This is a genomic window from Paenibacillus sp. FSL M8-0212, from assembly GCF_038004645.1.
In the GTDB taxonomy this organism is placed as follows: Bacteria; Bacillota; Bacilli; order Paenibacillales; family Paenibacillaceae; genus Paenibacillus.
Genome location: NZ_JBBORP010000001.1, coordinates 2421818 through 2652503, shown reverse-complemented (window position 1 = coordinate 2652503; position 230686 = coordinate 2421818). Strand labels below are relative to the sequence as shown.

Sequence of the window (230686 nt, the reverse complement as noted above, 5' to 3'; positions counted from 1 at the left end):
CGTTGCTATTAACCAGATGTGAACCGTTTACCCATGTTTGGTTCTGGTTGTAACCCCACAGTGTTACACCTTTAACGGCAGAATGCTTCCAAAGCACAGGGAACTTTTGTTGGTAACGCTGCAATTGTGTATTATCGTCACCTGTCATATCCAGCTCGGATACATAGATTGGCAACCCTGTCGCTGCAAGCTTGTTCAATACCGTGTTCATCGTACTCACAGAAACGTTGTCCATATTGAAGTAATGCGCTTGGATTCCAATACCATCAACCAGACCTCTGTTTTTCAAAAGGTTGATAATCTGGATATATTGGTCCGCTTTAGCAGGATCACCGATAATACCATATTCATTGATTAACAATTTGGAGTTAGGGAAGGCTTGTCTCGCCTGCTCGAATGACCAGATGACCCAGTCCCAACCCGTTGCCCCATCTCCACCAATGGCATTGCGATAGGATGGTTTGGCATGCAGAGGTTCATTCACCACATCAACGAAGGCAGACTTCGAATACCGTTGTCCTGCGGCTTTAATCCATTGTGTCACTTCAGCTTTCTGATCTGCGGCTGAGAGACTGTTAATCCAATTTGGCTGTTGATTTCCCCATACGAGCGTATGGAATTTGAACGGAAATCCGTTGTTGTTAGCATAATTGTATGCCATATCCGCCTGGCCCCAATTCATTACGTTGCGCGTGCCTTCAACAGCATCCCACTTGGTTGAGTTCTCCGGGGTCACCTGATTCCAATACGGGCTAAAATTCGAAGGAACCTGACTAGCTATAATATTCCCCAAAAATTTGCTGCCTTTTGCCAAACCAGCACTAACACTGCCCACCGCAACTGAAGCAGCGAGAATACCTACCAACGCCAGTGAGCCGACTGTTTTAAACCACTTAGACTTAATCAATGATTTTCCTCCTTAGTATTCATTTTTTGTTAAGCGCTTACAAACATCATTTTACTGGATAATTTTGGTTTTTAACACCTGTCAAATTATAGTATTTTATTGTAAAAAAGTAGAATTAAGTTATTTTTCTGAAGCTATTCATAGATTCACTCTCTTAAATCGAACATAACTCTTACATTGGAGTTTACATTCACCACATGTTTATCTAGTATGAAATGATACATATCTTTACATACACTAGATAACAAGGGAGATTACAACATGCGCAAAATTTCAACGAAACGTTTCGCCGGATGGCCTTTATCCTTCCTCTTATGTGCCTCCATTTTGTTCGCCCCTTTTGCTTCCACTCCGGTTCAGGCTGCTGAGGCAGACAAGGAGACCAAAATCACGTTGCTGGGTACATCGGATATACATGGTCGGTTTATGCCGTGGGACTATGCTCTGGACGGTCCAAACCCAACCGGTAGCATGACACAGCTATACACCATTGTGAAAAAAGTCCGTGCGGAGAATCCCAACACGATCCTGCTGGATGCAGGAGACATGATTCAGGATAACTCAGCTGAATTGTTCAATGATCAACCCCAATCTCCCATGATGGTTGCAATGAATGAGATGAAATATGACGCATGGGTCATGGGTAACCATGAGTTTAACTTTGGACTGGATGTACTGGAGAAGATCTCTTCCCAATTCAATGGACAGCCTCTCGTGGGTAACATTTTCAAAGAAAACGGCGACCGCTACATGCCTGCCTATACGATTATAGAGAAAGACGGAATCAAAGTGGGTGTTATCGGAATGAACACACCTATGATTACCGAGTTTGAGAAAGGTACAGATCACCTGGACGGCATCATCGTCAAAGATCCTGTGGAAGAGACCAAGAAGGCCATTGCGGAGCTGAAAGGCAAAGTTGATGTCATGGTTGGACTCATGCATATGGGATTGGATAACGAGAACGGAAATCCGGGAACCGGAGTGACGGATATCGCCAACGCCAACCCGGAGCTGGCTGCCATTTTTGCCGGACACATGCATACCTTGATTGAATCCCAAACGGTTAACGGGGTATTGATCTCCGAACCGAATAAATATGGCTCACATATCTCTCGAATTGACCTTACATTTGAAAAAGATGGCGACAAAGTTTTGCTGAAAAGCAAGGAAGCTCAAGCTCTCGCTGTAAAAGCAGCAGACGGAACATATGAAGTCTCTGATCCTGCGCTGGAAGAGACCTTGCATCCATTCCACGAGTTCGCTCGTGCCGATGCCAACATCGAAGTGGCTGAACTGAAAGGAACGAACCTGGTCCCTGCTGATGAGATTAAGGGTATCCCTGCGGTGCAGATTCAGGAAACACCTTTGTCTGACTTTTTCACCGAAGTGATGTTGCACTACAGTGATGCCGATGTGGTCGCGCACCAGATTGATAACGACAAGGCCAAGCTGGATGTAGGCCCGATCAAGAAAAAGGATATTGCATTCAACTACCAATACACCTTTGGTGAAGTGACCGTATATGAAGTAACCGGACGCGATCTAATGGATTATATGGAGTGGTCTGCGGGGTACTTCAACTCCACACGCCCGGGTGATGTGACCGTCAGCTTTGATCCGAAACGACGTGCCTCTAAATACAGCACCGATGATTTCTTCGGCGGCGTAACGTATGAGATTGACCTGACCAAACCATACGGCAGTCGGATTACGAATCTTAAGTACAGCAATGGATCCGTTGTCAAAGAAGATGATACGCTGAAACTCGGTATGAACGCCTACCGGATGGAAGCGCTGATTGCCAAAGGTGGCGCCATGGAAGGACGTAAGTTCAAGCAGCTCTGGTCCTCCAAGGATGCCTCGGCATTTGGTGAGATTCAAGGTACGATTCGCAACCTGTCCATCGCCTATCTGAAAGATGTCATGAAAGGTGTCTACGAACCGAAGATTCAACACAACTGGAAAATCACCGGCGTAGACCTGACTGCACCAGAGCGTGCAGATGTGGTGGAGTTAATTAACGATGGCATCATGTCTGTGCCAACAACAGAAGATGGCAAGTACACCAACATTGCCTCCATTAACATTTTGGATACGGTGACTCAAGAAGAGATTGATGCGCTATCTGCCAAAGCAGGTGTGAGTGCAGCCCAATTCGTAGGCGTGAAAACCAAGGGAGCGTTCTATCAACAGCTGAACAAAGCTCGCAAAACGAATGACAATGGCGAGGGAGCAACTACTCCTACACCTGAGAAGCCTACGACACCAACAGTACCAAAACCAACTCCAGGCACGTCGAAACCTGGCAAACCATCAACACCAAACACCGGTAAACCGGGTAACGTCAACAAAGGCAAGCAAGCCAAGGTTACTGCGGCTTACCTGAACGTACGCGCTGGCGCTTCATCCAAAGCCAAAGTTGTTGCTGCGGTACCAAAAGGCACCGTACTTGAAGTGATCAGCACAGACAAGTATGGCTGGGTAAAAGTGAAGCTGGATGGACGTGTAGCATTTGTATACGGGAAGTATGTGAGTATTTTGAAATAAGTACAATCTTGACGCACCACGCTTAACGAAAAAGAAAAAGGGTGATTCTCCCATGAGTATCATGGTGGAGATCGCCCTTTTCTAGGTTAACGAAGCGTTATGAGTATTGCTGCAACTGCTCTGTGGGAGTACGTACCATACCGGGTGAACGAATTATATACCTTCGATACTCAACCTCTCTTCACATCCCAGTTCGCAAGCATGCCTCTCGCCATCTCCATGTCCGACTCTTTTCCTGTAATCATTGCAAACTTGGCAACAATTGCAGGATAGGCTGCCCACTGCTCCCGAATATGCTCCAGCATCTGGGGCCATGTTCTTCCCCCTGCCTTCTCATAACGACTCAAAAGCTCACGCAGCCCATCCTCCTGAAAGAGTGCATAGTAGATGACGAAGTCCTTACCCGGATCTGCAATCTCCGCTTCCGTCCAATCAATAAGTCCAGTTACTCGCTGGGCATCATCGACAATAATATGCGGCGGATGCAGATCACCATGGATGAACGCCGAGTGCTGTGGCCAATAGCTATTTATAGAAAGCCATACCGTCCACCGTTCAACTAGCCTGGTTGGTACCGTAAAGTTCTGCTTAATCTCCTCTATATTGGCTGCAAATTCTTTGCGAGCTTCCATAGGTGTCTTGATCCGTACTCCACCTTTCTTCGCCTTGTCGGGATCGATGTTATGCAACGTGGCGAGAGTCGTAGCCAGTGAATCCAGGAATGTATCCGATAAGCTCTCCTGAGGGAATCGCCATACATACCCTCCCCCTGCGGGATCCACAACTGCGATCGGATCACCATCAAGTAAAGGATAAGCTATCAACTCTGGCGTGCAGATCCGCCAATCTGGTACTTGTGCGGGTATACTGCCTCGGACCACATCCAGAACCTTACGCTCATTCTCGGCTCGCTCCCATACGTCTTCACGCCGCGGCTGACGCAGAACCCACTTTTGTCCACTTGTATCAGTGGCGAAGGCTACCCGGAAGTCCATCCCAGACTCATTGATTTCCATTGATTCCTTGCGGATTTGAAGCCCATTTTGTTCAGCCAGCAACCATATATCCTGTGTGAAATCCACTCGTTCATTTGACTTTGTCATATCCAAACCTCCCCTTTTCCTTGGAAAAATAAAAAACACAGACATTCATGCCTGTGCTTTCAATCTCGGAATAGGGCTTTACCTATTTTTGCGCATCCCCATAGTGGTACATTAAAGAACCACTCTTATGCAAGAGTGTCCACTACAAATAACGGCATACGTGTAAACAGGCAAACTTCTCCCGATGATCTGCACACAGGCAGTGAAACAGCAAGCGCAAGCAAACGTTCCGCTACTATCTCAATCGAAAAAAATTTACCACACGTATCCCTCCGTTCAATAAGTTACCCAAATGCTAACATATTCCAAACTCCAGTTCCAGACTGAATCGAATGATTTAGGTTCTTTTTATTGATATACAGGAACTTCGTCGCCTCAGGTAACGTCCATATTTATAGATGTATTAAAAAGGATGAGAGGTGAGCAACCCGATGTCCATTGTACGAAAATTATCCTTATTACCAGTCATCATGCTCCTGTTAACCCTTGGATGTGCAGAGAAGTCCGTAGAACAAGGGAAAGAGAAGCCACATGTGCGAGGAATTATTACGGATTTTGAGGAAGAAAGAGGTCAGGTACTCATCGAGAATAAAGAAGATGGCGGTGTTGATTCTGGACCGATTTGGGTCTCGCTCAGCACGGACGCCGAACTCATCATCGAAGAAGAGATTGTCACCGTCTCTTTGGATGAGACACTCGTTGGTCGAAGTGCAGAAGTATGGATCAATGGAGTTATTGCTCAATCTTCCCCTCCCCAAACCAAGGCTGTAAAAATGGTCATTCATTAACACCAAGCAAAATACGCCGATACATTTCGTTTCACGTGGAACGTTATGATACACATACGAATAGCAACAAACGCTGCTCCCTCAAATCAGGAATCATGAAAACAATTTACACACTTGAAGCATTTACTCCGTTAGCCTGCTTGCATATAGAGTATAATGAAGAGGTATACGATAAATGTACGGTGCAATAATTGTACAAAAACTAACGCAAAAGAGGTAAACGATGAGCGAGCAACAATTTAAAGATTATGGACTTGGTGAAGAGATCGTAAAAGCACTGGACAGTCTGGGCTATGAGACACCAACCGAGGTACAGACTAAAGTTATTCCGGTAGCACTGGAGAATCAGGATCTTGTGGTTAAATCACAGACAGGTAGTGGTAAAACAGCCGCCTACGGCATTCCGCTCTGCGAGCTGGTGGATTGGAACGAGAATAAGCCACAGGCTTTGATTCTTACACCAACCCGGGAACTGGCTTTGCAGGTTAACGAAGATATTACGAATATCGGGCGCTTTAAGCGCATTAAAGCAACCGCACTATACGGACAGTCCCCTTTTCATATTCAAAAAGCCGAGTTAAAACAAAGAACACATGTCGCTGTAGGTACACCAGGTCGGGTGCTGGATCATATCGAACGTGGCACGCTGCCACTTGAACGGATCGCCTATCTCGTTATTGACGAGGCCGATGAGATGTTGAATATGGGCTTTATCGAGACGGTACAGTCCATCATTCAGAAACTGCCTCAGGAGCGAGTAACGATGTTGTTCTCCGCTACGTTCCCTGAAGATGTAGCCAAGCTGTCACGCAAATATATGAACAAACCGGTGGAGATCGAGATCAAGGCAAGCGGACTGACAACAGCCACGATTGAACATGCTGTGATTCACGTGCCAGAGGTGAACAAAACCGCGCTGCTTCAGGACTTGTTCATTGTGGAAAATCCAGATAGCTGCATCGTGTTCTGCCGTACGCAGGAGAATGTGGACAAACTGTTCCGGGTCATGGCTGACCTGGACTACCCAGCAGATCGTATCCATGGTGGTATGGAGCAGGATGAGCGGATCGAAGTGATGAACGCATTTCGACGGGGACAATTCCGTTATCTGATCGCGACGGATGTAGCTGCACGTGGTATTGATATCACGAATATTACCCATGTCATCAACTACGATATTCCTTTGGAAAAAGAGGGATATGTTCACCGTACAGGCCGTACGGGTCGCGCAGGCAAAACAGGTAAAGCCATTACGTTGATTACACCGAAAGATGGCAGACGTCTGGCGGAGATTGAATCCTATATTGGATTCGAAATCCCTGTCGTGAAGGCTCCTTCCGAGGAAGCTGTAGATCGCCGCAGAGAAGATTTTGAGAAACGATTGAAGATCGTTCCTGAACGTAAAAAGGACAAGCGTGAACAGCTGAACCAACAGATCATGAAGCTGAACTTCAACGGAGGCAAGAAGAAGAAACTTCGTGCTGTTGACTTTGTAGGTACCATTGCCAAGCTCGAAGGAGTAACCGCAGACGACATCGGGATCATTACAATTCTGGACAATGTGACGGATGTAGAGATTCTGAACGGCAAAGGCCCACTCGTATTGGAGCTTATGCAAAGCACAACGATCAAAAAGATGCAGCTCAAGGTTCGCAAAGGCCATAAATAGATTGAGAACTTGCGTAGAATCATAGGGATAAATTCGATTTACTTTCCTATATCTATCGCTATGCCCTCCTATAGCTTTTAAAAAAAGACAAGCAGACCTGATAACATGATGTTATGACAGGTCTGCTTGTTTGGCATGCCAACATCGCCCCTCTCTTCATTCCACCTTCCTCTCGAACCCGTTTGTTCATCTTCTACCTCCAGAGAATATCCATTGCGTTCCACGTAGGTCTTAACACCAAATCTCCACCTGTCTGCTATGAGGGTTATCCTACACCATCACTTTCTAACAAGGAGTAAAAATTATCGCGGTCTTCATCATCGAATTTGCCAAGCGCCCGTACCCTAATAAATTCATGTCCACCAAACATGTCGATTTCCTCGCCGCAATTATTGTAGAGTGCGATCATATGTCCATCCCGATTCAGCTCCATATACCCGTAACAAGTTGCCTCTGGTGCTTCGCCGTTTAAGAGTAAAAATCTGATTTTATCCACGCTGTTCATGCAGATCTCCTTTCCTTATTTCTTATTAATGTTAAGAATATTTTACGTAACACCAGATAAATTGGAAAAAGCGATTTCACCCTGCATACCGGGATATACATTCCTATTGAGCAAGCATGAGGGGGGAACACTCGCTAAATCGTTCATTCTCACATTATCTCTTGACGTGATGCGATTTTGGGATTATTATAACGTGCCGGTTTATCAACAAGATAAATCAAATAAACATTTTCTATAAAGACTGGGGTTTTTACCTCTTCTTTTTCCGCACTGTACCGCCTTCCACCGTATACCGGAATAGCGCATCTTCCGCGCCCCCGATATCATCCGTAACCTGAAACGTCGCTGCATCTCCCGACTTATAGACACTTCCCGTCAGAAAGCTGAACACAACATGCTGATCTTTGCCCCAATATTGATTCAGCATGACAAATGTACTGCCGCTGACGCCCTTTACCGTGCGTTTGCCATTGGCATTATATAGACCATTCTGATCCATTGCCCAACTCTGGGGATCGGCATCGAAGAGATGTGTAAAGCTGGCACGATCGATATGTTTATTTGGTTTACCCCATAGATATACATGATCGGCATCCACTGCCCAGCTCCCGGAAGGTGTTATTAACTCAAATGTCGATGCATCCGCCCCCTTAATCATTTGAAGCACATCGTCTGGATGACCAAAAGGCTGACTTGTCCGAACAACCTCGGCACGATACACATAATGCTGATCCTTGGAAAGTCCGAGATGCTCCGTCCCGGCAAACACTTCAAACTGCCGAGCATCTGCTTCGTCGACACGGTATCCGTTGTAATACACATGATTGTGGTCACGTCCAAAAGTTCCACCTAGTGGCTGAAACGTATTCGGGTCTGCTCCTTTTACAGTACGCCACTGAAAATAAACCCGTTGCCGGTCCCGTGCAAACTGCTCATCCAGTGGTTCAAAGGTAGATCTGTCCGCTCCACGGACAAGGTTAAATACCGCTTTTGCTTCTCGACGATACGTACCGCCCCATTCTGTTTTATAAAAAATAGACGATGCAGTCTCAACCCAATTACCTGTGATCTGTGTAGCGCCCTCTGCACTGTGGGCATAATGCGCATGCCACCAGCCATGTACGTCGGGATGATGTTCTTGCAGCCATGCCCTCACCTCATCCTTTTCCCCATTCGCATAACGAAGAGAGCTGGACAGATGGAACAGATGGTCCTTGTCGGTGCAATAGTCGTGATGAGCAATCACAGTATTCGTATCAATATCCTCAAAAAGATGAAAGTGCGTACTACTCTTCACATATATATAACGTTGGTCCTGAGCAAAGTAGGGCGTATCCGGCAACAGCCGGAAGCTGTTCGGATCGGAGTCAGGCACGGCCTGATCTTCCAGGTAGACGTACTGAGAGTCGCAGCAGTAATCTTCATCGATCACACGAAAACCTTCCGTATCCCGACTGAACAAACTCGCCTTGTTCTTGCGGGCATTGAACCACCATATCCCCTGACAATCTCGTAGGTAGGCGAAGGTCAGCCACCCCTTTGTATACGTAGAGATGACTTCAAAATCCTTAGCAGTAATGCCTCCCTTAATCGGAGTGTTCGTTCCATCCTCATCATTATGCAATTTCACCTGAAGGTCTTCATCTACAATAAACTTGTTCATGACGGTTCACCCTCCAACCATGATGTGAATTCAGTCTATCCTTATTTTAACGTGTGTTCCTGATCCTCTCTACATCATCGCACTTGATATTTAGGAACATTACCTCCGCTCTCACCGCTCAGCCACGATGAAATGAAGGTTTGTTCAGCAATGGATGGATTGTTCACTTGAAAAAGAGTCTAGTCTAACTAAAATATAAATGAAAGCGCTATATTTAATGCGATATCTTACGGGAGGTGTATGTAATGGGTAACAGGAAAGCTGTCTGGTTTCTGGTCTTTGCACTCACGTTCACCCTGTTTGGACTTCATCCTGAACGAACAAGCGCAGCAAGTGTCATTATAACCAATGGCACCGATTGGCTCGACACCGCAGGCAACCCCATCCATGCGAACAGCGGCAACATTCTGCAGGTAGGCTCGACGTATTATCTGTACGGTGAACATGCGGTGGGCGGCAGGTTCGACAGCGTGAACGTCTACACCTCCACCGATCTGAAAAACTGGACTTTCAGCAACGCCATCCTGACGAAAGATTCTGCAACCGAGCTGGCCTCCAGCAAAATTGAACGCCCCAAAGTCATCTATAACGCCTCCACTAACCAGTATGTGCTCTGGGCACACTATGAGAACGGTACGGACTACAACCTCGGGCGTGTAGCGGTCGCAACAAGCAATACCCCGAATGGCAAATTCACGTATGAAGGCAGCTTCCGCCCGCTGAATTATGAATCCCGTGACATGACCGTCTTTGTTGATACAGATGGATCAGGTTATCTGGTTACTGCTTCACGCAAAAATGGCGGAGCCAATGATACGATGGCTATTTTTAAAATGAATGCAAGTTATACCGGAATACAATCCTTCGAGGGCTGGCTGTTCGAGAACGCCTATCGTGAAGCGCCTGCTGTTGTGAAAAAAGGAAACCGTTACTACCTCTTCACCTCTCAAGCCGCTGGCTGGTATCCAAATCAGGGTGCTTATGCTACAGCAACTTCCATGACGGGCCCATGGACTGCGCTTACGCCATATGGCAATCCATCTGCCTTCGGTTCGCAGATACATGATATTGCCACGATTACAGGCAGCAACACCACATCTTACATCTACATGGGGGATCGCTGGAATCCGATGAACCTCGGAGAGCACAAACATATCTGGTTGCCGCTAACCTTGAATGATTCGAACGGAACAGCATCACTGGAGTGGTTTACAACATGGAATATCGATGCAGTAACGGGTGCGGTAACACCGCCTGCTCTCGTCAACCATGCCCAAGGCAAAACAGCTACCGCTATCTCCACAGCCTCCGGATCGTCTGCATCCAACGTTAATGATGGCAACTACCAGACTTCATGGGTGGCTTCCTCCAATAGCTGGCCTGCTTGGTGGCAAGTGGACTTCGGCGCACCAAAGACGATCACCGAGATCGACACCTCCTGGTTTATGTATAAAGGTTCTGAAGGGTACTACAAATACAAAATTGAAATTAGCAACGACGGAGTTAATTACTCCACCTTGGATCGCACCAATAATCTGACCTATGGCTTCACCACGGATGCCGTGCATTTCACTGCCCGTTATGTACGGATCAATATGGTGAACGCCGTCTTGTGGAATAATCCGGGGAACTGGTACACCCCAACCCTGCACGAGGTCAAAATGTTGGGTCCTGCAACACCTGAAGCCACAGGTTACAGCCGGTTCAGTTCGCACAACTATCCGGATCGATACATCCGTCATGCCAATTACACCGCTCGCGTGGATGCCAACGTCTCTCCTGTTCTGGATTCACAGTTCCGCGTCGTACCGGGCCTTGCCAGCTCCACGGGAATTTCACTGGAGTCCATCAACTTCCCAGGCTACTTCTTGAAGCGCAACACCAGCAATAAAATTGTACTTGAAGCTTATGCCGACACCTCCGCCTATAAGGGAGATGCTACGTTCCTAAGCAGCCCTGGTTGGGCTGACAGCACCAAAGTATCCCTTCAATCGTATAGCCAGCCCGGATATTACATCCGTCACTATGACTACGTGCTACAGCTCGATGCCATCAATGCATCCAGCAGCTCGACGGTGAAGAGTGACGCTACGTTTGGGCGAACCAATTTCTAAGCAAAATAATTGGAGTTGAGGAGGAGCCATCTACATCTACAATTCGAGGAAAGGCCGTTTTTTCAGGAGTCACAACTGAAGAAGCGGTTCTTTCTGCTGCACGGTTTCAGATATAGATGACTTAACCCCATCTCAGACTGAAAATGCACGTTTCATTAGAGCATAATCGCCAGCCAGACTGGCTAGTGGCTGCCAGCTCTCTATCGCTATTTTATAATGACCGGCATATGCCTCTGCATTCACCCGTACGTGCTCTACTTTTCCAAGAACCACATGATCTGTACCCACCTCGATAATACGATCCAGTGTAAGTTCAAAAGCAATCGGAGATTCCAGCACGGAAGGTACATCTACACGTATGCCCGCTTTGGGCGTAACGCCTGCCAGCTCAAACTCATTTTCGTCCGATGCTACATCTGCTGACGAACGCTGCATGGACGCTGCAAGTACAGCGGGAACTACATTGATCACAAACTCTCCCGTCTCTCGTATATTGACGAGTGTATCCTTCACTGTTCCTTCTCTCTCACCTACACCAGGCCCAATGGATAGGAGCAGCGTCGCCGGATTGCGTGAAGCAACGGTAAAAAAACTAAATGGAGCGAGGTTAAGCACACCCTCCATACTTCGCGTAGAAACCCAGGCAATAGGCCGTGGTACCACGGAACCGATCATCAATTTATACATTTCATCTATGGTGATATCACCTGTTGCAAACTCAAATACATTGTTTTTTGCCAATGACACTCGCTCCTTTTCCCCCTCCCAACAGAAGCTCCTTCGGTTTACAAAGCCCCATGGGAAACATATAGTTGGTATAAGAATATACACTTGTTCACCACAAAAAAAGTACGCACTTTGAAGTGCGTACCTGCATAAAGGAGCTTATTCGTGATGGATAATCCGAGCACAATCCCAATGGAAACACTAACTCCATTCGACTACACCCTATCCATTATCGGCGGGAAGTGGAAGATGAAGATCATGTATCAACTTGCCTTCCATGGGGTCACACGCTACGGCGAACTCAAACGGCGTGTCCCCGGGATCACGTACAAGGTATTAACCTCTCAACTGAACGATTTGGAACATGAAGGTGTGATAAAACGAGTGGAGTATGATCAGACTCCGCCCAAAGTGGAGTATTCCTTAACCCCCCGAGGCAAGAGTCTAATGCCCATTCTGGAGGAAATCTGCAAATGGGGTGTGCATAACGTACCTGAGGCACAAACGTTGCATGAATTATAGTGAACTATTTATGACTTCGGATAAGAGCGATACATGGTACGTATCATCTTGAGAATGCACCATTCTCCCTATTGTGGGGGCGGGAAGGGATTGCAGCTATTGCACTCGCCTTGCTAACGCAAAGAGGAGCTGTCTCAAAAGCCAAGTCTAAGGCTTTTGGGACAGCTCCTTCTTCTACTTACTTGTTATTAAAGCTTTGCACTATTCAATTTTATGTTTCAGTATATATATTTTAGTGAAATTCGGTGAAAGCTGATTAACTTTAGCAACTCCCTCTTTATACATCACATACAGATTACCGTCTTTGCCTTTCGTGATTTGTATATCGTGAACTTCAGTTGAGGAGAAACCAGGTTTGTCTACGGCGACCCACTCGCCCTCGTATTTCATGATGGTTGCCCGTTGACCATTTGCCGAATCTTCATAAGCAACATAAGGAATATCGTACTTATCAATGAAGAGGCCCACATACGAATTTCTTCTCATCGAAGAGTTGAACTCGCCAACCTTTTCCCAGTCCGTTCCATTGTATCTCATCAGGACCCAAGGGGAAGCAGCTGTGGAAGGAGCGGAATACAGTACATAAGGCATCCCCTCTGAATTGAGTTCCATTTTGACGTATATCCCAGACCCAGGTTCTACATCCACTCGGCCAAAGTCACCGATCCGCTCCCAAGCTCCATTGATGTATTTGAGAACAGCTACATCCAGAATACTAGCGTTAGTTTGCACCGCATTCAATACATATGGGATATTGTTTTGATCGAATTGGATGACTGCACTACCCGTCTTCTCACCAAGATCTTCTCCACCGGTTACAGCCACCCATTGATTTCCTTCGTATTTCACTACCTGCATCTTATTGTCTGAATTATTATACACCAGGTAAGGAACGTTATTGTGGTCAAACGCAATGTCTGATCCTTCTCCCGGAAGAGATCCATTACGGGCTATATCTTCCCAGCTACTTCCGTTATATCTCTGCAAATATACACCTTCGCCGCTGGAAGAAGTCTGGTAAAGAATGTCTTGATTGTCCAAGGCAAACCTCGTAAGCCAATTCTTCTCCGTGCCTTGGTAGATATTTTTCCACTCGCCTCCCTCGTATTTGTCCATGTACAAATGATCAACATAACTATAACCACCAAGGCCACCCTGATAAGCATCATGTTTATTATAAGAAGCGTAAATCGTACCTTGGCTGTCGGTTAAAATTTGATACGTTCCTGACGCTCGTGGCAACGTAGCTACGTTTAACCACGGTGTTACCGTCCATTTGGCGTACAGGGTAAGGCTGCTTGTCACTGCCGTTTGGAAATCGTAGGCTATTGTTCCTTCGAGATCGCTGTACCAGCCTGCGAACACATAACCTTCCCACATCGGAGCAGTAGGTGCCGTAGCATGGCCACCAGGACTCACAACTTGATCATCCACAGCCGATCCACCGTTGCTATCAAAGCTCACCGTGAGTTTGTCGGATGTCCACTTGGCATATAACGTCAAGTTATCCGTCACTGGTGTCGTGAAACTGTAAGCTTCATTCAGGCCTGCATCACTGTACCAACCGCTGAATATATATCCGTCCTTTGTCGGAACGGCAGGAGCTATAGCTTGTCCGTCATATTCTACGGTCTGAGCATCTACGCTCGAACCTTCGTTGCTCTCAAATGTTACCGTATAGGTTACTGTCCATTTGGCGTACAACGTGTGGCTCGCCGTCACCGATGTCGTGAAGTCATAAGCTTCGTTCAGACCGATGTCACTGTACCAACCGCCGAACACATAACCTTCACGTATTGGGGCAGCAGGTTCCGTAGCCGTATCGCCGTCACTCACGGACTGGCTGCTCACCAATGATCCACCGTTGCTGCTAAAACTTACCGTATAGCTGTTTCTTGTCCACTTCGCGTAGAGCATTATATTTTCCATAACTCCTGCTGTGAAACCATAAGCAGTCGTCAAGTCTATATCGCTGTACCAACCACTGAAGGTATAGCCTTCCCGGATAGGAACGCCGGGAGCGGAAGCCACAGCGCCTTCGTTCACCGTTTTGGCATCTACGTTCGACCCACCATTACTTTCAAAAGTCACCGTATAGGTATTCGGTACATAAACCGTCCACTTTGCGTACACCGTAAGATCCGTCGTCACTACTGCTGTTGTGAAGTCGTAAGGGGTGATCAGCTCTATGTCGCTGTACCAACCACTGAATACATAACCTTCGCGCTCCGGAGCGACCGGAGCTTCAGCTTTAGACCCTTCATTCACCGTTTGGCTCGTGACTACTGAGCCTTCGTTACTCTCGAAGCTCACCGTATAGCGTAACAGCCACTTCGCGTACAACGTAAGGTCACCCGTTACCGGTGCCGTAAAGTCGTAGAGAGTTGTCAGATCGCTGCTAGTATACCAACCGCCAAATACATAGCCTTCATTCGTCGGTTCAATCGGTGTGCTAACCAAGTTGCCGTATCCCACCGTCTGGTTCTCCACTTCTTCCGCTCCGTCATTACTGTTGAATTTCACCGTGTAAGCGTTCGTGGTCCATTGCGCGGTGAACGTCATACTTTCCTCAGGCATGGTCGTCGGAGGAGTCGGTGACCATCCCGCGAAGACATGTCCCTGCCAGATCGGTGTACCTAGATATAGCTGCGTCGTAGCGCCAAACGGAACTTCAATAACTTTGGTCGCCTGACCAGAACCGTTGTAATCGACCGTCAAGGTATGGGCATCGCGCTTGTAGTACAGTTTCAACACTGTTTTTCCATTGCCCGTTATTTGGCTTGTTAACACCGTTCCCGGAACATTTTCATCGAATTTAAACCCAGCATAGGATCTAGGGGTTATATTCGTCAGATTAGCTTCTGTATCGGTAGCTCCGCGATACGTTTCCGTATCGGCCACCGTATAGGTGTCACTCGCCATATTCTGCTTCAAGTATACGACTTGGTAAGGCGTATCTTCTTTGGCAGACCATATAGCGGTGTACTCAGTATCCGAAGTCGGCATGGTGCCTGGCACTTCCGGTGACCATCCAGCAAAAGTATAACCCGTTCTAGTCGGCGTCGGGATACGACCCGCAATATTTCTGCCAGCCGGTTCGGTTATCGTGCTGCGTGGAGCGCCTGGATAACCTAGATTGAAAGCGACGGTATGACTCGCCGGGTAGTACTCGATTCTTACAACCGTCGATCCGTTTCCTTTGATGATTCGTCCGACGGATTCTCCATTCGCATAACCCTGGCTCTTGAATCGGTCAGAATTGATGCGAATCTCCGTATCGGTCGTTCCAGTCAATAGCTCTGTATACGCAGGTGAAGCCGAAGTCGCTTTCCTTGTATCCGGGTCTATCAAATAATGCTCCACTGTATACGGCGTATTATGGTTTACCTTCCAATGCGCGTACAGCTCGTAATCATCCTTAGGCATACGGCTTGGAATCGTTACCTTTGTTCCCCCTGTAGCTGCCGTATACCATCCGTCAAATGTATAGCCCGGATAGACCGGAGTAGGTACATTAACCGCTGCATTATAAACAAAAGGAAGTACCTGAGTCACGCCACCGTTCCCTGGGTGTAACTGGAAAATGTATTCACCCGCTGTGACGCGCCACGTCAACGGAATGGTGCGCTTAAGTGGATCAGACGTAAATGAGAGCGGAGCACCCTTCCAAGTAATGACCAAGCTCCCCTTACTCACTGGACGACTGGTGTCTACCACCTCGATCTTCCCGTCAGCCTCGTTAACCTTGAAATTCGGATTGTCCACCTGGATATCGAACCTCGAAAGATCATATCCCTCAGTATCCGTGTCGCCTGTCGTCAAATCAAACGTACTCATCGTGAGCCACAACTCCGGAACAGCGATGGATGACGCAGAACCCGCTAAGGTAAATTCAAGTGATTCATCCTGCGGATAGGCGAAGTCATAGACGTTATCCGGTTCCCCAATGGTATAGAGCGGCCACTCTTTATCGACCAGCTCTTTGCCAGCCGAGAGGGCTCCATCACCCAACTGGGCACCGACTGCGACCTCTAGATAAATGCCAATCTCAACGAACAGGGCACCTAGAGACTTCGTGGTCTTCACCCCGCTCACATTTTTCAACTGATAGTAGAAGTAGCCCCACAGATTCACATACACACCAGGTTCTACAGCAAGCCCGATACTATTCAATTTGACACTGCCAAGTCCTGCTTTAACCTCCATATGAATACCGGCTCGCAATCCAAGCGTGCCCATCACATAGAAAGTGAATTGGTAATCGCCGTCTCCCGGCAGACTGACCGTATTGCTTGAGCCGCTAAAACTCAACACGCGCAAGGTCACAGAGTAACGCTTCGCCATCTTGTAGTAGAAATCTGCACCTATTGTCAAGTTAACCTGAGCACTAACTACAAACTCTGCTTCAAATTTGACTTCTACAATCCCGTAAGCCACGCGCACACTTTTTTCAAAGAGCTCTTTCTTGATTAAAGGAACCCATTCCGTGTCTTTCTCCAACATCTCTTGGTACTGTTCCTTCAATTCATCCGTATCTATGGAGGTATCTTGTACACCGTCCATAGACGCTTTGATTTGCGTGGCGATGTCCTGTACCTGACCTAACCTGCCGGCTTTTTTCTCTCCGGCCCAGTTATTCAGTGCAGCCTGCAACTTATCGTGTTCAATGAGAGCCATCTCTGCTGTAATATTAAGTCCGGTATAGCTGTAGGCATCCAGATTCGCAGTGATCACATAATCGTCGATGCTATACCAGTAAGGGATTCCCCACTTTTTCAGCCAATGCCCCTGCATATCACCATTAATGCCGAGATCCAGACTCATTTCTTGAACGAATGTACTGGTCATATGGATAACCATGTCGCTGTCTTCATTAATATTCACAACAATATCGGCGCCGACTTGCAGTGTGGCGCTGACGCCGGAACTTCGGCCGTTAATATTCTTCAGAATCGTCCCGAGTGAAGCAACGACAGTCAAATTCTCCACGCTGACCCGGCTACTTTTACCCGAGGCCAGGGAAGACTGAGCCTTGATCTGCTGGATTTCTTTCAAATCCCTGATATCCTTCGTTTCCAGGGCTAGATCAGATAGATAATCTGCGGCCTGATTGACAAATCCACTAGCAATCGCTTGCTGCTCGATCTGCTCTTCAAGCTCCGCGATCTGCTCTTCCGATAACAGATCCTCGCCGTCAATTGCTTGCTTCTGATAGATGTTGAAGACATTCTCAATATCTTCAATAGAAGCATCGGTATATGCGATAACATCCATCTCTGCTGCAGGCGTAATCGAAGTGATACGTCCATAACTGACAACTCGAGAACCTTCTTCAGCGAAGTTGCCTTCATAAAAACCGATAAAGTCGCCCACATCGACTGTGGTTAACTCATCCAAGCCGAACGGCTCATACAGGCTGTCGCTGTAGTTCATCTGGGTATGCTCAACTGTGATGGAGTTGTTATTCGGGTCTCCATCTGTGTCCGCTTGTACACTCACCGGCAGAACATCCGGCTTGAGCAACACTTGCTTGGTATCTGCATGGTCATAGGTATAAGTACTTCCGTCTACCTCTGTGATCTGGACGTAGGCCACATCGCCGTCGTCAGCGCCTGTGGTTTCTAACGTGCGCAGATCGGGACGAACCCCTTGATAAATGGCGACGGTATCGCCGACTTGAATCACGGTGTTGCCGGAATACACGAACGTTCCGCTGCTCGCATTCGCTTCAGCGAGCACATTTTCGCTACCGCCCACTGTCGTGCTAACTACCGGAATCGATGGTGAACCAACAGCTTCGCCATTCAATATCATATCCGTGACATCTGTGAATGGAAGATAGATCATATCCGGATTAAGCGGAATATCAATAACCTCTTGCTTGGCAACACTAAACACGTAAATGCTTGTCGTCTCATCTTGTCCTTGGAACGACAGCTTGTCATTCGTCAACTCCAGTTGGTATGTGTTGCCTTCGACGAACTTACCGTCTTCCGCTGCAGATGCTACGGTGAAGACTCCGTTCCCGCCAGAGACGGTAACCCCTTCGAATTCGGGATTTGCCGTATCCACGAAGGTCATCCCCTCTTTGACCTGGGATTCCGTTAGACTGCCCGATGAATCCTGCACCTTAATGGTGAAGTTCGGCGCGACATCCAATACCGAATAGCTTGGTACGCTCTGTACGGCACGATCTATGCTATCGGTATACTTCGCATACAACTTTGTATCCGCGTTCAGGGTGCTGCCGCTTGCGAAGATGAGTGAAAGATCACTATCCGCAAACCACCCTTGGAATATATATCCTTCTTTTGTTGGAGCCGGCAGGTTATTTAGCGCTTGGCCTTTCCGCACTTTCTGCGCGTCAACTGGCGTACCTCCGTTGCTCTCGAAGGTAAGTGTGTATGTAGCCTCACCGGTGTTACCGCCTCCGCTGCCTCCAGACGTTCCGCCGCCACTATTACCACCTGCTGATGGCGTTGGCGTCGGTGTCACCGTTGGTGTCGGTGTTGGTGTTGGAGTAGGCGTAACCGGCGTTTGATTCTGATTTTTCCACGCCTCTACAACCGCGTTGTTACGCATGAAGAGAACCGCTGCTTCCGCGCGAGTCGCTTGTGCACGCGGATTGAAGTTCCCCTTTTCATCCCCGGTGAACACACCGGCTTGCCACAGCTTGATGACCGCGTCAGCCGCCCAAGGCGATACATCCCCGAGATCGCCCGGCTCTGTCGTGACCGGATTCTCGGTCTGATAAGGGATCTGTTCGCTTTCGAAATACCGCAACGTCATCGTCGCCATTTGCTCCCGAGATACAGTGGCATTCGGCGAGTATTTTCCTCCGCCCGTACCGTCGGTAATTCCTTCCTTAACTGCCCATTCGACATATGGGGCATACCAACTGCCCGCTTGTACATCGGCAAAGCTAGAAGTAGAATAAGCTCCTGTATCTACCCCAGCCATCCGTCCGAGTGCCGTCACGTACATGGCACGTGTCATGGTCCCCTTAGGAGAGAAGCTACTCGCGTTCGTTCCGCTGAATATGCCCTTCTCCTGCACATGGACGACTGCATCATAGAACCAGTCCGTCGGACTCACATCCTGGAACCCACTGGATGTGGTTACTTTGGTCTGCTGCATCGGCAGTTCAGCCGCTGCCGCCGATTGTGCTGGTAATATGGGCACGGCAGACACTATTAAGCTGATCACCAGCATCCACATCAGGACCTGCCGGCTCACCTTCCATCCCTGTCTTACTTTCTTCACGTTCATTCATCCCTTCTATGTATAGATCAATCTAAAAAAGACCGTCCAAAATCTGTTTCTAACCAAGCTAATCAACAAAGCCAGACTAATAGCGGAAACCACTGACCCAGATCGGGATCATTGGTCTCCTGCGAGTCAGTTCGCTTGGCAAGTGGAGATCAAACGAGGAAAAACTTTACATACAGAAATGGCATTGTCCTAGCTGCGGCGTTCAGCACGTTCAGAACATCAACGTCAGCTCAAACATCCGACTGGAGAGATCCGACTGCTTTAAGGTACGATAATGCCAACTTTACAGAATGAATTCGTTCACCGACCTTTCTTATCAGTCGCAGTCGAATTGTGACACCGACACAGGCAAATTATGTCGTTTTTTCTTCCGTATTTTATCATGCGAGATAGGGGCGCTTGTGAAACATAAAGAAAACTTTAAGTAAGCAACAACTCACAAGCGAGAACATCATAAACACAAAAAAGGCGTAGGGAGGGTAACTCCTACACCACTATTTTTTCAGGAACTCTTTAACTAGTCCTTAATCCATTCCAGATGATTTGCGTCTAAACGATCTCACACTCCAAAATCGACTACACAGAACTATTCTCCTCCCAGCGCCGTCTTTGAGGAATCGAAAAAATACTTCTATGCTTCTTAGATCTTAATGAGATAAAAGGCTCCTGCTGATTCTTCGCCACATTGTGGGCGATATGCCTGAAGCGCAGCCCGCTTTCGAACTCGGGATTAAGCGCAATCGGGATACCCTTATGTACGGAACGTATAATTTCTACATCGGCATGGATCACGCCAATCACACCAATATTGAGAATACCGATGATATCCTCCATCTTTACCGTTGCCGAACGGGCTTCCTGTTCGTCGGCCATATTAATGATGAGCTGTGGAGAAGTCGGTATCCTATTTTCTAATAATCCGATTACGCGATCCGCGTCTTGAAGCGACGTACGATGCGGCGTAGTTACGACAATAGCTTCATCTGCTGCTAAAGCTGCATTCCAGAATCCATTTTCAATGCCTGCTGGCGAATCGATCAGCACATAATCATAACCCCGGGCTACTTGCTGCACGGCCTCGCCAAAAACTCGCGGATCATCGTGATGCACCGCGTCGTTACTACAGGAGATAAAGGACAAGGTACTGATTCGCTTATCTTTCACGATCACTTGATGTAAAGCACAACGGTCGGTCAGGAAATCGGAAATATGATAGATCACCCTATTGCTCAAACCAAGCGGAATATCCAGATTTCTCAATCCAAAATCAGCGTCGATCAGGCAAACGCTGCTCCCCGATAATGCAAGGGCAGTCCCGAGATTAGCCGTGACCGTTGTCTTGCCAACTCCACCTTTCCCTGATGTGATACATATAACTCGTGCCATCGGAGCCACTTCCTTCTTCAAGTACTAATGCGGGACAGCAACCATTTCTTCACGTATTATCGTTTGATCCGGCTTGAATGTAACGTCCTCGTAGCTAATAATCAGTTACAATTTGTTGAAATATGTCGTTATATCGACCACTGTGATTTTATCATGATGGATTATCCTACTTGAGAAACCTAAAGAAAACTTTAAATCCGTGCGTATTGGATCGTTTAATTCTTCGGAGAGATGGCACATCATTTTGACGAGGATGGAAAAGCGCAGATGGGTGTTGAAAAAATCAATACCCTGAGTCGAATACGAAGCTAGTGGAACGAACAAAAAATGGGAAAATAGCGTCAGGTACTGCTCCAACGCCATTTTCCCATTTATAATAGATTACCACCCTTACTGCTATATTCATGCTTGTGAAGTACTATTTAGAAACCAGCATATATCCGCTCCCCCGAACCGTAATGATTCGCTCGGGGTCGGCAGGGTCATACTCGATTTTTTTGCGTAAATTACTGATGTGTACAGCCACCGTTCTCGTATCCTCCAGACTTTCCATTCCCCATATGATTTGAAACAACGTATCGACACTGACGACACGATTCACGTTTTGTGCCATATAGGACAGCAGACTGAACTCTTTTTTCGATAAATAGATAGGTTTACTCCCCGTGTTGACGGACTGACTATAGAAATCCAGTGTCAGACCCGGTAACTCCAGCAATTGTTCCCTTTTGCCCGTCGACACTCTGCGAAGGTGAGCCTTAATCTTGGCCATGAGCACTCCAGGACTGAATGGCTTGGTCACATAATCGTCGCCACCATAGGATAATGCGCTAATTTTCACTTCATCTTCCTCCTGGCTGCTCAGAAACATAATCGGCGCACTGGTGAAATTACGCGCATTCCTGCACCAATCAATGCCGTTTTCATTAGCCAGCAATATATCCAGTACAATCAAATCTGGCTCGAACGATGCAAGCAGCTTCATGGCTTCTGTCCCGCTATGGCTGTAAGTGGAGATAAACCCCTCCCGTTCGCAATACACCTGAACAATCTCGCATATATGAGGATCATCATCAACGATCATTATTTTGTGAGTGTCCATCCCATCATCCCCTTCCTTCATTGCCGATACAAGGAAGCGTTACATAGAAAGTTGCCCCCATCTTACCGTCGCTCTCCGCTCGAACTGTCCCTCCTTGTGCGAGTACGATTTCCCTGCAAATCGCTAGCCCTAGCCCACTGCCTTCTATTCCATTCCCCAAGCCCGGCCGATCGTATCTGTAATTACGTTCGAAGATTTGCTCAAGCTGATCCGGAGGAATACCCATGCCAGAATCCTGTATGCTAATGATCGCATGGCGAGTATGATTTACCTCTTCCACAGCTAGCGTAATACGCACCAGCCCTCCGCTGGAGGTGAACTTCATAGCGTTCGACACTAGGTTAAATAAAGCCTGCTCTACTCTTTTGGCATCCATCTCGACAACAGGCAAGTTCGATCGTTGATCCTCCGTATCTCCGATATCCAGTGTGAAATCTAATCCTGCGTCACGTACAACCAACTCATATTGTTCAAAAAAATCACGCAAGAAGGGAATGATCTTAACCGGCTCCTTTCGGTACGAGACTTGTCCGGTCTCCAAATGCGATAAGAAGGATAACTCCTCGATCATGCGGTTAATCCTTATCGTGTTCTCCCGGATATACTTCAGATATTGTTCATTGCGTTCCGGCTTGACCCTGTCCTGTATAGCTTCTACATACCCAAGCATGCTGGACAGCGGCATACGCAGATCATGCGTAATGTAGGCAAGAAGCTTCTTCCTCCCTTGCTCGGAGTGAAGCAACCGGTTATACGAAGTGCGGAGATCATCATGGGCTGTAGATAAGGCCCGTGTGCGCTCATCCACGGTCCGTTCCAAGCTAATATTCATTTCGATCAGCTTGTCGTTAGCATCCTGCAACTCACGTGAGATTCTCTCCTCATTGGATGCCGTCCTCGTAAATCTCGAAGAAAGCAGAATCATTTGTGCGATCGTAAATATCAATAAACCAAGCGGGGATGTATTTCCAATCAGCGACCATCCGTTATAATATAAAAAATCGTTGATCACCGTAATCAAAGTAACCACCGAAACCAGCAGGAAGATCAATGCTCCCTCCATACGTCGCAAAGCTACTTGAACCAGCCCGAACATCAGATAAACCATATGTAGAACAACCATCACACCGATGATCAGCAAAAAATGAGTATATATAAGTGCAGGGGTTACCATAACAAAGATACACGATGCCCCCGTTGCGACCCGGGTAGCAAATCGAAACCATCGGGACACATAATTCGGAAAAATACAATCAAAATACATGGTGATGATATATCCGCTGACGCAAAGAATCAGATACTCGATCTTGAACTGCAATTCCCAAGGGAAATGAGGTAGCCATTGTGTAAGGACAAGCTCGCCGTTGAGTGAGGATCGGATACTAAGTAGTACAGTGAACAGGCCAAAATAAAACGGGGCTCTGTCCTTGCGTCGCAGCATGAACAACAGCAGATTATACAAACCGATCACCAGTAAACTTGCCGTGATGAACATGTCGGCGGCAAGATTCAAATTGGTCTTGGTCGTCAGTACATCACTGCCACCCAGTTCGATGTATTTGGTAATACCACCCCGATTATGTTGGAAGTTAGCTACTTGTAGCACCAGCTCTAACGTATCATTTTCAGGCCGAACAAATAACAGCCTCGTTGCCAGATGTGGGGTCATGCTGTTCTTGTCCTGACCAACCGTACCAACTTGTGCTAGGAGCTCGCCATTCACCCATAATTTATACGCATGAAAAATGCTGGGCAGACGTAGAGCAAGACGCTCTTTTTGATCCTGCTCGCTTAATTGAATAACCAGTCGATAAGTCGCATAACCTGTCCCACCCAGCGTCTCTCCCTCTAACCGGTAGCCAGACCAAGAGCTCGGGATATTGATCCAGTAGTCCTGATTTCCTTCCCTTGCCGAACGAACCCTTATGTCCTCAGGCGACAGTAGCTCTTGCCAGTAGAACGCCCACTCCCCTGTTAACTGTTGCGGATTCGTACTGACCTGAACCTGCGTTAAATCCAGAATACCTTTTTCACTTTGGAACTTAGGAGAGTCCTGCTCAGAGAGGACGACATAGCCTGCAACCAAGCCAACAACAACAGCAGCAACGATATAAAGCCAGACCTTACGAGAACCGACTCGGAGAATCTCCCTCATGATGAACCCAACCCCATTCTACAAGAGCGCAATAAGTAAGTTGATCATCCAAATAATATCATCATTACAGGAAATTTACCCTGCAAATTTCTAGCAGGAGTTGATAGTTAACATCACGATGAGACCCTTTTGGCACGCACTTAGCTGGGCATGCCACCACAAAAAAAGTACGCATTTTAAAGTGCGTACTTATATGAAGGAGCTTATTCATAATGGATAATTCGAGCACAACCCCCATGTGCCGGAATCACAAACACTTCATGAACTATAAAGAACTATTAATGATCTCTGCGAATGCATCCCTGTTATACGTATCATCCTGAATGCGCCATTCTCCCTGATCTTGCAAAAAGGTGATATCGCCCGATAGCGGAATAGACTTGAACTCCTTGCCGTTCTCGTCTGTAAACTTCAGATCGAGCGTGTATTCCACAAGAATCCAGTCACTCTTGTTATCTTTGATCTTGGTTTGTATATTTTCAGGATGCAGCTTCGCTTGTTCGATGTGTGCAACCTGAAGAGGTAACACAATATATCGATTAGCCATGTAAGCCTCATAATTCCTGGAGGTCAGGAACGGCTTCATGGTCTCTCCTTTGGCCAATAACCCTTCCATCTCTAATGTATCCTCATAGTTCTTACCATCCACGGTGAGTTCTATTGTCTTATACTCCAGCGACATTTCGAGCGCTTGTTGCTGCTCCTCCGAAGTCGCCTTCTGGTCCCCCGTATGACTTGGCTGTTCCGTTGCTGGTGGAGTGACGGGTTCCGTGCTTTCCGCTGGTTCAGATGATGTACATCCCATTAACATGGCGGCGGAAAGAAATAATATCCCCATCACAGATGCCAACTTGCGCATGGTTAATCCCTCCCTTTCTCGTCAGTATTACTCTCAATTATCCCTTCAATAGGATATAATGTCCAGTTATTGGGCGCATCTGAACAGACACCCAGTGAATTACATCCATTGGGTGTCATCTTCATCATAGATTGTGTTATAGTCGTCGGGAAGTGATTTGGAGGAGATAATGATGATGATCAAAATTGCAACTGGACCAACTCTCGAAGGATAGCGCCTGCGGGTCCAATAACTGCGTGTTTCCTTCAACAATGAAGGTGTGAAAGCTATGTCAACTTATCAAGTCGTTCCCATGGTCTATAACTCCAAGGAACAGATTGAAGCAATTATTTTACTCGAACAACAATGTAAACAGCTCGATTCCATTCATCTGAAAGCAGACCTTGACCATATCAGTAAAAAAGACGGAGACCATGCACTCCTCTGTTATCGCGACGGTGAATTGGCAGGACTCCTCAGTTGGTATGCTTCTGACGTCGTAACCGGAAATATTAACGCCATCGTACATCCGCATTATCGTCGCCAAGGTGTGTTCAGCAGCCTACTGAAAAGGGCCACCCTGGACATGAAACCACAGGGAATCAACCAACTCAGTTATCGCGTTCCTCAGGGTTTATCTCCGGGTGTTCTTACTGCCCAATCCCTTGGAGCCATTTATGATCGCGCCGAGTACTCGATGCAACTTGTGAATGAGGTCCTTTCGGTTGTGGAGCCACCTGAACTAACGTTGGCCGTGGCAGAAACGGAGGATATGGAGTTTATGGTCACTTGCTCATCCCAAGCTTTTGGAGATTCGGAGGAATGGACAAGCGAGTACTTTATGCAAACAAATGAACCCAGCCGAGTCACCTATATTGCATGGCAGAATCAACTGCCTGTTGGGCTGGTACGGGTCAACTCCATTAATGCAACAACCGCATTTATTCATAACTTCTGTATCTTGCCTGCTTATCAAGGACACAAACTGGGGCGCACTGCGCTTAGCATCCTGGTTGATCTCCTAAGGAAACAAAGCTATACAGATATTCGCCTATCTGTTGTTACCGAGAACAAACGCGCCTTGAATCTGTACCGCAGTGTTGGTTTTGAAGTGAATTCCGAGTATCACTATTTCAACGGCAATCTATAAAAGGCAATGGAGAGAGAGCGTTTTCCTCAAAGGGAGACGGTCTCTCTTTTTATATATTGGAGAATTGGAAAATCAATTTATAGCCATCGAACGTTTGCCCGTACATTTCCCGATAGTTACCTTCGGTATAATTAGCTACTGTTTTCCGCCAGAAAGATTGGCCAATCTTATTGTTCTCCGATGGATTGGTGAACAACTCCCAGTTTCCTCTAAACATTGCGAAGATACTCGATGCCGCGTGTTCAGCAACGCCTACACCTCGAAAAGGCTGCATCAGAAAGAAGTCATGTACAAAGAAATCCGTGCCTTGTGAACAATATGGCGGAGTAGCCACAAACGCAAAACCTGCCGGTGTACCCTCCACAGTAATCAGGAACGGATAAAGACACTCCGGTTTTTCCCACCAGATGTTCTGTACATCATACTGATCCTGTAACGTTTTATAATCAGGACTTGGTTCGAAAATGCCATGTTCGTTCGGGGTATGCTCTCCACCCAGACCATAATGTCCGGATAGATCATGAAGGTATAGCGGGTACATATTTTTAATCACATACGCCTCGTCTTTATTCGTTAATTTCACTTCTATATTCATATTATTCATATTCACCAGCCTTACCAGATGATTTAAGGAGTTAATTCATGAACTCTCACCGCATAACCTTTTACCGTCAAATGAATTGTACGCGTAATTAACAACCTCGAATATGTAAAAAAGCTTTAATAACCATTCTTTATTCTTACAGTAAAAAAGCCACATTCGATTGCTCGAACATGGCTTCTATCGTTTCATCCCTTTTTGCAATATACAATTTTCTTGATGCTATCGATGGATAAACAGTATTGGTCCACAAGCTGATCGATGGTTGTTCCCGCAGCAAAAAGCTGGCGGATCTCGTCGTTCCGCTCCCGGACAATCCTTCTGCCACCCGAGTTCTCGCCCCACTTCTTGTGGGCATCCTTGGGCCTCGGAATATAGACCAGGCCTCCGGGGATATGACGCTGTATTTCTTTGAGTAATTCTTCCGGAAAGATTGTATCCGCATTAATATATTTCACGTTGCTCCACTCCTTAAAAGTTAAAATCTTTAAGGCAGCAGAGTCGTACGATGAACGCATTGGATATGCACTATAATGATATGGCGGAAGTGGATTTCAGGCTCTATGCAAACAACCGCCGTTGTTCATCACATGGACTCTGCATAGAGCGGGTCGTTAAATTTATTATGAATCGAATCATGGTAGCCCCCCATTCAGTAAAGTTTATTCGTGCTGAAGAACTTTTAACTGTCCATTCCATAATAAGGTTTACTTTCCCTAATGGCAAAATCTACACGTCGAATCTGTAATATACCCCTGTTAATTCTTCTGATACGCTCCATAGCTTGTTTGAAATGTTAGCATCATATAATTTTTCGATGATCTTAGCGCTCTTGGGATAGCCCTTAGTGCCGCCCATACCACTGGGAGCGATATACTCCCCTCCCATGATCGTCGTATCTGCTGCAGCATATAAGGTAGGTAATGCCCCCATATGTGCCGGTTGACTAATGATTTTCAAAAGACTGCGCATGAATATATTGGTCTGTTTCCCCGAACCGAAGGAAAATAGATTGGTATGCGAAATTCCTGGATGAGCGGCGATACTCATGGAATCAATATGGGCAGAATTAAATTTATTCTGCAGCTCTCTCGCAAACATCAGATTGGCTAGCTTGCTTTGGCTGTAGAACTTCATGGGATTATATCCTTTGGAGCCATCTAAATTATTAAAATCAATTGCACCATTATGAGCTGCCATACTACTTACAGTGACTACTCTCGATTTTGGAGTAGAGATCAATCTAGGCAATAGTAGGCCTGTAAGCGCAAAATGGCCTAGATGATTACTACCAAACTGTAATTCAAAGCCATCTTTCGTCAACTGGAATGGAGGGTTCATAATTCCTGCATTATTAACCAGAATGGACAAAGAATCGTATTGCTCAAGAAAAGCGGCTGCGAACTTACGGATACTAGCTAAATCGCTAAGGTCGAGCTGCATAACGATTACCTCTCCAGCTACATGCACAGACGACTTTATTTTATTAGCTGCCTTTTCACCTTTTTCCAGATTACGAACTGCAAGGATAACTTTCGCGCCTTTTTCAGCTAACGCTAATGCCGTTTCATAGCCTAAACCACCGTTCGAACCTGTCACAATCACTACTTTATCGGATACAGTCGGGATGATGTCTTTAGTCCAAACTTCGCTCATTTATCTACACACCTTTCTTATCTCTTCCTTGATACCCTAATATCCAGCGTTTGAAAGCTTTTATCCCCCACCATACTGACTTAAACTCCGTTCCAGCATCCCTCTAACCTGCTGCTGCAGTTCGAACGGAGATACCACCTTCACTTCCGGCCCATAGGAGAGTAACTTTCGCGCTGTAAAAGAGAACTCCTCCGGTGGAACCAATCCACGCCATTCTTGGCCTTCAACCGACTTGAACAACACATCTGACGCAGCAATCCTTGCTCCAAATTCCGTGAAATGCAGCACCACTTCTACGCTTGCTCTATCTTCTTTGGTATCTAGCCATGCCTTCAGACTGGGAACAGATTCATCCACCGATTCCATAACAGCCAACTGCTGCATGCGATCCACCCGATACAACAATACGCGATCCTTATTCCGGGCTGGCATGTACCAATGTCCCTGCTCATAGTAAATACCATATGGGAAGACCTGGACTTTTTTATGCCCATTGCGGGCATGATACATAAATTCAATTTCTCTCTTTTCTACCGCTGCACCCAATATCTCGGTTGTTAAAAGCTCGGAATGCCCACCGGGGTGCTGGACAAAGGTGATATGCTCCCTCATTCGCATAATCAGATCCTGTACATCTTCAGGCAAAGTAGAGAAATACTGTTCAGCCAGATGCTCACGCATCGACCCATACGGAAAATCCGGGACTTGCTGTAGATATTCCAGCATCATAAACAGTCCTAATGCCTCCTGCTGTGTCAGTTGAAGAGGTGGCAAAATCCGATTGGGCAATACCCGGTATCCACCGTTCACGCCAACTTCTGTGTACAAGGGAAAACCCAGCGCCTGCAATGCATCCAGATCTCGCTGAATGGTACGAACCGAAACGTCGAACCGTTCTGCCAGTTCCCGGGCAGTGAACTTCTGTCTGGAATCCATCAGGCGCATGATCGCCAGTTTCCGATGATTCATTTATTCAACATCCTAACTACGTCAACTTTTGTCATAGTTAAAGTGTATCATACATTGTAGAAGGGAGCGATGAACATGTCTGATAACAAAACAATTTTGTACATTGCTATGAGTTTGGATGGATATATCGCAAGACTGGATGGTTCGGTCGATTGGTTATTTGATGTGGAGGGTGATGGTAATCGGAGCAGATCGTTGATATACTGAAATGCTATCTTTAGATCTTTTGTCATTTGATAGAACTTACAACAATGCAATATTCGAAGTTGATTTCACATTCAAGTTATATTTACGGTATATCAGCCACATTATTAATCACTAATTACGATTATTAGCAAATTACAGATTTGATAATTAAATTAATTTAAAACTAATTTTATCTGCACATAAGAATGCAAAAGCCGTTACAAAAAGATCTGACTGGCCACTTTTCACATACCAAAGACTCGCCTAATATTAGGCGAGTCTTTGGTATGTGAAGTGGTAATCAGTTAGCCATTCCACTTATTTGCTGTTGATGAATAACTCCCATCACCTTTAATGTTGATAATTATCTCTCCACTAGTAGTTTGAGGTTTTATTTCCCAAATTCCAAAGCTCGTCTTAATAGATGATTTTGCACGAATACCATTGGAATCGCCAGGGGCAGGTCCTACTCCTGGTGTTTCGCCATCCAGATTCCAAAGACTCCATACTGGGCTGTAGAAGCTTGTAGTTGGGACAGAATCATGCCAAGTGATTTTTTTTCCATTGGTAATATAGGATTGCTTTAATGTATAAGTCCATAGAAGTAAATTATCTCCTGTTACGGCGCTATGTGCACTTAAAGAAACAGATGCATTCCAAATATCATTGGAGGCAGCAACGGCAGCTAGAGTTGAAACAGAGTTATTAGTCGATGTTAGCTGAATATAACTACCGTCATCAAAGGTATATGTAGCAACTGGATTGGATCCATCAACAGCCAAACCTGATTCTAGAGCTTCATCGATCTTGGCAGGATCATTAGCTTCAAGGGCAAATTGAGCTTGAACTACATTAGGTGAAACTGAACCTTCGATATCTGCGGCAAAGGCCGCTGTAGAAGAAGATAATACGAGTGTTGCGGCAAATAAGCTGATTAAATATTTTTTCATTTTCTTGCTCCCTTCGTAATACAATATGGTATAATTGGTTGCAACAATGTAATAGTACCATATTAAACCAGTTAATGTAACCCATTTTTATTAATATTTAGGAAGGAGATGAATATTATGTTAATTTCAAAGGAGCTAAGGAAGAAGGATTATATTATTTTCTTTTTCATCGCTTTTTTAGGTTTAATTGTAAATCTAACGGGAGATACAGGCAGTTCACTCATTTGGGCAATTGTCAAAATATTTATTGCCTCTCTGCTGGTATGTGTTGTGTTTGGTACATTGACAAATTTAATATTCAGAAAGAAGAGATCAAACTAAAAAAATCTTACTATATATTTATTCTGCAGCATTAAAATATATAGTGTGAGTACAAACAAAGACATAGATTTCAAAGAGTCCGTGAACAATAGTTTACGGACCTTTTCTATACGATGTGATTACAGAACTTTAACTTAATATAAAAAAATCATTGAAAACTATCTGACAAATCACTCTTACTACAATAATACTGAGGTGTAATAAAATTAATCACTTTGAGCGACAGCGTATGTATACATAATAATCAAAATTATTATATTTTATATATAGGAACAGAATATCCTTCATTCCTGACTCTACTGGGTCCAAATAAGTCCCCCGGAAACTCTCTAAGCTGCTGCTTCAAATTAGGTGTCAAGATCATCATCACTTCTGGGCCATAGTATATTATCTCTCGTACTGTGAAAGAAATTTCTTTGGTGCGGCAATCCTCGCTCCAAATCCTATGAGTTGCAGGCGCCACATCAACAATTTTTCTCGATTCTTTGGCATCTAGCCATACTTCTCAGACTCGGAATAGATTAATCCTCCGTTCGCGCCAACTTCTGTGTACAAGGGAAAACCCAGTGCCTGCAATGCATCCAGATCTCGCTGAATGGTACGAACCGAGACGTCGAACCGTTCTGCCAGTTCCCTAGCAGTGAACTTCTGTCTGGAATCCATCAGGCGCATGATCGCGAGCTTCCGATTATTCATGAATTCAACACCCTAATTACGTCAATTTTTGTCATAGTTAAAGTGTATCATACATTGTAGAAGGGAGCGATGAACATGAAGAATAACAAAACCATTTTGTACATTGCTATGAGTTTGGATGGATATATCGCAAGACTGGACGGTTCGGTAGATTGGTTATTTGATGTGGAGGGTGACGGAGGAGATAACGGATATGCTGCCTTTTATGAAACGATAGGTAGCGTTGTTATGGGACGTTATACGTATGAAGAGGTGCTCACACTTTCCGAAGATTTCCCCTATGCGGATCGGCCAACATATGTGCTTTCTCGCTCGGAACAGCCGTCCGCTCCGAATGTACAGTTTACAACCGAGACGGTAGATACCCTCATTCCTCGGTTAAAGCAGGATTCTGATGGAGACGTGTGGATTGTGGGTGGCGGCATATTGGTTCAAGCTGTGTTAGCCAAAAAATTACTGGATGAGATTGAAGTCGCCATCATTCCCAAAATTCTTGGTGAAGGCATCCCCTTATTCCCGATAGGTACTGTACCAAGTCAATTCAAAATGGTCCGAACTCAGACGCTCGGACAGATCATCTCGATTCGTTATGAGGTACAGAACAGCGGCACAGCGGACACACCACCAAATGTCTAGATAATGTATATAAGTTGAACTAATCATTTACATGATAACGGAGAGGACAGAAATAACCTGAAAAAGCGAAGCGTTCGCCTTTATCCCCGGATTTTCCCCTTTAAAAAAGGGAATGAAAAAAATCTGGGGATAACAGCGATTGGAAGGTTGTTCTGTCATCGTAGTGTCAGTGTAAATAATCTTTGTTCAACTTATATAGAAAAAGAGAAAGACCATTCTTGTGATAAAGGGACTCATACAGTGAGACACATCTAACCATTGGGGTACCGTTCATGAAAGAGTGGTCTTTCCATCACCATGTATCAAGTATCAAGTATCAAGTATCAAGTTATCCTATCAGTCCTCGTACATATTCCGCTAACACCTCTGCCGTCCTACGGTGAGATAACTCGCCAGGATGGGTACGCGCTCCTACCGTCTCTTCGGTTGTATCAGGAAGCTGGATGATTGAGACCTTGCGGTCTCCTGTCCCCTCCGTATACGCATCAACCGCACGATAGATGGCAGGCATCATGGGAAAACCAAGCATGCCATAAGCCCATACGAGATGTGCCGCCGGATTGTTTTTCCGAAGTTTGAACAGGAACTGTTCCACCGCTTTCTCAAAAACAGCCAGATCCTCTTCATGATACGTACCGTCTTCGTTCAGCCGCTGCTTGTACACCTTGCCCGTGTCGGGGTCTTTCCACTCAGGTGACTGAAATGCACCCCCATCATTGCTGCCCAGATTCACGACCACCACGTCCGGCTGCCACGAACCAAAATCATGCTGATCTCCTGCGCCTAGCGCATCGTTACGTTCACCAGTAAGCAAGCCACAGACCTGTTCGTAATACTCGGGGATGTTCCCTTTTGGATTGTTATCCCAGCTTGTCAGCACACCCCAGCCACTTTGCGAGATGACCCGGTATTCTGCATTCAATGCCTCTGCTGTCATAAACGTATAATTATGTATGGCGCTGAACCACATCGGAATCCAATCTTCCTCCGCTTTTGCCCCAATCGCACCTTCGCCAGATGTAATGCTGTCACCAATGAACTCGATCTTGTACGGTTTTTCCTGCACAGGCAGGAACGCTCCATCCGATTTCACCGCATGAATCTGCAAGGAACAACCCGGGTCACCACTCATCGCTTGAACATCCTTAACGATCCGAACATTCTTCACCACATCCGCGTTCATACCCCGGAATACACAGACCCAGTACCTTCCCGCCGTTAACATCTGTCTAATCACCGGAACACCGTTGATCAGAATGCTGATCCATGACTCATACATGTCATACTGCGACTCTACTTCAACCCATAGTTCGGAGCCCCGTACATTGAGTTCAACTGCACTCCCCGTCCAAAATAACGTCAACGGAGCCAACTCTCCAGTTGTTCTGCCATGCACTTTGAGATAAGGCAGTTCCGTTAACTCATAGATCTTTAACCCGGTATTCGCTTGTACACTCATCCTTTATTCCCCCTCAACGATTCATAAAAGTAGTTATTAAGCGCTTTCCTATGTATCGATAACATGTTCGTCGTGATCAAGCCATCTTATTATGTATTACGCACAGCACCAAAAATCCCCTGCAAGCAAGCCATGTTCAAGTCCATCATAACAGATGTTCTGGAACGATCGTTCGCCCATAGGGAATTTTTTCAGTTCTTTTTTGTTCAAGTATCGTTATAAAACCTTACCCAGAAACGCCTTGGTCCGCTCATGCCGGGTATTCTGAAAGAGCTCTTCAGGCGTGCCTTCTTCTACAATATATCCGCCATCCATAAAGATCACCCGATCTGCCACCTCACGGGCAAAGCCCATCTCGTGTGTAACAACAATCATCGTAATTCCCTCATGAGCGAGGTCTTTCATGACTTGCAGCACTTCTCCAACCATCTCCGGGTCCAGTGCAGATGTAGGTTCATCGAACAACATCACACTTGGGTTCATGGCAAGTGCACGCGCAATGGCCACGCGCTGTTGTTGTCCACCTGACAACTGCTCGGGATAAGCATCCCTCTTCTGAGACAGCCCCACCTTGCCGAGCAGTTCCATTGATTTCTTCTCATTCTCGGCCTTATTTAGTTTCTTGATATGCTTCGGCGCGAGCATGATATTCTCCAGCACGGTCAGATGCGGGAAAAGGTTGAACTGTTGAAACACCATGCCCACATTGGTTCGTAACTGATCGATATCCGTCTTGGGTGAAGTGACCTCAATACCACCAATCGTCACCTTTCCAGACGTCACACCCTCTAGCAGATTGAGACAACGCAAGAAGGTACTTTTACCAGACCCGGAAGGCCCGATGACGCATACAACTTCTTTCTCCTGAATCGTTGTGGAGATGTCCTTCAATACCTCATTGGCACCAAACTGCTTTTTCAGGTTCTGTACTGTGATCATCGGATCGCATACCTCCTCTCAATGAACCGGGAAGCCCGGGACAATAGAACAATAATGATCAGATAGAATATGCCCACCACACCCCAGATTTCGAATGCCCGGAAGTTGGAGGAAATAATAATCTCCCCGCTCTGCGTTAATTCTGCGATACCAATTGCAGACAGCAGCGATGTATCCTTAATTGTAATAATGAACTGGTTCACAAAGGTAGGAATCATGCGCCGGGTTGCTTGGGGTAACACAACCAGCCTCATCGTCTGGAAACGCGTTAAGCCCAGGGATCGTGCCGCCTCATGCTGCCCGTTGCTAATGGAATTAATCCCTGCCCGGAAGATCTCCGAGATGTAGGCTCCGGCATTCAGACTAATCGCAATAATCCCTGCGGTCATCGCCGGAATGCGCATATCCAGGAACACAGGCAGCCCGAAGTAGATGAAATATACCTGCACCAGAAGGGGTGTACCACGGATGATATCCACGTAAAGTGTAGCTACCAGCCGCAGCAATCGATTCAAAGAAGTACTCATCAGACCTGAGATCAAACCGATCACCATCGCAATGATGAGCGAGATCACGACTAGTTTTAACGTAACGACTGTACCCTCTAACAGAAGAGGCAGTGCGTCTATTATGACTTGTAAGGAGGAGTCCATCCGTACCACATTCCCTTCTATTTAGCCGTTGTTCCCAGATACTTGCCAACAATCTCGTCGTACTTTCCACTTTCCTGCAATTTTTTCAGTCCATCATTAATCTTCTTCTGCAACTCCGCATCGCCTTTGGCAACAGCAATACCATAGAAGTCACCATTCAATCGGTCTCCAACGATTTTGAGTTTGGCGTTTGGATCGATGGCAATCTTATAGGAGATGACCGGGAAATCCTCCAGCGTAGCATCTGCGTTTTTGTTCGCGACTTCCTGATACATCGATGGGCTGTCATCAAAATATTTCACGGTTGCCCCATAGGTTTTCGCATATTCATCTGCGAGATTGGCACCTGAGGTTCCTTTTTTAATCGCAATAATCTTTCCTTTTAAATCTTCAGGACTTTGGATGTCCGCGTTATCTTCATGTACGATTAGGGACAGACCGGCCTGATAATACGGGTCCGAGAAGTCCACGACTTTTTTACGTTCGTCCGTAATGCTAATGCCTGCAATGGCTCCGTCCAACTGATTCGCCGTAATAGCCGGAATGATGCCTTTGAAGTCCATCGGTTTGATCTCTACTTCAAAGCCCTCTTCTTCCGCAATCGCGTTCATGAGGTCAATATCGATCCCTACATATTTGCCGTCCTTCTGGAATTCAAAAGGGGGATACGTTGCATCGGTACCAAATGTGTATTTCTCAACAGCTGAACCACTTGCCGACTGGGCGCTATTCTCTTCACCCGATTTCGCTGCACCGCAGGCACTGAGTGTTAGAGCAAGAACGGACGCCATTACAATGGATGCTACCTTTTTCATAGAAAAACCCCTTTTCCGAATTAGATTGGGATCGACCGAATCGACCGTTTGTATTTATACACGTATTGTAATTCGCCCCCTACGCCAACTTACATGATCCTACACAAAATAATTACAACTAATGAAAATTAAATTAACATGTAATGTTTTATAATAGATAAACGCGCACAAATCGCTAATAAAAGATCCGATTTTAATTATTTGTGTAAGGTTATATGACAATTAAGAAAGTAACAAACAAAAAAAGCCGAGAATCCGTGAAGGTGTTACCTTCGGGAATTCGGCTTTTGGATAAGAGAAAAAATATCTCAGTTACTATTTAGTTATTTAGTTATTCAGTTGTTTAATTATTCATTTTTTCAATCGTCTCCATGTAGAACACATGCAGGAACTTTTTGATATTAACCTTGCCTTTGTCGCCTGCCTGATCTTCTTCCATCGCTCTCATCTTCATTCGAACATCCTGGAAGTCGAAGTAGAGGGGAGCATAATGTTCGAACTTGTGGTTGCTATAATCGGTGAGTCCAATCGAGGCCATGTTGGTTAGTGCGGCAATTACCGTTCTGCGAATGCGTTGTTCCATCGCTTTGCTCTCTTTTTCCACGTCTTTTGGCGTAAACTTGTACGTCTTGGCCACCGCTTCATACGACTCCTTCAGCGGCGGCCACTCCGCGACCTGCTTCTGGTCAATTGCATACTCCATAAGGGCCACAATATCCTTGCTTCCACTTTCTCCGATGATCCCGAGATCCATCAGAATGCTTCGTGCCGCATCTCGCACCGTACGACCTTGGGCAGGGGCCGGCGCTTCCACCAGATTCAATCGGGCCATCGACTGCTTGATCTCCAGTACGTAACGTTCATACTTCCACTGTTCATTCACTTTGCTGAGCACATGCTCCACTTCCACCCGATTAATCGGTTTATGAATGAAAAATTCAATGCCGTTCTGGTAGGCCGCCCCTACCATCTCCTTGTTCTCCACCTGAGAGATCATGATGAATTTCCCGGTATAACCGCCGTGCTTCAGCTTCGCTACCGTCTCAATCCCGTCCTGATCCGGCATCAGCAGATCAATCAGCACCACATCGGGACGCAGATCCATAATCATGCGCGCCCCTTCTATACCGCCCTCTGCCATGCCTGCAAGCTCGCCGATTCCACAGGATTCAATGATATCATGCAGCATACTCCGGCTCACCACATCATCATCCACGATCATGATAGAAAGTGTCATCGACATCGGCCCCCTTGATTAGATTCATTTTGGGAATAGTTATAGCGAATGTTGTCCCTGTCTCTCCTTGAGGCGCCGACTCTACCTTAATTTGTCCCGCCAACGACTGAACGATATCACGTACATGGGACAGGCCAATGCCCGTCGCGGCAATGCCGACTTCATTGAACTTTGTTGTATAGCCCGGTTCGAAGATAACATCCCGTTTGGCTTCAGGTACGCCTTTTCCAGTATCCATCACGACGAAATGCACGTCATCTTCCTGCTCATACACACGAATTCGGACCGTCCCTTCATGCTCAATCGCCTCTACCGCATTGGCAATCAGGTTGTTCATTACCGTTAGAAGAGGAATGTAGTACGGAGACTCACAATCATACTGTTGCTCGATGTCGATCTCGACCTGCTTATGCAGCATTTCACTATATTTTCGGTTTGCCTTACTGGCAAAGTTCAGCACTTCGGATAAGCTCATGTTAACCGCTTTTTCGTTATCATACAGCTTCAGCAGACCCGCGAGAATGCGTTGTGAATCCTTCTTCACTTCATGAATCTGCTGAGCGATGCCCAGCGTGCGCTGACTGTATTGATTCATGTCGTGCTCTCGGAGATCGCGATATAGATCATAGCTGTCTGCCGTAATGCCTTCGATCGTATTCATCGCTTTCTTGAGGTAAAAAACCTCGCCATACAGACCCGAGTTCACACTCAGCATCTGCTCCATCCGCTTCTCCTGCTCTGCATGTAAAAGCCGCATCTGCCTCACCGCAAAGCTGTTATAGAGCCCAATCACAAAGTAACTTCGCAGACCGCCTACCACAAGCAGATACAACCATTCCTTCATATAAAAGATATTGGTCCCGCTTAACATTCCGCGAAGAAGAAGCTCAACAAGATTAGAGGAGAAATCGATACATGTGATTAACCCGCCGAGCAGAAGAGGCTGCATCTCATGGAATCGATGCTTGAACTTGCTAAGCCCATAGGCAAAGACCACATAATATACGCCTGCCCCCAGATTGTCCCGCATGCTTTCCAGAATGGACACGGTCTGTACATGATTGATGAGATCTGCCGACTGAAACAGGAAACTTGCGATGCCTGTCAGGATTCCTGTCTTCACATAAGACAAGTGTGGCATGATCATCAGCAGAAATAAAAGGATGCTGACCCCCAGCCCAATTCGGAAGTAATCTTCCCGGAACGGATTTATCTTGAATTGCGCCCCTACCGCTGTGGCAAAGGCAATGGCCGTCATCTGCACATTCTCATTTTTGACCCAATTGCGCATCGATCTTTTCACCCACTATAACAACGTTTAGCGCGCAATGCGGAACCCGCGCTTCTAATGTTAAATATACTAACATATGAAAGATGCATTAGAAATAATTAAAATTAGGGAATGAACACGCAAGCAACACAAAAAGGCCGGAAGTCTTCACTTCTGCGGCCTTTTCCTTATATCTCGTCCGGAATATCAAATGATACCATCGTACCCTCACCCGGCTCACTTACGATTGATAATCCCTGCCCATACCGTTGCAACAATCTGCGGTTTGTATTCACAATGCCTATTCCGCCTTTTCCACCTGGCGTAGCATGTAACAGCTCTGCAACCTTCTCCGGTTCCATGCCTTTGCCATTATCCTTCACTTCAATACGGGTATAACCTTCATGGCGAGTGATGGACAAACATACTGTCCCACCCACATTTCGGCTTAATAACCCGTGTCTGACGGCATTTTCGATCAAGGGTTGAATCGATAACGGCGGGAGAAGTAACGGAAGGTCGGGCTCTACGTTTAATACCACCGACAATCGATCTTCAAATCGTGTCTTTTCAATAAAAAGATAAGCTTCCACGAGCTCCAGCTCGTATGATAATTTCACCAGTTCCCCTGTATTGAGATAGTTGAAGCTGATCCGTAAATAGGATGAAAAAGCTTCCCCAAGCTTCCGCATATGCTCTGTATCAATATCACTTAAAACCATAAGTGAATTCAGCGTATTGAACAGGAAGTGGGGCTGGATCTGAGCCTGCAAATAAGCAGCTTCCATGCGTAAGCGCTCCTGGATGGACTGATTTAACATGGTCAATGCACGTATTCGATATTTCAGCTCCAACGCATCTACAGGCTTCGTGACATAATCATTTGCCCCCGATGCAAAACCGGTATATATATCCGGTGGCTGGCTTCGCGCAGTCAACAATAACACCGGAAGCTCAGACATCGAGAATTGTTCCCTCACCTTCTGGGTTAACTCATATCCAGACATATTGGGCATCATCACATCCGTAATGAGCAGATCCCACTGGCGTGTGCCGAGCAGTTCCATCGCTTCCTGACCCGAACCTGCTGTAGTTATATCATATGGTTCCGTCGAAAGAATGCTGACCAGCACATCCAGATTCACCGGATCATCATCGACAGCCAGAATGGTGGCTTTCCCCTCTTTTAACAACGGAGCCATCTCTGCTGTCGCCAAGGCTTCCGCGTCCCCCATATCTGGGCGGGGTAACAGGAATCCGTTAGGTGCATCTTCCATCATCTCCGCGGCCTGTTCCCATATCAGGGGAAGTTGTGACTGAGCCTGATGGGTGGATTCATTCGCGAGCGGCAGATTGAAACTGAATACCGAGCCCTTTCCGAGTTCCGAGTGAACCGTAAGTGTCCCCCCGTGCAGTTCTACGAGCTCTTTGCAGATGTTCAGTCCAAGTCCGATGCCTTGTCCATCGCTGATGCCATACGACCCTTGTTCATACGGAAGGAAAATGCGCATCCGCGTGTCCTCATCCATGCCAATACCCGTATCCGTCACATGAATCAGAGCATGTCCTTCGCGAATGTCGGCACTTACGGAGATCGTTCCTTCCTCTGTATGTTTAAGCGCGTTATGCAGCAGGTTGTACAAAATCTGAACGAGCCTTTCTTCATCAGCCATGACCAGTGGGAACGATTCCGGAATCTCCATATGAAGGCGGACTGGTTTTCGTTCTGCCATGAATTGCAGCATGGCGATAATGCCAGGCACAACCGACTGTATGGAAAGAGGCCCCTGACGTAACACAATGCGGTGCTCCTTCAGACGGACTACATCCAGTAGATCACCAAGGAGATGCGACATCCGGCGACCGATCGTAATCAGCAACTCCATATCCTCCAGGCTCCGTTCATCCAGCCTGTTTTTCTCTCGGGTGACCACGTTGTGAGCGATGTTAATGATCCCGTGCAGTGGAGTCCGCAGTTCATGTGATGTATTCGCCAAGAACTGATCTTTAATTTTGTCGCCCTTCTGCAGCTCTGTATTCAGCTTCATATTCTCCTTGGCATTCCTGAAGTATTTCTTGAACCAATAGGCGGAGAAGCCGGTAATGGCAAAGATGATGTCAATGGGATAATAGACGGTTGTCACATCTTTCGATGTCTCACTTGTACTCCACAACATGTTGGATATAATGCCTCCAGCGGTCAGGAGTAGGAAAACCATATCTCGATCAGCCTGTTTCCTAAAGAGCATGACACCTACAATGTACAGGAACCAGAGAGAAGAGACGAGAAAGAACACGTCGATAAAAGAGTAATAAACCATGGCATAGACAACGTGAATTGGCGCCGCCAGAATAACAGCAATATAAGCTATTGTCGTGACAATGCCTAATTGAAGGATCTTTGTTCGTGTATGTATCAAGGTCAATCTCTGGAACAACAGCAGAATACAAGCATTTTGCAGCAGCAGACAGATCAGACGAAGCTTGATCCCCCATGTATAGTTAATAGGGAGCCATAACATCAGAATGTTATCATGACCTACCATAACCACAATGCCCACAGATAGGGTTAATATAGCTGCGACGAGCAAGGCCCGCTCCTGGGGGTTGAACACAAACAGAATACAGGCATACATGCCATGAAGTAATAAAACGAGAAAAATGGCCATTTGAAAACCGATGGAGTACCAACGTGCGTAATCAACCGCCGCCTGGGAACCGAAGCGAACGGGTTTGCCAATCCCGCCGATATACGGGCTATCATAATTGGCTACACGAATGAGTAATTCAATCTCTGTTGCGCCTTCATCTTCATAGGATGCCGTATAAGAGGTACTTCTTGGTTCATAGGTATCCGCATCCTCCGACACTTTCCCCATTCCGCCCACGACATTCCCATTGATTTCAATTTCAGATGAACTTCGGATGTTCCTGAACCAAAAGGTGACAGGGACCTGGAGCGGATCAGTCAGCACACGCAATCGATATGTGGCATATCCAAGTGAACTCTCCTGATCTGGGTTCTCAGCCTTCCAATCTCCCGGAACCTGGACCACATCCGCCGCACGTGCTCGTCCCTCATCCACAATATCCTTCCTGGTCAGTAATTCATTCGAATATAGTTCCCATTCTCCGTTCAGATACATTACTGGCACTTGTTCCAGATCAACACCTCGCAAATCAACTACACCATTCACAGCTTGATGATTGTCCAAGGCAGGGAAGAACTGCGACCAGACCCAGCGCATGCCGACCAATGCCACTAAAATGATCGACAGGATCAGAACATATTTGAAACGTCTTACGGGATTTGTATGTCGTACATTCATTGGTTACGTTGCCCTGACTTGATCAAACCGAGCTTCCAGTCCCTGTACCATTCGCGAACCTCTTCACTGATCGGTATCTCCAAATCTTGCTCCATTCTGGTGGTTAAGAGACGATACTGCTCCTCCACACCGAGATCGTTGTGCATTTCATCATATAACTTCATTAAAATAAAATAACTTTCTTCTTCATCGGGAAGCATATGCTGGATACGTTGTGTACTCTCGACCACTTTCTCCGCCAGCCCATGCTGTTGGTAATACAGACTTAGTTGTCTCATATGGTATAACCACAGATAGCGTAATCTTTCCCGCTCAGGTTCAGCCCACATGTATTCATAATTGCCAAGATAGGTACCCTTATATAGATGAAGCGCTTGCTCATAGGCATGAACGGTACTTGCGTTTACGACTTTCCATTGCCTGATTTCCCGTTCCCACTGCTCACTATCCAACTGAGCCTCACCCAGTTCGAGTCGATATCCTGCCTCCAGGTGTCCACTCTGAATCGTGATCATATCCATGTTGCAAGTTTTCAGGGTTTGGCGGACATGATACATCGCAGTGTAAAGTTGGTGTGCCGTCTTCTCCTCTTCCATTCCCGGCCACAGAAGCTCCAGCAGAACACTGCGATGGATAACCTGGTTCCGGTGGTGAAGCAAGTATGCAAACAGCTCCTGCGCCTTGCTTGTACGCCATTTGGCAACCTGAATATCCTTTCCTGGAAGCTTAAACTGAATCTGATTAAAACATAAAATTAAAGGTACATTTGTATCCTTTGACCGCTGCTCCCGTTTTACGCTCAGTTTCTCCCGGACTCGGCTCACTGTCTGCTTCAATCGATCCTTTTGGATGGGCTTCATCACATAGTCCAAAGCCTGTAGTTCGAAAGCATGCACCGCATATTGATCGTAACTGGTCACAAATATAATTTCGATACCCGGTGTTGCCGCCTGAATCTGTCTTCCCAGATCCATACCATCCATCTCCGGCATATGAATATCCAGAAATACAACATCAGGACGGTGTTCCACAATACCTGCCACAGCCTCTGTTGGATTCATATATGTAGCGATAATTTCAATGCCGCTTACTTCTTTTTCTAGTGATTTTTGAAGGCCTATCAACGCTAGACGTTCGTCGTCAACCAATATCACTTTCACAGGAGCTTCCTCCTCGACCCTGAGGTCTTGAGATTTATTTTCACTATTATATCATAGGCATTTTAAGTATTTAGGGTTCTTGGTTATCCATTTTTAATTTTTAGCAATTTAATTGTATAATACTAAATAGAAGACAGGTTATCAGATCCGGTCTTGGAAGAGAGGAAGGTACCATATGTCAGATGCTAATCAAAGCTTTGGGCAAGCCCTTGTCAAATCATTAGTCGGGGAACGCGGTCATATCCGCATCGCCCGTGCTCTACCCGATATCGATGTCACACTTGCTGCTCGTACGCACGAGGCCATGCCATATACGATCTATCAGTTAGTGAAGCATATGCATTATTGGCAGCAATTCATGCTCGAACACTTGGAAGGACGCAAACCACAGCTCCCTGCTAACGTGAGTGAGAGCTGGCCTGAGGAGAAGGGTCCACAGGACGAAGCCACGTGGAAGGCAGATATTCAGGCATTCTTGGATGGAGTTGATCAAGCCGTAGCCATTGCCGAAAATGCACAATTAGATGATCCACTGCTCTATTTCCCGGGTGAAACCAAAGCAGGACTTCTGCGCAATATCGCATCCCATAACTCGTACCATCTGGGTGAGATTGTTCTGCTGCGTCGCTTCTACGGCGCATGGCCGCCTCCAGGTGGCGGATACCCGGCGTAAACCATATTTACAACAGATCTATTGAACGAATATACAGACACATCTAAGCTGTGAAAGGACGGTTGTTCCTTTTACAGCTTCTTGTGGTTATAGGCAAGTAACATCCATTGAAGTGCAATTATAACGCTCATATCCTGTACCAGGCTCATATATTACTTCAAAGTACGTATATGACTTTGAAGTGCGTACTTCTCATCCTTCTTTTTCTGAACCACAATATGAACAGAAGAAGAGAGGAGCATGTCCATTGAAAACCGAACAATTGGTTAACCGTTACACCGCGCTTGTCATCGGTGCTGGAGGTGTCATTGGAAGAAACCTTATTGATTACCTGATGACACTTCCCGAGTGGAATGTGATTGGTGTATCTCGCCGCGGAGGGGAAGATGCCCCTGGATTACGTTATATATCAGCTGATTTACTGAACGAAGCAGACACACAAGACAAACTAAGTCATTTAACGACCGTTACGCATATTTTCTACGCCGCGTATCAGGATCGCCCAACCTGGGCCGAATTGGTACAGCCCAACTTGGCCATGCTCGTCAATCTGGTGAATACCATCGAACCGATCGCTCCAACTCTCCAACATATTAGCCTAATGCAAGGGTATAAAGTGTACGGCGCACATCTGGGGCCATTCAAAACACCTGCCAAAGAAACGGACGCATATCATATGCCCCCTGAATTCAATGTCGATCAGCAACAGTTTCTCGAGGATCGGCAAACCGGAAGCAGCTGGACCTGGTCAGCCCTTCGCCCTTCGGTTGTATGTGGATTCGCTCTGGGTAATCCAATGAACCTTGCCATGGTTATTGGCGTGTATGCGTCTATCTCCAAGGAGCTTAACTTGCCATTACGATTTCCTGGGAAACCAGGAGCGTATCATTCGCTTCTTGAAATGACTGATGCGACATTGCTGGCTCATGCAACCGTATGGGCAGCAACCGATCCGCGATGTGCCAATCAGGCATTTAATATCACCAATGGCGATCTGTTTCGCTGGAATGAGCTATGGCCCAGAATCGCTGCATTTTTCGAATTGGAAACCGCACCTCCACTCCCCCTCTCACTTGCAACAGTGATGGCAGATAAAGAAAATCTTTGGAATTCCATGATTGAAAAGTATGGTTTGGTAAACACCCCATATGAGGATGTCTCTTCCTGGGCATTTGGTGACTTTGTCTTCTCTTGGGATTACGATTTCTTCGCAAATGGTTCCAAAGCTCGCCGCTTCGGATTTCATGAATTCATTGACACGGAGGCCATGTTTATGGATATTTTCAGAAATCTACGTGATCGCAAGATCCTTCCGTAAAGCAAATAAAATGCATAATAAGCCGATTCCTGAATTCCAGAATCGGCTTATATAAGTCACTCAACGTCAGTAGTAGTTGGTGGCTTAAATAGAATTTTTCCTCGATCACCATACACATTCTCCACGTGTATATCGCCCCACCTACACATCAGATGAAGAATCTCTTTAAGACTACACCCATACTCTGTTAACTCATACTCCACTTTAGGCGGAACCTGGTGATGTGAAATACGGGCAATAACCCCGGCCTCCGTTAGTTCACCAAGTTGCTGAGTCAACACTTTCTGGGTGATCGCGGGGATCAGTTTCATCAGCTCACCATTACGTTTCTTACCAAAGGTAAGATGGAATAGAATAACAGGCTTCCACTTTCCCCCAATTACTTCAAGAAAAGCTTCAACTGCGGTGTTATATACTTTGAGCGGTTCCTCCATATCACCTTCTGTCTCCCTTCCACACAACAGTTTAAAGAGTCTCTGTCGAGTTTTTTTAGACTTCTGGTGTCATCAGTCCTTGGATAAACGTCTCAAAGTTCGGTGCCAGCGGAATGATATCTTTGGGATTCTCCCTCTTCACATAAACGACCTCAGGTTCTCCATCATTACCGAATGAACGATAATCGAGCATGACAACCCCCGACTCCGAAGGAGATACCGCGATGACCACACCAATCTCCGGATAACCTTCACGTTCAATCAAAGTCCAGCTGCCTTGTATACCCGCTAGCGTGCGAGGCTTCTCACGGCCAATACCCAGTATACCTTCAATTTCAACATAATCCGTAGCTCCCGTATCTGTGTTCGCCACAGGAAAATAACGATTGTACGGAATACCACCGTTATGTAGCTTCATCATCTCAATGTAGGAAGCCGGAAGTCGGAACACCAATTGCTCCTCCACAGAGTCAATGAGACCCTCACTTGGAGGATTGGACACATAGTGCTCCAGTGCCTGCTCACTATCGTTCCAGAATTCGCCGGATTCCGGTCTGGGAACCGCTTCAAAGGTCGCTACAACGTCAACGGGTACGCGGAATTCTTCAACAGTCTCTGAATCCGTTTCAACTTCAGGTTCAGACGGCTCCTCCATTTTGCTTCGAATCCATCCCAGAAACTCCAGCGTATCTTCATCCTCGGGGTCCAATTCATCCGCTCTTTCAAATGCCTGCAGCGCATGCGCATATTGCTCCAGATAATAATAAGCCAGTCCAATCCGATAATGCCAAAGCGGGTCGCCTGTGCCCTCTTTGGCAACCGTCAGGAATTGTTCAACCGCTTCTTCATACCGTTCCAGGTTATTTAGCGCTCGTCCCAAATGGTTAACCAGCTCATAATCCCTTTCTTCCACAGGAATTGCTTGAATTGCATCTACAATTTCCTGAAATTCATCTTCTTCATGCCACTCTTGCAATTGAACCAACAGATCGTCTCTCATTCTCTTTTCCTCCCCGTTCATTCACTCATGATTACGTATTGAAAATTATACCACTATCCGGATCACCATCTCCAGCAAAGCAAGATCCTTAGGGATATCATGAATCAATATCTTCTCATTTCGGATGAAAAAGCTAAAAGAGGTATCCTGAACCCGGTTAAGAAAACCAGGCAGGCTACCTCCTTATTCCTTCCACTATATTGAATTCTTAATTCAATTCAGCAACTCAACACAATCGTAGACCCAACCCGCACTTAACCAGTTCCCCAAATCACTGGAACCGCTGATCGGCGTAATCGTGATGGTATTGGAACCATTCACGAAGTAGGATGCTGGAACATTCCAGCTAAAGGTTGTGTTGTTCCCACGATACGTACCAATGGTGAAACTACGAGAATTGGGCTGTGAAGATGCAGCAGGATTGGTTAAAGCATGTCCATTAACCGTTACACTAGGTCTGCCATTATTGTAAGCTGCGGTAATACCGATGTTGAGCGTATGAGAAGATGCCGCTTGAGATGCATTCAAATTAAACGTTATTGTGGTTGGAGAATTCTGACCACGGAACTGGATTGCCGGGAAGCGATTGGTCGCGCTACCGGTAGCATAGGTGACAGGCCCCCAGCTTGGATTCCGACTATCGGATGGGTGACGAATCGGAATTGTCTGTCCATTCAGGAACTCCCGTGGTGTACCATCCCAGTTACCGATTCGCCAGATGTTAGAGGCTTTACTCGGGTCATTGTTGATCGTACGTGTATTCAGAGTCGTCGTTTGTCCTGCCGTGACATTAACCGTTTCCGTATATACGGCCAGTTCTCCTTTATAAGCTGTCATAGTGTACGTGCCCGGGAGCATGCTGTATTTGGCAGCCGCACCACTTGAAGACGTCCCCACCCAATACTGGGCATTGCTATTGGCGAACCCAATTGTGTAAGCATATCCTGTATCCATCCCGGAGAGGCCATTAAGTACCACGTTCCCCCGACTGGATACCCAACCCTGCAGATTCAGACCAGACATCCAACTGAAGTCGGGTACACTTGGCGTACCTCCCGTTGTGAAGATCAAAGCGTACGGCCCATGCAGACCCAGGCGCCAATTCTCCGTCTGTGCATGTCCCGAGTTCATATAATTATATACTTCTGTCTCTGTTCCACTTTGGAACTGGATGTCGCGGAAGAATGGACCACCAGAGCTTTTTTCCCGATTACCGTAGGCCATAAATACACCGACGCCATTACCCGTAACTCCACGAACCGATAAATCTTTGGCCTGATCATTACCATAATATTTGGAGGCACTCTGACCGTTTGCGAAACCAAATACATCCTGACTCTCGATTGCGCCTGTGTTACCTCGATTATTGGAATTCGCCGGAACACCTGTCAACACACTACCATTACCGCGGAAAATGTATCGCAGCTCCCCGATCGAAGGTTGAGCCGTGATATGCGTTGCCATGTATATGATATTCTCGCCACCACGCGAAGCATAATAGTGAGTCAGTGTGCTTGTGGATACCGTGATTAACACGGTTGATCCTGAAGGAGAGGTATTCCACGTCACATTGGCGGAGGAACCCAAACCTGAACCGATGTGTGATCCTCTATTGCTGTTCAGCTCCGTACCATTCATTTTGGCTGAGATAATATCCCCATTGGTTTTGTTCACCACATAGACTAACCCTGAACCAGTGTTCACTTCAATTCTGGAGCCGTTATCGGTAACATTAATGGTTGCCGCGTGTCCGGTAGATGCAGGGTATACAACAGCTGTTGCGATCATAACGACAATTAAAAACAAACCAAGCGCCTTTCTCCCTATACTTTTGGTCATGAGTAAATCCCTCCTTGGAATTCATTTAATAAAGCGCTTACATTACAATGTATAATAACTGACACTTCCGTCTCATATCGATATGTCTGCTATGTGAGCCTGTCCATAATCAATGGAATGTTATGTCTGCGTGCGTATAGAATAGAATCAACACTTCATGTAAACCTGATCTCCACCCCCTTCTTAAATCACTCTTCTACATACAAGTATTCTTACAATTCCAATAAAATAATACCATTATATTACATATGTTTGCAATGAAAACGGCTCGTATATCCGATAGCAAATTCTGAAAACAAAAAACGCAGCTTCAAAAAGCTGCGCCCGCAGATACCAAGCTAGAGACATTATCATCTCTTCCGAATAGGTATCCATATCTCACTTCTATATTGCTCTACAGTAACATCCTTGTGCTCGTTCCATAACATTTCCGGACCCTCACTCAGCTCATAGTCCGATGAAGGAAACCACTCCGCGTAGATCCGGCCCCACACCTCCTGAAGCGTGCTTGGAAACGGACCCACGACGGTAAATACTGCCCACGTTGAAGCAGGAACCTCAAGCTGTTCCAGTCCTTCAGGCGTATCTTTTGTCGTAGCTGCGCCAATGTAATGATCCAGTTCCCCCTGTTCCGCCATCCGCCCCTCACTGAAATGGGCTGAAGCACTGATTAAGCCCAGAGGTTGGACGTTCGATGCCCCCTTAATGGTATCGATCAATTCCGGTGTAAGACTCTGGTACATCGCAGCGATCTCCGGATTTATCCCGTTGAATACAATTGCCACCCTTTTACGAATACCCACAATTCGAAAAGCCTCTATGTCTTCAATACGGTAGTTCATTTCGCTTCCTCCTTGAATGGTCAGTTGAAATGTCATCCGTGGGAAGGCTTTAAGGGACGGACCATGATTTCGCGCTTCGGAGGGTGTAGTGCCATGCATGCTTTGAAACGCCCTAGCGAAAGAATCCGGCGATGTATACCCGTATTTTAGTGCAATATCAATGATTTTGCTGTCACTGTGACTTAACTCCATAGCTGCAAGTGTCAAGCGGCGACGTCGAATATATTCCGAGAGCGTTACACCACTAAGAAAAGAGAACATGCGTGTAAAATGATACTCCGAGCAGCAGGCAATCCGCGAAATCTCCTTCATGTCCACGACATCCATCAGATGCTCCTCAATATGATTCAAGGCTTCATTTAACCGCCTGAGCGTATCCATATCATCCCTCCCACGTTAATTCAAGCTTAGCAAAGTCACTCTCTTTGCATCCGACATTACCTGCACCATTCTGTAGGCTCTGTGCACCTAAACAGAAAAAAGAGTAGCATCAGCTACTCTTTTCTAACCTTGATACTCACATATCACCAGTATTCAAGTCAAACAGGTCAAACCAGATACTCCGCCATAATCTGCTCGATATCATAGGGTGTAACACCCCGATCGACCGAATAGATTGTATCCGCCTGATCTATTGTATCTACCAGTTCTCCTCTAGCTTTGGCATGGAGCATGAACAAGTCATGCAGATCGGGTTTGCGTAAATTCGTTAGCGCTTTACCCATCAGGACCATGCCTTTTTGATTACCTTCCACATTATTGTAGTAATCCGGATGACTTGTCAGCGCCAGGTCTGTCCAGATGACGGTACGTTCAACCAGGTCCATAATGACAGGGATCGCAATCTGTGTATCCGCAGTAATATCGATTTTGTTCGCTACGGTGGACGGCTCGAAAATCTCGCCAGAACCCGGCTTCTTCCGCATCATCCAGCCCACAAAACATTCCGGCAGATCACAGTACGGATGACTGGTAAACGAAAGCAGTGTCGCCACCACATATCGTCCACCATAGGCCACGATGGATGGAAGATGCAGATCAATGAACTCACTTGCTCCGTTAGGTGCAGTCACGATATCTCCGCTATGGACTGCCTTATAGTTAGAGGATCGCAGATTCGTATAGGAAATATGCTCCACATAGTTCCAGTCCTTATCGTACATCACCGCAGACAAGTCAATGTCCACACGCCCTGTAGATTTACCATCCACGTCCCCTTCTTTCCACCAGTTGAAGAAACGAATGGTATCACCCTCTGCCATCGGCACACGGCTTCCACGAACGATGGTATGCAGAGCCTTGCTCGCCGATCTCTGGGAAAAGGGTACCAGATAATCATGAAGCTGCGGATCTACATAGGTCTTCCCAAGCGGGGAAAGGGCAGCGAAGCGCTCTACCAGCGCCCGCTCGCATAATTGCACGACATCCCGACACGTGGCTTCATCGATGTCTGGCAGCTCATTCGGAACAGCAAAGGCTTTGGCTACATTACCTTTTGGGAAGAAGACACGCATATCCTGCGGTTCATTACGCTGTGCAAAATGCTGTCGCACCTGCAACATTACCGGGGTAGATACCTGTGGTATAACTTCACCAAAGGCCAGCAGTACATACGCTTCATCTTCGGTCATCCGTAGCAAGTGATCCAGTCTTCTCGCGAATTCACCTGGACGCTGTGACAACAGATCGATCAGACTCCAGATATTTCGATATTGGAAGGCAAGCTCCACACTTCCGTTGAAGGTCGAATAAGGCTTATTATTACGCAAAATATCAAAGGCTTCTTCGCATCGCGGATACCGAAGCTTATATTCCGAAGGATGCAGAATTTCGCCGAGACGAATCCAGCGATCTTTATAACGCAGCATATCCTCCGTGATGGAGCCACATTGCTCCAATAATCCGAGCAGAAGGCGTCTCTCGCGGCGTTTGAATTTCCGGAAGGGAGAGGCCGCAGCAAGGCTGACATCACCATCCGACCAGGCAACCGCCAGACGCAGAACATCACTTGCCGTTTTGAAATATGGACCGATCCGGTCGATGTTCGCTTTTTCATGCTTCAACAGCGAGGCGACCACGAAGCCCACATTTTCTTTGAAGGGAATCTCAGCGGGTAATAGCGCATCCACGTCTTCCGGGTCCGCATGCTCCAATACCGTGTCGATATCCGCCTTGTCTGTTTCCGAGATGGAACCTTTCGCTTCAATGATCTGACGGATGAGCGTCTGGAATGCTTGCTGGTTTCCCAAACCAATGACTTTCAAGTCCGTCTTCTCCAGCAAAGGCATTCTTTCCACAGATTGTTGATCCGGATAGACCACAGTCAGGTTGGTCAGATAATGAATAATCGCATTGAGATATAACTCGGCCTCATCCGCTTGCATCACCTGCATCGGGAATCCTGCATACATCGGTGTGTACTTCACATGTGCGCCAAGCATTACTCTCAGATCAGCCACAAGTTGAATATATACTGTTTCAAACTGTTCCTTAGACAGCTGCCGCATCGCCTGCATTAACTCATCCGAGAAGGTATATCCGAGTGCTTCAATATTTTTGAGGGCAGTCGCCAGATGTGTCTTCGGCAACTGTTGTTTCCCTTCGTTTGATTCGATAATGAGTTTGTTCGCTCTGCGCAAATAGATCGTATTGTTCATGATAAAAGAGTCCAGGAAAGCCACATCCCTATATAACGTGAAAGGTTAGGGTTAGAAGGAAGGAATGTGATAGCCTGGACGCCTCCTCTCTGAAATGAAGTCTTCAGGAGAGCTGCGACCCTATTTTCGCCAATGAAGTTAGAAGGAAGGATCGCAATAGCCTGAAGGCCAGCGGTTCGAAGTTTGTCACCCGAACCTCTGGTGAACCCATCATCTCAGATTCCACGATCTGCCAACAGGGCGAAAGTATTACGACATGGTAAGATGACCTAATTTGTACCGGATAACGAGTCCGCCCACTCGTCTACAGATCTAACCTCTGCTTGAAGAGGGAACACTTTTTCGGTCAGCACACGATGTACCTCAGGATCGGCATCGATGCAGGCATCCGAGAGCACGGTGAGCGCATAGTCTTTATCCGCCGCCTCCCTCAGAGTCGATAGAACAACCCCACTTGTGGCAATCCCACTAAGAATGAGTGTGTCTATCTGGTGAGACCGAAGAATAACCTCCAGATCACTTCCGGCAAATGCGCTGACCCGAACTTTGGTCACAATAGGCTCGTCCGGCTGGGGTTGTACAGATTCATCAATCTGCACCGCAGCTTCCATGGCTGCTACCGCATCTGCTCCAGCTCCAGCCCGATCAGGAATTCCACCGAACATTTTGTTGCGTGAACTAATCTCCGGATAACCTGGGCGGAATGCTACTCTTATGTAGATCACAGGAATTGCGTGACTGCGTGCAGTCTCAATCGCTTTTTGAAATGGCAGCAGGGCCTCTCGGTCCTTAACAAATTGGGACACGACACTCTTTTGCATATCCATGATCAGTAACGCACTGTTGTTTATTAAATGTGGCATGTTATCCTTCTCCTTTGGAATTGAGTTAAGAAATTCAGGATAAATAATATATTATTCTCCTGTAATAAACGGAGATATGGTTCCGTTTAAAATTATACGGAGGTCATCCTCCGTTTGTCAACTAATCAACAGTGGGTTATATTTATGAAAGAGGTGTGATCCCATAATGTCCATAAAAAATAATCCTACTCCTGACGGTGAGGTTAAGGATACTGATTCCATCGTCACTCAGGTTCCAGAGAAGACACTGCGTGCAGATGCCAAGAAAAATCGGGACAAACTGCTCCGTGTTGCGCATGAAATTTCTAAAACAGAAGGCATTTCTGTCTCCATGGATGAGATTGCAAGGCGTGCCGGTGTTGGTATAGGCACGGTCTATCGCCATTTTCCAACGAAGGAAGATCTGTTCGGGGCCGTGATTGCTAGTCACAAGATGCGTCTCATGGAAGAGGCCGATCAATTGCTTCATCACGACGATCCAGGCGAAGCATTTTTTCAATATTTCACAACAATTATCAGCGAGGGAATTGCCAACAAAGCGATTACCGATGCTCTTGTTAGCAGTCTGACTATAGACACTGGCCGCTCAGAGATAGCGAACGAGTTCTGGCGTGGCATTACCCGACTGCTAGAGCGAGCGCAGCAACATGGCTCTGTCCGAGCGGATGCCAGCATTGAGGATATTAAAATCATGCTGATCGGTGTGCTTCAGGCCATCGGAGATCGAGGGATTTTCCCGGAACGCGTTGTGTCGATCCTATGTGATGGTCTGCGTAGGTAATTGATTTGAGAACAGATCGGTGAGATTCCTTTTATACTTAAATTAAAATATGAAAAAGCCTTTGCCGACCCCCAATGTCAGCAAAGGCTTTTCATTTTAGATTGTGTTTATTGATCAATCAAGTTTGTTACTTTCAACATTCTTGCAATCAATGCAGTGACCTCAGCACGGGTCATCGTTGCCTTCGGACTCAGAACTTCTGGCCCGTTACCTTGGATGATCCCCGCTGCAATCAACTGGGCTACATCTTCCTTCGCCCAATTCGATACATTCGCTGCATCACTGTAACGTTCCAGTTCAGAGTTCATCTGATCCGGGCTGATTACCGCTTCCGGTTCGATCAGACGATACGCACGAGCAACCATTGCAAATCCCTGCTCGCGTGTAATTTCCTGATTACCGTAGAAGTTGCCATTATCGTAACCGCGAACGATACCGAATTCATTCGCAAGGGCTACCGCAGAGCGGAACCATGCCGAATCGTTAACATCAGGGAATAAATTCTGTGGTGCATCCTGACGCATTAAGCCCAGTCCAAGTACAACAATCTCGGCAAACTCAGAGCGGGTAACCTGACGGTTAGGTGAGAACGTATTATCTCCGTTACCTTTCAGATCTAATCTCGCAGCGATGTTGTTCACATCGATTTTACCCCAATGAGATCTGGCATCTTCAAAGTCCTGTGGATTCCAGATGACCGAGTAACTTCCGCTGCTACGCAAGTCATTAATGAGTGCATAGTAACGACTATCGATCTTGGTAACAACCGTTGGCACATGGAAGATGCTGCCGTCCGAGTTAATGATCACGCCTGTTGTAATCCGGTTCGGGTCGATGCCTTCCGGAAGCGCGATGTATTTCGGCGCGTATCCGTTCAGTTGCCCGGATCGAACCGTTTGTCCATCTTTCGAGAAGGTGAGATCCAGATCGACCGGATTCACTAACAGCTCGTACCCTTCGATTGCAGCCTTGCTTTTGGCACTGTTGATCAAAATGTCCGATGAGCGGGCAATGTCGACTCGTACAGCAACATCTTTCATTGCTACATTGCCTAGCTGTTTGGAGACACCATTCAGGTCCATTTTACCGCCAGGTACCGGATAGATCGCCAGCGGATTGCTAATGTTCAGTCTGGAACCTTGATCTACTAATTGTTTCAGTGTTTCGAGGGTTAAACCGTCCACCTTCATATTCCCATCATTCGGTGAATGAATGGCGAACTGCTGTCCTGTGCCTTGTGACATGGCAACATTCAGCTTGGCTGGATCAACTTGAACCAACGTTTCTTTGTTGTCAGATGGTTTGGATGTAGCAAATGGTTGATGGCTACCATCCCGAGTTGTTTCCAAATTATCCTTCACGGGTGCCGGAGTTGGCGCAGGTGTAGGTGCTGGTGTGCTTCCACCGTTACCTCCTGTATTTCCACCACCGCCATTGTTGCCTCCACTGTTGTTACCATTGTCACTGGATGCTCTGTTTACGTTAATTTTATATTCTGTAACATGGCCAAGTGAATCTGTTACTCTAACAACGATCTTATTTCCACCCACTTGGACAGGTAGATTTTCACTTACACTACCACTTGTAACCTCATTCCATTCTCCATCTCCAACAGCTATTTCAATCATCGCAAGTGGATCAAGTGCTGTTGGCGTTAACTGGAATTCATATACGCTATTCGGCACTGAGATGGTGTACGTATCTTTAGCCGGATCAAAGGCCGGAGACAAGCTTCCTGTAGACGGGATCAACGTTTGTAGTGTTGATGTGTCAGTACCAGGCTTTTTAGTAAGACCTTCCCGGGCATTCACCAAATCCTGATACGCTTTTTCCACTTGTTCCAGTGTTGCATTTTCGTCGTCGAACACAGATTGAGCAACTTCTAACGCATTTTGCAGCGTTTGCCATGATTCTGGCGTGTACTCCTCTTTGTCCAGTTCTCCTGTTTCAGTCTTACCGTTAATCTCATCAATTTTGGCTTTCAACTTCGCCTTATCGATACCAACAACATAACTTTTCGTATTTGATGCTTCTGAATCTGCATATGCTGGATTGTTCGTCTTCGCTGTTACTGTCACCGTGTAGGCTCCAGCTTCCAGTGACGGTTCCAATTGCGAAAGGTTAAGTACCGTTCCAGGCACCTCCACTGTCCGTTTCGTGCCGTCTTCCAGTTCGATTGTTACTTCATATTTATCTGCATGCTCAACTGCTTCCCATTTCAACTCATCATCGATGAGTGTGATGTCTGGCGCCGTCAAAGGAGCGGCGGCAGTTGCAATGGTAAAGTACGAGTTCGGACCAAAATTTGAGGTATTAAGGGTTACTTGGCCGTTCTCAATTAAATGTAATGAGTTTGGATTACCAAATTGAGTATCATCGCTGATCACAACATATTGAGGCAACGCCGGGTTACCTTCCGTTCCGTCTACCTGAAGTGTAATCTGTGATTCAGCCCAGTTTGCTTTCTGTACCTTGTAGATACGCTCCATCCCAAGCAGTTTTTTCTCATCTTTCGTAATCGGTGTTTTGAATTCAGTACTTGCTCCATTGTCACCAAACGTAAAGAAAGAAGAATTGTTTGAGAATTCATTTTCATTTGCAGAATTTGTATCCTCGACACTGTTGCCTAATGCGATCGTTATCGTGGATCCCACTTCCTGCGCCTTCGCTTGTTTCTGCAGCAAGCCGCTCTGATCATCTCGACCGATGCTTGTAACGCGATGGGTATAGACTGCGTTCTCATTTGAATCCCAGATCGTAGCCATGTTTGAATCGACATACGAATTGGCTGTCGTCTGATCCAGCGTATACCCGTATTTTATCGCCAGATATGTGCTGACTTTTTGGCGTTCTTCGTCCGTAAGAGTATGATCATATACGATAATTTCTTCAATCGTACCCTGCCAATGTTCAACACTCGCAGTTGCTGGAATAAGCTTACCGACTACTGCTCCACCAGAGTTGCCGGTATCCCAGGACTTGGGAACATCCTGTCCATATCCACCTGCACCCAGTTCCTGCACTATCTTCATTTTGCTGTACAATCTAGCTTGGTTTATACTAGTGTCCCCGCCTGTCCAAGTAACAAATTGCTCGTTCGGGAACGTTGTTCCCAGGAACCCGTCAGGAGTGTATAATGTCTGGTTCCTGTCACTGTTAAATGTGGTCAAGCCGGCTCTTGTGCCATTTTGAAGCATCCCTATACCCGTATAACCACTCGTCTGGACTCCCCAGGAAATGATATACTTGATGCCTTCAGTTCTATTGGTTTTACTAATGGTAATGATCGATCTGGGGCTCTTCCCTTGAGGAAGCTTACTTACATCCAGATTCATAAAACTACTCGTTCCGTTATATTCCAATACCGGATTGAAGTTAATATTATGGTCCTTATCATCCCAATACGTCGGTTGATTAGCGGCCACATTTTGTGTTGCGTTATTTACTTTACTGCCTTGATCTTCCCAGGTACTCACCTTTTGGCCGCTGGTAACTTCCATGCCCATATCTGATCGTAGCCATAGTGTAGGGGTACCAACTCCACCTGGACCAGCTGTGCCTCCAACTGACTTATCTACTACAGTGATATCCCTGCGTACGGGTTCAGCAGAGATCCCGTTATTCGTTGCTGTAACCCTCAATGTATATTCTCCAGGAGGCAACATAGAGGAAGGCGTGAATTCCCATGTCCCGTCTGGATTGACTGTAGCTTCCCCGACTATGTTTTTAGCTGGGTCGGATTTGTTTACCATTGTAATGGTTACCACGGCCCCAGCTGTAACTGAACCTTTCAAAGTAGGCTTGGTACCCACAGTAGAAAGATCCAGGGGAGTATCCAGTTCCAGATTGACTGGCATTCGGTATGTCAAAATAACCTTGTTAGCTTGATTATCATATGCAACCGCTGCCGTCGTATTAATATCTGATACAAAGAATGTCTGGTCTTCTTGCACTGCTTGATATGGGGCTCTACCTATAGCAATATCGACAACCGGATTCGTATCTTCATCGGGCATAATCTTGGCATATACTCCAACCTTCGATCCCAATTGCATAGGACTAACTAGCGTCAGATAAGCACTACCAGTAGCTGTCGTATTCTTCAGATATACATTACGCTGATCCCCATCGGCATTGAAATTATCGTATACATAGGCTGTGCCACCAAAATCGAATCGAGCTTGACTCGCAGTCCCGCGCATGAATACAGCAACATTTCCTATTGTTTCGCCTTCACTCAGTTCAGTTCCGAACAGTTTGTTTCCCGTTATCTTGCCTCCTGTCATCCTGAAGTTAGGACTTTGATATAGTCCCACCCCAACGATGACTCCATTTCCTCCTGAAATTTCATTATCTGTAATCAAACCATCCTGAATGACCAAGGAACCTCCTGAACCAGCACTTAGTATCGAAGGAGGGTTATCTTTTACATTTCCTGAAACCTTGTTGCCATGAATCATGGTGCCCTCTTGTATGACAACCAATGAATTACCTCCGCTAGTGGATATAACGGTTGCAGGCTGACTAGCGCTCGCTTTTACGATGTGATTTCTAATTTCAGCCTCTTTAAAATTCACTGTACCGCCCATATTACTAATCCCATATATCTGGCCGTTTGTACTTACATCATTGCCATCTATAATGATCTTCTCAAAAGTTACACTATTCGATCTGCTCCCACCACTGATCTGGACCAAGTCGCCAGCAACGAAATTCTCACCACGTACAATGGAGGATGTTTGCCCCTCTGCAGAGGTTATCGTAATATTCTTCCCAGCAGAAGAGATAACCAAGGTGGACTCCTGGATGATGTTACTTTGCAGGATTATAGTTCCTGTAGCATCGACCATTTCAAGTGCCTTTTCTATTGTTGCCACTGGCGCTTCTGCCATACCAGTGCCAACGATATCATTTCCCGTCGATGATACGTAGATATTTCCATCAGCTGCGCTTGCTACAGGAGCAAACAGCGACGATATTGATGACAATAGAACCGCAAAAGCCAAAAATGATATTTTCATTGCCTTAAATACTTTCAAATTAACTTAACCTCCTATGTGATTCGAATGTTTTGGTCATTTACTGGGACAAGCATTAACGCAAAAACTCTACTTCTTCTAAGCCCCAGTTGCTATCTGACACTCATCTTGCTTATTCTACACATAGCCCCTTACCAAACTCTTACCAAACCTTTCGCTAACAAATACAACAAAAAAACAGCCCTGCAAATGAAGCTGCAAGGCTGTTTTTTTAAATCAAATATTCGAATTTTTCCATTGCTGGTACCACAATTCCACTTCCAAGCCAGGACGTATGCCCGCCTCTTGTTCTAATGCAGTAACCAACTGATTATATTGAGCGATCACAGGATCTTTATTGCCTAATCGATCATAAGTCTTCATTAACGCCAGTCCAACTTGCTCCAATGATGGCTCGAATTGCTGTACCCGGTGATATAACGTGAGTGCTTCCGTGTTCTGTCCCAGTTCAATGTAATATTGTGCAAGTTGCATGGCATGGTTACGCCAAAGGGCATGCAGGCGCTGACGTTCCAGCTCAGCCCATACGTAATCGTCCTCACCGTAATATTTACCTTCATATTGATCTGAGGTCTGCCGATGTTCAGCTATTGAAGACGAAGATAATAGAGACAATCGATTAAGACGACTCTCCCATTCTTCCGCGTCAATCCTGAATTCACCCGTTTCCAATAGATAACCAAACTGCTGATAACGAATGACCATCTTGTCCTCGCCCATGAATTCGTTCATCATGCTGCGTAAGCGATGGATGCCACTGTGCAGATTGGATATACCTCTCCGCTCATCCAACTCTGGCCACAACAGTTCAAGTAGCGTATCCCGCTTAATCGGTTTGTTCCGATGGTGGAGCAAATAGGCGAATAACTCTCTAATTTTGGTTGTTCTGAACTTCATATGTTTTGGCGGCTCGTTCGGGTGCAGTTGGACCTGGAGCATCCCCAGACAACGGATCAACATGGATGGCCCTTCTGCTATATTCAGACTTGCTGACACCGTTCGGCGTTGATACATCTTCATCGTTTTTTCCAAACGGTCACGCGTTACAGGCTTCATAATATAGTCCAGCACTTCAAGCCCATAGGCCGTCAGTGCATGTTCGTTATATGCGGTTGTGAAAATAACTTCTGTTCCAGGAGAAACCTCATGGATACGTTCGGTCGCCTCAATCCCGTTCATCCCCGGCATTTGAACGTCCATGAAGACGATTTCCGGCAGATGAAGTTCGATCTGATCTATGGCTTCCTGTGCCGTCAGAAAAGAGCCGATAACTTCGCAATCCTCTCTCTCTTGCAACAGTTTGTTCAACCTGCTCAGAGCGAGATATTCATCATCTACCAAAATCACTCTCATATGCACAACTCCTCTGGCTCACTGATCATCCTTTAATCTATAATTTTACCATAAATCCTGATGTGGTACCGCTATCATTTAAATATAGAATCTATGTTCCGGTATTCAAAAAAATGTTCATCTTTGGCAGGAGGGCATGCAGGAATTTGAAGTAAACTGTCGAAAACTAAAGTCTGCCATGAAACCAATAACCTATAAAAAGATACCCCGATATGTAGTGCTGTCGATTCTATTTCTAACTATTCTACTTGGCTTTCGCTGGATATGGTCCGAGACTTTCACTATACCCGCACATCCTGAACCCATTGAAGGCGTGTTGGACCTTCGAGGCTGGGACCTCGCCAACACTTCACCCATATCCCTGGACGGAGAATGGGAGTTTTATCCCCAAGCGTTAATCTCTAATCGTGACGCGAAAATAGCGGATAACCTATCCACACGGATTCAAGTTCCCGGTGACTGGCGTAATGCATTACCACAATCCTCATCGTCGTTCGGATACGGAACGTACCGTCTTCGTATACTTTTAGATCCATCTGTGGAGGAAGTCTCTCTCTGGGGCCAGAAAATCCAGACATCATCGATCATCGAGATGAACGGGACCATTGTTGCCGAATTCGGCCAACCTGCCACTCATGCCGAAGCCTATCGACCAGAAAGGACTGCATTTACGACTTCCTATGTGCTTGAGGGTTCTACCGAACTCAATCTTTTGGTGCAGACAGCCAATTTTGACGATCCTTATAGCGGAGGGATCACGCGCTCTCTCTATTTTGGTTCTCCAGAAGCCATTGGAAGTGAACGAGGACTATCCATCGACTTGCAAAAGATTACATTCGCCATACTGCTTTTGCACAGCCTATACGCTTTTGTCATGTTTCTGTTTATCCGAAAGGAACGAGCTCTGCTGACGTTCTCGATGCTAACACTGGTAGCTGCTCTAACGGTCGCTTCCGATCATGACAATCTGTTATTGAGTTGGATTCCACTCAACTTCACTTGGATCGTTAAGGCCAAAGCGTTGTCCTATCCATTGTTCGCATTCTTTCTTTTACAGATGGCTAGAAGCTTCTCCTATAGTCTACAAGGGCGTAAACTGTTCCGTATCTATGCCAGCGTGCTTGGCGTTTACTGTTTATTTTTGCTCGTCGCACCAGTGACTCTGATCTATCATGTACTTGAGATTGGGCTCTCTGATTTCCTTTATCTGTTTGCCATCGGCTGGTCTGTCTACCTATTCTTCCGAATGGCAGCCGAGAAACGAAGCGACGCAAGCTTTTTGCTCTTTGCGGCTACTAGTAGCCTATCAAGCGTGTTATGGGGAATTGTGAACTCACATAGCGAAATTACCAACGTGTATTATCCGATCGATGTGATTGCGGCCATGTTTGGCTTCTCCGCCTATTGGTTCAGAAAATACTTCCGCAATTCAAGTGAGATCGAGAAGTTGTACGAACAGCTCAAAGAAGAGGATCGCCAGAAGGATCAGTTTCTTGTGAATACGGCTCATGAGTTGCGTACACCGCTGCACGGGATCATCAATATCGCCGAGAGCATCGCGGTCCGTGAACGGCGTAAATCAGGTGGGCAGCAGGCAGAAGACATGAAACTGTTAGTTACCATCGGCCGACGCATGTCCCAACTGGTTGATGACCTCCTGGATGTCATTCGTTTGAAGGAAAAACGCATTACGCTCCAGAAGAAGCCTTTATCTCTTGCATCTGTCATTCCAGGCGTGATCGGTATGTTCCGATTCATGGCAGAGGGCAAGCCCATCCTTATGCAGGTGGATATTCCAGAATCACTGCCGTTGATTCAGGCCGATGAGAGAAGACTTGTTCAGGTGCTCTACAACCTGTTGCATAATGCACTGAAATTTACCGATGAGGGTACCATTACCGTGTCCGTTCGTGAACATGGAGAGTACGTCTTGATTCAAGTTTCAGATACAGGTGTTGGTATAAGTGAGGAGATACAACAGCGAATATTCGAGGCGTATGAACAGGGAACCCAAGAGGCTCGTTTAAGCGGAGGAATCGGCCTCGGTCTCAATATTAGCAGGCAGCTCACCGAACTCCATGGCGGTCAGCTCAGCGTGCAATCCTTACCTGGGCAAGGATCCACCTTCCAAATCTCGCTTCCACGGTCCGATACCGCATCGCTATTGGATCAGACTGAGCAGAAATGGGAAGCTCACAGCTTCGATGAAATTGCGATTGCAGAGCCACAGCAGCAGACCATCTCTCAAGATAAGACTGCTGCAAGAATTCTTGCCGTCGATGATGATCCTGTAAACCTGCGAGTACTGATCTCCATGCTTGCGAATGAACCATACCACATTCAACCTGCAGCCTCGGCGCTTGAAGCACTTGAATTGCTGGATAAGGAGCCTTGGGACTTACTGATTGCCGATGTCATGATGCCTCATATGTCCGGTTATGAACTGACCGAGAACGTACGCAAGCGTTATTCGGTATCCGAGCTTCCCATCCTGTTGCTGACGGCTCGTAACGAACCAGCTGATGTGTACGCCGGATTCATGGCCGGTGCAACGGACTATGTCACCAAGCCCGTGGATGCCGTTGAATTAAGGCATCGCATCGGGTCTCTGATCGTACTGAAACAATCCATTGATGAGCGACTACGCATGGAGGCTGCTTACTTACAAGCACAGATTCAGCCCCATTTTCTTTTTAATACGCTCAATTCAATCATGGTTCTTAGTGAGATGGACACGGAGCGAATGCAGAAACTGGGCGATGCTTTTATCGAGTATCTTCAGACCAGCTTTCATTTTGTCAATTCGGAGAAAATGGTTGAGGTCACTCATGAGTTGGATCTCTCCCGCGCCTATCTCTACATTGAGAAAGAACGATTCATGCATCGGTTGAATGTCATCTGGGATATTCCCGATGATCTTGATCTATCCCTGCCGCCACTCACCATTCAACCGCTCATTGAGAATGCTGTTCGACATGGTATTCTCAGCAAAGTTGAGGGTGGAACCGTGCATATCCGAATCATCAACCAAACCAACGGTACCTTGATCGAAATCGAGGATGACGGTGTTGGGATGCAGCCCGAGCAGATCGAACGGGCACTGGCGTGGCCCAAGAAAGGTTCCGGCGGAACGGGAGGTATTGGATTAACCAATACACATCGCCGGTTAACCCAGATGTACGGACAAGGTTTGACCATCGTCAGCTCGCCGGGTCAAGGCACGAAAGTTTCCTTTGTCATCCCTTTGGACCGCAGCACAAGATTCTGAGCGATAAGATCGCTCTATGACTCTACAGCGGCATATTGTACGATCCGTATCCAGATGCTTAGGTGTAAGGTCTAGAGGAACGCGATGGTAGCGGACATGTTCATGTTCAATTCCAAATTCAAGCTCACGATCAAGTTCTGATATACGAAATAAACCTAAAAAAGAGAGCTAGGCACGGGTGTCGCCCCGGCTTAGCTCTCTTCTTTGGCTTGATTATTATCTAACACGATAAGCTAATGGTTATACGTGCATGACATGTTTTTCATCCGATAACCCCAGCGCCTTGGCTGTTGAAGAATGAACCTCTTTGAGAAGATCCAGGTTCTCCACAAGTGATATGCCATAAGAAGGAATCATTTCCTTGATCTTTGGCTCCCATGCCTCCATATGCTGCGGGAAGCACCGCTGAAGAATCTCAAGCATGACCTGAACCGCGGTGGATGCACCTGGTGATGCACCTAACAAAGCCGCAATTGTTCCATCTGCAGACGTGACCACTTCCGTACCAAATTGGAGCGTTCCTTTGCCACCCTGGACAGTATCCTTGATGACCTGCACACGCTGCCCCGCCAGAACCATATCCCAATCCTCGCTCTTCGCACCCGGAACAAAGTCACGCAATTCTGCCATACGTTGTTCTTTGGATAACATCAGTTGTTGGATCAAGTACTTGGTCAAAGAGATTTCTTTGACACCTGCTGCGAGCATCGTAAGCAGATTATGCATCTTAACAGACGTGATTAAGTCGGCATTGGAACCCGTCTTCAGGAACTTCGGCGAGAACCCGGCAAACGGCCCGAACAGCAGTGATTTTTTATTGTCGATAAAACGGGTATCCAAATGTGGAACCGACATCGGCGGAGCTCCTACCGAAGCCTTGCCATATACTTTGGCATGATGCTGTTCCACGACTTTTGGATTTTTGCACACCATAAAGATGCCACTGACCGGGAATCCGCCGATATGTTTACCTTCCGGAATGCCCGTCTTCTGGAGCAAATGTAGACTTCCACCGCCCGCGCCAATGAAGACAAATTTTGCCTTATGGCGTTCGACTGCACCACTCTTCAGGTTTTTCACGGTTAATTCCCATTGTCCATCGCTGGTACGTTTCATATTCTTCACGCTATGTTCGTAGTGGATACCCACGTGTTGTTCCTTCAAATGTTGGATCAGCATACGCGTTAAAGCACCAAAGTTAACGTCCGTACCGGAGTCAATTTTGGTCGCTGCAACAGGTTCATTACTGGTACGATCTTTCATCATCAGCGGCATCCATTTCGCCAGCTCTTTCTTGTCATCCGAGAATTCCATGCCTGCGAACAGCGGGTGATTCGACAAGGAGTCATAGCGTCTTTTCAGAAACTGGACATTACTCTCTCCGTGCACATAACTCAAATGAGGAATCGGCATAATGAAATCCCGCGGATTACGAATCAGACGGCTATTAACGAGATAGGACCAAAATTGCTTTGAGATCTGAAATTGTTCATTCACTTTAATCGCTTTGCTAATATCCACGGTTCCGTCTGGTCGTTCAACGGTATAGTTAAGTTCGCACAATGCAGCATGCCCGGTTCCGGCATTATTCCATTCGTTGGAGCTTTCCTCTCCTGCAGTGGCTAGCTTTTCGAAAACCTTAATATTCCAGTCTGGTGCCAATTCTTTTAGCAAAGTTCCCAAAGTTGCACTCATAATTCCGGCACCAATCAAGATAACATCTGTACTCGTTTGTCCCTGGCTCATGTCTACCGTCCTTATATCCTATATTTGCCAAAAGGATGTAAGCGTTATCGATTTGGCATTTGCAGCAAGCCCATTCTTGAACGGGGTTGCACCTTCTCTGAATGATTATAACCTTGATCTAGTGTATCAATAATATAGAGCAATTTAAATATGCAATTTCAAGATATTTGCTATTCCATCAGTATACGCTAGTTTACATCGGAACGTTAGCCCGGTTATAGGCCTGAAAGATATATTTGTTCAAAACAAAGAAAGGAGCCCGGTTTTAGGGGAACTTGGGTGATCAAATGGATGCACTAAAAGCCGCTTTCGAATCTCTTCGTAAGGCGGCTTCATATATAAATTAACAATTACCACCCCCGGCGTCTCCGGGAGTACTCAGAAAATTGAAATCAGTTCCTTCGTATACGGATGGCGTTCTTCAGCGAACAACGCATCTGCGCCAAAGCGGTCAACGATCTGACCTTCGCGCATAACGATGATGCGCTGGCTCGTGCGATGTACCGCGGCCAAGTCATGCGAGATGAACACGTATGAAAGACCAAGTGATGTGCGGAGATCCGTAAGTAATTGCAGAACTGCACCTTGCGAGATCACGTCCAGGCTGGCTGTCGGTTCATCCAGAACGACAACGTCCGGCTCAATGCCAATGGCACGTGCAATCGTGACGCGCTGACGCTGTCCACCACTTAGCTCATGGGGGTATCGTCCAGCCAAATCGCTTGGAAGCTCGACCGCTTCAAGCAGCTTTTGGACGTATGCCTCCTTCGATGTGTAGGTAAAGTGGGACAGCTCAGCGTTCCGTCCAAGTTGTTCGTACGGGTCGATTAGCGAATCGGCAATCTTGAGTTTTGGATTCAGTGCAGCCATGGGGTTCTGGAAAACAATCTGAATCTTCCGGAGATGAGGTCGCAACCGTCGGCCGCTCAGCTGCGCGATATCCTGTCCGCCCAGTGTAATCGAGCCCTTATCTGCATCTTCAATCCGTAGCAGACAGCGGGCGAGCGTACTCTTGCCGCACCCACTCTCACCAACCAGGCCAAGGCACTCGCCGCGGTTCAGGGTGAAGGAAATATCGTTCACCGCCGGTCGGTCTGCACCTGCATACGTTCGGCTCAGATGTTCCACGTGAAGCACGGGGTTGCCGGAGAGGCTGGACGATGAAGCAGTCTTTGCAGCAGCGGTATCTAAATCAGCATCTATACCTCTATCCGTAGTATCTGTATCCGCAGGATCTATGACTGCATTGTCTATGTCTACATGGTTTACGTCGTTAGCAAAATCGTGGCTTCGCACACCAGATTCTTCTTCGGACTGCACGAGTCCACGACGTTCATCATTTGCAGTTGTCTTCATTCGGTTCCTGCCTCCTTCAATCCCGACTTCAGCGATCGGCTCAGGACGGGAGCCGCATCAATCAACTGGCGCGTATATTCATGCTGGGGATGGTCAAGTATGCGATGCTTCCCACCAGATTCGACGATCTGCCCTTCCTTCATGACAGCCAAACGGTTGGCATAGCGGCGTACATGGCGCCAGTCGTGTGTTATAAACAGAATGGCACATCCCGTCTCCGCTTGTTTGCGTGCCAGCAGTTCCAACACGCGATGCCCAGACACACTGTCCAGTGCCGTCGTTGCCTCGTCTGCGATTAACAAACGAGGAGACAGCATCAGCGATGTGGCAATCGAGGCCCGCTGAAGCTGCCCACCGCTCAACTGGAAAGGATAGCGGCGCAGCAATTCAGCACCAAGGCCAACCGATTCCAGCGCTTCCTCCGCTCGTTTCTTGCGGATGGCAGAAGACTTTTCCCCATGAACCTTCTGGTATTCATCAAAGTGCCCACCAATGCTGCGAAATGGCGTAAATGCTCCCTGATAGTCTTGAAAAATATACGAGATGAGGCTTCCCCGCAGGGCGCGCATCTCCTTTGGTTTCCGTTCGAGCAGGTTGCTGCCTTCGAACATGACTCGTCCCGACGCATGCAGGTTGGGCGGCAGCAGACGACCAATCGCTTGCGAGAGCAAGCTTTTGCCGCTACCGCTCTGTCCAACGAGTGCCATGAATTCACCTTCGCGAACAGCCAGAGAGACTTGATCTACAATCGTACGATCCCGACTGGAGATGCTCAGTTCCTCAATGGAGAGAATCATGGCTGCACCTCCTTCTTCACGTCAAACCGGTCTCGCAGATAGTCGCCCAGCATGTTGGCAAGCAATACTACAGAGACAATGGCGAGACCAGGGTAGATCATCAGCTCTGGCCGAGATTGGAAGTAAGGCCGGGAATCATTCAACATCGCCCCCCATTCAGGTGTTGGCGGCTGTGCGCCAAGGCCGATGTAGGACAATGATGAGATGAGTAGAATGATTTTGCCCAGATCAAGACTGGCTAACACGAGCACATGGCCTGCGATATGCGGAAGTAGATGCTTTCTCATAATGCGACCATCCGAAAGTCCGTTGGTCCGGGCGATGCGAATGTAATCCTTTTGGGACTCCGATAAAACCGTACTCCGAACAAGACGGGCATAGCTAACCCACTTTACAATTACAATCGCCAATACCAGATTGCCGATTCCCGCGCCGAGCAAGCCACTGAGCACAATTGCGACGATTGTATCAGGGAAAGCGAGAAAAGCATCAGCAATCCGCATGAACAGCTTATCGACCCAGCCACGTTTGTAACCCGCGATCAGTCCAAACGGAATACCGATAAGCAATGCAGCACCGAGTGCCAGCAAGCTATAACCCAGTGTTTGGCCGCCGCCAAGCAGCAGACGTGTCAGTACATCGCGGCCCAGGTGGTCGGTGCCGAACGGATGGAGAGCACTTGCGCCCTGCAATCGTCCGCGCAGATCGGTTAAGGTATGATCATGCTTCAAGTATAAAAAGGCATATAAGGAGGCCGCGATGACCAGCAGGGCAAACAGCAGACCAATGATCGCCTGCCAGCTATGTTTTTTAGATTTTGTCGTTGAAATGGGCAGGGGCATGGTTTTCATCGGTGGGCCTCCTTTTCCTTAAGTTTCATTTCAGGATTCAAATAACGATAAGATAGATCCACCGCCGTATTCACGAGGAATACCACGATAGCCATGATCAGGATGTAACCCTGGATCAGTGGATAATCACGCTGGCGGATGGCGTCGACGACAAGCTTGCCAATACCCGGATAAGCGAACAACACTTCAATCACGACAACTCCGCCAATCAGGCTGCCGAGACTGACGCCAAATACCGTAATGACAGGCGGAAGACTATGCCGAAACGCGTGTAGCATGAAGATCCGACCTTCGGATAACCCTCTTGCCCGGGCGGACCGAACGAACTCCTGGCTAAGAGAATCTAGCAGGCTGGAACGCAAAAGACGCACATAAACGCTGGAGATAGCAAGTCCCAGCGTCAGAGATGGCAGAATAAGTGAGGTGAATCCATCCCGGCCCATGGTCGGCAGATTGCCAAAGCGTACGCCGAACATGTCGATCAGGATCAGACCCAGCCAGAAGCTCGGCACCGCCGCACCCACAATGGAGAGTATGCGGCTGCCGCGGTCAATCCAACTACCACGATGGAGCGCTGATAGCGAGCCGAGCGGGATCGCTATGACGAGCATGACCAGTAGAGCGCCAATCGTCAGTTCAGCCGTAGCTGGCAGCGCACGCATTAAGGTCTGCATAACGGGCTGACCTGTCGAATAGGATACGCCGAAGTCGAGCCGAACGAAATCAAGCAACCAGTTGCCAAACTGGACAGGAAGCGAATCGTTGAAGCCCATTTCCTCGCGTACAGCTTCGACCTGCTCCTGACTAACGGATAGTTCGTCCACGTTCAGGATCGTCAGCACCGGATCACCAGGAGCCAGACGAATGAACAGGAAGCTCACAAACATAATGAACAACAAAAAGATAAATACCTCAAGGAACTTCCGAAGCAAAATGCGAAACATTACATCACATCCAGCTTATTGGTAATCATGTAATATTCACTGCGAGTGGTAACCCAGTTCTTGATCTTCTTGCCGTTATAGGCAACGATTGTACCTGGATGCAGCACGAATGAGTTCAGCACGTTGTCATGCACGTAGTTGGCTGCCTTCTCAGCAAGCTCTGCGCGCTTCTCCGGTGCAACTGTGAGATTCAGTTCGTCGATGATCTTGGTCAACTCCGGATCTTCCGATCCGCTGAAGTTAAGAGCACCCTTCGGATGGTACGTTGCATTCAGGTAATAGCCTGCATCCCCACGAGGAGCTGTCAAATTACTGTACGTTGCAATATCCCAGTCACGGTTGGATGCCATATAATCTTCCGGCGTGTCAATCTGGCGAATCTGCACGTCGATACCAATTTTCTTCGCATCAGATTGGAACACTTGAGCAATCAGTGGCAGATCAGCACGGGCTGAATATGTCAGCAGCGTCAGCTGCAATGGTTTGCCATCCTTGGTCATCACGCCGTTTTGCTGCGTGTACCCTGCTTCGCCAAGATATTTTACAGCGACATCAGCTCCGGATTCCGTTGCTGTATCCGTATAGGTTGGCGCGAAGGGCAGCGATGGCAGGAACGGTCCGATAGCAGCTTCACCGTAGCCGAGCAGGATCGTGTCCACGATACCCTGACGGTCAATCAGCGCGTCCAGCGCACGACGAACATTGAGGTCCTTCATACTCTCCCGCTGCATGTTCATCGTTAGCTGATGCACGCGGAATGTCGATGTGGACTCAACGGTCATGCCGTCCATCGCTTTGAGCGATTCGAGGCTCTCGACTTCTGGACGGTATACGATATCAACCTGCCCAGATTTGAGCGCTAGTGTGCGGGCATTGGCATCTTCATTGAATGAGAACGTGATGGAATCCAGAGGCGATGCTCCATCCCAGTATTCATCATAGCGATCCAGTTCCAGTTTGCTACCTGGGGTAAAAGAAGTCAGCTTGAACGGGCCCGTACCAATAGGCTTGTTCACAATGTCCGGCTCACTCACGTCGATAATCGCCGTGTTGGGGTTCACCAGTTCCGAAGCGAACTCCGGGAACGGCTGAGTTGTGGTGATCTCCAGCTTGTCGCCTTCGGCTTCAATCGTATCGATCTTCAGCGCGTTCTGGATGGCTACATTCTCTTCCAGTGCCCGCTCAAGGGATGCCTTAACGGATTCACCTGTCATAGGCTTGCCGTTCTGGAAGGTCACATCATCTCGCAGGTCGATCGTCCAATGCTGCCCGTCTTCGCTCTCCCAGCTCTCGGCGAGCCATGGAGCAACCGTCAAGTTCTCTTCATCGAGACGAACCAGCGTTTCCGTAATGCCCGCGCGCAGCGGCACATAGCTAGAATCCACATGTGGATCTAGCGAACTCGTGGAGAAGTTATATAGGAAGTGAACATTTTTATTATCGGTGGATGGCTGCGCAGCGGGACTGGACTCAGATGATCCGCAGGCGCTCAACAGTCCAGCGCTCAAGGCCAAGGAGAACAGCGCTAGCAGTGGCGTCTTTTTATTCAAGGTAATGCCCCTCTCTCTTAATCGTAATCATTATGATCTAAACAATGAGTATTATCATATCGTAATGATTACGTTTTGACAAGAGTTATATTGGTGTTAGAACGAGAAAAAATCCGACTCTCGGATGAGAGCGGATTCTTCATGTTTTTTGTTACATATGAGGGCTTTATTAGTGGGCATTTCACTTTGCGATCCGGGATTGTTTACAGGTAGAACCATGCAAGATTCCTCGAAGAGTTACAACCCAGTTTCGTAGACTTCCAGCATATGTGACCAGTAACCTCGATGTACTTTAAGGATTAAACAAAATAGAGTTTATGCGGAACATTTCAAATGCAAAATTCGTTTAGGGACTAAAGAGGGGGAGTACGATGAGAAGATATTCACTTATCGCCTTAATGTTTGCTACAGTTATGGTCCTGATTCTTAGCGGCTGCCAAAGTTCTAATCAGCCCGATCAAGTCGGAGTAAGTAAAGTACCGAAGGAGTTACACACCTTCTATCCTGGCGATATTACACAGGTTGATTCTATTGAAGTGATGAGTGGCAGTGATGGTACTAAAAAAGTAACTACAGATCAAGTACTGATTCAGGAATGGATTGAAAAGGTTCGCGATTTAGAAATTATAATTGATCCAGACCAAGAAGGTGCAGCAGGGGTTTTGTTCCATGTCACGATGTTTGAGCAGGGAAAAGAAGTGTTGTACATGACACCTACCGATATGAATCATCAGCGAATGCAGCCACAGTTGGAATTGGCTGACCGAATGTCGGAACTTTATGATGCCATAGAATAAGAGTGTCATATAGCCTGTATTCAGAATGATTACATGCTGAAAAGTTTGATATAAATTTATCCTTCGTAATCAACATTTTTAGCAAAGTAGGTTCTCTATGAGGTCAGTCGCTTTACATCGGTTAACTTTTCCTGAAGTAGTTGAATACTCGTACTCTGCAGTATGTCAGGGTTCAATTCAGTAACAAAATCCAGAAACTTATGCGCATTTTTCATAATTTCATCTGTAAAGGAAGCCACACTTACATTAACATCATTCCAAGTTGAGTATCTAAATTCCTCAAGTCGTTCAGTAATAAATAAGTCCAGAATAACTTCCCGATCAACATCTTCTACTAAACTAACTTGTAGTTCCACTCCCTGCTGTTTAAACTCCAGCCACAAATTAGCGCTATCAGGAATTCGATAAGCAACATATTGATGTATTCTAATCTTCTGGACTATAGTCAGTAAGTCCACAAACCATCTAATCAGTCTTTCATTACCAAATGGACAATCGTCAAAGAACATACCGTACTTACTTCCGTTAAAGTCCAATTCAATAATTCCCTCGATATCTTGTTTCGTTAGATCAAACTGCTTTGCAGACATTTGTTTAATTTCATCAAAGTTATCGATAGCCTTGAAAGATAAAGTGAACATAATCAGGGCACTCCCCGCTCTGTAGTCGCTACTAACCTCAGAATATATACAGAATTGTAGTTTCACTAATAAATGCGCTAGGTAATATATCAAGTAAATTTTCAATTCTACCCGTCATATAATCTAACCCACTTCCGTTTAAATGTTCCTTTGCCCACTCACTTAATCGTTTTAACTCAACTACAGCAGCTTCTAATTGGTGAAAATATATTTTAGATCCATCCCGAATCAGGGCTATTCCTAATTCATGTATTGCTGCCTCCCAGTACTCATCGTAAAATTCCTGAGTAGCAATATTCTCACTGAGTGTAAGTTCACAATTCCGATCTTCTATATCCCCGTTATATCTATATAGACCTACTGACAATAGTATCCCCCCCAGTTTGATCCACATGATCCTATTAGATGTCGCTAATATCTTGTACTGAAATATTTAAATGTCTCCAATAATTAAGAGGATAAGCTGAACTACCTACAACCATTTCGCCTTGTCTTATGGTGAAACTCCCACCTCGTTCAAAGAATTTTATCATCGGTTCGTAGAGGTCTATGTATTGAATTGCCTCATCCACTCCTTGATCTGCTAATTCGGAGACTTCTAAATAACCGTAGCAAATTACCTTTACATAAGGATTTCCTAGTGTGTCCAGCTTTGAACAAGCTCGATATACCTCTTCATCTATAGCTTTTCCAAGAATTTTAGCAAAACTAAGTAGGGGATATTGATTTATTGAAGTATGCATCTCGTTTAATAATTGATTAACGCGTCTAAGGTATTCTTTAATCAAAACATGAGAAGAAGATTCTAGTGAGCTATCTTCTGTGTCCTCAAATGAAATAGACGATAAACGTTCAATAGCTTTGGTTAGTAGCTGCCCCATGTGTTGCTCTCCTCTCGATTAACTATTAAACCTATTTAGAGTTACGTACACGGTAACGACTAAATAACGCAGCCCTGGCAACTGCGTTATCGTTTTAAAGTATGTTCTTTAATCTCAATCAGTCGTATTCAATATACACGCTGCAACCGTTTGCTTTTCCTAGTTCTAAAAATGTTGATATCTGATGTGCTACTTCTGGGAGAGTAGGAACAATATTTTTAACATTCTCTATTTGCTCACCAGTTACTTTACTCACATTGAAGGACTTAAATAAATGAATAGCTGAATCAAGGTCCTGTATTTCCCATGGACTCTCCTCATACCAACCTTCATGGGCATAGTATTCTTGTAGAATACCATTGTCAGTAGACTCATACTGGCACATAAGATCCAATAATGTATCAAAGTATCCATTCCACATCTTTAGAACATTCTTTTGGGTAGGGTTCTCAAATAAAATTAATATCTCCGGTTGCCCCTCGTACCCCACATAAAAAACGTCATTAACTTTTACTTCTTTCACAGTTCATCAACTCTCCAACGCTTATAAAGAGCATTACCCTCGCTCTACCAGAATCAACTTAGGTACTCGCTTATAATACTCATCTTCCTCTTCAAACGAGATCATATCTACACCTTCAGGAATCTTGGTCCGGGAGATATGAATCCCATGAATACAAGAATAGCACCATATATCTAAAAACCCTATTCTTGACCGTATATCCCCGACATACTGAAAGTGTATATTGGAATGTCCACAATTTGGGCAGTTTAGTTCATATTTATTTTCTTCCTTACCTACTAACCTCAGCCATTTACTATGTTGTGTTTTAGCCATTAAATTACCTCGTAGTATATGACTTACTATCAATTTCTTCCAAACTTTAAAGAACATTCTCCCTAAGAAACCGGTTTAATAAAAAATGTACTCTGACCGATTCTATACATCATCCCGTTCGAATTGTGAAGATCTCCTTTTGAAAGTGAGCTCCCAGCTTCTTAAATCAATCCTGCCATGTCCTTCTCAATAAAGTTCCCATCAAGTAAATCATAAGGCCAATCATAGATATCAGGGTTCTCTCTGCAATGCGAGTTAATGACAAGTTGACCGTCAGACCGCAGAAAGATCACGCCAGATTCGCTATCTGTCAATGCAATATCCTCATCTAATTTGTCTGTTAGAGTAATAATCGCTTGGAATATGACTTGTAATCCTTCTTCGGGTGAGCGTGAGAAAACGGAAATATTGATACAATAATTAATATTTAAATTCAACTCTTCTCTCGTAAAACTCACTAATTCATCATCGTCTTGTACGATAAATGAGAAGTTAGGATTGGTTATCGTGTAATAATCGTCCCTCGATTTCATATGAGTCTCCTGAGAAAAATCTTTTAGAGAACTCAACAATAATTCAGCTAATTTTTTCGTGTCTTTTTTATAAAATAGGTACAATGCTAATTCCATACTATTCCCTCCGGGAACCATATAAAAAAGTAGACGGAATCTAGGTTACAATTCTTCAAATCATATTAGGATCTTTATAGCACCAATCAGAGTCATAAGGCTTTGAATATATCTTTTGTATGTCTTCCCAAGTGTAGACCCAATCGTAATCAGACACCCAAAAATAGTCGGATCTATTAAGATTCAGGTATTCATAAACAAAACGAAGAATGACCCCTTCTGCTCCAAACACCTCTTCTATTGTACCTACTCGAATGAGTTCGTGATCCGGATCCAAATCAAGATCTTCATAGTCACTGAATATTACACTCTTATTTTCCTTCGCCTTCACATACATAATGAATTGATGATTATTCTCGTCGCTGTTGTAGGAATGAGCCAGTATGTTCAACGTTGTAGAAGAGAATTTTCCATTTTCAAGATTTTTATGATTATCAAAAATAATCCGGTTGTCAGAGTTAAACGCTGCAATCATAGTGTCAGATAAAAACTTCTCTGGCGTATACTTTTCACGCTCCGTTAAGAAAAATGCAGTGGTTCCCATTTTATTTTATTACCTCCTTTAATTTGTCCAACGAATTGACGACGGTAACGCCATAAGACTTAATATCTTTCAACATGCTCTCATGTTCATCTCTTAGATTATTCAAGGGTTTATCGATATATAGGACAACCTTTTTGTTTTCAGGATTGAAAAAATCAGGATGATCGCGCTGAGTCATTTTCAAAAATTGCTCAGAGTCTACAGCTTTAATGGAAGCCTTCACTTCAATTATCACATCTTTTGTAACAACATCTAAATCTCCGGCAGCTTGACCATCCTTTTTTAATACTTTTAGTCCAAATCCAACAATTTCTGTTTCGTCTCTTACAAAATTTGCAACCTTTGCTTCGGTTGCTTTACCAATGTTGGAGCTACCCAGAAAGTTATCAACATCCCGATTAATATTCTTTGGATGTTGATCTACCCATGTGAGCTCAGCCCCGGCAAGGTTAGTGTACGTTGTTTTACTCTTTTCCTTAACTAAAGTTCCATTATTTTTAATCTTTTCTGCATTCCCAAGAGTAACAGTCTGCGCCTTACCATTCTTCGCCTTAGCAGCCTCAATATGTTGCTTAATCTTCGCCACAGCAGGATTAGAAGAAGGCAATCGAAACGGCCCTTTACCACCTGGCATACTCCCACGAACTATCTGAATCGCCATAAATATCTGACTAAACTTCAGAGAGGTCACCATCATCTGAGCATACTTATCGGATACAGGCTCTCCCGTCGTAGGATGAATCCCCATCTCAAACGCCTTGATCTGTAACGCAAAAATATCTTCCCCAGGCGGTTCAACGTTCACAGCTTGCATGCGATTAAAGTCCACATTTCCCTGATCCCTCTGATAAGCCTGAAGAGCAGCCTGATCAGCAACACCATTCTCGTTGACAGGCATCCATACCAATTTACCAAACATATTGATTTGCGCCATCCGATAGCCCTTATCACCCGAACCTGAATCACCTGTTGATTTGGTCATCATAGCTACGGCGCCCACTGCTCCAAATGCACCACCCAGACTTCCCTTCTGAGCATCTGCATCTTGGAAACGCGTGGCGATATCCTTCAATTCCTTGGATGTATTCACCATACTCTCCAGCGCTTTATCCAGTATAGGTCGTGACTGCTCGAACTCATAGTAAAATCGCTCCTGCGTCGCGCCCATCCACATCATCTGAACGAACATGATCTGTCTCGTCAGATCACTTCGTATACTCTCCAACTGTTGTCTGGCTTGATCCACCTGATTTGATACGTGATGTAGTTGTTCAGGGGTAACTTTGATTGTACTCATACGTTTCTCCGCTCATTTGAAATAGGATTATCCTATGTTAGCAGAAGTGTAATATGTAAACTATCCGGCTAACATCCTGATTTCACCATGATAAAAACACAAGCTGTGCTTCTCATCGGTGCTATGGTCCTATATGCATATACCCACTTCAAGGCATATCCTACCAGTTTCAGTAAATACCTTTCCTACTTCATTTCCTCCAACATCGCCCGATACCGCCCAATCTGCTCCGCTGTCGCCTCTTCGCGCAATGATTCCAACAATGCCGTGCACCTTATAAAATACCGATCTATTCCTAGCTTATCCGCTAACCTGATTGCCTGCAAAATGAACTCCACGGCCTCCTGTGGTCTTCCCATCCACTGTTCATACAAAGCCCGCTGATAACAATAATGGTACACATCATCGTTGTTTGAAGAATTCATTTCTCCGCCATCGCCCTGTATCTGATCCTCGAACACATGTAAAACCCGATCAATCTGCCACCTATGCCGCACTGCTGCTTCCGTAATCACTTTCAGACCTGCCAACCATTCCTCCGGATGCTCAAGCAAAAAGTTCACAAGCTCCTCCAGCAGTTGCACCTGCCCGGCTTCAATCTCAAGAGCATACCGATTCACCTGTGCCTTATGCCTGAACTCCTGTACCACCTGCATACCTATCTCATCCAGATCCTCCATCCATTCCAGTTCTGCATATTGATCGATACATGCTCGCGCCTGATCTACCTGTCCCATCTTCTGGTGAGCCATCCCCCGCATTAAGTGACTGCAACCGTAATAGTAGACCAGCGGACGCTCGGTATGTATATGTGGTGCGGGCACTCCCTTTGACTGATACTCCTGCCGCTCTTCATGGATGGACTGCACACATTGATATAACATGTCCGCCCTCTCCATCACCTTGTTCCAATTTTCAAAAGCCACAGCCATCTCCAACATTTCAACAATGATGTCCGGTTTGAGTGATTTTAGGATAGATTTTCGCAAGGATGATTCCTCCTTAATTATCCATTTTCTTATAATTGTATAGATAAACCAAAAGAAGATCAATATAAATTGTACTTATAAGTACTTTTATTTAACGATACAGTTTGCACATATTAGTCTGTAAGGATTCTATAACCTCTTCTAACCTTAAGTGGAGGTGATCAAATGAGTTTACCAGAGGACGTAGGAAACCGAATACGTGAGTTAAGAAAGGCAAAAGGCTGGACTCAGGAACAACTGGCGGAAGCAGCAGGTCTTCATTACAGCTATATTGGTGGAGTTGAACGAGGAGATCGGAATATTTCATTGGAGACGTTAGAGAAAATAATATTAGCCTTAAACGTTCCATCTAATGAACTTTTCCAATTTTCTGAATCTAATGACCGAAGGAAAATCATAGACGAACTAATGTTACTAATAAACTCAAGAGAAACTTCAGAGTTGAAAAGCCTCACTACTATAACTAAAAATATTATTAATTTGATTGAACTAAAACCAAAAAATGAAGATGCTATCTAATCTATACTTAGATAGCATCTTCATTTTTTGGTATCTTCATCAAATTCAATCATCATAAATTTGAATTATTAAATCGGTATAGTAAATTTATTTTGATTTCTTTACGGAGACCCGATTGTTAATATGTTCGAAAAAAAAGATAGACGACCTATCTCCCTTTAAGCCCAGAGAAAAGTCGCCATTAAACATTAAACTCTTTTTCAATTAAAGACTTTATTCTTAAGTTTATATGCTAGTCTACAATCAATTTATTATCATTTTAGTTAATTTATACAGTCTCAATTCTACTACTAAACATTTCGAAATTAATCTTTACACCAGGTGTCACCCAAAGAATTTTCAAAATGGAGGCTGTTTTTTCTTTGAAATCCTTAATCGAACTATTTATAACATCTTTAGTTTTTACACCATTTTGAACAGCTGGTAATAATGAACTTACAAAAGGAAGAGCTGTTTCTAACGGGTGTTCCCATAGTGATACAGCTTCTTCAAATGTCATGTTGATAGTAAACTTTAAATCAAAGAAATCTCTAAGTGGTTTATTTAATATATTATCCATACTACTGGCTATAGCAGCAAGCAAAACCCAAGTAGACCCTCTTATAGATAAATACTCATAAATATCTTTATCTGTTGTACTGAGATTGTTTTTAGTTAATTTTAAGTTCTCTTTCTTCTTCTCAATTGCTTGATAAAGAGAATACACAAATAACATGTGTCTAGCAGTCGTTTTTTCAGAGAATATACTTGAATAAAGTGCATTATTCTCCCATATCTCTTTTTTTCTGTTGTATGCAGTGTTAGGATCTTGGTGAAATGCAGAAAGACATTGGGCAACTAAATCATGAGGGATCAAATTTGAGTATCGTTTTATCTTATCGTCGCTTCCCCCTCTTCTTCCCCCTAGATACACAACACTACGAATTTCATTAAACTGTCGTCTGAGATTATCTTGAATTTCATCAGTACTCCTAAAGTCCGAAGAGGCCACAACATTTTGTTTATTATTAAATTCAATTATATCTCTAAGGATTTTTGGATCATCGCATTTTATAAACCTTACAGAAACTAATGCATCCTCTCTCGGGCTATTAAGAACTGATCCTATTGCACCTGTTGTTTGGGCTCCATTTACAATTGACATTCCTGTTACTTTAATATTTTCAGATGAAATCTCTGATATTTTATTAACAAGAATTGTAAGCCCATTATTGTAAATCAAAAAATTCGAAGGTGAGCTTTCAACCGTCCTTTTAATACCGTTATTAATGTTATTTTTTTTGTTTAAACTCCCTAAATAACCTCTTATGTTAGAGGAGAACAGATCATCTTTATGCTCTTTGTAACTATCATATAAAAAAGTTAGTGGAATTGCAGTCATGTAGCTTGTCCAGTTATCGCCTATTGTTTGATAGCCCCCATTGGGAGTCCTAATTTCGAAATCCTCATTTACTAAGATGGGTACAGAAGAAGATTTGTACCATCTGTTTAATGTCTCCTTCCCTACTTCTAATGCAATTACGTTAATATCTTTTGTACTATCAGTGTAAGACTTTAAAGAGCTCATTAACGAAAGCTTTACTGCGTTCATTTCATTTGATACATTCTTTGATTCTGGTAAATTGTGAACATACCAAATTTGTATAGTATGTATTTTTTTGTTGACAATGGCTTGCCTTAATTGTTTTGAAGCAGCCCTTATGTCCAAAGGTAAGTTGTCTGTATCTTCATTAAATAGCCATGTTATTGCTGTATTTAAATCGCTTGCTTTACTAGCGGGTGCAGATTGTCTTTCTTTTTGAGAATAATATCCTTGTGCGATAATAGCTAAGCCTTCTTCTTCATCAATGTAAACAAGATCGCATTTTTTATCATCATTCCCATCAGTCAAAGCATCAGATGCAACACTTTGGATATCCTCTAACTGTAGACGTAATTCTAGAGAATAGAGTAAAAGTGCATTATCTTTGTACTTACTAATTAAATCTTGCCTGTTCAAGAAGTTATCCATGAATACCATTTATTCAACACTCTCCCACAATATCTCGAATAAGCCACTATGATACTTTTCATTCTTTTCACCTAGATTCTCTCACATAAAGATCAAAAATAAAATCACTGATCTAATCAGATGCAATATTAAGTATAAAATCCCTACTATTTATAGCTATTAGTTGCAATTTGCTGCCCATACTTAAAAAAATTCAAAAAAGGAGATATGGTGTCCACTTATTTCCTATCTTATTTAACTATATACGTACCTTGAAGAAACTTCCAACTTCTTATATTCTTATATCTAGGAAGAGTTAGGGAGGTTATAGCTTTGGATTTAGCAACTGTAAAGAAATTACTTGAAGAAATATTAAATAGCATAACTAACCCTAACGGTAGTGTTGCCATAGAAAATTTCGCTAGTCTTAGAGATGTTGACGCAAAGGTAAGAGAAGTAAAAATGTTACTACAGGAATTACCCGGTAACTACAGTATTCTAAACGAATTGGAAAATGACAATGATTTCACCAAAAATAGTAGAAGAGTTAGGCTCGAGGCATTATCCAATTAATGCCGTACAGCACTCCGTTTTCTAGATACTGGAGTCATTAAAAAAAAGAAGATAATTGTAAGAGCTCCCGACCTAACAAAACTTACATCATATCTGCCTAATCTTGATGACATCATTCAAGATAGATGGTTAGAAGCCCAAAAATGCCAGCATGCTCATGCTTTTTTAGCATCGGTTATTATGATGGGTAGCATTTTGGAGGCACTTCTCTTAGCCAGAGCACTTAAAGGCCAAAATGAAGCATTTAGGTCAAATACCGCACCAAGAAAAAAAGATGGCACCAACATTCCAATTAATTCTTGGACTTTAAACACACTAATTGAAGTCGCAGTTGAATTAGGATGGCTAAAAGTAGATCGCGGAATATTGTACATCCTTGGGCACACGTATCTACCAAAGCCAATTTCGATGAAGCAACATGTACGACTTGTTGGCATGTACTAAATGCTTCTGTAGATGACCTACTGTCATCCATGATTCAGTGAAATATTTTATTAAGGAGACCCTCGTATTGAAAAAGGGTCTTCAAAAATCTAATTAAAAGTTTGTTCACCGCTTATTTCATGCCAAAGAACTGAGCATCTCCTCCTACCCATGAAAGACCCTACCCTACTATTTATCTAAACAACTCCCCGCTCAAACTCCGCAAACTCCACTCTGTTCCGCCCATTCTGCTTCGCCTGATACAGCGCCTTATCCACTGCAGCGAACAGTTGCGTCAAATACCCCTCCGGATTGTCCGGTACATGCACAACTTCAAAGTCCTCAAAGGACAGAATTCCAATACTAATCGTAATGGACACCTGCATAATCTCGTGATCCACCATAATGTGGTTAGACTCCACAGCTGTTCTCACGCGCTCCGCGATTTGGTTCGCCAGCTCATGCTCCGTATGCGGAAGATAGATCATGAACTCCTCCCCGCCATAACGCGTCAGGATATCGGTACTGCGAATGGATTGTTTGACGGCCTCCGCCGTGCGAACGAGCACTTCATCCCCGATGACATGTCCATAGCGATCATTGATCGCTTTGAAGTAGTCGATATCGAGCAGCAGGAGCGAAAATGGTGTTTTGTATTGAATATTGGTAATGACCTCGTGATTCAGATGCTGGGTCAGATAACGACGGTTGTAACAGTTGGTTAAACTGTCCGTCAGGGCGAGTTCCTCCAGTTTGCGATTGGCCTCGGATAACTCCTGACGGATCAAGTCTAGCGCCTGATTTCGCTCCTGTAGCGTTACGTTTTGGCGATTCATCTCTTTCACATAGAAGCGCTCCTGCGAGACATCCTGGAACGTAAGGATATGACCGATCGGCACAAGAGCCGAATCCACAATCGGAGACGATTGCAGGATAAAGTGCCGGATGTTGTTGTCCCGCTCCACGATCACTTCAATGTGAGAGAGGGTATTTTCTTTTTTCTTATAATGATTCACGAACTCCCGACAGCTGCCCACAACATGAACAGACTCCAGAAAGGATTCCATATCAAAAGAATCCCCCACATGCAGATCCATAAAGGATCGTGAGGCTTTGTTCGCTTCAACAATGACTTCATTCTCATCCAGTACCAGGATGCCATATGGAATAGTATTGATCACGTCCTCATGCGCGATGGAGACCAGATCGAACACATTGTATCTTTTGATCACATAGACAAAGAACAGGTCCGACAGAAAGATCCCCAGCGAAGTCATGCCAGGAATGATCGGCAACCAGCGGGCTAGAACGACATTTAGGATCGCATCGATCGTTGCAAAAACAGCCAAGACAAAGATACCCCACAGGGTGATTCTCACCTGTTTTTTGATCATGGCAGACGTCTGCGATGAATACACCGCCCGGAACAGGACGACGAGGGACGCCAAGAAATAGCTCACCAGAATAACCATCACAACCCAGAACCAAGGCCCGTAAGCCCGCTCGATGTACCCACCCTCCAGTGGGATGACGAATTCATTCCATGGATTTGCGACCACACCTATAGCCCCGATCACCGCAGGGACAAATAGCAAGAAGGTTCCTTTTGTACTCAGACGCTCTGAATAACCGGTAATAAAGATCGTCAGTAGAAGCCACCCGCTCCCAAGCAAGGAGACCGCAACGAAAGATAAAGTAACGTAGAACAATTGCAGACCGGAATCATCCGTGAGTGTACTCGCAAATTGGCAGAAAGGCCAGAGCATCATCAACCCGTGGAATAAAAAATACACTTTATGTAAGTTCGTAATTCTAACCGTAGCAAACACATATACACCTACACCGAACAATAGGACAAATAAAAAGAGATCATACCATACTAATGGGTTCACGAATCTTCTCCTTCTTAGATGCTACAATGACAACGTGGTTGTTCATGATTCTAAGTGATACGTATATAAAACTTCAATAAACACCTATACAATACTGCTACGCCAAACTTATTGGTTAATTTAACCATATCTTATCACACCACCATAAGGGTGAGTAGCCCATACACTGGAAGTCCGACCAACCTCTGATCGAAATGCTGATCTATTTCTGATGATTTATAAATGCTTTTGAAGGTTTGGAGTGCAAACAGGAGAGTACATCATCTGCTCGGGAGGTATTAGACATCATCAAGTGATCGATATTGAGCCATCCGGCTACCGGACGGCCCTTGTATCATTCGGTTACTACATTTAGAGGGAGATTGTCCGTGAATAGGTCGGGGTTATCCTTCAGCATTTCCGTAATTACCTCTGCTGTCTTAGCCGCATCACACACTCTAACAACCGCATCCCCGAGTTGTCCTTTACGCATCGCACCTTCGCGAACCAGTACCTCGTCTACTTTCCAGAAATGCTCCGACCATGGCAACCCACAATGTCTGCGGGACGGTACTGAAATCTGGCTTCCATCCGGTAAAACCGTATACAGCATCTCATGCTCGTCCGTCATTCTGCCAGGGATGTCCACCCACTCTTCGACCCCATGGATAAATGTATTCCGCTTCAAATCAACGCCTACTAACAAAATCGTCGCTTTCCGATCAAGCAGTTTCCCCCATGCCGAACCTCTCGCACATGGTGTATCGAAGAGATGATCGTCCTTCGTAAATGCCTCTGCATCCCTTCCGAGTGCTGCTACCGAGTGCGTTGGGTGCCAGGAACGAACTACGCCCGGACGTTTACGGAATAGTTCAGGAAGAATACCCACACAACAGGAAGAAGTTTCCACGTGGAACACTGGGTTATCCGCATTAATGGTAGACCACGTATGCGTGGGAAGCACTAACAACCCCTCTTTCATATACTCGCTAAAGGCATCCAACACCGTGTCTGCTCCACCTTCAACCTCGCCTATACTTTTCATTGAAGAGTGAATGAGCACTGTCCCTTGCCCATCCAAACCGAGCTGTTCTAGTTGCTGTATCAAGCTTTCTTTTGTATACATGTCCTTCCTCCTTCATTTCTTATCCTTTTCGATGAAAAAGCAAATCCTTGCTCAGCTTCACATCATGCTTCTCAGCATAACAAACAAAGGGCCGAGGGTTAACCCCCGGCCACAGAGAAAAAAATTGTATGAGTTCAGGCAGTAGCTGCCACTCAACTTTTACTTAATAATAACGTACTCCAGATTCACCAGCTTCGCATACGTCACGATCTGGTCTGTAGTCAGGTTCAAGGATACAACCGTATGGTGACCACCACCATTTTCGATCCATGCTTTTACCCCGTCCTGGAAGTTTGGCTTCACGCTCCACAGAACACGTGCTACCGGCAGGTTAGGCGCTGGAACAGTTGGCTCAAATGCGGATACTTCGTTGATCAACAGTTTGTAATGTGTACCGAAGTCTGCCATGGATACCACGACACCTTCACCTGCTTTACCATCGAATACGAGACGTGCCGGATCTTCACGATCGCCAATACCCAGTGGAGACACGATGATTCTTGGTTTTGTGCTGGCAAGTGTCGGATCTACTTCAAGCATGTGAGATTGCAGGATCGCTTCCTGTCCAGCAGCCATCTCGTATGTGTAATCTTCCATGAAACCTGTATTCTCGTTATGGGCCATGATTTTCAACAAGCGATCCAGCGCAGCCGTTTTCCAGTCACCTTCACCGGCAAATCCGTACCCTTGTGCCATCAGGCGTTGTACAGCCAGACCCGGAAGTTGTTTCATACCATGCAGATCTTCGAAGTTTGTAGTGAAGGCACTGTAACCACCTTCGTCCAGGAAACGTTTAATGGCAATTTCATAACTCGCTTGCACACGTACACTGGCTTCCCAAGCTTCCTTGCTGTTCGTGCCGTAATCGAACTCGTAGAGGTCTCCATACTGAGCAATCAAATCATCGATTTCCTGCTCTGTTACAGCGTTCACGTATTGAACGAGGTCGCCAATGCCGAAGTAATCAACCGTCCATCCGAATTGGATCTGTGCTTCCACTTTATCACCTTCGGTTACGCCCACGTTGCGCATGTTATCACCGAAGCGAGCTACTTTGATGTTAAAGCTTTCATTATAAGCTACCGCTACGTCCATCCAGTCTGCAACCTGCTGTTGCACTTCTGGGCGCTCCCAGTAGCCAACAACGATTTTATTTTGTTTTCTCAGACGGGCATTAATGAAGCCATATTCGCGGTCACCATGTGCCGCTTGGTTCAGGTTCATGAAGTCCATATCGATGGTTGCCCAAGGAATGCTTTCGTTGAATTGGGTTGCCAAGTGCAGCAAAGGTTTTTGCAGCAATTTTGTACCACGAATCCACATTTTCGCCGGGGAGAATGTATGCATCCATGTGATGACACCTGCTACTTCATCGCGATAGTTGACTTCCTTCATCGTACTCGTGATTTTATCTGCGCTTACCGCCAGATCCTGCAATACGAGCGGGTACGGCAGTACGCCGCTGGCATTAAGGGCATCCGTGATTTTCTGTGCGTTGGCTTTTACTTCGCCCAGGGCTTCTTCTCCGTACAAGTGCTGTGAACCGACGACAAACCAGAATTCTTTTGCTGCTGACATATAATCATCCTCATTTCATTATTTTATAGTTGAACATTTGGGTTTACACTAGAACACTGCGATTGCAGTACCATCTTCCGATCGCTGGTTATCCCCGGATTTCTTTGATCAATTTTAATAAGGATGATATCCGGTTATAAAGGCGAGCGCTTCGCTTCTACAGATTGGTACTGCACTCTCCGTTATCGTGTAAAAAGTATAGTTGAACAAATCATTCCCACACTAAACCACTTGGAAGCCAGAACATGCTTCCAGTCACTGTTATAACCTAATTACTTCTGTCCGTAATATGCGTCTTTTCCGTGTTTTCGCAGATAGTGTTTATCCAAAATGCCTTGTGGCAGTTCTTTCGCGAAGTTATTTAACTGCCGCGCGTACAGGTTCATTTTGCACACTTCCTCCAGCACGACACTGTTCACCACCGCAGACTTGGCATCTTTCCCCCACGTAAACGGTGCGTGACCATGGAGCAACACTGCCGGAACCGCCATAACATCAATCCCACGCTGTTCAAACGTTTCAATAATGACGCGTCCTGTCTCCGCTTCGTATCCGCGATCAACCTCGTCCTGGTTCAGGAAACGTGCGCAAGGCACCGCCCCATAGAACGTGTCCGCATGTGTTGTTCCCATAACGGGTACGTCCAGTCCGGCTTGCGCCCAGATGGTCGCCCATGTTGAGTGTGTGTGCACAATACCGCCAATCTCCGAGTAATGCTTATATAGTACGGCATGTGTTGCGGTGTCCGAGGAAGGTCTCATTTCTCCCTCCACGACGTTACCGTCCAGATCAACCACAACCATGTCGCTTGCTTTCATCACATCGTAGCTGACGCCACTTGGTTTGATGACGAACAGACCGCTTTCCCGATCGATTGCACTGACGTTACCCCATGTGAATTTTACAAGTCCATGCTTTGGCAGTTCCAGATTCGCTTGGAATACCTCTTCTTTCAGTTGTTCTAACATGTTATTCCCTCCCGTTCTCTACCAGATGATCTACGGCTGATTGCTCAATCGCAAGTCCATTCCGGTAGCGTTCGATAAATGCTTCAAACCCTTTCACATCCGATGCATCCGGTGCCACTTCAACTCCCTCAACATCGTTAAAGACCTTCTGCTCCAGGAACACATCCAGACTCTCCTCTTGATCCTTGTTGATCATGTACGAAGCCAGAAGTGCCATGCCCCATGCGCCGCCTTCACCAGCGGTAGACATCACCGACACCGGCACGTTCATCGCAGCTGCTACAATCCGTTGTCCAACGACAGGGGTCTTGAACAGGCCGCCGTGAGCCAAAATACTGTCAATGGCTACATTCTCTTCCTCCGTCAAAATGTCCATGCCCAGCTTGAGTGCGCCGAAGGCACTGAACAGATGTGTCCGCATGAAGTTTGCCAGATTAAAGTTGCTTTCCGGGGAGCGGACGAACAATGGACGGCCTTTCTCAAGTCCCGTAATGTTCTCACCTGAGTAGTATCCATAGCTGAGCAAGCCACCACCATCAGGGTCTGCCTCCAAAGCTTTGTTAAACAACACGCTAAACAACTTGCCGTTATCCACTTCATATCCCATCGCTTGAGAGAATTCGCGGAACAATCCAACCCATGCGTTGATATCACTGGAACAGTTGTTGGCATGCACCATCCCTACTGGGCTACCATCTGGCGTGGTGACCATATCAATCTCGGGATACACTTTGGATAATTCCTTCTCCAGTACAATCATCGCAAATACGGATGTGCCCACGGAGATGTTCCCCGTACGTTTTCGCACGCTATTCGTTGCCACCATACCTGTTCCGGCATCGCCTTCTGGCGGACAGAGCGGAATGCCTGCTTGCAGATCTTGCGAAGGGTCGAGCAACTTGGCTCCCGCTTCCGTCAATACACCTGCATTCTCACCAGCGAGATATACCTTGGGCAGAAGGTCCTCAACTTTCCACGGATAACCTTTGCCTGCGATCTGTTCGTCGAACTGTTGGATCATGGATGGGTGATAGTTATGTGTAGACTCGTCAATTGGGAAAATGCCTGATGCATCGCCGATCCCAATCGCCTTATTGCCCGTCAGCAACCAGTGGATGTATCCAGCCAAAGTTGTCAGGTGATCGATCTGTGGCACATGTGCCTCTTCGTTCAAAATGGCTTGGTACAAGTGGGCGATGCTCCAGCGTTCCGGAATATTGAATTGCAGAAGTTCCGTTAGCTCCCTTGCGGCTGCTCCCGTCGTAGCATTACGCCAGGTTCGGAAAGGTACCAGCATTTCACCTGCGCTATCCAATGCGATATATCCGTGCATCATGGCCGAGAATCCGATAGAACCGACCGTTCGCAGCGTAATTCCGTATTTCTGTTCCACATCTTGCTTCATCTCACGATAAGCCGTTTGCAGGCCTGTGATGATATCCTCCTGGTTGTACGTCCAATATCCATCTTTCAGGAGGTTCTCCCATTCATAACTGCCTGATGCGATGGTCTGAAAACGTTCGTCAATCAACACCGCCTTAATCCGCGTTGATCCAAATTCAATACCGAGCGAAGTAGCGCCCTTGGTAATGGCTTCTTTCAAGTCCAGTTGACTCATAATCACGTGTATCCCCTCTCCGGTCGCGATTTCACATCCCAAAGGATGCATATATAAGGTGAAGCTCTTACTTATGACAGTAGCTAATAATGAATTTTGTATAGATGCGTTCCGTTGTGTTTTCAAAGAATGCGCTTTCCTTTTCTGACAGCCTTAGTATATTTTTTGTACGTACATTTGTCAATAATATATAATAGTTATACTTACAAAGGACACATAATGTACTCTATTTGACCATTAAAAGGTCTTATATGGCTATAAAATGGCTATGCTGTAAGGTACACCTCCATCCATAAAGGCTGGATATGTACGGTTTATTTCGAAAAATGTTCGGTTTTATTTTCATCCCATCTGAATCATGCTAGAATATGTACGTACAACTATTTGAACAACAACATTAATATAGATGAGTAACGATGAAAGAAGTGGACTACGTGAAGCCAAAATACCAGGTCATCATTGATGATATTAAGAGTCATATCCTTTCGGGGACATATAGCATAGGCGAACAGATCCCAACCGAGTTGGCATTACAGGAAAGCTACACCGTAAGTCGCCAGACGGTGCGGAAGGCTATTTTGGAGTTATCTAATGAAGGATTTTTACGAAGCGAAAAAGGGTCAGGGACCTACGTTAGCAATCAGTATCGATCACGATCAGGCGGCAATACGTCGAAGAAAACGATCGGTGTGATCACGACATACATCTCGGATTACATCTTTCCGTCCATTATCCGCGGTATTGAGAGTCGTCTGAATGAGGACAACTACTCGTTACTGCTGGCTAGTACTAATAATGATGTGGCTCAGGAGAAAAAAGCCCTCGAAATGATGCTCTCCTACGGCGTGGATGGCCTAATCGTCGAACCGACCAAAAGTAATCTGTATAATCCCAATATTGCATACTACCTGTCGTTCAAGGAGCAGGATGTACCTTTTACGATGATTAATGCGTTTTATGAGGAGCTGGAGGTTCCGTTCTTCTGCCTGGATGATGTGCAATCCAGCTATCTTGCCACTCGGGAATTGATTGCCAAAGGCCATACCCAGATCGGAATTATTGCCAAAATGGATGATCTACAAGGCAAGTACCGGATGAAAGGGTACATCAAGGCGCTGGGTGAAGCGAAGTTACGGTTCCATCCTGAGCAAGTGCTTTCCTTTGATACCGCATCGAAACCAGAGTTATCCTCTAATGTAGCAACGTATCTGGACGAAAACAGGGATTCGCTCACCGCAATCGTCTGTTATAACGACGAGGTAGGACTGGAGGTCGTGCACGCCTGCAGGCAACTGGGCATCTCGATCCCGGATGAGTTATCCATCATTGGACAGGACAATTCCTACATCGCCAAGAACGCCAACATCCGGCTGACAACGCTAACCCACCCCCAAGAACAAATGGGCCGCGATGCTGCCGACTGGGTGATTAAAAATCTGCAAGGCAAAAAGGATCTGCCAACCAACACCTACTATCAGCCGGTACTGGTTGAGGGAGAGACGGTGAAGGAGATCGAAGTGGAATAATATTGTTGTGGGACGGGTGGTAAGTTGTTACCGAGCGTTCAGTCCAACATACTTAAAGAAGGCTGCGAGAATATCTGCGGCCTTCTTTCTTTTTGTTTAATATAATGAGGGATTAACTTCTTCTTACATATACGTATACATCTTCTCTAATCGAAACTACTTCGACTGATCTGCTTCTTCGCTTACCAGACTTACAACGACGCCTTTCTTCTCCAACTTTTTCACAACCTGCTCTGCACGCTCATTCAACGGATTATTAGCCAAATATACCTCTGTTAGATGTGGGATGGTTTCAAGCACTGCAATATCCTCAATGAGGTTATCTTCTACATAGAGGTACTCCAAGGTTGGATGGTTCTTTAAAGGTGTCAGATCTTGAATTTTATTATCATTCATAATAACCCATTCCAACTTTAACTTCTGAAGAGGACTTAGATCAGTCACCTGATTACCGCTGGCGAGTAGACTGGTTAGCTTACGCATATTTTTTAATGGAGCCAGGCTTTTGATTTTGTTATCGTCCATAACCAGATTTTGCAGATTAGTCAGACCTATAAGTGGCGAGATATCTGCAATCTGATTGCCTTCAACAGCTAAGAACGTCAATTTCTTTAACTTGTTAAGTGGTTTAATATTTTTTATATTTTGGCCAGGCAAGAATAAATCCGTCATATTAACAGCATGTTCAAGACCTTGTAAATTGGAAATCTTACTTTTTGTTTCCATAGCATATATGGATTTTAATTTTTTCAAATCGGCAACCTTTATTTCCTTCTTAGCCGACATCTTCAAATCTGTCCGAATAACTTTGGCCAAGACCGGGTCTTTGATAAGCGATGCAGCCGAGATAATAGTGGTCGGTAATAGTACAAAAACCAAACATAAAACGATCATACTTTTGATGAATTGATTATGCATGTAGAATCTCCTTACATTATTTAATACTAGAAATATACCATGATCTGGAATGAGATACATTGATATTATCTTCATCCTAATTTAATAGAACCTCTCCTGCTCTCATCCTATATCTGTTCCGTTAAGAACGGATAGTGGATTACGCTACCAAGGAATGTAACCCTAATATAATATGGGTGTTTACAATTTTTTATTGACACTGCCTTTAATAAAAATATATATTTATTGATGTTGATAATCATTATCATATGTATAAAACGTTTTATATCTCTATTTTTATGCATCTCAAAGGATGTAACTGATCAATCAGGATGTTAAGCACTACCAAATACATTTTAGATTCAGGAAGGGGAAACAAATGAATACAAAGAGAAAGTTTCCATTAACGGCGTTACTGATTTCACTGGTCTTTATCCTGGCATTGGTAGGTTGTGGCAACCAAACAGCTGAGCCAGCAGCAACTCCTGCTGCAAGTGATTCGGCAGCTCCAGCTACAGAAACACCAGCCGCTACAGATGAGAATACCGAATATCCAATTACAATCAAGCATGCACTGGGCGAAACGGTTATTGAGAAAATGCCTGAGCGTGTAGCTACAGTACAATGGGCCAACCAAGATGTCGTTCTCGCACTTGGACAAGTTCCTGTAGGATTCTCGGCAGCTAACTTTGGTGTTCAGGATGATAGCGGACTGCTGCCTTGGACAGCTAAGAAACTCGATGAACTCGGTGTAACCGACCCGAACGTTTTCCAAGATACAGACGGACTTGATTTTGAAGCCATTTCAGATTCCAATCCGGATGTTATTCTTGCAGCATACTCCGGTATCACTCAGGAAGACTACGATCTTCTTAGTGAAATTGCTCCGGTTGTAGCTTACCCAACGGCTCCATGGGCAACAACATGGCGCGAGCAGGTTACTTTTAATGCAAAGGGTATGGGTATGGAAGCAGAAGGCGAGCAACTGATCAAAGATACGGAGGCCATGGTTAACGAGAAATTAACCGCATATCCTCAGATCAAAGACAAAAAAGTGGTTTGGGTTAACTTCTCCGCTGAAGACATGTCCAAACTTCATATCTATACACCTGTAGACTCTCGTGTATCTTTCCTGGGTGAGCTAGGTTTGGTTGTCCCAGATAGTATCACTAGCCAAATTACAGACCCTAATAGCTACTCCCTGAGCTTAAGTGCTGAGAATGCTGAAGCACTTAATGATGCGGATATCCTCGTTGGATACGGAGATGCTGAGTTGCTGAAAGCTATTCAGGCTGATCCGCTGCTGGGTAAAATCCCTGCGGTTAAACGTGGTTCTGTAGCGTTCATTGAAGCAGATACACCATTGGTTGCTGCTGGAACGCCAAACCCACTTTCCATCTCTTATACTATTGATGATTACCTGAAATTAATTAGTGGAGCCATCGATAAAATCAATGAATAGTACATCGCTTTCGAACGATAATCGAATACGAGCACATGTCCCCAAGAACTTCATCTTGGTGTTAGTCATTTGTTTTATCCTGCTCGGTGCAACTCTGATTGCCTCACTGGTCTTTGGCTCTAGACCCGTGAGGTTTCATGAGTTAATCGACGGATTATTTCACCCGGAAGTAGACTCTTATGGGGCAAACATCGTGCGCAAACGAATCTCCCGAACAGTCTTCAGCTTGTTATGCGGGGTAGCACTCGGCGTATCAGGAGCACTTATGCAAGCCGTTACCCGGAATCCACTTGCCGACCCTAGTATATTGGGCGTCAACACAGGGGCATCCCTGTTTGTAGTGATCGGTATTGCCTTCCTGAACATCAGCAGCGCCAATCAATATATCTGGCTGGCACTGGCCGGAGCTGCAATAACGGCTGTGTTTGTATTCGGAATCGGCTCAATGGGGCGTGGCGGAGCCACGCCCATTAAGCTTGTTTTGGCCGGAGCGGCCATTAGCGCCGCGCTCTCCTCACTCGTCACCGCCATTATGATCCCTCGTTCGTATGTCATGGACCAGTTCAGGTTCTGGCAAGTGGGCAGCGTAGGATCGGCAACTTGGAGTGGAATCAGTACGTTTATCCCATTCCTGGTCATCGGCGTACTCATTGCGTTTCTTACGGCTCCGGCACTGAATGCCCTGGCCCTGGGTGACGATGTTGCAACAGGACTCGGTGTTCGCACAGGAACACTTCGATTCATTGCGGCTCTTGCAGGGGTTCTATTGTGTGGTGCAGCGACTGCACTAGCTGGACCGATTGGTTTCATTGGATTGTTATCCACTCACGTTATACGCCTTATACTGGGTCCTGACTTACGTTTTGTCATACTCATGTCAGCCATAGCTGGAGCGATCATTCTAACGATATCCGATGTCGGTGGCAGACTCATCAGCAATCCTGGAGAGCTTGAAGTCGGAGTTGTTACCGCATTTATAGGTGCTCCAATATTAATCATCCTCGCGATGCGATCGAAAGTGCGTTCACTATGAGAGATCAAGCGATTGAATTTATTATGGCGGGCAGACGTCATCGACGTCGCCGCTGGATACTTGTCACCAGTCTCCTTGCCATACTTACATGTGCTCTTTGCTGCGCCATGCTTTTACTTGGCAATACAATCTATCCGGTTAAAGATGTCATCAGCTCCCTTTCGGGAGAGAAGATCAAAGGTGTTTCTTTTGCTGTAAATACGATACGTCTACCGAGAATGCTCACAGGTCTCTTTGCCGGATTTGCCTTCGGTATTGCAGGTTATACCTTCCAGACCATGTTGCGGAATCCACTGGCGAATCCTAACGTCATCGGGATCACGTCAGGTTCAAGCGCTGCCGCTGTGTTCTGTATCGTTGTACTTCATGCAAGCGGAGCCATTGTTTCCCTGGCTTCAGTGATTGCAGGTCTGGCTACAGTGTTGTTCATATATGTGCTCTCCAGAGGAAAAGTGTTCTCCATCGGAAGGTTAATACTTATCGGGATTGGTATTCAAGCCATGCTTGATGCGGTCATCTCCTATCTCTTACTGGTTAGTTCTGAAAAGGATATTCCTGCTGCAATCCGATGGCTCACAGGCAGTCTGAATGGTTCTCAGATGAGTGAACTGCCACCTCTCGTGATTACCGTGCTAGTCTGCTCACCCATCATCATGATGCTGGGCAAACACCTCAGTATATTGGAACTCGGAGAACAATCGGCCTTTTCACTGGGTGTAGACACGGACAAGACCAGAATTGCGCTTATTGTGAGTGCGGTCTGCATGGTTGCCATTGCTACGGCGACTACAGGCCCGATTGCCTTTGTCTCCTTCCTTGCGGGACCTATTGCGAAGAGACTCGTAGGTGTAGGCTCTTCGAACATTATCCCGGCAGGTCTGGTTGGCGTTAATCTGGTTCTAGCCTCAGATCTCATCGGACAGTTTGCTTTTGAGTACAGATTCCCCGTAGGCGTCATTACCGGATTACTCGGAGCACCGTATCTGATCTTCCTGTTAATCCGAATGAATCGTAAGGGGGAGTTATAATGAAACCGACACATGTATTTGAAGCAAAACAACTCGTTGCGGGATATGACAACAAAACCATTATCCACGGAGTGGACATCGTTATACCAAGCAACCAAATAAGCGTCATTATTGGCTCCAACGGTTGCGGTAAGTCTACCCTTTTGAAAACGATGGCCAGGCTCATTAAGCCTACATCCGGCAGTATTACGCTGGACGGCAAAGCCATCAGCAAGATCCCGCCTAAACAATTGGCTCGTGTGATCGGGTTACTTCCACAGTCTCCCATTGTTCCGGAAGGTATTTCGGTAGCCGATCTGGTTGGCCGTGGAAGGTTTCCACACCAATCCTTATTCAGTGGATGGACGAAGAAGGATTATGAGGCTGTTGCTGAAGCCATGACCATCATGAACATCACTGAGTTTGCCAATCATAATATTGATGAGCTTTCAGGCGGTCAACGTCAGCGTGTGTGGATTGCCATGGCGCTAGCGCAACAGACGGATATCCTCTTTCTCGATGAGCCGACGACCTTCTTGGACATCACGTATCAAGTCGAGATTCTCGACCTGCTCACCGAGCTGAACCGCAAGCATGGAACGACTATTGTGATGGTACTGCACGATATTAACTTGTCGGCGCGGTATGCAGATCATATCTTTGCGCTTCATACCGGAAAACTTGTGGCTGAGGGTAAGCCCGCAGAGGTGATAACCGCCCCACAGATCAAAGACATTTTCGGATTGGAATGCACGGTTATTGAAGACCCCGTTTCGGGATCACCGATGGTGGTGCCCAAAGGTCGATATCATGCGAGATAGACAAATAGCGGCAGTTGCGACAAAGATCCCTTTGTCCTAACTGTCGCTTTTTTATTTTGGTCCACCACCTCTTCCTCAGTCATGCCGCTTCCTGATCCGTTAATCTCATCTCTATCCCATTGCTTCACTCTCTTGGCGGTTATGGGCTCTGATCAAACATCCACTCTATATGGAGATTACACCAAAAAGCCATACGGATGATGGTCCGTACGGCTCATTTAGCAGTTTTATTTATGCACAACACATGCGTGAATGATCAATGACGCTGGGAAGGTTACTTCCAAAGCTCTTCAGCAATTTCCTTAATGAAGGCAAGCTTGCGCCATTGTTGTTCCTCGGTCAGATGGTTGCCTTCTTCCGTGGAAGCGAAGCCGCATTGTGGGCTCAGGCAGATTCGATCCAGATCAACATATTGTGTAGCTTCCTCAATCCGTTTCAGGATATCTTCCTTGTTCTCCAACTCTCCGAATTTGGAAGAGAAGAGGCCAAGTACAACCTGCTGATTGTCCTTCAGGAAACGAAGTGGCTTGAAGTCACCAGCCCGTTCCGTATCAAACTCCAGATAGAATCCAGAGTAGTTATCGATGCTCAATAGTGTCTGCGCAATCGGCTCATAACCGCCACCAACTCCTGCAAATGTCGAAACATAATTACCGCGGCAGACATGAGTGGTTACCACGAGGTCCTCTGGCAGGCCAGATACCACTTCTTCGTTCAGTTTTGCAAGTTCGTTTGCATACTCTTCCACATTGACACCAATCTGCTCCATCACTGTAATGAATTGTTGGTCACACAGTGCACCCCACGTGCAATCATCAATTTGGATGCTGCGGCAGCCGGCTTCATAAAAGGCCAAGATGGATGCTTTGTACGCCCCGGCAATGTCCGAGAGAAGCTCTTGGCGGTTCGGATAGATGGCCTGTGTGCTTTCCTTATTATCTGCCCGGTCCAATTCGAATAGGAACTGTGCTGCTGCTGGAATGGATTGACGGGCAACAACGTCTTCCCCAGCCGCTTCTTTCAAGAAGGCATAGTGAGCTACAAATGGATGACTGCTATAGCTGATTTTGCCGCTCAGACGAGCTGTTTCCGGTCTGGATGTCGCACCGTTGAATCGGTAGCCTTCCTCAATGATTGTCCGCTCTACACCATCCAGTCCCCAGAAGAAGTCCAGATGCCACCAAGAGCGGCGGAATTCGCCGTCCGTTACAGCCTGAAGTCCAACCTCTTTTTGTTTCTGTACAAGTTTCACAATCTCGGCATTCTCCACTTCATTCAACTGTTCCGTGGTAATTTCGCCGTTCTGGTATTTTAATCGGGCATCTTTCAACGCACTCGGGCGCAGAAAACTGCCCACAATATCATATCGAAATGGAGTGACTGTTCGTTGTTTAGGTTCTGTTTGTACGCTCATAGTTTAATCTCCCCGTTTATCATTATAGAATTAAATATAACATATCCGATCGGAATAACTGTTCTACGAAAGAGCTATAGCCCGCTATAGTTATTAGCTATAACGGGCTATATTTAAGCGGACTCTATATACAATCATGCATTCCATCTTACCTGACCGGATGTCCGGAACAGGGTTTCAACATCTATGATCTCAAGTCAACGTAAGAACGATCTGATCCCCGGAACGGGTGATTTTGTAGATACCCTCCTGCATGTCGATGCCATAATGCTTTTTCAGCAACCACTTGGCGTTGAGATCGGTCTCGACGACCACTAGATAATCGTAGCCGCTCAGAAGGTTGTCCATATTGTCCTCATAGAACAACACGATTCCGTCCACATGAGGAGCATACAAGAAATACTTCCCTACATATTGCATGTAATAGTTCGTGACCTGCTGGTCCCTATCTGAGGCGTAGAAGAGATATCTATTATTATCCTCCTGCCCACCTGGGTACCACCGATCACCAGTTACCGCATGAATCTTGTAAGGGAGCGTTGTATCATAACTTTGGGCGATAGACACGATACCGTTGTATTCGGACAAAAGGATGGTGGCGGCAACAGCCATACAGCCGATAATGCCTTTCTGATAATGACCTTTCGTTTCGACCGTCTTAAAGGATTGATAATCAGGCACTTCACCGATCCGATAATGGAATGAACGCTCCAGGTCGATCGCAGCGCACAACACCAGCCCACCGGCGAACAGCACCACGATACTCGATGCATAACGCTCAAAGCCCGCTAGGACAATGGCTTCATCCAGTGGCATGGAGAAGAGATACAGCGCCAGAATACCTGCATAATACAGTAACAGTACAACGTCCAAAGCAATTAATGCTTTCCATAAGTTCCACTTCTTCTTGAGCACAACGATGGCAAATACAGTTGCTGCAATTGCGATAAGCTGGAAAATAACAATGCCGATCACTGGCCGTGTCGTCAGATCCGTACTGGCCTTCAGGAAAGTCCACAGAATCTCCTGCATCTGCTCCGGCGTTTTGCCGGCCTGAATCCCCGAAGTAGCCACATCGAACTTGTTATCGATCCCTTGGAACACCGTTGCCATTCGCCAGCTCCAGCCGAAGTAGGGAATCAGCGTACCGCAGATCGTACCCACTACAGCGAGTGCTGTTTTCCAATCGAACTTTTGCTTATGTTTTAGCCATGTATACACTAAGAAAATCAGACCGATCGCAGCGAAAATAATACCCGTGCTTTTGATGATGGTCAGTAATCCCGCAAGCGGAAGAACAACAATACATGCCTTTTTGATCTCATTCCGATATTGGTAGATCACCGCCAGGATCGCGAGCGCGTAGATTGGAAGCAAGAAATCCACGAGCAGATTGGTGATCCGAATCGTAAGATTGAAAAAAGAAAGTGTAGATAACCCGAGTCCGAGAAAAGCATACAGAAGGAAGCGTTTCTTCTCCGAAACAATGCCAAACATGGCATAAAAACAGGAAAAGATAAGCAACCCTTGTGCCAAAAGCATTACGGACTGGGAATGCCCCATGAAGCGACAGACATAATAAATAAATGACGAAGTCCCCAGCGGATAGTTTTTAAAATCAATCAGGTTGGAGTCTGGCGTTGGAAAGGCATCTGTACTCAGCATCTGCTTCAGTACGATAGCCCAGTGGGAGAAATTATCGTAATGTGTTAACTGGTTCTGAAAGAGCAACAGCAAGAACACAAAAGTCCCTGCCAGGAATGAAAATTGAAATATGGAAAAGGACATCCGTAATGAGGCCCCTCGGCGCAGCCTGAGAAACAACATTCCCCCATACAAAAGCAAACCTGCAATCAGGATGACAAGGCTACCCGTAAAGAGCTGCCCTGCCAAACCACTCAGAAATACAAAGCAGGCAATCGAGGAAAACACGAATACAGGGATGAATTCCCAACGCAGTGAAAGTGCCTTCCGTACAACCTGCATATACCCAAGAAAGGAGAGTATCAATAAAACTCCCATCACAAAATGAAGCACAATGAGCATCTTTATCTCTCCTAACCCTCTCTGGTGGCACGATCGGAATGTGGCTGAATCAGATCCGTCAGCAATTGGTCGATCAAGCCCTTCTCCACAATATCATCGATATTCTCCACCGAGAAAAGCACTTCGCGCTCACGGGCTGTCGTTTTTCCCGTATGTTGCAAAATGACTTCAATATTACTCTTCGTATAAAAAGTAACAACCACCCCTGCCACAATATCACCATGGAAACCCGTCGCGGAGAAGAAACGATAATTGAAGCTGCGCAGCGTACAGCTAGCATCATTGGTGAAATGAACTGGAAGCTGAAGGGAAAGCCGCGGCATTTTTCGCTGATCCGATCTGGGTTGAACAATCCGTTTTTTCACATTGCGAAGCATATCGTCATAAGCCGTATCCCACAGATTCATCTGCTCTGGCAATGAGTGTTTACGGTCGTAGATGATTTGCATGTATTGGCGGTTATCATTCTCATCGACCGGCTGAACTGTTGCGGAGTAACGCCAGCCCTCTCCATCCTGTTTCACATAAACGATGACTGCATCGAGGTTCGCCTCATATCGCTCGGTTTTGACGACCAGAGAGATGATCTTCTGCTCAGCCAAATAAATGGGATAAGGGACATAAAAGGCAATCCCTTGTTCGGATACATCCACCGTTTTCGCCTGATATCGCAGATTGTTGGCTTGGTCATGAATCGTGACATCTTCCTGCGCCCGAATCCGTTCTGTCTCCCGATACGCACGGCGGCCAATCATGAAGAACAGGGCGTAACATAATGCGATCATGTTATGAATCAGCCAGAAAATAATGATACTGCTGAAGAACAGCGCAATGCCGTACTTGCCATTGACATACCGAATCACGGCTGCAATGGAAAGCAACAACAAGAAGATATGCGGAAGGGCATATATTAGAGCAGACATCCATTGTCGACCGCTTGCTCTGCTTTTGTTGGTAACCTTGAATTTTTTCTCACGAATACCCAGCGTCTCCAGGAGAACAGGCCAGATCAGATAAGGCATAAATATGGTATCGATAACCTGACTCCATCGCTGATTCCGAATATTACTGGACAGATATCGCATGGATACACTGTAGAAGAAATAAGAAGGAAGCCAGAATATTAAGATCTGCCAGAAGGTTGTGTTCACAATCTGGAAGTCGAATAACGCAAATAAAATAGGTGCCAAAATGAAAATCAACCGGTTAAAGAAAGACCACCAGTATAAGAAACTGCTTAAGTAGGTCACTCTCGTCCAGAAAGGAAGCTTCCCAGATAAGGGTGCACGCGTATTCTGCAGGCTCTGAATAATTCCCCTTGCCCAGCGAATCCGTTGCTTAATCATGCTCTTCACTGTTGTTGTTGTCTGCCCGGCAGCTTGAACCTCTTGAGTGGCATAGGTAATGTAACCTTCCTGCTGCAAGCGGATGCTTGTCTCAAAATCCTCGGTGATCGTATTGAGTGGAAAACCTCCGATGTCTTCCATGCCTTGGCGGGAAATAATCGTATTACTTCCTGTATAGGCTACCGCATTGGAAGCATTACGCAGGATGTTCACTTCTCTGGAGAAGAAATCCTGTTCATTCGGAATGCCTTGCTCTGCATACAGGTTAAACTGGAATAGATCCGGATTGTAGAAGCTCTGCGGGGTCTGTACCAGCCCAAGCTTGAACTTAGGGTCCATCTCGTCCTGCCTACGAGGACGCCATTCCTCATTCTCCTTAATAAACGTGGAGAGCATGAAATAGGGGACCGTTTTCATCAAAAAGGTGTGCTGTGGAATCATATCTGCATCAAATGTTGCAATGAGCGGAGAAGAGCTTTTGCTCAGTGCATTGTTCAGATTACCAGACTTGGCATCCTTGTTTTCGGGGAACCCCAGATATCCCACGCCAAACTGTCTGGCAAGCTCCTCTACCTCTGGTCTTGCTCCATCGTCACAGAGATAGATATGAACCTTCTGCTTGTCCGGGTAATCCATGAACGTACAGGCATTAACGGTTTTATATAACAGATCAACAGGCTCATTATGCGTAGCAATAAATACATCCACATCCGGATAGTACTCCGGCGGAACGATTGGAAAGTCGAGCTGTGTACGTTCTTTTTGCATCTTTTGAAAGAATAATTCAAAGGTTGTCAGTACGGTGACCGTTTCAGCCACAATCAACAGCATCCCAAAAATGACGTTCAATACGCCTTCACCCCATGGCAACGTAAAGAACGTACGCCATACCAAATAAATCGACATCAGGATCATCGTGATGACAAAAAAGATATTCTGCCTTTTTTCGTTTTGCACTACAGCTGCTTCCTCCTTGCTGCAAATACCCATCTTCGCTGCAATTGGAAACTGAGCAGGAACAGCAAGGCATCACAGACGAATTTCGCCAATTTCTCATCTACGAAGAGAACGGTATGGAATATATATACACCGGTACTGGAAAGCAAGATCACCACTCCGCATAACGTCAGATAGCGCCATAGACTTCCCTGGCTATCCTCTTTGCGAAATACAAAGTGTCTGTTCAGTACATAGTTGACCACAATGGAAATCACTCTCGCAATCACAGTTGCAAGCAGAATTCTTAGATAGTGTTGCTCACCCAACATGGGCCGCAACGCGTCGATCAAAAACCAGGCAATACCCAAATCAACAACAGAACTGGCCACCGATGATGAAATGAACCGCAGAAAATTGGAGAACAACACACCCATTACTCGGGTACTATCCTGGATTGCTTTAAAATGAGTGCCCGCATTGCCATTTTCATAAATGACTTGGATTGGCATGGTATGAATCGGTATGCCAGACTGAATGCACGAGATGAGCATCTGAAGCTCATATTCAAACCGAATACCGCGTACATCCTGCATAAACGCAAGTAACCCGGGACCGAATGCACGAAGCCCAGTCTGGGTATCTGACAGCTTTTTACCATACAGCATGGCAAAAATAAAGGAGGTCATCCGATTGCCTAACAGGGACTTTGGCGGTATGTTCCCCTCACTGAAGTTCCTTACCCCGAGCACCAACGAATCTGGATGAAGCCTTGCTTCTTGGGCTATACGGTAGACATCCTCAGCCGCGTGCTGTCCGTCTGAATCAGCAGTTACAACGAAGGAAGATGCATCGAATTGCTGAGCAATATACTGAAATCCGGTCTTGAGTGCTGCACCCTTCCCCTGATTTTCCGCATGTGTTAGCAGAGCACAACCATTCTCACGAAGCTCCTCAAAAATCGACTGGTAGGCCTCACCCGATCCGTCGTCCACAATAACAATATTGGTCAAGCCATACTCTCGCAATTGCCGTACATAGGTTGGAAGTCTCTCATCCGGTTCAAGTGATGGAATGAGGATGATCGCTTCGCCGTTTTGTTTACCTATAATCATCCTGATAAGCCTCAATTCGACATATTTCAACATTTTTTTGAATATTGTGAGTATAACATCGAAAAGACATACAGTAAACGAATAATCTGTATATATATTGGTAAGAAAGTCGCACTTTTTTTATAAGCTATTTCATAGGTAAAAAGTACTATAAGAGGGTTAGTCTAGTACTCCTCAAACCATTTCACATTTGGCTCTTGTTTCAGTACATGTACCAGCATGGCATGCCGTTATCCACGGTGGTGATAGAAGTGAGCCTGCTTATCCAGAAGCCACTCAAAGCATGAATGAACGCCTTCCCAGATTGCAGTCATTTTTCGCAAAAGTTCATCTTCTGTCTCCATCGACCGATTGGACATGCATCGACTTACAAATCTGGACGAATGGCCACTTATGCGGATCACGAATTTGAATTAGAATTACCGTAGACGATTGAAAAAGGCTGTGATTCCAATGTTATTCGAAAGAGACAAATGGTTGCAGTATGGCATTCTGCGCGATGAGCCCTCTCTCGCTGAACGTTTGCCAGAAACACAGTTGCTTGAGAAGGATACGTTAACGAAGATGCTTCTTCAGTATCCCAGCGTTGTACTGAAACCTCGTAATGGCAGTTACGGAAGGGGTATCCTGTTCATTAAACGAAGCGGTGCAAAGGCTTATCGTATTCAAAATGAAAATAACACAGTCACCATGAGAGACAACGAGCAGTTACTGGAATGGTTCGAACAAACAATCAAAAGTGATGAATATATTGTCCAAAAGCGTCTGCAGCTTGCTCAAATTAAACACAGGCCTTTCGACATTCGGATCATGGTTCAGCGCAAAAAGGGTTCCTCGTCCACTTGGAACGTGACCGGTTCCTATGCTAAAGTCGCAGCACAAGGATACCAAGTCACCAATGTGAATAACCGCCCCATTCCCGTTTTTAAAGCACTGAGACTAGCTCGAATTGGAGATCGGCGCTTACTTGTCAGAGCGGAACAAGTTGCACGATTAGCTGCCAAACGATTGGGGGAGCATTACCCTATGCTTAGACAAGTTGGGTTCGATATAGCCATCGACAAGAAACGGCGAATTTGGATTATCGAAGGCAATTATCAACCAGCCTTACGGCCTTTCCGACTTTTGAAAGATTCCTCGATGCACCGCAGAATATTATGGTACAAAGAACATTAAAGCAAAAGAAGACGACCAGCCTTTTACTCATGGCCAGTCGTCTCATCCTGTTTAATACCTGTTCTTGATATTAACCCTCTTCGGTTATTTCCGGCATTTTCTAGTCGCACTTGTAACACGTGTCACTCGGAACTGATTTACCCCTACCTGTATAATGGCGAACTGGCTGTACGAAGTACCAGAAGAGGTATACGGTTCAGCCTCAATATTTCCACTCGGTGTTCTAACTGTCGCAGTGATTCTAGTTACCAGGCACACACCACGGCCGGAAGATCTCCAAGTCTCATCACGCTGAACACTATATCTATCGTTGCTACAAAAGATGGATGCATACTCCACTACTCCACTCGCATTAAACGAAGTCGAGTTATAGATCTGAACAGGGTCATAACCACTAGGTGCTCCAGGTCTTCTATTTCCCATTCTCAAAACCTCCTTTTTATTGATAATCTATTAGATGCAATTAAATAGTTTTGGTGAGGTATAAATGTGGACAAGGCAGAAAAAGTGTGTTTGTCCGAGGGGCGCAGACACAAAAAAGAACCACCCTTTCATGTGCAAAGGTGGTTCGAGAATTATAGTCCTATTATCATAATCATCTTATTCTGCCGCCTCCGCCAACCATGCTTGCATAGCCGGAGATTCTGCCCGATTCAAACGTAAAGCAATTTCGGTATTGCTCTTATCCGGCGGCATGACTTCAACAAGGACACATACCGATTCTCGCAGTTGATTTAAGGCAAATATGCCTTCATCATCGAGCATTTTCATCGCCAGCTCCATAGCGCTCAACCTCACATCCAACTCCCGATTCCAATCATCATACTCCAGATCCGCAATGAAAGGACGCTCGTTATATCGTTGTTTGACATCGTCAAAGTGATCATCCTGAAAACAACAATAGGGCGAATCCGCATACGACCATTTGATGAGATCCGCAATCGTGGAGACCGGCGTATCACTCTCCTCTGCTTGCCTAGCCGACTCCAACGCCAAAGCTTCCCACGACCAGGCAGAGATGCTTGGCGCATGTCCTTCGCCAGTAGTGTATAACGTACAATAATAGTAACGTTCACCATTTTCAAAAAGAGTGCAAAAAGACGTTCTGGCGGCAGCAGCGATCTCTATAGCCAGTGTCTCTATTTCTTGCATTGGCTTCATGATTGGAGTTCCCCTTTCCATTCGTTGATCATTTGCCCCTTCGATATGAATTGGCTATTTGGACTAGATACCAGACACCCGCACCCACAAGGATAGCAAACACCAGATTGATGCAGCCGAACACGATGAGTGACTTTGCTTGGCCTGGACCGATCCGGAAAGCGGTAGCGAGCTGGAAGACAGCCGGTAGCAAAAATGCCAGCCAGGAGATGGTTATAAGCTTTTCTGTTCTGAAACTCCACCATACTGCTGAACATGAGGCAACTAGCAGTACCCAGGTACAGATAAGCTTTAGGGCGAACATCATTTCGTCCCCCTCCTATTTGCCATGAATCACAAGTCCATATTTACTGAATATCCACGATTGGCTCAAGTCGTGCATTGCATCATGGCTTATACGCACAGAGGGCTTTTGCTCCTTCATCGCATCTGCATCATGGGCTGAGAAGCGAAGGGGTTTGGTCATTTTTTTGATCGAGTCTCTTATTTCATCGAAAAGCGCATAGGTTAGCGGCTTATGGTCCCGGATATCCTCATATATATAGTACTTTCCTTTTTCATCTTCCAAATTAACTTGAAAACCTTTCGGAAATGAAAGCAAGATACACGGCAGTTCATCCTCTGCCCATTGTCCGTGATATGGAAAAGAAACCCCTTCATTTCTCACAAAAAATCCTGAACTTTCTTGATCCGATGCAATAGAAATAGAGTAAACAAAGAAGGGATGGATGTCATCTCTCTTTTCTCCTGCCACAAAATACTGATAGAACGTCTGATACTCCTCGTACACCTGATTATAATCATGCTCTGTTCGGGCAGCATTGGTACGATAGAATTGCGCTTGCCGATGCTCCAAAAGCTGCAAAAGGCTTTTAAACTCTTCAGGAGTGATGAAGAATCTCAGTTTATAGAATCCGCTATTCTTTAATTTGTCCATTTTTTTTCGCTCACCGCCCTGTTTAGAAATGTTATGCCATTGACCTTAGCAGTTCAGGTTTACCCACCGCTCTTCCTCATCTATATCTCTATCTCTATCTCTATATTGAGCGTTAATTCATCCGTATCTGTTCTTATATATCAACTTATATGTATCTTATTTCCATTATAGTGATTACCTTTCCTGAGTCTACCTACTTTACACCTGAATTTTGCGAATGAACTTTGAAAGGGTAGCGAAATATCAGGATCATTGCGCCTGTACGCGAGCAAAAGACATACGTAAGGTGAATTTTAGATTACCCGCTTTGTGAGGATGGGGGCACGCCAACATATCGTGATCAGCACAAATTAGCCGTACGGATGATCACCCGTACGGCTAATTTTGACTTATTCAGCTCTGCGAATTTGGAATTGTTAAGGTTTAACTACAGAGAGAAGAGACTCATTTCCCTCAGAGATCACCGTCACATCTGGAGCAAAGGTTGCATCACTTACATGTAGCGTTTCTCCAAGTTCCATAGTACTAATGTCAAATTCAATCGACGTTGGCAAGTGTCTCGGCAATGCCTCCACTTCAATAGAAGCTAATTGAACTTGCACGACACCGCCCTGTTTTGTGCCAATCGGTGTGCCGTTGAACTTGACAGGAATTTTAGTGCGCATGATCTCATTGGTCTGCACCTGTTGAAAATCCACATGAATCAAATCTCGTGTAACCGAATCACGTTGAAGGTCTTCCAATAATACGGTCAATGGGCCTTTCTCTTCAAACTGCAATTCGATAAAACCAGACGCTCCTTGCTTCAACCACTTTTGAAATTCTATTGTTGGAATATGAATCATCTCATTCTCCGTATTTCTGCCAAAAACAATACCTGGCAAACGCCCGGATTTACGTAGATCCTTAAGTCGAGAAGAATTTAATGGAATGCGGGTCTCCGCCTGAAAACTAGTAGTCATGCTATGTTCGCTCCTCTTTATTAAATGATATTTTCACATTTTTAATACTCATCCAACCATCCCCTGTTGGGGCTAAAGAGAGAAACATAGCATCACCACCTCCATATACGATCCAATTGATTTTAAAATACATTTAATGTAAGCTCCCATAATATACATGAAGGCACTCTACTCCGAAGAGTAGAATGCCTATGGGATGCCTCCACCCTATCATAGAAACATCCTTTTGTCGATATAACCCCATAATATGATCAAAAGTGTCTCCATCCTGTCCGCATCGTTATCAGCATAGAGACCACCCAACGTGGAGTGGCCTTCATGTCCTCATCTCTAATTTATATATCGTTAATACTCGTTGGATTCGTCAGAATTTATCGATCTTGTACCAGAATATCGGGAGTGGAAACCACCCAACGGGCGCAGCAACTGCCATATAACGGCCATGTTGTGTAAGTAGAAGCGCCTGAGCCTGCTGCTTATCAAGGACAACGGCATCGGTCTTAGCAGATCGCTCGACAGTCACACCACTCGCATCCACTCGCGCAGTAATCGGCTGACCGTCCATAACTGCTGAGAATTCTCCCTCCACTATCCCTGTGGTTTTGAATTTGAGTGTCAGATATGCCTCCAATACATTGGCAAAGTCCAGAATATGATACATATCCGATGTCTCAATAACATAGTCTTCCGCAATGTTGCCAAGTGTCGTATTCAGCGGAATGTCATATTCCGGCGTAAATATAGATATACGATCCGATCTGCTATGTACCATATAAGCCTTAATCGTCCGCGAAATATCTGCCTCATTTTCCAACGCAAATTCAGATATTTCATCGCCTGTTTCATTTACAATTAGATACCCGATCAGTTTACCTCGATCCAGAACGCCCAGCGCCTTTTGATGGAGGCTGCCGAAAATAAGCGGCAATTGCTGCACTGTACGTTCAACATAAGCAAGCCGCGAGGTGTTGATGCTAAGTGCAAAGGACTCTGCTCCTTCAATCTCGAAGAACGGCCCGAAGGATATTCCTGTGTCGTTCACATGTTTTAAGCCATGGCGCACATTGGCCTCTCCCACAATATACTTGAGCTTTACACCACCAAGCGTGAAGCCAAAATACTCATATCTCTGCCGCTGACCATATAATACAACCATATCACACGTATTGCGCAGTTCCTCAAGCCACATGTCCATGAGCACCTTCATATGTCCTTCGCCACGCGCCCGTGGATGGACCGATACAGTACCCAAATAGCCGGTTCGCAGGGTATAGCCACATACCGTCAGAGGCTCTGGAAAAACAGCTACCTGCGCGCGCAGCCTACCTTCCTCATCTACAGCAACCTTATGCATGGCAGAAGAATCTACGTTCTTCCCATACCCTTTGGGTATCAGGGTTTCAAAATCCAAGTGAAAAGCATAGTTGGCTAAATCGATACATTCTTCACGCTCATCTGGAGTTGCCATTCTGTATTCAGTCATTTGCCCTATCCTTTCAACATCAATATTGATAAACAGCCTTCCAAAACATAATTCTAGGAGCATATTCAATATCCTGCCCAGCAACGTAGAAGAGGTCGACCACATGTAAGCATGAAAAAAACACATCCTTAATTGGGATATAGACTTCTCCCAATCGGATGTGTTTTCCTGTTCTCATATAAAGTTTGAATAAGTTCTAAATTATGAAGCTTTTGCTGCAACAGCTTTTTCAATCAATGCTTTTGCATCGTTAGTAGTAAGACCTTGTTTAGGTTGAAGTGATTTTTTATCTGTTCCAGCAAAAATACCTTTGTCAATCAATTTTGCCATAGGTTTAATTGCATAGGCAGACACCGATTTACCATCTTCGAAACTAGCAATAATCGTAGCAGCGTCTTTATCAGTCGCTTGATCTTTTACCAATTTAGCAAGAATGGTAGCAGCTTCTTCACGCGTGATATCCCGATCAGGATAGAAGTTTCCACCATAACCTTGGATGAATCCAGCATGCGTAGCTTCAGCAATCGCATCTGCATATGCAGCATTAGCCGCAACATCCTTGAATGCAGGTGCTGTCGCTACTTCGTTAAGTTTCAACATGTCGACCAGAGCACTTACAAATTCAGCACGAGAAATGACTTCTGTTGTTACAGGTGTTTCTGTTGGCTCGGTAGATGCAGCCAGGTTTGTGATACGTCCTTCATTTTTAGCTTCGATGCTACCGCCTTTATACGTATCTACGATGTACTGGTAGAATACATCCAGATCGATAGGACCTGCCAGGGATGATTTAGCATCCAGCAGCACTTTATAGTTATCTCCACCTGCAGCCATAAAGTTGTTAACTACAGCCGTATATGTTTTTGCAGGATCAATAGGTGTACCATCTTCAAGACTAAGACCAGTAACACGTTCTGCGACCGGCTTATTGAAATCTGCAGTGTATTTCAAACCAGAGATTTGAAGTGTTTTGGTATTAGGTGTACCGTCAGCGTTGGTACCCCATTGTTGTTGCAACAAAGTTTTAATTTGTTCGCCAGTCAGTTCCAGCTTCACTAGAGTGTTACCGAACGGTTGGATTTTGGCAAGATCAGCAAAGGTCACATCGCCTTGTGGCAGATCCGCACGAATACCGCCTGGATTCATAAATGCAAAGTCAGCAGCACTTGCCTTATCCCCAAAGTCTGCTTCACGCATTGAATCTGCAATGAGGTTTCCTAGAGGGGCTTCGTTATTATAAGCATCTGTACGGGTAACAGAACCATCCGTTGTACCTACTGGCTTCGTCAGCTCAGGATGCTTGTCCAATGATTTTTTAATAATAGCTAAAGATTCAGGGTCTTCTTTTACACCCTCTTGGAAAGTCGTTGTAACAGTCGCTGATTTTTCAGTTACATCCCCGGTAGCAGGGTCAATCATCAACTTGATATCTTCAAACGCCGTACCATAGGAATAAGCTTGAACGATCAACTTTCCATTCACTTCACCGTTAGCCAAAGCATGATTGTCACCTGCAACGATAACGTCAACAGGGGAATCCGCCGGTAAAGCTTTTGCCAGATCAGCTGCTTCTCCAGTAGTTACGCCTTCTTTGGTTGTTGCTGGATCATGTGCCAAAACAATGATCGTTTCTACACCTTGGTCTTGCAACTCTTTGGAATATTTATTAACGGCTTCCACTTCTTCTTCTGGGCTTAAGAAACGTACGCCAGCTGTCCCAGATGGAGATACTTTGGCAGGTGTGGATTTCGTGACTAGTCCGATAAATCCAATTTTGACTCCGCCCACTTCTTTAATCACATACGGCTTAATCAATGTTTTTCCTGTGGCAGTTTCAATCACGTTTGCATTGACGTAATCAAATTTTGCACCGGCATGCGTTACTTTTCCTTCTTTTGGATCAAGGCCACCAAAGATTTGTGCTTTCAAAGCAGCGACACCTTGGTCAAATTCATGATTCCCTAAGGACCCTACATCAAAGCCCATCATATTCATCCATTCCATGGTAGGCTCGTCACGATCCAAAGATGAGGCTGGAGCAGATGCACCAACAGAGTCTCCATTATGGAAGAGTAGGGAGTGTTCATATTTGGCTTGCGCTTCTTTGAGATAGGTTGCTAGAATTGGAGCCGTTCCTGCCTTCTTATCACCCACTATTGATGTGGTATCTAACTGACCGTGGAAATCATTAATTCCAATCAAGTGTACTTCTACATCGTTACCTGCGGCAGAGACAGAACCCGCTGCGCCCAATAGTTGCGTGAGTAATAGTGCAGCAGTAGCTACACGCAGTGTGCTTTTACCCAAAACTTTTTTCCAAAACATGAATGAAAAAACCCCTCTCCAATTTTAGATCCTGAGATATTTTACCATAGTTCAATTCATAAAAATCATAAAATATATAAAATGTATGTAAAAATTTTGGGAGATTTATAGAGGAGATGCATAGTTACTACTAGCTAAAAATAAAGACACCCTACAGGGTGCCTTTATTTCCTTCATATAGTTGCTCAGAACACTCAACCGCAAGAGTATCTTTCACCCCAATTTCCTCTCTATAGAGGTAGAGATGTTTCTCTGTTAATTACTATTCTGCTTTGGTTTTATCTAACATGTTCATCAATATAACAACAGCCTCTGCTCTAGTGGTCGGTGATTTAGGTTTAAAATAATTGTTATCCATACCTTCGACAAGGCCATGTTCCTTCAGAGCTGCCACAGAGGTTTTTGCCCAAACAGGAATAGATTTCTCATCTGAAAAAGACGTTGCATCATTTCCTATAGTAGATACCTTGAGCGCATTCGCAACCATCACTACCATCTCGGCACGTGTTATATTGGCGTTTGGCCGGAACGTGTCATCCGGATAACCGCTAAGAATGCCTTCTTGCACGGCTTGCGAGACTGCCATTTTGGCCCAAGCTCCAATTTCGGTTTTATCTGAGAATACCAGTTCCACTCCTGCTTTTTGTGAATTCAACGCACTCATCAGCATGACTGAGAACTCGGCACGTGTGACGTTTTTCCCCGGATTGAACGTTCCATCCGGATAACCGGTAATCATACCGCTGCTTAAGGCTTGTTTAATTCTTGCTTCTGCCCAGTGTCCCGAGATATCGCTAAAGCCAGATTCTGTCGTCGGTTCAGCTGGCTTATTCAAGATGGGCTTTCCGCTGGTTTTATCTACAACAAGGACAGCATACTTCGTAAAGTGATTGACCTCGACTATGATTTGGTTCCCTTTTATAATACCTCCGTCCACTTTATCCCATGCCTTATTCACTTCATCATAATAAAATACAGCTGCCGAATGGTGACTCTCAAGACCTGATGAATCAAATGTAAATGTCATTTTTACCGGCTTGAGAAAGTTCTCTGTGAAATTCTTCAGAAGCTCAAATACCGGGCTGGCCAGAATCTCTTTATTTCTTAGCAGAGTTTCGGTATCAGATACTTTATCAATCGACAAAGTCAGTTCTTGAGGTGATCCTCCGGCTGGAATTGAGATTTGAATCTCCTTGCCCAAGCTAACAACGCCTGACTTACCCATCGGAATGGTTATTTTACCCGTTGTTGAAGTGACTGTATTGTCTATCGGAGCCATTGGTGCAGAAGGACTGCTCGGACTTGTTGTTTGTACAGGCTGTATAGTGAAAACGGAATACGGATTGGACTCCGTTATACCCTGTCCTGCATTACCGGCACCATTAGACACTCCATTATTCTGAAGGGTGATAACATTGAACGATTTGCTCACGTTCGCTTGAGGTGTTAACGTTGCTGTCCACGTCACACCCCCATCGGATGATTGAACAGCACTCAGTGTACCATTCGCAACCGTCAGATCCGCATTATCAAAACCCGACACAGCCTCTGAGAATGTGATCGTTACCACGGATGTTTTGCCACTGGTCAGCGTTGTATCAGCTACAACAATCGTTGCCGTTGGTTGGACAGTATAGACCGCATAATTATTCGAATCTGTCGTACCCGTGCCGGCATTGCCTGCAACATCATTGATGCCTGTATTATTAAGTGTAATGTTATTCGTTCCATTCGTGATACCGACAGTCGGCGTCAATATCGCGGTCCATGTAATGCCTCCATGGGAAGAACTAACGGCACCTAGCGTACCGTTTGCAACGGTCAGATCATCACTGGTAAAGCCTGTTACTGCTTCGGAAAACGTGAAGGTGACCTCTGATGTCTTCCCGACGGTAAGTGCAGCATCGGCTACGACAATCATTGCTGTGGGCCTTACTGTATCGATTGCGAAGTTATTTGAGTCTGTTGTTCCTATGCCTTCATTGCCGCCTTGATTCATCACACCCATATTGTCGAGTGTAATCTTGTTGATTGCAGCAGTCATGCCGACAGTTGGGGTTAGTTCTGCTGTATACGTAATATTGTCATCTGTAGCCAGATTGTGAATTGTTCCATTCGTCACCGCAAGGTCTGCGAGGGTAAAACCTGTCACGGCCTCAGAGAATGTGATCGTTACCTGTGATGTCTTACCAATGGTCAGTGTTGTATCGGCTACAACAATCGTTGCCTTTGGCCGGGCGGTATAGACCTCATAATTATTCGAGGTGGTTATACCTGCACCTACAGTACGGTCTTGATTCATCACACCCCCATTGTTGAGAGTAATGACGTTGGTTGCATCTGTAATGTCGAGGTCAGGTGTGAGAGTTGCGGTCCACGTAATGCCTCCATCCGAAGATGAAGGTGCAGTCAGTGTAGCGTTTGGAACCGTTAAGTCTCCATAATCCAACCCTTGTACCGCTTCCGAGAACGTAAAGGTTACCTTTGATGTGCTACCAATTTTCAGCAGCGTATTATCTATCGTGATTGTTGACGTTGGAGCCGCTGCATACACCTTATCCGATGGTTTTAAATACAACAGTCCTGTAATGAGAGACAAGACCAGAATGAAGCTCCCTATCCTTTTGCCAAAATTCATATGACCCTCCTCGTATCTTTCCTCTGGATGAAAAAATCATCTAAAACTCTTTTGAAATACTTCAAATTCAATCTAATCAATCATTCGACACATTCGTCCAAATTCCTATATCCACAAATAAAAATAAATCGTTTGCCACAACTGAACTACTAACTGTAAGTCGAGAGTGAGACTAGTTAAAAGTATTCATTTATGCCTTCCACTATCGAACAGATAGATGTTAATAGAAAATTATGTATTTTATCTTTTTAGTTGATATAATGGTATAAAAAGTCATATTCTTATTTTGGTCAAATGTATGGGCAGTTATAATAGCAACCTTCCGTGGACCTCCAGCTCCCTCAACTCTCGTTAACACATATCCATTTACATACGATGTATTCAGCAACTTATTGTCTATTAAAGGAGGTGACCCCGGAGAGCATTGTATGTCGATTTTCCCTATAACTACCACTGGGGGATGTGTTGATTGCTCTTTCACCACTCCTAACCGAACGCTGCGCAGAAATACGAAATAATTATAAGGACTTGTAGTTCTATGCATTTAGCTTCAACCATTAAAAAAACATAGGAGCGTGTCCAATGAACAGACAACTTTTCCCCAGATCTTTTCGAATTCTTATGGCTTGCTTGTTGATTCTTGCATTTGCCTTACCAACGACGGCTTCTGCTGGCTATCTCGGAGATAAGCTCACGATTGGCCAAAACATGGCAAAGGGTGACTATTTAACCTCCCAAGATGGTAGATTTTCAGCCATTTGGCAAAATGACGGGAACTTCGTTATCTATCAAAACGGTTCTTCTCTCTGGAGTAGCGGAACTAGTAACAGCGGTGCTCTCTCGTTCAAGTTTGAACCACAATACGGGAAACCTGTCATGTATAAATATGGCATGAAATATCAAGATGTTTACCAATATGGTTATCGTTTTGGTTTTAATCCGGCTACAGGTAAATTCGAATATTACACCGGTTGGGGATGGGATAAAGTTTTGGTGATCGATACTTCTGTACAGGTAGCTGCTTGGTCTCCCAATACCACCTCATGGATTCCGGGTCATCACGGAAGCAGCTTACCAACTAACACAACAGGTGATACACTGATCATGCAAAGTGATGGGAATTTAGTTCTCTATAACACAACCCTGACCAATGATTATTATCCGAACAGTTGGATTCCTGTCTGGGCTTCCAATACGGGTGGGCGCTAAAATCAGTTGGAGAGCCGCGTGATGCGCGGCTCTTTTTTTGTTTCCCAAGGAAGTTGATAGATTGCTGATGTATAGCAATGGATATCTACATACAAGAAACTTTAACAAGTATTTATCGTAGTAAATAGAATAATTAACATATACAGGATGTGATTGTTTGACAGGAATTATAGGTGTTGTAGTCTTAATCATAGGAATAATTACGGCGATTTGGCCTTACTTTGCTTGGTATGTTCGACTGGGATGGAAGTTTAAAGATGCGGAGCCAAGTGATTTAGCATTAAATGCTGGACGGATCTCAGGTATTGTCTTAGTGATAGTCGGTTTTATACTGATCGTTTCAAGTTGCTCCACAGGAAGCGGAGCGGACAGCAAATGGGCGGAACAATTTAAAGAGAAACTGAATGCAGGGCAAGTAAAAGAAATCAGTATTGGCATGATTAATCCCGAAATATTAAGCGAAGAAGAAAAAAATACGGTTATCCAAATGATAAAAGATGCAGAACTTAGACCTTTTGATGCAGGTGATGTGTTTGGATCGAACAATGCTGGAAAAATTACATTTATAGATGAAACGAGCCTAGACATCGTTATTTTCGGACCATCTGGAGGAATCGAATTGCATCCGAAGTTTACCGAGACGGAATTTGAGATAATGAGCGAAGAGTTAAAAAATTGGTTTCACACAAAATATAGCGATTAGTATCGTCATTATAATTAATACTCAAGAACCCCACGTAGGTGAGGTTCTTTTTGCTTAGCAAAGAACAAACAAGGGCTATTTTCCATGACTCCATCAACCGCAGTAAGATAAGCTTATTTTCATATATTGACAAATAAATGTGTTAGACTACTTAAAGAAGAATTGCCGATCTATACTAAAGAACGCTACACAACTGGATGCAGGCAAGTATTACGATAAACGTAGGTTAGAAAGGAAGCCCCATGAATAGTTCCTTGAAGCAACTCATGAAATCACCCGCATTTCCCGGTGGAATCATAACCATTCTGATATTTTATCTAAATTACTTTCAATTCGAACTTGTTGAAAAATTTCTGCTGTTTGCGGCTTTCGTTATTGTGCCTCTTGTAATTTTACTTTTGGACCATGACGCGAAGAATACATATCAACGAATGATGTATGCCGCTATGAAATGGCTTCAATTTCCCGCCGCGCTTCTTACCCTGGCCTCGGTAATGAGTAGTAAGATGTGGGGGTTAGAAAGTACGGAAATTCCAGGGATTCTGTCTCTTGGATGGCTACTGTTCACACTGCTGCTCGGCATCTTTGGCTTGACCACGATTGTGATTTCTAAAGGAAAAGCAGCGGAAATAGCGATTGGCGCGGGGCTCGTTTATTTTTTTATCGGGGGCATTTGGTTTACCTTATATCAATATCAATTGAACCTTTTCCAAGCTAATCCTGCAACGCACGCGTTAAGCTCGGTTCACTTTCATTTCTCATCTGCAATCGTTCCAATTTTCATTGGTGAACTGGGACGCATCATGATGAAGAAAAGCTGGTATCCCTGGGTTGTTGCCATCGATATCATCGGACCCATCTTGATTGCGATTGGTATGATTTTTTCCAAGCCGATTGAATACATTGGTGTCGCTTTGTTTGCCTGTAATATTGTGGTTTACACCGCTTATCTCCTTACTTACTTGAGGAAAAACGCTTTGGATATTAAGGCAACCATCTTTTTAGGCCTTTCTTGCCTAGCCTTTTACACGGTGGTCGTCATTTCCATCTTCTATCCTTTACTGAAAAATATGTACTCATTAACCATACGCGATTTCATTCCCATTTACGGAGCTCTGCATGCGTTTGGTTTTGTCTTATGTGGACTGATTGGTTGGGTGTTCATGGTAGACTTCGTTAAAGGAAAAGGCTAACCAATCGGCTTCATAGGAGTAGTTTAGTCAGGTTCGTGCTATAATAGTGTTTAATAACATTCATCATTCTGCCAAGATGGCGATGATTAAGGAGATTGAATTTTGACGAACAACCATGAAGTTGGAGCAGTGAACGAACTACCGGAGAACTTTGAAGAGCTCAAACGAGCGGCTAATCGGACGTCAAGCTGGAGAGACAGACTAGATGCGGTGAACGAATTGGGGAACTGGGATACAGCTCCTACCATGAAGTTACTTCAGCATGTTTTGAAAAATGATCAAGTGTTCCAGGTGCGTGAAGCCGCATATCACAAGCTGAAACAGTTGGATGAAGATGTACAAATGCCTGCCAAAAACAAAGGCGAGCTGTTTAAAGGTACTAACAAAATTTTGCTGCGGATCAAAAAAAGCCTTCCTGAAGGTCATACATTTGAGGAATTTAAGGAAAAACTGCAAAAGACACGTCTGGATCTCTATGATACTTACGAGGGCGACAAAGATGCTGAGTTCGACTCCTGGCTCCATGGAATTTGGGAGACACTAGGTAGAAGATAGCCGCCGTTCACCGTATAATAGCTGAATACCAAGCCACTCCATCAATGGAGTGGCTTCTTTATTTTTTCAGCGTCACCTCCATTAGATGTGGGGTTATTTTTTCTCTAAAAAAGTCACCACTGTCAAACTGGTCTGACAAAAAAACGCCCTGTCTACTGATTCTTAAAAATCAGTAAACAAAGCGCAAAGTTAGAGCCTTTTTGAACAACCTCTATACCATTTATTCTGGTATATAAGGAAGATCCAGTGTCTTCGGAACGTTGATGACATGTTTTTCTGTATACGTGCGGATACCTTCCGCGCCGTATTCACGGCCAATGCCCGATTGCTTAAAGCCACCGAAAGGGAACCGAACGTCAAGACCCTGAACAGCAGCTGTATTGATCATGGTCGTTCCAGCTTCGAGTTGACGTGCGACGGAGATGGCATCCTCTTCTTTGCCCCACACAGAACTCGTCAATCCATATATGCTCTCATTGTGTAGATGAATAACCTGCTCTTCATCGTCAAATGGCAGAATCGGAACTGTAGGACCAAACTGTTCCTCTACGACAATCGGATCATGAACATCGCAACCCAAAACAAGCGTAGGTTGTAAGAAGTAACCTTGGTCAAACAGCTTCTGATCAAGAATTTGCCCGAGAGGGATGACCTTAGCCCCGCGCTTTTGCGCATCTTCAACCAAACCAAGCACGTAATTCTTCTGCTTCAGGTTATTAACCGGGCCTACAGTCGTATTTGAATCAAATGGATCACCAATTCGAATCCAGCGATTTGCCGCCTCTATATATTTTTCCACAAACTCATCATAAATAGAACGGTGTACATACACACGTTTGGCGATCATACAGATCTGGCCTGCAGTCAAGAAATTAGAAATGACAATCCGGCGCATGGCTCGCTCATCATGAACATCAAAACTTTCCAAGAAGATAGCCGCATCATTACCACCAAGCTCAAGCGTCATATCTTTAATCGTTTCCGAAGCCGCTTTAATAATATGCTTAGCTGTCGCAGTTCCACCTGTAAAAGCGATTTTAGTAACAAGAGGATTACTAGTCAGTTCAACGCCCACATCCGCATCACCATGAACGACATTGATTACACCAGCCGGGAACTCACTCGCAATAATCTCTGCCACTTTCGCTGCCGCCAGTGGCGCATATGGACTTGGTTTAAGCACAATCGTGTTGCCCGCAAGTAAGGCAGGAGCAATTTTAATGGTAGATAAAGCAATAGGATAGTTCCATGGACTAATCGCTGCCACCACACCAATTGGATCATAGGAAAGAATCGTTTTACCATTCTCATGCTCTTTGATCTCTTCCTGTAGAGCCGATTTGGCTTCATTACAAGCAAATTCCATCCACATTAACGAAACATAAATTTCACCGTGTGCATCATACAGGGGCTTGCCATGCTCTCTGGACAGCAAATGCACAATTTCATTCTCAGCTGCTCTAATCTTCTCGATCGCCTTGCGCATCATAATAATGCGTTCATCAATGGAGGTCTGCTTCCATGTTTTAAAAGCCCCTGCCGCTGCTTCAATCGCTTCAACCGCTTGTTCTTTCGTAGTGACAGGGAAATAGCCTACGATCTCAGCGGGGTTTGTCGGATTCTCTTTTGCTAACTGCGAAAGGGATTTTACATTTTGACCATTAATGAACGCTTCAACGATAACTGTCTCTTGGTCTGCTTGCGTTGTCATTTTGCATCCCCTCCGTTATTTAGATGGATTAATTCCAAACTTCTTCTGCAATTTCCTTCACATAACGAAGTTTACGCCATTGTTGTTCTTCCGTTAAAATATTGCCTTCTTCCGTGGAAGAAAAGCCGCATTGTGGGCTCAAACAAAGTTGCTCAAGTGGTACATAGGTTGCCGCCTCTGCAATCCGAGCTTTAATCTGTTCTTTATCCTCTAACTCGCCTGTTTTCGAAGTAAGTAAACCAAGCACGATTTTCAAATCTTTTCGATTCACATATTGTAAAGGCTCGAAGCCACCTGAGCGCTCATCATCAAATTCCAGGAATAATCCATCTACGTTTAAGCCACCAAAGATAACTTCAGAAGCGTACTCGTAACCACCCGTTGAGAAATAATTTGATTTATAGTTACCACGACAAATATGCATCGTCACAACTAAATCCGCCGGTTTATGAGCCAAAGTTTCGTTAATCATTCGCTGCATCGTTTTCAACTCTTCTGCCGGTTCCAGACCTTTGGCACGCAGCTTATCATGACCAGCTTCTGAGAATAGGTCTGCCCAAGCGGTATCATCTAATTGCAGGTATCGACATCCCGCATCATAGAAAGCTTGAATGGCTTTTTGATACGCCGCAATCGTATCCTGAAGGAATTGCTCCCGGTCCGTATAGATATTGGCGCCATTTTCCAACCGATATAGAAGCATGTTGGGACTTGGAATGGTCTGTTTCGCCACTGCATCACCTGCATGCTTTTTCAAAAACTCAAAATCCTTAACAAAAGGATGACTCGAGAAATCAACTTTACCAACAACACGAATTCCACCCTTGCGAGTTTGCATATTATGGAATTGAGGCCCATCAATTTCCTCATACAACTCTACGCCATCCAAGCCGCCCAGAAAATCAAAGTGCCACCAGCTTCTGCGGAACTCACCATCCGTAACTGCCAATACGCCATTTTCCTTTTGCTTTTCAATAATTCGAATAATCTCTTGATCTTCCACAGCTCTTAATTCCTCATATGTGATGTTGCCTGATTTATATTGTTCACGTGCCTGACTTAAGTTCGCAGGACGTAGAAAACTGCCTACATGATCATTACGAAATGGTATCATAAGTATTTCTCCTTCTAACTTTTTATTCTAATGAGTATAGCATGGTCAAAAGGAATGCCTGTTATATGAAAAAAACATGGCTGGTTATAGCTTTTAACAATATCTAAAGTTTCGAAAAACAAAAAAACCACAACCTCATAGGGTAATGATGTGGCTTACCTTATATCAGTATATCTTTAGCCCGACACCTGACTTCCTATCTCTCCCAATACATTTATTTTCTAGTATAATAACGAGATACAACAAACATTTTTAAATAGAAGGAGAGTTGTTATGGAATATCATGTATCCAACCATGGGAATGATCAAGGAAAAGGAACAGCAGATCAACCCCTTCGTACCATATCACGCGCTGCGGCTCATGCCATGGCTGGTGATACCGTTATTGTTCATGCGGGAGTATACAGGGAATGGGTTAACCCGGCGAATGGAGGAACAGCGGAGCATCGAATCGTATATCGATCGGCAGGAGACGGGGAAGTTGTGATTACAGGAGCTGAGCGGATTACCAACTGGAAGTCTGAAGGAGACCATGTTTGGAGCACAGAAGTGCTCAACTCTATCTTTTCCGTTCGTAATCCCTTTGAGGTGGAGCTCAGTGGAGACTGGTTGTTTGACGGGCCTTTCCCGGTTCATCTCGGCGATGTCTATTTGGATGGCAAATCATTATATGAGTGCAATAGTGTTGAAAGCGTTCACAATCCTGAAGTTTGGCCCGAAGCCAAATATCCCAAGGATTCATTGTTAAAATGGTATGCCGAGGTTGGTTCTACGACAACCAAAATCTGGGCCAATTTTGGAGAAAAAGATCCTCGTAAGGAAAATGTAGAAATTAATGTACGTCCTTATTGCTTCTGGCCTGAGAAACCGGGACTCAATTATATCACCGTAAGTGGCTTCACACTTAGTCAAGCCTCTCCTCAATGGGCACCGCCTACCGACTACCAGGAAGGTTTGATTGGACCTCACTGGAGCAAGGGCTGGATTATTGAAAACAATATAATCAGTGAATCCAAATGCGTTGGTATTAGCCTGGGTACCGAGATCGGCACAGGGCACACCAAGTCTTTGGAGAAGCATAGTAAAGGTGGTACTCAACGTGAGCAGGAGGTTATTTTACGAGCATTACGCTCCGGCTGGCATAAGGATAACATCGGAAGTCACATTGTTCGAGGTAATGTGATTCATGATTGTGAACAGGCAGGCATTGTGGGTCATATGGGAGCAGCCTTCAGCCACATTTATCAGAACCGTATATATAATATTCACCACAAACGACTCAGACACGGTGCCGAAGTTGCGGGAATTAAGCTGCATGCTTCACTGGATACTCAAATTAGCGAAAATATAATGTATAGCTGTTACCGTGCGCTTTGGCTGGACTGGCAGGCACAGGGCACTCGCATCAGCCGTAATGTATTTTTTGACAATCTTTCGGAGGACCTCTTCGTTGAGGTGTGCCATGGTCCATATATGGTCGATCACAATCTATTTCTCTCTCCGATGAATTTCAGAAATATGGCTCAGGGCGGGGCATTTGCTCATAATTTGTTTGCAGGCCGATTTGTAGTTCGTTCCGAAATTACTCGTATTACGCCATATCACTTCCCTCACGAGACGGCCATGGCCGGATACTCCAATATCACTGGAGGCGATGACAGGTACTACAACAATATCTTCTTGGGTGATAACGATGCGAATAAAGAACCTGTTCCTATTACCTTCTTTGAACATCTTCCCCTTAAACCAAGGGATGAAGTTGGAGAGGACGGGAAGACGGTCATGGATGGTGTTCCGGACAACTCCATTTGTTATCTGCATGCTGTGGGACTTGGAGGCTACGATCAACATCCTGATGTGAAAGATAAGAAATGGTGGGAATACACCAAAGAGGAGCTTCTTGAGCTTGGCGATGCGGCGAAGGATTTCTTTATAGGCAATGCCGTACTTCCTGTAGCTATGGGTGGAAATGTATTTCTTAACGATGCGGTTCCAAGTCGTCACGAATCCCAAGCGAAGATAGTTGCACAGAAGGGAATCAATGTTGAGATTGATCCTGCGCAAGGTAAGGTGCACATTCAGATCAATGAGCCCGAATTGCTTCGTGGAGCCTCTGCCTTGTTGATTACTACCAACCTGCTTGGAAAGACGTATCACGCCGATATGAAGTATGAGGAACCAGACTGCACTCCATATCATTTTGACTCCGACCTTTTCGGAACAAAGAGACCGGATGCAGATGTTACACCTGGCCCGTTTGAATTAACCGAACAGGGTACTCTTGATTTTGAAATTTAGTTTATGATTGAGGATCCAGTCATGATTTTAGGTGATTGGATCTTTTTTGTGTGTAAAGCCTCTACTCCGCTAATTGTGACGGGGTTCACCGGTTAACTCAAAAAGTCCATATCAATATAAGGAGTGTTATTTAATAAATTTTCATAGTAGAAGCGTCGGGCTTGCTCATACCATTCAGTCCAATCAGAAGCGTTAAAGTCTCTGCTTCTATAGAGTGCAGCTAAAACTCTGGCTTGCCTTAAATTAATAAATAGTGGAACTTTGTTTAACTGGCTTTGGCTTACAGTGTATTCCTTGCAATAGCCATTTAAGAAATTGCAATAGTACCGTTTTGCAATCTCCTTCCTCACATCTCCAGACACAACCCAAGGAATTGGGATTTCATAAAATAACGGTGTAGCAATATCAGAAACAAACCAGCTATATTCCACCTCATCATAGTCAATAATAAAGGCTTTGTCCCCATCATTAAGATAATTGCCAGGGCTGATATCCCCATGAATAAGACCGTATGTATTTTTTTCCTTGGGCAGGGCACTAATTTCATTAATTAAACGATCATAGTTACTGTGTAATTCTAACGGACAATACTTCTTAAAAGATTCTAATAGAGTATTACCACTCCATTCATGGCGTGGGTTTTGGGTCGAGTAATTAAGCGATAACTTATGTATTTTCCCGACCATTTGTCCAATATTTTCATAGAACGTATTGCTCTCCTCGGCGATTACTGCATTTCTGCCTGGTGCTTTCTCAAAAGCTGTCACAATAAAGGACTCGTCAATGATATGAATAAAATCCCCTGATAAAGATTGAATAGGCCTTGCTACTTTCATTCCGCGATCAGCCAGAAACATGATGAAATCTAGTTCCGCTCTTGTTAATAATTCATTTCGATGGGTGACATGCGTAATTCTTAAAATGACTTCTCTATTTCCAACGACGCCGGAATAAACGAAATTTTGGAACCCATTTAATTCGATAATGGAGTTCTCACGTATTCCAAAACATTGTGCGGACTCTTTCAATATATCTTTTGTGAATAGTAGTTTAATCTTTTTATCCATATAATTTCTCCCCTTTACTTCTATGGTAACAAGAGGTGCCAAATGAGATATATGCAGAATTTGATTAGAATCAAATTTTACACAAAAGTCACATCGGAAAGCTCGATGTGACTTACAAATGAATCTATGTTCTTGAGTAAATGATTCTTCAATACTTGCGTAGGAAAGACCTTCGCCCTACTTATGATACGGCTCCCCTTACACACTATAACGGCGAAAAGAAATAGAGCTAGTCACGGACTAGCCCTTACTCATCTTGGTCTTCCGTCTATTTTCTCCGTTTGAATTTCCGAAGAAGCTACAGTTCTTCCTCCTGTATCATTTTTTTAAGATGTGTTCCCATTGTCTTATAAGCCGCACTCCCTGCGGCTGGGTTGTTTACGGTGAAGGCTGACGGCGCAACATGGCTTACGGGGGGGGGGAGATTTTGACCTGGAGGGCTATATTGTTACGGTGATCCTGGGAATTGTGATTGCCATTCCGATGCTGAACGGTGCTGCACAGAAACGGCCATGATTTGTTTCCCGCTATTTGGATGGAAAGTTGGAGCTTGAAAAGATTGTCCAGCTCATGAACTGATTCGATTAATTCTCATTGTACAGAAGGAGCGCATTTAGCGTTCCTTCTGTAGCTCGCAGTTGTAAATCATTGCCGCTGCCGCAACCTCATTCTTGAAATCACGACTTCTATGACGAGCAGATTAGGAATCCAACAAACCCAAGCGACAACCTGAAACGCCGCCTCGAAATCGCTAAGCAGAAGATTCAGCGGCGCTAACCAGATTCGAAGCGTGACCGCTGCAAAAGTAAGCGCATAACTGCGAAGCATCCATGCTTTATGAGCTTGGATGTCTTTCGCCATAATTCTTCTCGTTGCAATAAGCGTCGTCGTAACCCACAATACATCGAGCGACATGAACCCAAGCCCGGCAATCCAACCTCCCGTGGCAAAAAGGGATAAATACACACTCACGATTCCACTAACTGTAATCGAAAGAACATATCCATACCCCAATAGGCGATGCCAACGTTTCCTATCATTCGTTGGCTTCATAAATAGTTGAAAGGGTCCTATGATCAAGGCAAATATCGCGGTAACAATATGGATGTATAGTACATATATCCATGGTTTGAGTTCAAAATTCGGCTTTTGCAATTTGAAAGAGACAAGTCCTGCATCACTAGCTTTAAGCACGCCATACTGAACAATTGCGTATCCGGCAATCGAAAATGCAAGAATGAGAACGAGTGCCCGAATCATCTTATTTCCCATTTGAATTATCCTCCTCCGTTGATGCACCGTGAAGCTGTTGTCCCTTTAAACCCTATAGTGGCTGTAGAGTCAATACCGATCTTCTCGATTAAGGCATCGGCTAGAAAGGGACGCACAAATTCAACGCTTGTCGTGGTCAAGTTTCCTGCCGTACTTTTGGTGCAAACGGATCTTCGCTTCCTCCCAGCTTTACAGTTAGAAATAATACCCCTTCCGAATATCATCTAAAAGGGTAGGATATACTGGTTTCCATCCTAAACGCTCCTGCGTCAACGCACTGGAAGCCGGATTATCCGTTCTCGTGAAGGGGGCAAGCCATCCGAAATGTTTACCTGCTTCTTCAACCCCAATACCTTGGACCGGCAAGTTCATATGGAGGCCCAAAGCCGTGGCGATCGCTTGAAATGGAATGCCCTCTTCGCTCACTGCATGAAACCGGGACCCTGCCGGAGCTTGTTCTAAGGCGAGTCTAAAAAGGCGCGCCGCATCCAGTAGATGCACGGATGGCCAACGGTTGTTACCGGAGCCTGTATAGGCGGAGAACCCCTTCTTACGAGCGATGTTCACCAGATTTGGGAATAAGCCCGTCTTATCGCCTTCACCGTGTACGATCGGTGGGAGGCGTACAATTGAGGAACGTGTCCCCCGGTTCGCCAAGTCTAGGGTGGTATGTTCTGAAATGATGCGTAATCCACCTTGCGATTGAGGATCCCCAGCGCTGTCCTCCGTTCCGAGACGGCCGGGAGTAAGCGTCATCGTAGGCATCGCGACGACAAGCGCCCGGTCACCGGCGGGTAAGGAGGTGCCGAGTGTCTCGATGGCTCGCCTGTCGGTCTCAATTGCAGCCTTCATAAATCGCATCACTACATGACGAGGATTCCCGCCGAATAAAACCCTAAGTCGAGTTGGAAGGCCCGCATGCGAGAACTTGTGGAAGAAGGCCAAATGAATGACCCCGTCTACTGCAGCAGCCACTTTGCGCAAGCCTGCTAAATCCTCAATCGAACCGACTTGAACCTGGGCACCCAGTGCCGTAAGCCGTTTGCTGGCTTTTTCAGAACGGGCAAGACCAACCACTTGATGACCGGCATCCAGCAGTTCGCGAACGACCGCCCCTCCGATGAAGCCTTTCGCCCCTGTAACCAATACACGCATTTTCAGAAATCCCCTTTCCTATCGATAGGATGTTTACTCTTAGTATAGGGGATTGACTACTGCGGTCTTTGCCTTTTCCATCGGAGTTTTTGCCTGATTCAACAGATTCCGCCGCTCAAAAAGGAAAAATCCGCTAGGCTCTATGCCCGCGGAAATTTGAAAAGCCGTTTACATGTGCGTTTCACTTCAACTTTTGCTGGTCCTGACGCCACCTTGTGATATCTCTAGTTGGAGGACACCCAAAAAATCGGCTGTAATCGCGGCTAAATTGGGAATCGCTCAAATAGCCTACACGCCGGCTCGCCGTAGTTGCGTCAATGGAACTGGATAACATTAGACGCCTCGCCTCTTGCAGGCGCAGCACCTTTTGATATTGCAGAGGGCTCATTGCAGTAGCCGATCTGAAATACTCGCGAAACGACGATTCGCTCATATGAACCAGCTCCGCCAAATCTGCTACTTTCAACGGCTGAGAAAAGTTGTTTTGGAGCCAATCAATCGCTTTTGAAACCTGCTGCATGCCCGATTCCGCCAGAACAGTCTCGGCAACATAAACACCGATTGGGCTACGGAGGATGCGGATATAAATCTCGTCTTTCACCAATGGAGCTAACATTTGAGCATCATCGGGAGAGGAGAGGCAAGCCATCAATCTTGCAGCAGCGTTCATCATGGCCAAGTCTGCTTCGATGACATAGCACGCACTGCGATTGCGAACCTCGGGTAAACCATTAGGAAATACCATCGGCAGCAACGAAGCAATCCTTTGCGGATCGAGGTATAGACCTATCCCCAAGAACGGTATTTGGGGGCTGGCCTGCATGATTTTCATCGCAACAGGCAAGGCAACGGGGGCAATATACATTCGCGAAGCACTATACTCATAAGCATCCTTGCCTACGGTAATTCGCTTTTTCCCTTGCGCTGCAATGCAGATTACCGGCGAGAACATAGTGTGAACATCATCCGCCACTTCTACTTGCGAATATCGGTTCATATACAGACCATGGATCGGTGAGGCATAGGTCCCATCCTGCGAAGTATGCGTGTAAATCAAACTTGCCAACCGAGCTGCTTCACTATCTAGCGCTGAATTGGCATCATCTAATACAGATACATCCTCATACTTATAGTAATTGTCCATGTTCACAAGCAACTTCTTCCCCCTCAGATGTAACAGGATGATAGGCATGTTCATGATACCACAGGCGCATCCAGAAAGCTTAAGCATTAAAGTTAAATTAGCATGGATATCTCAAGTCTACCCTTCTGCAAGTCCGAGGGGATTCTCTGCTAGCACGAAGCGGACAGCATTTCTCGCTATCGCCTCCCAATGTGCTTTACTTGTGGTACGGTTCATTCCTATTTATCTTCACTGCGCGATAAATCTGTTCTACCAACACCAGCCGCATTAACTGATGCGGCAGGGTCATACGCCCGAAGCTTAAGCGCTGCTTCGCGCGGCGCAACACCTCATCGGAGAGCCCATGGCTTCCTCCGATGACAAACACGACATGGCTCGTCCCATACGTGCCGAGCTTGTCGATCTCCAATGCCAGCTCTTCGGAACTCCAGAGCTGGCCATCCAATGCGAGCGCGACAACATGCGCCTCGCTCTTCACATGTGCGAGGATGCGTTCGCCCTCGCGCTCTTTTACCGCCCGAACCTCAGCTTCGCTCAGGGTATCGGGCGCCTTTTCGTCTGCGACCTCGATCATCTGAAACTTGATGTACGGGGCGAGCCGCTTGGCATATTCCTGAATGCCCAGCGTTAAATACTTTTCCTTCAATTTGCCTACGCCAATAATCTGAATAAACATGAAATTCATTCCTCCTAAATTGTCTTGCCAGATATTCTATAAGTAAGATGCTTCATCGCATCGTTCGTTCCAACTGTATTATACCTATACTAAACATTTCTCCAAATTCTAACGAATTCCACACACCTTAATCAGCCCCATATCGGCTCTTTTAAAATCTAACGAATCTGAAACACGCTATTTCGCATCAAACGAGCACTCCCCACCACTTTCGAGGCCATTTCAGCAATATAACGTGTCTACGATTCGTTAGATTTCAACCAGGCGGTGTTTGCCTCATATAAGGCGTCTCGAGTTCGTTAGAGCTACTCGGCCAGTCTACACCCACGTCACTACCCACATCGCTGTTACCCAACGACACTCTCCCCCATGCCTCAGCGGCTTCCATTTCTATTACCTACAACTTGCACCTTTACTACAACCTAGCCCACTCCCAACTCGGAACTCGGCACCTACACCTACCTCAATCTTCCCTTACTCTCGCCTACTCCCACGTTAACCCTACGACCCCCGCCCAACTCCACACTGCCTAACCACCAATACCAATTCCCCCATAAACACAAAAAGAGCGCTCATCACGCTCTCCTTGGCTTCTTGCTGTGATGTTCATACCGGATGGAAAGTCAGCCCGAAGCGCCACCTTAAGTCACGTCTCCGGCCATCTAAGTCCTACAGTACGCTAAACGACGAGGAATTCCGCGTGCTGTTCGCACTCGGCGCATTTCGCAGGCGGGTCCCAGTCGGCAAATTCCGTCTCCTTCAGATCAACGATATCTGGAGCGTCCTCATACTCATCGACAAACATGTCGATGGCAATGTCCACGTGTTCTTTGCATACAACGTACATCCGTTAAGCATCCTTTCTGTAACCAGCTATGTTCCCGATTCACAACCGCGTATCCCATTACAGGATAGCCACTTCTCAGTTCTATCACACCTGCCGCCGAAAAGAAACCCCTACACGCCTAATGACAGCAAAAACATCCCTCCCACTTAACAGGATAAGGATGTTTGGCTTTTACTTATACCGTTTCTAGAAGTCCATCGTTATACTTAAGGCCAAGAAATTTCGCCTTTAATTACCTGAGCGCTCGTCTCCAGATCGCCTGTATTCGTAAAGTCCGGATATGCTTTTTCCATGGCTGCAATCAGTTCTTTAGAATCTTTGGCTGTCTCTGCCTCTGCTTCAAATTTAGCAATATAATCACGGGTGAACGTAACACTCGATATATCCCCGGCACTGGTACCCAGGTAATGACCTGGAATCACTCGCTCTGGATTCAATGCAATAATTTGGTCTAGCAATTGGCGCCAGTAGTCACGGCTCTCTGGCGTTTGGTTATCTGCAATCCAAACGTGCGAATTTTCGTAGACAGGAACGCCACCCAGAACAGTTTTAATGGAAGGAATCCACAGGAACGTATGGGACGGATCGGAACCATCTAGACCGATAATCTCTACGGTTTCTCCATCTACGGTCAATTGAGCACCGTCAAGGACGTCCGGAACAATCTGTGCAGTTGGTGCATTTTCTTTCAGAATCGGATTCCAATAGTCATTCTTCACTTGAATTGTTTCCTTGATTCCTTCCACCGTTGCTGGAGTCGCAACGATTTTTGCATCAGGGAACGCCTCACGAATTACCGATAGACCGAAGTAATAGTCCGGGTCCTTGTGGCTGATATATACGGTGGTCAGTTTTTTACCCGAATCTTTAATCATTTTGACCAATTGCTCGGCATCATTCTTTTGGAACTGCGCATCAACGAGCACGATTTCAGTTGGACCTTCAATCAGGTTTGATGAAACGCCAAAAATGCTGTTTTCCCCAGGATTATAGGTGGTCACTTTCAGCTCCACCGCTGGTGTGTTTGTTTCCTCGCTCTTTGTATTTCCAGCACTAGCAGCATTTGAGTGTTCCGCATTTTCGGTTTTACTTGCTGTACCCGCACAAGCACTCAGAATTAACATGAAACATAGAGCGAGCATAACGCCCATTGATGTTTTTCTAATAAACATTTAATTGATCTCCTTCTCTTTAAGTCGCCGCCGTTCATCCATAACAATGCATCTAGCAGCCAATTCGTTGATTATTTATTCCGTCCTATAGTCTGGTTGTACAATTGCTTCGACTTAATCCCCCTTCAAATCATTATATGTAACTACTACAGTTACAACTTATATAATGTAATCATTATAGTTACAACTAACTGCGAATGTCAAGTTATTTATTCAAAAAATCTACTTCTAATAACTTTTCCGCTACTCAAAAACTTTATAAAAACAACAAAAAAACCAACCAGAATTTTCTGATTGGCCCCATTTAACTTCCCTTAACCCTGCAGTACGCTTTATTCCAAAGATTCAGACTCTTCATGTCCAAATACTAATTTCACTTCAATCCCGACTGCGCCTTCGTCAACAGTTTCCCGCCTTGAAAAGCAATAACAGCATTGGCACCATTGCCGGCTGTGCCTTTATAGTTGTACACCACCATATTCTCCGCTTCACTCAGCGCTTCACCTTCACCGCCAAGGATCTCGATGACATCTTCTACCGACATGCCAACCTCAAGCTTCTCATACTGGGCAAACGTAATCAGGACCCCATCGCCTTTCCCGGCCGATCCATTGTTTCCCGATGCTACAGGTGTTTGACCACCAGCCCCACCTGCAATCACATTTGTACTCAGTTCATTCAACTTGGTCTCCAGTGCTGCGATCTTTTGCTCCTGCTCAACGCTCTTGGCTCCCTGCTCCACCAGTTTCTTCTCAAGCCCTGCAATCTTCTCTTGCAGAGCACTTGTATCCACAGATGCTCCTGTTGTAGCTACCTCAGATCCACAGGCGGACAGCACAAACAGTGACAGCGCCAAGCTCGTTCCCCCAAGCATCGTTTTCCTCAAATGTTTCATCAAAAATACCCCTTCCATTCTGAAATAAAAATATGATCGACAAACAGATGTTATTGCATCAGCGACCGTCTCCAACATATTGACAACAGTTTACCACAGCCCTAGTCTTATGTATCTGCTCCTTTGGCTCCGGGTCTAACTGATCATGAGAATATAAAATGGTTGATCTACTCATTTACTGTCGAACGAGCACGTCCACCCATAACAACTAAAAAAGAGTGGTCAGTTGATCTGATCACTCTTCTAGCATTCCCTATTTCAATCCACGCAACAGTATAGGCTCGCTCGCTGAACTTCCCTTACTCCGGTTTATCCGTCAGCTTCACGGATACTTTCTCAGCTTTGCCATCCCGGTAGAAGGTCACTTCAATCGTATCCCCAATCTTCTTCTGATCGTACAGATACTTCCGCAGATCCAGCGTGGAGGTAATTTTTTGCCCATCAAATTCCGTAATGACATCATTCAGCTTCATGCCCGCATCAGATGCCGGACCGGATGCTTCCAGCACAACCACACCGCTGTCCACGTGAGATGGCAGCTTCAGATCTTTACGCTGCTCGTCATCCAGTGGTGCATAAGGGTTGCTCAGATCAACCGTGTACACGCCCAGGTATGGACGAGATACTTTGCCGTTCAAGAGCAGGGAATCTACCGTTTTCATCACTTCATTCATCGGAATCGCGAAGCCGAGACCTTCAACACCCGTATCCGAGATCTTCATCGTGTTGATGCCAACCACTTTGCCGTTCAGATCGACCAAAGCACCGCCGCTATTGCCTTCATTAATCGCCGCATCCGTCTGAATTACGTTTTGCTCCCAGTCGTACACCCCGTCCTGATTAATCGATACAGGCAGAATACGATCCGTGTAACTGACAATACCGGATGTCAGCGTACCGCCCAGACCGAGCGGATTCCCGATCGCCAGCACCGTTTGACCGCGCTGAAGTTTGCTGGAATCGCCAATCTCCGCGACTGCTCCCAGCCCCTTATCTTCTGCGGATAGTACAGCAATGTCACTTACACGGTCTTTACCGACCAGCTTCGCTTTGTGTGTCTCCCCATCTACGGTCACTATCTCCAGATCACTCGCACCCTCCACGACGTGGTGGTTGGTCATAATATAAGCCTTGCCATCTTCCTTCTTGAAAATGACCCCTGAGCCCAGCGCCGAATCTTCCATCGACAGACTGCTACCCGTTTTATGGTTCACAATACTCACCACGGAAGGACGAACGTGTGCTGCCGCTTGGATAATCCGGTCGTATGGGTCAGCTGCCTGCGCTGTCTGTGCACCGCCTCCACCACCATTACCTGTAGCATTAGCCAACGGTAACGAAGCGGGCTGTGTGATGAAGCTAAACAGCATGACGGTCACGATGGAGCTGATCACCGAGCTAATCACAGCTACCTTCACTGTGGAACTGATTCCCGTACGCGATCTGCGCGGATTACTCCAGCGGTCACGTCCACGTGCTCTGCCTCCAGGGCGGATGATCTGAAGTTTGCCTTTCTGTTCAGGTTCGGCGCGTCTTGATACTTTGGTTGAATAAAAATCGTCTCCAAACAATCCCATCGTGATCCTCTCCCCTTCGTTGTCACGCATCAAGACCCTGACTGCCGCCTAAGTTGTCGCATGGTTCAACGATGGTGTTCTTACGTTACCCCACTCCAGCCACAGCCGAGCTTCCGATCGCTGTTACTCACAAATTTTTTTATTTCTTTTTCCTAGGTAAAATTTGTTCATAAAGGCGAACGCTACGCTTCTCCAGCCTCGTTCTGTGTCTTTCGTTACGTGCGTACCGTAAATAACCTCTCGTTTTCCCATGCTTTTTTGCATTTTTATAAAATGGTCTTGCATATCGCCGCATCCCGGCATCAAATCAAGATACAGCGTCTATGTACAACAGAACGGACACACCATCCTGTCAGTGACTCTATCAATCATGCTCTCGCATTCTATGACATGCCATTTCACACGCAAAACAGCCAAAATCACAATGCTCCTCATATACTAAACACGTCAAATCACAAAAAGTTGCATATTTACGAAAATTAAAGCAAATTTCCGCTATAACGCGCTTAACAATAAAGGTCCATAGTATCTATCACCACAAAATCCGGTCCGCTAAGCGCGATTTTGGCAAATTTGAAGAACTTTTTCACCCCTGCATAGTCACAGGTTCAGCATACACGTCTCATCACACAAATGTTAGCGGCAAAAAGAGGAATGTTTTCCATTAAGCCTGACTACAATAATAGTAAAAGACAATTCAAAGCTTCATAGAGGAGGATATATATGGATCGCACGCGTACACTTACAGCCATGGATGAAGTTCATATGGCGGCCAAGCTGGCCGATCTCAAGGAAGAACACTATCGCAATACCCTTGCACTCAGCACCATCATTGAACTTCTTATTGATAAAGGCATCCTAACCCGCGAGGAAGTCGAGCGCAAGGCCGCCGAACTGGACAGCTTTATGGCTCACCCACCCTATCCCATGGCGTAGGACGATCGTAATACGTATCACAGAGTTTGAACTCATGATCCCGATAAAAACATCCACGGCTCTCCATCGCGTCACGCACCGACATTTTTGCCAAGTCCATCATATTATGATCTCGGCTAAGATGTGCCAGATACGTGCGCTTGATGCGTCCGTTCATCAGTTCACTAAGCGCTGCCCCTGCTGCTTCGTTCGACAAATGCCCAATGTCACTCAGAATCCGGCGCTTGGTGTTCCATGGATAACGCCCCATACGCAGCAATTCGACATCATGATTCGCCTCCAGCACCAGCACGTCAGAATCGGAGATCGCATCGCGAACCTTGTCGCTCATGTACCCGAGATCCGTTGCAACAGACAGCTTCTCCGTACCATCATCGAATGTGTACCCTACCGGCTCAGCCGCATCATGCGAGATCCCGAAGGATTCCACGCGCAGTGACCCAAAATCATGCTTTTCACCCGTCTCAAATACCCTCCGGTTTTCCTCTGGAATTGCCCCAACCGACTTCTCCAGTGCCGCCCACGTATTCAGATTCGCGTAGATTGGTAAATTATATTTCCGAGACATCGCGCCTAGTCCTTTAATGTGATCGGAATGTTCATGTGTAACCAGAATCCCGTCCAGTTCTGCCCCAGAAATCTCCCTTTCCTGAAACAGTGCATCCAATCGCTTCGCACTAAGACCCGCGTCAATCATGAGAGATGTGCCCCCATGTTGTATGACTGTGGCATTACCTGTCGAACCGCTGGATAACACGGTAAAATATATCCCCATAACGCATTACTCCCCTGGTTTGTCTGTCTTGGGACTGAATACATCCCCACTGATGCCCTGCACGTACAACACTTCGCCACTTTCCAGCACGAACCGCCATGCCGGCATCGCTACCTGTATATCTGAATTGAACAACTGGCCGTAATAGCCCAGCTGAATATCTTTGACAATTGCATCATTTGGCAAAAAGTTCTCGATCAGCGTTCCCAGCGCCTTCGACGCCGGAAGTACCTGCTGATCGCTCTCCTCTGCGGTCGTAATCCGCACTGGAGTCTGACGGTAACCCGTTATTTTCTGGTCGCTGTAGAATAGCTCCAGACTCACATTGAAGAGCGGCCATTTGCCATCCACCAGTGGGTGAAGTACAAAAGCCCCATCCTCGGCCATCAGCTGATCCAGCCGGTATGTCCCAATCTGTGGAATCTCACGCTCTAATGCATCTTCCAGCTCACTCTGCGAGAAGATCAATTTGCTATCTACAGGCTGTTCCAGTTCCATATCCACGCCAGCCTTGTCCTCTTCAATGAACTCATAGGACAACTTTGGCAGCTTTGGCGTTTCATTTGGAATCGGAGCCAGCACCTGAATGCCCTTCTCTTCCATCGCCTGCTGTGTATTATCTGCCAGTGAGGTGAAGTCCAGATTGGCTCCGGCCGTCTCTCGCGCATCCATCCAGATCTGGTATCCCAGCACCAGATTGAGCAGCAGAAAGGCATAGATCAACACATTTTTCGCCCGTCCCCAATCCAAAACATCCCCCCCTAACTTAGCTGCTTGCAATACTTTCTCAAGTTGCCTACACCTTCCACCGTAACTGGCCGTTTATAGCCTTAGAACTTAAAGCTATACGATAACGGAGAGGGCAGAAATAACCTGAAGAAGCGGAGCGTTCGCCTAAAAGCTTTCTGAAAGAAAGCTACTTCGAAAGCATACGCTACCACCAGATTTCTCCCGTGTTAAAAGGGAATTCAAGAAATCTGGGGGTAACAGCGATCGGAAGGTTATTCTGCACGCGTAGTGATAAAGTACAGCTACTCTTTGGTTCAAAGACTATAACCTATCAAGATACGGTAGTTTCCTCACCATTTCCGAAACGGATCACCCATACCGGGATCAGCTTTAGTCCGTCCTCAATCGAAGAAGGACGATACGCCGGATATACATCCACGACCTGACGATTCTCACCGGCGACCTTTTTAATAAGAGCCTTCAGCTTGTCTCCGCCAGGCAATTTGACCGATTTCTTCGTCTCTGCACCTTCGTTCAGGTATTCCAGCGATCGTTCATAGCTGGATACCGTCTCCTGCTGCATCTCCATGCTGATCGTGCCGAAGCGGAATTGCATGGAATCCATAATCGGATAGCTGCCGTAATATTGCTGGAATTCAAGCCGTGTCTTGCTGTCGGCGGTCCCCAGCATCATGCGTGACCGGCCTTTCCAGCCGCCATGCTGATTCACAAAATCAACCGCAGACAGCGCATCCTTCGCGGGATCAATCTGTCCCGCAGGTGGTGCCGCCGGGTCGGTGTAACTGATCCAGCGTTGTTCCTGTTTCACCTGCAGACTACGTTTACTGTCCGTGTAGATCTCTGATCCATCTTTTTCCCGGATGTTCCGGGTCATGCTTGGATCGAAGAACAGACTGCGTTGCATCTGCTCAACCGTGAACTGACCTGTCGGCACATCGGCTTCAATCGTCTCCAAAGCTTCCGCCGGGATATAATACCCGCCATCCATCAGTGTATATGGCGTCCAGTTCGTACCGAAGTCAACATGCTGCTGCACGTCTTGTACTGTCAGGTCCGCCTGCGTTGCTTCGTACACCACGTCTCCCTTGGCGCTGAAGAACAGCGCATGGGCCTTTGTTTCATTTTTGGACGTATAGATCGAAATTCGGTTAATCGTCTCCCCCTGGAATAAGGAATCCGTCCCAAGCCTCATCACCCGCTGTAATAAAGCTACGGGAATACCTTCTTTGAACGATAGCTCAAACCCGGGGTTCTCCTTGCGAATCTGATCCCAGTTCACCGATTGCACACTGCGGCGCTGAAAATCATCGAACGCCCGCCCCTGTAACCTTGAATAGATCAACTGATAGAACGTATTGCCAGGGTAAAACACCGTATGTTTATCCTCGCCCAAATGAATAATCATCTGATCAGGGAAGATCAATTCTTCAATATTGCGTTCCTGACCCATATTTTCCGTCTTCACATAGTTCGTCTCTGACGTCACAATGGAATCTCCGCCTCCGGGCAAACGGTAGATCAGAAAATAACTCTGAACCAGACTGGCTACAACAAGGGCAGCAAGCACCAAGGATTTAATCCGTTCCTTCAAGGTGCTCACCCCCTTTCTCACGCATCGGCAGTGTGAACGTTACTGTCGTGCCCACGTCTACCTCAGACTCCAGAGAGATGCTGCCATCATGCGCCTTCACAATTTCCCGGGCAATGGACAGTCCTAGCCCTGTGCCTCCCATACTGCGGGAACGAGCCTTGTCCACCCGATAAAACCGCTCAAAAATGCGATCCAGATCGCGCTGTGGGATACCCATTCCGGTATCCGATACCGAGATGGCAAGTGCATTTTCATCACTGCGTCTAGCTGCAATCGTAATGGTGCCGCCTTCCAATGTATATTTCAGCGCATTAGACACGACATTATCCAGCACCTGATCAATCTGATCGCGATCCAGCGGAACAGCCGGAATATCATTCTCTACAGACAACACGGGCTGAATATCCTTCTGATGCATCTGAAATGAGAATCGATCCGTCACTTCCTCCAGCATTTCCAGAATGTCGGTTGGCTGTTTCCGCAGCAAAGCCTCTTTGGAATCAAGCCGCGATAAATGCAGCAGATCCGTAACCAGTCGTATCATTCGCTCCGTCTCGTTCTGAATAACACCAACGAAACGACCGGCAAGCTGCGGGTCTTCCAGTGCACCGTCATCCAGCGCTTCCGCGTAACTCTTGATCGTAGTCAGTGGTGTACGCAGTTCATGGGATACATTCGCCACGAATTCACGCCGGGATGCCTCAAGCTCTTCCTGCTCGGTAACGTCCTGAAGTACGGCAATCGTTCCCGTAATTCCCCGTTCACGCCGATGAACAGGTGTGAACGTCATCCGAATGACCACAGGCTCTTCTTGTCCTGCCGGTGCAATCTGCAGCAACGTTGAACCTGTGAAACCACTCGCGAGAGCTTCCGCATCCTCCGGATCAATGCCGAGTAATATGGCAAAGTGTCTTCCTTCAATATCCGCAGGATGCATACCCAGAATGCTGCTGGCACGACGGTTTACGAGAATGACTTTACCGTACTCATCTGTAGCCACCACACCATCACTCATATTGGTCAGAATGGAAGTCAGTTTCTCCTTCTCCTCTTCATTCTGGGAGAGTGCATCCCGAAGTCTGCTGGTCATATAGTTAAAAGCCCGACTGAGCTGACCAATCTCATCCGTGCCAAATACAGGTGTCTGCTGATCAAAGTTACCTTCTGCGACCGCTGTCGCTCTCCGAGTCACTTCCTTAATCGGCTGCGTTATCGTATGGGACAGGATCACGCCAAGCACCGCCGTTAACACCAGGGCAATCAGGATGCCGGAGATGAAGATTTTGTTGATTCCCTCCATCGTGGAATACAGCTCGTTCATGGATGCCGCGATGTAGACCGCGCCAATGATCTTGCCGCCGGACAGCACCGGCTTGGCGACGACCTTTTTGCGAACATTATCCTCGTCCACGATATATTCCTCATTGTCCCGAATACCTTGCAGCGCACGGCTGACGACGGTCTGGGTGTTTTTGCGCCCCACATAATCCGAATGTGAACTTAGCGAGGTCGTGAGTACCTTGCCGCTGGCATCCAGCACCTGAATCTCGGCACCGTTAATGTTGAACAGGTTGTTCACCAGCACACGCAGATTTTCCGTCTTGTCCTCGCCTGCCTCTGCTTCTCCACCTGCCATCGTCTCCCCCACGAGAACCGATAACATCTCAGCACGCGCCTGCAAGTCTTCCGTAAAGTTGCTCGTCAGCGAGTTCTTCATCGCGCTCACAAAATAAACCCCGATCAATTGCATCGCAATCAGAATCAGCAGTACATAGATAATAATCAATTTCGCCTGAATCGTTCGGAAGAACGAGAATCGCGCGAATCGGCCCATTATATCCCCACGCTTTTGGCACTGCGCACGAGATAACCGAGCCCGCGGCGTGTCAGAATCGTTTCCGGTTTGCTTGGATTCTCCTCAATCTTCTCACGCAGACGACGAATCGTTACATCCACGGTACGTACATCACCAAAATATTCATATCCCCACACCGCTTGCAGCAGATGTTCCCGTGTCATAACCTTGCCGGAATGCTTCGCCATATAATAGAGAAGTTCATACTCACGGTGGGTCAGATCGAGCGGTTCCCCGCCTTTGTAAGCCGTGTACATGTCCATATCAAACGCCAGATCAAATAGCCGCATGACCTGCTTTTCCTCATCTTCCGGCGCTTCTGCCGTAATCGCAAGTTTTTGCCGTCTGCGCATCTGTGCCTTCACCCGTGCAAGCAACTCACGCGTACTGAATGGCTTCGTCACGTAATCATCCGCACCCAATTCGAGCCCGAGCACCTTGTCGATCTCGCCATCTTTAGCGGTAAGCATAATGATCGGCATCTCCAGATGAGCGCGCACCTCACGACATACATCCATACCATCCTTGCCCGGGAGCATCAGATCCAGCAGCATCAGATCCGGTTTCTCGGATAACGCCAGTTCAACCGCACGAATGCCATCAAATGCACAGATGACCTCGTACCCCTCTTTTTCCAAATTAAACTTCAGAATGTCCGCGATGGGCTGTTCATCGTCCACCACCAAAATCTTCCCCTGCATCGGCTAAGTTCACCCCTATATCCTGCTTAATCCGCGTTAGCGTTTATATCTCTCTTCTATGTTTAGCTTGTACCAAGCCTGCTTGATTGGTTTCTCTAATATAAGTTGAACTAAAGAATATTTACTCTCATACTACGATGACAGAACAACCTTCCAATCGCTGTTATCCCCAGATTTTTTCGATTCCCTTTTCTCAAGGGAAAATCCGGGGATAAAGGCGAACGCTTCGCTTTTTCAGGTTTTTTCTGTCCTCTCCGTTATCGTAAAAATAATTAGTTCAACTTATATAGCTTGTTGTTTATATTCTCTAGTTTAACATACCTGAAGCACCGTCACATCCCGATCAGGGGCTTGGAAGGTCTTTCATCTGAAAATTTTTTACAGCAGCAAAAAACAAGGCCAGCATTATAGCCAACCTTGCTCTATTTAAGCTCTATTAGTTCAGATACGTTAACGGATTTTCTACCGTTCCATTCTTAATAATCTCAAAATGCAGATGTGTTCCAGTCGAACGACCCGTGTTGCCCATAACGCCAATACTCTCGCCTTTTTCAACCACTTGTCCAACCTTAACGCCAATGCTGTTCAAATGCCCATACAGTGTTTCGTATCCGTTACGGTGGTTAATAATGATGACATTACCATAACCGCTTTTCTGTCCTGCAAACGTAATTACACCCTCATCAGACGCTTTCACATCGCGGTTACCTACCAGATCGACACCTTTGTGTTGGCGACCCCAACGTTGTCCAAAGCTGCTGCTCATCGTTGCATTTGATACCGGCCAAGCAAATTCACCTGTGCCCTCACCAACAACTTTTGTTCCGCTAAGGACTACTTCAGTTACAGCTGCTTTAATCACTTCCTGACCAAGCCACTCTTCCTGAACCACTTCACCATTTTCTTTCGTTATACGGTACTGCATGCTTTTTAAGCCACTTTGTCCTGGGCGCACGACTTTAGTTGTACCAGCTTTCAACTCGGCACTTTTGCGCACTTCCACTTGCGGTTTGATCTCAATCTGTTCAACAACCTGCTCAACCGATTTAACGGTTACCGCCGGTTTCGGAACGGTCAAGGTCAGTTCGTCTCCGATTTGAAGCGACGTTTCCTTGATGCCCGGATTATGCTGGCGAATCTCGCTTTGTGTAATTTCATACTTGGCAGCGATCGAAGAGATCGTATCTCCTTCACGAACCACATAAGTTACAGGCGCGTCTTTACCAACGGTTAAAGCTTTAACCGCCTCGGACACATCCCATATTTTGTTTGGATCAGCCTTCACCACATCTGTCGCTACATCTTCCTTGATGCCTACCGACTTCAGGGTTGTGCTAGGTCCCTCATCTTTCTTCGAGGAGTTAGCCGATACCGACTTCGTCTTAAGCGAACTTCGCACAGCCGATGCCGATATGTATTTGCTCTGCACTTGTTCGAGGATTGCATCCGCTGTTGCCTGATCCTTCACAATACCAATGACTTCACCGTCTACCTTGAGCTCCACACCTTTGGCGTAGGCTGTCAGCATGTCACCCAGTTTGTCCAGCGTTTCGTCACTGTTCACTTCAGGTTTGTACGCTCTTACCGTTTCGGTTGTGATACCATCCGTGTTCAGCACCATCTCTGCATCCGGATATTTATGTTGATATTCCTCAGTTTTGTCTGTAAATAGTTGTTGTAATTGTGCCTCATCTGCAATGGTACCAATCTCGCTACCTTTAACCATGACTTTATAGTACGGTACGGTGTTTGCAGTAACGTATTGTTTGCCTGCGAACCCGAGCGATGCTGCGATGAATACACCACATGCTGCTGTAATGATCCATTTGCGCGAGGCCAGAACGCGCTTCTTATTCACACTGAAGGTGGACATGCTCATGTTGTTTTTGTCTTCGGCCGTCCGGTGTTCCCCGGATTGTTCGTGTACCCGGTCTTTGCCCGGTTGGCGTATGCCTCTGAAACCTTTCATGATTCTCTCCTTTTCAGCACTTCTCAGTTCGCATTTCTGTCAAGACATCACCCATCGTGTCTGTCCCATGCTCGTTGATACTTGTATTGGGTGTCCGCAAAATCAGGACTTTAGCTGCGCTCGTAAAAGTGTCAAAATTTTAACCTTTTATCACACCCGTATACTTTAACACAGGTTTTACACTCATTTCAACTCTATACGTCACACCGCAAAGCCACGCCACGCTTAGTTTCCCTGAATTATCCATAAGATAGTACGGCTGGTCCATCACCCATTATGCCTCAACATCCGCTGTACTATGTACTTTTGTTCGCAAATTAAGACTAGGTTCTAAGACCCAGTGAAATATGCTTTATTTTTCATAAAAATACATATAAAATCCCTCACCAGATCAACTCTGATAAGGGATTACGTAAACAATCTGATTGTGGTTTATCTTAAACTGGATTTCATCCCATGCCACAATAGAAATTAACTTTTATGTCTCTATTCTTTGACTGCAAGAATTACAAATCGCTTCTGCTGTACTTCCCAAAATCCATTTTGCTCCATCTCCATATGAATATCCATTAATGGCTCACGGAACTGTTCTACCTTGAAATCAGGTACTTGCCACGGGATGGTCTTTAGATAATATACCAGTGCCCCTACATCATAGAAACGCTGCGCGGGAGTTGCTTCCCGTTGCTCCAGAATACGGAATCCACACTGTTCCAGCTGAAGAACAGCACGATCCAGCTCCCATCCAGCGTAATCCACGGGCATAGGAATGCCGAGCCGATCATTGATCTCCCTGCAATCTGACCAACCTACCTGTTGAGTCAGAAACAGTCCACCTACCGATAGAATCCGCCTAACTTCCTGCTCATCATACGACTCATGCCGATTAAGAATCAGATCGAATTCCCCATCTGCGAAAGGAAGTTGCGAATCATCAGTCACTGGAAGCACCTTCACACCGAGCGGCTGTAAACGTTCCTCTGCAATCGGTATATTGGGGAGATAACCTTCGGTCGCACATGTGTATGGAGGAAGTGGAAGGAGTCTGGACAGCATTTCTCCTCCACCCGTCCCCATGTCAAGCAATCGTTCTGTTTGATTCAACAATCGGCGCGCCATCGTTCCATAGGACCAAGGCAACATTCCGCTCTGAAGTCGTTCACTCCCTGTTACATAGCTAAAATCCCAGCCACTAAACGGCTGCTCCGCCTCTTGCAGTCCTTGCTCATATCGCTCTTTAGCCGCCTCGGTAAACTTTTTTACTGATGGTTCTGAATTAGAATGATATAAGTTCATGTTCAATAAAACCTCCAATTCGTGTATTCATAAACACAAGTCCATCGGATCTCTTGAATGCACCCATGAACGGAGGTCCACGAATTGGACTGGAGGTTTCTGCAATATTGCCTGAACGTTTTTATATGTTGTGTTCTTTACCTTTATATTTCATACACTGTTCCCTCCTATAGACATTTCCAGTATTTATTTAAATAAATTATATTCAATCATCCTCGACAAGTCCATTACATTATGAATCAGGCGATACTCGTCTAGGAGCACGCCCGCTTTCTCTGCCTATCTTATTCTGTTTGCAGTACTTCCATCAGGTTGTCGTACTCTTCACTAGTCAGGTACTTCGAGATCACCTGTTCAATCTCACGCAGTTCCTGTTCCGTTAGGCCACCTTCCATGGCGCCTGAGATCTGTTGCATTTCTTTCTGTGGCAGCTTGTTCATGAGCAGACTGAAGATTTTTTCTTTCTCCTCTGCTGGCAGCTTGTCCTTCGCTCCTGTAATGTCATCCGGTGATACAACAATGGCATCATTACCTGAAGAAGCATCGCCGCTGGTTCCTCCGGTTCCGTTCCCCGAAGCTGAACCACTACCCTGTGCTGTTCCTGAGTCATTACCCGTGCCCGTATCCGTCCCATTGCCTGCACTTGTGCCTGAGTTTGATCCTATGGTCGTATCTGTACCTGAACCTTCCCCTGTGCCCTCGTTTGAACCACTCCCTTGGGACGCATCGTTGCCTGCATTTACGTCAGATTGACCGCTCTCTGTCCCATTCCCCATAACTGAAACAGCATCTTCCGGAACCTGCTCTTCGTCCGCTCCTGTCGGCTGATCTGTCGTCCCATTTCCCGATTTATTCCCCTCGCTGGTTTTACCGCCCAAGGCACCTTGGAACATGGCGGTTAACCCCATGGGTTGACCTTCCCACTGAATATTGAAACTCGCGAGTAGCGACTTCGCATATGACTGTACAATTAATCCGGTCGTAAGCAGTGTCAGTGAACTGACCAGCACCACGGTTAGCAAGATTTTAACAAACCACACAAGCAACTTCATTCCGTTCTCTCCCTCCGATTATCCCACCCGTCTAACATGCGCATGTCGGGGTCTGTGACTCTACTGTTAACCAGTATTGACGGAAATCTCGGGATTATATCCGAAAAAAACACAAAAAACCTCCAGTCATCGCTATAAAAGCAACAACTGGAGGCTTAACATGCCTAAGTCTGCAGAGGATTCTATTTTATAATTCAAGAAACAATCTCTCTATTTCTTCGATTACTCGTAGATTGGAAGTACTTGATTCGTTTGCTCACGGTTACGACCAACGGAGAAGATGGCAATTGGAATGCCTGTAAGTTCAGAAACACGTTTTACATAATTCTGTGTGTTCACTGGCAGGTCTTCGAGTTTCTTCGCTCCAGTGATATCTTCGCTCCAGCCTGGCATCTCTTCGTATACCGCTTCACATTCTGCCAGCATTTTGAGGCTTGCCGGATAGTGTGTGATGACCTCGCCACGGAATTTGTATCCTGTGCAGATTTTTACGGTTTCCAGACCTGTCATTACGTCCAGAGAGTTCAGGGACAGACCTGTAATTCCGCTGACACGACGCGCGTGGCGAACAACAACACTATCGAACCAACCTACACGACGTGGACGTCCAGTTACCGTACCGTACTCATGTCCAGTCTCACGGATTTGGTCGCCGATTGCATCATGCAATTCCGTAGGGAATGGGCCATCTCCTACACGGGTTGTGTAAGCTTTCGCTACCCCAATGACTTGCTGAATACGAGCCGGGCCTACGCCAGAACCGATACATACGCCACCTGCGGACGGATTGGATGATGTAACAAATGGATAAGTTCCTTGATCAAGGTCCAACATAACGCCTTGTGCACCTTCAAACAATACTTTTTTGTCCTCATCAATATATTCGTTCAGAACAACAGATGTATCACGTACATATGGACGCAGAATTTCAGCATATCCGAGGTAATCTTGCAGAATCTCTTCCACATCAACAGGCTGGCCGCCGTAGACTTGCTCGATGACACGATTCTTTTCTTTGACCAGATGACGCAGTTTCAGTTCGAAATCTTCAGCATCCAACAGGTCAACCATCCGAATACCAATACGAGCTGATTTGTCCATGTAACATGGGCCAATCCCTTTGCCAGTCGTACCAATTTTGTTCGGACCTTTGCTCTCTTCTTCCAGTGCATCCAATACCATGTGATATGGCAGGATGATATGTGCACGCTCACTGATGGACAGGTTCTTCGTTGTGAAATCATTGTCATGAATATAGTTAATTTCTTCGATGAGTGCCTTCGGGTTGATAACCATTCCGTTACCAATAACACACGCTTTATCCGTGTAGAAAATCCCTGATGGAATCATCGTCAGTTTATATTTTTTGTTATCAATCAGAATTGTATGACCCGCATTGTTACCACCTTGATAACGAGCCACCACATCAGCGCTCTCCGCCAAATAATCCGTGATTTTGCCTTTTCCTTCGTCTCCCCATTGCGTTCCCACTACAACTACCGTTGACATAGTTAACATTCCTCCGTGGGTGCCTTGCGCACCTTTGTATTGGTCTGTCCGTCCTCTATCCCGGCAGGCATGTTACGCAATAAACCGACTGAGAAGCGTGCTAACGGACAGTAAAAATGTCCTTCCGTTACATTCAAGGGAAGGTTTGCGCTGCTTTAACGCAGCAGTATTAGTGTACCAGTACCCTTTTTCAAAGTCAAATCAAATGGCGAACAATTAGATATAGTACAACTGTAATGTTCGGGATTTACCCACTATTTCAACATAAAAAACCGGAGACTACAGTCCAAGCTTGCTTGACTGCTATCACCGGTTCAAGGATACCCATTTCAATGTGAATCTATATCTGGTATTTATAAGAGATGTTTGAGTTCAGTTGCTCTAATGGTTGATCTTCGGGACAGACGATTCTGGCTTCCTGATCGAAGCTGTCAGCACCTGCCCGTTACATCGCGAAGGCGTCATTGTGCGCCCTCTCGTAATTGACGAATTTATTAAAGTTTTTCAGGAAGACCAGTTCTACCGTACCTACCGGACCGTTACGCTGTTTGGCGATAATGATCTCAATAATATTTTTCTTCTCGGTCTCCTGGTTGTAGTAGTCATCCCGGTACAGGAACGCTACGATGTCGGCATCTTGCTCGATCGAACCCGATTCCCGCAAGTCACTCATCATCGGACGTTTATCCTGACGTTGCTCTACACCCCGGCTCAGCTGGGACAAGGCAATAACCGGAACTTCCAGTTCCCGGCCAATCTGTTTCAGTGTACGTGAAATCTCGGATACCTCTTGTTGACGGTTCTCCCCTGCTTTACCACGTCCACTAATCAGTTGAAGATAGTCGATCAGGATCATGCCAAGGCCTTTCTCTTTCTTCAGACGACGGCATTTGGCACGAATATCGGCTACGGTAATCCCTGGCGTATCATCTATAAAGATGTTGGCTTCTGACAAAGCTGCAATACCCATCGTCAGCTTCTGCCAGTCTTCATCACCCTTGAAGTCACCCATACGCATCACGCTGGCATCCAGGTTGGCTTCCGCACAGATCATACGTTGCACCAGCTGGGCGGCTGACATCTCCAGACTGAAGATGGCTACCGTCTCCTGTGCCCGAATGGCCACGTTCTGAGCAATATTCAGGGCGAAGGCCGTCTTACCTACGGAAGGACGGGCCGCTACAATGATCAAGTCACTGCGCTGGAATCCGGCAGTCATCTTGTCCAGATCGATGAACCCGGACGGAATACCTGTCGTTGTACCCTTATTCTGATGAAGTGTTTCCACACGATCGAATACTTCCATCAGTACGTCCTGAATGGCTATAAAACCACTACTGGAGCGACGGTTGGAGATCTCCAGAATGCGACGTTCAGCTTCTCCGAGCATCGCTGCAACATCTTCGCCGCCTGTATATCCTTCGCTCACGATCTGTGTTGCCGTACGAATCAGGCGACGCAGCATCGATTTCTCTTCGATAATCTGAGCATAATAGTCTACGTTCGCGGCTGTAGGTACACCATGGGCTAGCTTAGCCAGATAACTAACGCCGCCGATGTCCTCCAGCTCACCTTTATCCTTCAGAAGCGAAGTCAGTGTCACGAGGTCAATCGGTTGATTTCCCTCGCCAAGCTGGATCATCGCTTCAAAGATTAATTGATGGGGCTTATCATAGAAATCCTCGGTTTGCACCCGTTCCATCGCTGTAATCAGGGCCTCGCCCTGCAACAGGATTGCACCCAGCACGGCCTGTTCGGCTTCCAGGTTCTGCGGGGGAATCCGGTCGAATAACATTTCTCCGCCCATCTTACTCTTCCGTTACCTGTACCTTCAAGGTTGCCTTCACTTCAGGGTGAACCTTGACAGTTACTTGTGTTACGCCGAGTGTACGAATAGGCTCGTCCAGCTCAATTTTGCGTTTGTCTACTTTCAGACCCTTTTTAGACAAAGCTTCTGCGATCTGTTTGCTGGTAATGGCGCCGAACAGACGACCACCTTCGCCGGACTTGGCTTTCAATTCAGTCACTTCTGCTTCCAGCTTTTTCGCAAGTGCCTCCGCTTCCGTTTTCTCTTCCTGCTTGATTCTTTCTTCAGCTGCCTTCTGGTTATCCAGTGTCTTCATGTTGCCGTCCGTTGCCAGACGTGCGATTCCCCGTGGCAATAGGAAGTTCTGTGCGTAGCCCTCAGATACTTCTTTCACTTGCCCTTTCTTGCCTTGACCCTTCATATCTTTTATAAAAATGACTTTCATTCGAACAGCCCCTCTTCCTTTTCGATTTCAGCCAGTACGTTCGTCAGCCGTTTTTCTGCCTCTCCAAGCGTTCCTTCAAGCTGCACGGCGGCATTCGTCAAATGTCCGCCACCGCCCAGTCGTTCCATGACAACCTGAACATTCATGCGCCCCAGCGATCTCGCGCTGATGCCAATTAGTCCGTCCGGACGCTCACTAATCACAAATGAAGCGACCACGTCGGTCATGTTCAGCAATGTGTCCGCCACCTGGGCGATCATCATCTGTGGAATCTTGCTACCAGGGTCCGTGACCGCCAGCGCAATGTTCCCGTATACCATTTTAGCATGCTTTATGATTTCTGCCTTAGCAATATATTCTGACAGATCCTCTTTCATCAACCGCTGGATCATAATGGTGTCCGCACCGCTACGGCGCAAGAAGCCTGCCGCTTCGAACGTTCTGGACCCCGTGTGCAGTGCAAAATGCTTCGTATCCACCGTAATCCCGGCAAGTAGAGCCGTAGCTTCTAGCGGAGTGAATTGTACCTTGTCATGAATGTATTGCAAGAGTTCAGTTACCAATTCGGCAGCAGAAGACGCATAAGGTTCCAGATAGATCAACACTGCGTCATTGATGAACTCTTCGCCCCGGCGATGGTGATCCACAACTACGACACGGGTAGCAGACTGTACCAGTTTCGGTTCCATGGTCATGGAGGCCTTATGGGTATCCACTACAACCAGCAACGTGTGCTCGGTCATCATTTGGGTTGCCTGTTCCGGTGATACAAATGCTTTGGACAACTTCTCATCCTTGTTCACTTGCTCCATCATGCGTTCAATCGATGGATTAATTCCATCCAGAACAATCCGTGCTTCCACATTGTACAGACTGGCCGCTTTCCACACTCCGATGGATGCGCCGATCGCGTCCATATCCGGAATTTTATGCCCCATGATGAGCACCCGATCGCTCTCCTGCATGAGATCACGCAGCGCGTGTGCAATAACGCGGGCTCTAACCCGTGTCCGTTTCTCCACTGCGTTAGACTTACCGCCATAGAATGACAGGCGTTGTCCGGACTTCACGGCAGCCTGATCACCACCACGTCCAAGCGCCATGTCCAGACTGGACTGTGCCAGTTCTCCCATCTCGCTGATGCTATCCGATCCAAACGCCAGTCCGACACTGAGTGTCATTGGCACTTTAAGATCAGCAGTCATCTCCCGAACTTCATCCAAAATGACAAATCGGCTCTGCTCCAGTTCCTGCAAAGACTTATGATTCAGCATTAATAGATAACGATCAGAAGACAGACGGCGCAAGTACACTTCGTACCGCTTGGCCCAAGACGTAATTTCGCTGGTCACTCGGGCAATCAGTGCTGTACGCTGCTGATCATCCATACCTTGGGCAGCCTCGTCCAGATTATCCAGAACGAGAATTCCCAATGCAAGGCGTTCATTTTCATATTTATCACGAAGAATGGCTAACTCCGTAATCTCGTATACATATACATACCGCTCCTGCTGGTTATGAATAACTCCATAATGCCGATCATCCAACTGGAATTCGTCATGGAACTCCTTGGATGAATGTTCCTTCGTCCCATCCTTCTTCTCTTTAGGCTGAGGAAGTTTGGGAAACAAATTAAGTAGCGGATTACCCACCATTGTCTTCTCCTGGAACATCTCCGCGACAAAGCGGTTATGCCACTCTACCGTACGATCTTCGCTGTACAGCACAATTCCGAATGGAAGCATGCTGACCGCTTCCCCCTCCATCCGTTTGATCCGAATGGATAGGCCATTAATGTAGTCGTTAAGCTCACGGCGGAACGCGAGCTCCGCCTTAATCATGACGATTCCCAGCGCCGAAGCCAGTATCAGACTAATCAAACCAAGCGTCCAGTTATAAATGGTAACGAACATAACGAGCAACAGCAGCAGTATGAACGCCCATACGGTATAGTAGCCGTGCCAGCGTTTCTTCAGAAATTTAGGCATGACTCATCACCCTATCGTTTTGATTTCGATATTGCCTCACGAAGCGGGAACGCCAGATCGATAATTCCGATAATCCGAAGCGGACCAATGAAGAAAACCGCAGCCGCCAGGAAATATGGTATAACCGGATTCCATTTCTTTGTATGTGAGAGAAAGAAGAAGAAACCGATCGCTTGAATCATGAAGCCCAGATTGATTAACGGCGACAGATTCATGGCAATCATGGTCCAGTATGTTCCATCACTTTGTCTGGAGATCACTTCGATCAACAATGCGAGGAAATAATACCAGATTAACGCCCGCGGCATACGCCATTCTCTCGCTGGTGGAAGCTTCGATACCACCACACCCATCACATTCAGAATCGGACGAGCAATGGCGTGTGTAATGAAGGCCATTACCATCGACGTGACAACGAGAGCAAACGGAATCATAAGCTGTGTTTGTTTGGCAACATCCTCGGTCATCTCAGGTGTCCATGCAAACCCGTTGATCATCTGATTTGATGTATTGGTTAACGGTTCAATGGTCAATTTGACCACATCTTCAATATAACTGGACAGGTCGAATTGGAAAATGACACTGCCGACCAAGAGCAACAACAAGTATTCTGCCAACATCATGCCACTTCCCGCCATCAGGGCGAACAGGGCTGATTTGCGTGTTTTATACGCGTGACCCATAACGATCGCAGGCAGGGTAAAGATGAGCAATAGTAACAGATAGATGGGGTGGAACACGACCAAAATAACGGCTACAGGCACAAGATGCCATATAAATGATTTTAAAGATAATGAAGCATACAAAATAACTCCCGGAATCATCATAAAAAATATGGCAAGTACCGATAAAGGAGTTAACAGCGAAAGTAGCAAGAGCAGATAAACTGCGCTCCAAACAGCTGATTTAAAGCTAAATTTCAACAAATTCACCTCTTACGCATATGATCTTCTAGCGAGGAAATATCCTGGTACCAGTCTTCAAGCTGGTGACCTTCCTGTTTATGCTTTTTCAACTTCTCAACTAGCAGTGCATCCAGATCCTTGAAAGGAATACCGAGCCTGCGGCCCAATATGTAACTACTCATAATCAAACTGGCAAGACTGTCCCCGATTCGAGTTGTACTGCCTTCCCATAACGCCTTGAATAATCGGGATACCTGATCAAGCACTTCGGTTTTCAGCCATTCAATCACTTTAGCGCGTTTGGCTACATCCAGTTCTTTAGGCATTTGGCGAAAGTCACTCTCCCCCGAAAAAGCTTTATTCTCGATTATAGCATAAAAAGAGGGCCCGCAAAATTACCCCAAAAAGCGGAGAAGTTCTCCGAAACTGATGTCAGGTACTTATGCGGAGTCCTCCGTACATCCTATCGACCTATATATTTGTAAAAAACTTCGAATGCGCCCTTGGTTCAGGACTTCTTAAGTTTAACATGATACCGGACGGCTGTGATTATCCCTCATGACACAATAATGTTTAAATTCGTAACAGCCTTACTTAGCCTTGATCGATTCTTTGGCTACAATGCCCTCGCAGTACTCAATAATCTGACTCCGTCTGACAATACCAATGAACCGATCCATATCATCGACTACAGGGACAAAGTTCTGAACTTTAGCCAGATTAATCAGGTCCTCCATGTTGGCATCAATGGATACGGGTTTAATATCCAGGCGAAGTGGAACGTCTTTGAGCAAGAATTTTGAAGCGTTTTCAAATGAAATCTTTCCCTCGGCATTCTTCATATACCACAGTAAGTCGCCTTCGGTAACCGTACCAATATATTTGCCCTCTTTATTCAAAATGGGTACCGCCGTAAAACGATGATATTCCATCCGTTCCAACGTTTGCCGCAGCGTAGAATCCGACGTCACGCACGTAACCTCTTGTTTGGGTAGCAAAAAAAATGCGATGTTCATACCCTTGTGTATCCTCCTTATGAATTTCTTCGTTCAACTTATCTCGCTCAACTAATATTATACGGATCAGAACGCAGGATGTTCCAAAAGGATAATAGTTCTCAATACAAAGAAAAAAAACAGCAGCCCGCGAATAAACGTACTGCTGATTGTGGTCTACAACACATCATTGGTATGGAATTGGTTATTCAATCTTTTGCCGGTCAGGGATCATTACTTCACCGGCTGGGGTCGATTGATCCATCCAGTTGTTAATCAGCTCTTTGGCATATTGGACATCTTTCTCGTCAGCCTGACCATAATAGATACCGTCTTTTTTCATTCCCTCACCCAGGATGGTGAAGCTTGAAATCTGTGGTTTCTCCTGAGTAAGCACTTGTTTAGCTAGATCAATAATGAAAGAAGCTCGCATATCCGTCTGGAAGCTGTCTCCCATGATCTGAATCAATTCCGGAATTTTGGCGATTTGATTCAAATTCAGCATCTCATTCGCCATCGCGTTCAGGAAAATCTGCTGCCGCTTGGTACGATTAAAATCGCTATCCTCACGGTATCTTACATAATACAGTGCTTCCTGCCCGTCATAGATCGGCTTACCGCCTTCAATCGTGAATTGCACATGATCGGGGTTCTTGTTCACAATGTCCTCATCAATTGGCAGTTTTACTCCACCAAGCGCATCAACCACTTTTTTGATCCCATCGAAGTTGATCGTTGCATAATAACCTACATCAGCATCAAGGAATTTCTCCACCGTATTGATGGACATATTCTCCCCACCAAAAGCATAGGCATGCGCCAGCTTATCATAATCATCTACGCCATCCTTGTTAGCATCCCGTCCCACAATCTGCACATACGTATCACGTGGAATGGATACCAGAAGCACACGGGATTCCTTGGGACGTACTACAGCATAGATAACGGTATCCGAACGCCCACGCGTTTTCTCATAGGCTCGTTTGTCCGAACCCAGCAGTAACACGGAGAAAGGTTCCTTGCGGTATACCGTTGGATCAGGCGTATTGTTGCCTTCTTGCGGTACATATGAGCGGGATAGCTGATCTTCTACCGAACCGGCGAGAAACAGATCAAATGCCGCTACAGCCAGTTGCTGACGGAACAAATAACCTCCGATTAACAAAACAACAAGCGAAACGAGCGTTATATATAGGCCTTTTCTTCTTTTCTTCTTCTTATCTTTAGTTCTGCTTTTCATCCATTGATTCCTTCTTCACTATCAAAATGATAATCCATAATACCAATTAAACGTCTGGGATGCCTTGTGACTCGGTGTTCACTGATGTTTTCTCTCTCTGGAATCAAGACACCGCTTACGCTCGTTCTATTGTAATCATTGCGAGAGCAAGAAAAGTTACAATCCGGTTAAATTGAAAAGAACAGCGACTCCTTTTTAGTTTCAAAAGGTGCACTGTTCTCTTCATTTTCACACGCAATCCTATCCGTTCGTGGATACACTTTCCACATGATGGCTCTTCTCTTTTTGACGCAGACGTCCCGTTATAAGCGCAGCTACCAGCGTAAGCACACTGAATACCACCGCAGACCAGAAAAGGCCGTTGTAACCCTGCCCTGTCGTTTGATGCACTGCCTGGAGCAACACATCACGGATACCTTCATCAGGAATCTGGGACAGGCTCTCTGTCAGACTGGAGACATCACTCCCTGATGCCCCTCCCGAGGCATATTGTTGTAGCATCTCGGGCGGCACCTGAATTCCTTTGTCAGCGAACCCTGCCTGAATGTTGGACCCCAGATTAATGAAAGAACGTGCCAGGAATCCGGCAAAAATGGTAGGTGCAATAGCCATCGCCATCTGGCGGAATAACGAGCTGGTCGCTACCGCGAAGCCTTTGTTGTTCTCCCCCGCCTGTTCTGTGACAAGTACGTTAACTGGCGCACCCAGCATCATGCCGAAACCGATACCTACGAGTGTACTCGCGATGACAAATTGCCAGATATGCTCCACCCATAGCGGGAACAGCAGGAATCCAATGGCAGATAGCAGCCCCGCAACCGATAACGTCCAGATTGGCCCTTTGCGGTCAACGAGGTATCCACCTCCACCTGCCCCGATGCCGGATGCCAGCGCGAGCGGAGTGAACCAGTACCCGGAAGCCGTATTGGATACGCCAAGATATTGTTCAACAAAACCTGGAATAAAGATCACCGAGGCCAGAATGGCTCCGGAGAAAAAGGCAATCAACAGCGTCCAGCGAAAGGACGCAATGCCCAGAAGCTGTGTCGATACAACAGGTTCACGTTCAGATCCTTCCAGCCTTTTTTCCATGAAGTAAAAGAGCACCAGAATGATTACACCTGCCAAGAAAAAGCCGTAGAACATCGGTGATCCCAGGCTTTGAAGCATGTTCACACCGTCCAGATTGCTGAAGCTATACATTAAACTGAGTACACCCAACGTTAGGACAGCAATACCGCTCCAGTCCACTGCTGCACGATTCAGTTCCTGCTCTTCCTGAATGAATCGAATACCTGCTATGAATAGCAGAATAGCGATAGGTACATTGATCAGGAATAACCAATGCCAGTTGCCAGTAAGATCCAGTATAAAAGCACCGACATTGGGTCCCAAAATAGCGGCAACACCATTCATACCTCCGAGCAGACCCAAAGCTGTACCCTGACGCTCCGCCGGGAACTTGCTTAATACGTATGAGCTGGCAATGATAAAGATCCCCCCGCCGCCCAAAGCTTGAATGACACGAGCAATCAGGAAAAAGGTAAACGATGTGCTCAGCGCGACGAGCAGGGACCCGATCCCAAACAACGCCACTTCAATCAAAAATAGTTTCTTGCGACCATAACGGTCCGACAGTTTGCCGGCAATAGGAACACTCACTGCAAGCCCCAGCGTATAGAGCGTAATCGTCCATGCCCCCCACGTTGGCGACACACCAAATGATGCATTTAAGGTGGTCAGTGAAGAGGTGATGATCCCGTTATCCAGCGCCGCCATAAATACCCCTATGGCAAACAGGATTAGCGGCCATTTCATTTGTTTTTGCATCACATGTTACCTCCCGATCAGATCGTAAATTCAGTATCGTACAGTTGGTTTGGTACATATATATTAAACCGAATTGAATAATAATGACTCACTGGTCATTTTAAAACAAAAGAAAACCATATGTCAATTTAATAATATGGTTATATGGCTTAATTTACCTCTGATTCGATAAAATAGAGCTGCCATAGGTTCAGTCGAACCTGCGGACAGCCCTCATATCTTGTCTGACGTACTATGCTTGCGTAATGCTTCAATGATCTGGTCTTGACTCGGTTTGTTTGACACGTGCATCATTGGCCCCCTGAAGGTATCCTTGATGATGCCCATGTACGCCCTTTCATTTCGAACCCGAAAATCCATAGTTGAACAACTTCCGAGTCTCCACAAAACGCCCTTCACGAGTATCTGTTCCAAATACAACTGATATCAGTCTTTTGCCATCACGTTCAGCTGTACCCACAAAATGATAGCCGGAATCTTCATCATACCCGGTCTTTAATCCGTCATTCCCATCGTAAGCATACGGCCCACCAATGGAGGATAACATCCAGTTCGTGTTACTCATGTACATCCCTTTTTGGTGCATTGATACTTGCATTTGACTGGAGATTCTTAAAATCTCGGGATGGTTATTCAGCAGATATCGCGCAAGCTTGCATGCATCTATAGCCGTCATTAAGGTCTGCCCTTGAATATCCATCGGACGGTTAGGACCAAGCAGCTTTTCACTGAGGCCCGTTGAATTCGTGAATTGTGTATCCTCAGAAAGTCCAATCTGAGTTGCCTTCTGATTCATCTGTTGAACGAACTTCTGCTCTGTACCACTGATATGTTCAGCCAAAGCAACAGTTGCATCATTGGCTGAATAGACAGCTACGATCTCAAACAACTCCTGAACGGTGAATTGCTCTCCCTGTTTCAGGGTCAATTGACTGCCCCCCACGGAGCTGGCATACAGACTCACATTCACAAGATCATTCCAGCCTATATCACCATTGATCACGGCTTCCATCACTAACAGTTCTGTCATCAACTTACTGACGCCTGCCGGAGCGATCTCTTTGGAGCCGTTAAAATCCATTAAGATCTGTTCAGAGTTCATATCCATTAATACCGCAGATTCAGCTTTAATTCCCGGTTTGCCTACCAGCATGTCCGGTTTCACACCCAAATATATAATGAGCAGCAGAGCCAGCAGCATTCCTGCCCGTTTCCACCATTTTTTCATAAGATGATCACCTCTTACCTATATAGACGAAGTAAAGAGGCATTTTGTCTGCACTTTTTTGAAAAAAAGTTAAATTTTTTTTATTTTTTGGTTACAAAAAAAACATGAACCCCATACACCCATGCCAGAGTGTACAGAATCCATGTTTTTAAAGACACTTTTTTCAATTTCCCAGGAGAATTCTTCATTATAATCTAGCAACCGACTTCTTAAAGGACCCCAATCCTTACAGCTGCTAATTTAAGAATGTGTTACTCAGCTACAACTGCTTTGTCTGCATTAACTTGCAGGTCGCTCAGGTAAACGCCTGTTCCATCACCAATCGCATAGTTCATTACACGTTTGTTAACTGGCGCTACAACTGCACGATACAGTGTAGGGAATACAGGCACTTCATCTACCATGTATTGCTGCCATTGATTGTAGATCTCTTTACGCTTGTCTACATCGAATGCTTCAGCAGAGATACCTTGTGCGAGCAATTTGTCATTCTCTTCGCTGGAGAATCTGGAGAAGTTGTAGAGTGCATCACGACCATACAGACCAGATGGATCTACGTCAATACCAACGCCCCATGCGGCTTGATACACATCAATGTTTGGATCATCTTTACCTGTGTTACCTACACGGTCATAGAAGCTGTTGAACTCAACCATTTCCAGGTTTACTTTCAAACCAATAGCTGCCCATGATTGAACATAATAACGTGCCAATGGTTCAGCTGTGTCGCCACCAGTCATGGATACAAAGTTGATTTCGAGTGGTGTTCCATCCGGATTCGTACGGAATTCACCATCCAGTTTGTAACCAGCTTCGTCGAGCAATGCTTTCGCTGCTTCTGGATCATATGCTACACCCGGATTGTTGGAATCATGGAATTCTGGGTGAGATGGTGGAATCAGGGTTGTTGCATTCCAACGCAGGCCATTATAGAAACGTTTACCTACTTGATCGTTATCTACAGCCATCCACATTGCTTTACGCAAGTTTTTGTCGCCCATTTTTGCTTCTGCATTGCTTACAACTTTTCCGTTCTCTTCATCCCACGTACCCAGTTTGAAACCGATGTACGTATAAGCACGATCGATTGCGCCCAGGAATTCTACGTTGGACAGGTTAGCATTGTCTTTATATTGATCTGTCGGGAATGCATCCACGAGGTCTACCCCGCCAGATTTCAGTTCTTGAACAACCGTAGTCGGGTTGATAACTTTCAGAGTCACTTTGTCCAGTTTCGGAGCTCCACGCCAGTAGTCTTCGTTCTTAACATAAGTTACAGACTCACCCGGAGTGATGACATCCACTTTAAATGGACCAAAACCAATTGGTTTTTCACGTACTTCTTTGGAAGAAGACATTTTTGCTACATCCATATCTCCGAAGATATGTTTAGCCAGTGGATACGTCCATACGCCACCTGTCAGCAGGGACGGAGTGGATTCTTTATACGTAATGCTGATTTGTTTGTCGCTCAGCACTTTAATACCAGAGATTGTTTTTGCTTTTCCAGCATGATACTCGTCCATACCTACTACACTAGTGAAGTTGGAGTCGTAACGAGGACCATCATAGCCTTTACTACCGATTACTTCATAAGCAAATTGCAGATCTTCAGCCGTTACCGGCTTGCCATCATGCCAGTTCACATTGTCACGAATGGTCAGTGTGAACGTTTTGCCATCTTCAGATGTCTCATACGTTGCCGCACCATCGTTGGTATACACATAGTCTTTATCCCAAGTCAGCAAGCCTTCATCGAACCATTGAAGAACCTGTACATCCGGGTTACCCGAATAGAAATTGTAGTTCAGTGTACCTTCAAAAGCAGTATCCGATACAAGTCCGAATGTAATCGATCCACCCTCGATCGCAGTACCCTCATTCGTTTTGACATTGTTGAAGTCTTCAATGGAGTAAACGCCCTCTTCATTAGCAGGTTTTTCCTCCGTTTTTCCCTCTTCTGTGTTGGAAGCTGGAGCTGGAGTAGCTGCTTCTTTCTCAGAGCACGCTGCGAGCACCAATACAAAGACCAACATCATCGTGAAAAATAGTCCCCGTGAAAATAATCCCTTTTTCATGAACCTTTCCTCCCTTTTTTTAACCTCTTCTTTGTCTTGCATCAGTCGCACGCTTTAGGGCTTGACCGACATTATTTATACTCAACATCAATACCAGAATCAGTACCGATGCGGGTAGCCATATCCACCATCTGGATTCCAGGGTTTGCGGATTACGTGCATAACTTACGAGTGTTCCAAGACTAGGCGTACTTTCCGGAAAACCAAATCCAAGGAAAGATAACCCTGATTCGAGGCCAATGTTGGCAGCGAGATTTAATGTCATCGTTACGATGATAATGGAGCTCAGATTTGGAAGAACCTGTGAGAGCATAATCTTCAGATGAGAAGAGCCCAATGTTTTTGAAGCTTTTACATAATCCAGTTCCCGTTCCTGTAATGCTTTGGAGCGAATCAATCTGGCGATACCCATCCAAAGAAATGCCGTCATGATTAGAGAGAACGAGATGATATTGTATTTCGGTACTGCGGTAACAAACGCGATAACAATCATCAACATCGGAAGGATCATGAAGAAATCAACAACACGCATAAACAGGTTGTCTATCATTCCACCGAAATAACCGGATAAAAGGCCAATTAAGATACCTATGAAGCCAGTCATTAACGTTACGATAATTCCAATGGTCAGGGAGTTACGTGTACCGATGACCAGCTGGCCAAATACATCGCGACCTCCATAGTCCGTTCCTAACCAATATTTCGCGGATGGTGGTTCATATAAGGCAAACAGATCCACGCGTACGATATCATCCTGATTCAGAATGAGAGACGTGCCATATACTAGCAACATGACCAAGCCCAAGAAAATGAGCGAGATTAGTGCCACCTTATCTCTGACAAGCTCCCTCCATAAAATACTCAAGCTGGAGGGGCTTTTATCAACCTTTTGTGAAGTTACAACTACCTCGTTGGCCTTGCTCATCTTGTTTTCACCCCGAAATCTTCAAGTTCTTACTTGATCCGTATACGTGGATCTACAATTCCTAGAATTATGTCAGACAGCAATGCCCCGAGAATGGAAGCTACGCCATACAACAATACGAGTGCAGTCACAACGCTGAAGTCACGCAATGAGATGGAACTCAGGAACAACTGCCCCATACCTGGATAACTGAATATACTTTCAATAAATACCGTACCTCCGATAAGTCCTGTGATCTCATATCCAAAGAACGCGGCGATAGGTAATAGTGAATTCCTCAAGATATGCCTGTTGTATATCCGGGATTCCGAGGCACCTTTGGCTCTGGCAGTAATAACAAATTCCTTATGCTTGATATCAATGATTTCACTACGCAAATATTGAACCGTTGATACCGTAGTAATCAGTGCCATGGATAGTGCCGGCAATAATAGATGATAGAACTTACTCATTATGTAGCTGAATGTGCCTGGTGTAAGTCCTGGCGCAACGCTACCTCCTGTCGGGAACCAGCCGAAGTGAAATCCGAAGATCCATACCATCACCAGTGCGAAAATGAACAATGGTGCGGCAAAGCCCAGGTAGGTGTATCCCGTGATCAACCGATCAGACCAGGTATCGTTGTAACGACCACTGATGATACCCAGTGGAATAGCGATCAGGTAAGTCAGTACAAGTGTCGCCAGTGCCAGCCAGAATGTATTTGCTACACGCTGACCGATCAAGTCGGTAACCGGCATTTTGAAACGGAAGGATTGTCCAAAATCACCTTGGACGGCGTTTTTGATCCAGTCCCAATATTGCACGTACCAGGGATTATTCAATCCCAGTCTCTCTCGCTGGGCTTCCAATGCTTTGGGATCAACGCTTGGATCAAGCAATCCGGTTAGCGCGTCACCCGGCATGGCCTTGGCCATCAGAAAGACCAAAAGACTTAGTAAAAAGATCTGAGGGATCATTATGATAATTCTGCGTACTATCGTTTTCCACATATGGCCTTCAACCTTTCTGAGGTAGAGCTACTCGGTGAGTATCGGAAATGGATTTGAGCGAGTATGCAAGCCCTTCCTCATCAAAGAAATTTCGGTATGAATGTTCATACTCGGATTTGACCTGTTGACGGAAGGCTACCATTTCCTCTCGTTTGGTTGGGTCCATATCCGGAATGGCTGCAATGAGACGTTTGGTATAGATGTGTTGTGGATTCTCAAAAATATCATTTGTTGTGCCCTGTTCCACATATCGACCTTTATACATAATTCCAATCTGATCACACATATGACGGATGATGCCCAGATCGTGACTGATGAACAGATAGGTCAGATTTAACTCTTTTTGAATCTCTTGCATGAAGTTGAGTACTTGAGCCTGTACCGATACATCGAGTGCAGATACAGGTTCATCCGCGATAATTAGCTTCGGCTTCAGTGCAATAGCCCGTGCAATGCCAATCCGTTGACGCTGTCCGCCGGAGAATTCATGCGGATATTTATAGATTGATTCCGGACTCAAGCCAACCTTTTCAAGTAATTCTCTTACTTGTCTTTTCTCCTCAGTAGCTGTCAGACGCTCATAGTTACGAAACGGCTCAGCGATAATATCGATAACCCGCTTCTTTGGATTCAGTGATGAATATGGGTCTTGAAAAATCATTTGTACATCCCGCTGGAGCTGCCTGTTCTTACGTCGCTCCGTAGCCAGATTTTTGCCGTTAAAAAGAATCTTTCCGTCAGTGACATGGTTTAGCCCAATAATGGCTCTGCCTGTTGTTGTCTTTCCTGAACCTGATTCGCCAACCAGACCATAGGTCTGTCCTTGTTCAATGGAGAAGCTAACATCATCAACAGCCTTTACACTGCCAATTTCCCGTTTAAGCAATCCACCGCGAATCGGAAAGTGTATCTTAAGCCCTTCTACTTCGAGTAATGCCATTATGTTATTCCTCCTCAGCTTTGGTCAGGGAAATGAAAGTGCTGGTAACAGGTACACCTTACAAAGTGACCTGGTGCAATTTCATGCATCTGCGGGTTCTCTTCATGAGCCGATTCACTAATCCATGGAATTCGGGCTTTGAATCTGCACCCTTTGCGAGGAAGATTTTTGAGCGATGGTACAATACCTTGGATGACATGTAATTTGGATCCTTCTTCAGACAGGGTGGGAATCGAGTTCAACAGTGAGCGGGTATATGGATGCTTCGCATCGTTCATCAATGTGAAGATATCTGCGATCTCAACAATTTCGCCTGCATACATAACTGCAACGCGATCAGCCATCTCAGCTACGACACCCAGATCATGTGTAATCAGAATAATGCCTGCGTTAATTTCATTCTTCAGATCACGGATTAGCTCCAGAATCTGTAGTTGAATCGTAACGTCAAGCGCCGTCGTTGGTTCATCGGCTATGAGTAGTTCCGGTTTGTTGGCAATCGCAATGGCAATAACAATTCTCTGTCTCATACCACCAGATAGTTCGTGGGGATACTGCTTGTATATTTGTTCGGGACGTGGAATCCCTACCTGATTCAATAAGTGAATGACCTTTTCTCTCTTCTCTCTGGAAGACAGCTTGGACTGATGAAGTGTGAGAATCTCTTCAATCTGTTCACCAATAATCATTAGAGGATTTAGTGCGGACAATGGGTCCTGAAAAATCATACCCATTTCTTTGCCGCGTAGCTTGTTCAACTTGCTTGGGGAGATGTTGGCAATATCTTGTCCTTTATAGAGAATCTGGCCTTCGATTTTTGCTTTGTTATGCAAACCCATAAGAGAGAATGCAAAAGCACTTTTACCTGACCCAGATTCACCTACAATCGCCAACACTTCATTTTTCTTCACCGTAAGGTTAACGTGATCCACTGCTGCATAATAGTCATCTTCAATTCTGAATGATGTTGTTAGATTTCTGACTTCCAATAGCTCTGTATTCAAATCAATCACCCTAACCCCATAATTTCCGTAGATTGTATTCGTGTGTAGAGGAATGCATCCACTGTATATTTCCAAGTTCTTGAAGATAACGAACAATAGCTTATACAAAATACCAAATTGTTAGGAGAAACAAGTTTAAGAGACTTATATTTAGACCATTGGTCAATTAATGTTGATAATTCCTAGCGGAATTATATATCAAAATAATTAATGTAATCATACGTGTAATTTTAGCTAACGTCAATGCTTATTTTGAGATTTTTGGTATAAATGTTTTTTATACTACAGAATTGGATATTAGTAATACTATAAAGGCATATATCAGGAATTTTGAGAGGTGTTATCTTGTTTTTGGCTGTGAGGTGTACATAGGCAATTAGTCAAAATAACATATACATGACATAGTAGTTACATCTAATGTATGTGTATGCTTTAATTTAAGTAGACATTCTTAATTTTGCGTGAGGTAAATGTTACATATATGAGTAGTGATTATATCTCAATCTATAGCTGAATTTTATTTAATGGGAACCGTTATGCTTACAAATGAAAGAATCTGTGCGATCAAAGTAAAAAATCTAGTTAATCTAGTATAGTTTTATTTATTTGCTAATGTAAAGACCAAATTGTCATCTTTTATCATTTATTTTACAAAAGAAAGAAAAAAGCCCTGCAAAATGCAGAGCTTATCTAATAATTATTCATTTAAATGTATATAAAATACTCTTTACTGAGAATCAGGAGGTCTTTTACCACGTTTTAACTCATTGATACTCAAGCCAAAATCCATCTGCAAGTGAGGATAGTCCGGAAAGTTTGCCCAGTCTCCACCCCAAGTGAAACCTAACTCTTTGGCGAGATCCACAACTTCCATCCAGTCTGCCTTGCCATTCCCGTTATCATCACGTTCCATATCCCACACCACATCACCGTCAGGCGTCCTCAGTGCAAAATCAATTGCTAATCCGTAGTTATGATATGACTCCCCACCACGTGCATTAGTAACGATATTGCCTGCGCTTGAGCGTCCTTGGTTGAATAGTGCGTCTTGTTCCTCGGAACTTCGGTAGCCGTGGGTGATGATAATCTCTATTCCACGTCTGGCTGCCTTACGTACCAATAAACTCTCATTCTCTGCTACCACAGGATGTAGGCCGGTAATTGGCAGAGCTTCTTGGATTGTTGTCCCAGGCCACATATTATCTATATCACCTTTTTGCTGTAACCATACATATATAATGGAAAGTAAAAGAGTAGCTATAATCCAGGTTTTCAGACTGCTCTTTTTTCTCTGTTTGCCTTTACGTTTTGATGTATTCATATCCACTCCTGGTGTTTATTCTGAAATAAACAGCTATTCCTGCTGCCTGAACCTTTTCAGTAGATTAGACTCTATTATAATTCATTTGAGCCTTGAATGCTTCTATCACCATAGTATTGAATTCTTCCATTTGTTAGAGTGGGTCTGTTATTTCTATTACTTCTATTGATATATACAAAAAAGCAGCCGGCTATAAGCCGACTGCTTCGTATGCAAGCTGAGTAAAAACTACTCAGTTGTGTATGGCAATAATGCGATTTGACGGGAGCGTTTGATTGCAATCGTCAGCATGCGTTGATATTTAGCGCTAGTACCTGTTACACGGCGTGGCAAAATTTTTCCACGTTCGCTGATAAATTTACGAAGCAAGTCCGTATCTTTATAATCGATGTGAGTAATTTTGTTAGCTGTGAAGAAGCACACTTTACGACGTTTATTACGGCCGCCACGACGTGCCGGTCTTTTATCGTTGTCTCCGCCTTCTCTTTGCTTGAAGCCCATGCTTTTCAGTCCTTTCCTATCATGTAACCCATATCTCCTAAGAGTATCAGTTCATGTTAAAATGGCAAATCATCATCCGATATATCAATCGGTTTTCCGTCATCGGAAAAAGGATCCTGATTGTTGCTACGCGAATTATTGTTATTGTTCGCGCGTCCGCCGCCTCCATAAGAAGGCTCTTCACGCATTGGTTGCCCACCGCCGCCACCGCTATTATCACGGTTAGCTGACTCCAAGAAACGGACATTATCGGCAATGACTTCGGTCACGTATACACGTTTTCCTTCGTTATTCTCGTAGTTCCGTACTTGAATGCGTCCTTCGACTGCAGCCAGGCGTCCTTTGCGCAAGTAGTTCGCACAGGTCTCGGCAAGCTGTCTCCAGGTTACGACCGGAATGAAATCGGCTTCCTTTTCTCCCCCTTGGCTTGTAAACGGTCTGTCCACTGCCAAAGTAAATTGCGTAACTGCCACTCCTGCTGGAGTGTAACGCAACTCAGGATCCCGGGTTAACCGGCCGATCAGAATGACACGGTTCAACAATGTAATCCCCTCCTTCAGAGCGTATTGGTGCGTTAATCACGAGTAGTCTTAAGCAGACTTAACGTCGTTGGTAATGAGATAACGAATTACTTCGTCAGAAATCTTCATGAGACGCTCAAGTTCAGTTACAACTGCTGGTTCAGCAGTGAAATGTACCAGAACATAAAAACCATCACGGAATTTCTTGATCTCATACGCAAGACGGCGTTTACCCATAACGTCGTGAGCTGTAACTTCACCACCGCCGTTGGAGATGATGCCTTGGAATTTATCGACTGTAGCTTGAACAACTTCTTGCTCAATGTCAGGACGAATAATGTACATCACTTCATATTTGCGCATAATTTTCACCTCCTTATGGACTCTGGCCCTCAATCTAGGTTGAGAGCAAGGAACGAGCACAAACTCGAACTATATTAATATAACAAATACCGAGTTAAAGTGCAAGCAAACGTTCCCTGTACATATTGGCACATGATCAGCCCGGCTATGGAGCACACTACAGAAGCAACAAAGTAACAATAATCTGCAGAGGAGGTATTATCATGGGTGAAAAAACCGAGTTTGAACCAGGAGACAAAGCCCCAAACGATGGAGAGTACACGGAAGTTGGGGAAAAAAGCTTTGTCACGGAAATTCAGAACCCTAAGCGGGTAACGCTGCAAAAAGGTGAAGCTTTTCCCGAAACAAGCAATCATAATCGCAAGTGGAAGAAGCTGACCAAAGCCCGCGTCCATTAATCGCAATACTTTTTACGATCCATGTATATAAAACGAAATAAAGCACATAATACAATCAGGCGGTGCACGAGAGAGGTGTGGTTCCGTTGGACAACGAAGCCGATCATTCGCTGTTGGAGATTCATCACGTAATCTAAGAAGCAAGTGGTTATGTGTTGTAAGGCCCTTCGTCTGAAGCACGCGTATTGCTACGTGCAGTACACCAAGTTTCTGATTGTTACGACCGATTGTTTCCTAACAAACAAATGCACCGCCGGATAAAGAGCCCTTCGGGGCTCTTTATTTTCGTTTTAGTCATTAATGATGCATCTGATATGGATACATGTTCAATACATATTCATTAAAACGTTATACAAAAAAAGACTTTCCTAATGGAAAGTCTTCTTATCGATCTTTTTATTAAGCTCAATGTGTATTGAGTAAGTTGCAATTGAAGTGGCGGAAAGGGTGGGATTCGAACCCACGCACGCTGTGACACGCCTAACTGATTTCGAGTCAGCCCCCTTGGGCCTCTTGGGTACCTTTCCGCAGCAATATTGATTATAGCATGATCATTTACAGAACGCAATACTCCTACGGAGCCTACATGTAAACGTTATTACGCGTACTGCATACCGAATTATTGCAAGATCAGGATTCAGTGGAATCTTCGGCTGAACGCAATACCTTCTTCATGTTTTTCTCAAATTTCGCTCTTGGAATCAACACGCTATGTTTACATCCGACACACTTGATCCGAATATCCATACCCATACGAATGATCTCCATCTCATTGCTGCCACAGGGATGCTGCTTCTTCATCTGCACGATATCCCCAAGCTGGAAACTTTTACGCTCCACCTGTGCCATCCCCCTCATCTTTCTCCAAAGCTACTGCCTGTTCCAATGCTGCTTGATGACTCATCTCATGATACTCCAGCGTTTTCTTCACATCGCCCTGAATCTGACGTTCCACAGACGCACGAGAGTTAGGCATACATTCGGCTACAATTCGCACCACATACTCTGACGTAGACATCGACTGTATACCGAGTACATCCGGTACCTTCACAATATTTAGATCACGCTCTTCAATCCCAACCAAAGACTTCTTCACCAGGTGTACAGACTCATCGAGACTCAAGTCCGCCTTCATCGGAATATCCACTACAGCTAGCGAATTTGACATGGAGTAGTTCGTTACACTTGCAATCGCCCCGTTCGGGATAATGTGCACCTCGCCTTGCCAGCTGACCAGTTTGGTAGTTCTAAGTCCGATCACCTCAACCGTTCCCTTGTAGGTTCCCGTCTGAATAACATCCCCCACAGCGAATTGATCCTCCAATATAATGAAGAAACCCGTAATAACATCCTTGACCAAACCCTGTGCACCGAAACCAATGGCAAGCCCGAGCACACCGGCACTCGCGAGTAGCGGCCCAACTTGGATATTGATCTCAGATAACAGTAGCAGAATCATAATAAAATTACATGTTATGGAGGTCGCATTTTTCAACAGTTCCCCTACGGTTACGAATCTGCGCGGATTCACGCGAATCTTGCCTTCCTGCTTGCGTTCCATGGAACGATCTATAATCCGATATACCACCTTAATGACAATACGGGTGATGATAAAAATAATGATAATCCGAATTGAGCTGAACATAATGTTAAGCCACATATCAGGATCTGCAATTTTGTTCCAGACTTTATCCGTCCAACGAAGGGCTTCACCGACGGCGGTTGCGGTACCATTAGCTATATTCCCTTGAGCAAATTGAAATGGCAACATCCATCATCTCTCCTCTACATCGGTATGTTATCATAGCTGTCTTCTGTTTTGAAATAGAGGCCTCGGATCTCTACGAACTCGTTACGAATGATCTTCTGCACTCGCTCCAGATCCTCCTTTGGAAACTGGATACATAACGCACAACCTGCTGTAATTTCTTTTGGCGTAGGGAACAAATCAATTTCTATCTCAGCAAACTCCAGCAGCATTTCAGCACGCAGTGCCTGCTGGGTTGAATCAAATGCAATCAGCATCCAATCGTTAATCCATTCGTCCATGTTCGTCTCCTTTCGCCATAAGTCCCACCCTGGAGAAAAAGCTTGTCCTCGTGAAGTATAAAACGCTCTACCTTTCCATATACTGTTACTACTATTCCAAGGGAAAGGATAGATCCTATGAATCCTACTTCGCGTTCCTTTTCATCACAAGACATGACCAGTTTGAAAATCCCCCATACCGATCCAGGTATTCACTCGGCCATTACCCATCGTTTAATGTTCCATCTCTATAAAGCCCATTCTCTGCAAAATGTAGTGATTGTCTGCATCGGCACAGATCGCTCAACAGGCGACTGCCTTGGTCCTCTGGTCGGATCAGCCCTTTCCAAGTGGGACAGCCCTTTATTCCATCTATATGGTACCTTGGATGAACCAGTCCATGCGATGAACCTGCAAGATACACTACACAACATACAGAAAACACACCATAACCCTTACGTGATTGGCATTGATGCCTGTCTCGGACAATCATCCAGTGTGGGATGCATTCAAGTTGTAAATGGTCCACTCAAGCCGGGTGCGGGGGTAAATAAAGAATTACCGCCGGTCGGCGATATCCATCTGACAGGTATCGTTAACGTCGGCGGCTTTATGGAATACTTTGTTCTACAGAACACACGGCTCAGTCTTGTTATGCGCATGTCCGAGATTATATCCAGCAGTCTGTACTCGGCCATTCGGGAATGGCATACACGTTCTACTCTGCTTGCTGTGCCAGAGTAATAGCTTCCTTTTCCTCTGGGGACAGAGTATACGTGGACTCTCCCCCTTTAAGAGGTTTGGCATATACGTAAGAACCGTCACGGTTATATATCCCCGTAAGGATCATGCCATCCTGGCTATCATTAATCATGGCCATTGAGAAGCTCAGATCACTGCCACGCTCTCCATAAGCATTGTATCTTTTCACGCCAACTTTACCTTGAATGCGGGTCAGCTTTTGCATGACAACTTGCAGCTGATTCGTTTGCAGTTTGTGTTCATCCTCAATGCTGTCCATCTGAATTTTCAGATTAATCAGCAACGATTCCAGGTCCTCTACTCCACTGCCAGCCATCATGGCTTCATATTTACGTTTAAACTTTCGTAACTTTGCCCCTTGAACAATACTCACAATCAGCAAGATCACCGTAAGTAATGCCATTCCGCCAATAATCCATAACAGCTGTTCCAGAATCAGCTCGTTTAATTCAGCCATGTAATTGCAACTACCCCTCTATATTTTTGATCAGATTAACGTCTGTCCTGTAATATTATCATTCATTATAAATCAACCCGATATCCATAAGCTTAATCAAGCAACCCAGTATCAAATGAGTTCATCATTTCAACTCTAATCTAGTCTGCCCCAGTCAATTCCAACACTGCCTTAACGAGTGCTTCCACATGTTCTCTAGTTGAATTGTAGCCCACACTGGCCCTTACTGCTCCGGTAGCAGTTGTACCAGCAGATTCGTGTGCAAGCGGTGTGCAATGAAAACCGGAGCGAACCGCAATCCCATAATTCCGATCCAATCGGAAGGCGAGTTGTGCCGAATCATACCCATCCACAGTAAAAGATACTAATCCGGTGCGTGGCTGTCCAATCTCTGGACCAAGCATTCGAATGCCTTTAACGGAGGACAGCCCATCCATTATATGTTGGGTCAGTTCCCACTCATGTTGGTAGATGACCGCTGGTGTCATCTCAAGTACATGTTTCACACCCGCATTCAGCCCTGCGATCCCGACAGTATTCGGCGTCCCCGCTTCATACCGATCAGGACGGACCTTTGGCTGCTCCAAAGCTTCTGACTGACTTCCTGTTCCTCCATGAAGTAAAGGCTCTATATCGAGCTCTGGAGCAATGTACAAGCCCCCTGTACCCTGAGGACCAAGCAGTCCTTTATGCCCTGGAAAAGCCAACATATCAATGCCCAATTGTTGTACATTCACAGGCATAACCCCAGCACTCTGAGCCGCATCTACCAATAAGATCGCCCGATGTTTACGACACAGGAGCGAAATTTCTCCAATAGGAAGAATACTGCCAAGCAGATTGGAACTATGTGTACATACCACCAATCTGGTATTCGAACGAAACATACGTTCCATTTGCATCAGATCAATGGCTCCCGCAGCATTAACAGGTACATAATCAATCTCTACATTTCGGAGTCTTCGCATGTACTCCAGTGGTCGTCTGACTGAGTTATGTTCAGCCATGGTGGCAATCACATGGTCGCCCTCTCTAAGCGAGCCTTGAATAGCTAGATTTAGCGCTTCTGTCGTATTTGATCCGAATGCAATATCATTCGCATTTTTGATTCCAAAAATATCGGATAAGGATTTTCTCGCCTCAAACAATACACGACTTGCCTGAACAGCCATGCGGTGACTTCCTCTGCCAGGATTGGCTCCGGCAATCTCCAATGCACTCAACACCGCATCACCGACAGCAGGTGGTTTGGGCCAAGATGTTGCTGCATGATCTAGATAGATAACTCCCTCCACCTCACAACCACCTCTGTCCCATAAATTAATAATTCGCCTGCACATATTGCACATATAACCCTATAAACAAAGAATGACATATCGTTTCTCCATGGTACAGAGGCGATATGTCATGACATGAGTAAGCCCCGCATGTTGTTAATGAATCATAGACCCGACTGTTATTGTAACAATTCCAATAGCCGTTCCAGATCCTGTTGACTGTAGTAGTTGAGCTCAATTTTACCTTTATCTTTATTGTGCTTAATTTTCACTGTTGTTTTGAAACGTTCACGTAGAGATTCTTCCAACGTATCAATGAATGGATCTTTCTTTTTCAACTTCGATTTGGCTTTAGCCTCACCTGTTTTGGAACGATCCAGTTGTTGAACTGCTTCCTCCAACTCACGTACACTCCATTGCTGATCAATGGTTTGTTTGGCAAGTTGCTTCACCATAACCTCGTCCTTCACACCCACGATCGCACGTGCATGTCCCATAGATAATGTTCCACGTGAAACATGGTCTTTTACTTCTTCGGGTAATGATAACAGACGCAAGAAGTTAGCAATGTGAGAACGTGATTTACCTACTTTTACAGACAACTCTTCCTGAGTCAACGCGAATTGATCCATTAACCCCTGATAAGCAACTGCAACTTCCATGGCGTTCAGATTCTCCCGTTGCAGGTTCTCGATCAACGCAATCTCCATTACCTGCTGATCACTGAAGTTACGGACTACAGCTGGTACCGTGGCATTACCACAATATTGCGAAGCTCTGAACCGTCGTTCTCCGGCGATAATCTCATAACCACGTAATACAGGACGAACAATAATGGGTTGTATGACACCATGCTGACGAATGGACTCAGCCAGTTCATGTATTGCGCCCTCATCAAATACTTTACGTGGTTGATAGGGGTTAGCCCGCAGTTGACTAATCGGGATTTCTACGACTTTATCATCGTCATTAATTGAAAGCGAAGGAATGAGGGCATCAAGACCTTTTCCAAGCCGCTTACTCATAAGAAATCACTTCCTTTGCGAGCTCTAAATACACTTCCGCCCCTCTTGAACGAGGGTCATACGTAATAATGGATTGACCATGAGATGGTGCTTCACTAAGCCGTACATTACGCGGAATAATTGTTTGATATACTTTTTGTTGAAAATACTTTTTCACTTCTTCAATAACCTGAATTCCCAGATTAGTCCGCGCATCAAACATCGTCAGCAATACCCCTTCAATCTGCAGGGATGTATTCAGGTGTTTCTGTACCAGACGAACCGTATTAAGCAACTGGCTTAATCCTTCAAGTGCATAATACTCACACTGAATCGGAATGATCACCGAATCGGAAGCAGTCAACGAATTGATCGTTAACATACCAAGAGATGGTGGACAATCGATCAGTATGTAATCATAGTTTTTTTTCACCATGGCGAGTGATTTTTTCAGGCGAACTTCCCGTGATATCGTGGACACCAATTCGATCTCGGCTCCGGCAAGCTGAATCGTTGCAGGTATGATATGAAGGCCTTCAATCTGAGTCTCCACAATCGCTTCTTGAGGAGGAACCTCATTAATAATGACATCATATATACAATTAGCCACATCTGCTTTATTGATTCCAACTCCGCTGGTTGTATTCCCCTGAGGGTCAATATCGACAAGCAATACTCTTTTCCCGAGTGAAGCCAGTCCTGCACCCAAGTTAACAGATGTCGTCGTTTTCCCCACACCGCCCTTTTGATTTGCTACGGCCATAATCTTAGACAATTACTTCACCTCAAATAAAATAGGAGTCTTTTCTTGTAGGTTGTGAGATATTGTTAACAAAAAGCAGGCGGCTATCGTCCACACAAACAACAACTACCGTTCCATCAATATACCGACCGTTCTTTAAAAATGTCAGACCTAGCTTGCTTTATAGACATAAAAAGCGGCCCATTGCCGCCATAAGCTTCAATTATTTGCGTTTTGGAATATGGATAACGATCTCATAATGATCCTCATGGTCTGCTTCTTTGGTTTTAATGTCCAGACCTGAGCCAGTTACCATATCAATGGATTGGCGAATCGTATTAAGTGCAAGTCTTACGTCCTTGGTAAAGGAAACACGTCTAGATTTTTTAATCTTGGAAGATTCCTTGTAGAAGGCAACACGTGCCTCTGTCTGTTTCACATTCAATTCTTTTTCGATAATCTCACCGAGCAACTTCATCTGCAGTTCTTCCGTATCGAGAGAAAGTAATGCTCTTGCATGCCGTTCAGAAATTTTGCGTTCCATCAATGCGGCCTTAATGCCTTCTGGGAGCTGCAACAACCGAATCTTGTTAGCGATGGTTGACTGGCTTTTGCCGAGTCGTTGTGCCAGACTTTCCTGTGTCAGTTGATGCAAGTCGATCAGCTTCTGATAAGCGACAGCTTCTTCAATTGAAGTCAATCCTTCACGTTGCAAGTTCTCAATCAGTGCAATGGATGCGGCCTGAGAATCGTTGAACTCACGTACAATAGCCGGAATCGTATCCAAACCCAGTTTTCGAACTGCACGCCAGCGACGTTCCCCGGCAATAATCTCATATGATCCATTTCGCACGCGAACGACAATAGGCTGAATTACGCCATGTGTTTTGATCGTCTGCAACAACTCATCAATTTTATCATCATCAAAAATAGTACGGGGTTGATATGGGCTGCTCACAATTTCATTGACCGGAATCTGTTTGATCTCATCTCCGTTATTGCGCTCCGCCAAACCAAACAACTTCGAAAATTGTTCTTTCATTCCGCAGATTACCACCTAGTTTCGTAATAGCTCCCACAGTCTTTGCAGGTGCTTCTTATTCAATAAGCGACCTTTCACATGCATCGTTCTTGGAATAAGTTTTGCCTTTCATAACGCTTTCTGTCATGCAACATCGAACGCATATCCATCTATCTATACATATAATCTATGATCGCTGTGACCCAGGATCGGATACTTCTATTCTATCATCTTTTCTATCATAATCCTATGCTTACCTATTCTTTAAACTCTGCTAATTTTCCTGCTTTTTCTTTGTGAATATTGGAAATATGACGACTTGTACACATTCAATTAATGAATTTGTTCATGAGCTACTGTGCATGAAATTCATCATTACAGGTTCTTTAAGAGATATGTAATACGGAGTATCCGCAATGTTGATCGAGTCCTCCATTTCAGAAAACAAAAAAAAGAGAATGTTTCACGTGAAACATCCTCTTTATCTATGTCTAAAATTCTATTTTGTTTTGACTGAATTCAAAACCATCACGTAACTATATCAGCGGAGTCTTCATTGGAGTACCTGGTCTGCGCGGATACTTATATGGTGTTTTATCAAATTTCTGAATCAGAATGATATGACGCTCTGATTCTTCAACCGGCAGCTGGAATGGATGAACGGCCTTAACCCGTCCTTTCAGCTGATTGAAGCTGAACTCCGCTTCCTTCATTTCTTCACGCGGGTCTCCGCCCTTCATCGCAGCGAATATTCCACTTTTACGAACAAACGGAAGACAGAATTCATTCAGCACAGCCAGCTTGGCTACTGCACGCGCCGTAACGAGATCGTAGCTGTCTCGATACCCTTCTTTGCGTCCAATCTCTTCAGCACGACCATGAACCAACTCGACATCTGTCAGCCCAAGAATATCTACCACATGCTGTAAAAAGCCAATCCGTTTATTTAATGAATCAATGATCGTAAGCTTAATATGCGGGAAACAGATCTTCAGTGGCAATCCCGGAAAACCGGCTCCTGATCCAATGTCAGCAAGCTTATTCACTTTGGTCATGTCAGTATAAAAAGCTAGTGATACCGAATCATAGAAATGTTTTGTATACACTTGCTCCCGATCCGTTATGCCCGTCAGATTCATCTTTTCATTCCAGGATACCAGCTCCTGATAATACAGTTCGAATTGCTCCAACTGGAGTTCGCCCAGTTCTAATCCATGTTTCTTTAAGCGCCGCTGCAGTTGCTGTTGAATATCGTCCATTATTGTCCCCTTGCTGCGGTTACACGGTTATAATGCTCCAGGTAGACCAGCAGAATGGAGATGTCGGCAGGAGTAACTCCAGCAATACGAGAGGCCTGACCAATCGAGATTGGACGAATCGTAGCGAGCTTCTGTTTGGCTTCCATAGCAAGACCATGAATCTCATCATATACGATGGTGTCCGGAATTTTCTTTTTCTCCATCTTTTGCAAACGTTCCACGTGGATCAATTGTTTCTCAATATAACCCGCATATTTAATTTGTATTTCCACTTGTTCTTTCATATCTGCTGTCAGTTCTACCTCAGATGGTGAGAGCTGTTCAATCAGTTCATACCCCAGCTCCGGGCGACGCAGCAAGGTAAGCAACGTACTGCCATCCTGAATAGGTGTAGATCCGTACTCTTCCAGCTTGGCATTCACTTCAACCGGGCGAGCTTTAGCCACTTTCAGACGTGCAACTTCCTGCTCGACTTTCGCCTTTTTATCCAGGAATTTCGCATAACGCTCTTCAGGGATCAGGCCAATGTCATGTCCGATTTCCGTCAAACGCATATCTGCATTATCATGGCGAAGCAACAGACGATATTCAGCGCGTGAAGTCAACAGACGATATGGCTCATTAGTACCCTTCGTTACCAGATCATCAATCAGCACACCAATATAACCTTGGGAGCGATCAAGCACAATCGGTTCTTTATCTTGTACTTTGCGTGCTGCATTAATACCAGCCATAACGCCTTGTCCAGCCGCTTCTTCGTAACCCGAAGTACCATTAATCTGACCTGCTGTGAACAGACCTGGCAGACGTTTGGTTTCAAGTGATGGCCACAATTGTGTAGGCACCATCGCATCGTATTCAATCGCATAACCGTTACGCATCATTTCCACTTTTTCCATACCCGGAATGGAGCGCAGAACCGCAAGTTGAACATCTTCTGGCAGACTTGTAGATAGTCCCTGTACATAATACTCGGATGTATTTTTGCCTTCCGGCTCCAGGAAAATCTGATGTTTCGGTTTGTCACTAAACCGGACAATTTTATCCTCAATGGATGGACAATAACGCGGTCCAGTCCCTTCAATTACACCCGAAAACATCGGTGCACGATGCAGATTATCATTAATAATCTGATGTGTTTCCACAGATGTATACGTCAACCAGCAAGGCAGCTGCTCATTATCGGAAGATTCTGTTTCATAGGAAAAGAACTTCGGCTCATCGTCGCCAGGCTGAATTTCGGTTTTGCTAAAATCAATCGTATCCTTGTGCACACGTGGCGGTGTACCTGTTTTGAAACGAACCAGATCAAAGCCCAGTTCACGCAGATGCTCTGACAATTTAAGAGATGGTTGTTGATTGTTCGGTCCACTCTCATACATCAACTCACCCATGATCACTTTGCCGCGCAAGTATGTGCCTGTTGTCAGTACAACCGCTTTGGCCCGATACTCTGTTCCGGTCTGAGTCACAACGCCTACACATTTTCCGTCTTCAACGATCAGTCGATCTACCATACCCTGACGCATTGTCAGATTACGTTCATTCTCCATCGTTTCCTTCATTTTATGCTGGTAGGAGAATTTATCTGCTTGAGCACGAAGCGCGTGAACAGCAGGTCCTTTACCTGTATTAAGCATCCGCATCTGAATAAAGGTTTTATCGATATTCCGTCCCATTTCTCCACCAAGTGCATCAATCTCACGAACAACGTGTCCTTTGGCCGGTCCCCCAATAGATGGGTTACAAGGCATAAAGGCCACCATATCCAGATTGATCGTAATCATTAGTGTTTTGGACCCCATACGAGCTGCAGCCAGCGCGGATTCCACACCAGCATGTCCTGCACCAACGACGATTACATCATAACTGCCGCCATCAAAAGCCATTCCCGTTTACCTCCTTATTCCGCTGCATTTGGTGTAACTCACACAGACGGATCATGTTCTACAATAATGAAACTACTTCTAACCGTTCATCGGAACTTGCATTCCTATCTATATGAAACCAACACGTAATGGCTACAACATCATTCCATCCTTTGACAACAGGCAGAAATTGTACCTTTCCATCATACACTACGATTCAAGCCAATCCGCAGTATATTTTTTTTACTTTCCTAGACAGAACTGGGAGAAAATCTGATCAATTAATGCATCATGTGCCGTATCTCCAACAATTTCGCCCAAATGCTCCCACGCCAAACGAACATCAATCTGAATCATATCGATCGGAATGAACTGCTCTGCTGCTTCATAGGCATCCACGAGGGACTGCTTCGCTTTTTTGAGCAAAGCAATATGACGCACATTGCTGACATAGGTCAGATCTGCGGACTCCAGTTTACCACTGAAGAATAGCGTAGAGATGGCATCTTCCAGTCGATCCACACCCAGATCATCTTTCACCGACATCGGTACAAGTCGTTCTTCCGGAATGTAACGAAGCAGCACGTCACGTTCTACCTGTGGCGTTAAGTCCATTTTATTCATAATGATTATCGATTGTCTACCGCGGATTTGTTCCAATAATTCAATCTCATCGGGATGAAGTGGCTCCGCAGCATTCACAACCATTAAGATCAGATCGGCTTCACTTACCGCAGAACGAGAGCGTTCTACCCCAATCTTCTCTACAACGTCCATCGTTTCCCGGATTCCTGCCGTATCCAGCAATTTCAGCGGGATATTATTGATCGTAATGAACTCTTCAATTACATCACGAGTTGTTCCTGGAATGTCCGTGACGATAGCTCGATTGTCTTGCGCAAGTGTATTCATCAATGAGGATTTACCCACGTTAGGTCGTCCAACGATTGCCGTCGTGATACCTTCTCGCAGGATCTTTCCTTGTTCTGCTGTAGTCAGCAATTTATCAATTTCAGTCATAACCTGACTGGACTTTTCTTTGATAAAATCAGACGTTAACGACTCCACATCATGCTCTGGATAATCGATATTTACTTCAATATGAGCCAGTGTTTCCACCAGTGTATATCGTAGATCACGCAGTTTGGAGGACAGCTTGCCTTCAACCTGTTTTAATGCAACCGAGAAAGCTCGGTCCGATTTGGAACGAATAAGATCCATGACACCTTCCGCCTGAGACAGGTCAATCCGCCCATTAAGGAAAGCACGCTTCGTGAACTCACCAGGTTCAGCCAGACGAATATCAAGCTGTAACAGCAGGTCCATGACCCGTTTTACGGATACTACACCGCCGTGCGCACTGATCTCCACCACATCTTCTGTTGTGAACGACCGAGGTGCTCGCATGACTGTTACCAGCACTTCCTCGATCTTCTCGCCGCTCGCCGGATCTATGATATGACCATAATGAACCGTATGGGATGCTGCCTGAGTTAAAGGGGTTTTGCTGCGAAAAATCTTTTCCGTCTCCGACACTGCATCCGGGCCGCTGACCCGGATCACGGCGATACCCGCCTCTCCAACAGCCGTTGATATCGCTGTGATCGTATCACTGATCATGGTTATCTCTCCTTGCTCTATTTTAAAATTGCCGCCCCTCAGGGGACGCCATATCCATTTTCAAATCTATTAATGATATAACATATGACATGCCAGTTATCGTATTAAGTTCACTCTTTACTTGTTCTACGCACCTTATCAAATTGCTTCTGTACGAAAAAAGCAATGGCTTCTGCACCGGGCAGGAAGCCATTGCGTCTTCAATTTCGTGTTATTTCGTCGTAATAACCACACGCCGATTAGGCTCCTCGCCCTTACTTAACGTCTTAATCTGCGGATGATTTTGCAGTTTTGCATGGATGACTTTCCGTTCGAGCGGAGGCATTGGTTCCAGTACAACTTCCTTACCAGTACGAATTGCTTGTCCAGCCAACCGTTCAGCCAGATCCTCCAGTGTCTTCCGCCGACGTTGACGGAAATTCTCCGCGTCGAGCACAATTCGAACGAAGCTTTCCGAATATCGGTTCGCTACAATGTTCGTTAGATACTGAAGCGCATCCAGCGTCTGTCCACGTCTGCCAATAATCATGCCCAGATCTTCGCCGGCAATATTGAAGATATGTCCATCCCGCTGTTTTTTGATATGCACTTCAACATCCAGTCCCATACCTGCTGCGACCTCTTTCAAGAAAGCAGCCGCTTCTTCATAGGGATTTTTAGCTGCAACATCCTTAAGTAATGCATCTACTTCAGGTTTGTATGCAGCTGGCTTGATCGGCTGTGGAACAACTTCCGGTGCAGGCAATAATTTCACTTCAACTTTGGCCGCCCTCACCCCGAACAAACCCAGGAATCCTTTTGACGGCTGCTCTAACACTTGTATCTCGACCTTGTCCCGACTTACGCCAAGCTCGGTCAATCCTTGGTTTACAGCATCTTCAACGGTTTTTCCTGACGTAATGACTTTGGTCATTTCGATTTTTTGGCCCCTTTCGACCCTTTTCCAGAGACGGTCGCTTTGCCACCGTTTTTGCGTTTAGCTCCATTTTTGGAAGAGCTATTCTGCTTCACGTTGACCTCAGCCACGATTTTATCATTATTCCGGTAAAGGAAATAGTTTTGCACGATCGTGTAGATGTTACTGTAGAACCAGTACAGCGGAAGTGCTGACGGGAACTGATAGGACATCACGAAGATCAAGATAGGGTATACCCACAACATGAACTGCATTGGTCCCACTTGCTGTGCAGGGTTCATACGCATCATCATCCATGTTTGAATGAATGTAGTAATGGCAGCCAGCACTGGCAAAATAAACAGGTGATCCGGTTCCCCGAGCTGAAGCCACAAGAAATCATGTGTTCTCAGACTGGAGTTTCCGTAAATTGAGTTATAAAGTGCGATGTAAATCGGCATCTGAATGATAAGCGGCAGACAACCCGCCATCGGATTAACTTTATTCTCCTGAAACAACTTCATTGTTTCTTGCTGAACTTTCTCAGGTGTATCTTTAAACTTGGCTTGAATCTCTTTCAGCTGCGGCTGAATCGCCTGCATAGCTTTGGAGCTACGGACTTGTTTCATTGTTAATGGTAAAATCAATGTCCGCACAATAAGCACCATCACGAGGACGGCCAGTCCATATTCACCGTTAAACCAGTTGGCGAATGTATCCAGCGCCAGTGAGAACCAGTACACAACATTGCTTTGCCAGAATGAGCCACTATTCTTCAGATCTTCCGTAGTAACCCCGGCTCCTTGTGGAGTACATCCGGCGAGTACAGTGACCATTGCAATGACTGCAATGAGGAGAATCCACTTCCCCTTTGATGTCTTCAATCGCGACACTTCATAACCCCTCTCTTAACCATTCCATTCCACCGTAAATCATACCATAATTAGGAGGACAAATAAACCGAAGCTTACCGCTTGCTCGACTTCAAAAGAGAGCCCTTTCGCATCGCATGTAGCAGGCTTTTTTCCATTTCCTTGTAGGGCATGTCCAGTGCACCTTTTCTGACGATAAAAATCAGATCCATCTGCGTGACGATCTCATGCTCATGATGACGAACAATTTCCTTGATCATGCGTCTCATCCGGTTGCGTACGACAGCGTTTCCGATTTTCTTGCTGCATGATACGCCGACCCGAAATTGTTCCGTATCTTTACGGCGACAGCCATACACCACGAATTGATGATTGGCAAACGATTTCCCATACCGGTATACGCGGCTAAAGTCCGCCCGGTTTCGTAGACGCAGTCTTTTATACACGGCGCTTCTCCTTGCTGTTCTCCACCATTGTTATTGACGGAGGCCTCATTACTGATTTAGTATAGGCTTTCTTGAATGACGGTAAACCGTCTTGGCGACAACTTCATTTGGGATGACTGTTTATCAGCTACTTGAACTGATCAGCATTCATCCGGGATGACTGTTTATCAGCTACTTGAACTGATCAGCATTCATCCGGGATGATTGTTGATTGGCCATTTAACCAAGCAAACATTCATCATTATATAAGGTAAGTTTTCGAAAAATGGAAAACTCACTCAACATACTTCATATGTGTTCAGCACTTTTTCGCAGACCATTCAGACCTGATCTGTAGCAGCATCCAGTCTGATTTCAGCTAATTAAGAAAAAAAAGACCACCTCGGTGGTCTTCAATGCATTAAGCACTCAGGTTTTTACGGCCTTTAAGGCGACGTGCGGCCAAAATTTTACGGCCGTTGCTCGTGCTCATTCTTTTCCGGAAACCATGAACTTTTTTACGTTTGCTAACGTTCGGTTTGAATGTAGGTCTCAATGTATTGCACCTCCTCACAAGGAAATACTTATGTGATGAATCACTTTCATCTTCACAGAAAACACCTTTATATATTTAACCATGACCACCTGGAAAAGTCAACTGCAAGGCGCAAGGCTTCTCCCTCTTTTATATACACTCTTCATCCCACCCAAAGTAATGACCACAGTCCGTTCACTTCCATACCATGACCAAGCCCCGAAGAGAGTCCTAAAAGTTATCCCCAGACCCCGATCAGATCACACTATTTCAGCATTTATAGTTATCCACACCCTCCAATGCCCGCTATCTCCTTCATTACATCCTGTTTAAAGTTATTCACATGTGGATAATGATTATAGGCTATAAATATCGTCGAATTCTAATCAGGTTGTATCCGCTTCAATTAAGGTTTACAAGCTTTTGAGAAAGGTGTAGGATAAAAATCACATCTTGTATACAAGTATATGGATGAAGCTAATTTACTTATCCGCCTTGAGTAGTCCTTTGAAAAAAACATTAGCCGTTAGCTTGTAGCTACAGACTATGGATTGAACTGAACTGTCCAGTCCGCAAAATAGTTATGCTATGATCAGTAATGAACTGATTACTTATTAATAGGAGCGTTAGCCATATGTTATTTCCTTCTTCCTGGCTTCAAGGGGCTTCCCGTGGTGAAGCCATTGCCTGCGAATTAAGGCTGCGGATCATCAGTGGTACCCTTCGACCTGGAGAGATTTTGTCGGAAAATCGAATTGCGGCTGATTTTGACAGCAGTCGCTCACCTGTCCGTGAAGCCTTACGTACATTGTCCAATGAAGGACTTATTCGACTTGAACGTATGGGTGTCGTTGTCATTGGACTACGAATCAAGGATGTCGAAGAATTGTATGATGTACGTTTCCTAATTGAAAGTTTTGTGCAGCAGCGACTCGCAGGTGATGTTCCAGCGTCATTAATCACCCAGTTGCGTAACGTGATCGACAAAATGCAACTTGCTGGACGACATCAGGACGCTGTCGAATTCGCCTACCAGGATCTCGTTTTCCATGAAACGATTATTGAAGCCGCTCAGCATTCCCGTATCTCACATCTATGGAAGAGTATTCGATATGTTGTGATGACCGTTATGCTGCTCACGACGCGCAGAGTATTCGTTCAAGGCGAACAGAAAGTAAGCGCTGTAATTGAGAAACACCGTTTGCTCGTTGAAGCACTGGAGTCTGGTGACAAAATGCTCATTCAGGCTGGAGTCCGCACGTATTTCCAAGATTCCGGTAAAACCCTGCACGAAAGCTTTGATTCCTAAAAGGAGCAAGGCGTTTGCAATCATATCCGCTGTGAGTGATTGCGGTTCAACTTGTCGACAAGTATACAAAACGCGATTTTGTTTTCATTTTGGGCATGATAAAACTACATTTCTCGCCAACACCTCTTCTAATTAGTACCGGCACGAAAAAATTGTTGACGATAATCTCACTTGTAAGCGTTCTATATCAGAAATAAAGGAGCACATAACATCATGAGCACTCTTTTTGGACTATCCCACAACGCAACATTATTGGTTTGGACGTTAATTGCGATCGTTTTTCTGATCGTCTTGATTTCCAAGTATAAATGGAATCCCTTTATCACCCTGCTGTTGTCCGCATTAATGCTCGGTTTGCTTACAGGCATGAAACCTGCCGATGTGATCTCTTCCATTACCGGGGGACTTGGCGGCACACTTGGAACCATTGCAATTGTTATTGCTCTCGGTACGATGCTTGGTAAGATGATGGCCGAATCTGGCGGTGCCGAGCGCATTGCAACTACATTGGTTGATCGGTTCGGTGTGAAACGTGTGCACTGGGCCATGATGATTGTTGGATTTATCGTTGGTATTCCCGTTTTCTTCGAAGTCGGCGTGATTTTGATGATTCCCATCATTTTCACCGTTGCACGTAAAACCAATATGTCTCTGCTGCAGATTGGTATTCCCATTTTGGCCGGTTTATCGACTGTACACGGTTTGGTCCCACCCCACCCAGCGCCAATGATAGCGATCGAAGCCTACAGCGCGGATCTGGGTAAAACCATTTTGTACTCCCTTATTGTTGGTATTCCTACAGCGATTATTGCAGGTCCTTTGTTTGGTAAATTTATTGGCAAAAGAATACACACCGAACCGCCAGCTGAACTGGCTGAACAATTCGCAACCAAAACAAACAGCAACATGCCTGGGTTTGGTATCACCCTGTTTACCATATTGCTGCCGGTTATTCTGATGCTGATTGGTTCCATAGCCAGCATCATTGACCCAAATGCCACAAGCGGCTTCACCGTTTTCAGTGAATTTATCGGTCATGAGATCATTGCTCTGCTGATTTCAGTTGTATTTGCCCTCTTTTCACTCGGCTTTGCACGTGGATTCACCAAACACGATATTTCTCGCTTCACCAGTGAATGTCTGGCGCCTACGGCGACCATCATTCTCATTATTGGCGGAGGCGGTGCTTTCAAACAGGTATTGATCAATAGTGGTGTGGGCAACGCCATTGCGGATGTCGCTACTCATGCCAACATCAACGTGATCCTGTTTGCCTGGCTGGTCGCTGCGCTCATTCGTGTAGCTACCGGTTCAGCAACCGTAGCTATGACAACTGCTGCCGGTATTGTCGCTCCAGTGCTTGCACTCACACCAGGTACCAATATTGAGCTGGTTGTACTCGCCACAGGTGCAGGGTCACTCATCTTGTCCCATGTGAACGATGCAGGATTCTGGATGATCAAAGAATTCTTTAATATGAGCGTTTCCCAGACATTGAAAACGTGGACCGTTATGGAAACACTATTATCCGTGGTCGGACTGATCTTTATATTGCTGCTAAGTACAGTGGTATAAATGGAGTCTCTATAGTATAAAAAAATTAAATCTCATCGCTTTCTGAAGAAAGAAGGATTAAATATATGAACAACTACATGATTGGGATCGATATTGGTACAACCAGTACCAAATCCGTGTTATTTACCGAGCAAGGGTCCGTCATCAGTACTTCAACACAGGAATACCCTTTGTATACCCCTGCACCCGATGTAGCCGAGCAGGACCCCGAAGAGATTGTACAGGCGGCCCTCCGCTCTGTCCGAGGAGTTATGGAGCAGAGCGGCGTTGCTGCCGAGCAGATCCTGTTTGTATCCTGCAGCTCGGCTATGCATAGTGTCATTGCCATGGGACAGGATAACAAACCCTTAACCCGTTGCATCACCTGGGCGGATAATCGAAGTGCAGCTTGGTCTGCCCAGCTGCAAGAGAATGGTCTGGGCCATCGCATCTATCTGCGCACGGGTACACCGATCCATCCCATGTCACCGCTGACCAAATTAATGTGGCTGCGCCACGATGAACCTGAACTTTTTGAGCGCACAGCCAAATTCATTTCGATTAAAGAATATCTATTCTTCCGTCTATTCGGACAATATGTCGTCGACCATTCCATCGCTTCCTGCACGGGCTTGCTCAATCTGGAACAACTGGACTGGGACGCAGAAGCCCTTGAGATTGCAGGTATTACACCCGACCATCTCTCGAAGCTCGTACCTACAACACATATATTAGAAGGAATGAATCACGAATCGGCTGAAAAAATGGCTCTCTCCCCCTCTACGCCCTTTGTTATTGGCGCAAGTGACGGGGTTTTGTCCAATCTCGGCGTGAACGCTATTGAACCTGGTGTTGTCGCAGCAACCATCGGAACCAGTGGTGCTATTCGCACTGTCGTGGACCGTCCGGTTACCGACCCCAAAGGTCGGACCTTCTGTTACGCCCTCACAGAGAATCTTTGGGTCATTGGCGGACCTGTGAATAACGGTGGCATGTTATTTCGCTGGGTGCGGGATGAATTTGCAGCGTCTGAAGTGGAGACAGCGAAGCGACTTGGCATCAATTCCTATGATGTTCTAACCAAAATTGCCGAACGTGTCCGCCCGGGATCGGAAGGGCTTCTGTTCCACCCGTACCTATCGGGCGAACGCGCCCCATTGTGGAATCCAGATGCCCGTGGCTCCTTTTTTGGCTTAACACTCCATCATCAGAAAGAGCATATGATCCGCGCTGTTCTGGAAGGGGTCATTTTCAACCTATACACGGTACTGCTCGCCATGGAAGAACAGATTGGGCAACCTACCTCCATTCAAGCCACAGGTGGGTTTGCACGCTCTCCTCTCTGGCGCCAGATGATGTCTGATATCTTCAATCAGGAAGTGGTTGTACCCGAGAGCTTCGAAAGTTCCTGTCTGGGTGCCGTCGTGCTTGGTTTGTACGCTACTGGGCGGATCAAATCGCTTCATGCCGTTTCTTCCATGGTGGGTACAACACATCGACATACCCCTGTCAAAGAGAATGCTGTACTTTACCAGGAGCTGCTGCCCATCTTTATTCGGATCTCTCGCAAACTGGAGGAGGAATACGCAGATATCGCTGAATTCCAGCGTAAGATGTCCCTTCCCCGTCTCTAAATCATCAATCCATACCTCGTTTCTGCACCAAAAAAAGAGGGTGTGCCCTAAAACCAAAAATCGGTTTTAGGGCACACCCTCTTTTGCTATAAATTCATAAAATGTCGTTTGGATTCATATCATACATTCATACACTTCTACCTCAATATTTGAGTTTCGGCTTAGCTCCTCATTCCGGATAATTCATATTCCACTTGTCTTAAAATGAATTCCTCTTTGTTCATTATCCATCTATATCGATGATCACAGATCGCCATCTCCTCAGAAACCAAATCACATTACTTGTTTAACGATACGCCAATTTGGATTTTATCCTCTACCCTTTGGCCAAAAAATACGAGGGTGAGAGGTAACTCATTTCCGATCTCGATTACGCTCCATTTTCACTTCACGGTTATCCACAGACAGGTTATTCACAAACCAAGAATACTTTTACACACAATTTGGCATCATTTGACGGATAACCTGTGTATAAAACATTTTTGGTTTTTGGGTCTTTCTGTCGAAAATTAAACAGTTTATAAACAATATATTGTGTTGTGACTAAAAATTATACACAAGTTATTGAATTTGTGGATAAAATCACGCGATACGTTGAAATGCGGGGTTTCTTTTGCTATGATTGTATTACTTTTGGATGTGAATATGTGATCTGACCCATAATATTATCAACAGCCTGTGGATAAAGTTGTGAACAATTTTCCGTTGTTCATACTTTTTTTGTTTTCGACCTGCGGGGGTTTGGGGATAAATTCAACAATATATCTCGTATTTCGACACTGCATCATGGCTTAAGCCACACTTGGAACATGTAAAAGGAGTGACAGTCTGTGGACAGCCATACTTCTGATTTATGGCAGCAAATTTTATCAATCATACAAAACAAACTCAGCAAACCCAGCTTTGACACCTGGTTCAAAGCAACCAAAGCCACCAAGCTAAATGACCGTTCAATCGTCATTTCCGCACCAACCACGTTTGCCGTCGAATGGCTGGAGAGCCGTTACACCAAATTGGTTGGCTCGACGGTATACGAGCTGCTTGGCAAGCAAGTCGATGTGAAATTTGTCATCGAAGAGAACAAGCCTGCTGAACCGGACCCGCAATTGCCGGCGCCAACGCCTACAGTTGTACAGGAAGAAGCGGTACTCAGCATGCTGAATCCGAAATATACGTTCGATACATTTGTCATCGGGCCGGGCAACCGTTTTGCCCATGCCGCATCGCTGGCGGTCGCTGAAGCGCCCGCCAAAGCTTACAATCCTCTCTTCCTGTATGGAGGAGTAGGACTCGGTAAAACACACTTGATGCATGCGATCGGACATTATGTTCTGGAGCATGATCCGGGCAGCAAAGTCGTTTATTTGTCGTCTGAGAAATTCACGAACGAATTCATTAACTCGATCCGTGACAACCGCGGGGAGAGCTTCCGTAACAAATACCGGAGCGTCGACATTTTGCTCATTGATGATATTCAGTTCTTGGCGGGAAAAGAATCAACACAAGAGGAATTTTTCCATACGTTTAATGCGCTGCATGAGGAACGGAAGCAGATCATCATCTCCAGCGACAGACCACCGAAGGAAATTCCGACACTGGAAGAACGACTTCGTTCTCGCTTTGAATGGGGGTTAATCACGGATATCCAGCCTCCAGATTTGGAGACAAGGATCGCAATTTTGCGTAAAAAGGCACGTGCGGAAAACTTGGATATTCCGAATGAAGCGATGATGTACATTGCCAACCAGATTGACACCAACATCCGTGAACTGGAAGGCGCCCTGATTCGGGTCGTTGCTTATTCTTCACTGACTAATCAAGATGTAACCACTCATCTGGCAGCTGAAGCACTGAAGGATATTATTCCTTCCAGTCGTCCCAAAATGATCACTATTCATGACATCCAACAAAAGGTCGGCGAGTATTATAGCCTTAAGCTTGAAGATTTCAAAGCACGGAAACGGACCAAGGCAGTTGCTTTCCCAAGACAGATTGCCATGTATCTCTCTCGTGAACTGACAGACTTTTCTCTGCCCAAAATTGGGGAAGCATTCGGAGGACGAGATCATACCACTGTCATACATGCTCACGAAAAAATCTCCCAAGCGATTAAAAACGATCAGGATCTCTATAAAGTTATCAACAACTTAACCGAAAAAATTAAGAATCCAACCTGAACAAGTCCCAAGCCTATGCACAACGTATACACATGTGGATAGGCTTGGGTGTACGGGTTTATACCCACTTATCCACATATTCAGTGCCCCTATTACTATTATTACTAAAAAGATCTTAAAGATATCATCTCCAAAATAGCCATTTCGGAGCTTAGCCTTCGGCCTTTGAAAAACACCTTTTAACACCCCAACACCCAAAAAATCAGCTAGGAGTGAAACCATGAAAATCAGCATAATGAAAAACTACTTAAACGATTCCATACAGCAAGTATCCAAAGCGATCTCGAGCCGTACGACGATTCCGATTCTGAGCGGTATCAAATTCGACGTGAATCATCAAGGTGTAACGTTGACAGCAAGTGACACCGATATATCCATTCAATCCTTCATCCCGCTTGAAGATGGAGATAAAAGCGTAGTTCAGGTAGATCAACCCGGCAGTGTAGTTTTGCCAGCCAAGTTTTTTGTGGAGATCATCAAGAAGCTGCCATCACAGGAAGTACACATGGAAGTCAAAGAGAACTTCAACACCTTTATCTCTGCAGGTGCTACCGAAATTCAACTGGTAGGTCTTGATCCGGAAGAATTCCCGGTACTGCCAAGCATCGAAGAAAACCAAACGGTCTCCATTCCAGGAGATTTGCTGAAAAATATGATTAAACAAACGGTCTTCTCCATTTCCACACATGAGACTACTCCAATCCTGACAGGTGTACTCTGGAGTTTGGGTGACAACGAATTGAAATTTGTGGCAACAGACCGTCACCGTCTTGCTACTCGATCAGCAATGCTGGATAATGCAGAAGGTATCCGCTTCAACAACGTGGTTATTTCCGGTAAAACGCTGAACGAACTCAGCAAAATTGTTCCGGATCAAAATACCCTTGTGGATATCGTTGTTGCAGATAACCAGGTCCTGTTCAAAATCGACCGTGTATTGTTCTACTCTCGTATTTTGGACGGAACATATCCCGATACTTCTAGAATTATTCCAACGTCATACAAAACAGAACTTGTTTTAGATACAAAAAAATTAAGTGAATCCATTGACCGGGCTTATTTGCTGTCGCGTGAAGAGAAAACAAACATCGTGCGTATGCAAACGATGGATTCAGGATCCGTTGAAATTTCTTCAAGTTCTTCCGAGCTAGGTAAAGTAAGAGAAGAAATCGAACCTGCCGAGTTTACAGGAGATCCGTTAAAAATCTCGTTCAACTCCAAATACATGCTGGATGTGCTGAAAGTTGTTGAAAGTGAGCAGCTGATGATCGCTTTTACAGGAGTCATGAGTCCAATTATCTTGAAACCGCTGGATGACAGTCACAGCCTTTACGTGATATTGCCATATCGGACGACCAACTAACGAAAGGAAGATCACAGTGAACCAAGTTACGATTCGAACGGAATATATCAAGCTTGATCAATTTTTGAAACTGGCTGATTGCATCCCAACTGGAGGTATGGCCAAAGCTTTGCTTCAGGAAGGTCTTGTACGTGTGAATAAAGAGCCTGAGGAACGCCGGGGACGTAAGTTATACCCTGGGGATATCGTTGAAGTGGACGGAGAAGGCACATTCGAAGTTGCTGCAGAATAAGAAGACCAGTTCGATCCTGCTGCCTCCTGACGGACGGGATAAAAGGGAGGTTACCGCGTGTTTGTGAACAGCATTGATCTGCAGAATTTCCGCAATTATGAACATCTCAGACTGGACTCTTTTGGTCCCGTAAACTTGTTGATCGGGCAAAATGCCCAAGGCAAGACCAATCTTGCAGAGGCGATTTTTGTACTCGCACTCACCAAGAGCCATCGTACATCCCGTGACAAGGAGTTAATCCGTTTCGGTGAGGAACGTGCCAGACTTGCAGCAGAGGTCGACAAAAAGTACGGATCGGTCAAGCTTGAACTATCTTTGTCGCAACAAGGCAAAAAAGCAAAAATTAACGGCTTGGAGCAGCGCAAGTTAAGTGATTTTGTCGGAGCGCTCAATGTTGTGATGTTTGCACCGGAGGATCTGGAGATTGTAAAAGGCACACCGGGGGTCCGCCGCCGGTTTCTTGACATGGAGATCGGGCAGGTAGCACCTGGCTACCTGTATCACCTACAGCAATACCAAAAAGTGCTCGTCCAACGAAACAATTTGCTTAAGCAGTTATGGGGACAAGGGGCATCAGCCCAGACCATGCTTGAGGTGTGGAACGAACAACTGGTTGAGCATGGTGTTAAAATCGTCAAAAAAAGGAAACAATTCATAAAGAAACTGCAAAAGTGGGCAGAAACGATTCATCAGGGGATCACCGGAGGCGGAGAAGTCTTGCGGCTGGCCTACCTTCCTTCCTTCAGCGAAGCCGCTGAGGAAGATGAAGCTGTCTTAATGGACCAATTTATGATAAAATTATCACAAATGAAAGAGCAGGAGATTCGCCGAGGCACAACCCTTAGTGGGCCGCATCGGGATGACCTGTCCTTTTTCATTAACGATCGGGAAGTACAAACATATGGCTCGCAGGGGCAGCAGCGCACAACAGCGTTGTCCCTTAAACTTGCGGAAATTGAACTGATTCATGAAGAAATCGGAGAATATCCAGTTCTGTTGCTGGATGATGTTCTGTCCGAGCTGGATCCTTTTCGCCAGACGCAGCTGATCGAAACGTTCCAGAGCAAGGTGCAAACCTTTATTACGGCTACGGGGATCGAGAGCCTGAACGTTGACAAGCTCAAAGATGCCAGTATTTATCACGTTCATGCCGGACAGGTTGAACGCTAAGGAGTGAGGGGCTTATGTACATTCATCTGGGCGGTGAGAAGATCATCCGTTCTTCCGAATTGGTCGCTATTTTTGATATATCGATTGAAAAATCCTCAAAGATCTCCAAGCAGTATGTCACGCATGCCGAGCAGGAAAAGACAGTGGAACACATCGGTGAAGAGGAAGCGAAGTCCATTGTGGTGACCAAAAACATTGTGTACTACTCGCCTATTTCCTCAGCCACGCTGAAGAAGCGGGCTCACATTTTTCCTGATCTCTAGCGTTTGTGTCACATAAGGTATGTCTTTTTCTGCTTGTTTTTATGTGGACATCTGGCTGAAATGAAGGACGTTGCCTATTTCAGCAAACATTATTAGTTAACGCATATTTACGATATTGAATCTATAGAAGTAGGTGAAAGGCATGTCTATGAATCAACCGTCATATGATGCGAATGAAATTCAGGTCCTTGAAGGATTGGAAGCCGTACGGAAGCGTCCGGGGATGTATATCGGTTCCACCAGTTCCAAGGGCCTGCATCATCTGGTCTGGGAAGTAGTGGACAACAGTATTGACGAAGCGCTTGCAGGTTACTGTGACCACATTGAGGTCAGTATCCATGAAGACAATAGCGTGACTGTAGTCGATAACGGACGGGGTATTCCTGTCGGCGAACATACCAAAATGAAACGTCCTGCACTTGAGGTAGTTATGACTGTCCTCCATGCAGGGGGGAAATTTGGCGGCGGCGGATATAAAGTATCCGGTGGTTTGCATGGTGTTGGTGTGTCCGTTGTGAATGCACTCTCTGAAAAAGTGGTTGTAACGGTTAAACGTGAGGGACATATCTATCAACAGGAATATCGCCGTGGAGCTCCACAGTACGACCTGAAAGTGATCGGTACAACCGACGAAACAGGAACAACGGTTAGATTCCATCCGGACCCTGAAATTTTCACGGAAACAAGAGTTTATGAATATGACATCTTGCTGGCCCGTATTCGTGAGCTGGCGTTCCTGAACAAGGGTATTGGTCTTACACTGACGGATGAGCGTACAGGTGCAACCAACTCATTCCTGTATGAAGGCGGCATTATCGAATACGTCTCCTTCCTCAACCAGAAGCGCGAAGTACTGCATGAGAATCCAATTTACGTTGAAGGTTCCAGAGATAACATCCAGGTGGAAGTTGCCCTGCAATACAATGACAACTACACCGAGAATATCTATTCCTTCGCGAACAATATCAACACGCATGAGGGCGGAACGCATGAATCAGGTTTCAAGAGTGCCCTTACGCGGATTATCAATGATTACGCCCGTAAGGCGGGGGTAATCAAGGACAGCACGGGGAACCTTTCCGGGGATGACGTGCGTGAAGGCTTGACAGCTATTATTTCGGTCAAGATTCCGGAGCCGCAATTTGAAGGACAGACCAAGACCAAGCTGGGCAACAGCGAAGTGCGTGGGATTGTCGAATCCTTGTTTGCCGAGAAGCTGCAGGAGTTCCTGGAAGAGAACCCTTCCGTATCCCGTCGCATTTTGGAAAAAGGACTGCAAGCAGCACGTGCGCGTGAAGCTGCCCGTAAAGCCCGTGAACTGACACGTCGTAAAGGTGCACTTGAAGTAAGCTCACTTCCAGGTAAACTGGCAGACTGTTCATCCAAGGATGCTTCAATCAGCGAATTGTACATCGTCGAAGGTGACTCTGCAGGCGGATCAGCGAAGCAAGGTCGGGATCGTCATTTCCAAGCGATTTTGCCGCTGCGTGGTAAGATTCTAAACGTGGAAAAAGCTCGTCTCGACCGCATCTTGGGTAATGCGGAGATTAGAGCAATTATTACGGCAATGGGTACAGGTATTGGTGATGACTTCGATATTGCCAAAGCGCGCTATCACAAAATTATTTTGATGACCGATGCCGACGTCGATGGTGCTCATATCCGTACACTATTGCTGACATTCCTGTATCGGTACATGCGTAAAATCATTGAGGCAGGTTATGTGTATATTGCACAACCGCCATTGTTCAAGATTGAGCGTAACAAAGTAATTCGTTATGCCGGTTCCGAGAAAGAGCGCGATGAAATTATTGCAACGCTCGGGGAAAATGCGAAATTCAACGTTCAGCGTTACAAAGGTCTTGGCGAGATGAATGCCGGACAATTGTGGGAAACGACGATGGATCCGGAGAGCCGGACCATGATGCAAGTATCGATTAATGATGCCATCCTTGCTGATACCATGTTTGACACCCTGATGGGGGATAATGTTGAACCGCGTCGTGACTTTATCCAGGAAAATGCGAAATACGTGAAAAACCTCGACATTTAACACATTCGAAGAGGCGCCTGAGAGGGCGCCTTTTTTTATATTAGAGAAGGTATGGAACAGGGAAGGCGTAACTTAGACTTCCGTACCCTTTGTTATCTACGTACACGTTTTTTGGCAGACGAGGCCTGTGCTTTGGGGGATGGACGGGAGCTCTTACTCTTTTTGGAGGGCAAACGACCGTACGCAATCGCATAACGTTTGATCTTCCGGTAAGCCTCCTTGTCTGGTAATAAGCCAAAAGCATAAATGCCTGGCAGTGTGTTGACTTCAAGAATCCAGGGACGCCCTGCTTCGTCTAGCGCAATATCAATACCAATCTCTTTGAGTCTTGGAAATGATGTTTGCAATTGTACAGCGGTATGAATACCTAAGCGGTACAGCTCATTACGGAGTTTCTTGAAGCCATCCTGTTGAAGATGGGGGAGTACGAGTTCTTCAAACGTGGCCAATCGCCCACCACCATGAATGTTGGTGATGATTTTGCCCGGCGCAGCAACACGTCCCAGAATACCTGTTGTTTCCCAGTTGTGTTGCAGATTTTTCTGAGTTAACACACGCAAGTCAAAAGGCAAATCTTCATGCTTCATCAGCGATATTCCCTGTTGAATGATATATTCACGTTCCTGAATGCGATCATTCAGTGCTCGTTCGAGTTCGTCCAGGGAATGAAATGATCTCTCCTCTGTACCGTATTGGAGTTGATATGTTGTTGTGAGATAGGTAGCTTTGGAGGTAACAGCACTTGCTTCGGGTTCATCAGGCAGGTTCCGATCATTGGTTTCTTCCGAAACCTCTGTATCTGTGGTGGAATCTTCGGAATTAACGACAGGTTCGTATAAACGGGTTGTTTTCACCCGCATAACGCCATTACCGTAAGTACCACGGTCCGGTTTGATATAGTTGGACTCAAACAATTCAGTCATTCGTTCCAGAGTTTGACGGCTATATTTTCGGGTCACTGGGATATATTCATTCACAATGCGACTGCGTTGTAATACAGCTGTTTTGGCCCATTTGCTGGAGACGCGTTGGATACCCAAGATTCATCAGTCCTTTCATGTTTTGCTCAGTTCTAAAGAGGGACAGACACGGAGAAATCAAAGGACAAGAGACGATTTCAGTGGTATAATAGAGAAATATGGCGTTTTGTGCGATGAGCTGCACAATTTGCAGTTTGATCGTAGGACGGGAATGGCTTTAGCCTCGGTAGGCACAGTACATATGCCGTTTTTCTAGCATTGTATGTGCAATTGGGGAGGAAGGCAGGGCGTATCCCTAGACACGCAGAAGTTCCCGGAAGAAAGGCTATTGCCCAGCGGACGTTTAATTGTGTAACTTTTGTGAAAGTAATATAATAAAGAGTAGCGTTCTTGCGCGGTTTTAGCCTTGTTAGGCTTTTCACATATAATCAACTTTTTTTGCATGACGGAATGGAACGTTTGTTGAAGGACAAGAAGGAGGTCCAGCATGGCGGAAGAAATGAACTCTCAGATTACAGATCGGGATATAGGCGTCGAGATGCGTGAATCGTTTATGGATTATGCGATGAGCATCATCGTTAGCCGTGCCTTACCTGACGTGCGTGATGGATTGAAGCCGGTTCACCGGCGTATTCTGTACGCGATGTCAGAGCTCGGCATGACACCCGATAAACCACATAAAAAATCAGCCAGAATCGTCGGCGAAGTTATCGGTAAGTATCACCCACACGGTGACTCTGCTGTTTACGAGACGATGGTACGGATGGCACAGGATTTCTCCCTGCGTTATATGCATGTAGATGGACATGGTAACTTTGGATCGGTCGATGGTGATATGGCAGCAGCCATGCGTTATACCGAAGCACGTTTGTCCAAGATTGCTATGGAAATGCTCAGAGATATTAACAAGGATACGATTGATTTTCAGCCGAACTATGACGGTGAAGAACATGAGCCAATCGTTCTGCCTGCTCGTTTTCCTAACTTGCTTGTCAATGGGGTCGGCGGGATCGCGGTAGGTATGGCTACCAATATTCCTCCTCATAACCTGGGCGAGGTCATTGATGGTGTACAGGCCATGATTCAAAACCCGGACATTACATCCATGGAACTCATGGATTACATTCAAGGACCAGACTTCCCTACATCCGGCTATATTTTGGGCCGCTCAGGCATTCGCCAGGCGTATCAGACCGGACGTGGTTCAGTAACGATGCGGGCCAAAACCAACATCGAAGAGAACAACAACAAGGCGCGAATTATCGTTACGGAGCTGCCTTATCAGGTAAACAAGGCGAGACTCGTTGAGAAAATCGCCGAGTTGGTACGTGATAAAAAGATTGATGGTATTACTGACCTTCGTGATGAGTCTGACCGTAATGGTATGCGGGTTGTCATTGAGCTTCGCAGAGACGTGAATCCGGGGGTTGTCCTGAACAACCTGTACAAACATACATCGATGCAATCCACTTTCGGGATTAACATGCTTGCGATTGTTAATAAAGAACCTAAAATTCTGAACTTGCGTGAAGTGTTGTATCACTACCTGCAGCATCAGATTGAGGTTATTCGCAGACGTACGCAGTTTGAACTGAAAAAGGCTGAAGCTCGTGCACACATTCTAGAAGGCTTGCGCATTGCGCTGGATCATATCGACGAGATTATTACGTTGATTCGTTCATCCAGTAATGCGGATGCAGCAAGAGAAGGTTTGATTGAGCGCTTCTCACTCAGTCATGATCAGGCTCAAGCTATTCTCGATATGCGTTTGCAACGACTCACAGGTCTGGAACGCGAACGTATTGAAAATGAATATAACGAACTGATGGTCAAAATCAGAGAGTATCGCGAAATTCTGGCCAATGAGCATCTGGTACTTGAGATTATCAGTACGGAGCTGCAAGAGATCCGCGACCGCTTCAGCGATGATCGTCGTACAGAGATTACTGTAGGTGAAGAGAGTATTCTGGATGAGGACCTGATTCCACGTGAAGAGGTTATCATTACGATTACTCATACAGGCTACGTGAAACGTCTGCCGGTATCCACTTACCGCAGCCAGAAACGTGGTGGACGTGGGGTCGTGGGTATGGATACGAAAGATACCGACTTTGTCGAGCATCTGTTCGTGACCAACTCTCACAATTACCTCATGTTCTTCACTGACAAAGGTAAAGTGTACCGTCTCAAAGCGTACGAGATTCCAGAGCTTGGACGTACCGCACGGGGAACGCCGATTATCAACCTGATCCAGATTGAGCAGGGTGAATCAGTTAATGCCGTGATTCCGGTTCAGGAATTCGAAAGTGACAGATACCTGTTCTTTGCTACCCGCCAAGGGGTTGTGAAGAAAACACCACTTGAGGATTACACCAATATCCGCAAAGGCGGCTTGATCGGTATTTCCTTGCGTGATGATGACATTCTGATCGATGTTAAGCTGACCGATGGACAGCAAGAGATCATCATGGGTACAGCTCACGGAATGTCTATTCGATTCTCCGAAGGTAATGTACGTTCCATGGGACGTAGTGCCACCGGGGTTAAAGGGATCACATTGGATGAACAGGATGCCGTTATCGGCATGGATGTAGTTGATAAAGACCTTGATGTTCTAATCGTTACAGCCAAAGGTTACGGTAAACGTACACCTGTGAGTGACTATCGGATGCAGACTCGTGGCGGTAAAGGGATCAAGACTATTAATGTCACAGAGAAGAACGGCTCAGTAGTCAGCCTCAAAATGGTTAAAACCGAAGAGGATCTGATGATTATTACGTCTAGTGGTACGTTGATCCGGATGAGCATGGAAGGCATATCCACTATGGGTCGATACACGCAGGGTGTGAAACTGATTCATATTCGTGACGAGGACTCAGTAGCTACAGTCAGCCGAATTGATAAGAATGAAGAAGAACCAGACGATGAGTCGCTTGAAGGCTTGGAAGGCGAGGAGTCCCAAGCTCCGGTAGTAAGCTTGGAAGAAGGCACCGTTTCTGAAGTTGAGGTTAATGAAGTTGAGGGCGACGACGATTCCGGTTCGGAAGCATAAAAATAGAATGTTATAAAAACCGATCTCTTGGAGATTGGAAGAAGATTGCGAGGGCTCCCACGGGGAGCCCTTTTGTTGTATAAAGGAATCTCTTCGTGTATTCTTCCGAATCTGGGATGTACAGCCTGATTTCTGAGTAATATAATGGGAAATATCATGAAAAACCGGGACTATGGTCTTGTTTGTTATTAACATAGAAGAACGATGAGTGAGGGGAATACACATGGGATTAATCACCCTGTCAGAAGTCAAACCAGGACTCAAACTTGGGAGTGATGTGCAAACACTTCGCGGCAACGTTCTGCTCCAGAAGGGAAAAGTTATTTTACCCAAGGATATGGAAGTGCTCAGAGCCTTTATGATTCAACAGGTAGATATTGAACAAGAAAGAATGGCGTCGAGTAGTACAGCAACCAAAGGTGCCTCTGTGTCTGCAGGAAGTTCTGCCAATGACAAGAGTGGTGAACGGGCAGGGAAGACAGGGAACGTCACCACAGCTCCTGTAGTAACGTCTTTGCAGGATGAGTATGAGAAGATGGTCGGACTAACGAAAAATGCTTTCCTGTCCTCTCTGGCGGCTGAATTGCCGGTCTATGAGTTACGTACACAGTTGGAGGCTGTGTTTGCACATCTCAAACAATATAATGTGCTTACCTTCAGTCCACGAGTAATGCAAGAACATGATTATGTATATCACCATGCCGTACTGAGTGCGATCACATCGTATCAACTGGCCCAATGGATCGATCTGCCCTCCAAGGATTGGATGCAAGTTGCTTTTGCAGGCTTGTTCCATGATATTGGTAACAACAAGGTAGATCCGCAGATTCTCCATAAACCATCCACGTTGACGGCTACAGAGCAGGAAGAGATTCGCCAGCATACGAAATATGGTTATCAGATCCTTAAACAGGCAAAGGCCATTAACGAGGGAGCCAGACTTGCAGCTTTGCAGCATCATGAAAAAGTTGATGGATCAGGCTACCCGTTGCAGCTTAGTGGGACGCAGATTCATATTTATGCCAAGATTGTAGCTATTGCTGATATTTTCCACGCCATGACGCTGGAGAAGATCTACCGCAAGGCACAATCACCATACCTAGTCCTAGAACAGATCCAAAGTGAGGCATTTGGGAAATTGGATCCTGCAATTGTAAGAGTATTTGTTCAACGTTCGACCCAGATCCATAATGGCATCCGAGTAAAACTCAGCAATAACCAAATTGGAGAGATCGTATTCTCTGATCGAGATCATCCTACACGGCCTATGGTGTCAGTAGAAGGAACCATCATTAACCTGATGCAGCAACGGCAGCTTCACATCCAAGAGGTTATCGGATAACAATAGATATTAAAGTAACTTGAAGAGAGGGCCTTTCTTTTATAGAGAGGCTTTTTACGTGAGATAAATGTGGGAATGTAGAAAAACCAGAAATATTATAGAAAGATATATAATTACTTAAAAAAAGACTTGCATTCAGTATCTGTACATGGTATATTCTAATTCCGGCCAAGAAAACACGGTTTACACGGTGCGGCAAGCAAATGAAATAAGCTTCGAAAGAAACTTAAAAAAAGAGCTTGCAAAGTTGGTTCGGATGTGGTAAGATATAAAAGTTGCTGAAGAGAACGACATTCTGTAACGGAACAAGTTTGATCTTTGAAAACTGAACAACGAGTGAGTAAACATTCTGCTTGCAGAATGAACGCGAAAGTTTGAAACAAGCCTTGGCTTGAATCGGCTGGAGCACAAATGAGATTTTTAATCTCGTCAGATTCAAAATGAGCTTATCGCTCTTTTCAATACTTTATTGGAGAGTTTGATCCTGGCTCAGGACGAACGCTGGCGGCATGCCTAATACATGCAAGTCGAGCGGAGTTGATAGGAAGCTTGCTTCCTTGATACTTAGCGGCGGACGGGTGAGTAACACGTAGGCAACCTGCCCTCAAGTTTGGGACAACTACCGGAAACGGTAGCTAATACCGAATAATTGTTTTCTTCGCCTGAAGGGAACTGGAAAGACGGAGCAATCTGTCACTTGGGGATGGGCCTGCGGCGCATTAGCTAGTTGGTGGGGTAACGGCTCACCAAGGCGACGATGCGTAGCCGACCTGAGAGGGTGATCGGCCACACTGGGACTGAGACACGGCCCAGACTCCTACGGGAGGCAGCAGTAGGGAATCTTCCGCAATGGGCGAAAGCCTGACGGAGCAATGCCGCGTGAGTGATGAAGGTTTTCGGATCGTAAAGCTCTGTTGCCAGGGAAGAACGCTTGGGAGAGTAACTGCTCTCAAGGTGACGGTACCTGAGAAGAAAGCCCCGGCTAACTACGTGCCAGCAGCCGCGGTAATACGTAGGGGGCAAGCGTTGTCCGGAATTATTGGGCGTAAAGCGCGCGCAGGCGGTCATTTAAGTCTGGTGTTTAATCCCGGGGCTCAACCCCGGATCGCACTGGAAACTGGGTGACTTGAGTGCAGAAGAGGAGAGTGGAATTCCACGTGTAGCGGTGAAATGCGTAGATATGTGGAGGAACACCAGTGGCGAAGGCGACTCTCTGGGCTGTAACTGACGCTGAGGCGCGAAAGCGTGGGGAGCAAACAGGATTAGATACCCTGGTAGTCCACGCCGTAAACGATGAGTGCTAGGTGTTAGGGGTTTCGATACCCTTGGTGCCGAAGTTAACACATTAAGCACTCCGCCTGGGGAGTACGGTCGCAAGACTGAAACTCAAAGGAATTGACGGGGACCCGCACAAGCAGTGGAGTATGTGGTTTAATTCGAAGCAACGCGAAGAACCTTACCAGGTCTTGACATCCCTCTGATCGATGCAGAGATGTATCTTTCCTTCGGGACAGAGGAGACAGGTGGTGCATGGTTGTCGTCAGCTCGTGTCGTGAGATGTTGGGTTAAGTCCCGCAACGAGCGCAACCCTTATATTTAGTTGCCAGCATTTCGGATGGGCACTCTAGATAGACTGCCGGTGACAAACCGGAGGAAGGTGGGGATGACGTCAAATCATCATGCCCCTTATGACCTGGGCTACACACGTACTACAATGGCCGGTACAACGGGCTGCGAAATCGCGAGATGGAGCCAATCCCAACAAAGCCGGTCTCAGTTCGGATTGCAGGCTGCAACTCGCCTGCATGAAGTCGGAATTGCTAGTAATCGCGGATCAGCATGCCGCGGTGAATACGTTCCCGGGTCTTGTACACACCGCCCGTCACACCACGAGAGTTTATAACACCCGAAGTCGGTGGGGTAACCGCAAGGAGCCAGCCGCCGAAGGTGGGATAGATGATTGGGGTGAAGTCGTAACAAGGTAGCCGTATCGGAAGGTGCGGCTGGATCACCTCCTTTCTATGGAGAATCGTTTCCTGCAACGGAAACATTCAAATATGTAGCTAAGCTACAAAACACTCACTCGTTGTTCGGTTTTGAGAGCTCAAACTCTCAAACAGCTTGCTTTTGCATGGAGCTTGTTCTTTGAAAACTAGATATCGAAACGAAACAAACGCGAATTAGAACATTCCTTTTTAGCTGAACTTGTGTTAAACAAGTTTAATAAATTGGTACTTAATTGCTTTTGCGATGGTATTGGGTGGGAGCGACTTTTGGCTTTGCGCAAGCAAAACAAGGGAAGCGAGCAGTCGAAACCGGAGCACGAGGTTAAGCTACTAAGAGCACACGGAGGATGCCTAGGCGCTAGGAGCCGATGAAGGACGTGGCGAACAACGAAACTGCCTCGGGGAGCTGTAAGCAAGCTTTGATCCGGGGGTGTCCGAATGGGGAAACCCAGCTGGGGTAATTTCCAGTTACTCATAACTGAATACATAGGTTATGTAGAGGCATACCAGGGGAACTGAAACATCTAAGTACCCTGAGGAAGAGAAAACAATAGTGATTCCGTCAGTAGCGGCGAGCGAACGCGGAGAAGCCCAAACCAGAGAGCTTGCTCTTTGGGGTTGTGGGACGTCTCACATGGAGTTACAAAGGAACCGGTTAAGCGAAGAGGTCTGGAAAGGCCCGCCAAAGAAGGTAAAAGCCCTGTAGTTGAAAGTCTGTTCCCTCCGAGACGGATCCCGAGTAGTGCGGGGCACGTGAAACCCCGTATGAATCCGGCAGGACCATCTGCCAAGGCTAAATACTTCCTAGCGACCGATAGTGAAGCAGTACCGTGAGGGAAAGGTGAAAAGCACCCCGGAAGGGGAGTGAAATAGAACCTGAAACCGTGTGCTTACAAAAAGTCAGAGCCCGTTTTAGGGGTGATGGCGTGCCTTTTGTAGAATGAACCGGCGAGTTACGTTCCCGTGCAAGGTTAAGGTGAAGAGCCGGAGCCGCAGCGAAAGCGAGTCTGAATAGGGCGACATAGTACGTGGACGTAGACCCGAAACCGGGTGATCTACCCCTGTCCAGGGTGAAGGTGCGGTAACACGCACTGGAGGCCCGAACCCACGCATGTTGAAAAATGCGGGGATGAGGTGGGGGTAGCGGAGAAATTCCAATCGAACTCGGAGATAGCTGGTTCTCCCCGAAATAGCTTTAGGGCTAGCCTCGGAAAACAGAGTCGTGGAGGTAGAGCACTGATTGGGTGCGGGGCCCGCAAGGGTTACCAAGCTCAGTCAAACTCCGAATGCCATAGACTTACTTCCGGGAGTCAGACAGTGAGTGCTAAGATCCATTGTCAAAAGGGAAACAGCCCAGACCATCAGCTAAGGTCCCCAAGTGTGTGTTAAGTGGGAAAGGATGTGGAGTTGCACAGACAACCAGGATGTTGGCTTAGAAGCAGCCACCATTGAAAGAGTGCGTAATAGCTCACTGGTCGAGTGACTCTGCGCCGAAAATGTAACGGGGCTAAACACACCACCGAAGCTATGGCTTGATGCTTTGCATCAGGGGTAGGGGAGCGTTGTATAAGGGTTGAAGGTGTACCGTAAGGAGCGCTGGACATTATACAAGTGAGAATGCCGGTATGAGTAACGAAAAGATCAGTGAGAATCTGATCCGCCGAAAGCCTAAGGGTTCCTGAGGAAGGCTCGTCCGCTCAGGGTAAGTCGGGACCTAAGGCGAGGCCGAAAGGCGTAGTCGAAGGACAACAGGTCGAAATTCCTGTACCACCGTAAGCCGTTATGAGCAATGGGGGGACGCAGTAGGGTAGTGACGCGGACTGATGGATGTCCGTCTAAGCAGTAAGGCTGATGTGTAGGCAAATCCGCACATTGTAAGGCTGAGCTGTGATGGGGAGCGAAAATTATAGTAGCGAAGGTCATGATCTCACACTGCCAAGAAAAGCCTCTAGCCAGGTGATGGTGCCCGTACCGCAAACCGACACAGGTAGGCGAGAAGAGTATTCTAAGGCGCGCGGAAGAACTCTCGTTAAGGAACTCGGCAAAATGACCCCGTAACTTCGGGAGAAGGGGTGCCCCGGTAGTGTGAATAGCACGAGGGGGCCGCAGTGAAAAGGCCCAAGCGACTGTTTAGCAAAAACACAGGTCTGTGCGAAGCCGTAAGGCGAAGTATACGGGCTGACGCCTGCCCGGTGCTGGAAGGTTAAGGGGAGTGGTTAGGAGCAATCCGAAGCTGTGAACCGAAGCCCCAGTAAACGGCGGCCGTAACTATAACGGTCCTAAGGTAGCGAAATTCCTTGTCAGGTAAATTCTGACCCGCACGAATGGCGTAACGACTTGGGCGCTGTCTCAACGAGAGATCCGGTGAAATTTTAATACCTGTGAAGATGCAGGTTACCCGCGACAAGACGGAAAGACCCCATGGAGCTTTACTGCAGCTTGATATTGAATTTGGGTACGATCTGTACAGGATAGGTGGGAGCCTTTGAAACGTGAGCGCCAGCTTGCGTGGAGGCAACGTTGGGATACCACCCTGATCGTATCTAGGTTCTAACCTGGTACCGTAATCCGGTGCGGGGACAGTGTCAGGTGGGCAGTTTGACTGGGGCGGTCGCCTCCTAAAGAGTAACGGAGGCGCCCAAAGGTTCCCTCAGAATGGTTGGAAATCATTCGAAGAGTGCAAAGGCATAAGGGAGCTTGACTGCGAGACCTACAAGTCGAGCAGGGACGAAAGTCGGGCTTAGTGATCCGGTGGTACCGCATGGAAGGGCCATCGCTCAACGGATAAAAGCTACCCTGGGGATAACAGGCTTATCTCCCCCAAGAGTCCACATCGACGGGGAGGTTTGGCACCTCGATGTCGGCTCATCGCATCCTGGGGCTGAAGTAGGTCCCAAGGGTTGGGCTGTTCGCCCATTAAAGCGGTACGCGAGCTGGGTTCAGAACGTCGTGAGACAGTTCGGTCCCTATCTGTCGTGGGCGTAGGAAATTTGAGAGGAGCTGTCCTTAGTACGAGAGGACCGGGATGGACGTACCGCTGGTGTACCAGTTGTTCCGCCAGGAGCACCGCTGGGTAGCTATGTACGGACGGGATAAACGCTGAAAGCATCTAAGCGTGAAGCCCCCCTCAAGATGAGATTTCCCAGTATGTAAGACCCCTTGAAGACGACGAGGTAGATAGGCTGGGGGTGGAAGTGCAGCAATGCATGGAGCTGACCAGTACTAATCGGTCGAGGGCTTATCCAATTAGCAAGTTCTAAATCGCATGTTTCGTTTCGAATCTAGTTTTCAGAGAACAACACTCTGAAATGTAAGCTACGCGTTTGGTGGCGATGGCGGAGGGGTTCCACACGTACCCATCCCGAACACGACCGTTAAGCCCTCTAGCGCCGATGGTACTTGGACCGCAGGGTCCTGGGAGAGTAGGACGCCGCCAAGCAAAGAACCACTGCCGATGTTATTCGGTGGTGGTTTTTATTTGTTTGTAAGGATTAGATACGATGAGCGGAAGCTCTGACATGATCGATATTGGAAGGTAACATTTTTGTTACGGATAACAGCGGCAAAACCAGTATAATAGGACTATGTTAAATATGCTAAAAGTACCTGACCACAGAGCTGGAATGTGCAGCTGTGAAAAGGAGGGTGTGTGTGTTAAGTTGGCGGAGACTTGGACTACAATCATTTCTGTTGCTTTGTTTGACCGTTGTTCTGGCAGGATGCGGTGAAGCATCAGGATCTGTATGGACTTCATATGAAGGTGCGGTGAACGAGAAGAGTTTTCCGGTGCCTAAAGTAGCGAATAAATCTGACCAGTCTGAAAATAATTCGGATATGGATTATGTTCGATATACGCTGTCTGGTATTAGTGAGAGTACTAGCTTGCCTGAGGTATATCTAGACGAGATTAAAAGCTGGGGTTGGACAGAGAGGCAAGCCAAGGGTACATTCAATGAATCCAGTACCTTGCGCGTATTTGCAAAGGAAGGACATACTGTGCATTTAGCGGTACATGATGGTTCCTTTACACTAATGGTTCCTAGAAATGATGCTACTCAAACGACAGTTAAATCATTGGCTGAAGATGATTGAGCTGGTTCAGCTATGGTTCGGTATGATTAATTAACGCTGTGATGTTCCTTATAATATAGTAAGCTCCCGTGTACATGATCGGGGGCTTTTTGTTATTTAGCCAAGTAGGTTTTAGTAATGGTGGGAGAACTTATCACGTATGGTGGATCAGAGGTCATACAGGTACAAAAGGAATGGAGTGGTTTCTTTTGTACACGTATAGGTGGTATGTGTGCTTGAAGTGTAGGGGAGTGTGGACCGCTAAAATAGAGGCATAGGATATAAGTTGTATAAAGCTATTGAGGTAATAAGTGGCTGATGGGAAGCAATTAGAAGGCATATAGAGCTGAGACCGAGCAAGAGATTGCTCAAAGGTGCAAGATCTACGAGATATCTGGGGTTATGAGGATTTGGAACGCCGGAGGAAAAGAGGAGAAGAATGGAGCCTAGAGTGGGGATAACTCATTTTACTATACCCATAATGTGGATAAGGGATAAGAAGGGGACGATAAATAAAGGTTATCCACAGTGGATAACCTTTATTTGAGCATGTGAGGCTGAGTCAACTGAACGATACAACAATCATGTTTTTGCACCAGATTATTCGAAAGGCTCAGCGATTATGTATTACAGGTAATTGAGGTACATTCAGTATTGCATAAACGAGGGAGTGTTATTGCAGATAGTATGAGACATCTTGTTCATTCAATTTGATGAGTCCATCTTTGCGCTCACGGGAGAGTACCATTACAACATACAAGCGAGGACCCAGCAACCACAAATGCCAGAAGATCAGCGAGAGGGTGAAGGACAATGGGGACCATATCAAACATACAGTAATGATACATAGTCCAATCCAGCTCATATTAAGGTGTACCCGGACAAACATACGGAAGCTGAAATGCTGATCAGGGATATAACCTAACCAGGGCATACGCATATTCCAGCGCCAGCGTTTGGCGTAAGAGGTACGGACCAGCAGTAATATCGTTCTGGCGATGACATAATGAATCCAGATGGTGATTGGACCTGCCAGTACAAAAAAGAAGAGGCCAGTCCAGGAGAATGCGAGCAGATTGAATAAGAGCATGATGACCGGCAGACACAGATAGCTGTAAATGACACTGCGGGCGATAGCCTTTTTTTTCAGAAGCCGGTATTGATAAAATGTTGCTTTATTCTCCGGTTCGGCGATCATACGATTATATATCCTCCTTCGGATTCACGTTTGTGTGGGGTAGGTATTCGTTTTTCTTACACGAGTAAAAGGGATTGAATCATGTATGTATATATGAACCTTGTATCTCACGCCATGACGATTGTACAAGATATTGAGATTCGACGGAGCTTATCTCAGTATACTCCCGAATACACGGACTGTCAGGCTTTGATATCGTTATCATGTATTATATATCGGCTGGGATTCCATGTTTTTTTAAGGAAATTGAATATAAGTTTGAGTCAGGCCAAGGGATACGTGATTTAGAGGTAGATGCGATGAATGCAGGATAACTGTATATACATAAGCAGGTGAATGTTCTTGTAGGGAGAATGAATGTATTTTTCGGTACAGACACCCAAGAGGGGGTGGGCGAATATATATATTTTATAGAAAGAAAGCACTATGAAAATGTTTAAAATAATAGAAACTGTGCAATACTGATAGTAAACGTAAAACAAGGTGGGATGGTTCATGGAAGAACATGCCGAACACACATGTATTATCTGCGAGCAAAGAAAAAAAGAAGGCATTTTTATTGTATCTGAATTCATATGTGACAGTTGTGAAGCGGAAATGGTTCATACCGACGCGCAGGATGCCAAGTACAATTATTTTATTCATCAAATGAAGCAAATTTGGGTACAAAAAAACGCATAATGAATGTTGCTAATAGAAGTAGAAGCGAAACATCACATTGTAACGATGCTGATGTGTATAGAGGCCCAATGGGCCTTTTTCTGTTTTTAAGAGGAGAGATTGTCTTGTATGCCATCTTGGGAAGGCGTATGCTGATATAATGATATAGAGATTTTTGCAGTAGCGAGTGTGGAGATGGGGAAGAAGGGTGTCCCTTAGATTAGGAAGCGTACTGGAGCGTATCGGGCGCATATTATATATGTACAGGATGGTTATTTCATGGATCATAAAAATAAATCAACTAGAGCCCCTTTATATGAAGCGTTGCTTGCGTATCGTGATTCGAAGCAGCGTTCTTTTCATGTGCCTGGGCATAAGAATGGACAAGCTTATCGACATTTGGTAGAACAAGCAGAAGCAGGGCAACCTCCAGTTAAGGATATCGTTAATGAGGAACACCAGCACAACGGAGAGATTCAGACCGATGCAGGAGGGAATGTTAACGGAGGGATAGAGCGATCCAGTTCAGTGGAGAAACATGGGGCAGACATGAGGAGTGGGGAACGTCTTAGCGCTGAAGGAACTCGTTCGGAAATAGGATTGGTACCGGATCGTTCATTCCTGGAGATGATGGAGATGGATGTTACGGAGATTACGGGCACCGACGATTTGCATCATCCGGAAGGTGTGATCCAGGAAGCACAGGAGCTGGCGGCAGATTGTTTTGGTGCTGAGGAGAGTTTCTTCCTTGTGGGAGGCAGTACGGCAGGTAATTTGTCTCTATTGCTAACTGTGTGTGATGAGCCAAACAGTATTGTACTGGTGCAACGGAATGTGCACAAATCCGTTATTCACGGGTTAATGCTGGCGGGAGCAAGAGCTGTATTTCTGGAGCCGTGGGTCGATCCTGCGTCTGGACTTGCGGTCATGCCGTCGGTGGAGACGGTTCAGGCTGCTGTCCAGTCTTACCCTGAGGCAAAGGGAGTACTTGTCACTTTGCCCAACTATTACGGCATGGGCGCTGATCTGACGCCTATAGCCGAGGTATGCCACGCTGCTGGCATGCCATTGCTCGTGGATGAAGCGCATGGCGCGCATTATGGGCAGCATCCGGAGCTGCCTGTCTCTGCACTGTCATGCGGAGCAGACGGTGTTGTGCAGTCGACGCATAAGATGCTGACGGCCTTCACCATGGGTGCCATGCTGCACATTCAGGGACCACGGTTAAACCGGTCCCTGTTAAGGCAGCGCCTGGCCATGGTGCAAAGCTCAAGCCCATCATACCCGGTGATGGCTTCGCTTGATCTGGCGCGGCGCCTGCTGCATGTGCAGGGCGCGAACACCTTCACGGCGGGGCTCGCTGCCGTGAATGCTTTTAAGCGCGGCCTCGCGGAGCTGCCGCGCTTTCAGTTGCTGCAGCCTGCACAGCCGCTGCAGCCAGAACCGCCAGCCGGAACAGCGAAGCCGGCTGGCATGTCCGTGTCCGCTGCGCAGCAGACACGGGAGGGCCTGACCGCGGCGGCGAAGCCTTCTGCCGCGGGGTATACCGCTCAGGACCCATTCAAGGCCGTCATCTATGACGGCGCAGGGGTGCTGAGCGGTTATGGGCTACAGCAGCAGCTGGAAGCATGCGGCTGTGTGCCCGAGATGAGCGACGAACGGTACGTCGTCTTGCTCTTCAGCCTGGGCTCAACGGTGCAAGATGCTCAGCACCTGTTGCAGGCTTTACACCATATCGGCTCTGCCAATGGGCATGAGCAGGGTCAATCTAATGCAGAGTCATCACATCAGCTTGCGAATGGTTCGGCGCATTATATTTCCACGTGGAACAATTTACAAGAAAACACTCGCTACTCGGAACCGATCTCCTTTACACTGCAACCGATTGTGGAGACGGAGACGATCAATGTCCCGATAGAAGAAAGTGCAGGTTGTCGATCAGCTGAGATGGTAGTCCCGTATCCTCCAGGGATTCCGCTTGTATATCCGGGTGAACGCCTAAGTCCATTGATGGTGACACGTATACAACTCCTGCGGGATGAAGGAGCAAAGTTTCACGGGGTATCCGATGCATCTCTACAGGTATTGAAGGTCATGAAGAATTGACGATACACATGAAAAACTGAATTGCATTCACCAATAGGTAGTCTTTATGACCAATACCGATAACGGACCCTACACATGTGAGGGTCTCTTGGTCATTAATCTAGTTGCTAGGGTGGTCTTCAAACTCAGGCATGCAATACGTTGAAGGATGTCAGGGTCCAACATCTTGAAGTCAAGGATTGCTGATCCTGGCGAATTGTCCAGACGATTTTCTAAGGAACTGAGGACGTCTTATTTAGCCTTCGAGTCCTCCTTTTATTTTGTAAGGAATCTGAGACGCGTTATTAACCAAAATCACCCAACAAACACGCTGTAAACGGCTGGTTATTCCAATATAACGTGTTTCAGATTCCTTAGATTGCTGCGGGCGTTTCAAATCGTTGAATAAGACGTCACAGGTTCGTTAGCGCTCCCGCTCCGTGCTCTGATCCAGACACGGTTCAGTTACGTTCCGGCTTTCGGCATGTTCGAAGACGCGCTCTAGTTCAACTTACAAAGATAGACATAAGAAAGAAGGGAACACTTTGGGTATTCCGCTAAAAAAATATACAGGAATAGTCCTGCAAGTTTTGCTGATGTACGGTTTTTATTGGATTGGAAACTTGATTCAAGCTGTATTACATCTGCCGTTAACAGGCAGTATTGTGGGCATGCTGGTTTTGTTTATCACCATTCAACTGGGATGGATCAAAATGAGCTGGGGAGAAGAAGGGTCAACGTGGCTTCAATCTCATCTGCAATTGTTGTTTATTCCGCCAACTGTGGGCATCATTAATCATTTTGATTTTTTTAGAGCCAACACATTGTTATTAGTTCTTGGTTTAATCGTGAGCACCTTAATCACATGTCTGATATCTGCCAAATTAAGTGAGTGGCTCATGACATGGAGATCGTCTCATTCAGGCAAAAAGGAGGCGATCACTTGTCAGCATTCATCCTCGGAATTGGAATGATCGCGCTAACCATCGCTGTATATATTCCAGCCACTCGTCTATATAAAAGGCTGAGATGGCCAATACTTATGCCTGTACTCACAACAACTGCCATACTGATCCTGATCTTGGTGATTTCCGGTATAAAGCTGGAAACGTATATGCTGGGTGGCAAATGGATACAGGAGCTCTTGGGACCAGCAGTTGTATCTCTCGCTTTTCCCTTGTCCAGACATCTGCATGTGCTGAAGCAAAATATCATTCCAATTGTGGGTGGAACAATCGGAGGCAGTATTACAGGTGTCTCCACAGGGGCTTTAATCGCCATTCTGCTTGGCTATCCTCAAGAGATGGTCATCGCTTTATTGCCAAAATCAGTGACAACTCCTGTGGCTATTCAACTCGCTAATCAGGTTGGAGGGAATGCCTCATTCACATCGCTGTTTGTGATGATTGCGGGTTTCTCAGGGATATTACTAGGGCCGATGCTGTTGAAATGGGCCAAAGTCCGCAGTAAACATGCCTATGGAATTGGACTGGGCTCAGCATCTCATGCTCTCGGCATGGCAAGGTCTTTTGAATATGGAGAGAATGCGGTGGCCCTCAGTTCAGTTTCCATGATTGTCAGTGCTATTGCCGGATCAATTATGCTTCCATTATGGGTATGGATTATCTACGGTTGAACGCTTTACTTTGTTGTTCATGTTGGAGTAACCGCTGACCTATAGTATGATAGAAAGAAACAAGCTTGTATGATCTTGGTGTTATTACTACGTACCGATATAGCTGTAGCTATACACCTCTGGGCGGGGGATATCATATCTTGTAGCAAGAGGGTCTAAGCATATTCAATTACAGCAGCAATAGATGCAATTATCGACATAGAAAGCAGGGAAGCATATGCAGGGCAGAGGTAAATTCATTACGCTGGAAGGGGGAGAGGGTTCCGGTAAAACAACGATGATCGGTAGAGTAGGTTCTTATTTTGAAGAACGGGGTATACCTTACGTAGTTACGCGAGAGCCTGGCGGAATTGAGATTGCGGAGAAAATACGTTCCATTATCCTGGACCCTCTTCATACGGCAATGGATGCTCGAACCGAAGCACTATTGTATGCAGCTGCACGCAGCCAGCATCTGGCGGAGAAAGTAGAGCCTGCTCTGAGAGCTGGAAAAGCAGTCATTTGTGACCGATTTGTCGATAGCAGTCTGGTCTATCAAGGATACGCTCGTGGACTCGGGATAGAGAATGTATGGGCCATTAATCGCTTTGCGATTGGTGATCTCATGCCGGATGTAACCTTATATCTGGACATTGAGCCTGAAGTGGGGCTTGCCCGGATCGATGCTCATGATGGCCGCGAAGTGAACCGTCTGGATCTGGAAAATCTGGAGTTTCACCGTAAAGTACGAGAGGGTTACTTCCTATTAAAAGAGCAGTTCCCGGAACGAATCAGAGTTATCGATGCTTCCATGAAGCAGGAGGATGTTTTGGCAGCGATGATTTTGTCGCTGGAGACAGGGATTTTGAAGGATTTTGACGAGTAATTGTCTAATATATAGACAGGGCATTTAGTAAAGGTGCTTATTCTAAAGGAGGTTATGCAGGATGAAACTGATTGTTGCGATTATACAGGATAAAGACAGCAACCGATTATCCAGCGCATTGGTCAAAGCAAACTTTCGGGCAACAAAGCTTGCCAGTACGGGCGGATTTTTGAAGGCAGGCAACACGACGTTTATGATCGGTGTCGATGATGGTCAAGTCGAATCCGTAATGAACGTCATTCGCAGCAGCTGTAAGGTTCGTGAACAGCTCGTGACTCCGGTCACACCGATGAGTGGAACAACCGACTCTTACCTGCCGCTACCTGTTGAAGTTCAAGTAGGCGGAGCTACTGTATTTGTTCTCCCGGTAGATCGCTTCGAACATTTCTAATTAAACCTATTGCATGGATCTCATGAGGATCCTTCATGATCGATAGCATGTTGGAAACGATGGATGCAAGAAGAGTTAACAGAGTTCGTGCGTGCCACTTACGGAACGCCTTTCTTGACGAGAAGAATCAGCATACTCTTTCCGGATGAGCATTTCCCAGCTGGGGAATGGTTCATCTCGGAAAGAGGTTGACTACAAAGAACAAGTCCTTGATGGTGATGTGTATCTACCATTATATATAGAGTGTGATCAGCATATATAAAAGCCTCATTCTCACGCACAGGCGCAACGCGCACTGTGCTGATGGGCGATTGGCTATCTACGATAGAAAGCGGGCATATCCATGAAAATCAATCCTGGATTCAGACCGATTCAGAGCGGGATCAGTTCTACTGATTCAGGTTCCAAACCGGTTCAATCCAAAAATTTCTCTGATATGATGAATCACCAGGGGGAACGGGCCTCACAAGCTGAACTGAATCGCCGGTTTAGTGAAATCCAGCTTCAGGGCGATCGCTTGGCACGTTCCATGACGATTCGTGAACTGAAGGCGTATAAGCAACTTGTTAAAAGGTTCCTGGAAGAGACCGTTCGTCGCGGTGTATCCATGAAAGAGACAAGGGGTTGGGATCGTCGTGGCAGAGGCAAGCGGTATAAGCTGATTGATGAAATTGACTCCGCTCTGTTATCCATGGCTGATGAACTGCTGGATACAGAAGAAGGAAAAATCTCTCTATTACAACAAGTAGGCGAAATTCGGGGGATGCTTATTAATTTAAGCTTCTGAGGAGGAAGTATGTCCTTTCAACAGATTATGGGTCAACAAGCGGCCAAGCAAATGTTACAGAGCAGTTTGAGACGTCATGCAATAAGCCATGCGTATTTGTTTAGTGGTCCAGCTGGTAGCGGGCAACGGAAGACGGCAATTACCTTTGCCAAGGCAATATTCTGTACAGAGCTTGAAGATGACGCTTGTGGGCAGTGTCTTGAATGTCGTAAGGTGGATCATGGTAACCATCCGGATCTAACCATGCTTGCACCAGATGGAAACAACATTAAAATAGATCAAATCCGGGATCTGCAGCGTATCTTTTCATACCGATCAGAGGCAGGCCATCCCAAAGTATATATTATAGAACAAGCCGAGAAAATGACGGTGCAGGCAGCAAACAGTTTGCTCAAATTTCTGGAGGAACCGCAGGTACCAGCAGTCGGCATCCTGATTACAGATAATGGACAGGCCATGTTGCCAACGATCCGCTCACGCTCTCAATTGGTGCCGTTCAGCGCACTGAATCCGGAAGAGATGCTTCAATCACTAATTGAGGAAGGGCACCCTGCCAATCTGGCTCGCTCTGCCGTCCATTTAGCGTCAGGATTGGAAGCATGTAGAGAAATTCTCCAGCAGAATTGGTTTGCAGAAATTAGAAACGTAATGTTACAATTAGGGAAGGAGTCCCTGGGTAGAGGAAGTACATCATTGATCTCTGCACAGCAGAAGCTTTTTAAAACCGGACTCTCTGAACACCTGGACATGTTACTTAGTTTGTTCCATCTATGGTTTAGGGACATGCTGTATGTTCAGTACGATAGGCATGAACATATCGTTTTTATAGATCAGTTAGACATGTTATCTCAGTTGGCACATACCCGCAGCACAGAGCAGTGGGTCTCCTATATGGATATGGCCGCAGCATGCAGAAAAAAATTGCGTTTCAACGTCAATGGCCAGCTTTGTCTGGAGCAATTTTTGATCGGTTTGGCATAAGACTGGGAGAGGGCAGAGTTAGCTCCAATCATATGCAAACGGTTATAACTTCATCCGGTTCCCTAAGAAGACGGGGCTTCAGACGAAGTGGGGTTGGCTTACAAGGGGGTTAATTTTTTGTACAGTGTAGTGGGTGTCCGTTTCAAAAAAGCGGGCAAAATTTATTACTTCGATCCCCTGGACCTTCCCATTGAGAAAGAAAACTGCGTTATCGTGGAGACAGCGCGGGGGGTTGAGTACGGTAAGGTTGTCGTAGGTAAGAAGGAAGTGGGCGAGTCCGATGTGGTGTTGCCGCTGAAGAAAGTCATCCGCGTTGCGGGCGAGACAGATGCCCGTGTGGTTGATGAAAACAAGCGTGCAGCGAAGGAAGCATTCGGTACTTGTTTAAATAAAATCAAAGATCATGGCCTCAAAATGAAGCTGGTCGATGTGGAATTTACGTTTGATCGCAATAAAATTATATTTTATTTTACAGCTGAAGGAAGAGTTGATTTCCGGGAGCTGGTCAAGGATCTGGCAAGCATATTCCGGACACGAATCGAGCTGAGACAGATTGGTGTACGTGATGAAGCGAAGATGCTTGGCGGAATCGGACCTTGCGGCCGTGTGTTGTGTTGTTCTTCCTGGCTGGGAGACTTTGAGCCGGTATCAATCAAGATGGCTAAAGATCAGAGCCTGTCACTGAATCCGACGAAAATTTCAGGGTTGTGCGGAAGACTCATGTGCTGTCTGAAATTTGAGCATGATAACTATGAAAGTGTGAGAGAAGAACTGCCAGCTGTAGGCAAATTGGTCGTCACCTCATTGGGTGAAGGAAAAGTTGTCGGAATTAATGCCGGTAGCCGCACAGTCCATGTTCAACTGTTCGACATCAGTAAAGTCAAAGAACTTCCGCTGGATGACGTCGTTATCAAGTAAACCATAAAGGTTGCTTCGGGGTGGAAACTTGGAAAAGAAAAATCTGTTTACGCACATTCATGAAATGGAAACCCAACTGGGTCAGTTGCACGGTGATTTAGGAGAGTTAAAAATGATTGTGAAGGAGCTGCTTGAGGATAATCAGCGGCTTACCATCGAGAATGAGCAGTTACGCAAACTGCTCAAACGTGAGGCTCCGACAGATCTGCCGATCTCCTCAGCACTCGCTCCTGTAGCAAGACCAGCAGGTCCGGCTACAGGCGAGGACGTTGTCGGTGAAGGGTATGATAATCTGGCCCGGTTGTATCACGAAGGCTTCCATATCTGCAACGTCTATTATGGACATTTGCGGACGGAAGGCGATTGTCTGTTCTGCCTGTCTTTTTTGAATAAATGAAGTGACCGTAGGGATCCCCTACGGTTTTTTTTCAAGGTTATAAACCTAAACTCAACAAACATGAGATATAGAGTACCGGAGGATGAGCGTAACATATGAAAGCAAATGAAGTTGTGTTACATGAGTCAGAGCGGATTGATGATCTGCTCTCTCATGATCTGAGAATCATTCAAAGTGATGAAGTGTTTAGTTTTTCAATGGATGCCGTATTATTAGCCCGGTTTGCTTCCGTACCTAAACGGGGTCGTGTACTTGATTTGTGTACGGGTAACGGGGTGGTTCCCATTCTGCTTACAACGCGTACGCAGGCTAGTCTGGAAGGGATCGAGATCCAGCCACGTTTGGCTGATATGGCACGTCGCAGTGTGCAATTAAATACACTGGACGAGTCGATTATGATTCGTGAAGGTGATTTGCGAGAATTGGTGAAAGAAACAGGACACGCTGTATACGATGCAATTACGGTTAATCCTCCATATATGCCTTTGAATGGCAGTGACCTTAAGATGAACACACATCAGGCAATGGCACGTCATGAAATCGGATGTACCCTGGAAGAAGTGATTCAGGCTTGCAGTCGACTTGTACGTAATGGCGGCAAAGTATCGATGGTTCATCGTCCACAGCGCCTTGCAGAGATTATCTCGCTCATGCGCGAATATAAGCTGGAGCCAAAACGGATTCGGATGGTACATCCCCGTGCTCATCTGGAAGCCAACATGGTATTAATTGAAGGCATGAAAGATGGTAAACCCGAAGTAAGGATGCTTCCTCCACTCATTGTCTACAATGAAGAGGGAAAATACTGCGAAGAAATTATGGATATTTACTATGGTCAGCAACATGCTGAGCGTACTACGAAAGGAGGGAATTAGATGACTTTGCATATTCAGAAAAGCTATGCGGAGCAGCCTGAAGGATCAGGCAAGCTTTATCTGGTTGGAACACCTATTGGTAATCTGGAGGATATGACCTTCCGGGCCATCAAGACATTGCAGAGTTGTGACATCATTGCAGCAGAAGATACACGCCAGACCCGAAAGCTGCTTACCCATTTTGAAATTACACCTTCGATGCTGTTTAGTTATCATGAGCATAATAAGGGGGCAAGTGGACCTGAACTGATACGCTATATAATAGAAGGAAAAAATTTGGCACTCGTCAGCGATGCCGGTTTGCCAGCCATTTCGGATCCTGGTTCCGACCTTGTACAGCTTGCATTGGAAGCCGGAATAACGGTCATTCCCATCCCTGGACCCAACGCTGCGTTGTCTGCTCTGATCGTGTCCGGATTACCGACGGAGCGTTTTACATTCGGCGGTTTTTTGCCGAGGGAGAAAAAGGACATGCGAAAAGTGCTGGAGGCTTTTGACGAATCGAACGGGACTTTGTTATTTTATGAATCGCCTCACCGTATTCGGAAAACATTAGTCCACCTCGAAGAAATCCTGGGTGATCGCTCGATTGTCCTGGCTCGTGAACTAACCAAGCGTCATGAGGAATTCGCAAGGGGCACTGTGAAGGAATGTATAGACTGGCTTGAAGAACATCCGCCTCTTGGCGAGTACTGTTTGCTGGTAGAAGGCATTAAGGATGAGGAGCGTAAGGCTGAGCGCGAAGCCTGGTGGCAGCTCATGTCACTCGCGGATCATGTCAGCCATTATGAGGGTGAAGGACATAATCGCAAAGATGCAATGAAAAAAACGGCTACCGATCGCGGCCTGACGAAGCGTGATGTATATAATGCATTAATCGAGCAGTAATCTAACCAAATATCTTCTGTTGTGGAGAACATAACCTGAAAAGAAGCTTATATCCAACCTTAGTGGAATATTAAAAAGAGCAGAGTAGCTCAAAAAATTCCAAACAAAATTTATCGTTCTCTTCCGGTTCGCGTGTGACAGAATCTTTTTGGGTAATGGAACCCATAACAGGGCAAAAAAATACCTTCCGCGGTGGGGTTCACACCGGGAAGGTCATTAAGGAATATTAAAAAGGTTAGAAATAACAATTTAGATAAGTCCAGTATACCTGGTTTTTCTTATTTTGTCACAGGTGCAGGGATTTCGGAAATACATTCATTACAAACAATTTTACCTTTGAAGTAAGTAACGTTCTCTGCATTACCACAGAAGATACAAGCAGGCTCGTATTTTTTCAACATGATGCGCTCGCCGTCAACGTAGATTTCCAGAGCATCTTTTTCACCAATACCGAGCGTACGGCGCAATTCAATTGGAATAACTACCCGTCCCAGTTCGTCCACTTTTCTTACAATACCTGTTGATTTCATCATTATAATCAGTGCTCCTCTCAGCTAACTATCTTTGTCATTATTCGACATTATTTTATGTTTTATGATACTCATCATACCAACGATTCCCAAATCAGTCAACCTTAAAATTAGCTTAAAATTAAGGCTGTTTTTCACAAGGTTACTGGTGGTAAGGGATTGGAAGCCGTTTTTCGCATTTAAACCTCAATGTCAGCTTTGTCGATTTGGAAAACGACAAAACTACTTCATTCGACAAAGTTCGTCATACGGTGTCGAATCTTAGGTGAATCGCAGAGCTCAAAGCGTTAATATAAAAGAAATTAAAGGAGTGAGTCGACATGGAACAACGTTTAACGGAAGAGAAAGTATTCAAAGATCCGGTACATAATTATATCCACGTGCAAGATCCGGTTATATGGCAGTTAATTAACACCCCGGAATTTCAGCGTTTACGCCGGATTCGTCAGCTGGGTACTTCTTACCTTACCTTTCACGGAGCAGAGCATAGTCGGTTCTCACATTCACTAGGTGTTTATGAGATCACCCGCAAGATCATCTCTCAATTTGAAAGAAGTCATTATTCGGATTGGCCAAAGGAAGAAAAGATTGTAGCTCTGTGTGCAGCTCTACTTCATGATCTCGGACATGGGCCATTCTCTCACTCCATCGAGGAAGCTTTTGACATGAATCACGAAGATTGGACTTGCCGCATTATTACAGGTGATACCGAAGTAGGGGCGATCTTAAGACGGTATGCTCCTGATTTTCCTGAGAAAGTAGCGTCTGTCATTCAAAAAACGTATGAAAAGCCGATTGTGGTGAACTTGGTGACCAGTCCGCTTGATGCAGACCGAATGGATTATTTGCTCAGGGATGCCTATTTTACAGGTGTAAATTACGGCACGATTGACCTTGATCGTATCCTTCGGATGCTGCGTCCTTATCATGGGCGGATTGTAGTCAAGGAGTCAGGCATGCATGCTGTGGAGGATTATCTAATGTCTCGGTATCAGATGTATTGGCAGATTTACTTCCATCCGGTAACTCGTAGTTCTGAAATTATATTGCGGCAAATATTCAAGCGAGCGAAAACACTCATACAGCAAGGTTTTCAATTCCGCTTCATGATTGATCCACTCCCTCAATTATTTGATGGAGAATTATCCGTAGATGAATATTTGCAGTTGGATGAAGCATTAATTCAGACGGCATTTACGCAGTGGCGCAAGGAGGACGATACTGTTCTGAGTGAGTTATGCGAACGTTTTATGGATCGCAAGTTATATAAGTATGTAGAGCTTGAACAGGTCGACTTGACAATGATGGAAGAGATTCGGGAAGCTTTTGTACAGGCAGGCCTCGATCCCGAATATGATCTTGAAATTGATTTTCCTTCGGATAATCCGTATGATGTGTTTCGTCCGGATGAATCCACAGATAAGCAGATTCTTCTTCTGGATCGACAGGACAATTTACGTGAGTTGTCAGAAGTATCTGACATTGTCCGTTCCATCAGTGGGCTTCACCGAGGGAAACATCATTTGTATTACCCGCAAAACAAGGTGGATGCGATTATTCACGAATTACCGTCACATATACGCCCCTATTTCTTGTAATCGTGTGGGTATAATCCGATGAAGAATTTTGATATCAAAACACTTTCTAAAAGAGCTATTTTTCATGATACAGTAATCTGCTTTAATGGGGAGTATATGTAGATCGACATAATTTTGTAAATGCAAGCGGGTAGAATGAGCACAATCAGCAATATATAGATCAGAATATCCGTATATCTTCTATATATTGTAGTTGTGAAGAAACAAACGTCATGATGTAATACACAGGTTACCCAAAATGTTTTATGTATGAGTCATTGAATTATTGAATTTTACAAATTGAATCTTCAAAAGAAGATAGTCGTTATTTCGACATGAAGGGAGATACAAACATGATGCTGTTCGACACACATACACATCTGGATGCACCACAATTCGACGAGGACCGCGAGGACATGATTCAGCGTGCTGTGGATGCAGGAGTTGGTCGCATGATCAACATTGGCTTTAACCGGGAGACGATTCCAACTACGATGAAACTCGCTGAAACATATGACTTTATCTATGCAGCTGTAGGGTGGCATCCCGTAGATGCGATCACTATGCAGGAGGGTGATTTGGAGTGGATTGCATCTTTATGCAAGCATGAAAAAGTGGTTGCGATTGGTGAGATTGGATTGGATTATCACTGGGATACTTCACCGAAGGAAATACAGCATCGCGTATTACGACAACAAATTGCTTTGGCGCGTGAAGTGAACATGCCGATTGTCATCCATAATCGGGATGCACATGAGGATATCATAAGAATTTTGCGTGAAGAGAAGGCGGGTGAGGTTGGTGGTGTAATGCACTCGTTCTCGGGCAGCTGGGAAACAGCGAAAAGTTGTCTCGATATGGGCTTCCATCTCTCTTTCGGAGGACCGATCACATTCAAAAATGCAAAGCAGCCCAAAGAGGTGCTGGCGAAGGTTCCTATGGACCGGTTTTTCATTGAAACAGATGCTCCATATTTGACACCTCACCCTTATCGTGGGAAGCGAAATGAGACAGCGCATGTACGTCTGGTTGCAGAGGCGGCAGCGGAAATTAAAGGCATTTCGGTGGAGGAAATTGCTGCAATAACAACCAAAAATGCCATGGAACGATTTGGAATTCGTTAAAAAAACGAGCAAATGAGGTGAAAAAGGCAGATAAGCGGAGGTAATTTGCCCTTTGATCCAAATAAATCGAGAATATTACAATATTTTAACCAAATATTCAGAAAAACGTACTTGATCAACGCTTTACAACATGCATCAAAACAGGATATCATCTTTTCAGTGAATTGTTGTGCGGAAAATTGGACAGATGTTCGGGGGATGAACAAAGGGACACTTTCCGATGAAACAACATTACTTTCATGAATCAGTCTCGCTGAGTCTCCGTTAACGGAGAGCGGGGGAACCAATAGGGCTTAAACATCGGTGTATTTGGCCGATGCGCAACGTTCGCTGACCCAAAAGCAGCGAAGGGAACTGCGAAGCCGTATTTGATTTCTTCTTTGGGTCTCGGGGTGAATTCAAGGGCGTCCGCCATGAGCGGGTGACCTAAGATAGGGCGGCTCTCTTTCGCCCGAACCCGACAGCTAACCTCGCAAGCGGAAAAAGAGAGGCAACCTCGTGCATGAATTTCCGATATTCAGAATCATTCGGAAGCCACGAAAGAGTTCCTCTTACACTCTTTCTTTGGCTTTTTTGTTTTTGAATAAAAGAAATATTGTCATCATACGGTAGGTATTCAGGAGGATGACATCATGTTGCGAAGATTGATTCATGGTGCAGAACCGGATTATGTTGGTCCAATCTGTGTTCTGTAGAAAATTTGGTATAGTCACGTCAAAGACATCATGCATTACTTTAGACGGCGAGGCTATGAAGGAGGACGGAGAAGTGGGCACATTCCAACCAGAAGAGACCCATGAGTCACGATCATCCAGTAAGTCTTTCGCGTTGCGGTGGAAGCATGAGAACATGCGTCAAATGGCATTGATCGCGATTTTCTCAATTGCGCTTACAATCATGATCTTGTTAGTCGTTTACGGTCAGGCCGGGAAACAAATTTCACTGGTTATTGATGGCAAAGCTCAGGTGGTAGAGACTCGTACAGGAATGCTTCAGGAAATGCTGGAGGAGCAGTCGATCACAGTCAGCCCTCACGATAAGGTATCCATGTCCATGAACGGGGCGATTACAGATGGAGACCGAATCGTTATTGAGCGGGCCGTTCCAGTCAACATTACGGCAGACGGAGACACCAAGACTCTGTATACAACGGATTCATCGGTAGAAGATGCAATTCAAAAATCAGGTATTCAAGTTGAGAGTAATGATAAAGTGTATCCGGCGCTTGGAACTGCCATCAAAGCGGATATGAAGATCCGTGTAGTGCGCGTAACAAAGCGTACAGTGGAGGTAGAGCAGCCAATCGCTTACAAAGTCATTAAAACGGCTGACCCTAGCTTGTACAAAGGGGATAACCGTGTCGTTGTAAACGGCAAAGAAGGCACACTTGTACAGCATATCGAAAAGGTATTTCAGGATGGAGAATTGGTCTCCAAAAAAATGGTCGGCAAATCTGTCGCGAATAATCGTGTAGATAAAGTGATCGCTGTCGGCACCAAAGCAAAACCGGTCGTGAAAGAACCTGTGATTCAGACCGTATCGGCTCAAACTTCAACAACCAAAAAGGCTACAACAACGAACTCGAAGAAAACATCTGCCTCGGGCAGCAAAGTCATTACCGTATCCGGGACTTCTTTTAAATACTCAAAAGTACTTAAAAATGTATCCATGACTGCCTACTCTTCCGAAGAGCCTGGCATTGGAACTAAAACAGCTTCCGGTACTCGTGTAACGGAAGGGCGCACCATTGCGGTTGATCCCAAAGTCATTCCAATTGGCTGGTGGGTATATATCGAAGGTCTGGGATTCCGTCGTGCGGAAGATACAGGCGGTGCCATTAAAGGCAACAAAATTGATGTATATTATGACAGTGTGAAGCATGCCCTGAATTTTGGACGTAAGAAAGGCAAGACGGTCTACGTGATCGGTCCGGTGAAGCCGGAAGCGAACTAAAATCGTTTTACTTTGAAATGGGAATGCTATAAAATAGTTGCATGAATGATTCATGCGGAATATGCGGCGGAGGAGTCTGAATTCAGTCTCCCCCGCCGTTTGGCAGAGAAGAGGATATTCCTCTTCTTTTTGCGTTAGAAAGGAAGAAATGGAACATGATAAAAGAAGTCATTGTGGTGGAAGGCCGTGACGATACGGTAGCCATCCGTCGGGCCGTTGAAGCCGATACAATTGAAACAGGTGGCTCAGCAATCAACCAACGCATTCTGAAGCGGATTGCGCTTGCTCAGGAGAGACGGGGAGTCATTGTACTGACAGATCCGGATCATGCTGGCGAACGCATTCGTAAAATTATTGCGAACAAGGTGCCTGGCTGCAAACATGCCTTCATTCCGGAAGCCGATGCAACGCGCAAAGGGGACATTGGGGTGGAGAATGCCTCACCGGAGGCGATCCGTCATGCTCTGGCGCGCGTACATACTTCATACGAAGGTGCTCCGAGCCTGATTGATTGGGAGGACCTGATCGCGGCAGGACTTATCGTGCATCCGCAGGCTGCTGCACGTCGCATGGAGATGGGCAATCTGCTGGGCATCGGTTATTGTAACGGGAAGCAGTTCCACAAACGTCTCAGTGTATTTCAGATTACACGGGAAGAGTTCTCTACAGCATTAGCGCAAATTGAACGTGAAGGATTGTGAGCATATGAAGGACATGGAAGAGACGATAGAAATTGCAACGCCCAAGCGAACGAAAGAGATTATTCAAAGACACGGATTCTCATTCAAGAAAAGTCTGGGTCAGAACTTTCTGATCGATCAAAATATATTGAACAAAATCGTTAATGCAGCCGATTTGGACGAGTCCAAGGGCGCGTTAGAGATCGGGCCGGGTGTTGGAGCCCTTACGGAGCGACTGGCTCGGGTAGCCGGTCCTGTCACAGCCGTAGAGATTGATCAGCGCTTAATCCCAATCCTGGGAGAAGTGATGCAGCCTTATTCAAATGTACGTGTTCATCATGGGGATGTGCTGAAGCTTGATCTGGCTGAATTGTTTAATACGGATTTTGCATCCGTGGACAAAGTCAGTGTTGTGGCTAACCTGCCTTATTATGTAACGACTCCAATCATGATGAAACTGTTGGAAGAGAAGCTGCCGGTAGACAGTATTGTTGTCATGATCCAAAAAGAAGTGGCTGAACGCATGGCGGCTGCACCAGGATCAAAAGACTACGGCAGTCTGAGCATCGCAGTTCAGTACTACAGTATGCCGGAGCTTGTGTGCATTGTGCCTCCTACAGTCTTCATTCCGCAACCTAATGTGGAATCAGCTGTCATTAAGCTGAAAGTGCGTGAGCAACCGCCAGTGGAGATTCCGGATGAAGCACACTACTTCGAAGTGGTACAGGCTTCTTTTGCCCAGCGGAGAAAAACAATCTCAAACAACTTGAAGGCACGCTTCTTCACGAAGGAGAACCGGGAACAGGCAGACATTCTGCTGGAGCAGGCAGGTATTCAACCGTCCCGACGTGGAGAGACGTTGAGTCTGCAGGAGTATGCTACACTCAGCACCGTAATGTGGGAAGCAGGGGTACGTGCAGCGCTGTAAAATTTGAATGAACCAAACCGGGTCTTTGCCCATACGATGGGGTAGAGGTGATTACGTTGATGAATATCGGAGACTTGGTCGTTCGGAAGTCATACGGCGGCGATGTGACTTTTCGGGTGGAAGGCCTCCAGTTGGATGCTGCGGTCATTAAAGGGACTGAGTTCCGGCTGATTGCCGATTCCCCGGTGGACGATTTGATACAGGTTCCCTACGAACCACAAAGCGCCAAGACCAGACAGGCGCATATTAAAGCACATCAGACCCTGTCCCGTCTGCAGCAGAATCGTATGGAACAGGCTGAGCGGAATCGGGAAGGTCTGGTACAGGATTGGTCTGCTCAGCAGGAACCGGCTTATTTTGAAATGCCTGGAAAGGTGCTTCATCTGGATGGAGATCCGAACTATTTGAAAAAAAGTATGGATCTCTATGAGCAACTTCGTGTGCCCGCAGAGGGACAATATGTCCATGAATCGGCAATGGCAGATACCTTATATCGTTTATTACCCAAAGTACGTCCGGATATCGTAGTTATTACGGGTCATGATGGGGTGTTAAAGACACGTCAGCCCTATGACTTATATAGTCTTGGTAGCTACAAGAACTCGCAAAATTTTGTGTCGGCCATTCAGGTGGCCAGACAATATGAACGCCATCTGGACGCACTCACTATTGTGGCAGGGGCCTGTCAGTCCCATTTTGAGGCACTACTGCGCGCTGGAGCGAACTTTGCCAGTTCCCCAGGCAGAATTCTCATTCATGCACTTGATCCGGTCTATGTGGCAGCCAAGGCCTCCTTCACCTCTGTGCGGGATACGGTCAACATGAGTGATGTTCTGCACAATACCATCAGTGGTAGCCAGGGTGTGGGTGGTGTCGAGACACGGGGCAGTTACCGGGTAGGTCTGCCGGGGCTGAATGATTTATCCACGCTAAAAGTGAACCCGTCGGCAGTCTGATGTAGGCCATTTAAAGTCCCAATTTGGGGCTTTTTTTGTTTGCAAAAAAATTCATTGACAACAACTTTTTGATGCTGATATAATAATTAGTTTTGATTTGACAATGACTGTAAAATCCGGTATAATGGACAAGAAAAGAGGTGGTCGTCGACAATGGCTAAAAACACGCTGTTGGATATCAAACGCAATCTCGATGCACATATTGGTCAGAAAATTATGCTGCGGGCTAATGGTGGCCGCCGTAAGACCATTGAGCGTACGGGTGTATTGGAAGAAACGTACCCTTCTGTTTTTATTGTTAAGCTTGATGAGGAACAAGAAACCTTCAAGCGAGTATCTTATAGTTATGCGGATATACTTACGGAATCGGTGGAAGTCATGGTTTTTGACCCGGGCAGCCAGACGCATAGCTCCTATATGGAGACGTAAGTATCGATTTACAGGCGATTCGCCCCACAAGGCGGATCGCTTTTTTATATTTTCTTTTTCTATAAAATCACCCGTCCATCTTCTAAACTAACCCATACATACTCAGGAATGAGCGAGGAACGGTCGCGGCATACTATATGGACAGGTGAAGGGACAGTTTCTTGAGCAATGCAGGAAACTGAATTTGGCCTGATGGCAAGATGTCCAAAACGTGAACGAACTCATCACATTATGAAGGATACATTGGAGGAGGATGGTTCATGAGTCGCAGAAGAAGAAGTGTCATGTCAGAGGATCTGAAGAATGAGCTTGCGAAAGACCTGGGCTTCTATGATACGGTCCAACAGGAAGGTTGGGGTGGAATCAAAGCCAAGGATGCAGGAAACATGGTGAAAAGAGCCATTCAACTTGCTGAGCAGGCTGCCCGCAAATCTTAATCCGGTTCAAGCAGACTGAAAAGCGGGGAAATCCGTCAGGAACAACCCCGCTTTTTCCCCTTAGATGCGGAATAGAAATGACTTGACAGCCCCATTTTGATATAATATGTTAAGTTGTCTTAGGGAAAAGGTGAGGACGGGTGAACGCCTTGAAAATTTACGAAAAAGCGCCTGCTAAAATTAATTTGATGCTGGACGTTTTACATAAAAGAAGCGATGGATTCCATGAAGTTGAAATGATCATGACCATGGTCGATCTGGCTGATCGACTGGAAATGTCGGAGCTGCCGCGAGATACTATTTTCATCTCCAGTCAGGCGGGTTATATTCCGCTGGACGAGAAGAATCTGGCTTTCCAGGCAGCCAGACTCATTAAGGAGCGCTATAACGTGCGTACGGGCGTCCATATTCATCTGGATAAAAAGATTCCAGTTGCAGCCGGACTTGCCGGGGGCAGCAGTGATGCAGCAGCAGCGCTGCGTGGATTGAACCGTCTGTGGCGGTTGAATATACCGGATCACGAACTGCAGGAGCTTGGAGCTGAACTTGGTTCTGATGTTCCATTTTGTATCACAGGAGGGACTGCACTTGCTACAGGCCGTGGTGAGAAGTTAACTCCCATTCCTAATCCGCCGCAATGCTGGGTGATTCTGGCCAAGCCTCCGATTAATGTGTCTACAGCCGATGTGTACGGACGTTTCCGCAGTGACAAGATTGTTCGTCATCCCAGTGCGGCTAAAATGGAGCAGGCTATTCGCAACCAATCATTTACGGAAGTCTGTAACCAGATGGGCAATGTGCTTGAAGATGTAACGTTGAAGCTGTATCCGGAAGTTCAGCATCTTAAGGATGCCATGATTCGATTGGGTGCAGACGGCGTGTTAATGTCCGGTAGTGGCCCAACGGTATTTGGGCTGGTTTCCAAAGAATCAAAGGTTGCCCGGATATACAATGGTCTGCGTGGTTTCTGTAAAGAAGTGTACGCTGTACGTATGTTGACGTAAAAGTTCGCTTTTATAATGTACAAACACGTATAAAGGTGGTATATTTTTAAATAATTATTCGGATTTGGATGTTTCCGTGATCGTGAGGATGGATCTCTGTGAAGAAGTTAAAACGAAGCGCAAGGCTGGTTGAAATGACGCAATACTTATTGTCCAGACCGCATACGGTTATTCCGTTGACCACATTTGCCGAACGTTATGGAGCCGCAAAGTCTTCAATTAGTGAAGATTTGGCGATTATCAAGGAAGTGTTCGAAGAAGGTGGGTCAGGAGAACTGCATACACTGGCTGGAGCAGCCGGGGGAGTAAGATGGATTCCGAAGGTATCCCGAGAACTGGCACTGGCATTTGCGGAGCGGCTCTCGACCCAGCTCGCGCAACCTGATCGGATCTTGCCTGGAGAATACCTGTACATGTCCGACTTGCTTGGTCAGCCCGCATTGATGAATGAAGCCGGCAAGATTTTTGCAACGGCCTTTGGCAATATGAATATTGATGTGGTTATGACGGTAGAAACCAAAGGAATTCCACTGGCTTATGCGACCGGAGCCCAGCTCAACCTGCCTGTTGTGCTCGTACGCAGGGACCATCAGGCTACAGAAGGATCGGCCGTAAGTATCAATTATGTATCCGGGTCCCATAAAAGTCTGCATACCATGTCCCTCTCTCGTAGGGCGATGCGTGAGCATTCCAGAGTACTTATTGTGGATGACTTCATGAAGGCCGGGGGTACGGTGCAAGGAATGATCGATCTTTTGGCCGAGTTTAATGCTACAGTTGCCGGGGTAGGGGTACTGGTGGAATCTGGTTCTGTAGATTCAGAAGAACGCCTGCTAACAGATTATGTATCTCTGGCGAAATTGACAGCGGTCGATGCCAAGAGCAGACAGATTTCCGTCAAGCCTGGCAACTATTTTGACCTGTAGAAAGATGACGAATGTTATGTCGTTAAAAGGTCTTTTCCATCGACCTGGCATGAACGTTGTCGAATTGTGTATTAAATAAAAAAATTCCTGAAATTAGGAAATTTTTGTGGTTATAAAAAGAAGGAGTTCGTATATGCTGTGTGGAATTATACACCAAGTTCTGATGGAAAAAGGTGGTGAACACACACATGCAAATTACGGATGTCAGACTCCGCCGTGTTAACTCGGAGGGGAGAATGAAGGCTATCGCATCCATTACCATCGATAACGAATTCGTCGTTCATGACATTCGTGTCATTGATGGTAACAACGGAATGTTTGTTGCTATGCCGAGCAAGCGTACTCCTGATGGAGAGTTCCGTGATATCGCCCACCCGATCTCTTCCGGTACGCGTGAGAAGATTCAGGCAGCAGTTTTGACTGAATACGATCGTGCGGCAACTGAGGAAGAAGTCATTGAAGAAGGTGCCTGAGAACATTATTGGGGTTCGAAGGAAAAGAGAGCCATGTCTTATGGCTCTCTTTTCTTTTTGACCGGAATAAGATATATTCAGTATTGAGTTTATTAGCAGAGAACAAAAAGCGCATCGTGCGCTTGGTGGCAGGGCGGCATCTTAGGAATCATTGGGATTCGGTTAAGCTCGCAGGTACACGGCGTATACATATAGGTCACGATTCGTAGGTGTCCGCGTTGTTACGTGTGATTACAGAGACAGCAGGCGATGAACAGGACCGGCTTGAAGCCGGCTGAACGATACTCATTGGATATAGATCAGCAGTGCATTTCAATGGGATTTTCAGAACAGGAGGTCGTTAATTTTGAAACGAATGGCAATCGTTCTTGCCGCAGGGCAAGGAAAACGAATGAAATCAAAATTGTACAAAGTACTGCATCCCGTATGTGGTAAACCTATGGTTGGACATGTGCTGGATGCAGCACTCAGCGCAGGCGTTGAACGCAGTGTGGTTGTAGTCGGTCATGGTGCCGAAGCGGTGCAGTCATTTTTGGGTTCCAGAGCGGAGTATGCACTTCAGGCGGAACAAATGGGTACAGGTCATGCAGTGAAGCAGGTTAAATCCTTGCTTGGCGGAGAGACAGGTTCTACAATTGTGGTCTGTGGAGATACACCGCTTGTGACCAGTGAGACGTTGGAAGGTCTGATGAAGCTCCATGAGAGTAGCGGAGCAGCAGCGACAGTTCTTACGGCTCAGTTGGACAATCCCAAAGGTTATGGCCGCGTTATTCGCGGAGAAGATGGATCTGTACAACGGATTGTGGAACAGAAGGATTGCACGGAGCAGGAAGATGCTGTGAATGAGATTAACACGGGCACATACTGTTTCGATAATGCAAAATTGTTCGCAGCCCTGGAAAAAGTGACGAACCAGAACGCTCAGGGAGAGTATTATCTCACAGACGTAGTTGGCATTTTCCGCAATGATGGAGAAGTGGTTGAAGCTTACATGTCGGATGACATCGCAGAATCCATCGGGGTTAACGACCGACTTGCACTTTCGCAAGCCGAAGCCTTCATGCGTGAACGTCTTGCCGTACGCCATATGTTGAACGGTGTGACAATCATTGATCCGTCATCGACATATATCGGAGCGGATGTTACGATTGGATCAGATACAGTTTTGTATCCGGGGACAATCCTCAAAGGCACAACTTCCATCGGTGAAGCGTGTCATATTGGTCCTCAGGCAGATGTGGAAGACAGCGTTATTCAGGACGGAGTTACAATTAAACATTCGGTAGTATCCAATGCCGAGGTTGGTTCTGATGCAACGGTTGGTCCATATGCTAATTTGCGTCCAGGTACTAAACTGGGCCGCAACGTAAAAATTGGTGACTTTGTTGAAGTGAAAAATGCTACAATTGATGAAGGTTCCAAAGTATCTCATCTCAGCTATATTGGAGATGCCAAAGTAGGGAAAAACGTAAATGTTGGATGCGGGGCAATAACTGTCAATTATGATGGTTATAATAAAGCTGTGACAACGATTGAAGATGATGCTTTTGTAGGCAGCAACGTCAATCTGATTGCACCGATTACGGTAGGAAAAGGCGCTTATGTGGTTGCTGGCTCCACCGTTACCCATTCCGTTCCCGAGAATGATCTGGCCATTGCTCGTCCACGTCAGGAGAATAAACCTGGTTATGCGGAGAAGATTCGCGGACGTGCCAAAGCCAAGAAACAAAATGCCAAACCCCAATAAGGGGTTTTGATAACAAGATTGCCTCCCGAAGATCGGGGAGGTGCCGACATGTCGCAGACGCTTATTGATTCCAATGAACCAGCACGGAGGGTTTTTATTTTATGACTTATTTTGATTCGAAATTAAAAATATTTACTTGCAATTCTAACCCCAAGCTTGCCCATCAAATTGCTGATTATATCGGGATCCCTATGGGTGAATCTCATACAACCAGCTTTAGTGATGGCGAGATTCAAGTGAAACTCTCCGAGAGTGTTCGGGGTTGTCACGTTTACATCGTGCAGTCCACTTGCTTGCCGGTTAATGATAACCTGATGGAAATGCTCGTTATGATTGATGCACTCAAACGGGCATCTGCCAAGACGATTAACGTCGTTATTCCTTACTATGGCTATGCAAGACAGGATCGCAAGGCACGTTCGCGTGACCCGATTACAGCGAAACTGGTTGCTAACCTTATTGAAAAAGCGGGTGCAACCCGTGTCATCGCGATGGACTTGCATGCAATGCAGATCCAGGGATTCTTCGACATTCCGGTCGACCATTTGCTTGGCGTACCAATTCTGGCTCAATATTTCCGGTCGAAACAGATCGAAAATCCGGTTGTTGTGTCGCCTGACCACGGTGGCGTAGTGCGCGCACGTAAACTGGCTGATTTCCTGAATGCACCCCTGGCGATTATCGATAAACGTCGTCCTGAGCCAAATGTGAGCGAAGTGATGAACATTATCGGTAACATCGAGGGTAAAACAGCCATCCTGATCGATGACATTATTGACACGGCGGGAACGATTGTACTGGGAGCGAATGCTCTGATGGAAGGCGGCGTAAAAGAAGTATACGCGTGCTGTACTCACCCGGTATTGTCCGGACCTGCGATGGAACGTTTGGAGAATGCACCATTGAAGGAAGTTATCGTAACGGATACCATTCCAATTACGCATGCTAATCCGACAAGCAAACTCAAAGTGTTGTCTGTAGCGCCTTTGCTCGGAGAAGCGATTATCCGGGTTCATGAGGAATTGTCAATCAGCAAGCTGTTTGAAATTGAATAAGGATGTCTGCATAAAGTAGTAGAGGGGTTACGTTTTCCGGTTCAATGGAAAATGTAACCCCTGTCGGCGTGCCGTTTTATTAAAAGTGAAACAGACGCTGGTTAGTCCATATAATTTGAACTACTAATTTACACAGATCGAAGAGGGCAGAAAAGATCTGAAGAAGTGAAGCGTTCGCCTTTATCACCGGATTTTCCCTTTGAAAAGCGAATCAAAAAAATCTGGGGATAACAGCGATCGGAAGATGTTTCTGCACGCGCAGTGATCCAGTGTAAAATGGTTCGTTCATCTTATATGGTTAATACCCGGGGCGGGAGATAAATCGGAAACGACGCCGATGAAAAAGCGTGTCGGCAATTTCGACGAATTGATTATCGAAACGTGTGATTAGACCAATCTCAATATGGGTGTCGCGGTCGTATACCTGTACAGGTACGTGATATTCGAGATGATAGATAAAATCGCTATGTTGAGTCAGTTGTCCATTGTCTTCGCGCAAAACCCGCTCACCTTCCTGGGTCGATAAAATATGAACTGTAAATACTACAGTAAATCGATCTTTACTTTCCTGATATTATATGAAATATAACATTCGAAGTCTATGCCTCACCTCAGTCTAATCCGAAGGAGGGAACAAGATGAAGTGGATTGTCGGACTTGGAAATCCAGGCTCGAACTATGCCAAAACCCGTCATAATATCGGTTTTATGGCACTGGATCGGTTGGCTGATCGTCATAATATCTCCATTACACAGAATAAATGTAAAGCGCTGATTGGAGAAGGCAATATTGGCGGTGTGAAAACCGTATTGATCAAACCAATGACCTATATGAACTTGTCTGGTGAATCGGTTCGAGCATATATGGATTTTTATAAAGTTAGTCTTGAAGATCTGATTGTTGTGTACGACGACATGGATACAGAGATTGGCAAAGTCAGATTGCGTTACCAAGGTAGTGCAGGCGGACATAATGGAATCAAGTCCATTATTCAGCATACCGGTACACAGCAGTTTAACCGGGTGCGCATGGGAATATCCCGGCCTGAACCAGGACATGCCATTGTTGATTATGTACTGTCGACATTCATGAAGAAAGAAAAGGAAGCCCTTGATCAGACCATTGAGCAAACGTGTGATGCCCTGGAGCATAGCTTGACTCATACGTTTGAACAAACAATGGCGAAGTTTAACGGTTAATTTTGTAAAACATACTGGTAAAATGATCATACAAGACGGGTTCGATTCAGCCATACTGGACATACTGGATGTATAAACCATGTTCAGGAGGCATAAACATGTCAGTGAATTACGTATGTAGGCATTGCCGTACCTTTATTGGACGAATCGATTCTGCCCGGATAACGGAAGTAGAGCTTGGCTTTCATTTCTTGACCCCCGACGAGCGGAGGGATATAATAGCGTATAATTCCGGTGGTGACATTACCGTTCGGATTACATGTGATTACTGTAAGGAAGCCCTGGAGCACAATCCGGAGCTTAGCCTGCTCGCGAGTCCGCTTCAGTAGACATCGCCCGTACAGGATCGAATGACAGTTGAGGGCGGTTGCGTAATAACGCTCCACCTTTTATAGCCTTGGCAGCCTGCTGAGGCTTCTTTTCAGTTGGCATGAAAGCCATCGCTAGCTCGAAATTAGGCTCAGCCGCATCAACAGATGTGGCAATGTTGCGAGTAATCCGATATGATGAAACAGGACAAAAAGGAATTTGTATCCATTTTAATAGTGATGCTACGCGTATGCGTGAGATAATCAAGTAAGTTATAAGAGAGGTGCCCCTTTTGTTACAAGCACTTATACAGGCTTTTTCCAAAGATCCGGACTTCGGGTCCATTACAGCCGGAATCAAGTCCGGCATGAAGGAACAATTGGTTTCGGGTCTATCCGGCTCGGCGCGTCAGATTATGCTGGCTGCTCTGCATCAGGAAATGAACCGACCATTGCTCGTAGTAACGCACAATATGTTTTCAGCTCAAAAAATTGCAGAAGATTTACAGGAAGCGCTTTCACCTGATCAGGTGTTGATCTATCCTGCCAACGAACTTGTCGCTGCTGAAGCTGCTGTTTCCAGCCCGGAAACATTGGGTCAGCGTATTGATGTGTTGGTCCGCTGCGCCCAGGGATTCAGGGGCGTTGTTGTTATTCCATTTTCCGGGGTAAGACGTTATGTTCCACTTCCGGAAGTGATGGCCAATGCTCGAATTTTGATTAAACAGGGCAACACACTTCAACTGGACTCCTTCCTGCTGGAGATGGTAAAACTCGGATATGAGCGTGTGGAGCGCGTAGAATCTCGTGGTGAGATGAGTGTACGCGGAGGTATCATCGATTTCTATCCGGTTACTTCATCGATCGCATATCGAGTGGAGTTATTTGATGACGAAATCGATTCCATTCGGACATTTGACCCGGCCGATCAGCGTTCAATTGAACGGATTGAAGAGATTACGGTTTTGCCATGCAAGGAATTAATTGCAGATCGTGAACGTATGGAAAAGGCTGCCGATGCGGCTGCTATTTTGCTGGAGCAACAGCTGGAGAAAATGACGGATCGACAGGCGAAGCTGCGTCTTCGTGAAGAAATTCACCGGGAGATCGAGCTTTTGCGGGAGCACGTGTATTTCTCTGAAATGTATAAATATATTTCTCCGCTCTATCCGGAGAACAAAACGATTTACGACTATATGCCAGAAGATACCCTGCTGGTTCTTGATGAACCTGCGAGACTATCGGAGACATCGAAACAGCTTGACCGTGATGAATCGGAGTGGAACCTGCATCTGATGCAAAACGGAAAAACACTTCCGGACCTTCCATTATCCGCAGACGGTGATGAACTATTGTATGAGCGTCCATTCCAGACGCTGTTTATGTCAATCTTTTTGCGTCAGGTTCCACATACCCAACCACAAAACATTCTGAACTTCATCAGTCGTGGCATGCAGGATTTCCATGGACAGATGAACGTATTGAAGGCAGAGATGGAGCGCTGGCAGAAGGCCGGAGTTCAAGTGCTCATGCTGGCAAACGGTGAGGAGAGACTCGAGCGGATGCGCCGGGTACTGATGGACTATGATATTCCAGAGCCAGAGATGATGATCGGTAACTTGCAAACGGGATTTGAAATGCCGTCCATTCATTTGGCTGTCGTGACCGAGGGCGAGATGTTCTCGCAAAAACAGCGTAAAGTACGCAAACCAATTCGGAATGTAGACAATGCTGAACGGATCAAATCCTATAGTGAGCTAAAAGTGGGCGATTATGTCGTTCACCAGAACCACGGGATTGGTAAGTACCTTGGTATCGGCACCCTCGAGGTTGGTGGTATTCATAAGGACTACATGCATATTCTCTATGCGGGTGGAGACAAACTGTCTGTACCGATTGAGCAGATCGATCTGATTCAGAAATATGTTGGTTCCGAAGAGAAAGAACCGAAAATATACAAGCTGGGCGGAAATGAGTGGACACGGGTTAAAAATAAAGTCCGCACATCCGTACAGGATATTGCTGATGATCTGATCAAGCTGTATGCCGAGCGTCAGACCTCCAAAGGATTTGGATTCGACAAGGATTCTGCAGAGCAGCAGGAGTTTGAGGACATGTTCCCTTACGATGAGACACGTGATCAGGTGCGTGCGATCGAAGAAATCAAAAAGGACATGGAACAAAACCGTCCAATGGACCGTTTATTGTGTGGGGATGTTGGTTACGGCAAAACCGAGGTGGCTATTCGGGCTGCATTTAAAGCAGCTATTGAAGGCAAACAGGTGGCTGTACTCGTGCCAACAACCATTTTGGCACAGCAGCATTTTGAGACGTTCCGTGAGCGCTTCTCCGGTTATCCGTTCAACATTCATGTGCTTAGCCGGTTCCGCTCCCGTAAAGAGCAGAATGAAACAGCCAAAGGCATCAAGGCAGGCACAGTGGATATTGTCATCGGGACGCATCGATTGCTGTCGCAGGATCTGGTGTTCAAGGACCTGGGACTGCTCATTGTTGATGAAGAACAGCGCTTCGGTGTAACCCATAAGGAAAAACTGAAGAAGCTGAAAACCAATGTGGACGTGCTGACACTGACGGCAACGCCGATTCCACGTACGCTTCATATGTCCATGCTGGGTGTGCGTGATCTGTCCGTTATCGAGACTCCACCAGAGAATCGTTTTCCGGTGCAGACCTATGTGGTTGAACACAGCCAAGCGCTTGTTCGTGAAGCGATTGAGCGTGAGCTTGCCCGTGGTGGGCAAGTGTATTACCTCTACAACCGTGTTCAGGGAATTCAGGAGATGGCTGCCGAAATTTCTGAACTTGTGCCTGAAGCCAAAGTTGGTGTGGGACATGGTCAGATGTCGGAAACAGAGTTGGAGAAAACGATTCTGGACTTCCTGGATGGTGAATATGACGTGCTTGTGAGCACAAGTATCATCGAGACCGGGGTAGATATTCCGAACGTAAATACACTGATCGTACATGATGCGGATAAAA

At 45.8% G+C, this 230686-nt stretch carries 190 protein-coding genes, 1 tRNA gene, 3 rRNA genes, 2 pseudogenes and 1 riboswitch (2 of these 197 cut by a window edge); of the genes and pseudogenes, 73 read left to right on the top strand and 123 right to left on the bottom strand.

Features of this window, described 5'->3' with window-relative positions; all coding sequences use genetic code 11:
- Positions 1-907, bottom strand: the 5' portion of a protein-coding gene (locus MKX68_RS11795) for an endo-1,4-beta-xylanase (protein WP_339787726.1). Its footprint begins 56 nt before the window's first position; 907 of the gene's 963 nt are visible here — the first part of the coding sequence; the start codon lies at positions 905-907; its stop codon lies off the left edge, out of view.
- A gap of 261 nt (positions 908-1168) precedes the next feature.
- On the opposite strand from MKX68_RS11795, the gene MKX68_RS11790 reads away from it, so the two are divergent.
- Positions 1169-3457: a 5'-nucleotidase C-terminal domain-containing protein gene (locus tag MKX68_RS11790; protein ID WP_340911706.1), complete on the top strand. Its 2289-nt coding sequence runs from the start codon at positions 1169-1171 to the stop codon at positions 3455-3457.
- Positions 3458-3627: 170 nt separating this feature from the next.
- Here the strand turns inward: MKX68_RS11790 and MKX68_RS11785 are convergent, their stop codons facing one another.
- Positions 3628-4560, bottom strand: coding sequence for a macrolide 2'-phosphotransferase (locus tag MKX68_RS11785; RefSeq protein ID WP_340911704.1), 933 nt, complete (start codon positions 4558-4560; stop codon positions 3628-3630).
- Positions 4561-4991: 431 nt separating this feature from the next.
- On the opposite strand from MKX68_RS11785, the gene MKX68_RS11780 reads away from it, so the two are divergent.
- Together MKX68_RS11780 and MKX68_RS11775 are read left to right on the top strand one after the other, a co-directional pair.
- Positions 4992-5348, top strand: coding sequence for a hypothetical protein (locus tag MKX68_RS11780; protein ID WP_340911702.1), 357 nt, complete (start codon positions 4992-4994; stop codon positions 5346-5348).
- A 223-nt stretch (positions 5349-5571) separates the two neighbouring features.
- Positions 5572-7017 (top strand): DEAD/DEAH box helicase, encoded by a 1446-nt coding sequence (locus tag MKX68_RS11775; RefSeq protein WP_340911700.1) that lies wholly within the window; start codon positions 5572-5574, stop codon positions 7015-7017.
- Positions 7018-7094: 77 nt separating this feature from the next.
- Here the strand turns inward: MKX68_RS11775 and MKX68_RS11770 are convergent, their stop codons facing one another.
- The 3 genes from MKX68_RS11770 to MKX68_RS11760 form a co-directional block, all read right to left on the bottom strand.
- Positions 7095-7241 carry a hypothetical protein gene (locus MKX68_RS11770; protein WP_340911697.1) on the bottom strand — a complete coding sequence of 49 codons (147 nt, stop codon included), beginning with the start codon at positions 7239-7241 and terminating at the stop codon, positions 7095-7097.
- A gap of 41 nt (positions 7242-7282) precedes the next feature.
- Positions 7283-7522 (bottom strand): hypothetical protein, encoded by a 240-nt coding sequence (locus tag MKX68_RS11765; protein WP_062836614.1) that lies wholly within the window; start codon positions 7520-7522, stop codon positions 7283-7285.
- A gap of 250 nt (positions 7523-7772) precedes the next feature.
- Positions 7773-9185 carry a DKNYY domain-containing protein gene (locus tag MKX68_RS11760; protein ID WP_340911695.1) on the bottom strand — a complete coding sequence of 471 codons (1413 nt, stop codon included), beginning with the start codon at positions 9183-9185 and terminating at the stop codon, positions 7773-7775.
- A 245-nt stretch (positions 9186-9430) separates the two neighbouring features.
- Here MKX68_RS11760 and MKX68_RS11755 point away from each other — a divergent pair, with 245 nt between their 5' ends.
- Positions 9431-11299, top strand: coding sequence for an AbfB domain-containing protein (locus tag MKX68_RS11755; protein ID WP_340911693.1), 1869 nt, complete (start codon positions 9431-9433; stop codon positions 11297-11299).
- 132 nt (positions 11300-11431) lie between these two features.
- Here the strand turns inward: MKX68_RS11755 and MKX68_RS11750 are convergent, their stop codons facing one another.
- Entirely contained in the window at positions 11432-12046 is a 615-nt protein-coding gene (locus tag MKX68_RS11750; RefSeq protein ID WP_340911691.1) for a flavin reductase family protein, read from the bottom strand.
- A 147-nt stretch (positions 12047-12193) separates the two neighbouring features.
- Here MKX68_RS11750 and MKX68_RS11745 point away from each other — a divergent pair, with 147 nt between their 5' ends.
- Positions 12194-12547, top strand: coding sequence for a winged helix-turn-helix transcriptional regulator (locus MKX68_RS11745; RefSeq protein ID WP_340911689.1), 354 nt, complete (start codon positions 12194-12196; stop codon positions 12545-12547).
- 201 nt (positions 12548-12748) lie between these two features.
- Here MKX68_RS11745 and MKX68_RS11740 read toward each other — a convergent pair whose 3' ends face one another.
- The 5 genes from MKX68_RS11740 to MKX68_RS11720 all read right to left on the bottom strand — a co-directional run bounded on the left by MKX68_RS11740 (position 12749) and on the right by MKX68_RS11720 (position 25321).
- Entirely contained in the window at positions 12749-19810 is a 7062-nt protein-coding gene (locus MKX68_RS11740) for an InlB B-repeat-containing protein (RefSeq protein ID WP_340911686.1), read from the bottom strand.
- A gap of 585 nt (positions 19811-20395) precedes the next feature.
- The gene (minD, locus tag MKX68_RS11735; RefSeq protein WP_340911684.1) at positions 20396-21205 is read right to left on the bottom strand and encodes a septum site-determining protein MinD; all 810 of its coding nucleotides are present in this window, start codon (positions 21203-21205) and stop codon (positions 20396-20398) included.
- A 418-nt stretch (positions 21206-21623) separates the two neighbouring features.
- Entirely contained in the window at positions 21624-22289 is a 666-nt protein-coding gene (locus MKX68_RS11730) for a response regulator transcription factor (RefSeq protein ID WP_340911682.1), read from the bottom strand.
- 22 nt (positions 22290-22311) lie between these two features.
- Positions 22312-24462 carry a sensor histidine kinase gene (locus tag MKX68_RS11725; protein WP_340911680.1) on the bottom strand — a complete coding sequence of 717 codons (2151 nt, stop codon included), beginning with the start codon at positions 24460-24462 and terminating at the stop codon, positions 22312-22314.
- A 265-nt stretch (positions 24463-24727) separates the two neighbouring features.
- Positions 24728-25321 (bottom strand): hypothetical protein, encoded by a 594-nt coding sequence (locus tag MKX68_RS11720; protein ID WP_338589457.1) that lies wholly within the window; start codon positions 25319-25321, stop codon positions 24728-24730.
- 268 nt (positions 25322-25589) lie between these two features.
- Here MKX68_RS11720 and MKX68_RS11715 point away from each other — a divergent pair, with 268 nt between their 5' ends.
- On the top strand, positions 25590-26450 hold the full coding sequence (locus tag MKX68_RS11715; RefSeq protein WP_340911678.1) for a GNAT family N-acetyltransferase: 861 nt from the start codon (positions 25590-25592) through the stop codon (positions 26448-26450).
- Positions 26451-26499: 49 nt separating this feature from the next.
- Here the strand turns inward: MKX68_RS11715 and MKX68_RS11710 are convergent, their stop codons facing one another.
- The 4 genes from MKX68_RS11710 to MKX68_RS11695 form a co-directional block, all read right to left on the bottom strand.
- Complete coding sequence (locus MKX68_RS11710; RefSeq protein WP_340911676.1) at positions 26500-27033, bottom strand: hypothetical protein; 534 nt, start codon at positions 27031-27033, stop codon at positions 26500-26502.
- Between the two features lie 206 nt (positions 27034-27239).
- Positions 27240-27509 (bottom strand): CD3324 family protein, encoded by a 270-nt coding sequence (locus tag MKX68_RS11705; protein WP_340911674.1) that lies wholly within the window; start codon positions 27507-27509, stop codon positions 27240-27242.
- Between the two features lie 271 nt (positions 27510-27780).
- Complete coding sequence (locus MKX68_RS11700) at positions 27781-28707, bottom strand: oxidoreductase (RefSeq protein ID WP_340911672.1); 927 nt, start codon at positions 28705-28707, stop codon at positions 27781-27783.
- Between the two features lie 60 nt (positions 28708-28767).
- The gene (locus MKX68_RS11695; RefSeq protein ID WP_340911671.1) at positions 28768-29676 is read right to left on the bottom strand and encodes a helix-turn-helix transcriptional regulator; all 909 of its coding nucleotides are present in this window, start codon (positions 29674-29676) and stop codon (positions 28768-28770) included.
- Between the two features lie 69 nt (positions 29677-29745).
- Between MKX68_RS11695 and MKX68_RS11690 the strand changes: the two are divergent.
- Positions 29746-29856, top strand: a pseudogene (locus MKX68_RS11690) (dihydrofolate reductase family protein); the annotation flags it as partial.
- A 311-nt stretch (positions 29857-30167) separates the two neighbouring features.
- Here the strand turns inward: MKX68_RS11690 and MKX68_RS11685 are convergent.
- Entirely contained in the window at positions 30168-30812 is a 645-nt protein-coding gene (locus MKX68_RS11685) for a hypothetical protein (protein ID WP_339787682.1), read from the bottom strand.
- A gap of 117 nt (positions 30813-30929) precedes the next feature.
- Here MKX68_RS11685 and MKX68_RS11680 point away from each other — a divergent pair, with 117 nt between their 5' ends.
- Positions 30930-31133, top strand: a complete 204-nt coding sequence (locus MKX68_RS11680) for a hypothetical protein (protein WP_339190557.1) — start codon at positions 30930-30932, stop codon at positions 31131-31133.
- A gap of 525 nt (positions 31134-31658) precedes the next feature.
- Here MKX68_RS11680 and MKX68_RS11675 read toward each other — a convergent pair.
- Positions 31659-31829 (bottom strand): annotated as a pseudogene (locus MKX68_RS11675) (helix-turn-helix transcriptional regulator); the annotation flags it as partial.
- A gap of 69 nt (positions 31830-31898) precedes the next feature.
- Between MKX68_RS11675 and MKX68_RS11670 the strand changes: the two are divergent.
- Positions 31899-32465 carry a dihydrofolate reductase family protein gene (locus tag MKX68_RS11670; protein ID WP_340911668.1) on the top strand — a complete coding sequence of 189 codons (567 nt, stop codon included), beginning with the start codon at positions 31899-31901 and terminating at the stop codon, positions 32463-32465.
- A 328-nt stretch (positions 32466-32793) separates the two neighbouring features.
- Here the strand turns inward: MKX68_RS11670 and MKX68_RS11665 are convergent, their stop codons facing one another.
- The 8 genes from MKX68_RS11665 to MKX68_RS11630 all read right to left on the bottom strand — a co-directional run bounded on the left by MKX68_RS11665 (position 32794) and on the right by MKX68_RS11630 (position 43327).
- Complete coding sequence (locus tag MKX68_RS11665; protein WP_340911665.1) at positions 32794-33924, bottom strand: SGNH/GDSL hydrolase family protein; 1131 nt, start codon at positions 33922-33924, stop codon at positions 32794-32796.
- A 216-nt stretch (positions 33925-34140) separates the two neighbouring features.
- On the bottom strand, positions 34141-34863 hold the full coding sequence (locus MKX68_RS11660; protein ID WP_340911662.1) for an amino acid ABC transporter ATP-binding protein: 723 nt from the start codon (positions 34861-34863) through the stop codon (positions 34141-34143).
- Entirely contained in the window at positions 34860-35516 is a 657-nt protein-coding gene (locus tag MKX68_RS11655) for an amino acid ABC transporter permease (protein ID WP_074092820.1), read from the bottom strand. The genes MKX68_RS11660 and MKX68_RS11655 overlap by 4 nt, the downstream gene beginning before the upstream one ends.
- Before the next feature lie 17 nt (positions 35517-35533).
- Positions 35534-36331 (bottom strand): transporter substrate-binding domain-containing protein, encoded by a 798-nt coding sequence (locus MKX68_RS11650; protein ID WP_340911659.1) that lies wholly within the window; start codon positions 36329-36331, stop codon positions 35534-35536.
- A gap of 343 nt (positions 36332-36674) precedes the next feature.
- On the bottom strand, positions 36675-37568 hold the full coding sequence (locus MKX68_RS11645; protein ID WP_340911658.1) for a response regulator: 894 nt from the start codon (positions 37566-37568) through the stop codon (positions 36675-36677).
- Positions 37540-38859 (bottom strand): ATP-binding protein, encoded by a 1320-nt coding sequence (locus MKX68_RS11640; protein ID WP_339787667.1) that lies wholly within the window; start codon positions 38857-38859, stop codon positions 37540-37542. The genes MKX68_RS11645 and MKX68_RS11640 overlap by 29 nt, the downstream gene beginning before the upstream one ends.
- A gap of 167 nt (positions 38860-39026) precedes the next feature.
- A complete protein-coding gene (locus MKX68_RS11635) occupies positions 39027-42167 on the bottom strand; it encodes a hybrid sensor histidine kinase/response regulator (protein ID WP_340911656.1) in 3141 nt (1046 codons plus the stop codon).
- Positions 42164-43327: a response regulator gene (locus MKX68_RS11630; protein WP_340911653.1), complete on the bottom strand. Its 1164-nt coding sequence runs from the start codon at positions 43325-43327 to the stop codon at positions 42164-42166. Before MKX68_RS11630 ends, MKX68_RS11635 begins: the two co-directional genes overlap by 4 nt.
- A 175-nt stretch (positions 43328-43502) precedes the next feature.
- Between MKX68_RS11630 and MKX68_RS11625 the strand changes: the two genes are divergently transcribed.
- Together MKX68_RS11625 and MKX68_RS11620 are read left to right on the top strand one after the other, a co-directional pair.
- Positions 43503-44000, top strand: a complete 498-nt coding sequence (locus MKX68_RS11625; RefSeq protein WP_340911650.1) for a DinB family protein — start codon at positions 43503-43505, stop codon at positions 43998-44000.
- A gap of 247 nt (positions 44001-44247) precedes the next feature.
- Positions 44248-45318: an SDR family oxidoreductase gene (locus MKX68_RS11620; protein ID WP_340911647.1), complete on the top strand. Its 1071-nt coding sequence runs from the start codon at positions 44248-44250 to the stop codon at positions 45316-45318.
- A gap of 56 nt (positions 45319-45374) precedes the next feature.
- On the opposite strand, the gene MKX68_RS11615 is transcribed toward MKX68_RS11620, so the two are convergent.
- The 6 genes from MKX68_RS11615 to MKX68_RS11590 form a co-directional block, all read right to left on the bottom strand.
- A complete protein-coding gene (locus MKX68_RS11615) occupies positions 45375-45752 on the bottom strand; it encodes a winged helix-turn-helix transcriptional regulator (RefSeq protein WP_339787652.1) in 378 nt (125 codons plus the stop codon).
- A gap of 55 nt (positions 45753-45807) precedes the next feature.
- Positions 45808-46752 carry an SMI1/KNR4 family protein gene (locus tag MKX68_RS11610; protein WP_338589491.1) on the bottom strand — a complete coding sequence of 315 codons (945 nt, stop codon included), beginning with the start codon at positions 46750-46752 and terminating at the stop codon, positions 45808-45810.
- 213 nt (positions 46753-46965) lie between these two features.
- On the bottom strand, positions 46966-48591 hold the full coding sequence (locus tag MKX68_RS11605; RefSeq protein WP_340911643.1) for a rhamnogalacturonan lyase B N-terminal domain-containing protein: 1626 nt from the start codon (positions 48589-48591) through the stop codon (positions 46966-46968).
- Positions 48592-48941: 350 nt separating this feature from the next.
- A complete protein-coding gene (locus MKX68_RS11600; RefSeq protein WP_340911640.1) occupies positions 48942-49814 on the bottom strand; it encodes an AraC family transcriptional regulator in 873 nt (290 codons plus the stop codon).
- Between the two features lie 167 nt (positions 49815-49981).
- Positions 49982-52090 carry a TerD family protein gene (locus MKX68_RS11595; RefSeq protein WP_340911637.1) on the bottom strand — a complete coding sequence of 703 codons (2109 nt, stop codon included), beginning with the start codon at positions 52088-52090 and terminating at the stop codon, positions 49982-49984.
- Between the two features lie 269 nt (positions 52091-52359).
- A complete protein-coding gene (locus MKX68_RS11590) occupies positions 52360-52953 on the bottom strand; it encodes a cysteine hydrolase family protein (protein WP_338589499.1) in 594 nt (197 codons plus the stop codon).
- Between the two features lie 166 nt (positions 52954-53119).
- Here MKX68_RS11590 and MKX68_RS11585 point away from each other — a divergent pair, with 166 nt between their 5' ends.
- Entirely contained in the window at positions 53120-53734 is a 615-nt protein-coding gene (locus MKX68_RS11585) for a TetR/AcrR family transcriptional regulator (RefSeq protein WP_340911633.1), read from the top strand.
- A gap of 107 nt (positions 53735-53841) precedes the next feature.
- Here MKX68_RS11585 and MKX68_RS11580 read toward each other — a convergent pair whose 3' ends face one another.
- A complete protein-coding gene (locus tag MKX68_RS11580; RefSeq protein WP_340911630.1) occupies positions 53842-58773 on the bottom strand; it encodes an S-layer homology domain-containing protein in 4932 nt (1643 codons plus the stop codon).
- Between the two features lie 216 nt (positions 58774-58989).
- A complete protein-coding gene (locus MKX68_RS11575; RefSeq protein ID WP_340911628.1) occupies positions 58990-60126 on the bottom strand; it encodes a response regulator in 1137 nt (378 codons plus the stop codon).
- A 178-nt stretch (positions 60127-60304) separates the two neighbouring features.
- Between MKX68_RS11575 and MKX68_RS11570 the strand changes: the two genes are divergently transcribed.
- Positions 60305-63394 carry a hybrid sensor histidine kinase/response regulator gene (locus MKX68_RS11570; RefSeq protein WP_340911626.1) on the top strand — a complete coding sequence of 1030 codons (3090 nt, stop codon included), beginning with the start codon at positions 60305-60307 and terminating at the stop codon, positions 63392-63394.
- A 240-nt stretch (positions 63395-63634) separates the two neighbouring features.
- Here MKX68_RS11570 and MKX68_RS11565 read toward each other — a convergent pair whose 3' ends face one another.
- The 6 genes from MKX68_RS11565 to nikA form a co-directional block, all read right to left on the bottom strand.
- Positions 63635-65140 carry a malate:quinone oxidoreductase gene (locus tag MKX68_RS11565; RefSeq protein WP_340911623.1) on the bottom strand — a complete coding sequence of 502 codons (1506 nt, stop codon included), beginning with the start codon at positions 65138-65140 and terminating at the stop codon, positions 63635-63637.
- A gap of 378 nt (positions 65141-65518) precedes the next feature.
- Complete coding sequence (locus tag MKX68_RS11560) at positions 65519-66496, bottom strand: ABC transporter ATP-binding protein (protein WP_340911620.1); 978 nt, start codon at positions 66494-66496, stop codon at positions 65519-65521.
- Positions 66493-67293 (bottom strand): ABC transporter ATP-binding protein, encoded by an 801-nt coding sequence (locus tag MKX68_RS11555; RefSeq protein ID WP_340911618.1) that lies wholly within the window; start codon positions 67291-67293, stop codon positions 66493-66495. The genes MKX68_RS11560 and MKX68_RS11555 overlap by 4 nt, the downstream gene beginning before the upstream one ends.
- A complete protein-coding gene (gene nikC / locus MKX68_RS11550) occupies positions 67290-68144 on the bottom strand; it encodes a nickel transporter permease (RefSeq protein WP_340911614.1) in 855 nt (284 codons plus the stop codon). Before nikC ends, MKX68_RS11555 begins: the two co-directional genes overlap by 4 nt.
- Complete coding sequence (gene nikB / locus MKX68_RS11545) at positions 68141-69088, bottom strand: nickel ABC transporter permease (RefSeq protein ID WP_017691506.1); 948 nt, start codon at positions 69086-69088, stop codon at positions 68141-68143. The genes nikC and nikB overlap by 4 nt, the downstream gene beginning before the upstream one ends.
- Positions 69088-70638: a nickel ABC transporter substrate-binding protein gene (nikA, locus tag MKX68_RS11540; RefSeq protein ID WP_340911610.1), complete on the bottom strand. Its 1551-nt coding sequence runs from the start codon at positions 70636-70638 to the stop codon at positions 69088-69090. Before nikA ends, nikB begins: the two co-directional genes overlap by 1 nt.
- A 371-nt stretch (positions 70639-71009) precedes the next feature.
- On the opposite strand from nikA, the gene MKX68_RS11535 reads away from it, so the two are divergent.
- Complete coding sequence (locus tag MKX68_RS11535) at positions 71010-71435, top strand: hypothetical protein (RefSeq protein ID WP_340911608.1); 426 nt, start codon at positions 71010-71012, stop codon at positions 71433-71435.
- A 95-nt stretch (positions 71436-71530) separates the two neighbouring features.
- On the opposite strand, the gene MKX68_RS11530 is transcribed toward MKX68_RS11535, so the two are convergent.
- From MKX68_RS11530 to MKX68_RS11495, 8 genes are all read right to left on the bottom strand, one after another.
- Complete coding sequence (locus MKX68_RS11530; protein WP_340911605.1) at positions 71531-72076, bottom strand: hypothetical protein; 546 nt, start codon at positions 72074-72076, stop codon at positions 71531-71533.
- 37 nt (positions 72077-72113) lie between these two features.
- Positions 72114-72443 (bottom strand): hypothetical protein, encoded by a 330-nt coding sequence (locus MKX68_RS11525; RefSeq protein WP_340911602.1) that lies wholly within the window; start codon positions 72441-72443, stop codon positions 72114-72116.
- A gap of 34 nt (positions 72444-72477) precedes the next feature.
- Positions 72478-72957 (bottom strand): hypothetical protein, encoded by a 480-nt coding sequence (locus MKX68_RS11520; protein WP_339787613.1) that lies wholly within the window; start codon positions 72955-72957, stop codon positions 72478-72480.
- Between the two features lie 118 nt (positions 72958-73075).
- Entirely contained in the window at positions 73076-73480 is a 405-nt protein-coding gene (locus MKX68_RS11515; protein ID WP_340911599.1) for a hypothetical protein, read from the bottom strand.
- Positions 73481-73956: 476 nt separating this feature from the next.
- Positions 73957-74424, bottom strand: a complete 468-nt coding sequence (locus MKX68_RS11510) for a hypothetical protein (protein WP_340911596.1) — start codon at positions 74422-74424, stop codon at positions 73957-73959.
- A 55-nt stretch (positions 74425-74479) separates the two neighbouring features.
- On the bottom strand, positions 74480-74968 hold the full coding sequence (locus MKX68_RS11505; protein WP_340911594.1) for a hypothetical protein: 489 nt from the start codon (positions 74966-74968) through the stop codon (positions 74480-74482).
- Between the two features lies 1 nt (position 74969).
- Complete coding sequence (locus tag MKX68_RS11500; RefSeq protein ID WP_340911591.1) at positions 74970-76265, bottom strand: WXG100 family type VII secretion target; 1296 nt, start codon at positions 76263-76265, stop codon at positions 74970-74972.
- A 185-nt stretch (positions 76266-76450) separates the two neighbouring features.
- Positions 76451-77254 carry a DNA-binding protein gene (locus MKX68_RS11495; RefSeq protein ID WP_340911589.1) on the bottom strand — a complete coding sequence of 268 codons (804 nt, stop codon included), beginning with the start codon at positions 77252-77254 and terminating at the stop codon, positions 76451-76453.
- 165 nt (positions 77255-77419) lie between these two features.
- Between MKX68_RS11495 and MKX68_RS11490 the strand changes: the two genes are divergently transcribed.
- Entirely contained in the window at positions 77420-77773 is a 354-nt protein-coding gene (locus MKX68_RS11490; protein WP_340911587.1) for a helix-turn-helix domain-containing protein, read from the top strand.
- Positions 77774-78041: 268 nt separating this feature from the next.
- Here MKX68_RS11490 and MKX68_RS11485 read toward each other — a convergent pair whose 3' ends face one another.
- Positions 78042-79784: an AIPR family protein gene (locus MKX68_RS11485; RefSeq protein ID WP_340911585.1), complete on the bottom strand. Its 1743-nt coding sequence runs from the start codon at positions 79782-79784 to the stop codon at positions 78042-78044.
- A 312-nt stretch (positions 79785-80096) separates the two neighbouring features.
- Here MKX68_RS11485 and MKX68_RS11480 point away from each other — a divergent pair, with 312 nt between their 5' ends.
- Positions 80097-80336, top strand: coding sequence for a hypothetical protein (locus tag MKX68_RS11480; RefSeq protein ID WP_340911583.1), 240 nt, complete (start codon positions 80097-80099; stop codon positions 80334-80336).
- A gap of 620 nt (positions 80337-80956) precedes the next feature.
- Here MKX68_RS11480 and MKX68_RS11475 read toward each other — a convergent pair.
- The 5 genes from MKX68_RS11475 to MKX68_RS11455 form a co-directional block, all read right to left on the bottom strand.
- Positions 80957-82651 (bottom strand): histidine kinase N-terminal 7TM domain-containing diguanylate cyclase, encoded by a 1695-nt coding sequence (locus MKX68_RS11475; RefSeq protein WP_340911581.1) that lies wholly within the window; start codon positions 82649-82651, stop codon positions 80957-80959.
- A gap of 334 nt (positions 82652-82985) precedes the next feature.
- Positions 82986-83756 (bottom strand): AAC(3) family N-acetyltransferase, encoded by a 771-nt coding sequence (locus MKX68_RS11470; protein ID WP_340911578.1) that lies wholly within the window; start codon positions 83754-83756, stop codon positions 82986-82988.
- 159 nt (positions 83757-83915) lie between these two features.
- Complete coding sequence (gene araA / locus MKX68_RS11465) at positions 83916-85334, bottom strand: L-arabinose isomerase (protein WP_017691494.1); 1419 nt, start codon at positions 85332-85334, stop codon at positions 83916-83918.
- Between the two features lie 272 nt (positions 85335-85606).
- A complete protein-coding gene (locus tag MKX68_RS11460; protein WP_047840995.1) occupies positions 85607-86302 on the bottom strand; it encodes an L-ribulose-5-phosphate 4-epimerase in 696 nt (231 codons plus the stop codon).
- Position 86303: 1 nt separating this feature from the next.
- Entirely contained in the window at positions 86304-87920 is a 1617-nt protein-coding gene (locus tag MKX68_RS11455; RefSeq protein ID WP_340911572.1) for a xylulokinase, read from the bottom strand.
- 434 nt (positions 87921-88354) lie between these two features.
- On the opposite strand from MKX68_RS11455, the gene MKX68_RS11450 reads away from it, so the two are divergent.
- The gene (locus MKX68_RS11450; RefSeq protein WP_340911569.1) at positions 88355-89446 is read left to right on the top strand and encodes a GntR family transcriptional regulator; all 1092 of its coding nucleotides are present in this window, start codon (positions 88355-88357) and stop codon (positions 89444-89446) included.
- A 156-nt stretch (positions 89447-89602) separates the two neighbouring features.
- Here MKX68_RS11450 and MKX68_RS11445 read toward each other — a convergent pair whose 3' ends face one another.
- Entirely contained in the window at positions 89603-90364 is a 762-nt protein-coding gene (locus MKX68_RS11445) for a leucine-rich repeat domain-containing protein (protein WP_340911566.1), read from the bottom strand.
- 358 nt (positions 90365-90722) lie between these two features.
- On the opposite strand from MKX68_RS11445, the gene MKX68_RS11440 reads away from it, so the two are divergent.
- The 4 genes from MKX68_RS11440 to MKX68_RS11425 are packed head-to-tail and all read left to right on the top strand — an operon-like array spanning position 90723 to position 94666.
- The gene (locus MKX68_RS11440; RefSeq protein WP_340911563.1) at positions 90723-91805 is read left to right on the top strand and encodes an iron-siderophore ABC transporter substrate-binding protein; all 1083 of its coding nucleotides are present in this window, start codon (positions 90723-90725) and stop codon (positions 91803-91805) included.
- On the top strand, positions 91798-92838 hold the full coding sequence (locus MKX68_RS11435) for a FecCD family ABC transporter permease (protein ID WP_340911561.1): 1041 nt from the start codon (positions 91798-91800) through the stop codon (positions 92836-92838). The genes MKX68_RS11440 and MKX68_RS11435 overlap by 8 nt, the downstream gene beginning before the upstream one ends.
- Positions 92835-93866 carry a FecCD family ABC transporter permease gene (locus MKX68_RS11430; RefSeq protein WP_340911559.1) on the top strand — a complete coding sequence of 344 codons (1032 nt, stop codon included), beginning with the start codon at positions 92835-92837 and terminating at the stop codon, positions 93864-93866. The genes MKX68_RS11435 and MKX68_RS11430 overlap by 4 nt, the downstream gene beginning before the upstream one ends.
- Complete coding sequence (locus MKX68_RS11425) at positions 93866-94666, top strand: ABC transporter ATP-binding protein (protein ID WP_340911555.1); 801 nt, start codon at positions 93866-93868, stop codon at positions 94664-94666. The genes MKX68_RS11430 and MKX68_RS11425 overlap by 1 nt, the downstream gene beginning before the upstream one ends.
- Before the next feature lie 274 nt (positions 94667-94940).
- Here the strand turns inward: MKX68_RS11425 and MKX68_RS11420 are convergent, their stop codons facing one another.
- The 4 genes from MKX68_RS11420 to MKX68_RS11405 all read right to left on the bottom strand — a co-directional run bounded on the left by MKX68_RS11420 (position 94941) and on the right by MKX68_RS11405 (position 101523).
- The gene (locus MKX68_RS11420) at positions 94941-96080 is read right to left on the bottom strand and encodes a 5-methyltetrahydropteroyltriglutamate--homocysteine S-methyltransferase (protein WP_237178379.1); all 1140 of its coding nucleotides are present in this window, start codon (positions 96078-96080) and stop codon (positions 94941-94943) included.
- Between the two features lie 192 nt (positions 96081-96272).
- Positions 96273-98126, bottom strand: coding sequence for a hypothetical protein (locus tag MKX68_RS11415; protein ID WP_340911550.1), 1854 nt, complete (start codon positions 98124-98126; stop codon positions 96273-96275).
- 11 nt (positions 98127-98137) lie between these two features.
- Positions 98138-100429, bottom strand: a complete 2292-nt coding sequence (locus MKX68_RS11410; RefSeq protein ID WP_340911548.1) for a glycosyltransferase family 2 protein — start codon at positions 100427-100429, stop codon at positions 98138-98140.
- Positions 100429-101523, bottom strand: coding sequence for a bifunctional glycosyltransferase family 2/GtrA family protein (locus MKX68_RS11405; protein WP_338589564.1), 1095 nt, complete (start codon positions 101521-101523; stop codon positions 100429-100431). The genes MKX68_RS11410 and MKX68_RS11405 overlap by 1 nt, the downstream gene beginning before the upstream one ends.
- A gap of 453 nt (positions 101524-101976) precedes the next feature.
- Here MKX68_RS11405 and MKX68_RS11400 point away from each other — a divergent pair, with 453 nt between their 5' ends.
- A complete protein-coding gene (locus tag MKX68_RS11400) occupies positions 101977-102699 on the top strand; it encodes a YheC/YheD family protein (RefSeq protein WP_340911544.1) in 723 nt (240 codons plus the stop codon).
- Positions 102700-102783: 84 nt separating this feature from the next.
- Here the strand turns inward: MKX68_RS11400 and MKX68_RS11395 are convergent, their stop codons facing one another.
- The 7 genes from MKX68_RS11395 to MKX68_RS11365 all read right to left on the bottom strand — a co-directional run bounded on the left by MKX68_RS11395 (position 102784) and on the right by MKX68_RS11365 (position 112205).
- Complete coding sequence (locus MKX68_RS11395; RefSeq protein ID WP_340911541.1) at positions 102784-103122, bottom strand: hypothetical protein; 339 nt, start codon at positions 103120-103122, stop codon at positions 102784-102786.
- Between the two features lie 177 nt (positions 103123-103299).
- On the bottom strand, positions 103300-103860 hold the full coding sequence (locus MKX68_RS11390) for a DUF4303 domain-containing protein (protein ID WP_340911538.1): 561 nt from the start codon (positions 103858-103860) through the stop codon (positions 103300-103302).
- A 319-nt stretch (positions 103861-104179) separates the two neighbouring features.
- Positions 104180-104797, bottom strand: coding sequence for a hypothetical protein (locus tag MKX68_RS11385; RefSeq protein ID WP_074092861.1), 618 nt, complete (start codon positions 104795-104797; stop codon positions 104180-104182).
- A 416-nt stretch (positions 104798-105213) separates the two neighbouring features.
- Positions 105214-105759 (bottom strand): 50S ribosomal protein L25, encoded by a 546-nt coding sequence (locus MKX68_RS11380; RefSeq protein WP_074092862.1) that lies wholly within the window; start codon positions 105757-105759, stop codon positions 105214-105216.
- A gap of 364 nt (positions 105760-106123) precedes the next feature.
- Positions 106124-107242 (bottom strand): GNAT family N-acetyltransferase, encoded by a 1119-nt coding sequence (locus MKX68_RS11375; protein WP_340911534.1) that lies wholly within the window; start codon positions 107240-107242, stop codon positions 106124-106126.
- A gap of 201 nt (positions 107243-107443) precedes the next feature.
- A complete protein-coding gene (locus MKX68_RS11370) occupies positions 107444-109567 on the bottom strand; it encodes a 5'-nucleotidase C-terminal domain-containing protein (protein WP_338589579.1) in 2124 nt (707 codons plus the stop codon).
- Positions 109568-109829: 262 nt separating this feature from the next.
- Positions 109830-112205 (bottom strand): Ig-like domain-containing protein, encoded by a 2376-nt coding sequence (locus MKX68_RS11365; RefSeq protein WP_340911529.1) that lies wholly within the window; start codon positions 112203-112205, stop codon positions 109830-109832.
- Positions 112206-112787: 582 nt separating this feature from the next.
- Between MKX68_RS11365 and MKX68_RS11360 the strand changes: the two genes are divergently transcribed.
- The 4 genes from MKX68_RS11360 (at position 112788) to MKX68_RS11345 (ending at position 115865) form a co-directional block, all read left to right on the top strand.
- Entirely contained in the window at positions 112788-113414 is a 627-nt protein-coding gene (locus MKX68_RS11360) for a hypothetical protein (RefSeq protein ID WP_340911526.1), read from the top strand.
- 157 nt (positions 113415-113571) lie between these two features.
- Positions 113572-114117, top strand: a complete 546-nt coding sequence (locus MKX68_RS11355) for a DUF6199 family natural product biosynthesis protein (protein ID WP_340911523.1) — start codon at positions 113572-113574, stop codon at positions 114115-114117.
- A 242-nt stretch (positions 114118-114359) separates the two neighbouring features.
- Positions 114360-115310, top strand: coding sequence for a YndJ family transporter (locus tag MKX68_RS11350; protein ID WP_340911521.1), 951 nt, complete (start codon positions 114360-114362; stop codon positions 115308-115310).
- Between the two features lie 102 nt (positions 115311-115412).
- Entirely contained in the window at positions 115413-115865 is a 453-nt protein-coding gene (locus tag MKX68_RS11345) for a HEAT repeat domain-containing protein (RefSeq protein ID WP_340911518.1), read from the top strand.
- Between the two features lie 220 nt (positions 115866-116085).
- On the opposite strand, the gene MKX68_RS11340 is transcribed toward MKX68_RS11345, so the two are convergent.
- A complete protein-coding gene (locus tag MKX68_RS11340; protein WP_340911515.1) occupies positions 116086-117576 on the bottom strand; it encodes an aldehyde dehydrogenase family protein in 1491 nt (496 codons plus the stop codon).
- 28 nt (positions 117577-117604) lie between these two features.
- Positions 117605-118690 (bottom strand): 5-methyltetrahydropteroyltriglutamate--homocysteine S-methyltransferase, encoded by a 1086-nt coding sequence (locus MKX68_RS11335; protein WP_340911513.1) that lies wholly within the window; start codon positions 118688-118690, stop codon positions 117605-117607.
- 273 nt (positions 118691-118963) lie between these two features.
- Here MKX68_RS11335 and MKX68_RS11330 point away from each other — a divergent pair, with 273 nt between their 5' ends.
- Positions 118964-120988, top strand: coding sequence for a right-handed parallel beta-helix repeat-containing protein (locus tag MKX68_RS11330; RefSeq protein ID WP_340911510.1), 2025 nt, complete (start codon positions 118964-118966; stop codon positions 120986-120988).
- A 92-nt stretch (positions 120989-121080) separates the two neighbouring features.
- On the opposite strand, the gene MKX68_RS11325 is transcribed toward MKX68_RS11330, so the two are convergent.
- The 9 genes from MKX68_RS11325 to MKX68_RS11285 all read right to left on the bottom strand — a co-directional run bounded on the left by MKX68_RS11325 (position 121081) and on the right by MKX68_RS11285 (position 130793).
- Positions 121081-122055 carry a phosphotransferase enzyme family protein gene (locus MKX68_RS11325; protein ID WP_340911508.1) on the bottom strand — a complete coding sequence of 325 codons (975 nt, stop codon included), beginning with the start codon at positions 122053-122055 and terminating at the stop codon, positions 121081-121083.
- Between the two features lie 645 nt (positions 122056-122700).
- A complete protein-coding gene (locus MKX68_RS11320; RefSeq protein WP_340911505.1) occupies positions 122701-123327 on the bottom strand; it encodes a DUF2306 domain-containing protein in 627 nt (208 codons plus the stop codon).
- A 195-nt stretch (positions 123328-123522) separates the two neighbouring features.
- On the bottom strand, positions 123523-124482 hold the full coding sequence (locus tag MKX68_RS11315) for an SDR family oxidoreductase (protein ID WP_340911501.1): 960 nt from the start codon (positions 124480-124482) through the stop codon (positions 123523-123525).
- A gap of 181 nt (positions 124483-124663) precedes the next feature.
- Positions 124664-125626, bottom strand: coding sequence for an AraC family transcriptional regulator (locus MKX68_RS11310; RefSeq protein ID WP_340915364.1), 963 nt, complete (start codon positions 125624-125626; stop codon positions 124664-124666).
- Positions 125627-125822: 196 nt separating this feature from the next.
- Complete coding sequence (rlmH, locus tag MKX68_RS11305; RefSeq protein ID WP_076252167.1) at positions 125823-126302, bottom strand: 23S rRNA (pseudouridine(1915)-N(3))-methyltransferase RlmH; 480 nt, start codon at positions 126300-126302, stop codon at positions 125823-125825.
- A 679-nt stretch (positions 126303-126981) separates the two neighbouring features.
- The gene (locus MKX68_RS11300) at positions 126982-127149 is read right to left on the bottom strand and encodes a CxxH/CxxC protein (protein ID WP_017691462.1); all 168 of its coding nucleotides are present in this window, start codon (positions 127147-127149) and stop codon (positions 126982-126984) included.
- Between the two features lie 206 nt (positions 127150-127355).
- Positions 127356-128321 (bottom strand): MBL fold metallo-hydrolase, encoded by a 966-nt coding sequence (locus MKX68_RS11295; RefSeq protein WP_340911498.1) that lies wholly within the window; start codon positions 128319-128321, stop codon positions 127356-127358.
- Positions 128322-128694: 373 nt separating this feature from the next.
- Entirely contained in the window at positions 128695-129216 is a 522-nt protein-coding gene (locus MKX68_RS11290) for a hypothetical protein (protein WP_338589611.1), read from the bottom strand.
- A gap of 299 nt (positions 129217-129515) precedes the next feature.
- Positions 129516-130793 carry a S1C family serine protease gene (locus MKX68_RS11285; RefSeq protein ID WP_338589613.1) on the bottom strand — a complete coding sequence of 426 codons (1278 nt, stop codon included), beginning with the start codon at positions 130791-130793 and terminating at the stop codon, positions 129516-129518.
- A gap of 723 nt (positions 130794-131516) precedes the next feature.
- Between MKX68_RS11285 and MKX68_RS11280 the strand changes: the two genes are divergently transcribed.
- Positions 131517-131729, top strand: a complete 213-nt coding sequence (locus tag MKX68_RS11280; protein ID WP_036611899.1) for a hypothetical protein — start codon at positions 131517-131519, stop codon at positions 131727-131729.
- Here the strand turns inward: MKX68_RS11280 and MKX68_RS11275 are convergent.
- The 27 genes from MKX68_RS11275 to rpsF form a co-directional block, all read right to left on the bottom strand.
- Positions 131698-132504: an MBL fold metallo-hydrolase gene (locus MKX68_RS11275; protein WP_036671861.1), complete on the bottom strand. Its 807-nt coding sequence runs from the start codon at positions 132502-132504 to the stop codon at positions 131698-131700. The two genes, MKX68_RS11280 and MKX68_RS11275, sit on opposite strands and share 32 nt — an antisense overlap.
- A 6-nt stretch (positions 132505-132510) precedes the next feature.
- Positions 132511-133254 (bottom strand): two-component system regulatory protein YycI, encoded by a 744-nt coding sequence (yycI, locus tag MKX68_RS11270; protein WP_036612041.1) that lies wholly within the window; start codon positions 133252-133254, stop codon positions 132511-132513.
- A gap of 310 nt (positions 133255-133564) precedes the next feature.
- The gene (locus tag MKX68_RS11265) at positions 133565-134845 is read right to left on the bottom strand and encodes a YycH family regulatory protein (protein ID WP_338589617.1); all 1281 of its coding nucleotides are present in this window, start codon (positions 134843-134845) and stop codon (positions 133565-133567) included.
- Positions 134829-136679, bottom strand: coding sequence for a cell wall metabolism sensor histidine kinase WalK (gene walK / locus MKX68_RS11260; RefSeq protein WP_340911493.1), 1851 nt, complete (start codon positions 136677-136679; stop codon positions 134829-134831). The genes MKX68_RS11265 and walK overlap by 17 nt, the downstream gene beginning before the upstream one ends.
- On the bottom strand, positions 136679-137401 hold the full coding sequence (gene yycF / locus MKX68_RS11255) for a response regulator YycF (RefSeq protein ID WP_074092884.1): 723 nt from the start codon (positions 137399-137401) through the stop codon (positions 136679-136681). The genes walK and yycF overlap by 1 nt, the downstream gene beginning before the upstream one ends.
- A 436-nt stretch (positions 137402-137837) precedes the next feature.
- Positions 137838-139370, bottom strand: a complete 1533-nt coding sequence (locus MKX68_RS11250; RefSeq protein WP_091035266.1) for a peptidoglycan DD-metalloendopeptidase family protein — start codon at positions 139368-139370, stop codon at positions 137838-137840.
- A gap of 486 nt (positions 139371-139856) precedes the next feature.
- Positions 139857-140666 (bottom strand): class I SAM-dependent methyltransferase, encoded by an 810-nt coding sequence (locus MKX68_RS11245; protein WP_340911490.1) that lies wholly within the window; start codon positions 140664-140666, stop codon positions 139857-139859.
- Between the two features lie 284 nt (positions 140667-140950).
- The gene (locus MKX68_RS11240) at positions 140951-141718 is read right to left on the bottom strand and encodes a hypothetical protein (protein WP_340911487.1); all 768 of its coding nucleotides are present in this window, start codon (positions 141716-141718) and stop codon (positions 140951-140953) included.
- Positions 141719-141940: 222 nt separating this feature from the next.
- On the bottom strand, positions 141941-143227 hold the full coding sequence (locus tag MKX68_RS11235; RefSeq protein ID WP_036671866.1) for an adenylosuccinate synthase: 1287 nt from the start codon (positions 143225-143227) through the stop codon (positions 141941-141943).
- A gap of 445 nt (positions 143228-143672) precedes the next feature.
- A complete protein-coding gene (gene dnaB, locus MKX68_RS11230) occupies positions 143673-145034 on the bottom strand; it encodes a replicative DNA helicase (RefSeq protein ID WP_036611922.1) in 1362 nt (453 codons plus the stop codon).
- 1 nt (position 145035) lies between these two features.
- Positions 145036-145479: a 50S ribosomal protein L9 gene (rplI, locus tag MKX68_RS11225; protein ID WP_133386402.1), complete on the bottom strand. Its 444-nt coding sequence runs from the start codon at positions 145477-145479 to the stop codon at positions 145036-145038.
- Positions 145476-147467: a DHH family phosphoesterase gene (locus MKX68_RS11220; RefSeq protein WP_340911483.1), complete on the bottom strand. Its 1992-nt coding sequence runs from the start codon at positions 147465-147467 to the stop codon at positions 145476-145478. Before MKX68_RS11220 ends, rplI begins: the two co-directional genes overlap by 4 nt.
- An 11-nt stretch (positions 147468-147478) precedes the next feature.
- Positions 147479-148399: a DUF2232 domain-containing protein gene (locus MKX68_RS11215; protein WP_243391271.1), complete on the bottom strand. Its 921-nt coding sequence runs from the start codon at positions 148397-148399 to the stop codon at positions 147479-147481.
- Complete coding sequence (locus MKX68_RS11210; RefSeq protein WP_036611930.1) at positions 148396-148698, bottom strand: MazG-like family protein; 303 nt, start codon at positions 148696-148698, stop codon at positions 148396-148398. Before MKX68_RS11210 ends, MKX68_RS11215 begins: the two co-directional genes overlap by 4 nt.
- Before the next feature lie 264 nt (positions 148699-148962).
- Positions 148963-149388: a CBS domain-containing protein gene (locus MKX68_RS11205; RefSeq protein WP_091035263.1), complete on the bottom strand. Its 426-nt coding sequence runs from the start codon at positions 149386-149388 to the stop codon at positions 148963-148965.
- A gap of 184 nt (positions 149389-149572) precedes the next feature.
- Complete coding sequence (locus MKX68_RS11200; protein ID WP_091035261.1) at positions 149573-150607, bottom strand: LCP family protein; 1035 nt, start codon at positions 150605-150607, stop codon at positions 149573-149575.
- Positions 150608-150847: 240 nt separating this feature from the next.
- Positions 150848-152437, bottom strand: a complete 1590-nt coding sequence (locus MKX68_RS11195) for an MFS transporter (RefSeq protein WP_340911479.1) — start codon at positions 152435-152437, stop codon at positions 150848-150850.
- A gap of 337 nt (positions 152438-152774) precedes the next feature.
- On the bottom strand, positions 152775-153665 hold the full coding sequence (locus MKX68_RS11190; RefSeq protein ID WP_340911477.1) for a D-alanyl-D-alanine carboxypeptidase family protein: 891 nt from the start codon (positions 153663-153665) through the stop codon (positions 152775-152777).
- Between the two features lie 251 nt (positions 153666-153916).
- Entirely contained in the window at positions 153917-155743 is a 1827-nt protein-coding gene (locus tag MKX68_RS11185) for an oligopeptide ABC transporter substrate-binding protein (protein ID WP_338589637.1), read from the bottom strand.
- A gap of 19 nt (positions 155744-155762) precedes the next feature.
- On the bottom strand, positions 155763-156668 hold the full coding sequence (locus MKX68_RS11180; protein WP_036611941.1) for an ABC transporter permease: 906 nt from the start codon (positions 156666-156668) through the stop codon (positions 155763-155765).
- Between the two features lie 29 nt (positions 156669-156697).
- Entirely contained in the window at positions 156698-157660 is a 963-nt protein-coding gene (gene opp4B, locus MKX68_RS11175) for an oligopeptide ABC transporter permease (protein ID WP_221820232.1), read from the bottom strand.
- Positions 157661-157667: 7 nt separating this feature from the next.
- On the bottom strand, positions 157668-158600 hold the full coding sequence (locus MKX68_RS11170; protein WP_074092894.1) for an ABC transporter ATP-binding protein: 933 nt from the start codon (positions 158598-158600) through the stop codon (positions 157668-157670).
- Between the two features lie 14 nt (positions 158601-158614).
- Positions 158615-159604: an ABC transporter ATP-binding protein gene (locus tag MKX68_RS11165; RefSeq protein WP_026081379.1), complete on the bottom strand. Its 990-nt coding sequence runs from the start codon at positions 159602-159604 to the stop codon at positions 158615-158617.
- Positions 159605-160331: 727 nt separating this feature from the next.
- The gene (locus tag MKX68_RS11160) at positions 160332-160925 is read right to left on the bottom strand and encodes a M15 family metallopeptidase (protein WP_289390791.1); all 594 of its coding nucleotides are present in this window, start codon (positions 160923-160925) and stop codon (positions 160332-160334) included.
- Positions 160926-161153: 228 nt separating this feature from the next.
- Positions 161154-161426: a 30S ribosomal protein S18 gene (rpsR, locus tag MKX68_RS11155; RefSeq protein ID WP_017691433.1), complete on the bottom strand. Its 273-nt coding sequence runs from the start codon at positions 161424-161426 to the stop codon at positions 161154-161156.
- A 56-nt stretch (positions 161427-161482) separates the two neighbouring features.
- The gene (gene ssb / locus MKX68_RS11150; protein ID WP_017691432.1) at positions 161483-161968 is read right to left on the bottom strand and encodes a single-stranded DNA-binding protein; all 486 of its coding nucleotides are present in this window, start codon (positions 161966-161968) and stop codon (positions 161483-161485) included.
- Between the two features lie 48 nt (positions 161969-162016).
- On the bottom strand, positions 162017-162310 hold the full coding sequence (gene rpsF / locus MKX68_RS11145; protein WP_036611944.1) for a 30S ribosomal protein S6: 294 nt from the start codon (positions 162308-162310) through the stop codon (positions 162017-162019).
- Between the two features lie 203 nt (positions 162311-162513).
- Here rpsF and MKX68_RS11140 point away from each other — a divergent pair, with 203 nt between their 5' ends.
- The gene (locus MKX68_RS11140) at positions 162514-162708 is read left to right on the top strand and encodes a YjzC family protein (protein ID WP_036671877.1); all 195 of its coding nucleotides are present in this window, start codon (positions 162514-162516) and stop codon (positions 162706-162708) included.
- Positions 162709-163144: 436 nt separating this feature from the next.
- On the opposite strand, the gene MKX68_RS11135 is transcribed toward MKX68_RS11140, so the two are convergent.
- The 4 genes from MKX68_RS11135 to MKX68_RS11120 form a co-directional block, all read right to left on the bottom strand.
- Positions 163145-163235: transfer RNA gene (locus MKX68_RS11135), tRNA-Ser, on the bottom strand.
- Between the two features lie 103 nt (positions 163236-163338).
- The gene (locus MKX68_RS11130; RefSeq protein WP_036611950.1) at positions 163339-163548 is read right to left on the bottom strand and encodes a DUF951 domain-containing protein; all 210 of its coding nucleotides are present in this window, start codon (positions 163546-163548) and stop codon (positions 163339-163341) included.
- Positions 163538-164479, bottom strand: coding sequence for a mechanosensitive ion channel family protein (locus tag MKX68_RS11125; RefSeq protein WP_445259501.1), 942 nt, complete (start codon positions 164477-164479; stop codon positions 163538-163540). The genes MKX68_RS11130 and MKX68_RS11125 overlap by 11 nt, the downstream gene beginning before the upstream one ends.
- Before the next feature lie 14 nt (positions 164480-164493).
- Complete coding sequence (locus tag MKX68_RS11120; protein WP_017691427.1) at positions 164494-164757, bottom strand: DUF3343 domain-containing protein; 264 nt, start codon at positions 164755-164757, stop codon at positions 164494-164496.
- A 117-nt stretch (positions 164758-164874) separates the two neighbouring features.
- On the opposite strand from MKX68_RS11120, the gene yyaC reads away from it, so the two are divergent.
- Positions 164875-165480, top strand: a complete 606-nt coding sequence (gene yyaC / locus MKX68_RS11115) for a spore protease YyaC (RefSeq protein ID WP_036611957.1) — start codon at positions 164875-164877, stop codon at positions 165478-165480.
- Here yyaC and MKX68_RS11110 read toward each other — a convergent pair.
- From MKX68_RS11110 to rpmH, 12 genes are all read right to left on the bottom strand, one after another.
- Positions 165455-165955 (bottom strand): DUF4446 family protein, encoded by a 501-nt coding sequence (locus MKX68_RS11110; RefSeq protein WP_036671879.1) that lies wholly within the window; start codon positions 165953-165955, stop codon positions 165455-165457. The genes yyaC and MKX68_RS11110 overlap by 26 nt on opposite strands.
- A 140-nt stretch (positions 165956-166095) precedes the next feature.
- Positions 166096-167250 carry an aminotransferase class V-fold PLP-dependent enzyme gene (locus MKX68_RS11105; protein ID WP_340911469.1) on the bottom strand — a complete coding sequence of 385 codons (1155 nt, stop codon included), beginning with the start codon at positions 167248-167250 and terminating at the stop codon, positions 166096-166098.
- 161 nt (positions 167251-167411) lie between these two features.
- Positions 167412-168257 carry a ParB/RepB/Spo0J family partition protein gene (locus MKX68_RS11100; protein WP_062836525.1) on the bottom strand — a complete coding sequence of 282 codons (846 nt, stop codon included), beginning with the start codon at positions 168255-168257 and terminating at the stop codon, positions 167412-167414.
- A complete protein-coding gene (locus tag MKX68_RS11095) occupies positions 168250-169011 on the bottom strand; it encodes a ParA family protein (RefSeq protein WP_024629525.1) in 762 nt (253 codons plus the stop codon). Before MKX68_RS11095 ends, MKX68_RS11100 begins: the two co-directional genes overlap by 8 nt.
- Positions 169012-169201: 190 nt before the next feature.
- Entirely contained in the window at positions 169202-170020 is an 819-nt protein-coding gene (noc, locus tag MKX68_RS11090) for a nucleoid occlusion protein (RefSeq protein ID WP_091012196.1), read from the bottom strand.
- A gap of 515 nt (positions 170021-170535) precedes the next feature.
- Positions 170536-171258, bottom strand: a complete 723-nt coding sequence (gene rsmG, locus MKX68_RS11085) for a 16S rRNA (guanine(527)-N(7))-methyltransferase RsmG (protein WP_340911460.1) — start codon at positions 171256-171258, stop codon at positions 170536-170538.
- On the bottom strand, positions 171258-173147 hold the full coding sequence (gene mnmG / locus MKX68_RS11080; protein ID WP_091035227.1) for a tRNA uridine-5-carboxymethylaminomethyl(34) synthesis enzyme MnmG: 1890 nt from the start codon (positions 173145-173147) through the stop codon (positions 171258-171260). The genes rsmG and mnmG overlap by 1 nt, the downstream gene beginning before the upstream one ends.
- Positions 173148-173369: 222 nt before the next feature.
- Positions 173370-174746, bottom strand: coding sequence for a tRNA uridine-5-carboxymethylaminomethyl(34) synthesis GTPase MnmE (gene mnmE, locus MKX68_RS11075; RefSeq protein WP_315938907.1), 1377 nt, complete (start codon positions 174744-174746; stop codon positions 173370-173372).
- Positions 174747-174957: 211 nt separating this feature from the next.
- Positions 174958-175659, bottom strand: a complete 702-nt coding sequence (gene jag, locus MKX68_RS11070) for an RNA-binding cell elongation regulator Jag/EloR (protein ID WP_340911456.1) — start codon at positions 175657-175659, stop codon at positions 174958-174960.
- Complete coding sequence (locus MKX68_RS11065) at positions 175656-176534, bottom strand: YidC/Oxa1 family membrane protein insertase (protein ID WP_338589664.1); 879 nt, start codon at positions 176532-176534, stop codon at positions 175656-175658. Before MKX68_RS11065 ends, jag begins: the two co-directional genes overlap by 4 nt.
- A 74-nt stretch (positions 176535-176608) precedes the next feature.
- Positions 176609-176959 (bottom strand): ribonuclease P protein component, encoded by a 351-nt coding sequence (rnpA, locus tag MKX68_RS11060; RefSeq protein ID WP_036611981.1) that lies wholly within the window; start codon positions 176957-176959, stop codon positions 176609-176611.
- A gap of 400 nt (positions 176960-177359) precedes the next feature.
- Positions 177360-177494 (bottom strand): 50S ribosomal protein L34, encoded by a 135-nt coding sequence (gene rpmH / locus MKX68_RS11055; RefSeq protein ID WP_017691413.1) that lies wholly within the window; start codon positions 177492-177494, stop codon positions 177360-177362.
- A gap of 613 nt (positions 177495-178107) precedes the next feature.
- Between rpmH and MKX68_RS11050 the strand changes: the two genes are divergently transcribed.
- The 9 genes from MKX68_RS11050 to gyrB all read left to right on the top strand — a co-directional run bounded on the left by MKX68_RS11050 (position 178108) and on the right by gyrB (position 189228).
- Positions 178108-178782 carry a GntR family transcriptional regulator gene (locus tag MKX68_RS11050; protein ID WP_339238903.1) on the top strand — a complete coding sequence of 225 codons (675 nt, stop codon included), beginning with the start codon at positions 178108-178110 and terminating at the stop codon, positions 178780-178782.
- 213 nt (positions 178783-178995) lie between these two features.
- The gene (locus MKX68_RS11045; protein ID WP_338589671.1) at positions 178996-180357 is read left to right on the top strand and encodes a GntT/GntP/DsdX family permease; all 1362 of its coding nucleotides are present in this window, start codon (positions 178996-178998) and stop codon (positions 180355-180357) included.
- A 65-nt stretch (positions 180358-180422) separates the two neighbouring features.
- A complete protein-coding gene (gntK, locus tag MKX68_RS11040; protein WP_340911453.1) occupies positions 180423-181970 on the top strand; it encodes a gluconokinase in 1548 nt (515 codons plus the stop codon).
- 830 nt (positions 181971-182800) lie between these two features.
- Complete coding sequence (dnaA, locus tag MKX68_RS11035; protein WP_036611990.1) at positions 182801-184147, top strand: chromosomal replication initiator protein DnaA; 1347 nt, start codon at positions 182801-182803, stop codon at positions 184145-184147.
- Between the two features lie 220 nt (positions 184148-184367).
- The gene (dnaN, locus tag MKX68_RS11030; protein WP_017691408.1) at positions 184368-185510 is read left to right on the top strand and encodes a DNA polymerase III subunit beta; all 1143 of its coding nucleotides are present in this window, start codon (positions 184368-184370) and stop codon (positions 185508-185510) included.
- 16 nt (positions 185511-185526) lie between these two features.
- The gene (yaaA, locus tag MKX68_RS11025) at positions 185527-185742 is read left to right on the top strand and encodes a S4 domain-containing protein YaaA (protein WP_036611994.1); all 216 of its coding nucleotides are present in this window, start codon (positions 185527-185529) and stop codon (positions 185740-185742) included.
- Between the two features lie 57 nt (positions 185743-185799).
- Positions 185800-186912 (top strand): DNA replication/repair protein RecF, encoded by a 1113-nt coding sequence (recF, locus tag MKX68_RS11020; protein WP_076216624.1) that lies wholly within the window; start codon positions 185800-185802, stop codon positions 186910-186912.
- 14 nt (positions 186913-186926) lie between these two features.
- Complete coding sequence (gene remB / locus MKX68_RS11015) at positions 186927-187175, top strand: extracellular matrix regulator RemB (protein WP_017691405.1); 249 nt, start codon at positions 186927-186929, stop codon at positions 187173-187175.
- A gap of 142 nt (positions 187176-187317) precedes the next feature.
- Complete coding sequence (gene gyrB, locus MKX68_RS11010) at positions 187318-189228, top strand: DNA topoisomerase (ATP-hydrolyzing) subunit B (protein ID WP_076216622.1); 1911 nt, start codon at positions 187318-187320, stop codon at positions 189226-189228.
- A gap of 92 nt (positions 189229-189320) precedes the next feature.
- On the opposite strand, the gene MKX68_RS11005 is transcribed toward gyrB, so the two are convergent.
- On the bottom strand, positions 189321-190268 hold the full coding sequence (locus MKX68_RS11005) for a YheC/YheD family protein (RefSeq protein WP_340911447.1): 948 nt from the start codon (positions 190266-190268) through the stop codon (positions 189321-189323).
- Between the two features lie 427 nt (positions 190269-190695).
- Here MKX68_RS11005 and gyrA point away from each other — a divergent pair, with 427 nt between their 5' ends.
- The 6 genes from gyrA to MKX68_RS10975 all read left to right on the top strand — a co-directional run bounded on the left by gyrA (position 190696) and on the right by MKX68_RS10975 (position 200700).
- Positions 190696-193260 (top strand): DNA gyrase subunit A, encoded by a 2565-nt coding sequence (gyrA, locus tag MKX68_RS11000; RefSeq protein WP_340911444.1) that lies wholly within the window; start codon positions 190696-190698, stop codon positions 193258-193260.
- Between the two features lie 223 nt (positions 193261-193483).
- Complete coding sequence (locus MKX68_RS10995; protein ID WP_133386411.1) at positions 193484-194602, top strand: HD-GYP domain-containing protein; 1119 nt, start codon at positions 193484-193486, stop codon at positions 194600-194602.
- Positions 194603-195068: 466 nt separating this feature from the next.
- Positions 195069-196621, top strand: a 16S ribosomal RNA gene (locus MKX68_RS10990).
- A gap of 307 nt (positions 196622-196928) precedes the next feature.
- Positions 196929-199854 (top strand): 23S ribosomal RNA (locus MKX68_RS10985).
- A gap of 76 nt (positions 199855-199930) precedes the next feature.
- Positions 199931-200047: ribosomal RNA gene (gene rrf, locus MKX68_RS10980) — 5S ribosomal RNA — on the top strand.
- Together the 16S, 23S and 5S rRNA genes form the textbook arrangement of a ribosomal RNA operon.
- Before the next feature lie 212 nt (positions 200048-200259).
- On the top strand, positions 200260-200700 hold the full coding sequence (locus tag MKX68_RS10975) for a hypothetical protein (protein ID WP_340911442.1): 441 nt from the start codon (positions 200260-200262) through the stop codon (positions 200698-200700).
- 652 nt (positions 200701-201352) lie between these two features.
- Here the strand turns inward: MKX68_RS10975 and MKX68_RS10970 are convergent.
- Complete coding sequence (locus MKX68_RS10970; protein WP_036606136.1) at positions 201353-201877, bottom strand: hypothetical protein; 525 nt, start codon at positions 201875-201877, stop codon at positions 201353-201355.
- Positions 201878-202372: 495 nt separating this feature from the next.
- Between MKX68_RS10970 and MKX68_RS10965 the strand changes: the two genes are divergently transcribed.
- The 12 genes from MKX68_RS10965 (at position 202373) to rsmI (ending at position 212360) form a co-directional block, all read left to right on the top strand.
- Complete coding sequence (locus MKX68_RS10965) at positions 202373-202558, top strand: sigma factor G inhibitor Gin (RefSeq protein ID WP_338589691.1); 186 nt, start codon at positions 202373-202375, stop codon at positions 202556-202558.
- Between the two features lie 258 nt (positions 202559-202816).
- Complete coding sequence (locus MKX68_RS10960; protein WP_340911439.1) at positions 202817-204643, top strand: aminotransferase class I/II-fold pyridoxal phosphate-dependent enzyme; 1827 nt, start codon at positions 202817-202819, stop codon at positions 204641-204643.
- A 524-nt stretch (positions 204644-205167) separates the two neighbouring features.
- Entirely contained in the window at positions 205168-205596 is a 429-nt protein-coding gene (locus tag MKX68_RS10955) for a CidA/LrgA family protein (protein ID WP_237178559.1), read from the top strand.
- A complete protein-coding gene (locus MKX68_RS10950) occupies positions 205566-206258 on the top strand; it encodes an LrgB family protein (RefSeq protein WP_340911433.1) in 693 nt (230 codons plus the stop codon). The genes MKX68_RS10955 and MKX68_RS10950 overlap by 31 nt, the downstream gene beginning before the upstream one ends.
- 217 nt (positions 206259-206475) lie before the next feature.
- Positions 206476-207123 carry a dTMP kinase gene (gene tmk / locus MKX68_RS10945; protein ID WP_074092910.1) on the top strand — a complete coding sequence of 216 codons (648 nt, stop codon included), beginning with the start codon at positions 206476-206478 and terminating at the stop codon, positions 207121-207123.
- A 61-nt stretch (positions 207124-207184) separates the two neighbouring features.
- Positions 207185-207514 (top strand): cyclic-di-AMP receptor, encoded by a 330-nt coding sequence (locus MKX68_RS10940; RefSeq protein ID WP_017691391.1) that lies wholly within the window; start codon positions 207185-207187, stop codon positions 207512-207514.
- Between the two features lie 343 nt (positions 207515-207857).
- On the top strand, positions 207858-208301 hold the full coding sequence (locus tag MKX68_RS10935; protein WP_017691389.1) for a YaaR family protein: 444 nt from the start codon (positions 207858-207860) through the stop codon (positions 208299-208301).
- Between the two features lie 9 nt (positions 208302-208310).
- On the top strand, positions 208311-209282 hold the full coding sequence (gene holB, locus MKX68_RS10930; protein ID WP_076216771.1) for a DNA polymerase III subunit delta': 972 nt from the start codon (positions 208311-208313) through the stop codon (positions 209280-209282).
- Positions 209283-209399: 117 nt separating this feature from the next.
- A complete protein-coding gene (locus MKX68_RS10925; RefSeq protein WP_053778939.1) occupies positions 209400-210200 on the top strand; it encodes a PSP1 domain-containing protein in 801 nt (266 codons plus the stop codon).
- A gap of 28 nt (positions 210201-210228) precedes the next feature.
- The gene (gene yabA, locus MKX68_RS10920) at positions 210229-210597 is read left to right on the top strand and encodes a DNA replication initiation control protein YabA (RefSeq protein WP_315939725.1); all 369 of its coding nucleotides are present in this window, start codon (positions 210229-210231) and stop codon (positions 210595-210597) included.
- Between the two features lie 95 nt (positions 210598-210692).
- Complete coding sequence (locus tag MKX68_RS10915; RefSeq protein ID WP_339787474.1) at positions 210693-211472, top strand: tRNA1(Val) (adenine(37)-N6)-methyltransferase; 780 nt, start codon at positions 210693-210695, stop codon at positions 211470-211472.
- The gene (gene rsmI, locus MKX68_RS10910) at positions 211473-212360 is read left to right on the top strand and encodes a 16S rRNA (cytidine(1402)-2'-O)-methyltransferase (protein WP_340911428.1); all 888 of its coding nucleotides are present in this window, start codon (positions 211473-211475) and stop codon (positions 212358-212360) included.
- 278 nt (positions 212361-212638) lie between these two features.
- Here rsmI and MKX68_RS10905 read toward each other — a convergent pair whose 3' ends face one another.
- Complete coding sequence (locus tag MKX68_RS10905; protein WP_024633700.1) at positions 212639-212893, bottom strand: AbrB/MazE/SpoVT family DNA-binding domain-containing protein; 255 nt, start codon at positions 212891-212893, stop codon at positions 212639-212641.
- Between the two features lie 317 nt (positions 212894-213210).
- Between MKX68_RS10905 and MKX68_RS10900 the strand changes: the two genes are divergently transcribed.
- The 13 genes from MKX68_RS10900 (at position 213211) to MKX68_RS10840 (ending at position 226179) form a co-directional block, all read left to right on the top strand.
- The gene (locus MKX68_RS10900; protein ID WP_338589711.1) at positions 213211-214488 is read left to right on the top strand and encodes an HD domain-containing protein; all 1278 of its coding nucleotides are present in this window, start codon (positions 213211-213213) and stop codon (positions 214486-214488) included.
- Positions 214489-214820: 332 nt separating this feature from the next.
- Positions 214821-215591, top strand: a complete 771-nt coding sequence (locus MKX68_RS10895; RefSeq protein WP_190945000.1) for a TatD family hydrolase — start codon at positions 214821-214823, stop codon at positions 215589-215591.
- Positions 215592-215832: 241 nt separating this feature from the next.
- Positions 215833-216086: riboswitch (cyclic di-AMP (ydaO/yuaA leader) on the top strand.
- 273 nt (positions 216087-216359) lie between these two features.
- Positions 216360-217544: a ubiquitin-like domain-containing protein gene (locus tag MKX68_RS10890; RefSeq protein ID WP_338589713.1), complete on the top strand. Its 1185-nt coding sequence runs from the start codon at positions 216360-216362 to the stop codon at positions 217542-217544.
- 155 nt (positions 217545-217699) lie between these two features.
- Entirely contained in the window at positions 217700-218245 is a 546-nt protein-coding gene (rnmV, locus tag MKX68_RS10885; protein WP_017691379.1) for a ribonuclease M5, read from the top strand.
- A gap of 4 nt (positions 218246-218249) precedes the next feature.
- Positions 218250-219152, top strand: coding sequence for a 16S rRNA (adenine(1518)-N(6)/adenine(1519)-N(6))-dimethyltransferase RsmA (gene rsmA / locus MKX68_RS10880; RefSeq protein WP_340911424.1), 903 nt, complete (start codon positions 218250-218252; stop codon positions 219150-219152).
- A gap of 59 nt (positions 219153-219211) precedes the next feature.
- On the top strand, positions 219212-220108 hold the full coding sequence (gene yabG / locus MKX68_RS10875; RefSeq protein WP_017691377.1) for a sporulation peptidase YabG: 897 nt from the start codon (positions 219212-219214) through the stop codon (positions 220106-220108).
- Positions 220109-220261: 153 nt separating this feature from the next.
- The gene (gene veg / locus MKX68_RS10870) at positions 220262-220537 is read left to right on the top strand and encodes a biofilm formation stimulator Veg (protein WP_053778931.1); all 276 of its coding nucleotides are present in this window, start codon (positions 220262-220264) and stop codon (positions 220535-220537) included.
- A 260-nt stretch (positions 220538-220797) separates the two neighbouring features.
- Complete coding sequence (locus MKX68_RS10865; protein WP_017691375.1) at positions 220798-220974, top strand: small, acid-soluble spore protein, alpha/beta type; 177 nt, start codon at positions 220798-220800, stop codon at positions 220972-220974.
- A gap of 149 nt (positions 220975-221123) precedes the next feature.
- Positions 221124-221978 (top strand): 4-(cytidine 5'-diphospho)-2-C-methyl-D-erythritol kinase, encoded by an 855-nt coding sequence (ispE, locus tag MKX68_RS10860; protein WP_036606140.1) that lies wholly within the window; start codon positions 221124-221126, stop codon positions 221976-221978.
- A 98-nt stretch (positions 221979-222076) separates the two neighbouring features.
- Positions 222077-222904 carry a pur operon repressor gene (purR, locus tag MKX68_RS10855; RefSeq protein ID WP_017691373.1) on the top strand — a complete coding sequence of 276 codons (828 nt, stop codon included), beginning with the start codon at positions 222077-222079 and terminating at the stop codon, positions 222902-222904.
- 188 nt (positions 222905-223092) lie between these two features.
- A complete protein-coding gene (gene spoVG / locus MKX68_RS10850; protein ID WP_017691372.1) occupies positions 223093-223377 on the top strand; it encodes a septation regulator SpoVG in 285 nt (94 codons plus the stop codon).
- A 355-nt stretch (positions 223378-223732) separates the two neighbouring features.
- Positions 223733-225124, top strand: coding sequence for a bifunctional UDP-N-acetylglucosamine diphosphorylase/glucosamine-1-phosphate N-acetyltransferase GlmU (gene glmU, locus MKX68_RS10845; RefSeq protein WP_445671114.1), 1392 nt, complete (start codon positions 223733-223735; stop codon positions 225122-225124).
- Between the two features lie 101 nt (positions 225125-225225).
- The gene (locus tag MKX68_RS10840) at positions 225226-226179 is read left to right on the top strand and encodes a ribose-phosphate diphosphokinase (RefSeq protein ID WP_017691370.1); all 954 of its coding nucleotides are present in this window, start codon (positions 225226-225228) and stop codon (positions 226177-226179) included.
- A gap of 298 nt (positions 226180-226477) precedes the next feature.
- On the opposite strand, the gene MKX68_RS10835 is transcribed toward MKX68_RS10840, so the two are convergent.
- Positions 226478-226678: a hypothetical protein gene (locus MKX68_RS10835; protein ID WP_024633712.1), complete on the bottom strand. Its 201-nt coding sequence runs from the start codon at positions 226676-226678 to the stop codon at positions 226478-226480.
- Positions 226679-226817: 139 nt separating this feature from the next.
- On the opposite strand from MKX68_RS10835, the gene pth reads away from it, so the two are divergent.
- The 3 genes from pth to mfd form a co-directional block, all read left to right on the top strand.
- Positions 226818-227378 carry an aminoacyl-tRNA hydrolase gene (gene pth, locus MKX68_RS10830; protein WP_036606126.1) on the top strand — a complete coding sequence of 187 codons (561 nt, stop codon included), beginning with the start codon at positions 226818-226820 and terminating at the stop codon, positions 227376-227378.
- 98 nt (positions 227379-227476) lie between these two features.
- Complete coding sequence (locus MKX68_RS10825) at positions 227477-227707, top strand: anti-sigma-F factor Fin family protein (protein ID WP_017691368.1); 231 nt, start codon at positions 227477-227479, stop codon at positions 227705-227707.
- A 272-nt stretch (positions 227708-227979) separates the two neighbouring features.
- A protein-coding gene (gene mfd, locus MKX68_RS10820; protein ID WP_338589727.1) for a transcription-repair coupling factor crosses the window boundary here: on the top strand, positions 227980-230686 show its 5' portion. It continues 821 nt past the right edge of the window; only the first 2707 of its 3528 coding nucleotides appear in the window; it begins with the start codon at positions 227980-227982; its stop codon lies beyond the right edge, outside the window.

Excerpts from the sequence above, each read along its gene's own strand:
- MKX68_RS11765 (WP_062836614.1), bottom strand. The coding sequence starts at position 7,522 with ATGAACAGCGTGGATAAAATCAGATTTTTACTCTTAAACGGCGAAGCA.
- gntK (WP_340911453.1), top strand. The coding sequence starts at position 180,423 with ATGAACAACTACATGATTGGGATCGATATTGGTACAACCAGTACCAAA.
- MKX68_RS11245 (WP_340911490.1), bottom strand. The coding sequence starts at position 140,666 with ATGAACTTATATCATTCTAATTCAGAACCATCAGTAAAAAAGTTTACC.
- MKX68_RS11285 (WP_338589613.1), bottom strand. The coding sequence starts at position 130,793 with ATGGGATTGTTTGGAGACGATTTTTATTCAACCAAAGTATCAAGACGC.
- MKX68_RS11180 (WP_036611941.1), bottom strand. The coding sequence starts at position 156,668 with ATGAGCAAGGCCAACGAGGTAGTTGTAACTTCACAAAAGGTTGATAAA.
- MKX68_RS11530 (WP_340911605.1), bottom strand. The coding sequence starts at position 72,076 with ATGTTCACTTTATCTTTCAAGGCTATCGATAACTTTGATGAAATTAAA.
- jag (WP_340911456.1), bottom strand. The coding sequence starts at position 175,659 with ATGACCAAAGTCATTACGTCAGGAAAAACCGTTGAAGATGCTGTAAAC.
- veg (WP_053778931.1), top strand. The coding sequence starts at position 220,262 with ATGGCTAAAAACACGCTGTTGGATATCAAACGCAATCTCGATGCACAT.
- holB (WP_076216771.1), top strand. The coding sequence starts at position 208,311 with ATGTCCTTTCAACAGATTATGGGTCAACAAGCGGCCAAGCAAATGTTA.
- MKX68_RS11280 (WP_036611899.1), top strand. The coding sequence starts at position 131,517 with ATGGATCGCACGCGTACACTTACAGCCATGGATGAAGTTCATATGGCG.
- MKX68_RS11505 (WP_340911594.1), bottom strand. The coding sequence starts at position 74,968 with ATGGGAACCACTGCATTTTTCTTAACGGAGCGTGAAAAGTATACGCCA.
- MKX68_RS11575 (WP_340911628.1), bottom strand. The coding sequence starts at position 60,126 with ATGAGAGTGATTTTGGTAGATGATGAATATCTCGCTCTGAGCAGGTTG.
- tmk (WP_074092910.1), top strand. The coding sequence starts at position 206,476 with ATGCAGGGCAGAGGTAAATTCATTACGCTGGAAGGGGGAGAGGGTTCC.
- gyrB (WP_076216622.1), top strand. The coding sequence starts at position 187,318 with ATGTCTATGAATCAACCGTCATATGATGCGAATGAAATTCAGGTCCTT.
- MKX68_RS11295 (WP_340911498.1), bottom strand. The coding sequence starts at position 128,321 with ATGTTTATTAGAAAAACATCAATGGGCGTTATGCTCGCTCTATGTTTC.
- araA (WP_017691494.1), bottom strand. The coding sequence starts at position 85,334 with ATGTCAGCAGCAAAAGAATTCTGGTTTGTCGTCGGTTCACAGCACTTG.
- MKX68_RS11420 (WP_237178379.1), bottom strand. The coding sequence starts at position 96,080 with ATGAGCGTACAAACAGAACCTAAACAACGAACAGTCACTCCATTTCGA.
- MKX68_RS11160 (WP_289390791.1), bottom strand. The coding sequence starts at position 160,925 with ATGAATACATCAAAACGTAAAGGCAAACAGAGAAAAAAGAGCAGTCTG.
- dnaB (WP_036611922.1), bottom strand. The coding sequence starts at position 145,034 with ATGGGCGGAGAAATGTTATTCGACCGGATTCCCCCGCAGAACCTGGAA.
- MKX68_RS10960 (WP_340911439.1), top strand. The coding sequence starts at position 202,817 with ATGGATCATAAAAATAAATCAACTAGAGCCCCTTTATATGAAGCGTTG.
- MKX68_RS11310 (WP_340915364.1), bottom strand. The coding sequence starts at position 125,626 with ATGGACAATTACTATAAGTATGAGGATGTATCTGTATTAGATGATGCC.
- MKX68_RS11640 (WP_339787667.1), bottom strand. The coding sequence starts at position 38,859 with ATGCGCAATTGGGTCAAAAATGAGAATGTGCAGATGACGGCCATTGCC.
- glmU (WP_445671114.1), top strand. The coding sequence starts at position 223,733 with ATGGCAATCGTTCTTGCCGCAGGGCAAGGAAAACGAATGAAATCAAAA.
- MKX68_RS11520 (WP_339787613.1), bottom strand. The coding sequence starts at position 72,957 with ATGGGGCAGCTACTAACCAAAGCTATTGAACGTTTATCGTCTATTTCA.
- gyrA (WP_340911444.1), top strand. The coding sequence starts at position 190,696 with ATGGCGGAAGAAATGAACTCTCAGATTACAGATCGGGATATAGGCGTC.
- MKX68_RS11725 (WP_340911680.1), bottom strand. The coding sequence starts at position 24,462 with ATGAGGGAGATTCTCCGAGTCGGTTCTCGTAAGGTCTGGCTTTATATC.
- MKX68_RS11425 (WP_340911555.1), top strand. The coding sequence starts at position 93,866 with ATGAAACCGACACATGTATTTGAAGCAAAACAACTCGTTGCGGGATAT.
- MKX68_RS11170 (WP_074092894.1), bottom strand. The coding sequence starts at position 158,600 with ATGGCATTACTCGAAGTAGAAGGGCTTAAGATACACTTTCCGATTCGC.
- opp4B (WP_221820232.1), bottom strand. The coding sequence starts at position 157,660 with ATGTGGAAAACGATAGTACGCAGAATTATCATAATGATCCCTCAGATC.
- MKX68_RS11235 (WP_036671866.1), bottom strand. The coding sequence starts at position 143,227 with ATGTCAACGGTAGTTGTAGTGGGAACGCAATGGGGAGACGAAGGAAAA.
- MKX68_RS11615 (WP_339787652.1), bottom strand. The coding sequence starts at position 45,752 with ATGGAGGAACCGCTCAAAGTATATAACACCGCAGTTGAAGCTTTTCTT.
- MKX68_RS10965 (WP_338589691.1), top strand. The coding sequence starts at position 202,373 with ATGGAAGAACATGCCGAACACACATGTATTATCTGCGAGCAAAGAAAA.
- MKX68_RS11745 (WP_340911689.1), top strand. The coding sequence starts at position 12,194 with ATGGATAATCCGAGCACAATCCCAATGGAAACACTAACTCCATTCGAC.
- MKX68_RS11680 (WP_339190557.1), top strand. The coding sequence starts at position 30,930 with ATGTTAATTTCAAAGGAGCTAAGGAAGAAGGATTATATTATTTTCTTT.
- MKX68_RS11590 (WP_338589499.1), bottom strand. The coding sequence starts at position 52,953 with ATGCCACATTTAATAAACAACAGTGCGTTACTGATCATGGATATGCAA.
- MKX68_RS11290 (WP_338589611.1), bottom strand. The coding sequence starts at position 129,216 with ATGAAACATTTGAGGAAAACGATGCTTGGGGGAACGAGCTTGGCGCTG.
- MKX68_RS11350 (WP_340911521.1), top strand. The coding sequence starts at position 114,360 with ATGAATAGTTCCTTGAAGCAACTCATGAAATCACCCGCATTTCCCGGT.
- rnmV (WP_017691379.1), top strand. The coding sequence starts at position 217,700 with ATGATAAAAGAAGTCATTGTGGTGGAAGGCCGTGACGATACGGTAGCC.
- rpsR (WP_017691433.1), bottom strand. The coding sequence starts at position 161,426 with ATGGGCTTCAAGCAAAGAGAAGGCGGAGACAACGATAAAAGACCGGCA.
- MKX68_RS11330 (WP_340911510.1), top strand. The coding sequence starts at position 118,964 with ATGGAATATCATGTATCCAACCATGGGAATGATCAAGGAAAAGGAACA.
- MKX68_RS11340 (WP_340911515.1), bottom strand. The coding sequence starts at position 117,576 with ATGACAACGCAAGCAGACCAAGAGACAGTTATCGTTGAAGCGTTCATT.
- MKX68_RS11685 (WP_339787682.1), bottom strand. The coding sequence starts at position 30,812 with ATGAAAAAATATTTAATCAGCTTATTTGCCGCAACACTCGTATTATCT.
- MKX68_RS11600 (WP_340911640.1), bottom strand. The coding sequence starts at position 49,814 with ATGGATACGCTCAGGCGGTTAAATGAAGCCTTGAATCATATTGAGGAG.
- MKX68_RS11455 (WP_340911572.1), bottom strand. The coding sequence starts at position 87,920 with ATGAGTCAACTGGACTTGAAAGAAGCCATTACCAAGGGCGCTACTTCG.
- MKX68_RS11775 (WP_340911700.1), top strand. The coding sequence starts at position 5,572 with ATGAGCGAGCAACAATTTAAAGATTATGGACTTGGTGAAGAGATCGTA.
- MKX68_RS11555 (WP_340911618.1), bottom strand. The coding sequence starts at position 67,293 with ATGATTCTCTCCATTGAGGAACTGAGCATCTCCAGTCGGGATCGTACG.
- MKX68_RS11565 (WP_340911623.1), bottom strand. The coding sequence starts at position 65,140 with ATGAGCCAGGGACAAACGAGTACAGATGTTATCTTGATTGGTGCCGGA.
- MKX68_RS11755 (WP_340911693.1), top strand. The coding sequence starts at position 9,431 with ATGGGTAACAGGAAAGCTGTCTGGTTTCTGGTCTTTGCACTCACGTTC.
- MKX68_RS11390 (WP_340911538.1), bottom strand. The coding sequence starts at position 103,860 with ATGAAGCCAATGCAAGAAATAGAGACACTGGCTATAGAGATCGCTGCT.
- MKX68_RS11490 (WP_340911587.1), top strand. The coding sequence starts at position 77,420 with ATGAGTTTACCAGAGGACGTAGGAAACCGAATACGTGAGTTAAGAAAG.
- MKX68_RS11470 (WP_340911578.1), bottom strand. The coding sequence starts at position 83,756 with ATGTATACAAAAGAAAGCTTGATACAGCAACTAGAACAGCTCGGTTTG.
- MKX68_RS11120 (WP_017691427.1), bottom strand. The coding sequence starts at position 164,757 with ATGGACGAATGGATTAACGATTGGATGCTGATTGCATTTGATTCAACC.
- MKX68_RS11220 (WP_340911483.1), bottom strand. The coding sequence starts at position 147,467 with ATGCCTAAATTTCTGAAGAAACGCTGGCACGGCTACTATACCGTATGG.
- dnaN (WP_017691408.1), top strand. The coding sequence starts at position 184,368 with ATGAAAATCAGCATAATGAAAAACTACTTAAACGATTCCATACAGCAA.
- MKX68_RS11625 (WP_340911650.1), top strand. The coding sequence starts at position 43,503 with ATGTCAGATGCTAATCAAAGCTTTGGGCAAGCCCTTGTCAAATCATTA.
- MKX68_RS11445 (WP_340911566.1), bottom strand. The coding sequence starts at position 90,364 with ATGCATAATCAATTCATCAAAAGTATGATCGTTTTATGTTTGGTTTTT.
- MKX68_RS11500 (WP_340911591.1), bottom strand. The coding sequence starts at position 76,265 with ATGAGTACAATCAAAGTTACCCCTGAACAACTACATCACGTATCAAAT.
- MKX68_RS11240 (WP_340911487.1), bottom strand. The coding sequence starts at position 141,718 with ATGAAGTTGCTTGTGTGGTTTGTTAAAATCTTGCTAACCGTGGTGCTG.
- rsmA (WP_340911424.1), top strand. The coding sequence starts at position 218,250 with ATGAAGGACATGGAAGAGACGATAGAAATTGCAACGCCCAAGCGAACG.
- yyaC (WP_036611957.1), top strand. The coding sequence starts at position 164,875 with ATGAATCCTACTTCGCGTTCCTTTTCATCACAAGACATGACCAGTTTG.
- MKX68_RS11695 (WP_340911671.1), bottom strand. The coding sequence starts at position 29,676 with ATGAATCATCGGAAACTGGCGATCATGCGCCTGATGGATTCCAGACAG.
- MKX68_RS11560 (WP_340911620.1), bottom strand. The coding sequence starts at position 66,496 with ATGAAGACAACTGCAAATGATGAACGTCGTGGACTCGTGCAGTCCGAA.
- MKX68_RS11535 (WP_340911608.1), top strand. The coding sequence starts at position 71,010 with ATGAGAAGATATTCACTTATCGCCTTAATGTTTGCTACAGTTATGGTC.
- MKX68_RS11660 (WP_340911662.1), bottom strand. The coding sequence starts at position 34,863 with ATGATCACAGTACAGAACCTGAAAAAGCAGTTTGGTGCCAATGAGGTA.
- MKX68_RS11395 (WP_340911541.1), bottom strand. The coding sequence starts at position 103,122 with ATGGGAAATAGAAGACCTGGAGCACCTAGTGGTTATGACCCTGTTCAG.
- MKX68_RS11460 (WP_047840995.1), bottom strand. The coding sequence starts at position 86,302 with ATGTTAGAACAACTGAAAGAAGAGGTATTCCAAGCGAATCTGGAACTG.
- MKX68_RS11605 (WP_340911643.1), bottom strand. The coding sequence starts at position 48,591 with ATGACCAAAAGTATAGGGAGAAAGGCGCTTGGTTTGTTTTTAATTGTC.
- MKX68_RS11140 (WP_036671877.1), top strand. The coding sequence starts at position 162,514 with ATGGGTGAAAAAACCGAGTTTGAACCAGGAGACAAAGCCCCAAACGAT.
- MKX68_RS11375 (WP_340911534.1), bottom strand. The coding sequence starts at position 107,242 with ATGACTGAATACAGAATGGCAACTCCAGATGAGCGTGAAGAATGTATC.
- MKX68_RS11200 (WP_091035261.1), bottom strand. The coding sequence starts at position 150,607 with ATGAAAAGCAGAACTAAAGATAAGAAGAAGAAAAGAAGAAAAGGCCTA.
- MKX68_RS10995 (WP_133386411.1), top strand. The coding sequence starts at position 193,484 with ATGGGATTAATCACCCTGTCAGAAGTCAAACCAGGACTCAAACTTGGG.
- MKX68_RS11325 (WP_340911508.1), bottom strand. The coding sequence starts at position 122,055 with ATGGATAAAAAGATTAAACTACTATTCACAAAAGATATATTGAAAGAG.
- minD (WP_340911684.1), bottom strand. The coding sequence starts at position 21,205 with ATGGCACGAGTTATATGTATCACATCAGGGAAAGGTGGAGTTGGCAAG.
- MKX68_RS10970 (WP_036606136.1), bottom strand. The coding sequence starts at position 201,877 with ATGATCGCCGAACCGGAGAATAAAGCAACATTTTATCAATACCGGCTT.
- MKX68_RS11700 (WP_340911672.1), bottom strand. The coding sequence starts at position 28,707 with ATGAGCGAAGTTTGGACTAAAGACATCATCCCGACTGTATCCGATAAA.
- rplI (WP_133386402.1), bottom strand. The coding sequence starts at position 145,479 with ATGAAAGTCATTTTTATAAAAGATATGAAGGGTCAAGGCAAGAAAGGG.
- MKX68_RS11315 (WP_340911501.1), bottom strand. The coding sequence starts at position 124,482 with ATGCGTGTATTGGTTACAGGGGCGAAAGGCTTCATCGGAGGGGCGGTC.
- MKX68_RS10905 (WP_024633700.1), bottom strand. The coding sequence starts at position 212,893 with ATGATGAAATCAACAGGTATTGTAAGAAAAGTGGACGAACTGGGACGG.
- MKX68_RS11655 (WP_074092820.1), bottom strand. The coding sequence starts at position 35,516 with ATGGACTCCTCCTTACAAGTCATAATAGACGCACTGCCTCTTCTGTTA.
- MKX68_RS11435 (WP_340911561.1), top strand. The coding sequence starts at position 91,798 with ATGAATAGTACATCGCTTTCGAACGATAATCGAATACGAGCACATGTC.
- nikB (WP_017691506.1), bottom strand. The coding sequence starts at position 69,088 with ATGTTTCGCATTTTGCTTCGGAAGTTCCTTGAGGTATTTATCTTTTTG.
- MKX68_RS11185 (WP_338589637.1), bottom strand. The coding sequence starts at position 155,743 with ATGAAAAAGGGATTATTTTCACGGGGACTATTTTTCACGATGATGTTG.
- MKX68_RS11300 (WP_017691462.1), bottom strand. The coding sequence starts at position 127,149 with ATGTACGTTGTATGCAAAGAACACGTGGACATTGCCATCGACATGTTT.
- MKX68_RS10895 (WP_190945000.1), top strand. The coding sequence starts at position 214,821 with ATGATGCTGTTCGACACACATACACATCTGGATGCACCACAATTCGAC.
- MKX68_RS11570 (WP_340911626.1), top strand. The coding sequence starts at position 60,305 with ATGAAACCAATAACCTATAAAAAGATACCCCGATATGTAGTGCTGTCG.
- MKX68_RS11045 (WP_338589671.1), top strand. The coding sequence starts at position 178,996 with ATGAGCACTCTTTTTGGACTATCCCACAACGCAACATTATTGGTTTGG.
- MKX68_RS11125 (WP_445259501.1), bottom strand. The coding sequence starts at position 164,479 with ATGTTGCCATTTCAATTTGCTCAAGGGAATATAGCTAATGGTACCGCA.
- MKX68_RS11210 (WP_036611930.1), bottom strand. The coding sequence starts at position 148,698 with ATGCCTAAAGAACTGGATGTAGCCAAACGCGCTAAAGTGATTGAATGG.
- rpsF (WP_036611944.1), bottom strand. The coding sequence starts at position 162,310 with ATGCGCAAATATGAAGTGATGTACATTATTCGTCCTGACATTGAGCAA.
- mnmG (WP_091035227.1), bottom strand. The coding sequence starts at position 173,147 with ATGGCTTTTGATGGCGGCAGTTATGATGTAATCGTCGTTGGTGCAGGA.
- MKX68_RS10840 (WP_017691370.1), top strand. The coding sequence starts at position 225,226 with ATGACTTATTTTGATTCGAAATTAAAAATATTTACTTGCAATTCTAAC.
- MKX68_RS11595 (WP_340911637.1), bottom strand. The coding sequence starts at position 52,090 with ATGAACAATACGATCTATTTGCGCAGAGCGAACAAACTCATTATCGAA.
- MKX68_RS11110 (WP_036671879.1), bottom strand. The coding sequence starts at position 165,955 with ATGGCTGAATTAAACGAGCTGATTCTGGAACAGCTGTTATGGATTATT.
- MKX68_RS11380 (WP_074092862.1), bottom strand. The coding sequence starts at position 105,759 with ATGACTACTAGTTTTCAGGCGGAGACCCGCATTCCATTAAATTCTTCT.
- MKX68_RS11785 (WP_340911704.1), bottom strand. The coding sequence starts at position 4,560 with ATGACAAAGTCAAATGAACGAGTGGATTTCACACAGGATATATGGTTG.
- MKX68_RS11360 (WP_340911526.1), top strand. The coding sequence starts at position 112,788 with ATGAACAGACAACTTTTCCCCAGATCTTTTCGAATTCTTATGGCTTGC.
- MKX68_RS11585 (WP_340911633.1), top strand. The coding sequence starts at position 53,120 with ATGTCCATAAAAAATAATCCTACTCCTGACGGTGAGGTTAAGGATACT.
- MKX68_RS11385 (WP_074092861.1), bottom strand. The coding sequence starts at position 104,797 with ATGGACAAATTAAAGAATAGCGGATTCTATAAACTGAGATTCTTCATC.
- walK (WP_340911493.1), bottom strand. The coding sequence starts at position 136,679 with ATGGGCCGATTCGCGCGATTCTCGTTCTTCCGAACGATTCAGGCGAAA.
- MKX68_RS11320 (WP_340911505.1), bottom strand. The coding sequence starts at position 123,327 with ATGGGAAATAAGATGATTCGGGCACTCGTTCTCATTCTTGCATTTTCG.
- MKX68_RS11205 (WP_091035263.1), bottom strand. The coding sequence starts at position 149,388 with ATGAACATCGCATTTTTTTTGCTACCCAAACAAGAGGTTACGTGCGTG.
- MKX68_RS11730 (WP_340911682.1), bottom strand. The coding sequence starts at position 22,289 with ATGATCGTTGATGATGATCCTCATATATGCGAGATTGTTCAGGTGTAT.
- MKX68_RS10865 (WP_017691375.1), top strand. The coding sequence starts at position 220,798 with ATGAGTCGCAGAAGAAGAAGTGTCATGTCAGAGGATCTGAAGAATGAG.
- MKX68_RS11510 (WP_340911596.1), bottom strand. The coding sequence starts at position 74,424 with ATGGAATTAGCATTGTACCTATTTTATAAAAAAGACACGAAAAAATTA.
- remB (WP_017691405.1), top strand. The coding sequence starts at position 186,927 with ATGTACATTCATCTGGGCGGTGAGAAGATCATCCGTTCTTCCGAATTG.
- MKX68_RS11250 (WP_091035266.1), bottom strand. The coding sequence starts at position 139,370 with ATGAAAGGTTTCAGAGGCATACGCCAACCGGGCAAAGACCGGGTACAC.
- MKX68_RS11635 (WP_340911656.1), bottom strand. The coding sequence starts at position 42,167 with ATGAATGTACGACATACAAATCCCGTAAGACGTTTCAAATATGTTCTG.
- MKX68_RS11365 (WP_340911529.1), bottom strand. The coding sequence starts at position 112,205 with ATGAATTTTGGCAAAAGGATAGGGAGCTTCATTCTGGTCTTGTCTCTC.
- rsmI (WP_340911428.1), top strand. The coding sequence starts at position 211,473 with ATGACTTTGCATATTCAGAAAAGCTATGCGGAGCAGCCTGAAGGATCA.
- spoVG (WP_017691372.1), top strand. The coding sequence starts at position 223,093 with ATGCAAATTACGGATGTCAGACTCCGCCGTGTTAACTCGGAGGGGAGA.
- MKX68_RS11780 (WP_340911702.1), top strand. The coding sequence starts at position 4,992 with ATGTCCATTGTACGAAAATTATCCTTATTACCAGTCATCATGCTCCTG.
- MKX68_RS11670 (WP_340911668.1), top strand. The coding sequence starts at position 31,899 with ATGAACATGAAGAATAACAAAACCATTTTGTACATTGCTATGAGTTTG.
- MKX68_RS11760 (WP_340911695.1), bottom strand. The coding sequence starts at position 9,185 with ATGAACAAGTTTATTGTAGATGAAGACCTTCAGGTGAAATTGCATAAT.
- rsmG (WP_340911460.1), bottom strand. The coding sequence starts at position 171,258 with ATGGACGATATTCAACAGCAACTGCAGCGGCGCTTAAAGAAACATGGA.
- yabG (WP_017691377.1), top strand. The coding sequence starts at position 219,212 with ATGAATATCGGAGACTTGGTCGTTCGGAAGTCATACGGCGGCGATGTG.
- MKX68_RS11275 (WP_036671861.1), bottom strand. The coding sequence starts at position 132,504 with ATGGGGATATATTTTACCGTGTTATCCAGCGGTTCGACAGGTAATGCC.
- MKX68_RS11645 (WP_340911658.1), bottom strand. The coding sequence starts at position 37,568 with ATGACACTTTCTATCATGATCGTGGATGATGATGTGGTGAGCCGGAGT.
- mnmE (WP_315938907.1), bottom strand. The coding sequence starts at position 174,746 with ATGATCAGTGATACGATCACAGCGATATCAACGGCTGTTGGAGAGGCG.
- MKX68_RS11440 (WP_340911563.1), top strand. The coding sequence starts at position 90,723 with ATGAATACAAAGAGAAAGTTTCCATTAACGGCGTTACTGATTTCACTG.
- nikC (WP_340911614.1), bottom strand. The coding sequence starts at position 68,144 with ATGAAAACCATGCCCCTGCCCATTTCAACGACAAAATCTAAAAAACAT.
- MKX68_RS10940 (WP_017691391.1), top strand. The coding sequence starts at position 207,185 with ATGAAACTGATTGTTGCGATTATACAGGATAAAGACAGCAACCGATTA.
- MKX68_RS11400 (WP_340911544.1), top strand. The coding sequence starts at position 101,977 with ATGTTATTCGAAAGAGACAAATGGTTGCAGTATGGCATTCTGCGCGAT.
- MKX68_RS11100 (WP_062836525.1), bottom strand. The coding sequence starts at position 168,257 with ATGAGTAAGCGGCTTGGAAAAGGTCTTGATGCCCTCATTCCTTCGCTT.
- MKX68_RS11610 (WP_338589491.1), bottom strand. The coding sequence starts at position 46,752 with ATGAGAGACGATCTGTTGGTTCAATTGCAAGAGTGGCATGAAGAAGAT.
- pth (WP_036606126.1), top strand. The coding sequence starts at position 226,818 with ATGAAGTGGATTGTCGGACTTGGAAATCCAGGCTCGAACTATGCCAAA.
- yycF (WP_074092884.1), bottom strand. The coding sequence starts at position 137,401 with ATGCAGGGGAAGATTTTGGTGGTGGACGATGAACAGCCCATCGCGGAC.
- MKX68_RS11790 (WP_340911706.1), top strand. The coding sequence starts at position 1,169 with ATGCGCAAAATTTCAACGAAACGTTTCGCCGGATGGCCTTTATCCTTC.
- MKX68_RS11050 (WP_339238903.1), top strand. The coding sequence starts at position 178,108 with ATGTTATTTCCTTCTTCCTGGCTTCAAGGGGCTTCCCGTGGTGAAGCC.
- MKX68_RS11720 (WP_338589457.1), bottom strand. The coding sequence starts at position 25,321 with ATGCGCAAGTTGGCATCTGTGATGGGGATATTATTTCTTTCCGCCGCC.
- MKX68_RS11650 (WP_340911659.1), bottom strand. The coding sequence starts at position 36,331 with ATGAAAAAGGTAGCATCCATTGTAATGGCGTCCGTTCTTGCTCTAACA.
- MKX68_RS11405 (WP_338589564.1), bottom strand. The coding sequence starts at position 101,523 with ATGATTATAGGTAAACAAAACGGCGAAGCGATCATCCTCATTCCATCA.
- MKX68_RS10935 (WP_017691389.1), top strand. The coding sequence starts at position 207,858 with ATGAAAATCAATCCTGGATTCAGACCGATTCAGAGCGGGATCAGTTCT.
- rlmH (WP_076252167.1), bottom strand. The coding sequence starts at position 126,302 with ATGTTTATTCAGATTATTGGCGTAGGCAAATTGAAGGAAAAGTATTTA.
- MKX68_RS10915 (WP_339787474.1), top strand. The coding sequence starts at position 210,693 with ATGAAAGCAAATGAAGTTGTGTTACATGAGTCAGAGCGGATTGATGAT.
- MKX68_RS11715 (WP_340911678.1), top strand. The coding sequence starts at position 25,590 with ATGTCAACTTATCAAGTCGTTCCCATGGTCTATAACTCCAAGGAACAG.
- MKX68_RS10825 (WP_017691368.1), top strand. The coding sequence starts at position 227,477 with ATGTCAGTGAATTACGTATGTAGGCATTGCCGTACCTTTATTGGACGA.
- MKX68_RS11485 (WP_340911585.1), bottom strand. The coding sequence starts at position 79,784 with ATGGATAACTTCTTGAACAGGCAAGATTTAATTAGTAAGTACAAAGAT.
- MKX68_RS11430 (WP_340911559.1), top strand. The coding sequence starts at position 92,835 with ATGAGAGATCAAGCGATTGAATTTATTATGGCGGGCAGACGTCATCGA.
- MKX68_RS11190 (WP_340911477.1), bottom strand. The coding sequence starts at position 153,665 with ATGAAAAAATGGTGGAAACGGGCAGGAATGCTGCTGGCTCTGCTGCTC.
- MKX68_RS10900 (WP_338589711.1), top strand. The coding sequence starts at position 213,211 with ATGGAACAACGTTTAACGGAAGAGAAAGTATTCAAAGATCCGGTACAT.
- MKX68_RS11370 (WP_338589579.1), bottom strand. The coding sequence starts at position 109,567 with ATGTTTTGGAAAAAAGTTTTGGGTAAAAGCACACTGCGTGTAGCTACT.
- MKX68_RS11415 (WP_340911550.1), bottom strand. The coding sequence starts at position 98,126 with ATGCTCATTGTGCTTCATTTTGTGATGGGAGTTTTATTGATACTCTCC.
- MKX68_RS11665 (WP_340911665.1), bottom strand. The coding sequence starts at position 33,924 with ATGAGTGTACAAGCGAATACCGGGTTAAAGATCTATGAGTTAACGGAA.
- MKX68_RS11195 (WP_340911479.1), bottom strand. The coding sequence starts at position 152,437 with ATGCAAAAACAAATGAAATGGCCGCTAATCCTGTTTGCCATAGGGGTA.
- MKX68_RS11335 (WP_340911513.1), bottom strand. The coding sequence starts at position 118,690 with ATGATACCATTTCGTAATGATCATGTAGGCAGTTTTCTACGTCCTGCG.
- noc (WP_091012196.1), bottom strand. The coding sequence starts at position 170,020 with ATGAAAGAACAATTTTCGAAGTTGTTTGGTTTGGCGGAGCGCAATAAC.